Genomic DNA, 230686 nt, shown 5'->3' on the forward strand with positions numbered 1-230686 from the left:
TCCGCACATAAAAACAGTGAGGATGAGAAGGAAAAAATATTTTTTGTTCATAAGGTGTTGAGGGTTATTCAATAACGGTGATCCTTCCATCGAGAAGAGAGGTAATCTCATTCCCCTGGCGGGTTTGTTCCTTCACATAGTCGATCATCACATCGCGGAGCGTGATACCCGTGTTTGTGGTCTTTAGTGCGTTGCGCAAGGCATCCATGTCGTTATTGCCGTCGGCAAGATAGTCGAGTGTGGAAACCGTGTAAACTTTGTTCTCGTCAATGGGTTTTCCGTCTACAGTAACCGATTGAACTTTCCGGTCCTTGATCGCCAGCCTTACGTTGGAAGAGATTCCCGCTCCACCAATCCAGGCGTAGGAATCGAAAATCTTCTTCAAATCGGTTCCTTTCAGCTCGAGAAAGGTTATGGCGTTGTCGAAAGAGTAAATCTCATACAGGTTTCCAACCGTTATTTTACCCTTCGGCATATTGGCACGATGTCCGTTAACGTTCATGATAGCTACGTCGGCACCGCCGGAAATATGTTCATCGCCGTAGATTTTCATCACATCGGAAGTGAAATTGGTGAGTAAACTTTCGGGACGGCCATAATCCAGCAGCTGTGCAGAAGTGCCGATCACTTCATTCATCTCACGATCGAGCTCGGTTTTGTAGTTGCGTACCAGGGCTTCCATTTTTTTATTCGGATTCGCATCGAAACGGCTGTTCATTTCAACGACGGTGCCGTTCATGCTGCTTATCCGGTACTGGTACGACTTACAAGAAATCAGCAGGATAGCAGCAAGTACGAGAATGATCAGTTGTCTATTCATTCTTAATGATGGGTTTGTTTGATGTTTATTTTGTCAAAAATACACTATTTTTGTCAGTTTAACAACGTGTGTAACCTATTTTTACGAATAAAAGGAATCACAGTATTGTGATTTAAATAATTATTGCTACCTTTGCAACCGCTTTGCGCAATCTCTGTCGATGTGTTGTCGTTATATTGCGTCCTGTAGAGTTAAATATTAACATAAAGCTTTTATAAACAATGGATTTAATTAAAATTGCAGAAGAGTCTTTCGCTTCGGGAAAGAAAGAATTGCCCAAGTTTAAGAGTGGCGACACCATAACGGTTGCTTACCGTATTGTGGAAGGGAATAAGGAGCGTATTCAGCAATATCGCGGCGTGGTGATCCGTATATCGGGTGACGGCGACAACAAACGCTTTACGGTTCGTAAGATGTCGGACAATATCGGTGTTGAACGTATCTTCCCGATAAATTCTCCGTTCATCGACAGCATAACAGTGAACAGCGAAGGTAAGGTCAGGAGAACCAAACTGTATTACCTCCGTCAGTTACGCGGAAAAGCAGCCCGCATCAAAAAGAAAACGTTTTAAAAGATTTGAAAACAAACACCCGGACGCTCCGACTTTTATCGGGGCGTTTTTTCATCCATCATCCATCAGCAAATGCACTACAAGACAGAGGGCATTGTTCTGAGCAATGCCGGATACAACGATAAGTACTCCATCACGCATGTGTTTACGCGCGATTTTGGACGTGTCTCATACTTGCTTCCCAAAATACGTGGCAGACGTTCAAAAATCAACCCTGCGTTGTTTTCCCCGCTTTCCATATTGAATCTGGAAGTGGAACATCTTCCACTTCGTGAAATCCAGCGCTTGAAAGAAGCCGACCGTCAGACGTTACTCTACGATATTGGTGTAAATTTAACCAAAGTTTCACTGACTTTTTTTCTCTCGGAATTTTTATCGAAAGTGCTGCGGGAAACCGACAACAACGAATTGCTTTTCGATTACTTGAAACAGGCTGTCGAGGTGCTGGAAGAGACAAAAACAGGATTGGCTAATTTTCATCTGACTTTTGTCTTTGGCCTTACCCGGTTTCTGGGGGTTTATCCCAATCTTGAAAATTATACCCGGGGATGTTGCTTCGACATGCTGAACGGGGAGTTTACCTGCCGGACTCCGGATCACGCCTATTACTTGCGTGAGCGGGAAAGCGCTTTTCTTAATCGATTGTCACGGATAAATTTCTCGAACATGCATCTGTTCATTCTGTCGCGGAACGACAGGAACCTGATCATCGACCGGATGTTGACTTATTACCGGCTGCATTTGTACGATTTTCAACCGATCAAATCACTGGATGTGCTTCGTGAGTTGTCTTGATCCTTTTCGCTATCAAACACCTGAAAAACAAGCACTCTCCCACAAGTATCCACCGTAAACCTATCGCCCAGTGATTCATTCAGCGTGCCTTGCCACCAGTTGGTGAGAATCCTGTTTTCTATGGGATATTTCAACCCGTCGGTGGTAATAGGTTTTTGCCCGATGGAAAACAGGGAGACTTTTTCACCCGCAAAACTATTGAAAGTGGTTTTTGAACTGATGGGTGTAAAAATACCGTAGTTGGTAACCATCTTCACGTTTGCCATCGCCTCATAATCTGTAAGAAGCGAGATGTTTCCGATGCTGTGGTCCTCACGTATCCCGGTTCCGCCCACAATAATGATGTTTCTCCTTCCGTTCTCCACACAAAACAGAACCGATTTGGTCAGGTCGTTGGTCTCCTGTTCTTTGTCGGGAAATAATTTATCCGCGAAGCGGACCCTGTTCTCCTCGGAGATGGAGTCGCAGTCGCCCACAATAGCATCGGGATATCCGCCGGCTTCGATAAAATGGTTAGCCGCCCCATCGCAGCAAACGATGTAGGGTGCGTTCTTTATTACCGATAGCGGCACAGGGTGATGGGGATACCTTCCGTTTGCAACAATTACTGCTTTTGAGCCGTCATCTTTGTTTCCTGATCTCATTTTACGGGTTCTTTGATACAAAGATAAAAACAGTAATCGAATTTTACGTGTGAGTGGAGAAAATAACGCGTTCAAACTCTATCGCAGCAGGGAACAGAATATTGTTTTCCAGGTGGATGTGCCTGTGGAGGTCATCTTCGAATTCTTTGAGCAAATTCAGGGTTACCCTGTAGGTATTGCAGCCGTCTTGAGGTGTTTCGTAGTTCCTGCTCAGTTCACTGATTCTTCTGAAACGAACGCCTTCATTGTCGTGCTCTGCATGCATCGTTTTAATTGGGTTTTCAATGCTTCCGAAAGGAGGCCTTTTAAATTTTTCGCCCGTTGTTCTTTTATCCACCATTTCCCGGATTAAAGGGAACAAGATGTTTTCTTCTTTTTTCATGTGTGCCGATAACGCTTCTGCAGATTGAGAAAACAACTCGTTTATTTCATGTAGTTCGGGATGTATATTACCGTGAACATCCGTAATCTTTGCCAGGTAGGCCGTTATTTCAGGAATTTTTGCAAACACATACCTGTGATGTTTCTTCTCGATATAATCGGCGAGCAGGTCAATCGACCACGATTTAAAATCAATGTCCGAATCTTCTTTCTTGTTCAGTACTTCTGATAACTCTTGCAGAATTACTTTTTCGTCGATGTTCTTTTCTTTACTGGCAGCCGCAATGCTACGGTTTCCGTTGCAACAGAAATCGATGTTGTATGATTTGAAGACAGCTGCCGTTTTGTAGTTTTCAGCTACAATTTTTCCAATAATACTTTCTGAATTGATGAGCATGTTTTTTTATTTTATATAAAGGATTGCACATCCGTTAAACAACCGGACGTGCAATCCGTGAATGAATGGACTAATTTGTTGATTTATTTTTTTTCAGGGTTAATTGATAAACAAACAGGAAGAGCGTAAGGGTTCCTATGCCGAACACGGTGTCTCCGATGATCCTCGACCATTTGAATACATTTACCACCGGTTGTTGCATAAATTCAGCCGAACGTGCATACCACATTCCGTGGTTTACACTGGCAAACGTTTGCATTAATCCAACGGGCAGTAAGCTGACGACCACCATTAAAAGCAAGCCGGCGTTCAGTGTCCAGAACGTGAATTTAATGAGTTTGTCGTTCCATTTTTGTTTGCGGTACATGCTGCGGAGCACAAACAGCATCAACCCTATTCCCAACATGCCGTACACACCGAAAAGTGCTGCGTGTCCGTGTACGGGAGTGGTGTTTAGTCCCTGCATATAATACAATGCGATGGGCGGGTTGATGATAAATCCAAAAATACCAGCCCCCAGGAAGTTCCAAAAGGCTACCGATAACAGGAAATAGATGGGCCACTTGTAATCTGCCAGCCATTCGGTTGATTTACTCATCCGGTAATTGTGGAATGCCTCAAACCCGATCAACACCAGCGGAACAACCTCCAAGGCGCTAAATGTCGCTCCCAGTGCCATGACACCTGTGGGTGTTCCCGTGAAGTAAAGGTGGTGGAATGTTCCCAGGATACCGCCCGAAAGGAAGATAATGGTGGCGAACAGCACGTTGTTGGTTGCCGATTTTATCCTCAGTAACCCCATCCGGGTAAACAAGAACGCGGCAACTACCGTTGCAAATACTTCGAAGAAGCCTTCAACCCACAAATGCACAACCCACCAGCGCCAGTATTCAGCAATGGCCAAGTTGGTGGTGCGCCCCCACATCAGGCCTGCAGCGTAGAAAAATGCGATAGCAAAGCAGGAGATCAGGAAGAGTGTGAGCAATCCCCTTTCACTGGTTCCTTTTTTGATGATAGGGACAATGGGCCGGATCATCAGTGTAAGCCACAGGAATAATCCTATGACCAGCAGTAACTGCCAGAATCTCCCCAGGTCGACATATTCATAACCCTGGTGTCCGAACCAGAAGTTCTCGACCAGTCCCAGTTTTTGCATCACGCCAAACCATTGTCCGATAAGTGAACCGGCAACAACAATGAGCAACGCCACGAAAAGCACGTTCACGCCGAGCTTTTGAAATTTGGGATCCCTGCCGCTTAACGACGGAGCAATATAGAGTCCGGTGGCTAACCAGGCGCTTGCAATCCAGAAAATAGCAATCTGAACGTGCCATGTGCGTGTGATGGAGTAGGGAAGGAAGCTGGCAATATCAATGCCGTAGAGCGCATCGCCTTCCACGCCGTAGTGTGCGGTGAGAATCCCCAGCATTACCTGTGCCAGGATCAGGATGTTTACGATCCAGAAATATTTCTTTGTCGCTCGCATCGACGGGGTAATCACCTGGTTCATTAACGGGTCATTCACCGGCTTCAACACTTCCTCCTGTTGTGTACGGGCCTGTACGAAAACAAGAATACCAATTCCAATTAACAACATGATGATGCTGAAGCCTGTCCAGATTACCAGGTCGCCGGTCGGTACGTTCCCGATCTGAGCATCGTTGGGCCAGTTGTGGGTATAGGTTATGCTTTCCCCGGGCCTTTCCGTTACGCATGCCCACGATGCCCAAAAGAAAAATTGTGCCATTTTCTCCATCCTCGACTCGTCCTTGATGGCATTCTTCGGTATGGCGTAATCGGAACGCAATTTATCCAGCGCCGGGTCATTCATAAACAAGGATGTATAATGAGCCTTGTTGTGCTCAAACGCCTCGATCCTTTCTGCGGCAAGGGTCAGCGTTTTTGTAGCTTCGTCGTAGGTGTTTTTGCGTAAAAATATCTGAAGACGCCTTTCCAGCAGAGCTTTTTGTTCGGAGCTCTGAGACTCAAAATCGCCTCCGGCCCATTTGTTCAGCAAATATTGTGCTTCCCGGTGCAGGTAGTCGGCTGTCCAGTCCGGTGCAACATAGGCACCGTGCCCCCAAACCGTTCCTACTTCCTGTCCACCCATGCTTTGCCAAACGTTCTGCCCGTCTTTTATGTTACTTCCGGTAAAAAGAACGTTTCCCGATTCATCCACCACCTGTTCGGGTACCGGTGGCGCTTTCTGGTAGATCTGATTGCCGTAAAACAATAATACGGCAAATGAAATTCCTACTACCAGTGAGAGTGCAATCCAAAGTTTTTTGTGATTCATAATTAAACACGTTTAATGATTAGTAATTGGATTAAATTGATTTTATAGCGTATTGAAAATCAATTGTTTGATATATTTCGGATAAAAGTGTCTGAAATTAATTTAAAAAAAACTTACCTTAATAAAACCTGTATGTTCGATTTTAACTCCGTTGCCATATCGTAAACGGTTGTAGATACTAACATGGCGGTTAATTTCGTTCTAATTTCGGCAAATTGATGATGCACGGGACAGGGATTTTCATCGTTGCAACCGGTGAGCCCCAACGGACATTGCCAAATGATCTCATCTCCATCAATAACCGATACGATATCGCTCATCTTCACCGCCTTCATTTTGTCGGGGCTGATCTCAAAACCACCGTTGGGTCCGGTAAAAGAAGAAACTAATCCGTTTTTCGATAATGTTCCCAGAATTTTTGCGGTAAAGGCTTCGGGTGTATCGGTTTTTTTCGAAATCTCTCCCAGGGTAACTCTTTTTCCTTCAATGGATTGAATAGCGATATAAACGAGTGCCTTGATGCCGTATTTACAAGCTTTTGAGAACATTCATGATTCTTTGCCTGCAAATATATGTTATATTTGGTACAAACAAAAAAATAATACCGTTTTTTTTCTTCCCCATAAAAAATTACGCCTTAATCAAGAGGGATAATGCCGGCACCGATAATGTGGCTTGCTAGTCCGAAAAGCACAAACAGGTGAAAAACTGCGTGAACAAATTCACGCCTGGCTGTAGCGTAGATGATGGCGCCGGTAATGTAAAAGACGCCTCCGGCTATAAGCCACCCAATAACTTCGATGCAGTTTTTTTCGTTTGCCGTTTCTATGAGCGGTTTAAAAGCAACCAAAACCACTAAACCCATAAAAACATACGATGCGGTCTTTAAATGACTGTTTTTCTTTAGTTCACCAAAACTGACGGCAATACCAACAAGCGCGATGATCCAGACCAGTCCGAACAGTAGCCATCCCCAGAAGCGCTCCTCGCGCAATAAAATCAGCGTGAACGGTGAGTAGCTTGCCGCGATCAGGAGGTAGATGCTTGCATGGTCGAAGTGGCGCCATTTCACTTTTCGTCCAGGCTCCTGCACAAAATGATAAACGGTGGATGAAAGCATGCAGGCCAGCATCCCGAAACCGAAAATGGCGTAAGCTAGCATTGCCCAACGGTTATCGGCAAGTATCGCCTTGCGAAGCAGGAGGACAGTCGCAACCAGGGCCATTAAAACCCCGGCAGCGTGGGTGAGGTAATTGGCCTTTTCTTCCCGCGCGGTGTAAAATTTTTCGTTACTCATTCAATGTCCAATTTAACGTTACTTTCTGGTTACGTTCCGACCAGGGAGGAGATCCCAACAACAACCGCTTGATCTCGGTCTCCAATTTCTGGCACGAGTTTTCTTTAATAGCGATGCTGCCCGGTCGTCCTTGCCCGTTCACATAAAATTCCACTTTAATCGAAATCGGCTCATCCGGACAAACGGTTTTATCGTGATTTTTTTCGAAATAATGCCTGAATTCGGTTTCTCCGAAAACAGGGACAGTGTCTTTTACCGTTGTTGTGGAACCCACAACCGATTCTTTTTTCTGAGTTCCAAAAGCAACAACAACCACTTCATCCAAAGCCATATCGTTTGATTTCATCACAACGTCACCTAAATGTTCTTTTAAAGGCATTTCAACATTTTTCATTCCTATGAAAGAAGCAACCAGCATGCCTTTCTCATCTTCGGGAACGGTTAACCGGAATTTCCCGTCCATATCGGTGACTGCTCCTAGATGGGTATTTTTGACGTTTACGGTTGCTCCGATAATGGGTTCTCCAATCTCATCCACAATTTTTCCCGAAATGGTTTTTGTATTCGGGGAGACGGCAGTTACGGCAGCCACCTTACCCTGAATGGCTTTCTGTTTGGGTAAGGCGGCTCTTGCAACTGATACCTGTTCCGGTTCAATAGCCTCTGCCATCCTTTCGGGTGCTTGAAGTTGCAAAATTTCTTCGCTGACAATTTCGGCAGTTTTTTCAGCCTCAACAGCTTGCTGTACTTCTTTTACCCGAACTTCAACTTTTTTTTGCACGGTAGTTGCCGTTCTTTCTTCTGCTGTTTTTGGCGGCGTGTGATCGGCCACGAGAACGGAATCTCTTTTGGGAGAAAGAGTGGTTTCTTCTTTTTTCAGGGATTCTACCGATGCAACCTGAACGTCTTTTGTATCGGGTTGGCGAAGCAGAAAGGGTAGGCCGATAAGCAAAACAAGCACGGCAGCCGCAGCCCATAGCCAGACGCGTTTATCGATGTGTTTGGGTTGCGGAGCAAACCGTTTTTCCAGCTTTTCTATAGCTTCAACATGGTTGCCCGGCACCGAATCGTAACCGTCGATGGTGTCTTGCAGGAACGGATCGTTCATGGCTTCCCGTTCTAAGCGGTTAGCCTCTTTCCCGTACCGTTTTCCGTGTATGTAATCTTTTAAATTCACTTTGTCAAAATGTCGCGTGTTACGTGTTGCGTGTTTGGACCCTTTGCTCTTCGTTTAATGCTCTTAGCCGTAAAATGCAATTCTTCAAATTCCTTTTTCCGTTCTGGATGTAACTTTTTACTTTCTCTAACGTATAGCCTGTCAGGGAAACGATGTCGGCATACGACTTGCTTTCGTAATAAAAATACTCGATGCTCGTCCGCTGCTCTGAACCTAACTTTGCCATACAATAATCCAGCGCCGATTTTTCTTCGTTCGTCTTCTCTTCATCTAATGGAGTAAAAAAATCGCCGTTTTCCATAACCGATTCGTTTATATCTTCGAAAAAAACGTGCTTGTCTTTCCTTATCTTCAATAAACAGTGATTTTTAGCCACGGTATAAAGCCATGAATGAAAGTTGCTTATCTCGTAGTTTGTGATCTTTTGATTCAGATCTTCGAATAAATCCATTACGGCGTCTTGCGCATCGGGCTCATTACCGAGGTATTTTAGGCATAATCCGTACAGCATCGGAATGTATCGACGGAACAATTCGTGGAAGTACATTGTTTGACGTCCTTTTTTATACCGTTCAAACAATTCTCCGTTCGATAGGTTTGTTATTTTCCTATTGGTTTTCAAGAATTTACTGTTTCAATAAATACATTTATCCCGATTCACAAAAATAAGAAATTTATCGGTTTGTTTGCGGAAATGGTCTCTAAGATTTAAACTGAGGGCACTTGGGTAATACCCTCATTTAACATCTGCAGTGAAAATCGTAATGTGCAGATTACAAAAAATACTAATTATTGCAATGTATGTATGACAAAAATGTGCTATATTTGCAATCTATAAATAGCAAAATGAAGTTTTATGGATTTATTAATTGAAATACACCGGCAACGATTGAAATGGACAGACACAACTTTTGTGCGTTCCCTTGTAAACCGTATTGATTGGAACTCACGTTTAATCGGAATAAAAGGTTCGCGCGGTGTGGGCAAAACTACGTTGATGCTTCAATACATTAAGCAAAACTATGGAAACAGTACTGATGTTCTGTATGTCAGCCTCGATAATATTTGGTTTACCAATCATAAAATGAGTGATTTAGTTGATGATTTCGTGAAGCGGGGCGGCAAATATCTTTTTCTGGACGAAGTGCATAAATATCCTTCGTGGGCACAGGAGATAAAAAACGTATACGACAATTATCCTCAATTAAGCATTGTTTTCACGGGTTCTTCGTTGTTGGAAATATTGAATGCCCGTGCCGACTTGTCGCGTCGTGCCGATATATATCACTTGCCCGGTCTTTCGTTTCGTGAATATATGGAAATGTTTCACGGTATCCGTCTTCCGACCTATTCCTTTCCGGATATTCTGGAGCGGCATTCCGACATTTCCGATGAAGTTTTGTCCTTGTTCAGGCCGTTGCAATATTTTGATGATTATTTACGTGAGGGATATTATCCGTTTTATGTTGAAAATCCCAAGCGTTTTCCGATACGTTTAGAGGAAACCGTGAACATGATACTCGAAATTGAGTTGCCTTTGCTTCGCCATGTAGACTACGCGTATGTGCACAGGATCAAACAATTGCTGCAAATTATTTCGCAATCAACCCCGTTCATACCCAATGTAAGCAAATTAGCCGAACGCATTGGCATTTCGCGCGCGACGCTAACCACCTATTTAAAATACCTGGAAGAAACGGAATTGCTTATTTCGCTTTACAAGGATTCCCGGGGTATCAGCGCGTTGCAAAAACCGGAGAAAATATACCTCGGAAATACCAATTTGATGTACGTTTTGAATACCGAAAATGTGAACAAAGGCAATCTGCGGGAAACATTTTTCGCCAATCAGGTTCAATACGGACATGTTTTGCAGTATAGCGATGCTTCCGATTTTTTGGTGGACGGAAAATTTACATTCGAGATCGGAGGAAAGCAAAAATCAAGAAAACAAATTGAAGGACTGGAATATGCTTTTGTAGTTTCTGACGATATAGAATATGGTAGCGGCAAACGTATCCCATTGTGGATGTTTGGGTTGCTTTATTGATTTACTTGCTGATCTATGTGTTTATGGAGGGCGTTACTTGGAGTGACGCCCTTTGTATTTAAAAATTTATCGGTTTGTTTATGGATTTTCATCCCGATTTGTATCTCTTAGACAGAAGTTCAACAAATATTCATTTTTAAAACGAAAAAATTATGAAAACGACATTTCAACGAATCGCGATGATTCTGTTTATGACAGGTTTTATTTTTTCTGCCCGCGCGCAGGAAATGGAAGTGACCGGAACGGTGTATGATGCGCAAGACAAATCGCCTATTGTTGGTGCAACCGTGACGGTAAAAGGCTCTAACAACGGAACGGTAACCGATGTGAACGGAAAATATCGGATAAAAGCCGAAAAGGGTGAAACGCTCGTTTTTTCATTTATTGGCTATTTGCAGCAAGAAAAAAAAGTGAAAAAATCCCAACTGGATGTTTATTTAAAACCCGACTTGCAAACGTTGGATGAAGTGGTAGTGGTTGCTTTCGGAACACAGAAGAAAACATCGATCGTGGGAAGCGTTGCCCGTCAAGCCGAGATGAGGGTTATGCCACCGATGCGGCCTCCATTTGTCGTTCGAGAAGATAATTCGGAAGAATACGAAGCGTTTAAAGAAAACCGATTTCTGTCTGCCGTTCAGCATCCGTTATCCACTTTCTCGTTGGATGTGGATGCGGCATCGTACGGAAATATCCGGCGGATGATCAATCAGGGGCAAATGCCGGAAAAAGATGCGGTACGCGTAGAAGAGATGATTAATTATTTCAGTTACGATTATCCGCAGCCATCGGAAGGGCATCCGGTGCGGATTGTTACCGAAACGGCGGTTTGCCCGTGGAACAAAAAGCACAAGATGGTGCGTATCGGGGTAAAGGCGAAAGAAATTCCTTCGGAAACGTTGCCGGCAAGCAACTTTGTGTTTTTGCTCGATGTTTCCGGCTCGATGTTCAGCGCCAATAAACTGCCGCTGGTAAAAGCATCGATGAAACTGTTGGTAAACAACCTGCGCCCGAAAGACCGGGTAGCCATTGTTACGTATGCCGGAGCTGCGGGCGAAGTATTGCCATCGACAAGCGCTTCGGATAAACAGAAGATAATTGAAGCGCTGGATAATCTTCAGGCCGGAGGTTCCACCGCCGGAGGCGCCGGAATTCAACTGGCGTATAAGATTGCGGAAAAGAATCTGGTGAAAGGAGGAAATAATCGGGTGATTTTATGTACCGACGGTGATTTTAACGTGGGTGTTTCAAGTCCAACCGAGTTGGAGTCGCTGATTGAAAGCGAACGGAAATCGGGCGTTTTTTTAACCGTTCTCGGCTACGGGATGGGGAATTATAAGGATAACAAACTGCAGACGCTGGCACAAAAAGGTAATGGTAATCACGCATATATCGATAACTTGCAGGAAGCAAACAAAGTGTTGGTAAACGAATTTGGCGGTACGATGTACGCTGTTGCTAAGGACGTGAAACTGCAAGTGGAATTTAATCCTAACTTTGTGAATGCCTATCGGTTAATCGGCTACGAAAGCCGGTTGCTCAACGACGAAGACTTTAACGACGATACCAAAGACGCGGGCGAACTTGGCGCCGGGCATACCGTTACGGCTCTGTACGAAATTGTTCCTGTTGGCGTGAATGTGCCTGTCGGCAGCGTGGATAAATTGAAATACCAACAAACCGGAAACGATGTATCGTTACCCAAATTCCCCGATTCCAAAGAATTGCTGACCGTAAAACTTCGTTACAAAGAGCCGGATAAAGATGTGAGCAGGAAACTGGAAGTTCCCGTCTTGGCAAACCGGATGAATCTAAATGCTTCGCAGGACTTCAACTTCGCCATGGCGGCGGCCATGTTCGGACAACTGTTGCGCGACAGCAATTTCACAGGCAATGCAAAATATTCCGATGTGATAAATCTTGCCCGTAAAGGATTGGGCAACGATCCGAACGGGTATCGGCACGAGTTTATCCGGTTGGTAGAAGCCGTGGAACAGTTGGAGAAGTGAGTCCCTGCCAAATCGTCATAAATTTCTCTTTGGCAAGAAAATTGCACCTGAAAAGTAGAACGCCAAGATGCAAGTAACAAGACTTTTAACAAAAAGATCTACCCGACTGACAGTCTCTTTTCGTCTTTCTTGATTCTTGGCGCCGAGGTTTGAAAATCTAAAAAAACAACATATGAACTTTAACAATTTTACAATCAAAGCCCAGGAAGCCGTTCAGAAGGCCATTGATCTGACGCAGGCAAGCAATCAGCAGATGATTGAGCCCGCTCACCTGCTCAAAGGTGTGATGCTGGTGGGCGAAAACGTTACCCATTTTCTGTTTCAGAAGTTGGGAGTGAATGTGAGAAACTTGGAGGCAACTGTGGATAAGGAGATTGAATCGTACCCACGCGTTTCAGGCGGAGATCCGATGCTGAGCCGTGAAACCAATGCGGTTTTTCAGAAATCTACCGATTTTGCGAACAAAATGGGCGACCAGTTCGTGTCGCTCGAGCATTTACTGCTGGCAATCATCAGCGAGAAGAACACTGCTTCGCAGTTGATGAAAAATGCCGGAATTTCACAGAACACGCTCCAATCGGCCATTAACGAGTTGCGCAAAGGTGAAAAAGTGACCAGCCAATCTGCGGAAGATACCTATCAATCGCTGGGAAAATATGCCGTGAATCTGAACGACAGGGCCAGAAACGGCAAGCTCGACCCCGTTATTGGCCGCGATGAGGAGATTCGCCGCGTGCTCCAGATCCTGAGCAGGCGTACTAAAAATAACCCCATTCTCATCGGTGAGCCGGGAACCGGAAAAACAGCCATTGCCGAAGGAATCGCACACCGTATCGTTCGTGGAGATGTACCCGAGAACCTCAAGAGCAAAGAGATTTATTCCCTCGATATGGGTGCGCTCATTGCCGGGGCAAAATATAAAGGAGAGTTTGAGGAACGGTTGAAATCGGTGGTCAACGAGGTGGTGAAGGCAGAGGGAGAGATTATTCTTTTTATCGATGAAATCCACACGCTTGTGGGTGCCGGAAAAAGCGATGGAGCCATGGATGCTGCAAACATACTGAAACCTGCGTTGGCACGGGGTGAGTTGCGCGCTATCGGTGCTACCACGCTGGATGAATATCAGAAGTATTTTGAGAAGGACAAGGCGCTAGAACGACGCTTCCAAACGGTTGTGGTGGATGAGCCCACGGAATCGGACAGTATTTCCATCCTTCGGGGATTGAAAGAAAAGTATGAAAACCACCACAAGGTGCGTATCAAGGACGAAGCGATCATTGCTGCCGTGCAACTGTCGCACAGGTATATCACCGACCGGTTCCTGCCCGACAAGGCCATTGACCTGATGGACGAGGCAGCGGCAAAATTACGCATGGAGGTGGATTCTGTACCGTATGAACTGGACGAGATTATGCGTCGCGTTAAGCAGTTGGAAATTGAACGTGAAGCTATCCGTCGCGAGAATGATACAGCCAAGGAAGAAATGCTGACCAGGCAGATCGAGAACCTGCGCGAAGAGGAAAATGTGCTGAAGGCGCGGTGGCAATCGGAGAAGGAGCTGATCAACCGGATACAGCAGAACAAGATTGACATTGAAGATGCTAAATTCCAGGCAGAAAAAGCCGAACGGGAAGGTGACTACGGAAAAGTGGCCGAATTGCGATACGGGAAAATAAAGGAAAAGGAGGCGGAAATCGAGCAACTGAAAAATCAGTTGCACGAAACACAGGGTGGCAGCGCCATGATTAAAGAAGAAGTGGATGCTGAAGATATTGCAGACGTGGTTTCACGGTGGACCGGAATTCCCGTGAGCAAAATGTTGCAAAGCGAACGCGAGAAACTGCTCCACCTGGAGGAAGAGCTGCATAAACGTGTTGTCGGACAAGAAGAAGCCATTACCGCCGTTGCTGATGCCGTACGCCGTAATCGTGCCGGACTGAGCGACCCGAAACGCCCGATCGGTTCGTTTATCTTCCTGGGAACGACCGGAGTGGGAAAAACTGAGCTGGCAAAAGCCCTGGCCGATTATCTGTTCGACGATGAAAACATGATGACCCGCATCGACATGAGCGAATATCAGGAGAAATTCAGCGCAACACGGCTGATCGGGGCGCCTCCCGGATACGTGGGTTACGATGAAGGGGGGCAGTTGACCGAAGCCATCCGCCGAAAACCATACTCCGTGGTGCTGTTTGATGAAATTGAGAAAGCACATCCCGATGTTTTCAATATCCTGCTGCAGGTGCTGGACGATGGCCGGCTGACTGACAACAAGGGTAGGGTAGTGAACTTCAAAAATACGATCATCATCATGACTTCCAACATGGGCTCGAATGTTATCCGGGAGAATTTTGAGAAAATTACCGAACGCAACCGGGAAGAGATTGTTGAAAACACCAAGAACCTGGTGATGAATATGCTGAAGCAAACTATTCGCCCCGAATTCCTGAACCGTATAGACGATATTATTATGTTTGCCCCGCTCAAACAGGAGGAAATAGCACAAATCGTACGTATTCAGCTGAACAGCGTAAAGAAAATGCTGGCGGGGAACGGTATCGCACTGGAATATACCGACGAGGCAGTACGGAGCATATCGGAAGCGGGATACGATCCCGAGTTTGGTGCGCGTCCCGTGAAACGGGTTATACAGCGTAAAGTACTCAATCAGTTGTCGAAAGATATTCTTTCCGGTAAGGTGGATAACTCCAGACCGATTGTAGTTGATGCTATTGATGAAAACGTGTATTTCAGAAACTAGTACTCTCTCTTTTCTGTGACAATTGCTTGTTTTTTATACGCAGGGGCACCGTTCACCGATTTTTTGTGTAGATTTGCGTTACGAAAAAAATAAATATGATCGACCTCAGTAAAATTCCTTCTCCGTGCTATGTAATGGAAGAGCGGTTGCTCCGCAAAAACCTGCAACGGATAAAATCGGTGGAAGAAAAGGCCGGAGTTAATATTATACTGGCATTTAAAGCGTTTGCCATGTGGAAGGCATTTCCCATTGTACGGGAGTACATCGGTCATTCCACGGCAAGCTCGGTAGCCGAAGCGCAGCTGGCATTCGAGGAAATGGGCAGTCCTGCGCATACTTATGCCCCGTCGTACACCGATTATGATTTTCCGCTGTTTCTGAAATACAGCAGCCACATCACTTTCAACTCATTGTCGCAGTTTCACCGGTTTTACCCGCAGGTAGTTACCTCGGCCGGTGCTGTTAAATGCGGAATCCGCATCAATCCCGAATTTTCGGTGGTGGAGACCGATCTCTACAATCCCAGTATGCCGGGTTCACGGTTGGGGGTTACGGCAAAAAATATGGGTGATACCCTGCCGGAAGGAGTGTCCGGGCTACACCTGCACAACTTGTGTGAAAATAATTCGTACGACCTGGAAAAAACATTGGAGGTTGTAGAACAGAAGTTTGGGCATTTTCTGAAAAAGGTGGAGTGGCTGAATTTGGGCGGAGGTCACCTGATGACACACGAAGATTACGATGTGGAACATTTAATCGGGTTGCTTATCCATTTTAAGAAAAAATATCCCAACCTGGAGATCATTATGGAGCCCGGCAGCGCGTTTGCGTGGCAGACGGGAGTCCTGGTGGCCGACGTTGCCGATATAGTGGAAAACGAAGGTGTCCTGACCGCTATGCTTAACGTTTCTTTCTCCTGTCATATGCCCGACTGCTTAGAGATGCCCTACAAACCGCGGATCCGTGGTGCGTATCACGATCCTGTGGCCGGGAAGCCCACTTACCGGATGGGAGGCAACAGTTGTTTGAGCGGTGACTTTATGGGCGAATGGTCTTTTGAGGCTCCGTTGCAAGTGGGCGATAAGGTTGTTTTTGAAGATATGATTCACTACACCACCGTAAAAACCACCATGTTCAACGGTGTTTCGCATCCCTCTATCGGCCTTTGGACAAAAGACGGCGAGTTCAAACTGTATAGGCAGTTCGGTTACGAGGACTATAAAAACCGAATGAGTTAGGTGATTTACCGAAAAAATGAAAACAAATCAACGCCTTTCTCTGTTTATCTGTTGATAAGTAAACTTTTAAAAAAATAAATGGTATGGGTTGGTTGTGGTTTATCATTATTGGAGCAGTGGCCGGATGGCTCGCGGGGAATATTATGCGCGGAGGTGGTTTCGGACTGCTGATGAATATCGTTGTTGGCGTTGTGGGTGCGCTTATCGGTGGCTGGGTTTTCGATCTGTTGGGAATAGGTACGGGTGACGGATTGATAGGAAGCCTGATTACCGCGTTGGTGGGAGCCATTCTCCTGCTTTGGGTCATATCCCTGTTTAAGCGAGCGTAGCCTATAGGCGGTTGAAGTATAGAGTTGATGAGGAAAAAGCAAGTCGGCATCTTTTCGGGTTCCTTTAATCCGATTCACATCGGGCATTTGATACTGGCAAACTATATGCTGGAATTCACTTATCTCGATGAGGTTTGGTTTTTGGTCACGCCGCATAATCCGTTAAAGGAGGCCGAGAGCCTGCTTGGGGACAATATCCGGTTAGAGATGACGAGGCTGGCGGTTAAGGATTTTGACCGCCTGCTTGTTTCGGATATCGAATTCGACATGCCGAAACCCTCTTACACGATAGAAACATTGACAAAGCTGAAAGCCGAAAATCCCGGTTTGGAATTTACGCTTCTTATCGGTAGCGACAACTGGGTAAAGTTTCCGCGGTGGAAAGACAATGAACGCTTGGCAAAAGAATTTAAAATTCTGGTCTACCCGCGCTTGGGAGAAGATGTTCTGATAAATGGCCTGCATACAGAAAATGTCCGGTTGGTGGACGCGCCCGTCGTGGAAATTTCCTCTACATTTATCCGGGAAAGCATCCGTGCGGGGAAGGACGTGCGTGCTTTTTTGCCTAACCGGGTTTACGACTACATCCTGTCCAACAAATTGTACAAATAATCCACATTTAGCACATTTAACTGGAGAAAACCAGGATACCCTGCATCCTATTGGTTATTTTTGTCATGAATTATTCATCCCAAAAACAGAACCATATGAGAAAAATTTTATCGATAGGGGTAGTGTTGTCATTGATGGTAGCATTTTCATCGTGCAGCAGCAAACCTGATGATTTACCCGTTTCGCAAAATGCTTCAGCCACGAAGTCAACCAGTATAATTGCTGCAGCCGGAAATACAACCTCCTCGGAAATAACGTTTAAATTAAGTGATTTCTCAGCATTATCACAATATGAGAAATGGGTCGAAAGTGGATTAGTACAGACAACATCCGTAATATCTGTAGGTGGAATTACTTCGGGTCAGGTTGTTGAATTAACCAATGTGAAACTGTCTTTGAAAAGTAATTCAAAGGCAAACCTGGACTTGCCAACGATTACAGCCAATGCCTCATTCAAAGAGTTGCCTCAGCTTAATTTTCTGCAGAAAGTCCTCGATGAGGTTGTTAATAAGGGTGCCTCTACCGTTGTTTTAACTTACAGGGCAACGAATGACATCACAACGTCCGTTACGTTTTCAATGAAGATTGACGGGAAGTTTTCGTTCTAAACCGATTTAAAGGTATTAAAAAAAGGCCGTTTTGCGGCCTTTTTTTGTGGGGATTATTCATTTTACTCCAGATAGGTATATCCGTAAAGTCCCGAACGGTAATTCGACAGGAACTCTTTTCCTTCTTCCACCGAAATTTTTCCTTTTTTCACCGAGCTCATTACCCAGGTTTCAACCGTACGAACCAGCTTCTTGGCATTATACTGTGCATACTCCAATACTTCGGCAACCGTCTCCCCATCAATTACCTGCTCTATTTTATATCCTGTATTTTCGTCCGTTACAACGTGGACCACGTTGGTGTCGCCAAACAAGTTATGCAGGTCGCCTAGAATTTCCTGATAGGCACCCACCAGGAAAACCCCGATGTAGTACGATTCATTTTTCTTCAGCGAATGGACCGGGATGAACGATTGATGAAAACCGCCCTGGGCTGTATAGCTGGCAATCTTGCCGTCGGAATCGCAGGTGATGTCCTGAAGTGTGGCCGTTCTTTCCGGTTTCTCATCCAACCGGTGGATGGGAATAATGGGAAATACCTGGTCTATGGCCCACGAGTCGGGCAGGGATTGGAACAACGAGAAGTTGCAGAAATACTTGTCGGGCAGCAGCGAAGAGAGCTGACGCAACTCTTCCGGGGCGTGCTTCGTACGGTTGATCGTAAAGTTAATTTCCCGGATAATGGAGAAATAAAGCTGTTCCACCTGAGCACGCGTTTTCAGCTCAAGCATTCCCAGACTGAACAGGTCGAGAGATTCTTCCCGGATCTGTTGTGCGTCGTGCCACGCTTCCAGCATGCGCGTCTGGGAAAGGTTGTCCCAGATCTTGTACAACTCTTTTACCAGCTCGTGGTCGTTCTCCTGGATTTCCACCTCCTCTCCCCATTCGGGTAACGTTGCCGTTTCCAGCACTTCGAAGATAAGTACCGAATGGTGTGCCGTAAGGGCACGTCCCGACTCGGTGATGATCTTGGGGTGGGGGATTTCGTTTTTGTTTGCTGCATCCACGAACGAGAATACCGAGTCGTTCACATATTCCTGAATGGAGTAGTTGATGCTGTTTTCACTGTACGATGAACGTGTTCCGTCGTAATCCACACCCAGTCCGCCGCCGATATCCACAAATTCAACGTTGAATCCCAGTAGATGAAGCTGGACGTAAAATTGAGATGCTTCACGCAGAGCGGTTTTCACACGCCTTATTTTTGTAATCTGGCTGCCTATGTGGAAATGAATCAACCGGAAACAGTCGGTCATTTTGTGTTTCTTAAGCAAGTCGAGTGCCTCGAGCAATTCACTGGAGTTTAACCCGAATTTACTTCCGTCACCGCCCGATTCTTCCCATTTTCCGCTGCCCGAACTGGCTAATTTAATGCGGATACCGATATTTGGCTTCACTTTCAGCCGCTTGGCAATTTCGATGGTCAGTTCAAGTTCATTCAGTTTTTCAATCACGATGAAAACTTCTTTTCCCATTTTTTTCGCCAGCAAAGCCAGTTCTATATAACTTTCGTCTTTATAGCCGTTGCAAATAATGATGGAATCCTCGCTGGTATTAATGGCCAGAACAGCGTGTAGTTCGGGTTTGGATCCTGCCTCAAGGCCGATGTTGAATCGTTTTCCGTAAGTCACGATCTCCTCTACTACCTGGCGCATCTGATTGACTTTAATGGGATAGACAATGTAATTTTGAGATGCGTAACCGTACTCCTTGGCTGCAATTTCAAAACAGGTCGATATTTTTTCGATCCGGTTGTCCAGAATTTGGGGGAACCTTACCAGAACCGGAGCAGAAACATCGCGGAGATAAAGCTCACGCATCAACTCGTTCAAATCAACTGATCCGCCTGGTTTCTTACGGGGCGAAACTTGTACGTTTCCCTTTTCGTTTATAGAGAAGTATCCGTTTCCCCAACCGTCTATGTTGTACAGTTCCTCCGAATCCTCAATGCGCCATTTTCTCATTATCAGTCAATTAAAAAAGTGGATAAATTTAATCTGCAAAAGTAATTAATTTATTTGTTTTTCGGGTGGATTTTGCAACAACATCCTTTGAAAAAGAAGGAATCTTTTGTTTTATGTATTTTTAACAATGTCGCATGCAGCTTTTTATTCGAAATCCCATCTAAAAATAAACCCTGTAAATTTTAAGGATATGGACTCAATGAAAAATGTTAGTGCTTCGTTACTTTTTCCCATCGTCTTTTTTGCCGGTTGTGAAAAATCAGGTGTTGAAACAGTCACGAAAAATCTTCCGGCCCCGGTGAAAATTGAACTTCGATCCGAGGAAGCTCAGCAGGTTAAAACTGATCAACAGTTTGCTTTCGAATTTTTTTCCAACGTTTTCGACGAGGAGGCTAAAGAGGAAGACCAAAGTTTTATGGTCTCGCCTTTTAGCTTGAGCATGGCTTTGGCAATGACGTGGAACGGTGCTGCGGGAGAAACCAAAACGACGATGCAGAAAACGCTGAAAATGGAAAGTTATTCCGACAACGACATCAACGGTTACTACAAAAAGTTGAAAGAGGCGTTACTGAAAACCGATCCATCAACTCAATTATCAATTGCCAATGCCATTTTTACAAATAAATTCGTAACCATCCAGCCCGGTTTTATCAAAACCAATACCGATTATTACGACGCAACGGTGCAGCCGGTGGATTTTTCACTTCCGGTAACGAAAGATATCATTAACCAATGGGCAGCGGACAATACCAATAACCTGATTAAAGAGGTCATTGATAAAACCAATGCCTATGACTTGATGTACCTGTTGAATGCGATTTACTTCAAAGGAAGCTGGACAACAAAATTTGATGCAAAAAACACATCGAAGAAACCGTTCACAACCGAAAACGGTACAAAACAAACGGTAGACATGATGTGTCAAACCACAAAATTCAATTACACCGAAGATGAAACCATGCAGGTGATCCAGTTGCCTTACGGAAATCAGGCGTTCAGCATGTTGGTTCTGTTGCCTAAAAGCAATAAAAAACAGGCCGATGTGGTGTCTGCGTTGCAAAACAAGGAGTACTGGGGAGAAATAAGAGCTGCATTGCATGAATACGAAGTGGAATTATATCTTCCGAAATTCAAAACCAAATACAGCAAGAAACTGAACGAAGTTCTTACAAATATGGGGATGGGATTGGCTTTTCGCGATGCTGCCGATTTTAGCCGGATGTCGGCTTTTCCGGCCCGGATTGCTTTTGTAAAACAAGATACCTACATCAGCACAGACGAGCAAGGAACGGAAGCTGCTGCTGTTACGACCGTAGGTATGGAACTAACCTCCATGCCCGCAATTCCGCAAAAAGTAGTTTTCAATGCAGACAAACCTTTTATTTATCTTATCCAGGAAAACTCTACCGGTGCCGTTTTGTTTATGGGAGCGGTGAAAGATATTTAATAAACCGGTATCCGATTTATTCATATTTCAATAATTTTTTATTCAATTGTCAAAACACTCAGCGATTTACAGCCGCTGGGTGTTTTTTTAGTTTAAGTTTGGACGGAAAGTTAAACTCTGAAAAATTATTAATGTAAACGATTGATTAACTTATGAGTTGAACAAAATAGAAAACTTTTCTTGCTTCTTGAAAACTTAAAATGCTTTAAATAAGATAACTAAAAATTTATTTGGAAAACTTTACACTTTGTTGAAAACTTTTTATTGATTCGTTTTGTTAACTTTGAAACATTTCTTAAACTTGTAATCCCAAATAACCATACTGTGGGAAACGTTGTGTTTTGTTATTTGGGAAATAGTTGAATTAATCGGTCAAAAAAAAAATTAATTGATGAAAAAAGAAATTTATACTTTCGACGAGGCTTACAACGCATCGTTGGAGTATTTTAGAGGCGATGAACTGGCTGCAAAGGTTTGGGTCAGCAAGTACGCTTTGAAGGACAGTGAAGGCAATATCTACGAGAAGACGCCTGAAGATATGCATTGGAGGCTGGCAAACGAAGTGGGAAGAATAGAGAAAAAATACGCCAATCCGTTGAGCGAAAAAGAATTGTTCGATTTGTTTGACCAGTTTAAATACATCATTCCGCAGGGAAGCCCGATGACGGGGATCGGAAACGATTTTCAGGTTGCATCGTTGTCCAACTGTTTTGTGATCGGGATGGGTGGCAGCGCCGACTCTTACGGGGCGATCATCCGTATCGATGAAGAACAGGTGCAGCTGATGAAGCGTCGTGGCGGAGTGGGGCACGACCTGTCGCACATCCGTCCCAAGGGATCGCCCGTTAAGAATTCCGCACTCACGTCTACGGGGCTGGTTCCGTTTATGGAAAGGTATTCCAATTCCACGCGCGAAGTGGCGCAGGACGGACGTCGGGGCGCGCTGATGCTGAGCGTTTCCATCAAACATCCGGATGCCGAGGATTTTATCGACGCTAAACTGGAGCAGGGAAAAGTTACCGGAGCCAATATTTCGGTGAAAATCGATGATGATTTCATGAAGGCTGCATCCGAAGGAAAACCGTACGTTCAAAAGTATCCCATTGATTCGGACACGCCGAAATACGAAAAAACGATAAACGCGCAGGAGCTTTGGGAAAAAATTGTGCATAATGCATGGCGTTCGGCCGAGCCGGGAGTGTTGTTCTGGGACACGATTATCCGTGAATCGGTTCCCGATTGTTATGCCGACCTGGGTTTCCAGACGGTTTCAACCAATCCTTGCGGTGAAATTCCGTTGTGCCCTTACGACAGCTGCCGCCTGCTGGCAATTAACCTCTACTCTTACGTGATGAACCCGTTCAAGGAAAACGCTTATTTCGATTTTGAGCTTTTCGGAAAACACGTTCGTCTGGCTCAGCGCATCATGGACGATATTATTGATCTGGAGTCGGAAAAGATTGATAAGATCCTCGACAAGATCAACAGCGATCCCGAATCGGAAGAGGTGAAATCATCGGAACGTAACTTGTGGGAGAAAATCCGCCGGAAAACACTCGAAGGCCGTCGCACAGGGGTAGGCATAACTGCCGAAGGCGATATGCTCGCCGCTTTGGGGGTCCGCTACGGTTCGGAAGAAGGAAACGATTTCTCGGAGAGGGTGCACAAGATGGTGGCGCTCAACGCTTATGCTTCCTCGGTGGAGATGGCGAAAGAACGCGGAGCATTTGAAATATATGATACCGAAAGGGAGAAGAACAACCCGTTTGTGAACAGGCTTAAGAAAGAAGACCCCCAGCTTTACAAGGACATGGTGAAGCATGGCCGTCGAAACATTGCCTGCCTGACCATTGCTCCTACGGGGACAACCAGTTTGATGTCGCAGACCACATCGGGAATAGAACCCGTTTTTATGCCGGTTTACAAGCGTCGCCGCAAGGTCAATCCGAGCGATAAGGACGTGAAAATCGATTTTGTGGATGAAAACGGAGATTCGTGGGAGGAATACGTGGTCTTCCACCACAAATTTGTGAACTGGATGGAAGCAAACGGTTATCCTACCGCAAAAAAGTATTCGAACGAAGAGATTGACGAGCTGGTGGCAAAATCGCCATACTACAAAGCTACTTCCAATGACGTGGACTGGCTCATGAAGGTGCGTATGCAGGGGCGCGTGCAAAAATGGGTGGACCACAGCATCAGCGTAACCATCAACCTACCCGGTGATGTGACCGAAGAACTCGTGGGTGAGCTTTATATGGAAGCCTGGAGAAGCGGGTGTAAGGGTTGTACGGTGTATCGCGACGGATCACGCTCGGGTGTGCTTATTACAAACGACAACAAGGAGGAAGAAAAGACAAGTGCGGATTGTTACGAACTGCCGCAGGTAGTCACTTCCCGTCCTACCGAACTGGATGCCGATGTGATTAAATTCCAGAACAACAAAGAGAAGTGGATTGCTTTTATCGGGTTGCTCAACGGAAGGCCTTACGAGATCTTTACGGGTATCAACGATGAGGACGATGGTATCATGGTGCCTAAAAACGTTACCTCCGGGAAGATCATCAAAGCATACGATAACGACGGTCGCAAACATTACGACTTCCAGTTCCAGAACAGGAGGGGGTACAAGGTGACTATTGAAGGGTTGGACGGGAAGTTTAATCCGGAGTTCTGGAACTACGCGAAACTGATTTCGGGAGTGTTGCGTTACGGCATGCCTATCGATCAGGTGATTAAGCTGGTATCGGGATTGGAATTGGACAGCGAAACCATCAACACGTGGAAGAACGGCGTTGAACGGGCGTTGAAGCGCTATCTACCTAACGAAACCGAAGCGAAAGGCCAGAAATGCCCCGTATGCGGCTTCGAATCGCTGGTCTTTGAAGAGGGATGCCTCAAATGCCGCAACTGCGGAGCTTCGAAGTGCGGATAATCCGGTATATGTCCGGCGTTTTACAAAACCAAAAAGGCGATACCAACCGGTATCGCTTTTTTGATGGTAATTTACTACTTTTGTCCTATGCAAGACACCTATAAGACTATCGAACAAGCGGCCGAAGGTTATATCATCGAAAAAAAAAGCAAATTCCTTTCGTTTGTTTTTCACGTGGAATCGCCCGAGGAAGTAAAAGGAATTGTGGATGAGCACCGCAAAAAATATTACGATGCACGACACGTTTGTTGGGCGTATATGCTGGGGCCGGAAAGGGAGGAGTACCGTTCAAACGACGATGGCGAGCCTTCCGGAACAGCAGGAAGGCCCATACTGGGACAAATAAATTCGTACGGACTTACCAACGTCTTAATTATTGTTATCCGGTATTTCGGCGGAACACTCCTGGGTACAAGCGGACTGATCAAAGCTTATAAAGAAGCGGCGGAAGATGCCGTTAAAAATGCTGAAATTGTTGAGAAGACGGTTGACCGGGCCCTTACCGTTCGTTTCGAATATGTGTTGCTTAACGACGTGATGCGTACCCTGAAGCAATTTGAAGAGGTTTCTTGGGAACAGAACTTCAAAGAGAGCTGTACGATGAAGCTCCGCATCCGGAAGTCGGAATTCCAACGGTTACACGATAGCCTTTCACAAATTTATGGCGTAAAAATTGAAAAAGAGTGAAAAATTCTTTTTGCTAATACAAAATTACTACTTTTGCTACCGAAAATGAAGTGAAATATCCCGACGGGAATATAAAACAAGATGAATGGCAAAGAATTTGGTTATCGTTGAGTCGCCTGCAAAGGCAAAAACTATTGAGAAATTCCTGGGCAGCGATTTTAAAGTGATGTCGAGTTACGGACACATCCGTGATCTCAAGAAAAAAGATTTTAGCATTGATATAGACAATAATTTCGAACCCATTTACGAGATCCCGGCAGATAAGAAAAAGGTTGTGACGGAGTTGAAAGCTTCCGCTAAAAACGCAGAAACTGTCTGGCTCGCATCTGATGAAGACCGTGAAGGAGAAGCCATATCCTGGCATTTATACGATGTGTTGGATTTGAAAAATAAAGACACTAAACGGATTGTTTTTCACGAAATAACCAAGCCTGCCATCCAGGAAGCCGTAAAAAATCCCCGGGAGATAAACCGAAATTTAGTCGATGCCCAGCAGGCACGACGCGTATTGGACAGGATTGTCGGGTTTGAACTTTCACCCGTTTTATGGCGAAAAATAAAACCCGCACTTTCTGCGGGAAGGGTCCAGTCGGTGGCTGTAAGGCTTATTGTTGAACGTGAGCGCGAAATCCAGAACTTCAAGACAGAGGCTGCCTACCGTGTTGTGGCCTTGTTTATCAAGGAAGAAAACGGACAACAATACGAGATAAAAGCCGAATACAACAAACGGTTGAAAACAAAGGAGGAGGCATTGGCCTTGCTGGAAAAACTAAAAACTTCGGTTTTCAGCGTGGGAGATGTTACTACCAAGCCGGCCAGGAAATCGCCTGCGCCACCGTTCACCACATCTACCCTTCAACAGGAAGCATCCCGAAAACTTGGTTTTTCCGTGGCACAGACGATGATGGTGGCACAACGCTTATACGAATCGGGAAGGATAACCTATATGAGGACGGACTCCTTTAATTTGTCGGCCCTTGCCATAAACACCGCCAAGGCCGAGATCATCGGGCAGTACGGGGAGAATTACCTGAAAATCAGAAAATATACAACGAAATCCAAAGGTGCACAGGAAGCACACGAAGCCATCCGGCCGACTTACATCAACGAGCATGAAGCGGGGGGGACTGCCCAGGAAAAGCGTTTGTACGATTTGATCTGGAAACGCACCATCGCTTCGCAGATGGCAGATGCCGAGTTGGAAAGGACGGTGGCCACCATAGATATATCCAATGCCGAAGGAAAATTTGTTGCCACGGGAGAAGTAATCAAATTTGATGGGTTCTTGCGTGTTTACCTGGAAGGTACCGACGAGGAAAACGGTGAAAATGAAGAAGGGTTACTCCCCCCGATGAAGGTGAAAGAGGTGTTGCCTATGCAGGAAACGATTGCCACGGAACGCTTTACCCAACGTCCACCAAGGTATACCGAAGCTTCGCTGGTACGCAAAATGGAAGAATTGGGGATAGGCCGTCCATCAACATACGCACCCACCATTTCAACCATTCAGAATCGTGAGTATGTTGAAAAGAAAACCGTGGACGGTGTAGAAAGGTTGTACAACATCCTTACCCTGAAAAACGGAAAAATAAAGGATACCGATAAAAAGGAAACGGCAGGAACCGATAAAAATAAATTGGTGCCCACCGATATAGGCACGGTGGTGAATGACTTCCTGGTGGAGTTTTTTCCGAAAATTGTGGATTACCATTTCACCGCGAACGTTGAAAAAGATTTTGACACAATTGCTGAAGGTAAACGTCAGTGGAACAGCGCTATAAAAGATTTCTATAAAGTGTTTCATCCGATTGTGGAAGAGACCATGGAGATGAGGATGGAGCACAAGGCCGGCGAACGGGTGCTGGGACAAGACCCTAAAACGGGGCGTCAGGTATCGGTTAAAATAGGCAGGTATGGCCCGTTGGTGCAGGTCGGTACTCCTGATGAAGAAGAAAAACCGTTGTTCGCTTCTTTGCAAAAGACGCAGTCGATAGAAACCATAACGCTGGAGGAGGCACTCCGGTTGTTTGACTTGCCCCGTTCGCTCGGTGAGTTTCGTGAAAAAGAGATGACCGTTGGTGTAGGCCGCTTCGGACCCTATATCCGTCACAATAATAAATTTGTTTCATTGCCTAAAGGTGTTGATCCCTTGAAGATTACCGCCCAAGAAGCGGTTGAGCTGATTGAAGCCAAGGAGAAAAAGGACAGGGAGAAAATCATTAAAACGTTTACGGAAGATCCGGAATTACAGGTTCTAAACGGTAGATACGGCCCCTATATTGCTTACAACAAGAAAAATTTTAAAATTCCGAAATCGCAAAAACCCGAAGAATTGACATTTGAACAATGCAAAGGGATTATTGACGACGGGACGCAAAAAACCGATTCTACCAAAGAGGCTCCCCAAAAAAAATCTAAAACGGCTAAAACTCCGGCAAAAAAAACGAAGAAATAAACGGGTCGCTTATGCTCATAAGAATCCACCCCTCACAACCGGCCGATTTGCCACAACTAATGCAAATCTATGAGACCGCACGCCGTTTTATGCAACAAACCGGTAATGCAGGACAATGGGTGGACGGTTATCCGAAAAAAGAACTTCTCGTTGAGGATATAGGTCGGGAACACAGTTACGTTTGTCTGGACGAAGATAACGGGATTGCAGGAACATTTTATTTTAGGGTGGGTGAGGAGCCCACTTATCTTAATATCTTTGAAGGATCGTGGCTGAACGATGATCCTTACGGGGTTATTCACCGCATTGCCTCTTCCGGAAAACACAAGGGTGTTGCAGCAACCTGCATCTCCTGGTGCCTGGAAAAATGCGGTAACATCCGTATTGATACACACCGAGACAATAAAGTGATGCAAAACATACTGCAAAAGCTCGGATTTTCCTATTGCGGAATCATCTACCTGGAGAATGGCGCTGAAAGACTGGCCTATCAGTATACGATCAATCCTGCCACACCCGATAAGAAGATCAACAAAATCGGATCTACTTTTTTAAAGGAAGCCAGGAATACCCCTCCAAAAATGATCCAACTCTTGTAATCGATGAAATTGTAATTGTTCATCAACATCAGTGCAGCTGCCGCAATCAATCCGATGACAGCCGGTTTCAGAACCGACAGGGAGGCGCGCATCCAAGGATTGTTGTTTAGTCTGGCGAAGAAGGCGCAGACAACCGTCATAATAACCAGCGAGGGAATGCTGACAGCCAGTGTGCATACAGCCGATCCGATAATGCCGTGAAAAGTGCTGAATCCCATGTCGGTAACAGCGGAATAACCGATGTATGTGGCCGAATTAAAGGCAATAGGCCCGGGGGTGGTTTGAGAAATAGCGACAATATCCGTAAAATCGGCTACAGATATCCACTTGTGCGTATCCACTACTTCCTGTTGAATAAGAGGGAGCATAGCATACCCTCCACCGAAACCGAAAAGGCCTATCTTGAGGAAAGCGGCAAACAACGATACATATACATCCAAAAGTTCCATCCGTCAGCTTTTGATCTTTCGTTTGACATGAGCGAAATGCAATATCCCCAGCAAAATAGCTGCCAAGACAATATAAACTGGTGAAACCCCGGCCAGTGATACCGAAAGAGCTACCGCCACCGGAATCCATACGTTCTTCAGCGATATTCTTGCCGATCTTCCCAGGCCCAGCAACGGTGCGGCAATCAATGCTACTACAGCCGGCCGGATACCCTTGAAAATTCGTTCCACAACCGGATTATCCTTGAACTGTACAAAGAAAATGGCAATGAGCAGGATAACCAGAAACGAAGGCAGGATAATTCCCAATCCTGAAAACAGACTTCCCTTAAATCCCATCCTTTTGTTTCCTACAAACAGGGAAGTGTTCAGTGCAATCGGCCCGGGCATGGATTGAGCAATGGCAAGCATATCCATAAATTCTTCATCATCGAGCCAGTTCTTCTTTTTGACAACTTCATTCCGGATTAACGGAACCATGGCGTAGCCGCCACCAAAGGTGAAGGCTCCGATTTTAAAAAAAACCAGAAACAATTCCCAGTATTGTTTAAAGATAGGTTTCATAGTTAATTTAGCGGCTTACCGGCCGGACAGCAAAGGAGATAAAATTGAAAAAGCAGACTGCAAATTGATGTAATCGCTTGCTAATCTGCTTTCTATAAGAAGCCGCATCGGTGGAATAAGTCGAAACTCCTTATGACAGGATTTGAGTGTCCCGGTATCTTTGTAATCCGCCGTTCCGATAAATCGGAATACCCGAAGGCGCGGCCCGCCATTAATACCCAAAACGAGTCTCGGTTTATAAAATGTAATTGATGAGTTTCCCAATCGACCAATGCGGCAATAACTCATTCATCTTTCTAATGTCAAAGATACAAAGCAGAAGTGAAACAGACAAATATTTTTCTGTTTTTTTTCACCTGAAATGCCTGCTTATGTTGTATAACAGTTTCTTAATCCTGTAAATATTTTTCGATCTCAAGGGTTGAGATCTCGTAATTTTTTAAATCGCCTGCCAGGTATTGATCGTACGCGCTCATATCCACCAGTCCGTGTCCCGAAAGATTGAAGAGGATTACTTTTTGGATACCTTCTTCCTTGGCCATCTTAGCTTCACGAATGGCAGACGCGATGGCATGAGTGGATTCGGGAGCTGGGATAATACCCTCTGTCTGGGCAAAAAGAACGCCGGCTTCGAATGTTTCCAGCTGCGGGATATCTATTGCTTCGATGAAGTTGTCTTTCTTCAGTTGGCTTACGATGCTTCCAGCACCGTGATAACGCAATCCGCCTGCGTGGATGTTGGCGGGAGAAAAGTTATGTCCGAGCGTGTACATCGGGATAAGGGGGGTAAACCCTGCTTCATCACCGAAATCGTATTTAAAAGTTCCGCGGGTGAGTTTCGGGCACGAAGCCGGTTCTGCAGCAATAAACCGTGTCTTTTTGTCCCCTTTTATAACGTGGCGCAGGAAAGGGAACGAAATCCCCGAGAAATTGGAACCTCCTCCAAAACAACCGATAACAATATCGGGATATTCACCGGCCATCTCCATTTGTTTTTCGGCTTCCAAGCCAATAATCGTCTGGTGCAATGAAACGTGGTTCAATACGCTGCCTAGCGCGTATTTGCAGTTGGGCGTCTGCATCGCCAGCTCGATCGCCTCTGAAATGGCTGTTCCCAGGCTCCCCTGATAAGTGGGACGTTGTGTCAATACTTTTCTTCCCGATTTGGTGGACATGCTGGGCGATGCAATTACCTGCGCACCCCATGTCTGCATCAGCGAACGTCGGTAGGGTTTCTGTTCGTAACTGATCTTCACCATATAAACCGCAATCTCCAATCCGAAAGCCTTTCCGGCAAATGCCAAAGCGGTTCCCCATTGTCCAGCACCGGTTTCGGTAGTGAGGTTGGTTGTACCGTCTATTTTGTTGTAATATACCTGTGGAAGAGCCGAATTTAATTTATGCGACCCCACGGGGCTGACACTTTCATTTTTGAAGTAAATGTGGGCCGGAGTATCCAGCGCTTTTTCCAGGCTGTAAGCCCTCACCAGCGGGGAAGGACGGTATATTTTGTATTTGTCGCGTACTTCTTCGGGTATTTCAATCCACCGGTCAGTTTCATTGAATTCCTGACGGGAAAGTTCTTCTGCAAACAACGGAAACAGGTCTTCCGGTTTCAACGGTTCTTTCGTTCCCGGATTTATCATCCGCTGCGGCTTGTTTTGCATGTCTGCCACTACATTGTACCAATGCGTGGGAATCTCCCTCTCGGGTAATAAAAATTTCTTTGTTTTCATCAGCTGTATTTTTTTATTTTCGTTTCTTTGGATGCTAATAAAAAAGCCTGAAGCTGAGAACATCAGGCAGTAATGTCATCTCGACCTGTAAAAGTCGGTTTTGATGTACAAAAGTATAATTTATTTTTTATAAAGCAAATAAAACGACAGCTTTAAACCGCAAAAAAGATGCCTGCTGCCTCGTAGCAACAAATTTTCCCGATTATTCCCATTTTGTTCGCAAATCGTTTCGTTTCTTAAAAACTTTGTGTTATTTTTGCACAAACATATCATAATTGTGCATTTATGACTGTCGCAACACCCAAAACAAAACGAAACCTCATCGAAGTAGCCCGGCAACTTTTTGCAAAAAAAGGCGTTGACAGCACGACAATGAACGAGATTGCAGAAGCATCGGGATATGGACGCAGAACGCTTTATACCTATTTTAAAAACAAGAAAGATGTTTATAAAGCGGTTATCGGGTCGGAACTCCAAAAGCTGTATGCTGCCCTGGAGGATGTGATTAAACGTGACCTGCCAGCCGATGATAAGTTGATGATGTTTACCTTTTCCCGGCTCAGCATAATCAAAGAGGTTGTCACACGCAACGGAACGCTTCGTGCCGACTTTTTCCGGGATATATGGTTGGTGGAAAATGTTCGCAAGGAATTTGACAAAAAAGAGATACACTACCTGGAAACCATTCTTGCCGACGGTTCCAAATCGGCTGTGTTTACGGTTAACGACATACCCAGAACGGCAGAGATACTGCATTTTGCGTTGAAGGGACTAGAAGTTCCGGTTATAAGAGGAGTGCTGAACTTAAGACTGGACAGGCAGGAAGACAGGGAAATAGTCTATAATCTCGTTTTTAAGGGATTAAACAAGAGATAATATAATCAGAGAGATAAAATAAAAAAATAAACACATGAAATTATTAGAAGGAAAAACAGCGCTTATCACTGGTGCAGCGCGCGGTATCGGAAAAGCCATCGCACTGAAATACGCTTCGGAAGGAGCCAACATTGCTTTTACCGATTTAACTATCGATGAAGTGGGTAAAGCTACCGAAAGCGAAATAGCATCGCTGGGCGTGAAATGCAAAGGATATGCCTCCAACGCTGCAAACTTTGACGAAACACACAAGGTAGTGGAAGAAGTCCTCAGCGATTTCGGGCGGATCGATATATTGGTCAACAATGCCGGGATTACCAAAGACGGATTAATGATGCGTATGACCGAGCAGCAATGGGATGCCGTAATCAATGTGAACCTGAAATCGGCATTTAATTTTACCCATGCAGTCACTCCGGTAATGATGCGCCAGAAAGCAGGAAGCATAATCAACATGAGTTCCGTAGTGGGTGTATCCGGAAATGCCGGACAGTCAAACTATTCCGCTTCCAAAGCAGGGATGATCGGGCTGACAAAGTCGATGGCAAAAGAGGTGGGTTCAAGGGGAATCCGTGTAAATGCCATTGCTCCGGGTTTTATAATTACAGATATGACTGCTGCGCTCTCTGAAGAGGTTCGCAACGAGTGGGCAAAACAAATTCCGTTACGCCGTGGTGGGACACCCGATGATGTTGCTAATACGGCTGTCTATCTTGCATCGGAACTCTCTTCGTACGTGAGCGGACAGGTGATTCACGTGTGTGGAGGAATGAACATGTAAAAAAATGACCGTTTTATACGAAGACAACCATCTGATTGTCGTTAACAAGGCTCCGGGAGAGATTGTGCAAGGCGATAAAACCGGGGACAAACCACTTTCTGAAGAGGTGAAAGAGTACCTGAAGGTGAAGTATAACAAGCCCGGAAATGTATTCTGCGGGGTGACACACCGCCTGGATCGGCCGACGAGTGGAATAGTGGTTTTTGCCAAAACAAGCAAAGCGTTGTCCCGGTTGAATGTGATGTTCAAAAACAATGAGATCGACAAAACCTATTGGGCAGTTGTGAAAAAACTTCCGGAGAAAACCGAAGCCACGCTGACGCATTACCTCATTAAAAATGAGCGAACCAATAAATCAACGGCATATGATGTGGAGAAACCCAACACGAAGAAGTCGGTATTGCACTACAAGGTGATTGGACAATCGCAAAACTACAATTTACTGGAGGTTGATCTGGAAACAGGCCGGCATCATCAGATCCGTTGTCAGTTATCAAAAATTGGAAGTCCGATAAAAGGAGATCTGAAATACGGTGCCGAACGGTCGAATCCGGATGGGAGCATCAGTCTTCATGCACGGAAAATAGCATTTATTCATCCGGTCTCGAAAGAAAAAATAGAAGTAGTGGCGCCAACGCCTGATGATGTGTTGTGGAATGCGTTGATCAATACAAACGTTCACTGAAACAGGCTTTGTTGAGTGTTCTCAAAAATTTTCCGATCTACGCCTTTTTTTCTCAGATAGCTGTTTTTTGTTGTCGAGCCTTTTCTGAATGGAGCTCAGGGTACGTTTCGTGGCCACGCGTTTTTTTTCTTCGCGACATGCTTTCTTCAGGAGGTTCTCTAATTTTACAATTACCGCTTTCTTGTTCATTGCCTGGGAACGTTCTGTGTCGCTGCTGATCTGCAAGATTCCTTCCTGGCTGATACGGTTTCTCAACTTCTGTTGTATCCGCTGCTTTTGTTCGGTCGACAAAATCTGTGATTGACCGATATTCAAAGACAACGTAACTTTGGTCTCGACCTTGTTTACATGCTGTCCACCACTTCCACTGCTGCGTACAGTCGAAAAAGTACACTCGTTCATTAATTTATCAATGTCCGGCTCCGTCATATCGTAAAAATACGTTCTTTAGAACAAAGATAAGCCATTAGGGCGGGAAAAAGAAATCGACATTTGTTAATAATCTTTTCCGTATATGCTGTTTTTCGTCAATCTTTTTCCTTAAATTTGTGCATCAGAACAGTTTTTTAAATTAGATAAATCATCAATGAAACCAACATTATTTGTATTGGCTGCCGGGATGGGCAGCCGTTACGGCGGCTTAAAACAGTTAGACGGCGTAGGGCCGAGCGGTGAAACCATTATGGATTATTCCATTTTTGATGCTGTAAATGCCGGATTCGGGAAACTCGTATTTGTTATTCGTCAGTCGTTTGAAGAAGATTTCAGGGAGAAGATCGTTAAAAAGTACGAAAAGAAAATCCCCGTAGAACTTGTTTTTCAGGAACTGGACGCCCTCCCCGAAGGATTTGTCGTTCCCGAGGGACGTGTAAAACCATGGGGTACCAATCACGCGGTGATGATGGGTAAAGAAGTGATTCAGGAGCCGTTTGCCGTAATTAATGCCGATGATTTCTACGGCCGTGAAAGCTTCGGCGTGCTGGCCGATTACCTGAAGACATTGGAAAATTCGGAGAACAAGTACGGTATGATTGGTTACCGGGTAGGAAACACACTTTCGGAAAGCGGAACGGTAGCCCGTGGGGTTTGCGAAACTGACGAAAACGGAAACCTGACGGGAGTTGTTGAACGTACTCAGGTAAAGCGTATAGATGGTGCTGTCTGCTACCGGGAAGATAACGGAAATTGGATAGCAATTGACGATAATACACCAGTATCTATGAATATGTGGGGCTTCACCCCTGATTATTTCAACCATTCGGATGATTATTTTGTGCATTTCTTAAAAGAAAACGCAGAGAACACAAAAGCGGAATACTTTATCCCATTACTGGTTAACCACCTTATCGTGAATGGAGTCTCTACCGTGAAGGTGCTGGATACACCTTCCAAATGGTTTGGTGTGACTTATGCCGAAGATCGTCCCGGGGTAGTTAAAAAATTGCAAGAACTGTCAGACGAGAAAGTTTATCCGTCGCCATTGTGGTAGGCAAAATGGTTGATGTATTCATCATATTTTTTCTGATTATCCTCAACGGTTTTTTTGCCATGTCCGAAATTGCCGTGGTATCGGCAAAAAAAACCAAACTTGAAACGGAACGGAAAAAAGGAAACAAAGGGGCGGAAAAAGCATTGAAATTGCAGTCCGATCCCGATAGTTTTTTGTCTTCAGTGCAAGTGGGAATCACCCTCATCGGAATCGTAAACGGAGCCTATGGAGGAGCCACACTCTCTGTTTACCTGATACCTTTTTTCGAGCGGTTTGCCTGGAGTGCGCCATATGCGGAAACAATATCCATGGTCGTTGTAGTAGTAGCGATTACCTATTTGTCGATAGTTATCGGTGAACTGGTACCCAAGACCGTTGCGCTGAACAGCGCAGAAAAAGTAGCCGTGACCGTTTCCAGGCCCATCCATTTTGTCAGTGTCGTCTTTTATCCTTTTGTCAGATTTTTAGCCTTTTCCACCAGTTTGTTCAACAAGCTTATCGGACTGAAACCTAAAGACGATGTGGTCTCGGAAATGGAACTTCGGGCCATGTTGAAAACTGCATCGAAAGAAGGCGTTATAGAAAGAGAAGAGAACATCATTCATGAACAGGTTTTCTACTTTTCCGATAAACGTGCCCGCCATCTGATGACTCACAGAACCGATGTGGAGTGGGTAGATATTTCGAAAGAAAAAGAAGAAGTAATTGCCGATCTGTTGCAAACCAAGCACGGAAGGGTACTTGTTTGCAACAAGACACTGGATGAGTTTGTGGGTATTGTAACCATGAAGGAATTGCTTTCGGAATTATACAGGAAAGGAGAGATCGATATCCATAAACTGGTTCATGACCCCCTGATAATACCTTCTACCCTCCGCGCAAGAAAGGTACTGGAGCAGTTTCGCCAACAGCACAAGTTTTTCGCTGTTGTAGTGGACGAATACGGAAGCCTGGATGGAATTATTACGTTGCACGACATTATTGAAAATCTGGTAGGTTCAATCCCTGACGAGAATGAAATGGAGGAACCTGATGTTTTTATGCGCAACGAGAACTCCGCTTTAATCAACGGTGAGGCACCCATAGAGGTGTTGACCAATTTTATTGACGATTTTATTATCGACTTCGAAGAGATCGATTATTCTACGGTTGCAGGATTTGTATTGTCCAACATTAATAAAATTCCGCAAGTGGGGGATGTATTCACGTATGAAAATACAACGTTTGAGGTTGTGGATGTAGACGGCAATAAAATCGACAAAGTAATGGTTACAAAAAAAACGAAAGTAAGCCACGAATATTTGTGATTTTTCTTTTGTTTCTCATAGACAAAAATTATGCCTGATTTATATAATTAATAGGCAAAAAATCAGGTGATTATAAATTTTTAACGGAAGTATATTCCTCAAAAAAAGGATTTTATGACTAAAAATATGTTTTATAACACAATTTTAAATTTGCTGAATAAATTAAAAATGTGTTATTTTTACACGAATTTTCAAAGAAAGATCCAATCTTCATCACCATCTTATTTTTAAAACCTCAAAAACATGGATAATATGTATAGCAAGTCCGGTTTGCTATCAGGCGCGTTCGCAAAAGAGCTCGATGGAGAGCAAACCGGCTTATACGTCCTAACCAATAAACTAGGAAGCGAAATTACCATCACAAATTACGGTGCAAAAATTGTTTCGTTAATGGTTCCCGATAAAAGCGGAACCCTTACGGATATTGTATTGGGTCATTCCTCCATCGAAGAATACCTGACCTCGGAAGAGCCCTACTTCGGGGCTGTTTGTGGCAGGACAGCCAACCGGATTGCCTGCGGTAAGTTCACGTTGGGAGATAAAGAGTACAAACTTGCCGTTAACAACGGGCCCAATTCTCTTCACGGTGGCCTAAAAGGGTTTAATGCTGTTGTCTGGAACGTGGTAAATGTTTCGGAAAACAGTATCGAACTACACTACTTATCGGTAGATGGAGAGGAAGGTTTCCCAGGAAATCTGGATGTATACGTTACTTACACGCTTACAAACGATAATGCCCTCGATATTTTTTACAAAGCGGTGACTGATCAAACCACGATCCTTAACCTCACGAACCATTCCTATTTCAATCTTTCGGGTGAGGGAGATCCCTATATCGGCGATCACGTACTGACGTTGAATGCAGATGCCTATCTGCCTACCGATGCAACAGCCATTCCGTACGGAGCTGCGGAGCCTGTGAAGGATACCCCAATGGATTTTACAACTCCTCGCACCATTGGGGAACGGATTAACGACGATTTTGAACAACTTCGTTTTGGAAAAGGATACGATCACACTTTTGTGTTGAACAAACAAAGCGATAATGAATATTCGTACGTTGGCGTTTGTGAATCGCCCAAAACCGGAATTAAAATGGAAATGTTTACTACAGAGCCTGGAGTACAGGTGTATACGGGGAACTGGATGACGGGCGGATTTTCTGCAAAGAAAGGACATCGTTACCCCGAGCGTTCTGCGGTATGTTTTGAAACGCAGCACTTCCCCGATAGTATAAATAAACCCGAATATCCTTCGGTAGTTTTAAAACCCGGTGAAATATTCAATTCAAGGACAACGTACAAATTTTCCACATAACAGACAATGCTCAAAATAAATCAACATTTTTATTAATATCAAAAAGTATGAATACAACAACTAATCAGAAAAGTAACCGGATAGTGCCCATCGTCATGATGATCGCACTGTTTGGAATGATCGCATTCGTGACCAACCTGGCGGCGCCGATGGGACAAGTATTAAAAGAACAATTTGGAGCCTCCAATTTCCAGGGATTACTGGGAAATATGGCGAACTTCATCGCGTATGCCGTTATGGGAATTCCGGGAGGGATACTCCTGCAGCGCGTGGGCTATAAAAAAACAGCTCTCATTGCCATTGTAATCGGTTTTGTTGGAGTTTTCACCCAATTCCTTTCCGGACATGCTCCTCAAACGGCCGCTTTCGGTGTTTATTTGCTCGGAGCTTTTATCGCTGGTTTTTCCATGTGTTTGTTAAATATTGTGGTTAACCCTATGTTGAATACATTGGGAGGCGGGGGAAACAAAGGAAACCAGCTTATTCAGGTTGGAGGATCGTTTAACTCCGTAATGGCAACTTTTACTCCGGCTTTTGTAGGAATCTTAATCGGTGAAACGGCTAAGGCAAACATAAAAGACGTATTTCCGGTAATGTATATCGCGATGGGTGTTTTTGCCCTTGTTTTCTTTGTGCTGTTGGTCGTAAACATTCCTGAACCTCATGCTACGAAAACCAAAGAACCACTAAAGAACCTGATGAGCGGCGCAATGAAATTCAGGCATTTCATTTTAGGTGCCATCGCAATTTTTGTTTATGTGGGTGTTGAAGTGGGTACGCCCGGTATCTTGATTTTATGGTTATCCGATACACCGGTTGGAAAAACAACGGCAGGGTTCGTTGCTGGGACGTATTGGTTTTTAATGTTAGTGGGCAGGTTGCTGGGAGCATCTCTAGGCAGTAAAGTATCCAGCAAGACCATGCTTGCGACCGTTTCTTCAATTGGAATAATTCTTGTGTTGGCAGCGATCTTGTCACCCACCACTACGCAGGTGGCGATTCCGGCACTTCAAACTTCTGCCACCGGCGCCCTTTCCTTTGGAATGGCACAAGTACCCATCAACGCCATGTTTATCGTTATAATCGGTATTTGTACATCCATTATGTGGGGCAGTATTTTTAATCTTTCGGTAGAAGGGTTGGGCAGGTTTACGCCGGCTGCTTCGGGAATATTTATGACCTTGGTTTGCGGAGGAGGAATTCTTCCTGGTATTCAAGGTGCTGTGGCTGATTTAGGCAACGATTACCTGGTAAGCTATTGGGTAATCTTTATTGGTTTGGCATACTTGCTATACTATGCGTTGATCGGATCCAAAAACGTAAACAAGGATATTTCTACCACAGATGTGGAATAACTCCCTGTGAAAACAGCCTCTAACATTAAGTTTTCACAGATGCGCAAATGAAATAATTATAAAAAATATGACTAAAGAACAGGTTTTAAAAATTTATCAAGAAAAATTTGGTAACAATACACCTGAAGTTTACGCGTCTCCCGGACGCGTAAACCTTATAGGTGAGCATACCGATTACAACGGAAGTTTTGTTTTTCCCGGAGCTATCGATAAAGGAATGATAGCCGCTATACGGTTAAACGGAACGGAGAAGGTCCGTGCTTTTGCCATAGATTTAAACGAAAGTTCGGAGTTTGGGCTCAATGAAGAGGATCTACCCCAGGAAGGCTGGGCAAAATACATATTCGGGGTATGCCGTGAGATTATTAAACGCGGTGGAGCCGTAGCAGGTTTCGATACTGTATTTGCAGGAGATGTTCCGTTAGGAGCAGGGATGTCGTCATCTGCTGCCCTGGAAAGTACTTATGCATACGCACTGAACGACATGTTCAATCTGGGGATTGATACCTTCGAACTGGCACGTATCGGACAATCTACCGAGCATAACTACGTAGGTGTGAAATGTGGCATTATGGATCAGTTTGCATCGCTTTTTGGCAAAAAGGGGCATTTGATAAGGCTCGACACAAAAACGATGGAATACCAGTACTTCCCGTTTGATCCCGAAGGGTATAAATTGGTGTTGCTCGATACCGTTGTGAAACACGAATTGGCTTCATCGGCGTATAACAAACGCCGGGAATCGTGTGAGCACGCTGCGGAAACTATTGCCAAACGTCATCCCGAAGTGAAGTTCCTACGTGATGCAACAATGGATATGCTTAAAGAAGTCAAAAACGAAATCTCGGAAGAAGATTATATGCGCGCCGAGTACGTGATTGAAGAGACTCAACGGGTTAGAGATGTGAGCGATGCCCTGGAACGTGGAGATTACGAAACCGTTGGGGAGAAAATGTATGAGACGCATCACGGAATGAGCAAACTTTATGAAGTGAGCTGCGAAGAACTCGATTTCCTCAATGATGTGGCAAAAGAACACGGAGTTACAGGTTCTCGGGTTATGGGCGGTGGCTTTGGTGGTTGTACCATCAATCTTGTTAAAGACGAATTGTATGATTCGTTCATAGCTGACGCTAAATTAAAGTTCAAAGAAAAATACGGACATGAACCTAAGGTATACGACGTTGTCATAAGTGACGGTGCACGTAAACTCTGAAGTAGTTTAATAATATGCTTCGCCGGTAATAGCGCTTCGCGGGTGATATTCCGGACGTCAAGCTTTTATCGGCGAAGTTGTTTTTTCTTGCCTGTTGATCCATAACTTCTAAAATTCTAATATTATGTCCACCGGATTTTATTCTCACGATGCGAAATTCCTTGTTGCAGTAGATTGCATTATTTTCGGATTCAAAAACCAGGAACTTAATATCTTGTTAACTCGTCGCCCGCTTGAACCCAACAAAGGAGAATGGTCGCTTATGGGGGGATTTATGGACGAAAATGAGAGTCTTGACAAAGCTGCAGAAAAAGTACTGTTCCGGTACACCCGGCAGAGAGGTATTTATATGGAACAGGTTGGGGCCTATGGTGAAATTGAACGTGATCCGGGCGACAGGGTCGTGTCCGTAACCTATTATGCATTGGTACGGTTGGAGGAGTTTGACACGAGCCTGGCCAAAGCATTCGACGCCAAATGGGTGAACATTCAGCAACTTCCCCGGCTGATTTTCGATCACAACCTTATGGTGGATGATGCATTGAGGTTATTGAGGTATAAAGTCTCCCTGCAACCCATCATTTTTGAATTTTTTGAAGGAAAATTCACGCTTCCCGCTTTGCAGGATTTATGGGAAGCCATCTATCAGATGCCAATTGACAAGCGTAATTTCCGGAAGAAAATCGCAGCGATGGGCATTCTCGATAAACTGGATGTAAAAGATAAGTCTTCCTCCAAAAGAGGAGCGTTTTACTATACCTTCAATCAAAAGAAATTCAACGAGTTTATTGAGTCTGGAAACAGGTTTTCCCTGTAATTTATTTCTGGTACTTAAACCTTCTAATGCTCCGCTTAGGCGTTTTTTCAAACTCCTCGGCCTGAAGCCTGAATGAAGCTATTTTGCTGTAATTGGCTAGTTTTGCGTTTATTGCGTTTATTTCCTTATCGAAGACAGGGTTATACTGTTCTGGTGATATGTTTTCAGCTTTCAGCACCTCAGTGTCGGGAACGATGAGTGCAATAATTTTGCCCTTTTCTTCTATTGCCAGTGACTCCAATATATAGGGAGAGTTGTTTAGCTTATCTTCAATCTCTTCGGGATAGATGTTTTGCCCGGAAGGGCCGAGAATCATATTTTTGTTCCTGCCTCTGATAAATACAACGTTGTCTTTATCCAATATTCCAAGATCGCCTGTCCTGAGCCACCCATCTTCCGTAAAAACAGCTTTTGTAGCTTCTTCGTTTTTATAATAACCGAGCATCAGGTTTGTACCTTTGGTCAAGATTTCCCCAACAACGTTTTGCGGATCATCCGAATCAATTTTAACCTGCATTCTGTCCACTACCTTTCCACACGATCGTTCTTTGAATTCTGTCCAGAACGAGTAAGAAATAAGCGGCCCACATTCGGTCATCCCGTACCCAACCGTGTAGGGAAATTTTATTTTTCGCAGAAATTTTTCTACGTCTGCGTTCAAAGCTGCTCCTCCGATGACGACTTCTACCAGATTTCCTCCGAAAACGTCAATAAGCGATTTCCTTATTTTGTGGTAAACAACAGCATTCAGCAGTGGAATTTTAATCAATGTTTTGGCTGCTCCCTGCTGAAGTTTCGGAAAGACATTTTTAATAACGATTTTTTCGATAATCAGAGGGACGGCTAATACCAGCTTGGGTTTTATTCTTGCAAAAGCATCAAGCAGTACCTTGGGAGAAGGCGTTTTTCCTAAAAAATGGATGTGGAAACCCATAGAAATGGCGTTGAGCACCTCGAAAGCAAGTCCGTAAGTGTGAGCCATGGGTAACATGCAAATCATGTTGTCTCCCGAGTGGATAAAATCAAGGCTGTCGTTTGCAAACCGGGTGTTCGACCATAAACTCCGGTAAGGGATCATCACTCCTTTCGGGCTGCTGGTGGTTCCCGATGTATAGTTTATAACAGCCAGTTCTTCCGGTTTATCGGTCCTGAAAGCAATGTCATTGACAAAGAATCCCTTCTCGTATTTCTTGTCGAAAAAAGAAAACGAGTTGGACACAAATATCTTGAACTCTTTCGATGTCACTTTCAACAAGGAAAAATCATCGAGCGAGAGGACAGTTTCTGCCTTCGGTATCTTGGTCTCATCTATTTCTCTCCAAATGGCTTCATCAACGAAAAACATCTTGGAATCCGAATGATCCACAATGTACTGAACACTTTCTTTCTCAAACTCATGCAAAATACTCACTGCTACAGCTCCGTATGAGAGCGTAGCGAAAAAAGAGATGGCCCAATGGGACGAATTTTTACCACATATCGCAATTTTATCACCGCGTTGAATGCCGGCAGAGTTGAAATATTCGTGCAGCATATCAATTTCACGGGCAAAATCTTTGAAATAAAGTGTTTTGCCCTGAAAGTCGCTCATTGCAGGTAAATCCCAATGATTTCGTATACTTTGCTCGATTAATCCAAGAAAAGAGTTCTGATTCATTATTGTATGTTTTTGTTATTATACAAACAATTAAGTTTGAGGATTGTTTGTTCGGATTTAATATAAATAAATGTCAAATTCTTGCTTATACTGATAAAATAATTAAATTTGTGCGGACGTAAAGTCAACATGTTACAAATTTAGTAAACTTTGTCATAAATGAAAAACAGCCTCACTGTTTTTGTTTTTTGCTTCACGGTGATTTCTCTCTGGGAACGAAGTGCTACTACTCTTGTTGAAACCCCTTGTTCACCCTGACGGAAATAAATAGAAATTCTAAATTTAAAACAGTTCCTAAATGTACAATAACTATTAAAAGGATGAGAAAGATGCTATTTCTGTACAGATTAATGAGGCAAAGCTACCGCAAAACATATGTAATCGGTTGCTTTATTATCTTTTTGATTACTTCATGTACAAGTTCTCAATCAACTGATCTTGTTGATTTTGTTAACCCTTACCTGGGGAACATCAGCCACCTGTTGGTGCCGACGTACCCCACGGTTCATTTGCCGAACAGCATGTTGCGTGTTTATCCGGAACGCGCGGATTACACGGGTGATTTGCTGAACGGCTTGCCCGTTGCGGTGACCAGCCACCGGGGAAGTTCGGCATTTAACCTGAGCGTCTTCCAAGGGGACGAGCTGGAATTGAAGCCGGTTATTCCCTATAGCTACGACCGTGAAAAAATCACACCCTACGATTATTTTGTCTATCTCGACGAGCAGGAGACCAGCGTATATTACGCCGTTTCCCACCAATCGGGGATCTATGAGCTGACATTCGGACATACCGACCCTGTATACCTGATCCTGAACTCCCGGCGTGGTGAACTTCAATGGGACGGGAAAGCATTTTCGGGTTATCAACAGCTGCAAAACAACACGCGGATATTTGTATATATGGAACCGGACATACAGCCCCAGGGAGCAAATGACAAAGCTGCTTCCGGCCAAAATGCCCACCTTGTTTTGTCGTACCCCTCAAACACAAAGCAGTTGAAACTTCGTTACGGGATTTCGTTTATCGATACAGTTCAGGCAAAGAAGAACCTCTACCGGGAAATGTCCGGGTTTGACCCCTCGGGCGTTGCCGAAAAAGGACGTCAAACCTGGAATGAAACCCTCGGTAAAATTAAAGTGGATGGTGGTTCGTATGACGATAAAGTTGTTTTCTACACTTCGTTGTACCGAACCTACGAACGTCCGGTATGCATATCGGAAGACGGACGCTACTTCAGCGCCTTTGATGGGGAAATCCACAACGATAACGGGGCGCCTTTCTATACGGATGACTGGATCTGGGATACCTATCGGGCAACGCATCCGCTTCGTACGATTATCGAAACGGAAATGGAGTCGGATATTCTCAATTCTTTCCTGAAGATGTCCGAACAAATGCCCGAATTCTGGTGGCCCACCTTCCCCGAGATTACGGGCGACAGCCGCCGGATGAACTCCAACCACGGGATAGCCACCGTTATAGACGCTTACCGCAAAGGATTGAAGGGCATTGACCTGGCAAGGATCTACCCGGCCGTTCGCAATGCCGTTATGGAGAAGACGCTGGCTCCTTGGTCCGGCAAACCCTCGGGTGAGTTGGATCGGTTTTATCACGAGAAAGGATATGTTCCTGCTCTTAGGGAAGGGGAGGAAGAAACCATTCCCGAAGTTCACGGTTTTGAATGTCGCCAGCCGGTGGCTGTAACGCTGGGCACCTCCTACGATGAGTGGTGCCTGGCACAAATTGCCCGGGAGTTGGGGAAGGAGGATGATTATGAATACTTCCTGAAGAAATCCTACAATTATCGCCATCTTTTCAATCCCCAGACCGGCTTTTTTCACCCTAAGGACAAGGATGGAAACTTCATCGAACCCTTCGATTATCGTTTTTCAGGAGGGGTGGGTGCACGACAGTATTACGGTGAGAACAACGCATGGGTATACCGTTGGGATGTGCAGCACAACGTAGCCGACCTGATCCACTTAATGGGGGGGCGGGAAAACTTTATACGCAACCTCGATCAAACATTTCGCGAACCTCTTGGGAAAAGCAAATACGACTTTTACAGTCAGTTGCCCGACCATACCGGCAATGTGGGTCAATTCTCGATGGCTAACGAGCCGTCGTTGCATATTCCTTATTTATACAATTATGCAGGACAGCCCTGGAAGACGCAAAAGCGGATTCACATACTCCTGAATCAATGGTTCAGAAACGACCTGATGGGAGTTCCCGGAGATGAAGACGGAGGCGGAATGTCGGCTTTTGTGGTGTTTTCGCAGATGGGGTTTTATCCGGTAACGCCCGGAATTCCGGCATACAATATCGGGAGTCCGTTCTTTGCAAAGACGGTCATTAGCCTTCCTGGGGGTAAAGCCTTCACCGTTATAGCCCGTAATTTTTCCGAAGAGAACAAATACATCCAATCGGCGGAACTCAACGGAATACCCTGGGAAAAACCCTGGTTCAGCCACGACGACCTCAAAAACGGCGGAACCCTGGAACTTATCATGGGCAATAAAGCGAACAAACAATGGGGTAGTGCTTCGCAAGACACGCCTCCTTCGGAAGGAGAATTACCAGACTAAAAAACAGTAAAAATGAAAGAAGAATTATTTATAACCTTTTTGCTAGTTTCGAGTTTTTTGACTGGACAACAAAAATTATGATTAAAGTATGTCCCGGTAGAGAAAAGGAAATAATTCTAAAAAAATTTACAGACAGATGTTTTAAATGCGTTAAGGGAATTGCAAGTGGCAGTTATCCATTTGGTCCGGTTGCTGTTTTGCTGATGAATATCACTAGATGTGAGTCACTTGTCCTCTTTGCTATTTTGCTACTATCAATGCTGCAATGTCAGTCAGGTAGAGCCATGTATCAGATTATAAGGTTGTTTAATGAACAATGGTTGGTATAGATTGTCTATATAAGCCTACGGTGGTGTTCTTGTTAAGTTTGATTACTTTTCCGACACTTCACTTATCTTCGGTGTCTTGATGGATAGTAATAGTATAAGAATTAGCGTCTGAGATCCGGTCTGTGTTATTTTTTAGTTGTTCAATCTCCACCTTTAACCGTTCATTCTCCCTGATAACCTTTTCGTATCTATCCAACAGGTTATTATTGTCTTCTGGTGGAACCACTATGGGGTTTTTTTCTGTTTTTAGCATCGCTCCTTTCCCCGTAATTAGCCACCTGGTATTAATTGTCTCATCTGAATTGACAAGCCTTTCAATATTATCAAAAGAGGGCTTACTCATTCTGTTCCCAACAATATTATTTAAAGTCGGTTGAGGGATTCCGTATCGTCTCGCCATCTCTGATACGTTCCCTTCAAATTTGGTATTTAATATTTTTCTTAATCTTTCATTTATGTTGCTCATAAATAGTCTATTGATTGAATATGTTATTTATAATTAGTATAAAATAATTCAATTATAGTGTTTTATTCTTTTTTAATGATTATTTTTAATTCAAATGAATTATATTTGCGTTTGATAATACAATCCCGTGTTTGACACTTTGATTTTGTCAGACTGGTGATAGATCAAGGCCACAGGCCGCTTCAGGGGCGATTTGTGGCCTTGCTGTTTTTTCTGACTTTGTAGCAATATGGCAGGTGTGGGACGGTGAGGGATACAGGGGAAGGGGGCCTGTGGGGCCTCCGCCCCATGGATGAGGTTGCCTGCCCGGCGGCGTTGCCGCCGGCAGGCCCCTTCTCCTGTATTCTACCTACTCCTCATCCTTCTCCCTTTTCCTGGTTTGGGCAATGATACTCCTCATCTTCTGTTTGGTGACTATCTGGGTATCCGTCCTGAAGCCCGCGCTGCCATGGAGATGATTGGTCAAGTCCGTCCTGGTGTAAGTGGGGATATATCCTTCACCGGGTATGCCTAGGAAGTCCATCCCCCTGAGCGTATCCACTATCTCATCTGTTGTGAAGTGCTTCCCGCCACGGTTCACTTTCTTCTCCAGATACTTGTATACCAGCAGTGCCAGGAAGCATGTGAGGAAGTGGGCCTTGATGCGGTCATCCCTTCTCACGTATACCGGCCGGGCATCGAAATCGGTTTTCATGATACGGAAGCCGTTCTCGATGATCCAACGGCCGCCGTTGAGTTCGATGATGGCCGGGGCCGGGTCTTCGAGGTCCGTACACAGGGCATAGAAGCCGTCGAAGCGCGCCTCCTGGTCTATCATATCCTGATTGAGCGAGAAGTTCTCTATCTGGGCCAGCTCACCGTCCGCGGTGACGTGCTCGGCCTTGATGAAGCGCTTGGCATCGCCCGGGCTCTTCTTCTTTGAGGTGGCACCCCAGCCCTTGGCAAGCAAAGCTTTGGCACGAGCTATCTGACGTTCGCGGACATGGCGGAGGTACTCCTGATACTTGAACGAGAAGGTCACGATGACGCGCTGCTCCAACGTCTCTCCAGTTGACATCAGCGTGGGGTCCCAGCGTTCCTTGAAAAAGAGAGTCTCATGGTACTCCTTTGCGTCCAGGATGCTGATGTCATACTCCTCCTTGCCCTGCGAACCGGCAATACGCCAACCCTTGCTGTCCAGGGCCCATTCCTGCAGGTGCTTTTTCAACTTCTTCAGTGACTGCACGGTAATGAATGACCTGTCTCCCACGCTGTCATTCTTGCGGTTCTCATAGCTTGAAAGGCCTCCATCGGTGCAGACCACCAGCCTGGACAGGCCGAACTTGTCCCTCAGTATCTGCTCCATCGGCTTCAGGGTGGTGGTCTCCGCCGTATTGCCCGGCTCGACGCACATTGCCAGCGGGAAGCCGTCGCGGTCCATGAACAGCCCCATCTGCACGATGGGCAGCGGACGGTTCTCCTTGCTGTGGCCATACTGGCGCAAGCCGCTTTCCTCTTCACACTCGAAGAAGTAGTTCGTCAGATCATAATACACCACCCGCGTATTGCGCTTCCCGAGTTTGAGACTGCGTTTGTACACGCCGGCCTGTATCTCGTTGAACTCACCGGCCAGCAGCGAAAGCGCCCTGTACACCTGCTCCAGCGCGCACTCCGGCTGCTCGAGGAACTTCCTTGCATCTTCCAACGAGGACCGCTTGGATCCCGGATACAGTATCCGGGTGTATACCAACATCGAAAGAATGCCGTTCAGGTCATACTTCAGCAGCTTGTGCTTCTTCGCTATCTTCTTGCAGATGTAGTCCAGGCCCAGTTCGTAATATATTTTCTGAAGGAACAGGTAGCCGCCGTTGTACGAGCGCTGCTCGCCTTTGGGGATAAGCGCCATGGGGTTGCAGTCAATAATGACGTGCTTGTTCTCTTCTTTTTCAAGTGCGGTCATCCCGGCAACTTGAGTCCTTGCCCATTCAATCGGGTCTTCACCATTCAACTTCTCGCGCAGTTCTTCAACGGTCCCTAGACGCTTGACCACTTTGGACGTGCTTTTGCCGCTTTCGCTCCTGTAAGAACGTGCCGCGTAGAGAATAGTACAGTTCTTGGACTTGACAATATTCAATTTCATATCTGTAACAATGCTATATAATGCTACAAATATAGAAAAAATATTTGACAAAAAAAAGACCTCCGGAGGTCTTTTATCAAAAAAATCGAAAATTTATTGTGTCAAACTACCGAGGGATTCCGTATCGTCTCGCCATCTCTGATACGTTCCCTTCAAATTTGGTATTTAATATTTTTCTTAATCTTTCATTTATGTTGCTCATAAATAGTCTATTGATTGAATATGTTATTTATAATTAGTATAAAATAATTCAATTATAGTGTTTTATTCTTTTTTAATGATTATTTTTAATTCAAATGAATTATATTTGCGTTTGATAATACAATGAAAGCTTCAATGTAATATATAGATACAAGACATAAAGATATGGATAATAAATTAAAAGAAACGGGATTGGTTAAAAAAATTTCCATTCCGGAAACACTTTTGTCTTTGCCAATAGGTAAACCTATGCTAATTCCAACTGCTAAAATCAAGACTTCCTCCATCAGGACGGCAAAGACAAGGCTTGAAAAAGCCCAAAAAGCAAGATTCGAAGTTACTACAGATGGATTGATTAATGAAACAAAAGTAATCCGGTTATCGTAAAAAATTATATAAACCCTACAATTCCATGGAGAATAGGTATGGTCGAGCTCTTTGGATCTTGGAATGGGCAGGGGCATGAATGTATTTGCGGATTACAAAAAATAGAGAAATAGCAATATGGAATTGATTGGATTTTTTACAAAAGTCTCACAACCATTTGCGGGATAGGTTGAGGATTTCAATTAAACATAAAGTGTCGATAAAAAAGTAATAATGGAACAGAAAAACACAAAAACACGACTTTCCCTGATGATGTTCTTTCAATTTTTTATTCAGGGATCATGGTATGTAACCATGGGGACTTATCTGGGGCAGACACTTTATTTTACAGGTGTTCAGATCGGGTTGGCATATAGTACGGCAGCTATAGCAGCCATTATATCCCCTGTGATCGTGGGAATGATAGCCGTTCGTTTTTTCTCTGCCAACAAGGTCTTGGCATTCTTAAATATCACGGGTGCCGTATTGTTAGGCTGTTTGACACAAATTGATAATTTTTCATTGTTTTTTCTTGTGTTGCTGCTCTATACGATTTGTTTCATGCCCACTATGTCGCTATGTAATTCCATCTCTTTTGATAACCTGCCTGAACCCTCGAAAGAATTCTCCCGTATCCGTTTGTTCGGATCGTTCGGATGGATTATTGCTGGAATTCTTATCAGTTCGTTGAATCTGGAACCATTGTCTACTCCTTTCCTTATTGCTGCAGGAATCTCTTTTATTGCCGGTTTATATGCTTTTATACTTCCTTTCAAGGCACCGGGAAAACGTGCTGAAAAGGTGACTGTAGGACAGATACTCGGATTCGATGCGTTTAAGCTTACCAAAGACAGATCGTTCTTGGTGCTGCTAGTATTTTCGGCGTTGGCTTGTATTCCCCTTGCTTTCTATGATTCGTTTACCAATCTGTTCATTGTTAACGTAGGCATTAATAACGCCGCTGCGGCCATGAGCATGGGACAGGTTACCGAAGTAATCTTCCTTTTCGCATTTCCGTTGATGTTTCTCAAATTACGGTATAAGGGAAGTATTGTTGCCGCAATTGTGGCATGGGTGTTGATGTACGGATTCTTTGCCCTTGGAGCGCATACCGGACACATCGGTTTCATCTATGGAGTATTACCGCTCCATGGATTCTGTTTTACTTTCTTCTTTGTTTCAGGACAACTTTTTGTGGATGAAAAGGCGCCTTCGTCTTTACGGAACTCGGCACAGGGATTGATTGCTTTTGCCACCTATGGGGTAGGGAAATACCTGGGAACGCTGGTAGCAGGCAATGTGGTGCATCAATATACTGCTGAGCAGGGTATATACAACTGGGTATCAGTCTGGACCGTGCCTTTTGTTATGGCTGTCGTTATCTTGATAGGTTTTGTAGCATTGTTCAGGGAAAACAAGAAAAATAATTTTGTATAATGATATATCCATTTTTAACCTATGGATATTTAGATCAATTGATTCTTTTATCCGGAAAAGATATTATAACTGTCTTAGAGAACTTCTTTGTGAAAAATAATTAAATCGTCGGAACATGAATGAAACATCAACTGTAAATGAAATGAAAACAAAATTGAAACAACATTTATCAAAATTTTTGATGTTCCTGTTTCTTGAATTGTGTGCGGTTTCCGTATCGGCACAAAAGAGTGTAAGAGGAACTGTGAGTGATGTAAATGGAGAACCTTTAATCGGTGTGAATGTAGTAGTAAAAAATACTACTACCGGGACTATAACGGATATTGATGGTAAATACTCATTAGAGGTGCCTGAGGAGAGTTCCGTTCTGATTTTTTCATACATCGGATATATTACCTCTGAAGTTACCGTGGGAACACAAACCGTTATAGATCAAATTCTGGCAGAAGAGGCACATATGATCGATGAACTGGTTGTCGTCGGTTACGGTGTCCAGAAGAAAGTAACCGTAACAGGTGCCGTGGCGAGTGTGTCCGGTAACGAACTCAAGGTATCTCCCACTACTAATCTTTCTAATGCCGTGGTGGGACGTATGCCGGGAGTAATCGGTTTCCAGCGTTCGGATGAGCCTGGTGGCGGCGGAACAACCCTTCGTATCCGTGGTACGAATACACTTGGATCTAAAGACCCGTTAATTGTCGTCGACGGAGTACCTGGACGTGCGGGAGGATTAAATCGTATTAATCCGAATGAAATTGAATCCATGTCGGTGTTAAAGGATGCTTCGGCGGCTATCTATGGTTCTCGTGCTGCCAATGGGGTTATTTTGATTACCACCAAACGGGGTAAAGAAGGAAAGCCCACAATTACGTATACCGGCAATATGGGATTCTCTCAACCCTCACGTATCCCCGAGTTGGCTAATGCTTTTGAGTATGCGACGATGGTCAATGAAATTGATAAATATTCGGGGCGTGAACCCCGTTATTCCCAGGAGGATCTGAGATTATGGCAGGACGGATCAGACCCATGGGGACATCCCGACACAAACTGGTATAAAGAAACAATTAAGGATGTTTCGCCCATGTATCGTCATGATGTGAGCATAACCGGAGGAAGCGACCGGTACAAGTTTTTCGTCAGTCTGGCTGCTAATGGAGAAGATGGTATCTATAAGAATTCAGCGAATCGCTACGATCAATACAGTACACGTATCAATCTGGATATGAAAGTAAATGATTACTTTGATATATCCTATGGTAACGTAAACCGTTTGCAAGTAACCAATTATCCGGCACGTGGGGCGACAGATATCTTCAGTTCCATGGTGCGTAGTAAACCTATCTTGCCCGCGTATTGGCCAACCGGAGAACCAGGGCCGGATATTGAATACGGAGATAATCCGGTGGTGCGTGCCACTCCGGCAACCGGGAAAGACCTTCACAAAGCATATTATATCCAGAATACACTGAGGGCGACACTTAAAATCCCTGGAGTTGAGGGATTGTCGCTTATAGGAACTGTGTCATATGACCAACATTTCAATAACCGGCGTCGTTTTGAAACTCCGTTTACCCTTTATACTTGGGATGGTAACCCTGAACACAAGTTGACCCCCTCGTTAAAAGGGGTTTCCCAATCGGTGTTAGAGGAGAGAAGGGATGAGCAGACAGACTGGATGACCAATTTGGTAGTCAACTACGACCGTTCTATTGGAGACCATAACTTTGGCGCTACCCTTGGTGTTGAAGCGCAGAGTAACGAATGGCGCAGGGTAAGGGCAACCCGTAAATATTTTATTTCAGATGCACTGGATGAAATAAATAATGGTTCGGTAACCGATATGGAAACAGAAGGCTATTCCTGGAAAGAAAGCCGTGTCAACTACTTTGGACGTGTGAACTATAACTATCTCGAAAAGTACCTGTTTGAATTTGTGTACCGTTACGACGGATCGTATCGTTTCCCGAAAGACAAACGGTATGGTTTCTTCCCGGGGGTATCTGCCGCATGGCGTGCATCCGAAGAAGATTTCTGGAAGGAAAACCTCAGTTTCATCAACTATTTTAAGCTGCGTAGTTCTGTCTCCCAAACCGGTAGTGATTATCTGTTAGATCCTGACGGAAATCTCGATAGAAGTATTCAATACCTGAATACCTACGGTTTCGGTACTGAATATATGTTTGGAACAACATTCCAGAAGACATTATATCCGACGCGTACTCCCAACCCCAATATTACCTGGGAAGTAGGGACTACGTATGACCTTGGTCTCGAATTTAAGTTTCTGGATAACAGATTAAGCTTGGAGACCGACCTTTTCCACCATAAGCGTACCAATATGTTGATTTACAGAAACGCTTCATTACCCCAGATTTCGGGTATTACGCTCCCAAGAGAAAATATCGGTGAAATGCAGAACAGAGGCATAGAAGGATTAATTTCCTGGGTAGACAGGGCTGGTAAAGTGGAATATGATGTTTCGTTCAATATGACGTATGCAAAAAATAAACTGTTATTCTGGGATGAAACCCCCGGTATACCCGATTATCAGAAAAGGACCGGAATGCCGGTAAATACCGAGTTGTGGTATATTGCCGACGGTGTATTCAATACACAGGAAGAACTGGACAGCTATCCGCATTGGGCCAATGCACGTACTGGAGATATTAAATTTGTAGACGTAAATGGTGATAAGAAAATTGATGCGAATGACCGCGTCCGTTCCGACAAAAACTCGGAGCCACGTTTTGTATTCGGTCTCACTACCGGTCTCAGTTGGAATAACTTCGATTTGAGGGCATTATTCCAGGGCGCAACAGGAGGTATTACCTATATTTGGCGTGAAAGAGCCGGTGAAGCCGGGAACTACTATAAGTTCATGTATAAAAACCGTTGGACAGAAGAAAACCCCATGGTGGAACATCCGCGTGCTTATAACCGCGAGAATGAATATTGGGCGAAGCAGGGTACAGACCAGAAGAATACCTACTATCAGTTCAAAACCGATTATCTGCGTCTGAAAAATATGGAAATCGGATATACGTTTAATTCAACGCCTCTCCGCAGTGCAGGAATCCAGGATTTGCGTGTATATGTAAATGGTACAAATATATTTACGATAGATAATGTCAAAGTACAAGATCCGGAAGCCAATGATACCGGTCGGGAATATCCACAACGTCGTATATGGAACGCCGGTGTATCTATAACATTTTAAAAATAAGAGATTATGAGAAATATAAAACAAATAGTAACCATTATCGTTTTGGGATTTGCCGTTGTCCTAAATTCTTGTTCGGACTTTATGGATATCGTACCTTCTACTTCTTATACAGAGCAGATGGTTTTTACCGATGCTGCTTTGACGCAAGCTTTTGTAAATGATCTATACAATAACATACACCCGGGTGCTCAAGAACATTCTTTGGACGGATTGACCGACGATGCTTATTTTACCCATAACTACGGGCAAAAAGATATTGTTGAAGCTGTTTCTATTTCACAAAGCAATCTTCAATGGTATGACAATAATAATAATCCTTTTAAATGGCAAAACAGGTATAGGGGTATCCGCTATGCCAATATTATCATCAATAACATTGACAATGTGCCGGAAAAGGTTGGCTTTAACCTGGATCGTATGAAAGGTGAAGCCTATTATATGCGTGCACATATGTATCACGAACTTGTACGCGGTTTTGGGGGAGTACCTATCGTTACGGAAGATTTTTCACTGGCAGAAGTAGAAGAAATGAAGAAGCCTCGTAATACCATGCGCGAGTGTCTTGAATTTATTGTGAGCGACCTGGAAAAGGCTGAAGAATATCTTCCGGAAACCGTCAGTTCTGCAGAATGGGGACGCGTCACTAAATATGTGGCAACCGGTTTAAAAGCCCGTATTTTGCTCCATGTTGCCAGTCCTCTCTATGCAGACCGCACGATAAATACTTTAGCGGTTAACCAATTCGACGGTGATCGTATGGCTACTTATCGTGCCGCCAGGGATGCTGCAATTAAAGTGATCGAGGATGGTCCATTTGAGTTGATTGATTGTAGAGGAGGTGTCAATACTGAAAGGGCTGAGAAATTCAAAGCTATTATGACGGATATTCGAAACAGTGAGCAAATGTTTGTCCGTAATTACCACACTTCTATTGGTGCTGCGAATAATATGGGATTATGGCATGGGCCGAATGGTTATCATAACTGGGCCGGAACTACGCCAACACAGGATCTGGTAATGGCGTTTGAATTCGAGGATGGAACTATGCCGGAAGGGATGACCAAACCCGGAGAATTCCAGAAAGGAAATCCCTATAATGGTCGTGAACCTCGCTTTTATGCCACTGTAGCTACCGATGGAAATACGTGGGGACGTCCGCGTCCGGCTGATGCGGCCACATTAGACCCGACACCTATGGGAACCCTACAGGCCGGGAAATATGAAGTGACAAACGGAGACGTGGAAATTGAATACCGCGATGGAGTAGTGCGCCGCTCAATGTGGGGTGTGGATACCCGCCAGGGACCTATTGAGGACTGGAACGGGTCATGGACAGGTTATTATGAAAAGAAACTTATCGATACTTCCGTTGATGCTCAGTATTTTAGACAAACCGTGCCACATGTTTATATGCGGTTGGCCGAGATGTACCTGATTGCTGCGGAAGCGAGTATTGAATTGAATGAATTGGAGGAAGCGGCAAAGTGGCTGGATATCTTGCGCGGGCGTATTGAGTTGAAAGATACCAGATCGACTCTGACTATCCGTGGAAAACAATTTTCTCAAGCTGACATGCGTGATTTTCTGCGTCAGCAACGTCGTGCAGAATTCGCCTATGAGCAACACCGTTATTTTGATGTTCGCCGTTGGATGATCGCTCCGGAAGCAGGAAATAAACCATTGACAGGAATTATCGTGGAGGGTATTTTGAAACCGGGTAAGTCATCAATGAAGCCTTATATTCACAATGAAGAGATTTACGACTATTATTATTATGTAAATGATCTCTCCAGTCGTGAAAACAGGAGATGGCTGGATAAGATGTATTTTGCTCCAATCCATCAGGATGAAATTCGTCGTAATCCAAACTTGGTTCAAAATCCTGGAATGGAATAATTATTTTATCTGTCCTATCCTATGGTGAGTTGATCTGTCCTATCATTGACTTATCACAGGGTAGGGCAAATTTTCGGATTTTCCGATATTACATTTATTTTGTCCGTTCGATAAAAAGATGTAAATTTGAATTTATTTTTTACTAATTGTAAGTTAATACCATTTTTTCATGAAAAGAAAACTTAAAATGGGTATGGTTGGTGGCGGAAGTGATGCTTTTATAGGGGCAATTCATCGTAACGCTGCTTTTATGGACAATCTGATTGAATTGGTATGCGGTTGTTTCAGCGTAAATCCGGAAATATCCCGGAGTTCCGGAAGGGAATATTTTCTCCCCGACAACAGAATATACACTACCTATCAGGAGATGTTCGAAAAAGAAATGCTTCTGCCCGAAGAAGAACGGATGGATTTTGTGACCATCGTAACCCCCAACAAATGGCATTTTGAACCGGCCATGATGGCCTTGGAGAGAGGTTTTCACGTAGTTATTGACAAACCCATGACCTTTTCGTTGGAAGAAGCAAAAATACTCCAAAAGAAAGTGGAAGAAACGGGCCTTGTTCTGGCTCTTACACACGTCTATTCAGGTTATCCGGCGGTTAAGGAAGCCAAAGCCAGGATTGCTGAAGGTAAAATAGGAAAACTGAGGCGAGTTTACGTAGAATATACACAAGGCTGGTTGTCGAAAAGAATTGAAATGTTGGGCGGAAACAATGCGGGATGGCGTACAGATCCAGCCCGTACCGGTAAAGCAGGTACCATGGGAGATGTGGGTACCCACGCCTGGCATCTGGCGGAATACATCACCGGGTTGAAAGTGGAGGAGGTATGTGCCGATCTGCGAACCTTTGTGGAAGGACGCCCGGTAGATGATGACGGAGCTGCCCTTTTACGCTTTGAGAACGGAGTTGCCGGAGTACTTATGGCAACGCAAATTGCAACAGGTGAAGCAAACAATATCCGAATCAGGGTTTACGGTGAGAAGGGGGGCATGGAATGGCGTCAGATGGATCCGAACCGGTTGATTCTGAGATGGGAAGACAGGCCGACAGAAGAGCTTTACATGGGCAGCAACGAATACATGAGCGATTTGGCTTTGTGGAACACAAGAATTCCTTCCGGACATCCCGAAGGGTTTATAGAAGCCTTTGCCAACATATACAGAAACTTCGTGCTGACGGTGTTGGCAAAAAAAAGAGGAGAGGCTCCCGATTATAAGATCCTGGATTTTCCTACTGTAGCCGATGGCGTTCGCGGCATGCAGTTTATAGAAACAATAATTGCTTCTGGTAACGATCACTGCAACAAATGGTGTAAATGGATTGAATAATATTTATCTGCGATTTAAATTGCTTTTTTGTACAAATTAAACCTGCAAACCATTAAATTTTCATATATTTGCAAGCTTAAGATATCATTTTATTTTTTACGCGTTAAAAAGCAACAATTAAATATTTAATTCATTAATTAATAGATAGATGGCTAAATCTAAAAACATCTATGGTGATCAACACAAAAAAAACCGGAAAAAATTTCATCAACGTAAAGGGTTCATTTTGCTGTTGGGTATTGCGATAGGCATAATTTTCATCGGAGCATTGTATCAAACATCCGTTTATTTTTCTACCAACGAATCATGCATGATGTGTCATGTTCATCCTCACGCAGAAGAAAGTTGGAAACTTTCTGTTCACGTGAACAACGGAAGTGGCGTAATGGTCAACTGCGTGGATTGTCATTTGCCGCCAAAAGACGACACATGGGCTCATTACACGGCTAAAGCCGCTTTGGGTATCAGAGACGTATGGGGATATCTTACCAAGGACAGTGCAGACTTCGACTGGGATAGAAAATCTGAACTCGAACATGCTATAAAATATATTCCAAACGCTTCCTGCGTAAAATGTCATCAGAATTTATTCCCTCAGGGAATAACCGATGATGGCATTACCGCGCATATGTATTACGACGAGAATCATGAAAAGCTCAATCTGCAGTGTATCAGCTGCCACCTCGATGCAGGGCATTATAACCCGAACTATTCGCACGGACAAATGGTGGGAATACCTGGGATGAATGTAGCTACTGCTGTGGATTCAAGCAAGTTTTTTAAAGAAGCTGCCGCAGTAACGGCTTTTGAAAATTATACCGAACAGATCCCCGGTACGGCAGTCTCGTTCAACATGAAAGCGGTACCCGGAGGAACTTACACTATGGGTAGTTCACCCAAGGAACCTTTCCACAAAACGGATGAAGCCCCACAACATGAAGTGAAGGTAAGTCCCTTCTTCATGGCTGAAGTAGAAACTACCTGGGATCAGTACTGGGCTTTTTATGCCAATACCATGAGCGAAGGAAGAACTCCTCCCGAAGTGGTTTACGAAAACAACTTGAAAGCTATGGGTGTAGATGCAATCTCCGGTCCAACACCTCCGTTTGGATATCCTGACCAGGGATGGGGCTCGGGCGACAGGCCGGCCATTACAATGACGCATTATGCCGCAGAAACATTCTGTCAGTGGCTGTCGCAGAAAACAGGCAAAAAGTACCGCTTACCTACCGAAGCCGAATGGGAATATGCGGCACGCGGTGGTACGCAAACACCCTATTTCTTTACAGGAAGCCCCAAAGATTTTTCCGATGAAGGGTTTATGCGGAAGTTCTTCCCTGCAAAAACAGACAGTATAAGCGCATTCGTTATCTACGGTAAAAACAGCGATAACCGTACGCAGGAACCGTCGTTGGTGAAGCCTAATCCATTCGGATTAAAAAATATGCTGGGTAACGTAATGGAATACACCGCTGACAAGTATGATGAAGCTGCATACGGAAAAAGAAGCGGCGTTACAAGTGATCCCCTGGTCACCCAAGGTGAAGAATGGGTGGTGAGAGGAGGAAGTTACTTGTCGGATGCAGCCGATGTTCGTTCGGCCGCACGCAGCCACACCCGGCATGACGATTGGTTAAAAACCGATCCACAACAGCCAAAGAGTATCTGGTGGTATTCCGATATAAAAGGAATTGGATTCAGGGTAGTTTGTGAGCCAGACAGTTCATTAATTGCAAAATAAAACATTTCTAAAACAAATTTAAGTATATGAAAAGAGAGAACAACTTAACGAGAAGAACATTTCTTAAAACTTCGGCTGTTGCCGGAGCAGCAGGCGTGATTGGGACCGGAACGACGGGTTTTTTAACCTCTTGCAGCGGTGAGAAAAAGGATGTGACGGTTCCCCTGAAAGAACCCGGAACGTATTACGTGCCGGAGTTGGTGGACCTGGCTACAGACGGAAAAGAGTTGAAAGCTGGTGTTGTCGGTTGCGGAGGAAGAGGATCGGGCGCCGCCATGAATTTCCTGAATGCCGCTAACGGTGTTACGATCGTGGCGTTGGGCGACGTGTTCGAAGACAAGGTGAACGGCCTGGCCGACAAGCTGAAAGCGGAAAAAAGCATCGATGTGCCGGCCGACAAGCGTTTCGTGGGCCTGGATGCGTACAAGCAGGTCATTGACAGCGGGATTGATATCCTGATCGACTGCACGCCGCCGTTTTTCCGCGCGGAACATTTCAAGTATGCCGTGGAACAGGGCAAGCATTGTTTCCTGGAAAAACCGGTTTGCGTGGATTCGGTGGGATACCGCACCATCGTGGCGACAGCCAAACAGGCCCAGGCCAAGAATTTAAGCGTTGTCACCGGAACGCAGCGCCACCACCAACGCTCATACGTTGAGTCATACAAACAGATCATGGGCGGCCTTATCGGGGAGATCACCGGGGGAGCCGTCTACTGGAACCAGAGCATGTTGTGGTACCGCGACCGCCAACCCGCCTGGAGCGATTTCGAATTCATGGTCCGCGACTGGGTGAACTGGAAATGGTTGTCGGGAGACCACATCGTGGAACAGCACGTCCACAACATCGACGTGTTTACCTGGTTCAGCGGGTTGAAACCGGCGAAAGCAGTCGCCTTCGGCTCCCGCCAGCGCCGCGTGACCGGAGACCAGTACGATAATTTCAGTGTGGATTTCACCATGGAGAACGGGATCCACCTGCACAGCATGTGCCGCCAGATTGACGGATGCGCCAACAACGTGAGCGAATTCATCCAGGGAACAAAAGGTTCGTGGACAAGCCAGGGCGGGCACGTGATCAAGGATCTGGCCGGAAACGTCCTCTGGCAATACGACGGTGAGGCTGAAAAGGCGAACTTCAAGCAGACCGACCCCTACACGCTGGAACACGTGAACCTGATTAACTGTATCCGGGCAAACACCCCCATCGAACAGGCATCCGAAACGGCAGTTTCCAACCTGGCAGCCATCATGGGACGCGAGGCGGCCTACAGCGGCCAGGAGACCACCTGGGACGCCATGGCGGCGGCTCCCCTGGATTATACCCCGGCAGACCTGAACATCGGCAAGATGGACATGAAAGGCTTTACTGTCCCTGTGCCGGGAAGTGCCAAATAAAAGAATAAATACGTTATAATCATGACGATAGACAGAAGAAAATTCATCAAATCATCACTTGCCGGTGCCGCTGTAGCCGGCCTTGGAAAGTCCCTGAGCGCTTTCGCGGGTGAAACCCCGGCCGGTACTCCTCCCGCCTTTCCGATCAAGGCAGAGCTCAGAATATCGTTTCAGGAAGGGACAGCTCCCGGTGCAAACCTGAACGAAAAGTTCGACTTTATGGAAGAACACGGCGTGGTGGGGTTCGAGCCCCACGGCAGGGGGATGAAAGGCAGGATGCAAGAGTTCAAGGATGCGTTAAAAGGGCGTAACATCAAAGTTAGCGCCGTTTGCGCCGGCTTCGAAGGATTCATTCTTTCTACCGATCCCGCTATCCGCAAGAAATGCCGTGACACGATGGAAGAACTGATCATCCTGGGCGGTGAACTTGGCTCAACGGGAGTGATCATCGTTCCGGCGTTCAATTCGCAGGTGCCGGTGATGCCACATACACAAGAAACGCGCGATTTCCTGTGTGAGCAGTTCAACGAAATGGGCAACACGGCTCAAAAGTATGGCACAACGGTTATCCTGGAGCCTCTGAACCGAAAGGAAGCCTTTTACCTCCGCCAGGTGGCGGATGCTGCATCCATATGCCGCGACATCAACAACCCCGGAGTTACCTGTCTGGGAGACTTCTGGCACATGACGTGGGAAGAAACGTGTGACATGGCGGCTTTCGTTTCAGCGGGAAAATACCTGCAACACGTGCATATGGCCAGCCGTAAGCGCCGCAGCATGCCGGGAGAAGACGGAGAAGCCGACAACTACGTGAACGGTTTCCGCGGATTGAAAATGATCGGTTACGATAAGTACGTCAGCTTTGAATGCGGCTGCCAGGGCGACCGAAAGGTAGTTGTCCCGGCTGCGCTCGACTTGTTGAGAAAACAATGGAAAGAGGCCTGAAAAAGAACAAGTAAGTTAATACGAGCTTTGGCTTGATCTCAAAATCCCCGGAACACCGCTGTTTCGGGGATTTTTATCAGATAATATAACGCATCAACCGGTTATTTTTATATTTTTGTGACAGACTGTACCGTATAGAAACGATATTAAGTTGAAATATGGTGGCAATTGTTTCAATATCAATTAAACTATGGAAAAAATAAGACAACTTCTCGCATCCTATAAAACGACAATAGTTCTTTTACTTGTTTATGCCTTTTTAATGGCGCTTGCTACGTTTATCGAAAAAGAGATGACTACCGAAGCGGCCAAAGTGATGATTTATTATTCTCCCGTTTTCTTTTTCCTCCAATTCCTGTTGGTTGTAAATTTCATTTTAACGTTTATTGATCACCGTTTTATAAAAAGACGCCGTTGGGCACTTACGGTTATCCACTTTGCGTTTGTTGTTATTCTCGCCGGGGCTTTAACAACACATGTCTTTGGAAAAGAAGGAACAATGCACATCCGTGAAGGGGAAACAAACAATGTAATGGTTATGCACACGTCGAAAGGGGTGTTTAAGGAAGAACTCCCGTTCACGCTGGAGCTTACCCAATTCAGGTTGATCAGGTATCCCGGTTCCATGAGCCCTTCCTCCTATGAGAGCGATTTACGGATACATATCGATGGTGAAGTGCGTGAGGCACGTGTTTACATGAACAATGTACTCGATTTGAAAGGATATCGTTTTTTTCAGGCCTCTTACGACGAGGACGAGCAAGGCACTGTTTTATCCGTCAACAAGGATGTAGCGGGACGAAACATTACTTACGCCGGATATTTTTTCCTGGTAGCCGGGTTTGTTTTGATGTTCGTTACTCCAAACTCCCGGTTAAATAAGCTTAGCCGCCAGTTAAACGAATTGAGGCGTTCGGCAAAGCTGACGGTCGTTTTTCTGCTTATAGCCTTCAGTGCCGGCGCACAGGACTTTACCAGCCAGGCTGTTTTTCAGGCCGTGCAAAGAAATGCTGTCCCGGTGGAACATGCTGCGGAGTTCGGACAGTTACCGGTTCAATTCGCAGGCAGGATTATACCGATGAATACGTTTTCAGCGGAGCTATTGAGAAAGATACATAAGAACAATAAAATTGGAAGACTAAATTCCGATCAGTTCTTGCTGGGGATACTCACGATGCCACAGATGTGGATGCAGGTGCCGTTCATTGCCAACTCCAACGAAGAGGTGGCAAAAATGTTTCAGTTACCGGAACAGCATTTTGCGTATGCCCAGGTCTTTGACCCGAAGGGAAACTACAAACTTCTTGCCCGGGTAAATGAAGCCTATCATAAACCCGAATCGCAAAGAAATGAGTTTGATAAAGATATTATCAAACTCGATGAAAAGATAAACATTCTTTTCTTGTTGCTGAACCATAAACTGCTGACACTTTTTCCAAAAGCAGATGCTCCTAACGATACCTGGTATGCTCCGGGAGATGATTTGTCGGGAATACCTGAAGAAGACTCCTTGTTTATTTCCCGCTCTTTGCCCCTGTATCTTTCGGAAGTAAACCGGTCGCTTGAAAGCGGAGACTGGCAGCAACCCAACACAATTCTTGATTCAATAGCTGCCTTTCAACAAAAGGCAGATCAAGCCGGTCACATAAACCCCAAGAAAATACGCACGGAGATCCGTTACAACAAACAAAATATTTTCAGTAAAACCCGCACCGGTTATTTTGCCCTGGGCCTCCTGTTGCTTATGACGGCTTTTTTACGGCTTTTCAAAGAAGCAATGTGGACAAATATTCTCTCCAAGGTACTCGTCTGGGGTATTTTTCTGGTTTTTCTGTATCACGTCTACGGCATGGCTATGCGTTGGTATATATCGGGATACGCACCTTGGAGCAACTCGTACGAAACCATGGTATATGTAGCCTGGGCTACCATACTGGCCGGATTGATTTTCGGACGGAAAAGTGATCTCACCCTGGCAACGGCAACCATCTTCGGAGGAATAATTCTTTTTGTTTCCGGTCTGAACTGGATGGAACCCCAGATTACAACGCTTGTACCCGTACTGAAATCTCCGTGGCTTATGTTTCACGTTGCTGTAACGGTGGCTGCTTACGGTTTTTTTGGGATAAGCCTGTTGTTGGGGTTATCTAACCTCCTTATTCTAAGTGTGGCTAAAAAAGAGACGGCAATGCTTCACGTCAGGGAACTGAGTATTATCAACAACATGTCATTGTTGGTGGGGTTGGCCCTGATGACTATCGGTACTTTTTTGGGCGGTATTTGGGCTAACGAATCGTGGGGCCGCTACTGGAGCTGGGATCCTAAAGAGACCTGGGCACTTATTACCGTTGTTGTCTATAGCGTGGTCACCCATATCCATCTGGTCAGGAAATTGAATAACGATTGGTTCTTTAACCTGGCATCGGTAATGGCATTTGCTTCGGTGCTGATGACATTTTGGGGAGTAAATTACCTCTTGAGCGGTTTACATTCCTACGGAGAAAACGAAGGGGTTTCGGAGGTCTTTGTATACCTGTATGCGATATTGTTCGGAGTTATTGTTCTGGCGCTTGTTTCTTACAGAGGATATAAGAAATTCAAGAGCCAAGGGTCAACCTCTAATTTCTATTAAAATATGATTAACTGGGGTTTTATCGGTTGCGGAAATGTAACGGAAAAGAAAAGCGGCCCGGCTTTCCGCAAAGTCGATGGGTCGGATGTAGTTGCGGTGATGCGCCGTGATGCAGAATCAGCCAAGGATTACGCGTTGCGGCACCATATAGCCAAGTGGTATTCCGATGCGGATGCGTTGATTAATGACTCCGCTGTGAATGCGGTATACGTTGCTACGCCACCCGGATCACATGCCGAATATGCTGTTGCGGCCATGAAAGCCGGAAAACCGGTGTATGTGGAGAAACCCATGGCTGCTTCGTTCGAAGAGTGTGTGATCATGGCGGAAGCTGCAAAAGAGACGGGAGTCCCCTGTTTTGTGGCGTATTACCGCAGGACGTTGCCCTATTTTCTGCGTATAAGGCAGTTGCTGGAAAGTGGAGAGATAGGAGAGGTCCGCGAAGTGAAAATCCGGTTCATTATACCGCCGTATCCATCCGATTTAAGCCGGGAAACACTTCCCTGGCGGGTGAAGAAAGAGGTTGCGGGAGCCGGGTATTTCTACGATCTGGCTTCGCATCAACTGGATTACCTGGATTTTGTTTTCGGTGAAATAACCGAAGTAGGCGGAACGGCTAAAAACGTAGCCGGATTGTACGATGTGGAAGATACGGTGGACGGAGAGTGGTTGCATAAGACGGGTGTGAGAGGCAGCGGACACTGGGAATTTGCAGCTCCCGTGAGTGAACGTACGGATGAGGTGGAAATTATTGGATCGAAGGGATCTATCCGGTTTTCTACGTTTCATTTCACACCTATCGTCCTCAACCGTGCCTCCGGCGAAAAAATCTATACCGAAGAAAATCCCGAAAACATTCAGTTTTACCTGATTCAGAGCATTGTGAATTACCTGAATGGCAACGGACCCTATCCCGTAGGTGATTTTCGTTCTGCCATGCGAACCAATTGGGTAATGGACAAGATGCTGGGAAGAATACCTTGACAGGTATGCCCTCACCGGATAGCGGTACGTTTTATTCTTGAAGTAACTGGTCAATTGTGCCGGTAACCTTCCTGCTGCTCCAATCGGCGGCGCCTACTTTCCGGATGGCAATACCGCCGTTTTTTCCAATCAAAAAAGTGATGGGAATGGTGTTGGAACCCAGTTGAGGGGGTGGGGCAGATTGAATGTAATACACCGGCAAATTGTACCCTTTGTCGGTCATGAATTTATCCACCGTATTCTTCGGATCTGTGGTTGCAAACACAAACACCACATCGGGATTATTTTTGTACTTGTTGTAAAGTTCCTGTAAGGCAGGCATCTCTGCAATGCAAGGTGGGCACCATGTTGCCCAGGTATTCAGGAAAATCACTTTCCCCTGCGCCTGACTTAAATCGAAAGATTGACTGTTGTTATCGGTCAGCAGCCAGTGGTAATCGGTTAATTTTTCGCGTTTCTCCACTTTTTGCACCGATGGAGTAAAAGAAGCCATCAGTTTGCTTGTCCAATACTTCAATTTGCTACCAACCGGTGTAAACAAAATCAAGGCAATTAACCCGATAAAAATTATATTAAAAATCCACGATCCCTTTTTGTTGGTTTTCTGCGTTGTCTTTTTTTCCATTTTTACGTTCTTTCCCTTTGAACGTATTTTTCAATAAAAAGTTCTACGGAGCGGAAGAATGAACTTCCGCTCCGCATCTGCAAGACACACCGGCTCCTGTTACTGTCCGGACAATGATTATTGAGTCTTTTACTTGGCTTCGCTTCCCTTCTCTTCCTTGTGGCCGGGTAAAATCAAGTTCAGGACTACACCGACCATAGCCGCTAACCCGATGCCGGCAAAGGTAAAATCACCTATCTTAAAAATAGCCCCACCGATTCCCGTAGTCAGGATAAGCGAGACAATAATCAGGTTGCGTGTAACGCTCATATCGGTTTTGTTGGCGATCATGTTGTTGACGCCGGTAGCTGCAATCATGCCGAAAAGCAACAACATAATTCCACCTAGCACCGCGTTGGGTATGGTTTTAAGGAAGAAGCTTATTTTCCCAATTAACGAAAAAACAATGCCCGTCACCGCCGCAATGCGAATCACTACCGGATCGGTCACTTTGGTCAGCACCATTGCGCCGGTAACTTCCGAATAAGTGGTAACCGGAGGTCCGCCGATAAGCCCGGCTATGCTGCATGCAATGCCGTCGCCCAACATCGTTCGGTGAAGTCCCGGCTTTTTTACGAAATCTTTTCCAGCTACCTGGCTCACAGCATAAACGTCGCCAACATGTTCAATAACCGGAGCGATGGCTACCGGAGCCATAAACAGGATGGCTTGCCACGAAAATTTTGGGGTGACAAATTGCGGCAGACTGAACCAGGGAGCTTCAATGACGGGTGTAAAATCGATCTTCCCCATAAAAACAGCAGCAATGTATCCCACAATGATTCCGCTGAAAATAGGAATCAGTTTCAGCAACCCTTTGGCAAACATGCTCACGATAATGGCAGTTACAAGCGCAATAATAGCCAGCAGCCAGTTTTCAGCAGCCATATTCACACCCGTTCCGGAAAGCGACAAGCCGATAAGCATGATGACCGGGCCAATAACTACGGGCGGGAACAACCGCTGGATAACTTTCATCCCCTGCCACTTGACGAGTGCACTCATCAGAAAATAAACAGCGCCTACGGCCACTAACCCCGATAAGGTCCCGGCCAATCCGTAAAGCTCGGTGGCTTTAACAATCGGCGCGATAAAAGCGAAACTGCTGCCTAAAAAGATAGGGACAATGCCTTTCGTTACCAGATGAAAGACCAGTGTCCCGATTCCGGCAGTGAATAATGCTGTGGAAGGATCCAGGCCGACTAAAAGAGGTACTAAAACTGTGGCACCGAAAGCCACAAAAAGAAACTGAACCCCAACTACAGTTTTGGACAGGGGGGTGAGCGGTTTTACATTTTCCATGCTAAAAAATATGTTTACTTTTTTTGATTCGCGCAAAGTTAACGTATTTATCGAAATTTTTAGTTAATCATTCGCGATTTATGAAAAAAACAATCTTCCGGCTTCTGGTTTCCGACTTCTGACTTTTTTTAGTTACTTTTGTACGTTAAATAGTTTTTTATGCAGGAAGATAAGAGTCAGTTGATGAACTATGCCATGTATGGCGGCGTTTTTTTGGGTTTGTTTTGGATGTTGAAATATCTTTTTGTGATGGGTGCGGGCCGGATTCCGGCTTTAAGTATCCTCGGATCATTCTTGGCTATAGGCACTCCGCTTATTCTTTTTTATTTTCTGGTAAAGTATAAAACCGCTATAGTAAACAACAATATGGGATATGGTCACGGAGTCCAGTTTGGTATCATGCTGTTTTTTTTTGCATCACTTCTGGAAGCTGTGATTGTCTTCATACATATCACTTGGGTTGACCAGGCTTTTGTAGGGAAGCTGTATGAAAATATGATCGAGACCGTAAGGATGATGAATTTGAGTGAGAGCATGGTAAATTCCCTTGAAGACCAGCCGCTACCGACAACCGTGAACTATATCTTCAGTAACGTGATCCTGGCCGATGTTTTTATCGGAACGATTTTGTCGTTATTTGTTGTGCCGTTTGCCCGCAGGTACACACCTGCAAATCGTAAATCGTCAATCTAAAATCGTCAAATAAAAAATTATGGATATTTCTGTTGTAATTCCACTCTACAACGAAGAGGAATCCCTTCCAGAACTGCACGCATGGATTAAGCGGGTGATGGAACAAAACGGATTTTCGTACGAAATTATCTTTGTAGACGATGGGAGTACCGATCATTCGTGGGAAGTGATTACCGGATTTCGTGAACAGTCGGACCGGGTGAAGGCGATTAAGTTCCAGCGCAATTACGGAAAATCACCCGCTTTGCACTGTGCCTTCCGGAAAGTTAAAGGAGACGTGGTGATTACCATGGATGCCGACCTGCAGGACAGCCCCGATGAAATTCCCGAACTTTACCGGATGATAAGGGAAGAGGGTTACGACCTGGTTTCGGGATGGAAACGCAAACGTTACGATGCCACACTGACCAAAAATCTGCCGTCGAAGCTTTTTAATGCCACGGCCAGAAAAGTATCGGGTATCCGCCTTCACGATTTCAATTGCGGTCTAAAAGCCTACAAACGCTCATTGGCCCAAAGCATTGAAGTGTATAACGACATGCACCGCTATATTCCCATTCTGGCAAAAGATGCAGGATTTAAACAGATCGGCGAGAAAGAGGTCCGTCATCAGGCGCGCAAATACGGAAAAAGCAAGTTCGGCGCAGACCGTTTTGTGAACGGTTACCTCGATTTGTTGACCATCTGGTTTTTGAATAAATTCGGCAAGAAACCGATGCATTTCTTTGGGCTCTTGGGCAGTATAATGTTTATTCTGGGGTTTATTGCCAGCATCCTGGTAGGCGCCACTAAACTGTACGATATGCATGTAGGAAATCCGTACCGGCTGGTAACCGAATCGCCCTACTTTTACATATCACTGACGATGATGATTCTGGGAACACTGCTTTTTCTTACCGGTTTTCTAGGAGAATTGATTTCACGCAATTCTCCCGACCGGAATAATTACAGGATTGAAGAAGAATTTTAAGGGATAACAGATGAAACTTGACGAGATAATCCAGTTACGCAGATCAGTACGAAAATTCAAGGATCAATCTGTTGATAAAGAATTTATTGATGAAATAATCGAAAGTGCCCGTTTAGCTCCTTCAGCCGTTAACTTCCAACCGTGGAAATTCTACATATGCCGGTCGGAAGAAGCCAAAAAAATAATGCGGCAAAGTTATCCGCGAGAGTGGTTCAATAGTGCCCCGCTATACATCCTTGCCTGCGGAGACCATCAACAATCGTGGAAACGTCCGTGTGACGGCAAGGACCACCTCGATATCGATATAGCAATTGCCGTGGAACACATGGTGTTAAAAATCACTGAACTTGGACTTGGAACTTGTTGGGTTTGCAACTTCAATTCGCAAACCGTAAAGGAGGGATTACAACTCAGTGAAAATGTGGAACCCATCGTTCTATTACCCGTTGGTTATCCGGAAAACGTTGATCCGGATCCCAGAAACAAGAAACGGAAATCGCCGGAAGAAATAACGAAGTGGATCTAATGATATTTCAATTAATTAAAACACAGATGAAGACAAAAATATCTTTTCTAACGGTATCCGTACTTATTTTTACAATTATTGTATCTTCGTGTAATCCTAAAAAACAAAACTACTCCTATTTTCAAAACAGCGGTGAAATTTTCCATACCTCTTACCACATCAAATACGCTTACAAGAGATCATTGGAGGATGAGATTCTGGCTGAACTGGACAGGTTTGAGCAATCTTTGAATCCTTTCCGGGAAAATACGGTCATCACCAAAATAAACAGCAATATACCCGTGAAGCCCGATTCACTTTTTATGGAAGTATTCAACAAAGCTACGGAAGTTTCACGGATGACGGACGGAAAATTTGATATTACGGCCTCGCCGCTTATTGATGCCTGGGGATTCGGTTTCAGGAATATGGACAGCATCACGCCCGAAATTATCGACAGCCTGAAAGAATTTGTGGGATACGATAAGATCCGGATCGACAGTGAAGGAAATGTCGTAAAATCCGATCCGCGGCTACAGTTAAACACTTCCGCCATATCCAAAGGTTATGCCTGTGATTTGGTTGCCCGTTTGTTCGATAGCTATGGGATTGAAAATTACATGATAGAGATTGGCGGTGAGATCGTGACCAAAGGCGTGAACGATAAAGGTGTATGCTGGCGCATCGGAGTAGATAAGCCTATTGATGACAGTACGGGTATGCAGCATGAATTGCAAACCATCTTATCGCTATGCGATAAGTCGCTGGCGACATCGGGGAATTACCGGAATTTCTACGTGAAAGACGGAAAAAAGTATGCCCATACCATCGACCCTCAAACCGGGTATCCTTCGGAACAGGATATTTTAGGCGCAACCGTTATTGCTGAAGATTGTATGACTGCCGATGCCTATGCTACGGCATTTATGGCTTCGGGATTGGAAAAGTCGAGGGAGATTGCCCGGAAAATACCGGGACTGCATTATTATTTTATTTACGTGAAACCCGACAGTACGCTGGACATAGCTTATTCCGAAGGGTTTGAACAGTTTTTTGCCAACTGATATGAACAACATTGTTTCCATTGTTCCTCTGAACAAAAAAGAGGTGAAAGATACGGTTGTCAGCTATTTCTTTTATGAAACCGACTACGGACTGGCAGTTATTGCTTCCACTTCAAAAGGTATTTGTTATGTGGGTTTCGGAGAAAAGGAACCGATGCTGAATGATTTGAAAAAGAGATACTCCGGCACGGCTCTTCAAGAACAAAAAGCCGGTTTACATAAACTCGCGTTGAGCTTTATTAAAAACGAAAGAGTTTCGGAGCTTCCGTTACATATTGCAGGAACCGATTTTCAGTTAAGTGTCTGGAAAGCGTTGCTGCAAATCCCCGTTGGAAAATTATCTTCCTATAAAGCCATCGCGAAGGCTGTAAACAATCCGAAAGCGGTACGCGCAGTCGGATCCGCTATCGGGGATAATCCCGTTTCCTACATTATTCCCTGTCACCGTGTTATCCGCTCCGACGGCGGATTGGGTGGCTACTTCTGGGGACTGGAGATCAAAAAGAAAATGATTGAAAGGGAAGCACAAATAGCGGAAATCGAAAATTAAGTAAATGTTAAACGTCAAACAATCCATGTCGTTGAAAAAACTATTCGTTGCTATTTTTATGATGTTTTCCCTGTTGACACCGGCACAGGAAACAGATTCCGTTCGTTATCCCACTTTTAAGGTTGATGGAACGATGAAAAATAAATTTGAGTATGCCTCTGAAACCGGAAGTTCCAGGTTCTCCGTCAGAAATTCCAGGATGGGCGTACGCGGTTACCTGACCCCTTTCTTTTCCTACCGTGGACAGATAGAGCTCAGCGATAACGGTAACTTTAAAGTGCTGGATTTGTACGGTTCTTTTGAACCCGTCAGGGGACTGTCTCTTTCTCTGGGGCAGACTAGTATTCCAATTTTTAATTCTTACGTTGTTTCGCCAGCCAACCTGATGTTTGCCAACCGTGCTTTTATAGGAAAATATTTTATAAGCACACGCGATATCGGTTTTCTGGCCGATTATAATTTTAAGATTGATGCGGTTCCGGCTTCCATTGAGTTTGGTGCATATAATGGGAACACGATCAACGATCCGGTCTGGCGTGAAAAATTGTCGTACGGCGGGCGTCTCGAACTCGGTAGTATGAAAGGGCTGCGGTCGACGTTCAAGTTTTACGATTACCTGAATACACCCACAGTACATTACTTTTTTTACGGAGCAGATTTGCGTTATGAGGGCGCTAACTGGAAAGTAGAAACGGAATTTATGAAACGTGATAACAAAGAGGTTGACGAAGATCAGATGTTTTCCTATTACCTGCAGGGCGCTTATGCAGTTCCTCTTAAGGAAACCTATTTTTTCAAGAATATTGTGCCTGCCGTTCGATGGGATGCCATTGACAAGCATATGAACGAAAAGGGTTTTGATGTGGATAGGTTGACAGTCGGGCTTGGTTTTGGGCTTACTAAAAAATATTTTTCATCGATATTGCGGTTCGATTACGAATGGTATTTTATAAATCAAGAGCTTGATATTTTGAATCTCTACGAAGAAATGGATTCGGACAAGTTTACAGTTGAATTATTATTGACCTTCTGAAAAATTTAAAACTATGGCAAAAAAAATTCTATCGTTCTTGTGTGTTGTTTCTCTCATATTGCCGGGCTGTACCGAGCAGAACAAGAAAAAAATCCTTTTTGACGGAAAAGATGTGACGAACTGGCTGACTGAAGGGCCAGTGACGGTTTCGGATTCCGTAGTCCGAATGGATGGTGTCGGTAAAATGACCTTGGAAAACGGAATGTTCACCGATTTTGAACTGCTTCTTACGGCAAAAACGATGGATAACGGGAAGGGAGAGGTCCGTTTTCATACCGATGAAAACGGTAACGGCGGTTACGCTGTTGCGCTCAATAACGATCTGGATCATCAACAATGGTGGACAAAAACGGGAAGTTTATTGTCAGTCAGGAACCTGACAAAATCTATTGTGAAAAACAACGAATGGTTTAACCTTCGTATCCGGGTAGAAGGTAAAAAGATAGAGGTGGCTGTTAACGATGAATTACTAGTAGACTATATTGAACCTGCACAACCGTACCGTACACCGGAAAACAGGTCGCAAATCCTTTCAGGAGGAACTTTTTGCCTGCAAAGTACTGAAGGTATCGTTGAAGTGAAATTCATTGAAGTTACGCCGTTAAAAATCGAAAAAACGGTGATTGACAGCCAGCTTGTCCAAGCTATCGACGAATCATCGGACGAGATCATAAAACTGCATCAGGCGAATTTTCCGGTACTCGATTATCACGTGCACCTGAAAGAAGACCTGACGTTGGAGCTGGCTAGGTCCCAATCACGCAAGTATGGCATCAATTATGCATTGGCACCCAACTGCGGTATAGGATTTCCCATTCAAAATGATGCGCAGGTACTGGAGTATTTCAATGGAATGAAAGGCCAGCCGTTTGTTCAGGCCATGCAGGGAGAAGGGCGTGAATGGCCGGCCACTTTTTCTAAAGAAGTGCGTGACCTGTTCGATTATGTTTTTACGGATGCCATGACGTTTACAGATCGAAAAGGCAACAGAACCCGCTTGTGGATGCCGGATGAAGTATTCATAGACGATGAACAAAAATACATGGATCTGATTGTTGAGAACATTGTGAAGGTTATGGACGAACCGATGGATGTGTATGTAAACCCCAATTTTCTTCCCGATGCGATGAACGACCGTTACGACCTTTTTTGGACGGATGAACGTCAAAACAAAGTGATTGAGGCTATGGTGAGAACTCATAAAGTATTGGAGATCAACCATCGGTATAAGATACCGAACAAGTCTTTTATTCAGAAAGCCAAAGCTGCCGGGCTGAAATTCACATTCGGTACCAACAACTCCAATTCCGATTTCGGTAAAATGGAATATTGCATACAGATGATGAAGGAATGTGGCATTACTGCACAGGATATGTATAAACCCGCTATGACAGAGTAAAAAAGCTGTGGGTAATTAGTTTTTCATCCTTTTGTAATCCCTTGCGAGCCCGCCCTCTCCGGTTTCTTTGTAGAGCGAGGGTAAATCATGGCCGGTTTGTTTCATTACTTCAACCACTCGGTCGAACGATACCAGATGGATACCGTCGGTAAACGATGAGTAGAGGTTGGCATCCAATGCGCGCGCAGCGGCATAAGCATTTCGCTCGATGCAAGGTACTTGTACCAGTCCGCAAACCGGATCGCATGTCATTCCCAGGTGATGCTCCAATCCCATTTCGGCCGCATATTCAATCTGAGCCGGACTACCCCCGAACAACTGGCTGGCTGCTGCTGCCGCCATGGAGCAGGCTACACCCACTTCGCCCTGACAACCCACTTCAGCCCCCGATATCGATGCGTTTTGCTTGACCACGTTGCCGAACAAACCGGCTGTAGCCAACGCCCGCAAGATGCGGGTTTCGCTGAAATCGCGGCTTTCTTCCAGGTAGTACAGGATAGCTGGAAGTACTCCGCACGAACCACACGTAGGCGCAGTGACAATCTTTCCCCCGGAGGCGTTTTCCTCCGAGACCGCCAGCGCATAAGCAAACACCAGCCCGCGCGACTGAAGCGATGCCTTGTAGCCTTTGGCTTTGATGAAATAGGATGCGGCTTTGCGTTGCAGGTTCAACGGACCCGGCAACACCCCCTCGTTATCCAAACCACTTTTTACGGCTGCTTTCATCACCTGCCACACGTCCCGCAAATGCTCCCAAATATCATTATCCTCATGTATTTCAACGTATTCCCAGTACGTTCTGCCGTTTTGCTCACACCATGCCTGTATATCGGCAATGGTTGTCATCGGATAGATATCTTTTTGTGCGGCTTCCGATAGCCCCACAACAGTGGTACCGTCGCTTAATGCTCCGCCACCTACGCTGTAGACCGTCCAAGAATCGAGTTTATTGCCTGTTGCGTCGAGAGCGTCGTACCTCATCGCATTGGGATGAAACGGCAGGAATGTCCTGGGTAGCCACTCGATGGTGGTTGGGGCATGCGGTTCCAACACGTTCAGGATGGCAGTGTCGGTTAAATGCCCTTTTCCGGTAGCTGCCAGGCTTCCGTACAGCGTTACCACGTATTTCGCAGCTCCGGGAGCCCTTTCCAGGAATAGCTCTGCAGCCTTTTTAGGTCCCATGGTGTGGCTGCTGGACGGGCCGTTCCCAATTCTATACAGTTCTTTTAATGATTTCATGTTTACTTTTAAACTTTCTTCAGTACGTCTCCCTAATATGCCTTACGGTAACCGGTGTTTTTGCTGATGCTTTCAGTTCGGGAGAGGTTATTTCTATTACCTTTTTTTCTCCCGGAAGCAGATCAATGAAGTTATCGGTAAACTTCGCGCCCATTACAGGGATCTCGATAAAAACGTCCTTCGCCAACTTTTTGCTTGTGAGCGTAACGGTATATTTGCCGTCGGCATATTTTACCGAAGTTTGTACGGTGGTTTGCGGCAGGTTTAGTTTGTTGGGCCAGTAGAAGAAATGATCTTTGACGGAAAGTTTTTTTCCCTTGCTGTCGGTTAACCACGCTCGGATCATCCTGTTTGACTTATCGGCTTCAGATAGTAATTCTTCTACGTTGAAAGTTTTTACCACGTTGCTGGAGTTGGCTTTTGCGTTCACTTTTTCCTTGAACTGTTTCACTACGCCTTTGTTGAAATCCACTACCTGCACGGTTAACTGCAAGCCATTCCTATCGATGAGGAAGTCCGACAGGGTGTAATAATTCAGTTGATTATCCTTGAATTCTACACCCAATGCCAACGGAGCCAGCACGTCTCGCATGCGGTAGTGTTGTGCTTTCCAGTTGCCGTAATAATCGATGCTCGACCAGGAAACCACCGGCCAGTCATCGTTTATCTGCCAATAGAGTGCACCCATGCAATAGGGACGGCCACGGCGCATAGCTTCAACGGATTCTTCCATACCGTTGCCTTGCATTACCAGTCCGATATAAACGAAATCTTCAAAATTCCGGGGTTCGTGGTAATACATGTCCATGTATTTTTTGATGAGTGAGTTTCCGGTGGATGCTTTTTGATGAACTTTCATTACTTCACTTTCCAGGCTCCATTCATTTTCAGGTGAGAAAGAGCGGATGGTTTTCATTTCGGGGAACGACTGGAAGCCGAATTCACTGGCAAAGCGCGGAAGTCGGCCGGCCATTCCTTCGAACGGCAGGTGTCCGTACCAGAGCCCCCAGTCGTGCACATCGCTCGATGCGAACGTTTCGGGATTTCCCCAGTTGGAATCGTATGGCGAACCGTGGATATAGCTGCGTGTTCCGTCGAACTCATTTACCAGGCCAGGAATGAGTTCACGGAACGTCTTGTCGTAACCTTCGAGCCAGACGTTGTAAATATCCGCCGGGTATTGTTTGTCCCAACCCCAGTGTTGAAGCCCTTCTTCCACCTCATTGTTCCCGCACCAGAACGCCAGGGAAGCACGGTTGCGCAGGCGTTTGAGGTTATATATAACTTCGTCTTTCACGTTGGCCAGAAAACGATCGTCGGACGGGTAGGGCACACAGCCGAAAATGAAATCCTGCCAAACCAGGATGCCTCTTTTATCGGCCTGGCGATAAAATTCTTCGTTCTCGTAGATTCCGCCGCCCCACACACGGACAAAGTTCATATTTGCCGCTTCAATGTTATCAAAAAGTTTGGTGTAATAATCTTCGTTTTGTTGAGTAGTGAAAATCTCGCCCGGGATATAATTAGCGCCCTTGGCAAAGAGAGGAATGCCGTTTACTTCGAAATAAAATGATTTTCCGTACTTGTCCGGCTCCTGAACCAGTCTGACAGAACGTAAGCCTATTTTTTCTGTTTTTTCAGTAATTACCCGGTTTTCCGCAGCAACGTTTGCTGTGAAATCATACAGGTGTTGATCCCCCCAGCCGGTTGGCATCCATCTTTTGGGATATGCAATTTCCAACTCCAAGAAAACGGTATTGTTGCCTCGGTGTAGCGTTACTTGTTTTGATACCGATCTTTTGGCTTCACCCGCTGCGGCATATTCAACCGTAACAATTGCAGAAACAGGTTTTTCGGCGATGGAAAACACTTCGACTATATTTTCGATTTTAGCCGATTGTGCTGTAACAGATGTCTGTTTTACGAAAAAATCATCGATCCGTACCTTGTCATAAAATACCAAGGATACCGGTTTCCAGATCCCCATCTGTGCTATGCGGATTCCCCAGTCCCAACCAAACTGGTAAGGTGCTTTCCGGTTGTATATGCTCAGTTTTTCATCGCGGTGATCGTTTCCGGCCGGATAATCGTACCCTGCGGTCAGCCGTGCAGGCATCAGCGATTGTACGGGTGAATAAAACCGGATGTATAAACTGTTTTCACCCTCTTTAAGTATGTTTTTTACCGATATTTTGTAGCCAACAAACATATTTTCGGAACGTAGAATCCGAGCGCCGTTCAGGAAAACATCGGCTTGCGTGTCTAATCCCTCGAAGAAGATAACCGCATCGTCATGCCTGAGTTGTTCGGCAGAAACGGTGAACGTTTTTTTGAAATCCCAGTTTTCGTCTTCTACCCATTGAACCAGCCTTTCGTTGGTCCCGTAAAACGGATCGGGCAACACTTTATGACGGATGAGGTCGTGCTGTACCGAACCCGGGACCTGAGCTTCGTACCAGGTGTCCTTACCGGTTTGCGAGAATGTCCACCCTTCGTTCAACCATAACGTTTCTCCGTTTTTCTGTGCGTACCCAAACACCGGCAAAAATATCAACAGCCAAAGGGATAGTTTTTTCATTTCTTCTGTCAATCTTTTTTACAGGGTTTTTAGTCGGATGTTTCTGAACTCCACCTTCATGGGAGGACCCACATGAACCTGAACGCCAATTAATCCTTGTTTCTTTCCGTTAAGCAAATCATTATCCGTCACCTCGCTCATCAAAACACCGTTCAGAATGTGCTTCATTTTATTGCCGTTTACAATTAGGTGACAGGAGTTCCAATCGTTATTTTTGATGTGGCTTTTTAATTCGGCAACATCGGCTAATTCAACTATTTCTGCTTTTGTCCAGGCATTGTTCTTGACCAGGTCCGAAACCGGAAGGCTGGATAACGAGTCAGGTAAAGGATTTAACACCACCGTTTGTCCTTGATAGGCGAGTGTTGTTCTCCGTCGCTCTTCGTAGTTCTGCCCTGTATAGTTGTTTTTGCCGTCGATATCAAACTGGTATCCCCTGAGTGCATGGGGAAGATCTGCAATTTCCTCACTCCTGTAGTTGATACCGCTGTTCCCGTCTTCGCTTATCCGGTATTCCAGTTTCAATTCAAAGTTTTCGGGAGCTCCGTCTTGCCAGACAATGAAAGAGTTTCTCGATAAAACGGTTTCGGGAGTTATCTCACCGGTAAGAATACCGTTCTCTATACGCCAGTAAGTGGAGTCGCCTTTCCATCCGTCCAACGATTTCCCATCGAAAATAGGTACAAATCCATCGTCGGTTTTTTTGTTCTGACATCCTGCGACAATTCCGAAAATTAACAGGACTGCGGGAATGAATAAGTTTTTCATTTGCTTGTTTTTAGAAATACAAAAGTAATAAATAAACCGCTAATTGGAAAAGATTGCAGTATGGAAACCTGATAACAAACCTGATTTTTTAATCTTTCCCGTGACAAGTTTATGGGTAAAACAGCCAATTTATTTCAAAAAATTGTAATTTTACGTTACAAACCGGATATGAGCTGACAAAAATGAAAACAATACCCACTATATCTTTCGATGACTATGTTCTTTTGCACCGGAGGCTGTATGGTTTATTCCGGCAGAGATGGAGCTTGCAGAAAACCGGCTTTTTGAAAAGAGTCTGGGAGGATTCTCTGCAGAGGTCCGTAGATGAAGGCTCGGAAGATTTGTTGCAAGGCCTTTTGTTTGATATGAAAACAGCGGTGATATTAGTCGACGAGATTGGCTTAAAGTATGCAGTGGTCTGTGCGGTTTTAATGTTCAGGCCGTTGATGAAAGGCTATGTTACGGTTGATGAAATCAGGAAGGAGTTTGGTGAAGAGGTAGCTGTCATTATTCGGGGTTTGAAGAAAGTGAACGACCTGACTGAAAAAAAATCGCGTGTTGAGTCGGAGAATTATATCAAGTTGCTCCTATCCATAGCTGAAGATATCCGTGTGGTTTTCGTACTATTGGCCGAACAATTGCAGTTGATGCGCGATGCGAAAAAGTCGACTCCGGAAAATCGATTGGATCTTTCCGTTGAATCCACTTACCTGTATGCGCCGTTGGCACACCGATTGGGTTTATATACTATTAAGTCGGAACTGGAAGACTTGTCGCTGAAGTATACGGATAGGGAGACTTACGATTTCATTGCCCGGAAACTTAATGAAAGCAAACGTTCTCGAGATAAATATATCGAGGAGTTTATTCATCCGTTAAAGGAACGTCTGGATAAAACAAACCTGAAATACGATATCAAAGGCCGTACAAAATCCATTCATTCCATTAATAACAAGCTGAAAAAACAAAAGATTGAATTCGATAATATTTACGATCTCTTTGCTATACGCATCATCCTTGATTCTCCTTCGGAAATGGAAAAGGCACATTGCTGGCAAGTATATTCCATTGTGACCGATATGTATCAGCCAAATCCGAAGCGGTTGAAAGACTGGTTGTCCATACCCAAAAGCAACGGATACGAGTCATTACATATCACGGTGATGGGGCCGGACTCAAAATGGGTGGAAGTCCAGATCAGGACCCGGCGAATGGATGATATTGCCGAGCGGGGTTTGGCCGCCCACTGGAAATATAAGGGAATAAAAGAAGAATCCACGCTGGACGATTGGTTGAAATCGTTGCGGGAATCCCTGGAGAGCAGAGATGTGGATATCAGGGATAAACTGGGCGATTTTAAACTCGATTTGTACGACGAGGAGATTTTTGTTTTCACCCCGAAAGGCGATCTGTTCAAGCTTCCTAAAGGTGCGTCGGTCCTCGATTTTGCTTTTGCCATACATTCTAAATTGGGTGCTACTTGTGTGTCTGGAAAGGTGAACGGAAAGAATGTGCCGATAAAACACATGCTGAAAAGCGGAGACCAGGTTGAGATAAACACCTCGTCGCACCAGTCTCCCAAACAGGACTGGTTGAATTATGTGGTGACCTCGAAGGCCAAAACCCGGATTCGGCAGTTGCTCAAGGAAGAAGCAGGAAAACAGGTGGATATTGCCAAGGAAATGTTGTCACGACGGATGAAAAACCGCAAGATAGACCTGGACGATCCGCTGTTGATGCAACTGATTAAAAAATTAAAATATAAAACGGTAACAGACTTTTACATCGATATCGCCGCTGAGAAACTGGAAGTGAACTGGGTGATAGACCGTTACTTGGAATTGGGAAGTAAAGAGTTTGAACACAGGGACTTCCTTTCAGCTACTAGCGCTGATAGTTTTGTCCTTAAACCATCTTCGCAAGAAATAAAAAGCTCTGACGAGCTTATTATTGATCAGAACCTGACCGGGGTGGACTACCGGTTGGCAAAATGCTGTAACCCCATTTACGGTGATGAGATTTTTGGATTTGTGTCGTCGCAAGGAATTAAAATTCACCGTACAAGTTGTCCCAACGCACACGATCTGTTCTCGCGTTTTGGTTATCGGATTTTAAAAGCCCGGTGGTCGGGCAAAACCTCGGGGACGGCAAACTATACATCCGTACTGCGCATCATTGGAAATGATCAGCTCAATATTGTAGCTAACTTGATGTCGATCATTTCAAAAGAAGACGGAGTGCAGATGCGCTCCATCTCCATCGATTCAAACGACGGATTATTTCAGGGAAACATCGCTGTAATGCTGGCTAGCACCTCTATGCTGGAACAATTAATAAAAAAACTGAAAGCGGTGAAAGGGGTAAAATCTGTTTCGAGATTGAATTGAACTGAGCTGCTAGTAACGGGGCATTGGAGGAGACGGGTTTATTTGAAACATGCTGAATCAACTGATTAATCGGGTCAACAATGCTTGCACATAAGCTCTCTCATAGTCATCCGGACGAAGAATTTCGTCACCATACTGAAGCAAATCGATATCTATAATAACCTTTCCTGTATCTTTATCGCGCGGTTGCCGTCCCATAGCAAACTCTATCATTTTTAATTTTTGAACAATTTCTTCCGATGGTAAATCGCTGTAAAAAACTGCCAATACATTCCGGAACGGGAAAGAATATTTCTCATCAGTCGCCGTAGTTATTATCGATGGGGTGAAAACAACATCGGGGAAATAATGAGCGAGCATCCTTCTTGCCCTGTCAATATTTTGTTTTGAGTATATATTCGAGCCTAAACTGACTAAGATTTTAACCATAGTAGATTTAAATTTTAAAAGGCAAATATAATCAGTTTTTTTTAAAAGGGGCAACCTAGAAACGAAAAACAACTATCTTTGTAGAAATAAACCTGTTGAATGATGAAAAATATCAGGCTGATTTTCGTTTTGTTTTTCATTCTGTTTGTCTATATGACGTATGGACAGCATTCAAATCCACTGATTTACAAAATCAATATAAAAGAGAACATTGGAAGCAACACCTGGGTATATTTGCAGAACGGAATGCATCAGGCCCTGAACAAGAATGCCGATTGTATACTTCTTCACATGAATACGTACGGTGGCTCTGTTACAGAAGCCGACTCCATGCGTACCGCCATTTTAAATTTTCAGCTTCCCGTTTACGTATTTATAGATAACAACGCTGCTTCTGCCGGTGCACTGATTTCCATTGCGTGCGACAGTATTTTTATGAGATCGGCGGCCTCCATTGGAGCGGCAACTGTAGTGAGCGGCCAGGACGGTTCCAAAGCTCCCGACAAATACCAGTCGTACATGCGTGGAATGATGCGCGCAACAGCAGAAAGTCACGGAAGAGACACGGTCATTCAAAACAGGGATACATTGATAGAGTGGAAACGCGATCCGAAAGTTGCCGAGGCAATGGTGGATGAAAAAATTGTGATACCCGGCTTTGCGGATTCTACCCAGATTCTGACGTTAACGGCAAGTCAGGCCGTTGAGTTGCATTACTGTGACGGCATTGCGGAAAATATCAACCAGATTGCCGTACAGTACCTGGGTTATCGTGATTACGACCTTGAAACGTATAATCCAACGCTTTACGACAGAATTAAAGGCTTATTGATGAACGGAGTTTTGCAGGCCATTTTAATCATGTTAATCATTGGAGGAATTTATTTCGAATTGCAAACGCCGGGGATCGGCTTTCCTACCGCGGTAGCTGTGACGGCTGCCTTGTTGTATTTTACGCCGCTTTACCTGACCGGCTATGCGCAAAACTGGGAGGTTTTGTTGTTTGTATTGGGTTTAATTTTGATTGTCTTTGAGATTTTTGTTATTCCCGGATTCGGAGTGGCAGGTATCTCGGGGATAATACTTGTTTTTACGGCTTTAATACTTGCTCTGGTCGGGAACATCCATTTCGATTTCAGCGGTTTATCTCTCAGGCAACTGTTTCGTGCGATAATGGTTGTTTTTGCAGGAATAGGAATGGGGTTGGCCCTGATAATCTATATGTCGAGCCGGATCGGAAAACCGGGAATTTTCAGCCGCGTTGCCTTGGTTTCCGATCAGGAAGGATATGTTTCTGTGCCTATGGAACCGCTGACATTAGTCGGACAAACCGGAATAGCCTCTACTGTGCTTCGTCCGTCCGGAAAAATAAGGATAGGAGACCAGCATTACGACGCGGTATCGATGAAAGGATTTATAGAAAAGGGAGACGAAGTAGTTGTAAAACGTTACGAAAACTTCCAGCTTTATGTGATGAAGAAATAAACGCTATAAATCCCCGTACTCCGGTATTTCCTGTAAATAATCAAACGACATATCTTCGTAGTTCATTTTACAGCAATAGTGAGACATCCCGTTGGATACAATCAGGTATTTCACTTTCAATACGATATTGTATCTCACTACCTGATCGAAAACCTGTTGAGTAATCTCTATATCGGGTTTCTTAAATTCACAGATAACCACCGGACGGAGGCTGTTGTCATACACAACGGTATCGCATCGTTTGGTGAGCGAGTTTAACCTGATCATCGTTTCATTTGCCATTAAAGAAGCTGGATATCCTTTCTCTGAAATCAGGTAATGCACAAAATGCTGGCGTACCCACTCTTCGGGGGTCAAGGATACATATTTCCTGCGTAACGGATCGAAAATTTCCAAACCGTTAGGGGTTTTTCGGATTTTAGCATCGAAAGTTGGCAAATTTAACGCATACATATGTTATCTTTGTTCATCGGGAAAAGTGATCAGACAAAAGTAAATTAAATATGAGAACCAAACAAGAAATTGTTGAAAATTGGCTTCCACGTTATACAAAGCGCTCTTTGGAAGATTTCACCAAATTCATTCTGTTGACCAATTTTCAAAAATATGTCGAAATTTTTGCCCATCATTTTAACGTTCCTATCTTGGGACTGGATGCCAATATGCCCAGCGCATCGTCCGATGGAGTTACCATCATTAATTTTGGTATGGGGAGCGCCAATGCCGCGACTATCATGGATTTACTGAGTGCGGTTTCTCCAACAGCGGTGTTGTTTCTGGGAAAATGCGGCGGAATAAAAGCACAAAATGAACTTGGTGACTATATATTACCTATTGCTGCTATTCGCGGAGAAGGAACCTCAAACGATTATCTTCCACCCGAAGTGCCTTCATTGCCGGCATTTAGCCTTATGCGTGCCGTTTCTTCAAATATCCGGGATTTTGGGCGTGATTACTGGACCGGAACAGTTTACACCACGAATCGTCGCGTGTGGGAATATGACGATGAATTCAAAAACTACCTGCGGAAATTGCGCGTAATGGCTGTGGACATGGAAACGGCAACATTATTCACGTGCGGCTTTGCCAATCATATTCCTACGGGTGCCCTGCTGTTGGTTTCGGACCAACCCATGATTTCTACAGGCGTAAAGACCGATAAAAGCGATAAGGTCATTACCGAGAATTTCGTGGAAGAACACGTTAAGATTGGCATTAAATCGCTTACCACACTTATCAACAGAGGTTCAACGGTAAAACATCTCCGGTTTGACTGGTAATGATGACGGATGCTGAAATCTTTATATCTAAAAATTTAAAAGTCAAAAATAAATGGCCAACATTACCTTCGATTCACTGAAAAAAGACATTTCCAACCGGAATTTTGCCCCCGTCTATTTGTTGATGGGGGACGAAGCCTATTTCATAGATCAACTGACGGAGCTGTTGTTGGAGAAAGTACTTACTGAGACCGAAAAAGATTTCAACCTGCTCACATTTTACGGGGTGGATTCTGATGTGAATGCCATTGTAGCTGCAGCACGACGTTTTCCGATGATGGCTGAATACCAGCTTATTGTAGTGAAAGAGGCGCAGGAACTCAATAAGTTTGACCTGTTGGATTCTTACGTCAAAAATCCATTGAAAAGTACGGTGTTGGTTATTAGCTACAAACACGGTACCGTAGATAAAAGAAAGGCTGTGATAAAGCATATTGAAAAAAACGGAGGAGTAGTGTTTGAGTCGAAAAAGTGGTACGAAAACCAGGTACCGTCTTTTATAAAAAACTATTTTTCCGAGAGAAGGATCCGGATCGATGAGAAATCGGCTCAGATGATTACCGATTTTGTAGGGAACGACATCAGTAAACTTATTCAGCAGCTTCAAAAACTGGAAGTTTCCCTTCCCGAAGGTTCCAACACGGTTACTTCGGAACTTATAGAAAAAAATGTGGGTATCAGCAAAGATTACAACAATTTTGAGTTGTTAAAAGCCATTGCTGAAAAAAACATCTTGAAAGCCAATACAATAGTCGATTATTTCGGTAAAAATCAAAAGGACAACCCCAGCGTTGTCACGTTGTCGGTTTTGTTCAACTACTTCAGCAATTTGTTGGAATGCTTTTGGTTACCGCAAAAAAACGAGCAAAACGTGATGTTGGCGCTTAACCTGAAATCATCGTTTTTCGCCCGTGATTACATGACCGGTCTACGGAATTACAACGCTGTAAAAGTAATGGAGATTATCACCTGCTTACGCATTTTCGACGGGAAATCCAAAGGGATCGATAATGTCTCTGCTTCTCCCGGAGAATTACTTAAAGAATTGGTTTACAAAATAATGCATTAGTCTTTTGTCAACCAATCCAGAATGACTTTGCTTTTGGGACTTTCTTTAGGCATCACCACATCCACCAGGTTTCCTTTCTTATCAATCAGGAATTTTTGGAAATTCCAAGTGACTTCCTGGTCAATTTTTCCATTTTCAGATTTTTGGGTCAGCCATTTATAAAGAGGAGCTTGATCATTGCCGGCAACACTAATTTTTTCCATCATCGGGAAAGTCACGCCGTAATTCAAGGTACAAAACTCTTTTATCTCTTTGTTGGATCCGGGTTCCTGATCCTTGAAGTTATTCGCAGGGAATCCAATGATAACGAAGCCCGTGTCCTTATATTCATCGTAGAGTTCCTGAAGAAGTTCGTATTGGGGAGTGAACCCGCATTTTGAAGCAACATTAACGATCATGACTTTTTTTCCCTTAAACTGAGAAAGGTCGAATTTCTTTCCGTCGATATCAATAACTGTAAAATCGTATAGATTTTTTTGTTTGTTTTGGGCAGATGCCAGCAGAACAACGGTGATGAACAGTAAAACTGAAATTATTCCTTTTTTCATTTTTTTATACGTTTAAAGTTTCACAAATTAAATCATTTTTCTCTGATTTTCCATTTTTTACTCTTATTATTTATCAGATCACTTTTTTTAGCATAGATTTTTAGTATCAATTGTTTGATTATCAGTAAATAATAGTTTTTTGAATCCTACGAGAATCGATTATTTCTATTGACATGGGGAGTTCCCGGTATTTTTTTGTTTTTAGTGGAGTTCTGGTGTATTTCGAGTATTTATCCTCTGTCTTCCCAAATGCTACTGATTGCTTGACGAAAAAATACGGTTCGGCTTAAATAAATTTTCAACAGTCGTTGAATAATTACAAGCAATAAGACACATACAAATAATTTACTTTTGTATCCATTTCAAAAGTAAACAACAAATGTACCAAGACTAAGATCAAACATAAATACCAAAAAGTATAAAACATTTGTATATTTATTATTTTAACAAACAGATAATCAATTTATTTGTAGATACTAAATATCTATAAATCATATAGTTAAAATCATTTATTAAATTTATAGATTAGTTTTTAGCGATTTTCAACCCTAAGAATGCGGATAATTTGTTAAATAATAGCATTATATATTATTTATAATGATATATATCAGTACTATAGATTAATATTTTAAAGTTTATATTTTTTCAGTTTTTGACGTTGTTAACCGTTGTTATTTTATTTGCAAGTACAATTGTTTATTGATTAGATACTTTTGTAATTAACAAATATATATTTTAATAATTTCTATTTGTAAATAATGTTTCGTACATTTGTATCTAAATTAAATACTGAATATTTATTCATTATTCATATTCTTGCATCATGAGAGAACGAATTAGACAAATAATGGAAAATGAAAATTTGACGCCGGCAAAATTTGCCGATAGACTTCAGATTAACCGGGCCAATATTTCTCATATTCTAAACGGAAGAAACAACCCTAGCCTCGATGTCGTTACCAAAATTTTATCAGGAATGCCGTACATCAATACTGAGTGGCTAATCAATGGTACAGGACAGATGTATAAAGATGGATTTGATATGGATTCTATACCTAAAGAACATGATTTATTCCATCAGGGTCCTCCTGCAACACCCCAGGAGAAAGAAACGGTCGTTAAACCTGAAGGAATTGACGTTAATAAGCCTGAAAAAAATATTCAAGTTATTGAAAATAAGATTATTGATGCTCAGAAAAATAATGATAAAAAAATCAGGCAAATAATTATTTATTACAACGACAGCACATTTGAAACTTTTGTACCGCAGCCGGTTAAATAATGTGTTGTTTTTGACGCTTTCCCTATTCCTCAAAAATTAAATTTCCTTTCCCGTTCAATCCGGAACCCTTGTTTTATTTGACGGATACCTGTAGAACATTAATAAATTAATTATTTGTATCTTTGGATTTGCGATAACTGATGGTGTTATGCAAAAGAACAACGCAAATACAGGCAACGGATCAACAGTTGACAGCAGGATTTCTTCGGATCAAAACGAGATATGTCCGCCCGCAGCTCCCAAACCTACATTACGCCTTATAGACGCTATTGTTCTGATTACAGGCATTGTGATCGGTGCTGGAATTTTCAGAACACCGTCGGTGGTTGCAGCGAACACTCCCGATGGATTTTGGTTCTTGAGTGTCTGGGTGCTGGGAGGCCTGGTTTCTCTTGCCGGTGCGCTTTGCTATTCGGAGCTTAGCTCTGCCTTTCCCAGTGCTGGAGGCGATTACCATTTTTTAAGAATGGCGTTTGGTAATGGGTTCTCTTTCTTGTTTGCCTGGGCGCGTATTGCGGTTATTCAAACAGGCTCCATTGCTATACTGGCTTATATTGCGGGTGACTATATGTCGAAACTGCTATCGTTTGGCGAACATTCAGCCTCTTTTTATGCTGTTCTCGTAGTGGTTCTGCTCACCCTGGTAAATAGGCTGGGAATTCAATTCGGAACTGGCCTTCAAAAGCTTCTGTCCGCATTGCAGTTTACCGGCATACTGATCATCATCGTAGTGGGTTTTTTTGTAGAGCCCGATATTTCGTCAACAGCCTCTCCGGGTATTGAATCATCGCCCTCTTTTCAATCATTCAGCCTGGCTCTTATTTTTGTTTTATTGACTTTTGGCGGATGGAATGAGGCAGCTTATGTCTCTTCGGAGTTGAAGGCTGGCAGTAGGAAGATGGTATTTGTGCTGGTTGCGGGTATTTTGATCATAACCGCGGTGTACCTTCTTATCAATATGGCTTTTTTGAATGTGTTGGGACTTCCTGGGATGGCTGCGTCGGATGCCGTTGGGGTGGATATGATGAGGGTTACGCTTGGAAAAAAAGGGGTTGTTTTAATAGGCTTGCTGGTAATATTCTCTGCTTTAACATCATTAAACACAACTATTTTTACGGGTGCACGATCCAATTATGCACTGGGAAAAGATTTCAGTCTGTTTGCCACTCTCGGAAAATGGAACGAAAGAAAGTCTGCGCCGCTCAATTCCCTTCTTATTCAAGGTGTCATTGCTGTTTTGCTTATAATTTTCGGAGCATTTAGCCGGAGCGGATTCGAATCCATGGTCGATTTTACAGCACCCGTTTTTTGGTTTTTCTTTTTGTGTATGGGCATTGGATTGATTGTACTGCGGGTAAAGATGCCTGACGTACCACGACCGTTCAAAGTTCCGTTGTTCCCGGTAACCCCGCTCTTGTTTGTTGTGTTTTGTGGATATTTACTTTATTCGAGTCTGTCTTATACCGGCAAAGGTGCTTTATTGGGGGCGGCACTTTTAATCATCGGGCTGATTTTTTACCTTCTTTTTAAAAACAAGATTGTAGCCAGGAAGGATTAACAGTCTTAAATTGTTAATTTTACCTTATTTATTCTTACATCGGTTGAACAATTAACGGTACCCGTTGATTTATTACATAAGACCCTTATTTTCTAACAATTAAAAATTACACAACATGAAATCAGTCAAGTGCTTGTTTGTTTTGTTATTCACGTTGGCATTCACACAGTTAAATGCCCAGATAGATCTTGACGTTCCCTATGTTCCTACTCCGATGGAGGTGGTAGATGTTATGCTTGATTTGGCAAAAGTGAACAGGAGCGATGTCGTTTACGATTTGGGATGCGGTGATGGGCGTATAGTGATAACTGCTGCCAAAAAATATGGAGCTACCGGGATAGGAGTGGATCTGAACCCGGAAAGGATTGAGGAGGCCAATGCTTATGCTAAGAAAAAAGGAGTAGAAAAGAAAGTGAAATTTTACGAAGGAAATCTTTTCGATTTTGATTTCAGTAAAGCTACTGTGCTAACCCTTTATCTGCTACCGGATGTCAACCTGAAATTAATGCCGAAAATACTGAAAGAAATGAAACCGGGAAGCAGGGTTGTTTCTCATGCTTTTGACATGGGTGACTGGAAGCCAGATAAGCAGGTATCAGTAGATGGCAGAACGGTATATTTGTGGACGGTTCCCAAAAGAAAGGATAGCAGCCGGATAAAATAGAGAAAAGGGGTTTTTAAAAAACCGTAATCCTGCTTCAGAACCAGGTTTGCCCTTTGCAAGCCTGGTTTTATCTTTGTGCGCCTGTGCAGGAATTGAAAATTATAGTGTAAATTTGTACCCAATAAAGTTTTCACCGATGAAAGTACTCGACTTCATTGTTCGCTCAAACGAACCTCTTAATTACCAGAACAACCTGATCAAGGTTACTCCGGCAGATAATGATACGTTGCCCGATATGTTTCCGGGACAGTTTGTTCAGGTTTTAGTAAGTAATTCAGGCAATGTGTTTCTTCGAAGGCCTATATCCATAAACTTTGTAGATAAGGAAAAAAATGAAATGTGGCTTTTGATACAGCGTGTGGGTGAAGGAACCCGAAAAATATGTGAAACACCTGCAGGTCAACTATTGAATCTGATTTTTCCGCTGGGCAACTCCTTTACCATTCCGAAGAAAGAGGGCAAATACCTGCTTGTGGGAGGGGGAGTGGGCACTGCTCCCATGCTTTTTCTGGGGAAAAAACTCAATGAAAAAGGGTATTCTCCCGAGTTCCTGTTAGGGGGACGTTCCCAAAGGGATATACTTCAATTGAGTGATTTTGAGGCGTTGGGAACAGTGTACTGTACTACTGAGGACGGATCGTTGGGCGAAAAAGGATTTGTAACCGATCATTCTGTTCTTCGGAACAACGTATACGACTTTATTTATACATGCGGACCAAAACCTATGATGGTGGCGGTAGCCCGGTATGCACGCACGAACAAAACCGGATGTGAAGCATCATTGGAAAATCTTATGGCGTGCGGTTTCGGAGCTTGCCTCTGTTGTATCGAGAAAACAACCCGGGGAAATCTTTGCGCCTGCACCGATGGACCCGTCTTTAACATTAACGAACTCACATGGATCGATTAAAAGTAAATATCGGAGAACTGGAATTGCAAAATCCGGTAACCACGGCATCGGGAACCTTCGGTTACGGAGTGGAATATGCTGATTTCATTGACTTGAACCGGTTGGGGGCAATTTTTGTCAAGGGAACTACCCTGGAGCCGAGACAAGGCAACGACTATCCCAGGATGGCTGAAACACCTTCCGGAATGCTTAATTCTGTCGGCTTGCAAAATAAAGGTGTGGACTACTTTGTCGAACATATTTATCCCGGAATAAAAGGGTACAATACCTGCATAATCGTTAATGTATCGGGCTCAACGCTCGATGATTACGTAAAATGTTCCGAAAGACTGGCCGATTTGGATAAAGTTCCTGCCATTGAACTGAACATTTCCTGCCCCAACATCAAAGAGGGCGGAATGGCTTTTGGTACTTCGTGCCAGTCGGCTGCAAACGTTACCAGAGCAGTTCGCAATGTTTACCATAAGACATTGATTGTAAAGTTATCGCCCAACGTTACCGATATAGCTGATATTGCGAGAGCGGTTGAGGATGAGGGGGCTGATTCTGTCTCGCTGGTAAATACATTTCTGGGAATGGCTATCGATGCGGAAACCAGAAGGCCCAGGCTCTCCACCGTGACGGGAGGGTTGTCGGGTCCGTGTATAAAGCCTATCGCGCTGCGAATGGTTTGGCAAGTATACAATGCCGTGAAAATTCCGGTTATCGGGATGGGAGGAATTTCAAATGCAGCCGATGCCATTGAATTTATGCTTGCCGGGTCGACAGCCATACAAATCGGGACCTATAACTTTATAGATCCTGCGGTTTCCATGAAAGTAATCGACGGAATTACCGATTACCTGGATAGGCATAATTTGAAGTCAGTCAGCGAAATAATAGGCAAACTAGAGGTTTAATGCTCTTTTGATCTTATTTTATTAAAAAAATTGTCAAAATGAGTATTTGTGATGAAAATATTTGACAAACTGAATAATTGATGTATCTTTGCAGACGATTACATCAAAACGGTATAAAATGTCAAACCTGATTGTTCCAAAAGGATATAAACCCTTGTTAAATCTAAGGCAGACGGAGCTTGGAATTAAAAAAATCAAGGATTTTTTTCAGCAAAATTTAGCATCGGAGTTACGTTTACGGCGTGTTACCGCACCTCTTTTTGTGGAAAAGGGAACCGGAATCAACGACGACCTGAATGGAATAGAGCGTCCGGTGAGTTTTCCTATTAAGGATATGAACGATACCGTTGCTGAAATTGTACATTCTCTTGCCAAATGGAAAAGAATGACTCTGGCCGATTACGGAATAGAAAAGGGGTATGGTATTTATACCGACATGAATGCTATCAGAGCTGATGAAGAATTGGACAACCTGCATTCGCTTTATGTTGACCAGTGGGATTGGGAGTTGGTAATCGATGAAAAAGAAAGAACGGTTGCGTTCCTGAAAGATGTTGTAAAGCGGATTTACAGCGCTATGCTCCGTACCGAATATCTGGTACATGAATATTTTCCTCAGTTAACACCTGAGCTTCCACGCGAAATAACCTTCATTTCTTCTGAAGATTTGTTGCAAAAATATCCGGATCTGGCGGCAAAGGAACGAGAAGATGCCATAGCAAGAGAATGCGGAGCCGTTTTTATTATTGGTATCGGGGGGAGCTTATCTAACGGTGAGCCACACGATGGACGTTCTGCCGATTACGACGACTGGACAACACTCAACGAGGAGGGTTTCGAGGGATTGAATGGCGATTTGCTTGTTTGGAACTCCGTGCTAGATAGGGCTGTGGAACTGTCATCCATGGGAATTCGGGTGGACAAGAAAGCCTTGTTGAAGCAGTTAAAAATCAAAAATCAGGAGGAAAAACTCCGTTTGTTTTTTCACAAACGGTTGGTCAACGATGAACTTCCCCTTTCCATAGGTGGAGGGATAGGACAGTCACGCTTGTGTATGTACTATTTGCGTAAAGCGCATATCGGGGAGATCCAGGCCAGCATATGGTCGAAAGAAATGAGAAGGGAGGCTGCAGAGAACGATATCTTCCTGATATAAGCCGAAGACTTTTCTGTTGAATTTCATTGAAAATTCCTGTTTCTGCTTGTTTTTTTGTATTTTTACTCACCAAAAACCAACTGTTGCGTCAGGCTATGCGAACAGACAATGCTTAAGCCTGCATGAGTCATGCCTTAGCAAGCAATAGTCTAGCTTTATAAACCGTTATGACTGTAAAAATAGAAGAGAGCTGGAAACAACGACTGAGTGAAGAGTTTGAAAAACCTTATTTTAAAACCCTGACTGATTTCGTACGGCAGGAGTATTCCACACGAGCCGTTTATCCGCCGGCAAAGCTGATTTTTAACGCTTTTGACCAATGCCCTTTTGAGCAGGTAAAGGTGGTTATTGTGGGTCAAGATCCGTATCACGAACCCGGACAGGCTCATGGATTGTGTTTTTCAGTGAACGATGGAGTACAAATTCCTCCATCGCTGGTCAATATATACAAAGAGATTCACAACGATTTAGGAAACCCCGTTCCGGCATCGGGAAACTTGGAAAGATGGAGCAGACAGGGGGTTCTTTTATTGAATGCAACGCTAACTGTCCGTGCCCATCAGGCCGGCTCACACCAACACAAAGGATGGGAAGAATTTACCGATTCCGCTATTTATCACCTCGCCAACGAACGTGAAAATCTGGTTTTCCTCCTTTGGGGAGCCTATGCACAGCGTAAAGGTTCCGTTGTTGATACGAACAGACATCTTGTGTTGAAATCCCCGCACCCTTCGCCATTATCTGCACATCGGGGATTCTTTGGAAACAAGCATTTTAGTAAAACAAACACGTATTTACGGGCTCACGGTATTTCCCCCATAGATTGGTAAATGTAAACTTCAACAAATCTTCAAATGTTGCCTAAACCCATTCATTTTTTCTTATTTTTCTCCTTTTTTTTTGATGTTCAGGTCTCCTTTACCCAATCCATCGATTGGGAACCGCAGGACAAAATTATTTTCGAGCATTACAGAAAACACATAGACCCTATCCGGTCAAAATCAAAAGAACTGATTTTGCAACAGACAGCGGAATTTTTTCTCAATGCGCCTTATGTTGCCGGGACTTTGGATAAAAACGATACCGAAAGACTGGTGATAAATTTACGGGAATTCGATTGTGTGACTTTTGTGGAAACAGTTATTGCCCTTGCTAACACAGTTGTTTCGGACGATCTTTCGTTTGACAATTTTGCTTCGCAACTAAAACGAATCAGGTATAGAAATGGTGTTGTCGATGGTTACGATTCCCGGCTGCATTACACTTCTGACTGGATTTACGATAACGTGAAAAAGAAAATTTTATCGGAAGCAAGCCTACGGTTGGGTGGAATATCTGAAACGAAAACCATCGATTTTATGACCACGCACCGCACTGCTTACCGTTTGTTGGAAACAGACGATCAAATGCTCGAAAGAATAAGGAATATTGAAGGCGAGATAAACGCCAGGGGAGGATTTTACTACCTCCCTAAAGAAAAGTTAGAGTCAGCGAAAGTAGATATTCCACATATGGCGATGATTGCCTTTACCACCTCCATCAAAGGGTTGGACACCACACACACGGGGTTTGCCTACAAAAAGGACGGTAAACTGACGTTTATCCACGCATCGAGTGCGAAAAACAACGTGGTGATTGATGAAAAAACGTTGAGTGATTATTGTAAGAAGCAAAAATCCTGTACGGGAATCACGGTAATGCTTGTCCGTTGATTTCTATTCGAATGAATGATCGTTGTTATTTCCGGCTTTCTTTTTCTTCTCTCCCATAAACCATTTGTCCGCTTTCTTGAAGGCCGTATTGACCAGGATAATCAACAGGGCGGAAATCAACAGCTCCACATACAAACCCAATCCGGCAAGGGAGCCCAGGGCGGCGCTGCACCATATCGTAGCCGCAGTGGTGAGGCCCTGGACATTGATACCCCTGTGCAGGATCACACCCGCTCCCAGAAAGCCGATTCCCGTTACGATCTGGCCGATTATCCGGGTAGGGTCTCCGCCGTTTTCGGTTAAAATTACATTGATCAGCACGTAAATACAGGCACCTACCGATACCAGGGTATTGGTACGGAATCCCGCACTTTTATTATTGATTTGACGTTCAAGTCCCACGGCGCCACCGGCAGCAACTGCCGCCAGCAGGCGAAAAACAAACTCCCATGTTGGCATAGCTTAAAACGATCCAATTAGTTGATCGGCCTTGGTTGCAAAGATATTCATTTTTTGCCATTCTTCCGGGGTTAGCTCCGGAATTGCCTTTTTTTTGTGTTCCTCTACCGGAATAAGCGTATATTTCAACTTCCCGTTCTCGGTATGTTTTCTCACCCAGATCAACGAGTAACTGCACGATTTTATCTTCACCGGACTGTTATCATCCGCCATATGGATAACTATCTCAGCCATTGCCCCGCCGTCGGTATTTATTTTTTGCTGGTTGGAGACGAAATTACCGAGCGAATAATAAACAACGGTCTCAATCTCGTTGTTTGTTTTATTCTTAGCCAACGGTTGTACTACGTGCGGATGATTGCCGATAATGATTCTGACACCGTTCCTGAAAAGAAAACTGGCCAGCCTTTTCTGTTCGGCATTCGGACGGGTTATGTATTCATCGCCCCAATGCATATTGGCGATAACGATATCGGGGTTATAAAGTTGCGTGAGCCTTAAATCGCTTTTCATTTGCAGCGTATCGATGACGTTCACCATATGGGGCGCAGTAACCGGGAGTCCGTTGGTGTCGTACGTGTAGTTCAGGAAAGCAATCCGGATACCGTTTTTAATAACCATAAGAGGGTAGTTCAATGCCCGGAAGTCTTTCGAACGGAATACTCCTGTATGTTTTATCCCGATGGAATCCAGCACGCCGAGTGTGCGCTCAACTCCCCTGCGCCCTTTATCAACGACGTGGTTGTTGGCCAGAAAGAAAATATCAAATCCCGCATCTTTCAATCCGGAAGCAAACTCGTCGGGAGCACTAAATTGTGGATATCCCGAATAAGGTTTTCCAGCTAATGTGGTCTCGAAATTCACACAAGCGATGTCTGCAGACACTATTTTCTCCTTCAGCAAATAAAAACAGGAATCGTAATTGTATCCGTCAGGGGTTTGTGCTGCACGTATTTGCGGCAGGTGTTGCATAGCGTCTCCGGCAAAAATCAACCTTACCTGTTTCTCCTGGGCTTGTGAAAGTGAAAAGGCAAGGAACAGAAATAAAGTTGAAGCAGTGAAACGCACGGCAAGTGGGTTATTGAGGTCCGGTTACGGGTTGCGGCTGGAGCGTGCGAGCGTAAAGTTGTTTGTCTTTCAGCACTTCTTTGGCCTTCTTCAGTGCCGCATCATCCTTCAGCTTATACATCAGTACACCTTCTTTGTAATAGTACCGCTGAACAATCTCGGTTTCGATCATCTGCCTGATCTCTTTACTGAAAAGTTCCAGGTCACGATCGAGGTTGGGTTGCAATTTTTCTTCCAGTGCCTTGAATTCTTCCGAAGCTGTGTTGAAATATCCCTCGAACTCCATGATGTTTTTTAACGACTGTAACGAGCGGTTGCTCATTTGGTCGTACTGAAAATCCTTGCTTTTTACAAACTGTTTAAACAGTTCGTAATCAGCGTCGGAAAGATGAAAATTGGCGGGAGGTGCAACGGACGGATGTTTTAGGGCCCAATCGGTGACGTAGTCGAAAATAATGTTTTCGGTAAGTAAATAATAACCGATCGTGCCGCTTTTTTCCTGGAGAATGACGTAGTCAGGGGTGATACCGCCGCCATCACGCACTTCACGACCGCTTTTAGTTTTGAAAACATGCGTCAAACTATCCGGAACACGTGCTACGGAACCATCGGGATTGCGGTGCGAATAATCCAGGGCCTGAATACAACGTCCGCTTGGAATGTAATACTTCGATGTAGTGATTTTGATGTTTCCACCGTAAGGTAAATCACGTGGTGTCTGCACCAAGCCTTTTCCGAAGGAGCGATTGCCGATAATAACAGCCCGGTCCAAATCCTGAAGTGAGCCGGCAACAATTTCAGAGGCAGAAGCCGAGCCGGTATCGATAAGCACAACAATCGGCATAAGTGTATCGATCGGTTGGTTTTGAGTGTGATACGATCTGTCCCATTGTTTTACCTTGCCTCTTGTGGAAACAATCTCAAGCCCTTTCTGCACGAAGAAGTTGACAACGTTGACGGCTTCATCCAAAATACCTCCACCGTTTCCGCGCAGGTCAATAACCAGAGATTCAGCGCCTTTTTTCTTCAGATCCAGGATCGTTTCCTTAACCCGGTTCGAGCTGCCGTTGGTAAAGCCGGAATAATGCAAATATCCCACGGCATCATCCAAAACGGCAGAATAGGTGATGGGGTCGATTTCTATTTTTTCGCGAACAAGGGTTATCTCGCGGGATTTGTTTTCTCCGGGACGTTGAATTTTCAGTTTCAACGTTGTTCCGGGAGTTCCTTTTAACTTATCGCTGACCTCTTTTACGGATGCTTTTACCATATCCGCTCCGTCAATTTCCAGAATGGCATCGCCTGCCTTTAGGCCTGCTTTATCGGCCGCAAGTCCTTTGTAGGGTTCGTTGATAATCACCCGGTTGTTGTTGTAGGAAATGATTGACCCTATGCCGCCATATTCGCCTGTAGTCATAAATTGAAGATCACCGATATTCTCTTCGGCATAGTACTCCGTATAGGGATCCATCCGGGCCAGCATGGTGCGGATGGTTCCGTTGATCAAACTGTCTACCTTTACGCTGTCCACGTAGAACATATCCAATTCCCTGATCACGGAGTTGAAAATATCGATGCTTTTGTTGATATCGAAATACCGTTGATTTTTATCGGTTTGCGTGGTTTGGGCTTTAACGGTTGTTGCGATTAATACGATTAATAGAAGAAAAGAAATTTTTTTCATATTTAAAGAAATCCGAAAATGATCGTTTTGTATGTTGTTTTTTGTATTTAGCTGACAAAGAAACGAATTTTTCAGGAATTTAAGGGATTGTTTTAGTTATATGTTTTTAAAATTGAGCGTGGAGTCATGTTTTTAAATTATCTTTGAGACGTTTTTTGCAAAACGATGTTCCTATATGAATAATTATCTCCGTCATATTCTTCTTCCCGTTTTTGTTGGATTCCTGATTTTCACCGTAACCTGCTTGATTAGTTCTGATGATGTCCCTCAACTTCCACAAATTATAGCTTGGGACAAGATAGCTCACTTCGGAATGTTTTTTGTATTGTCGGCCGTCTCCTTGTTTGATTATTATCGCTTGCATAACGGTCGTCCCAGAATGAGCCGCTGGGTTTTCTGGGGATTTATTTTACCTGTTATATACGGAGCAGCTATTGAACTGATGCAGAAGTACTTCTTTAGCTCGCGCAGTGCAGAACTGGCCGATTTTTTGGCCGACCTCCTGGGTTCCCTTACCGCTTGGCTTATCGCTTTATTTTTATACAAAAAAAATCGGAAACAGGAAAAAAAACTATCTTTGTGAAGTGTAAACGAAGAACAAAGCGTTTAGCGTAAAAGATTTATTTTTGAAAACCGTTAAAATCATATGCTTAAAGGATTATCTTTCATTTTTTTATTTGTCCTGGCGTTGGTATCGTGTAACCCTTCCGTGAAAAAGAACGATGTTAATACGCAAAAACAAAATACCGTTCAGGTTCAGGATACCCTTGACCGCCAATACCGGGTAAAAGTAGGAGACCCTGCTCCCGATTTTGAGATGGCTTTGCCCGACGGTAAAAAAATAAAACTATCCGATTTGCGCGGGAGAGTGGTGATGCTGCAATTTACCGCCAGTTGGTGCGGGGTTTGTCGGAAAGAAATGCCGCACATCGAGAAAGAGATATGGCAAAAACACAAAGACAATCCCCAGTTTGCGTTGTATGGTATTGACCGGGAGGAACCGGCAGAAAAAATTCAGGTGCTGCGCGAGGCAACCGGTGTTACCTATCCCATTGGAATGGATCCGGATGCGGGAATCTTCGGGTTGTACGCCGAAAAAGATGCCGGCATCACGCGCAATATCATTATTGACAGGGAGGGTAAGATCGTTATGCTTACCCGGTTGTTTGAAGAAGAGGAATTCAACGAAATGGTTTCCTTGATTGACAAGTTGCTGAGAGCTATGAGTTAAGATTAAATGTACTACATAACACAAAAAAGATCATGAAATACGAAGATTTAAAAATTCTGGACCAACTTCGTGAAAAAGGAAGCATCACCGAAGAAGAATACCAACGTGAAAAAGCGAAGATATTGAATGAAACAACTTCGTCGTCGACATCGTCGGGCAGTAAGCCTCTTTTCGGACTGGAAGAAAACACTTACCTCATGTTGATGCATGTTTCCCAATTGCTGGGTTTGCTGATACCGTTAGCTGGGTTTGTGGCGCCCGTACTCATGTGGGTTATCAATAAGGATATCAACGCCAACGTGGATCTTCACGGAAAAAATATATTGAATTTTACGATCAGCTATCTCATTTACAGTGCGGTACTAGCTATTACAATTATCGGTATTCCGTTGCTCGTCGTTCTGGGTATTGTTTACCTGGTTTTTGTTATTTTGGCTGCTGTTAAAGCCAATAACGGCGAATACTGGAGATATCCGTTTATTATTCAATTTTTAAAATAATGAGTGACGATTTTTTGATAAAATATACCGGAGTACAACTCAACAGAGAGGAAAATATAATTTTACGTGATGTGAACCTGGAGGTCAACCGGGGTGATTTTTTATACATTATCGGTAAAGTAGGGTCGGGGAAAAGTACATTACTGAAGAGTATGTATGCTGAAATTCCGATTGAGTCCGGCGATGCCCGTGTCTTCGATTACCACTTGCAAGCCTTGAAAAGAAAACAGATCCCTTACCTGCGTAGAAAGATCGGTATCGTTTTCCAGGATTTTCAGCTTCTCATCGACCGTACGGTAGAAAAGAACCTGGAGTTTGTGCTCCGGGCGACGGGTTGGAAAGACAAAATAATTATTAAGGACCGTATTATTGAGGTATTGACTCAGGTTGGAATGCAAAACAAAACCTACAAAATGCCGCACGAACTTTCAGGTGGCGAACAGCAACGTGTGGTAATTGCCCGGGCGTTGCTCAATTCGCCATTGCTGATCCTTGCCGATGAACCTACAGGAAATCTGGATCCCGAAACCGGCAGCCAGATTGTAGACTTACTGCAACAGATTTCCAGTGGGGGCACTGCTGTTATTATGTCGACCCACAATTATTCCATTGTCCAGGCTTTTCCCGGACGCATCATGAAATGTGAAAACACGGAATTGGTCGATTTGAAGAATTTCGGCTATTAGAGAATTGTTAGGAGGATTCTCAATAGTTTTTACTATAATTGCAAAAATATTTTTTAACTCAAATATTATGGTTTTCAAAATTAATGTAAATTTTTTTTTAAAGTTGTCCGTATGGATGGCATGCTGTATGGCAGTAACTTCATGTACCGATAAAAAAAACACGGTTAAGGAAAGCAGCAATAATTCAGAGTATTACGTTGCAGCCTACATTTGGCCATCGTGCCATCACGACGAGCGTTTCGGTGATATGTTGTGGCCCGAAGGAACCGGGGAATGGGAGGTGATCAAGAAAGGAAACCCACGATTTGAAGGCCATTACCAGCCGAGGCTTCCGTTGTGGGGTTATGAGATGGATAACGACCCTAAGGTGGTTGAGAAATGGATTGACCTGGCAGTGGAACATGGAGTCAATGTCTTTGTGTATGACTGGTACTGGTATGACGAGGGGCCATTTCTGGAAAGTGCGCTGAACGATGGATTCCTGAAAGCAAAAAATAACTCGAAGATGCAGTTTTATATCATGTGGGCCAATCACGATGTAAAGCGCAATTATTGGAATGTTCACAAATATAAGGACGATACGTCGGTTTTGTGGAACGCTGTTGTTGATGAAAATAATTTTAAGATTATCGTTGACCGGGTGATCAATCAATATTTCAAGCAACCGAATTATTTTAAGATTGACGGCAAGCCCGTTTTCTCTATTTTCAGTATTGACAAGCTGATGGAGAGCTTCGGAGGAGATGCGAAGAGAACACGGGAAGCACTGGATTATTTCCGGGAGGAAGTTAAAAAAGCGGGATTCCCGGACCTGCATATTCAATGGAACCAGGGGGGAGGCTCCCTCATGTCGAAAGAGTCGGCTGAAAAATTTTCAAACAAAGTAGAGGAGATGGGGTTCAACAGTGTTGCCATGTATAACATGGGAGGACTCAACGAAGATTATTTGGTATACGGCGACAATTCAAGAAAAATACGGACTCAAATGGATTCCACATTGAACGTACCGTTATTCCCATGTGTATCTGTTGGCTGGGATGATACGCCGCGTTTTCCAGCGAAAGGCATGAAGGATGTGGTTCATTACCACAACACCCCCGAAAGCTTCGCAGCTTTGTTGTATCAAGCTAAGAAGTATGCTGATAGTCATCCTGAACAAACGAAACTCATTACCATAAATGCCTGGAATGAATGGGTGGAGGGGAGCTATCTCCTGCCTGATATGCAGAATGGATTTGGCTATTTAAAAGCCGTAAAAGAGGTGATGAGCGGGGAATACGAGCCCTAAAAGTACCCGCTACCGGTTCAAATTCAGCCGCAGGCTCATTCCTGCACTTGTGTTGGCTGTGGGGTATGCTGCTGAGGAGACCAACGGCACATGAATGGTTTTATCGAAGAATGCACGGAGCGTGAGTGACCGGCTCAACGCATAGTCCGCAGAAAAGCGGATGGCGGTGGTTTTTAATCCGCTGGTGGCTTGGGTAAACCGGTCTTCGATCTTACGGATAAGGGCCTGTGTGATTTTGTGCGACACATCTACCCGGATGTTCAGGTCGTTGTTGAATTCCGGCAGGTTATCGGCGTTCTCTGTTTGCGTTGCTTGTGCGCGGTTAACACGTGTTTGCCTGCGACCGGCTTTTACCGAGTTAGAGCCAAAGCCGATAATGCGGTTAAAATCGGGTAGTCGGTAACCTAACCCGAAAACCATATCGTTGTCGTTCGTTTCCACGACTTGGTAAGATGCGATGTTCAGGTTGAGCGAACGCGTGTGGTTAATGCGGAAATTGAAGGTCATGTTGTTATCGAGTACCCCCCGTGCCTCGATAAGCGGACTAAAAGTTTCGATCAGGTTTACCGCGGAGATGTCGTATGGTGACGACGGAACAGGCGAACCGGTAAGCACATCGCGGACATATCCCAAATCGGACGTATCATCCAGGGGTACCCAGCTGAGGAACGAGGAGAACGCTCCTACACGATACTGCGACACATATTTGTGCGTAAGCAGCAGCGATTTGAAGTTTGCCCGGAGCGCAGGCAGCATTTGTAAAACGTTGTACGAAATGTCCCAGTTGGGCAGTAGCGATAGCAGGTCAGGAAAAGCGGTCAATCCGATTTTTTGAGCATCCCGTCCCGTGTAGGCGGCCAGGAAAGAGGGTATCAGCACATCTGCCGAATGGAGGTTCACGTCGCCGTTTTCCGGACTAAAGGGCTGGTTTTGAAATGCCGTTTCAGCAATAAACCCCCGATTGGGGTAGGTGGAGTTTTGGTACCGGCTGCGTACCCTGCCGGCGACGACTTCCCGGTTTGCCAGGAACCGGTCGAACGATGGCGAGGCGTAATCATTTCTAGCCTTGGAGTTCTCAAAAGCCGAAGCCAAGGCTAATGTACTTATCGCAAAACTTCCGCCGTAAATTTTGGGCATTCCGTCGAACATATATTGGATTTCCGTACGGCGGCTATTTTCATACAGCGCATTTAAATCAATTTTCAGGCCGCGGAGCGGTTCAAGTGTGGCCTCCATACGCACGTTATGTGTTTGTTGGTATAGAGCCGGCGAGATATTGTCTGCGTTTTTAACTAACCAGTTGTTGGCATCAGACTTTTCCAGAAAACGTTCACCTCCATCAAATCCAAAAGCAAAGCCCAGCCCGGGGATCAGTCCCGCAGGCGTGTGGCTTTGTCCGAAAAAATCACCGACCATAGGATCAAAACCCGGAATATCTGTCCTGGACCTGTACCCGAAATTTACGTTCACACTGCGCACCATCATCAGGCTGCGTGCCAGGTATTGGGCAACGTCTGCATCAAAGCGTTGTCCGGTTTTTCGCAGAAACCCTATTTTGTTGTACAGCTGTACCAGGTTCAGCCGTCCGTTTACGGTGAGCGACAGGTCGTTTTGCAAAATGTTTCCGATATTTTCATCGCGGATAAACGCACCTCGTTCCCACCGGTAACGCGAATTGTATGCTGTGCTTACACTCATCCAGTCCAGAACAGGAATTTGCGCAAACGGAAGTGTGTAGCTTATATCTGCCGTTTGTTCGTAATTGAGTGGCTTTCCCAGGTTCTGAATACTCTGAATGACAGAATCTTTCCAAAGCTCATAGTCGTCGCGGTTAAGTTTTTTGTTTACCTGCAGATAAGGTTCTTCTATTTCAGCAATGGTGCCCGAACGGAACGAGGTCTTCAGGTTTCGGGTCAGGTCCCAGGTAATCGAAAAATCCCTGTCCCAAGTGAAGAATTGGCTGAACGTTAAATACTGCCGTTGCGACTGTGAAAATCCCGACATGTGTGCGTTCAGATCGCGTAGCTGCGTTTCCTGGTAGTTTCGCATCAGTTGGGAACTGATCTGGATATTGTTGGGGAGGTAGTTGAAACTGAAATTTTTAAAAGGTTCAAACGGTTTCACAAGTGGAGTGTAACCGTAATTCGCCTGCAAGCGCTGATGGATGCTGTTGTTGTATTCGGTATCGGGGCTTTGAAAATGGTTCTCGCTGTAGGAATATCCGAAACTGAAATTCGTTGGGTCGTACGGCATCGGATTCTTACTCTTTATATTCATTTTTATATTGTTCAGAATCAAACTTTTGTTTAGTGTTTGTGTGACAGCCAGGCGAATAACCGAATCCCGTTCTTGTTTGTTTCGCGTGTTTTTTAACGATTCCGAAAGCAAAATATCCCGGTTGAGCGGATCATATTGTGGTGCGGTAGTTTGATTGGAATAGGAATAGTAGAGGGGAGCCGATATCTTTAACGGCTCAGGTAGGAATCGTCCCAGTTCCATATTCATGGCGACATTTATTGATGAATAATCGTCGTTCCGTCTTTCCAGCAAGCTTTGGTCAAGTGTACCGAAGCCCACTGTCTCCTTTCTTCCCGAAACCGTTAACGACCCGATATCCGATAACGCGAGATTAACGTTCCCCTGTACCGCCCAACCTCCTTTCTCGTCGAACTCGCTTAATCGGAGTTCGTTTGCCCACACTTCGGAAGACTTGGCGCTGACGGAGTTATTTCTAACGCCGATCATTATCACTTTCACTTCGGCAAGTGACGGATTTCCCACAACGGTTAACCTGTTCTCCGGCTTTTGGGGATCTGCTTCGGAATAAGGAGTAAGGTAGGTCACACCGCTTCCACGACGTTTTTCCGCATTGCGTTTCAGTTTCAGGCTTGTCAGCAGTTCAAGCGGAAAATCGAACTTGTTCCCGGGTTTCCATACCGTTTCCTGGTGATCGGGGATGTTCGAACTGTAGCGTCCTGCAGGAGTTAATTTAAGTGGAATTTCGTACTCGTAATAATTGTTCCGGTAATCAGAACCGATACGTAAAAAAATACTCATCTCGTCGTCTTGCAGATCGCTGCTGCCGTCTGCCGTTTCTTCGGCATGTATGAACATCTGGAGGCGTTTGTAGCGACGCAGGTCGTACTCGGTGTTTTTGTAAATGGCGCGTGAGTCGCCCGGATCGAGATCCTTCACTTTCAATGCGATGGCTTGCTCGTTTTGTTGACGAAGTTGCGGCTGGCTAGGATCGAGGATACGTGTCACACCCGGAGGTAAAACGTAATTCACGGGAGTACGGTCTCCGTTCTCTTCGATGCTTACGGTTGAGACTTCCAGCTTACCCGGTCCCGCTACGGTTCCGCCTGATTGAAGGCTTTGAGTGTATGTCCGCCATTCACTGCGCACGAGTTCCAGCGTGGCAAACCGAAGAAATACAGGTTGTCCGAAACCGGTAAGAAACATTCTCATAAACCGGATGTTGTTGAATCCCCTCATATTACCTACCCGGGACTGGTAATCACGTAGGGGAATCTTAAATTGATACCAGTTCACTTTTCCCGTTTTTCCGTTGCGCAACGAAACGTTTGCTTCTCGTTTATCAACGATATAGTTGCTACCCACTGTCATGTTTCCGGGACGAAGCTTCACTTTATACTGGTAATACGACTCGTTCTCATTCAGCGTATTATCGTTGTCAATATCTTCCACATCGGGTGTTGTGCGCGATGCGGTGGAGTAGGGCTGTGTTTCATCGGGTGCGAGAGAATTTCCTTCGGTCCCGTTGTAGTATTTATAACGGTCCAGAATGCTCAGTTGCGCCCGGTCCTGTTCTTGTCCCCTGTAATGCCTGAAATTGTCTCCTGAAGGGTCGTTGAGTAATGAATGTCTGTCTGCCCGCATTCTTGGCAATACCTCTTCCGAAAGTTTAGGAATAATTTCATCCAAATAGGCGGCGTAGGTAGGAAACGCTTTTTCTTCTTCCGTGCTTAATCCGTTCAGACCCACGTCCTGTACACGGCGTGATTCGTCTCCCTGCGAATTATCGAAAGCATAGACGGTGGACTGGCGCAGGGGGTATTTTCCCCAAATACTGGTACCGGAGGTACTCGCATCACCGTTAACAGGTAATCCGTTTTCAAAAAACTTTTTTCCGTCTTTCAGCACGTCTTCCGAAATTTCACCCAGGTTAAAATACAAATCGCCGCCACGGTCAGCTCCCGTTTTATCGTTCACAAACGGGTCCATCAGCCAGAATTCGATATATTCGATGTTGGCCGCTTCAAAATCGCGAATGTCCATTTTTCGGGTGATTCCTCCCCACCGCTTTTCCGGGTTAAGTAATTTTCCTTCGGGATCGATGCTGGTGTCGAGGTTGTATGGGCCGCGTTCGTCGGGGTAAAAAGAGATGTTCATCACCGGAAGTGTAGGGGGATCGCCGTAAACGGCTTCCTTGTCGGGAAAAATCTCACGTTCGTAGATTTCGCGTACCAGGTGATTGGAAAGCTGCTCCTTGTCGTTTTTTATGTGTGCGGGGGTGAGTGAGGAGTTCCGGTGTGTAAACAGCCCGTCAATATAGAACCACGCCATGTGCGCCCGGTTTTTTCCGTAATCGATATTGTTGGTTAATGCCGCTTCGGGAAACAGCCCGGTGGAGGTATCGTTGAATGGTGTTGATGCCAGCGACCAACCGTAGGGTGACCGTAAGTCGATTCTTGAGGTAGATGTTTCAAAATCGTCCAGGTAAGAATATCCGCCTGTGTACTTGTTGCGATAATGTCCGGGAATCATGTGGGCAAATTCCAGGTTGGCTGTCAGTTGGGATGGGGCGGAGGCGTCCACGAAGGGCAGTATATCGAGCAGGCGGGTTAGCGCATACGATTGTTTCCTAAACGAGGTATTCAGGCCCCAAAGAGTGTTTTTTACAGATTCTTCGCCAAAAACGGTTTTCACGGTAAGGGGTTTTTCGTAATAGTGCATAACGGTAGCTCCAACCCTGAAATCTTTCGAGAAGTTGTACGCCAGGTCAACTCCCATCATTGTTTTACGCTGCATGTTGAACACCGATTGATTTTCGAGTGTCACGGTCACAGGTGTTCCCGCATCCAGGATCGCCTGGTTGATGATAGTTACCGTCCCGGAAATATAATCCACCGTATAGTCGGTGCCCTCGATTAACGCTACGCCGTTAGCTGTGACCCGCACGGATCCGCGCGTAATGTTCGTGGCATTCAGGTTGAGTTCCGCGCCCGAACTGCCCCGGTATTCGCCCGAAATCCTGAATTTATTTTTCTCTGCAAACTGCCGGGCAACGGTCAGTGTGGAGTCATAAAGTTGTTGAAAAACGTATTTTTCAGCAACGGCATCGTCAGCGATCATTTTTCGCAAGTGTGAACCGAAAGGTTCCACTACAGGAAAGATGATCCGTCCGTTATCGGCCATAACGGTGTAACCGTCCAGAAAGTCAAAAATACCGTCAGGATGAGGGTCGTTAGCTGAATTCAGGTTGTCCAGATTCATCACGCTCAGCAATAGGTGATCGCGGATATCGCCTTCGGGAATATAATTCAGGTAAACGCCGGTGGTGTCGCTCTGGTAAGTGATGCTGAGCTTAAACCGGTCTTTCTGTATGTTGTACGCATTATATCCCAGTGAATAGATATTTTTCATCATCAAATCCCAGGTATAGGCTTGCGGAGAAAGGGAGACAGACTTCAAGAGCTTCAGAAAAAGGGCACCAACGTTTTGGTTGGATGAAAATTCCCCCACCTGATAAGCTTTTCCGTTGTAGATGTATTCGTAGGCAACAGCTAGTACTTCATCGGCCTGCAACGGTGTACGCAACGAAACATAACCCAATTGCGGCTGGAAAGTATATTCGGAAGGAGTGAGCAGCCGTGCGCTTTCAATTTTCTCGTAATCGCGGCCCATAATCACGGTTGAAGGAAGGACTGCCGCGGTTTGGCTGATATCGCGTGCGGCAACGTAAGTGGAGATCAGCTGGCGGTACATCGTATTGGCATCGTTATGCGGCACAGTTTCTGTACCGGTAGACGACCACAGGGGATTATGAATGGAGCTGTGCTCCCCCAGATCAGCTAAAGCCAGTATGTCCCGTGCCTGGTCATAGCTGCTTCGTTTGTTGGTCACCCATACTTCTAACCGGGTTATCGAGACCGCCGATTGGACGTAAGGCAATTTTGCCAGTGCTTTGTCGTAATTGTCCCTGAAGTAATGACTTAAAAAGAAATGACGGTTTTCGTCGTACTGATCGGCATTAATTTCGAAAGGTGTGGTTTGAACGGCACCGCGAGAACTGATGGTCCTGGATTCCGACTCCTGTTGCGACAAAACAGTGCTTACGCGCAATTTGCCGAACTGTAGGTCTGATTTGATACCGAAAAGAGCTGTTCCGCCGTTGATAAGCGAGTTTTCGGTGGTCATACTCACGTTTCCGGCTTCCATGTTTTTGATGATTTCGTCTTCATCACCCTGATAAGCGAGTTTTACACGTCTGGCATCGAAATTGAACGCAGCATCGGTATCGTAATTCAGTCCGAAATTAATCTTGTTGCCGACTTTGGCATTGACGTTAAGCTGAATTTGTGGATCGAGATCGAACCGGGTTCGCTTTCGGGAGCGCTCGGGGAGGGTGGGGTTGTCGATTACGTTTCTTATTAACCCGCTGCTGAGTTCTATCGATCCCTGAGTGGTCAACTGGATTCCGCCAGGCCCGAAAACGTCTTCCAGCAGCGTGTTGCTCCGACGTAGGTTGAAAAACGGTAACGGCTCCTTGCCTGCAGGTTTGTCCTCTTTCCTGATGGCATTTCTATTTTTGAAATACTTGTCGTTCGATTCTTTCAACGTATATTCCATGTACTCCGCAGGCGTCATGGTAAATGGAATTCCTGTTACCTTATCGCCGACTTTGTTTTGGAAAACATACCGGTTGGTTTTGTAATCATAAAACACTTCCGTTCTTATGTTCGAGGGTGTTTGGAGATCGGCAGGTAATTTTTTAGTTAGGTCTTCCACCGTTTCAACGGTCGTTTTCTGCACCGGAAACCTTGATTTGGTGGTGTCTTGCTGAGCAACAACAGGTTGTATTCTGCTTACAGCAAGCAGAACAATGAGAAAGAGGTTATATAATGCTGTTCTTTTCAATTATCCAGTGAGTGGATAGATAACATAACTCACAACTCATTTTACATCCGTTTCAACGCCTCTTTAATAATGGCCTCTACCGATAGTGACGGTGATTCTTTCGCTATTTTTGCCACTGCCTTTTCCGAAGCTTGTTTGGTAAATCCTAGCATCACCAGTGCAGAAACAGCCTCCAGGGCCGCTCCCGAGATAAACAAGGCAGCCGGTATTTTCACCGTTGAACCCTCTTCCGTATACTTGATCTTATCCTTCAGATCGATGATGATGCGTTGTGCGGTTTTTGCACCGATACCCTTTACAGACTGGAGTACAGTCGCGTTTTCAGAAGCAATAACCGCTTCCAGTTCACGGGAACTGAGTGACGACAAAATCATTCGTCCTGTGCTTGGGCCGACACCCGATACGCTGATAAGGTGTAGAAAAATTTCGCGTTCGTGTTTGTCGGCAAAACCAAAAAGCACGTGTGCATCTTCGCGGATGGATTCAAAAATGTAAAGCTTGGCCGATTGTTTGCCGTTGAGTGCGGTGTACGTGTTCAGGGAAATATTTGCCATATAGCCAATGCCATTGCATTCAATTGTAATGGAAGCAGGTGTTAACTCAGCGATTTCACCTTTGATATAGTCAATCATAAATTCAAAAAGTTGTAACGATACTCGATTCAGTAAATATAACGGAAATTTTGGTTAAAACGTATAAATCAGGGGGAGAAAAATCGTTTATAAGCAAAAACCTTAAAACAACCTTTCCGGACACAGGCAACTCAGTAGGTTTTCACTTGACTTTCCTTCCTATGAACCGGATTACGTTACCGGTACCTATGTGGCTGCTTCCTTCGGAAAGTTCCACCTCTCCTTCACTTGATTCGATGGGCTCAAAATCGTCAAAATCACTCCGGATCATCTCCAGGGTATACAACATCCCGATATTTCGTGGCCCACCGATATTGGGATATTTTTTCTGATATTCGATGTGCTGTTGGCTGAATCCCTCCACAATAATAAGACCCTCGGGCTTGATAAGTTTACCGATCAACCGGTGATACTCCAAACGCAGTTGTGGGGTAAAATGAGCATAAATAAGAGCGGCAGCGGTGAAAATTTCTCCCTCCAACGGAAGATCGGGAAGTTCACCTACTCGATAATCAATTTTTACACCGGCTTTGTCAGCCAGTTTTAGGGCTTTCTTCTTTCCTTCTTTGCTTTGGTCGAACGCGACTACCTCCAAGCCTTTCTTGACAGCATACACGGCATTCCGGCCTTCTCCTTCGGCCGGTAGAAGTAATCTTCCGGCCGGTAGAAAAGTATCTATTGCGTACTTGAAGTATTCATTCGGTTCTTCTCCGTAAACATATTCATTTGTGGAATATTTGTTGTCCCAGAATTCTTTCATTCCGATTCTCGTGTTAATTCTTCGAGTGCGTAAATCAAGCGGGTTTGGGAGCCATCCTGCGATCCGAAAATTGACCGGGTCGGGTTGCCTTCTTTATCCAACAGAATCCAATGGGGTGTGCCCTCGCATTCAAACGTTTCGTAATTTGTTTTTTCAATGTCAAAATAGATAGGGAATGGTAGCTCCTTCATTGTAAATAAGTTGAGGATGTCGTCTTTGGAGATCATCTCTTTCCCAAAAGTGGTGTGGATGGCCACTACGTTCAGGTCTTTGAATTCCTGCAGGTAGTCGTAGGCCAAGGGGATTGCCCTGCCCACACATCCCAGGCAATGGATGTTGAAAAACAAGATTAGCAGAGGTTTTCCCCGATAAATATCCATTAAATTCAGCGTGTTGCCGTCCAGAGACTTTACGGTGATTTTTTCTGTTTTAGGTTGCATCTTTTTTGTTTTTATATTTGTCAAGCATTTTTATCATCTGTAGGATAGCCATGTTGGTTGTTCTGTTTATGTTTTCTTCGCGGGAAGTACCGAATTGATATTTTTTCGTTACCGTTTCGCGATGCATCCGGGTGCAAATCCATACCGTTCCCACTGGTTTTTCGGGTGTGCCTCCATCAGGGCCGGCAATACCTGAAACGGCTATGGAGCAGTCGGTCTTCATTTTTTCAGATACATTCTGCGCCATTTGCTCCACTACTTCGCGGCTGACGGCACCGTACGTTTCAATTGCTTGGTTTGAAACCTCCAGCAGGGAGATTTTAACTCTGTTGTCGTACGATACAACCGTACCTTTGTAATACTCCGACGCGCCCGGAACAAGCGTTATCCGGTGGGCAATGTTTCCTCCGGTGCAACTCTCGGCTGTGGAGAGGGTGAGCTTTTCTTTTCTCAAAGCTTCACCCAGCAATGCTTCAAGCGGTTCATCACTATCAGCAACAAGGAAATCGCACAACACTTCCCTGAGTTTTTTCTCTTGAAACCTCATTTCCGGAAGGTTCTCTTTGCCCCGGGCCGACAGTCGTAAGCGGATCAATCCGTAGGAGGGGAGATAGGCGAGTGAGAAATTGCCTGGAAGTGTCGCTTCAAAGTCTTCCAGCAGGATGGCCAATGACGATTCCGTGATTCCCGATACGAGGAATGAAGACTTCAGGTAGTCAACCGATAGGAATCGTTTTTTTAATCGGGGAATGATTTCAGTGGTTACTGCTGTTTTCATCTCGAAAGGAACACCTGGCATTGAAACCAATATGTGGCTTCTTTGTTCAAACCAAAGAAGGGGGGCTGTTCCGACTCTATTCTGTATAACAGTACAACCTTTCGGAACAAAAGCCTGGTTCTTTGTCAATTCATTCATCGGATAATTTTTGTGTGCAAAGAGACGGTTGATTTGTCGAAAGACTTTTTCGTTGAAAATTAATTCGGTACGGAAGTAGTTGCAGAGTGTTTTCTTGGTAATATCGTCCCGGGTGGGTCCAACTCCCCCCGTCATCAACAGTACATCCGCCCTGGAAAAGCCTGTGTCAATAGCTTTCGCCATATCTTCTTCCTGGTCGCCGACGGTTGTAATTGCCACGGTTTCAAATCCCTGCCGGGTGAGTTCTGCTGCCATCCAGGCGGAATTGGTATCAATGATTTGCCCGATAAGGATTTCATCTCCAACGGTTATAATCTCTATTTTCATTTGTGTGTAACCGATTTACATGCTTGTTTCTTTTTAGCTTTCCAATTTCGTACAAAATTAAGCTATCGGAATCGATTTTTTCTAAATTATTTCTATTTAATTTTTCTATTTCAATGAATTGTTATATCTTTGCATTCCGAAAATCCAAAGCAACAAAAATAAAACAAATCATATAACAATGAAAAAAGAAATACATCCAAGCAATTATCGCCCGGTAGTTTTCAAAGATATGTCGAACGAAGAAATTTTTATTTCACGTTCTACTATAAACGCCAAGGAAACCATTGAGATTGACGGTGTTACTTATCCTTTGGTGAAACTTGAAATTACCAGTTCATCGCATCCGTTTTACACCGGAAAACAAAAATTGGTGGATACAGCCGGACGTGTCGACAAGTTTATGAGCCGTTACGGAGATCGTAAGAAAAAATAAATCCTTTTTCAGGTAATAATAAAAAACGGTGGTTTTCGAAAGAGAATCACCGTTTTTGTTAACGAACAATGCGAAGCCGACAAACTATTTGGGATAGCCAACCGTTTGTGTGAGCAGCACTTCCTGATTTGCCGGTAATTGCAGGAGCTCTTCAAGTACCTTTTTGTCGTACGAACCGCGTACAACCGTTGCCAATCCTTCAGAGGCGCAGAACAAATAAATATTTTGCGAAACAAAGCCGCAATCGGTGTATGCATAGTTTTTGCCCGATGCTTTTCCGGAATCGGAAACAAAAAGGATATTCACCGGTGCGTTGGCAACATAGGTTTGTGTACCAGCACTTTTCCTATAATCGCCTTTTTTTACCAACGCCAGTCTATGTTCCCGGGCATTGTAAAAATAAATACCGCTTTTCATCACCAGGTAAAGTTCGAGTTCCTGCCTGTTGTTGGCTGTTGGGGCAGTACGCTTATCTTCGCGGTTAAATCCGTTGGCCGCCCAAAGTAAATTGGATAGAACCTCGTCCGGCAGTTCTTTTTCCTGAAACTCACGGGCGGATTTGCGTTCACTCAACGCCTGCATTAGGGGTTTTCCGCCTTTTTTATCCGGAGCGGAGAGTTGAATGTCCTGAGCATCCAAGGGTAGTGTCAGCCATGAAAATAAAAGAAAAATAACCAATTTGTTCATGCTTAAAATTTTAGATTTACGACGTACAAATATAGCCAAAAATGCCGAACGTATGGTTTAAAAACAGGTTAAAATATAGCGGATTATCCCATTTTTCAGGCATCGGTTGTGTCAGAAACCGAGAGGTAGGTGGAGGTCCTGTGGTTTTTCCATTGATTGAAAAGCCGTGAAAATAAACTTTTATATGTAAATTTGCATTTCCAACATAAGTTCAGTCGATAATGAAAAAATATTTTTTTGCCCTGATTCTTATCACGATGTCGGTTTTTGCAAATGCCCAGGTAGTATTGAGCGACAGTGCCAAAATAAGCCTGATGACCTGCGGGCCATGGTCGGGAGCAGTTTATGCGTTTTACGGACATACGGCGTTGCGTGTACAGGACGATTCCACGGACATGGATATTGTATTCAATTACGGTTTTTTTGACCCTACCCAGCCCAATTTTATGTATCACTTCGTAAGGGGGGAGACCGATTATATCTTGGGAACAACATCTTTTGAAGGATTTATCAGCGAATATGCCTACAAGAAGGTGGCCGTTTATGAACAGGAGCTTAATTTAGCTCAACCGGAAAAGCAACAGTTATGGGAGGCCTTGTACCTCAATCATTTGCCGGAAAACAGGGGGTATCGGTATAATTATTTTTACGACAACTGCGCCACACGTCCGCGCGATATGGTGGAGAAATTCGCCGGAGGTAAGATTATATACCCACCCACAAAGGAAGGACAAACCTATCGGGATCTCTTGCACGAATGTTTACAACCCTATCCGTGGAACAAATTCGGTATTGATTTGGTCATAGGTGCGGGAGCCGATTCCCCTATTGATGTTCGTGCAAAAATGTTTATTCCTTCTTATTTGATGAATTCATTTGAGGGGGCAACCGTTGTTAAGAACGACTCTGTTAGCTATCCCCTTATCAGAAGTACAACTACGGTATTGGTTTCAAATGAGGAGGACAATGGTAGCGAACAGATTATATTTTCACCGTTAATAGCAGCATTCGCACTTTTTTTTATAACCTTGCTGGTATCGGTGATTCAATACATAAAGTGGAATAAAACCCAGTTGCCCCAAATTTATGACACGATTTTGTTCGCTGTTTACGGCTTGGGAGGATGTATCCTGTTTCTCCTGATGTTTTTTTCGGAGCATCCGGCTACAAATCCTAACTGGAATTTTGTATGGCTAAACATTTTTGCGCTTGTCGCTGCCATTTTATTTTGGGCAAAGCCGGTGAAAAAAGCGGTAAATATCTATCATTTTATTAACTTTGCAGCCCTAACCCTCTTTCTGCTTTTCTGGTGGTTGCTGCCACAACAATTACCGGTGGCAGGCATTCTTTTTTCAATGAGTATGTGGCTCAGATCGGGAATGAATGTATTTATGCAGACGAAAAGGAGAAAGGTTAATAAGCGGTATGTTTCGTCGAAATACATGAAGGCAGGTTGGGGGCAATGATGTGAATCAAAACGTAGCACGGTTTTTGCATGATACAATAAGAACTGGATTGCGCACATAAAGAAGCCAACAGAACAAGCTTAAATGAAAGATATACTCTCAAATGAATAAAATATTATCCTCTCTTGTCGCTCTTTTTTCGGTAACCGCTCTTTGTGCCCAGGACACACCAATCGTCCCCAAGTTGGTTGTGGGGATCACCATAGATCAATTACGCGGCGATTACCTGGAGATGTTTCAACATACTTTCGGAGAAAAAGGATTTAAAAAGCTCCTGAATGGGGGGTTGGTTTATGCAGATCTGGAATTTGATTTTCCCCACCTCGATCGTGCTTCCACCATCACTACCATTTTCACGGGTGCCAATCCCGCTTACCACGGAATTACCGGAGAAAACAGGTTTATACTGAAAGAAAACCGGGAAATTCCTGCTTTTTCCGATAACAATTATGCCGGAAATTTCACTACCGAACGTTATTCTCCATTACCTGTAAAGGTTTCTACCCTTGCCGACGAACTCAAAATCGCTTCCGGAGGACAATCGGATGTGTTTGCTTTTGCGCCTCACGCTTCACAGGCATTGGCATCCGGAGGACACGCTGCCAGTGGTGCGTACTGGGTTGAAGACATGACCGGAAACTGGGCAACGACGGCTTTTTATAAAACCCGGCAACCCATCGTGGATCAACATAACCGTACACCGGAGTCATTGAGTAAGAAAATTGGTTCCATCACGTGGCGCCCAGCTATCGACATATCGAATTACAAAGCGTTTCCTTATACCAAGAACCTGTATAACTTCCAGCATTACTTCGGTGTGGATAAAAAAAATCACGTTCGGTTATTGAAACAGTCGCCTTATGTTAACACGGAAGTTCGTGAAATTGCAGAGAAGGTACTAAAATCCAGCTCGTTGGGAAAACGTCAAAATCCTGATTTCCTGGCGTTGACTTTCTATGCCGGCAATTTTGAAAATTCGCTCGACAAAAACTATTCCGTTGAAGTGCAAGACACTTACTACCGGCTGGATCAGGAAATAGAGAAACTGCTCGAAGCTATTGATTCAGCTGTAGGCCTGCAGAACACCCTGATCTTTGTGGTTTCCACCGGATATTTCAACGAGCAGGAGATCCACCCTTCGGATATGGTTACTTCGGGAGGTGATTTTTATCCCGACAGGAGCATCGCATTGCTCAACATGTATCTCATGGCTATTTACGGCCGCGAACAATGGGTCAGTAAATATTACAGCCAGCAGCTGTTTTTCAATCGCAAACTTATCGAAGACCGGAAAATCAACTTCGTGGAATTTCAGCAAAAAGCGGCTGAATTTCTTGTTCAGTCGGCCGGTATACAGGATGTCATTACCTCTCACCAGATGCTGCACGGTGCTTACAATCAACGTGTGCAACATTACAGAAATGGTTTCTACAAAGGAATATCGGGTGATCTTTACCTGGAATTACAGCCCGGATGGAAGGTAGTGGTTGAGAATGACCTCAACAACAACGTCCGCGTAAGAGACAATGCCGTTCATGCGCCGGTCATCTTTTTCGGAAACAACATTAAACCGCAGCGGATCAATCGTGTGATTGATGCAACGGAGATCGCCCCCAGCGTTTCACACCGCTTGCGGATTCGTGCTCCCAACGCTGCCCAAGCCAATATTTTGGAAGAACTGTTTTAAATAGAGAAGTTAACAATTAACAATTAAAATTAAGGGGACCGGATAAATCCGTACAACAGGTCGGACCTGAAATCCGAAACCCGCAATACAAAACAATATGGGATTCAATTCATTTATAAGTAAAATATTTGGTAATAAGGCACAGAGGGACCTGAACGAGATAAACCCCATTGTAAATTTAATAAAGGAGGCTTATCCGGGAATAGCCAAGCTCTCAAACGATGAGTTACGTGCAAAAACCAAAGAACTCGAAAAGAAAATAGAAGAATACATTGCCGCGGATAATGCCCGGATAATGGAACTGAAAGCCGGCATCGAAGATGTGGAATTGGAAAAGCGCGAGTCGGTATGGAACGAAATCGACAAGATTGAAAAAGAGGTTACATCGAAATTGGGGAAAATATTGTTGGAAATTCTTCCCGAAGCGTTCTCTATCGTCAAGGAAACCGCGAAAAGATTCAAGGAAAATCCGGAGACTGTGGTCACGGCCACTGATTTTGACCGCGATTTAGCGGCCAGGCACGATTTCGTTCGTATCGAAGGCGATAAGGCTGTCTTCCTGAACCGTTGGATTGCCGGTGGCAATGAAATAACCTGGGACATGGTGCACTACGATGTGCAGCTGTTTGGGGGGGTGGTGCTGCACCAGGGCAAGATTGCCGAGATGGCAACCGGTGAAGGGAAAACGTTGGTGGCCACCCTGCCGGTATTCCTCAATGCGCTTACACACAGGGGAGTGCATGTGGTTACGGTGAACGATTACCTGTCGAAGCGTGACTCGGAGTGGATGGGGCCTATTTACATGTTCCACGGGCTTTCGGTAGATTGTATCGATAAGCACGAACCCAACTCCGATGCCCGCCGCAAGGCTTACGAAGCAGACATCACTTTTGGAACGAATAACGAGTTCGGTTTCGATTACCTGCGCGACAACATGGCTGTTTCTCCCAAAGACCTGGTACAACGTATACACAACTATGCCATTGTGGACGAGGTTGACTCCGTGTTGATTGACGATGCACGTACCCCCCTGATCATATCGGGGCCTGTTCCGAAAGGGGATGATCAGTTGTTTGATCTTTTCCGTCCACGGGTGGAGCAGGTGGTAAAAGCACAGCGTGATTTTACTACCCGGTTGCTTGCTGATGCAAAAGCCAAAATGACTTCGGAAGATAAAAAGGAACAGGAGGAAGGCGCTCTATTGCTGTTCCGTTCCTACAAAGGTATGCCAAAATACAAGCCGCTCATCAAATTTTTAAGTGAACAGGGTGTGAAAGCGGCCATGCTGAAGACCGAAGAGTTTTATATGCAGGAGCAGTCGCGCAACATGCATATCGTTACCGACCCGTTGTACTTCGTGATTGACGAGAAACAGAACAGCATCGAATTGACCGATAAAGGCATCGACCTGCTGACGGGGAAGTCGGACGATCCGCACTTTTTTGTGTTGCCCGACATTGCCTCGCAACTGGCCGAACTGGACAACCTGCCGTTGTCCGACGAAGAGAAAGCAGCTAAAAAAGATGAGCTCCTACAGAATTACGCGATAAAATCGGAACGTGTTCATACGATAAACCAGCTTCTTAAAGCTTACACCCTGTTCGAGAAAGACGACGAGTACGTGGTGATCGACAACAAAGTGAAAATCGTGGATGAACAAACAGGCCGTATTATGGAAGGACGCCGTTACTCTGACGGGTTGCATCAGGCTATTGAGGCAAAGGAACGGGTGAAAGTGGAAGCTGCGACGCAAACCTTTGCCACCATTACCTTGCAAAACTACTTCAGGATGTATAACAAGCTTGCGGGTATGACCGGGACAGCAGAAACAGAGGCTGGTGAATTTTGGGACATTTACAAGCTGGACGTGGTGGTGATTCCAACCAACCGGCCCATTGTCCGTAATGATATGAACGACCGCATCTATAAAACCAAACGTGAGAAATATACAGCGGTAATCGACGAAATAGAAAATACCATTTCTAAAGGCCGCCCGGTTCTGGTGGGAACAACCTCAGTAGAGATTTCCGAACTGTTAAGCAGGATGCTTACACTTCGAAAAATAAAACACAACGTGTTGAACGCCAAATTACATCAACGCGAAGCGGAAATTGTTGCCAATGCCGGACAGCGTGGAATGGTAACCATTGCTACCAACATGGCGGGGCGTGGTACCGATATTAAACTTACGCCGGAGGTAAAAGATGCCGGAGGGTTGGCTATTATAGGTACGGAACGGCATGAAAGTCGCCGTGTCGACCGTCAGTTACGTGGCCGTGCCGGCCGTCAGGGAGATCCGGGCTCTTCGGTTTTTTTCGTATCTCTCGAAGATGACCTGATGCGCTTGTTTGCCACCGAACGGATTGCCGGGCTTATGGACCGGATGGGCTTCAAGGAAGGCGATATGCTTGAGCACGACATGTTGAACAAATCGGTGGAACGTGCCCAGAAAAAAGTGGAGGAAAACAACTTTGGTATTCGTAAACGGTTGTTGGAATACGATGACGTGATGAATTCTCAACGCGAAGTGATCTATAAACGTCGCCGTCATGCATTGATGGGCGACCGTATCGAGATTGATGTTACCAACATGATAACGGAGACGGCCAAGAATGTGGTGGAGGCTAACGAGGACGATTTCGAAAACATGAAACTGGACCTTTTCCGTGTAATGGCAGTTGAGATTCCTTTCTCCGAAAAAGAGATGAAGGAGATGAAAATCGACGTGCAAGTTGAAAAAGTGGTTCAAAAGGCTATTTCGGGATTCAAGCGCAAAACGGATCGATTGGCAGAAATTGCCCAGCCGGTTATCAAGGATGTGTACGAAAAACAGGGTGCCATGTATGAAAACATCCTTATCCCCATTTCCGATGGAAAAAGAATATACAACATTGCTACCAACCTGAAAGAAGCGTATGAATCGGGGTCAAAAGCGCTGGTCAAATCGTTTGAAAAATCAATTTTACTCCACACCATCGACGAAGACTGGAAGGAACATCTCCGGGAAATGGACGAATTACGACATTCGGTTCAAAACGCCAGTTACGAACAAAAAGACCCGCTACTGATTTATAAGCTTGAATCGTTTAGTCTATTTAAAATAATGGTCAACGACATCAATTCAAAGGCGGTTTCTATCCTCATGCGTGGCCAGATTCCCGTTCAGGATCCTAAAAACGTTCGCCAGGCTGCCCCTGAACAGAAAACCGATTACAGCAAATACCGTACTCAAAAGGATGAAATTGAAGGGGGGCCCTCATCCAATGGTTCACCTAGACAGCCTGAACAAAGAAAACTAGAGCCAGTCCGCGTGGAAAAGAAAGTGGGTCGAAACGATCCATGCCCTTGCGGAAGCGGGAAAAAATTCAAAAATTGTCACGGACAAGGTGCCTGATAGTAGTCTAAAAGATAAAACAACAGAACAAACAAACCCGAAGCAAATTTAACTTGCTTCGGGTTGTTTTTTGTTGGAAAAAACCTTCTGGAACAAACAATAAAAAACATTAATTACGGTCTGAGGCAAACGATTTTTGATCGGATTTCTTTTGTTAAACCGTGGAAAATCCGTACCTTAGTACGTTATTTAAAAAGAAGTAAAAGGCATGTTTATTATTCTGTATTTCAACAAAATATAAGACATGTCTGAAGAAAAAAATTACATTTTAATATGATTGACCAAGAAGACAGAGTCATTAAGATCAACATTGAAGATGAAATGAAGTCGGCGTACATCGATTATTCGATGTCCGTAATCGTTTCACGTGCATTACCTGACGTTCGTGATGGATTTAAACCCGTGCACAGACGTATCCTTTTTGGAATGTCCGAATTAGGGAACACATCGGATAAGCCGCACAAGAAATCGGCTAGAATCGTAGGGGAGGTACTCGGGAAGTACCATCCGCATGGCGATTCATCGGTTTATAATGCCATGGTGCGCCTGGCGCAAGAGTGGAGTATGCGCTACACGCTGGTTGACGGTCAGGGAAACATGGGAAGTGTTGACGGTGACAGCCCTGCGGCTATGCGTTATACCGAAGCCAGGATGAACAAACTTGGCGAAGAAATGTTGCGCGATATCGATAAAGAAACTGTAGATTTTCAATTCAATTTCGACGATACTCTTCAGGAGCCAACGGTTTTGCCGACACGGATACCCAACCTGCTCATCAACGGCGCATCGGGTATTGCGGTAGGAATGGCAACTAACATGGCACCGCACAATTTAACGGAAGTGATTAACGGAATTATAGCATATATTGATGATAAAGAGATAGATACTGAAGGGTTGATGCATTACATCAAGGCTCCCGACTTTCCCACAGGTGGTTATATTTATGGTTATAAAGGGGTTATTGATGCTTTTGAAACGGGTAGGGGACGCATCGTTATGCGTGGAAAAGCCGAAATTGAATCGGGAAAAAACCACGATAAAATAATCATTTCAGAGATCCCGTATCTGGTAAACAAAGCGGAGTTGATTAAGCACATTGCTGACTTGGTGGGCGAAAAGAGGATTGAGGGAATATCAAACGTAAATGATGAGTCGGACCGCCAGGGAATGCGTATTGTAGTCGATGTGAAGCGCGACGCCAATGCGAATGTTGTTCTCAACAGGCTATACAAGCTCACAGCCATGCAATCGTCGTTCAGCGTAAATAACATTGCGTTGGTGAATGGCCGTCCGGAAATGCTTAACCTGAAGCGGATGATTGAACTGTTTGTCGAACACCGCCACGATGTGGTTGTACGCCGTACAAAATATGAACTTCGCAAAGCGGAAGAAAGGGCACACATATTGCAGGGCCTGATTATCGCGTCCGATAATATCGACGAGGTAATTGCCATAATCCGCGGTTCAAGCACACCGCAAGAAGCTATTCAACGGTTGATTGAACGCTTTGAACTGTCCGATATCCAGGCACGCGCCATAGTAGAGATGCGTTTAAGGCAACTTACCGGACTGGAACAGGATAAGCTTCATGCCGAATTCGAAGAAATCCAACGGTTGATCGCTCATTTAAACGATGTCCTGAATAATGAGGAACTGCGTATGCAGATCATCAAAGAGGAGTTGATTGAAGTGCGCGACAAGTTCGGTGATCAACGCCGTTCTGAAATTATTTTTGCTTCGGAAGAGATGAATCCCGAAGATTTTTACTCCGATGATGAAATGATAATTACCATCTCTCATTTTGGTTACATCAAACGTACCCCACTGACAGAGTTCCGCACGCAGAACAGGGGTGGAGTAGGGGCTAAAGGGTCGCAAACAAGGGACGAAGATTTTGTTGAATACATTTATCCCGCTACCAACCACAATTATATGCTCTTCTTTACTCAAAAAGGCAAATGTTACTGGTTGAAGGTTTACGAAATTCCGGAAGGAACCAAGACATCGAAAGGAAGAGCCATTCAAAACCTGCTAAACATTGATTCAGATGACAGCATCACCGCTTTTGTACGAGTGCTTACCCTGGATGACGAAGAGTACATCAACTCCAATTACCTGGTTTTCGGAACACAATCGGGGGTTGTTAAGAAAACATTGCTGGAAGCTTATTCGCGACCGCGTCAAAATGGGGTGATTGCCATAGGATTAAGGGAGGATGATCAGGTGATTTCCGTAAGGTTGACTGACGGTAAAAAGGACATCATTATGGCTAACCGAAATGGCCGGGCTATTCGTTTCAACGAAGAGGATGTGAGACCGATGGGCCGTACTGCAACCGGAGTAAAAGGAATGACGTTGGATGAGGACGGCGAAGATTATGTAATCGGTATGATTTGCATGGATCCCGACTCAAAAGATACCATTCTTGTCGTCTCGGAACAAGGATACGGTAAGCGGACCATGCTGAACGACGAAGACGGGGAACCGGTCTACAGAATTACCCACCGAGGAGGAAAAGGGGTTAAAACGCTGAACATTACAGAGAAGACCGGAAAGCTTGTTGCGATAAAAAGTGTGACAGACGACAACGATTTAATGATTATTAACAAATCCGGCATAACAATACGTGTGAAAATTTCCGATATTCGCACAATGGGACGTGCTACTCAGGGAGTTCGGCTCATAAACCTGGAAAAACGAAACGATGAAATCGCTTCGGTATGTAAAGTTAATTCCGAAGAAGAAATAGATGAGGTGGAAACCGTTTTGCCGGAAGATGTCGATAGTGAGGAAAATTTTACGGATGAGGTCAGCGAATAATGTACATATTTTAAACTTTTTGTATTTTTACAGTCAAATAAATCAATAGAAATTTTAAACAATTAAGAAAAGACGAATACTTAACTTAAAACGATGAATAAAATGAGAAAATTATTTTTCCTTACTGCGGTGGCTGTCTTTGCTGCAAGTTCCATGTTTGCACAAAAGTCGGCTCTGAGAGATGCCAAGAGATCTTTAGGAAGCAACGACCTGAATGAAGCTCGCACCCTGATAAAACAGGCCACTACTAACGCAGAAACCGCCAATGATCCTGAAACCTGGAAAATCTTTGGAGATATCGGTAACAAGGCATTCGACAACGAAAGAACCAACGAAATGCTGGGAAAACAGGCGAATCAGGAAGTGATGTTCAACGGGTTGCTGGAATCTTACGTACCGTACCTTAAAGCCGATTCACTAGGTGAGTTGCCGGATGAAAAAGGCAAAGTGAAAAACAAATTCAGAAAAGACATCGCCGGAGTTTTAAAAGCTAATCATCCTTTCTACATCAACGGGGGAATTTTCTTTAACGAAAAACAACAATATGCCAAAGCTTCCGATTTCTTCGAAATATACTGGAACATTCCTTCGTTACCGATGTTTGCCGGACAGAAAGACCCTTTTCTGATCGACAGTACTTTTCAAACCATTAAATATTATGCCATTATCACGGCTATTCAGGCGCAAGACCATAAAAGAGCATTGGCTATGCTGAAAAGAGCGGCCAGTGAACCTTTTATCGCCAACAGTGCTTATCAGGAAAGCGATATTTACGAACTTATTGCCAGCGAATATATTCAACAGGGAGATACTGCTAAATATATAGAAACTCTTTACGAAGGAGCGGAAAAATTCCCCAAAAGCAAGTATTTTACTCCTAATCTGGTAAACGTTTTTATCCGTCAGGGCGACAATCAGAAAGCCATGGAATACCTGGATGAAGCCATTAAGAACGATCCTTCCAACGCGTGTGATTTAAACAGTGTAAAAGGGGCATTATTGGCAGAAAAAGGAGATTTTGCAGCAGCTGAAGAAGAATATAACAAGGCATTAACGCAAGATCCCAATTGTGAAAGAGCGCTTGAAGCACTTGCGGTGAACTTTATCTTGCAGGCTCAGAATCTGAAGGAAAAAACAGCAACCATGTCGGACCGCAAATTGCAGTTGGAAAATGACAAAAAAACGGTCGATTTTTACCAAAGAGCATTGCCGCACCTGGAGAAATTTACCAAGTCATTGAAAGACAGGACTGCCGACAAAACAGAGATTGACGGCGCTTTAATGAAACTCAGAAATGTTTATTATAACTTAAGCATGATGGGTGTTGACAAATCTGCACAACTGAAACAAGTGGAAGCAGAACTTGGGTTGTAAATTGAAACGATTATTTAATAGCATAAAGAGAAGCGGCATCGGTAAAAACCGATGCCACTTTTTTTATCTATGCAAACAGGATAGAGATTAAATTAAACATAATAGTAATTATAGGAAAAATATCCGTGTTTAAATTAATGGGCGAAATTCGTAGTTTTTTATTACTTTTGTACTGTAACATTATTTGACATTGTCTTCGGTTCAGGATATGAATAAAAAAAACGATCAACGATACAACCTTCGCGGTGTTTCCGCCTCAAAAGAAGATGTGCACGATGCCATAAAAAATATCGATAAAGGAATTTATCCGAAAGCATTCTGCAAAATAATTCCCGATATACTTGGCGATGACCCGGATTTTTGTAACATCATGCATGCTGACGGTGCCGGAACTAAATCGTCACTGGCGTATGTTTACTGGCGGGAAACCGGCGATATTTCCGTTTGGAAAGGAATCGCGCAGGATGCGCTCATCATGAATATTGATGACTTGTTGTGCGTTGGCGCTACCGATAACATACTGTTGTCTTCCACCATTGGGCGCAATAAAAACCTGATCCCAGGAGAAGTAATTTCCGCCATTATAAACGGCACAAACGAGCTTTGCGAAGAACTATCGTCGCTGGGCGTACGTATTTATCCTACAGGCGGAGAAACGGCCGACGTGGGTGATTTGGTGAGGACGATCATTGTGGATAGTACGGTGACTTGCCGCATGAAACGCAAGGATGTTATTGATAATGCCAATATACAGGCCGGAGACGTTATTGTTGGTTTATCCTCTTCCGGGCAAGCCACCTACGAAAGTGAATATAACGGCGGTATGGGGAGTAATGGCCTAACCTCTGCCCGCCACGATGTATTTGCCCATTATCTGGCACAGGATTATCCCGAAAGTTACGATGCTGCCATTCCTGAAGATTTAATCTATTCGGGCAATATGCGGCTCACTGAACAAATAGAAAACCTGGGAATGGATGCCGGGAAGTTGATTCTGTCCCCTACTCGCACCTATTCGCCAATTATATCATTGATATTAAGGGATTTGCGTAGGTATATCCACGGAATGGTACATTGCTCCGGAGGTGCACAAACAAAAATCATGCATTTTCTTAACGATGGTCTGCGCGTTACAAAAGACAACCTCTTCCCTCTTCCTCCTTTGTTCAAACTTATTCATGATCAATCGAATACCGATTGGAAAGAAATGTACAGAGTTTTTAATATGGGACATCGAATGGAAATTTACCTGCCGGAAGTTTATGCTTCGAAGGTGATTGAGATTTCCAGATCGTTTAATGTTGATGCACAGGTAGTTGGACGTGTGGAGAAATCAAATATCCGGGAATTGGTGATTGAGAGTGAATTTGGAAGGTTTGTTTATTCCTAAATCCTCATTCGTTGTACCTCCCAATGGAAAAACATAATATCATCAAACAAAACGATTAAATTCCTTTCAAGAAAATCAGAGGCATCATACTATGTCAGAAAACTCATTATTGGATAAACTCAATCATTTGGTCACCCGTTTCGAAGAGATAGGAACGTTGATTACCGACCCTACAATCATAGGCGATATGAAGCGTTTTGTAAAACTCAACAAAGAATACCGGGAGTTGGAAGAAATTGTGGAAGCCCGAAACGAGTATAAACAGGCACTAGACTCCATCGAAGAAGCCAAAATAATTCTGGAAACCGAATCGGACACTGATTTACGTTTGCTTGCCAACGAGGAACTCTCTGCCAACACCCAGAAACTTCCGGAATTGGAAGAGAAAATAAAGCTTTTGCTTATTCCGGCCGATCCTGAAGACGAAAAAAATGTGATCATGGAAATTCGTGGCGGTACGGGAGGCGATGAAGCATCGATTTTTGCAGGGGATCTGTATAAAATGTACACCCGGTATTGCGAAAGCAAAGGGTGGAAAACCGAAGTATCCAGTTACACAGAAGGTACAGCGGGTGGTTTCAAGGAGATCATATTTACGGTTAGTGGCGAAAATGTTTACGGAACTTTGAAATACGAGTCGGGCGTTCACCGGGTGCAACGTGTTCCGGCGACCGAAACTCAAGGCCGTGTGCACACCTCGGCTGCCACTGTTGCCGTGCTGCCTGAGGCGGAAGAATTTGATGTAGAAATCAATCCTGCCGATATAGATTTTCATACAGCACGTTCCAGTGGCGCCGGAGGGCAGAATGTAAACAAGGTGGAAACAAAGGTTCAGCTTACCCATAAACCCACCGGTATTGTGGTGGTTTGCCAGCAGGCCCGTTCGCAATTGGCTAACCGTGAACTGGCCATGCAGATGTTGCGTGCCAAGCTATACGATATTGAACTTACCAAACGCCAGGGCGACATAGCTTCGCGGCGAAAGACCATGGTGTCCACCGGTGACCGTTCGGCTAAAATCCGCACGTACAACTATCCGCAGGGACGCATTACCGATCACCGCATCAATTACACCGTTTATAACCTTTCCGCATTTATGGACGGTGACATCCAGGATGTCATCAATCAGCTTATCGTAAGCGAAAATGCTGAACGGATGAAGGAAGCGGAAATCTAGTTGAATCTAGACAAAAACACAAGTTATATTTAATTATATGACCTATGAAACAAAAAATTTTGTTACCGACACTTCTGTTGTTAATCAGCGTATCTTTATCCGCACAAACGGAATACAAGATACCGCGTTTACGCATTAGTACATCGGGAGGATTGGGTTATTTGGTTGCGGAAGGAAGTACCGGCGATGCCGGTTCTATCGTCAATGTTGAAAAAATCACGCAATTCAACAATGATTTGAGGTGGACTCCCTCCTTGAACGCAGATGTGCATTATCTATTCAAAGATTGGGGATTGGGAGTGAAGTATATTTTCAATACTTCCTCTGCCACGGCGACGGATCTCATTGTGGATGTCCAGGATAACCAGCATTATCTGGTTGGCGATGCATTGGAAAAGATGTATGTAAACTACGTGGGACTTTCTGTATCAGGACAATACAGGTTTGGAAGAGAAGAGAGATTTCAGTTTTTTGCTTCTTCTTCAGGCGGTTATGCCCGATTGCGGGACGAAAGCCACGTATTAATGAGGAACATGTTGATTACGGGAAATGCTTACGGTGTAAATTACGAGATGGGAATTGAATATTTTTTAAATTCAAACTTTTCATGGGGATTGAATACCGCATTTTTCTGGACAAATTTTTATACGGTGAAAGTGACGGACGGTATCAGTACCGAAGTGAAAAAATTGGGAAGAGAAGACAACATCAATGTTTCCAACGTAAATTTAACAACCGGTCTGCGGTATTACATCAACAAATAAATGAAGCGTCATGAAAAAGAAGATCATTTATCTGCTTACTGTTGTTGTCCTGTTCATTTCCTCTTCGTGCAACAACGATTTTCTGGAAGAAAACAAAAAACAGGTTGATGGATATCATCTCGATACACCTCTTTTTGTGCAGCCTGTCTCAGCATACACCGAAGCCTCAGTTACCCTTCCCGATTTAAAAAACAAAGGTTTCAGGATACTCCAGTATCCGAAAATTATTCATTTTGAAACTTTTGACGGACATATAGATGAGTCGGGAAAATTGTCATTCCGAATAAAAGTGGATGCATACGATAATCCCGTTCAACTGGAGCCACAAAACCTGGGAAGCATCATTTTAAATGTAGAAGAATTTGGACTCCTGTCTATAAACGTTCAAAGCATAAACTGGGGAATGCCAAAAGCATCCGTTCGCGAAACGCTGGTTGACTTTGATTTGTTAAGGGACAGAAAAGAACTTAGAATTGAGAATTTTGCCGACGGAATACTTTTCTATAAATTGACGAAAAAGCCGTCGTGGCTGGAGGTGAGCAAGTCATCCTGGGACAGTGATAATATAAAGACAGGAGATGTAAACTATCTGGAACCAAACAGATACTATACCCTTTTTCTAATTCCTGATGCCGATGAATTAAGCCCGGGAGTGCATGAAGGTGAAATTGTCTTCGAAACATCCGACCCGGAACACCCTCTTCTCAAGATTAACGTAAAAATTAGAGAAAGGACATACGAAAATCCGGAAACGATGATCCCCATAGAAGGTGAAGTGGTGGATGCAGAATTTGATAAAACCACAAACACAGCGGTCTTTATTACCCGCAATCCGGCAAAACTGGTTGCGTTCAATGCCGACACCGGTATGAAAAAAGAAAAACTGTTGGACAAAAATCCCTATTGCGTTGGCTTGTCTGCCGAAAGTAACACAATTCTGCTAGGAGAAAGTGGGCAGATGAAGTTCATCGATTTATCCACGTTCACCGTAAAAGAAAAGGTTGTTCTACCGTATATTGTTGCGGATATTGTCGATGGTGAAAATGGTCATTACTATTATTCGAACAAGGAAGGGGAGATCTACTCCTTTAACCTTTCGTCCAAAGAGGTAAAAAAACAGTCCATTGCCGATTCATTCGGGTATGGAATAAAAGCGGATATCCTATTGAAAGTAGGAAATAAATCGCAGTTGGCATTAACCGGAAGTTTTGTTTCCCCAAATGGCTTTTATCTGATCGACGCAGCCGTGCCGGATGATTTGAAACTCGTCCATGATTGGCACGAAAGCTTTGGAAAGAAATTACTGACCTCCGAAGATTTCAAATACCTGTTTTCTTTTACCAGTTCCATCTACAAATTTCCGGATGAAAATACCGGCAATACGATTCACCTGTTGGGTGAATTAAGCTTGCAGTCACATACTGGAATTACCTGGATGCATCATTCGGCCTTAACCTCTTCTGTTTGGATCTCCTACAGTCCTTATGATCCTTCCCAAAGTTGGTTTAAAGAGGTTATTGCGGAATACGACGACAAAACCTTTGACCTAAAACGTACTATCGCACTAAACGAATATGTGGCGACATACAATGGAACAAAGGATTATTACCATACGTCTGCCCGTTATTTTTTCTCCACCAAAGCGGGGAATAAATTATTTCTGATAAAAAATATCGATGTTGCTAGTCCTCCGGCCGACACTTGGCACATCGAAATTATTGATGTTTAAAAATAGCACTATCGCGTTGTGCCATAAAAGCAGCAGCCAAACTTGTCTGAATTATGCCACGGCGAGCAATATTCTGATAAAATTGAACAAGATATGACCAAACAACAGCTTTTTGCACAAATTCAAAAAAAGAAATCTTTTCTTTGTGTGGGATTGGATACCGATATCAAGAAAATTCCGGAACATCTGCTGGAAAAAGAAGATCCGGTTTATGCCTTTAACAAAGAAATTATCGATAAAACGGCACCCTATTGCGTGGCATACAAGCCTAACCTGGCTTTTTACGAAAGTCAGGGAGTGACCGGTTGGCTAGCGTTCGAAAAAACGGTAGCCTACATCAGGCAGCGGTATCCCGACCAATTTGTGATAGCCGATGCCAAACGGGGCGATATCGGCAATACCAGTGAAATGTATGCTCGTACATTTTTTGAAACTGCCAGGGTGGATGCCGTAACTGTAGCACCGTACATGGGCGAAGACAGCGTAACTCCTTTTCTGAATTACAACGGGAAATGGGTTATTCTGCTCCTTCTTACAAGCAATAAAGGGTCACTAGATTTTCAGTTTGTTCAGGATCAAAACGGTGAGCGTTTGTTTGAGAAAGTACTCCGCAGGTCGCAGGCATGGGCGTCGGAAGACCAAATGATGTACGTTGTGGGCGCTACACAGGGAAAATTATTCGAAGAGGTAAGAAAACTCGCTCCCGATCATTTCTTCCTTGTTCCAGGCGTAGGAGCTCAGGGTGGGTCGCTGGAAGAGGTTTGCCGATACGGAATGAACGCAGCATGTGGCTTATTGGTCAACTCTTCGCGCAGTATTATCTATGCCGACAGTACCGAGACATTTGCGGAAGCTGCCGGCAAGGAAGCCCGAAAACTGCAGGTGGAGATGGCGGAAATGCTGGAAAGGTTTTTATAATTTCGTTCCTATCACCCAGATCTTCTCGCTGTCGGCAACAGTGGTAGCAAAAAGGTACACGTCCCCACCCTCTCTCAATCCGGTTTTTCGTCGGATCTCGGCAACGGACAATGGAAAATTGCGGACAGCGATGTTCGCTTTTTTTGTCAGTGATAGAAATAATTTTACGTTTTTTTTGTTCGGTACAAACCATTCCTTCACTTCAAACACGCGTCCGGGAAAAGTGGAAATTTGGTTATCGGAAGTATACAGGTGGCTGTTTACGTGCAGTTTTTGAACAGCATACTGTTGTGCTACACTTTTGAAGGCTCCCGCTTTGAGGATGGAAGCATTGGGTTCGTAAAGGTATTTACCGATAGTTCTGGTAAAAGGAATCTCGAGGCTGCGCTCTTCCTCCGGAGTAAAGGAAAACACTTCAATGTTGCCTCCTTTATTCAGATTAACAGCATAGTACACCGTATCCTCAGCCTGGGAAGAAAGTAAAAACAGCAACTCTTTGCATTCGTTCTCCACGGAGACAACATGAACTTCACTCACCTTTTTCAGGCTTCTTACCGCTGATGAAATATCGAGCATGGGTGAGAATTTAATCACAACCAACTTTGCTTTGGTCAGCAAAGCATTCTGAATTTCAGACACATCTGGAGAACAGTCTTCTATCCGGATCACTTTGCGTCCTGCATCATCCCGGCGCGCCGGATCCAGGAAAACCATGTCTGTAAGGGACATTTTTTCTACAAAAGTTTCACTTGCTTCGTTCTTTACCACAAAGCCTTGCAGGCCAAGTGTTTGGAAATTATTGGCGGCTATCTCACAAAGCTCCGGGTCTTGTTCCACGTAAACCGACAGTATAAATCGTTGGGAGAGAATGGTGAAATCCACCCCCATCCCGCCGGTCAGATCCACAAAGGTTTTGTATCCGTCAGGAATCAATGAAACCTTATAGTTGGCAGTGGCTTCAGACGATGCTTGTTCCAACGATAAATGAACCGGATAAATGATCTCATCGTTGACATAAAAAAAAGGAAATTTCTCTTTTGCTGTTTGGCGTCCTGAGATTTGTTTTAAAATAAACTCAACATTCAATTCCCTCTGTTTCCCGTTATCGAGTTTCAACGCCAGTTCCCGTACATCGTGTTGTTCGTTCTGGCGGATAAAATTCTTTTGCTGCTGAGTCAGTTTCATTTTGTGAAAATAAAAAACAACCTGACTATCGAAATAGCAGGTTGTTCCTATCAACTAAAAAATTATTATTTTATGGATCAAGTATTCTTGATTTCAAGCAGACAAAAGCCTTATGCTTCTGCTTCCACTTTCGGAAGAACCGATACGAATGAACGGTTGTTGTGACGTTTACGGAAAACCACAACACCGTCGATCAACGCAAAAAGCGTATGATCTTTACCGATTCCTACGTTTTCTCCCGGGTGATGAACCGTTCCCCGCTGGCGAACCAAAATGTTGCCCGCTTTTGTGGTTTCTCCACCAAATATTTTAACGCCCAATCGTTTACTTTCCGATTCGCGGCCGTTCTTTGAACTTCCTACACCTTTCTTGTGTGCCATTTTCTTCTGATTTTAACTGATTAAGCAATAATTTCTTTAACCCTTACTTCTGAAAACTGTTGACGGTGGCCGTTCAGTTTCCGGTAACCTTTTCTTCTTTTCTTCTTGAAAACGAGAACTTTATCTCCTTTTACGTGCGAAAGAACTTCTACAATCACTTTTGCTCCTTCAATGACGGGAGCACCCACTTGTACATCGCCATCGTTATCGATGAGCATCACTTTTCCAAATTCCACCTCACTGCCCTGATCGGCATTGATTCTGTGGACAAATAACTTTTGGTCTTGCTGAACTTTAAACTGCTGACCTTGGATATCTACAATTACGTACATATTAAATAACTTATACGTTATATGCCTGAGGCGAGCGGCGTTGTGCCCCTTCTTATTGAGCCTATTAGCGAATCGAGGTGCAAAAGTACATAATTTTTACGAAATTGCCAAATATGTGAAGTATAAATTTACCGACAGGATGATATGTAAGTTCATTTTTCAGTTTCCCCATTCCTTATTCGGGCCGGCTCCCATCTGTAGCGTCAATGTTCCGCCCCGGATGATGTCAGCGTAGTCGATATAACATTTGTTCCACGTTTTTCCGTTGAGGGTAGCACCCTGAATATAGCGGTTCTTCACAGAATTATCTTGGGCTTCGATGGTAAATGTTTTCCCCTGTGCATACCGGGGATCTAACCTGATAGTTATTTTTGAAAACACCGGACTGGTAATCTCTAGACGGGTTTCACCGGGACACACGGGATGAAGTCCCGATGCAGCCAGCACGTACCAGGCCGACATCTGTCCGATATCCTCGTTTCCGACCAACCCCTCCACACTGTTGTGATATGCACGCGAACAGATTTCGCGCGTCCATCTTTGAGTTAGCCAGGGAGCACCCAGCCGGTTAAACAGAAACGGCACATGATGTACAGGTTCGTTGGCATGGTTGTAATAATCGTTCCATAACATATCTTCCGGTACATTTTCAAAAAAGGAGATAAGGTCTTTGATTACCTTCTCCCGGCCACCCATCAGGTTGGCCATACCTTCCAAGTCATGCGGCACAAACCATCCCTGCTGGTAGGGGTTGCTTTCCACACAGCCGTAATTCTGGGTCAACCGCCCTTTTTCAGGCCAAGGAAGCCAGTCACCGCTCCCTTTCTTCGGCCTGAACCAATTGACAGAAGGATTGAAAATATTCCGGTAGCTTTGTGCTCTGACAGCGTAAAGCTTTTCGTCTTCCGGTTTATTCAGGTGATGGGCCAGTTGCGAAAGACACCATTCGAAATAAGCATGTTCGAGGGTTGTTGAAATCCCGTCAGAGAATCCTTTTTCACCGTTGCCGAATTTTTCAACCGTCTGCCGGGAGTATGTATAAGCTTTAGCGATATCAAAATTCCGTATTCCCTTGGCATAGGCATCCGTGATGATAGAAACGGCCGGATTGCCGATCATGCACCCACTATAAGCGTTCAGAAATTCCCAGCGCTCCAGATAATCGTTTCCGCTTTCTTCGGCAAGGGTCACCAACGAGTTGATCATGTCACTGACCACCTCCGGGTTGATGATCGTTTGCAGAGGAAACTGGCTTCGGAAAACATCCCAGCCACTGAAAATCGTGCGTTTGGTAAATGTGGAGCGTTGACGGATTTTCCCGTCACCCCCGGGATAGTTTCCGTCCACATCGGTAAATGTTCGCGGATCGATCAGGGTGTGATAAAGGGCGGTATAGAAAATCGTTTTTTCATCTTTGGTGCCCCCTTCCACGCTAATCTTTTCAAGTGCTTCATTCCATAACTCCCTGGCAAGGACATGTATTCGGTCAAAATCCCAGTCGCTAATTTCCGCCTGCAGGTTCTTTTCGGCCCCCTCCAGGCTGACAAACGAGATGCCGGCTTTCAGCAAAACCTCTTCCCGGTCTTTGGTGGCAAATTCAGTGAAAAAACCCAGGTGCTTTCCTTCCATCTCCTGTACATTGCGGAATACCGGTGCTTGGGCAACAAGCGCCTGATACTCCGGACTAGTCACCTCTTCTCTTTTACGGACACACGAATCCGGGATTTCGGCACTCCAAACCCCCGTATTGATAAAAGGCTTACTGAATTGGGCATAAAAGTAGACGGTATAATCCGCTTTTCCGTCACCGTTTCCCCATCCGCCTCCTTCCGGAGTGCATTTCATCCATCCCCGGATTGTATGGTCGTCCATCACCTGGATAAACTGGTGAGTTGATGTGCCGCCGACTCTTCGCGCAAGGTCAACCTGAATACGTGATTGGTTATGCTCTGGAAACGTAAAGCGCATGATCCCACTATGAGGAGCGGCAGTCATTTCAGCGCGAATACCATAATCTGTCAACGTTACGCCGTAATACCCGGCAGATGCTGTTTCGTCTTCTTTTGAGTAGCGGGAGCGGTATCCTTCTTCCGGTTTTTCTTCTTTTCCGGCTGCTGTTTTTAATTCACCGGTTACGGGCATAACCAGAAAATTTCCCAGGTCGCCATACCATCCGGTACCGCTCATTTGGGTAAAGGCAAATCCTTCAATGGTCGTATGTTCATTGCTGTAACCGGAAGCATTGTCTCCTCCTGTGATTGTATTCGGACTGAGTTGAGTCAGTCCAAAAGGAGTAGCGGCGCCGGGGAATGTTTTTCCCAGTCCGTGACTGGCACCGGCTTTCTCCATGTTGGTACTGGCACCAATAAAGGGGTTCACGTAATCGGCAGGTTGTTGAACACGGTCGGAGCAACCTGTTATTAAAGCAAATAAAATAGCCACGGTGTTGGCTTTAATCAAATTCTTTTTAAGCATGTTGTTTGACTTAGTTTATTTTTCTTATCAACAGTACAATGTTTGAAATTGCTATTTCTCGATGTCAAAATAGGCATTTCCGATGTTATCGATAATGTCCGAAGCTGTAAAACTTCGGGCGTGAATCTTCGTTGCCGACAAGTTTGCCGTTAAACCGTGGATAAAAACACCTGCTTTAGCTGCGTCCAAAGGCTCATAACCTTGTGCGAGCAAGCTTGTGATGATACCTGTCAGTACATCCCCGCTTCCGGCTGTAGCCAACGCCGGGGTTCCGGAACTGTTGACATAAACATTTTCTGAATCGATAATCAGCGTGTAAGCTCCTTTCAGAACGATAATTAACCGGTATTTTTTTGCGAATTCCCTTGTTTTATATATCTTATCATAGTCTTCGTTCCACACCCCAATAAGTCTGAAAAGTTCTTTTGGATGAGGGGTCAAGATTGTTCTTGAGGGTAATAGGGCTAACCATTCTTTATTCTTCGACAAAATATTCAATCCGTCAGCATCGATAACCAGAGGGGATTTATTCTGCTGCAAAAAGCGGTAAAAAGCATGTTGTGTTTCCGGTGATTCGCTTAAGCCCACACCGGCCCCGACGGCATCCGGATGTATGGTGAAATCGATTCCCGTAATGTGTGTGTCGTTTCTGTCTTCAACCACCATCGCTTCGGGAAAAGCGGATTGAAGAACCGATGTTCCACATTTGGGTACATATGCAGTGACCAGTCCGCATCCTGTTTTCAAGGCCGCCCGGGATGCCAGGCAGACTGAGCCCATCTTCCCGATGCTTCCGCCGATAAGCAAACTGTGTCCTTGAGTACCTTTATGAGCAAATTTATCCAACGGTTTCAGCAGTTCTTTTATTTCTTGTTTTGTGATAAAGTAAAAAGCGGTTTTCGCATCACTGATGGCCGTTTCGTTTAGTCCAATGTTTATCAGATACACCTCTCCGGTGAAATTTCGGTTGTCCGGCAAATACAGAGCAAGCTTGGGGATCTGCATCGTTACCGTTTCTGTGGCGTGAACGGCAAAATAAGTTTTTCCGTTCATCGACAATCCGCTAGGTACGTCGATGCTGATGATTTTTTTCCCGCTCCTGTTGATTTTTTCAATCACTTCACGGGCTATGCCTGTCACTTCCCGATTAAGCCCTGTTCCAAAAATAGCATCAATAATTATCTCAAAGCCGGACAAGGAAGGGAGATCACCGGTTGAGGTAATTTTTTTAATCGGAATATTTTCAACTTTGGCACGACGAACATTGTGCGCGCAATCTTCGGAATAGTGCTGACTGTACTCTACTATAAAAACATTAACCTTGTATCCCGATTTCTGAAGCATTCTTGCGACAACCAATCCGTCACCGCCGTTATTTCCCGTTCCAGAAAATACCGAAACAGGAAGGTTTTTATCGGTAAACCTCGTTGTAAACCAGTCGAAGAAAGCCTTTGATGCTCTTTTCATCAGTTCCAGCGAAGAAATGTTTTCGTAGGTAGTTGTCTTTAAGTCAATCTCCCTGATTTGTTCGGCAGTGAGTATTTTCATTTTCATCGGTTTTAGCACGCTAAGTTATCTTTTTTCCCTGTAAAAACAAAAACAGGCATCCAATTTCTTGAATACCTGTTTTAGTTGTGCGCAGAATGAGACTCGAACTCACACGCCGTAACCGGCACTACCCCCTCAAAGTAGCGTGTATACCAATTTCACCACCTGCGCAAACATGTTTGCGAAGTGCCCGGAACAGGACTCGAACCTGCACATCGTTTCCAACACTAGTCCCTGAAACTAGCGCGTCTACCAATTCCGCCATCCGGGCGTGCTCCACTACTTATAGAAATATACGGCCACTGCCGTGTTCATTTTTTGTGGCTGCAAAGTTAAATCTTTTTTAAACCTTTACAAAATATTTTTCAGGTTTTATTTTCTCGGAAACTGTTTTAAATCCAATTTTGGGTCAATTTTCTGAGGAGTGTAAATCAATTCGTCCCACATTATCTTTTCTTGTTTCGAAGCAGCCTCTCTTCCCAGGATCGCACTCAACGTTGAGTGGCAGCCCGATTCCAGTTGGTTTAAATAATTCCCGCTGGTAATGCTTTCGATGAAAGCTTTGCCTTTGTTGGGGTCGGCATCGTCCAGTGAAGATGAACTGGCACCTTTTGCTATGGATTCCGGAGTCAGTTCCGATGCAGAACGCACAATTCCCGAATCCCATTTGTTGTCGCCGTTGATAAAGACTCCTCCGCTGTAATGTGCTTCTGCCAACCCTTTGGTCCCGATGAATCGGGCGCATACATCACCAAAAACTTTTCCGAACTTGGAAGAATGAACAGATACGTTTACATCGTTGGGATATTTGTATATTACCTGGTAGTTGGTCCAGGCATTTCCAAAATCTGGTCCGCCCTTTTTGCTGCCGTCTCCAATTGCGTATAGCGGAGTGGTACCGAGAATCCAGTTGCAAACATCGATCATATGAATGGCCTGGTCGAGGTAACATCCTCCCGAAATTTCGTGGAAATGATAGTGGTTCCGGATACGCATCTCATCGTACGACATTCCTTCGTAAGGTATTATGGCAGCACCCGATGAGAAATAGTAAAGTTGTACTGTAACAAGTTCACCTATATCGCCTCTTTTTATTCTTTTTGCCATTTCAACGTAGGGTGTTGCGTAACGGATCTGAAAACCGTCGAAAGCCGAAATCTTTCCGTTAATGGTATTGGCTGTCCGGATAATCTGGTTGCATCCGTCCGCATCAACCGCTAACGGTTTTTCGCAATAAACATGTTTTCCGGCAGCTACGGTATCTTCCAGTATTTGAGGATGTGAGTAGCCGGGAGAAGCAATGATGACAGCATCTACCTCTTTATCTTCCAATAACCTGAGATAAGCGTCTGATCCAACATATGTTTTGTTCTTAGCTGCTGCCGCATAGTTTCTTTTTTTGTTCAGTCCATTAGCAAACTCTATTCCTTTGATGACTTTATCTTCAAAGATATCGGCAAGGGCAGTGATATGAATGTTGGCATTGTCGGCCATGCTGCCCAATATTCCCGTTGCGCGAGACCCACACCCAATCAGCCCGATCCTCACGGCAGAATTGGTATTGGATGCAAAAACAATTTCGGGCTTTAAAATGGTCAGCGTAGAGAGTGCAGATACATTTCTTATAAAATTTCGTCTGTTCATATGGCATACATATTTAAAATTTTACTAAATATCGAAATCCGAAACGGTGACGGTTAATTTTTCTCCGTTCCCGGTATGACAATTCTCTACGGTAAAAACGGTTTCAGGTCCAGGAATAGTTAGTAAGACGGTTTTATTTGCTGGGAGAATGTATAAATTATTGCCGGCAACTGCCCGGTAAGTAATGTCGGAGATATTAGTTACTTCTGCTCGTTTTTCATTGATGATACGTATTTTCACGGAGGCTTTCAGCAAGCCTTTCAGGTGTTCCTGTTTACCTGCCAGCTCACCGTGAAAATAAGCGATACTTCGTTTTGCAAACAGAGCTTCCTTGATGCTTTCCACACTTCGCTCTTTGGCCAGAACGAGTGTCATGGGACGGATTTTGTTCCCCGCACCGTAGTCGGTATTTATCAAACCATGAATATCTGTATTGGCCATAAAAGCCAGATTATTATTTTTGCTCCAGTCAAAAGTTACCGGATAATATTCCATGTAATTAAATACTTCTACACCGTGAATTTTTCCGGCTTTTATCAGTTCTTCGTGAACGGGGTAAAGGGTTGATTTGTCATCGGGCCAGCCGGGGTGATTCCACATAATGAACGCACCTTGTTGTATAGCTTTCTCAATAGCCTCCAGGGGATCTTCAACATCCATGGGCATGGCATCACTGATGAAAAGTGCGTTGAGATGACCCAGGGGTTTGCTTCGGGTGATTTCTGTTCCGTGAATAACCATAAATCCGGTGGCATCTCCGGCTCTTTTGGCAATTTTATACGATTCGTTCAGGTCTCCCTTGAGGGTTTCTTTGTTCGGCCGATACTCAATGTGATCGGTTATAGCAATGGCATCCAATCCTTCCTGCCAGGCTTCTGCTACCCGGATATCGGGCCAGACCTTTCCATCTGAAAAAACGGTGTGAATGTGAAAATCGCATTTCAATGTTTTATAACCGTCAATGTCAGGAATGTGAATTTCGCTTCTCACGCGCGAATTATCCATCTCCGTTACCTCGTAAACATCGTTGTTGCGTAGTTGTGCTTGAAGGGACAAAACGCTGCATAACATTAAAAAAACGGAAACCTTTTTCATGTTGCTTTAAATTTAGTACTATCGGTATAGGTTTTAATTGAGTTTAGAAAGCCCGGTTGTTAAGCAATATACGCTCCAAAACGATGGTTTTTGGAGCGTATATACTAACATTTGAGCGGAAAACGAGACTCGAACTCGCGACCCTAACCTTGGCAAGGTTATGCTCTACCAACTGAGCTATTTCCGCAATTATTTATTCCTTGTTGAAAGCACTCCGGCAACTCTTCACCGGTTCCTTGCCAAGGTTAGGGTTATCTTCTCCTTTTGGGGCAAGGTTATGCTCTACCAACTGAGCTATTTCCGCAAAGGGGTTTATTTTGTATGGATTCAGCGGATGGACTGAATTCATGTTGCAAAGATAATTTGTTTTTTTGAACTTTAGAAATTTATTTCTCAGAATTTGATCCATCCCGCTATTTCCGACAGGAATTTCTCATCTGTCTCATCAAAATGGTTGAGAAATTCACTGTCCACATCCAAGACCGCAGTAATTTTTCCGTAATGAAAAACGGGAACGACAATTTCTGATCTGGACAAAGAACTACAGGCAATGTGTCCGGGAAATTCATCTACATTGGGAACAAGAATTGGTTTTTGCTCTTTCCATGCCGTGCCACACACTCCCTTTCCGTACCGGATACGCGTACAGGCAACCGGACCCTGAAAAGGTCCCAGTACCAACTGTTCGTCTCTGACGATATAAAAACCTACCCAAAAAAATCTGAAAATTTCTTTTAAGGCTGCAGAAATGTTTGCCATGTTGGCTATCACATCTGTTTCAGACTCTACCAATGGCTTTAATTGCAGGATTAAAGTTTCATATTTTTCTGCTTTTGAAATTCCTTCCGGAATAATTATCTCTTCTGCCATGCTTTTGTTCAACTAAAAATCGCACTACCGAAACCGATAATGCGATTTTATATAGCCTACCTTTATTAATTATTTTACTTGTTCCTGAGCTTCTTTTACCATCTTGGCATTTGGAAGAATGAAAACTTCTACACGGCGGTTCTGAGCTCTTCCGGCGACTGTACTGTTGTCGGCAACCGGTTGGGAGGATCCGTAACCTTGAGAAGTCATGCGAGTTCCTGCTACACCTTTGGATACGAGGTAATTGTAAACTGATTCTGCACGACGATCAGAGAGCGGATTGTTGATAGCGTCACTACCCGTACTGTCGGTATGCCCATAGATTTTAACATCTGTATCGGGGTTATTCAACAGAGATGTGGCAAATTTGTCCAGGGAAGCACGTGATGCTGTGTTTAAGGTGCTTGAGTTGGTTGCAAAAAGGATTCCTGATTCGAAAGTAACCTTTATAGCCTCGCCTTCGTTGATCTTTTCAACCTGTGCTCCTTCAATTTGTTCCAGCTCAGCTGCCTGCTTATCCATCTTGTTTCCAATAATGGCACCAGCAGCTCCACCGAGAACAGCGCCGATTCCTGCACCCCAAGCTGCGCCTTTGCCTCCGCCTGCAATTGCACCTACACCGGCTCCTACTGCTGCGCCTGCACCTGCACCAATACCTGTACCTTTAACCGTGTTGCTTGTTCCGCAACCGGATAATACCAAAGCACCACCTAAAATAATGATGCCAAAAAATTTAAAAATCTGTTTCATAGTTAATGTTTTTGGAAAATATAGTTAATTGATTTGTTAAAAGAATTATTCAAAAAGATTCAAAGTGTCGCAATACGCTAATTCACCGGCAACGATAGCTTCGACCTGTTCATCGGTAAAATCCCTGATCTTGTCTTTACGGGCGTTTTTAATAACATAGTCCAATAGCTCATCTTCGTCAATCTCAATGTCTTTGTCATCATCTTCATCCAGAAAGCCCTTCTCTTCGTAAAACTCATATACCAAATCAACGATGTAGTTGATTTCGTCATCCGAAAATTCGTTTTGCATTTCTTCAGGCAGACTTTTCCGTATAAATTTTACGGATTCATCTTCATCGTACTCAATAATAGTTTTCTCTTTACTCATACCGATAATATTTGTAGTTTACTTTTGATTGAATCAGTAGTATTATTTTTAATTTTCAACCTCAATCTTAAAACAACTATTCAAAAAATAAGTTCAACAAGTACTTGGGATTTTAGGGAAAACTTACTCTGCAACCTAAAAAAAAGGAAAATCAGGAAGAAAATTGTAAAAAGTCTTACCCAAGAGAAACTGATTGAGTTCGTAAGGTTATTGGCAGATTCGACGAAGATTAAGCTGGAGATAAAAATTGAAGATTCAATAGTGCTAAAATATCTTGTAACACTTGAAAAGGATGCGGCTGAACCAGAGAGTGCCAACAAGGGCACCTTGTAAACCTATTTTAAACAAATTGCCCAAAGGCATGCCGGTATGCCGATACCGGATGAAGAAGGTTCGGTTTAAAAGGAAAACAGCCCGAGAGAAAAATTCTCCCGGGCCATTTTCTATCGTTGAAATTATTGAAAATTCTACGTTTACTTGCGGTAATTTTTCTTTGCTGCTTCTTTTGCCCTTTCGCGAGCTTGTTTTTCCTGCATTTTTTGAGCTTCAGCCAGTCGAGCCATAAAACCCGATTGTTTTTTGGGCTTTTTCTTGTTGGCTTCCAGCTGGGCAAGCAGTTTATCTTCGTTCAGAAACTGTTTGAACAGGAACGTAAACCCAATGGTGAACAATGTGGATAAGAAATAATAGTAATTCAAACCTGCGGGATAAGAGTTCAGGAAAAAGAACATCATAACGGACATAAGAATGGGCATCGATTTCATTCCCGGCATTTGGGTCTGCCCGGTATCGGTGGCCGCCATGTTGTATTTGGTGTAAAACACGTTCACTACCGTCATCAATAAACAAAACAAGCTGATGTGGTTCCCGAGGAACTTCGAAATAAACGGAATATTAGCCTCCCACCTTATAATGGAGTCGAATGTGGAAAGGTCGTGTGCCCACAGAAAACTTTGCTGGCGCAACTCGATTGCCGAAGGGAAAAAGAAGAAAAAAGCAAGCAAAATAGGCATTTGAAGCAACATCGGGAAACATCCGCTCATAGGGCTTGCCCCAGCTTTGTTATACAGTTCCATAGTGGCCTGTTGACGTTTGAGCATCATTTCCTTATCCTGTCCGGGATATTTGGCTTCAATTTCTTTGATTTGCGGGCGTAGCACACGCATTTTCGCAGATGATTTAAACGACTTATATGTCAACGGAAGAATGATCAACTTGATTAAAAGTGTCATTATAAGAATAATGATTCCCATTCCCCAATCGAATTTCAGGAAGTAATTAAATACGGGAATGGTGAAATATTTGTTGATCCAACTTAACCATTTGTATCCTAAATCTACCAGTTCTTCCAGATAAAGTTTCTGATTGTTCTCCTTGATCGCTTTATCGTAGTTTTTCAGTGTATAAAAATGGTTTGGCCCGAAATAGTAATTAAAAGATGCGGTGAGTTCGTCTTTCTGCGGGTCGGCAGTTACCGGAACCCAGGTTTCAGCCTTGTAATCCTTGATGTGCTCGGTTGTACTGAGCGGTTGGGATGTAAGGATGGTGTTGCTGAAAGGTTTTTCGGCAATAATGATCGTGCTGAAGAACTGATCTTTGAATGCAAACCATTTCACCGGTTCGGTAAGCTCTTTCCGCTCGTTTTTGCTATCACTTAATTTCTGGACATCTTGTCCCAGGTACCTGTAGTTTAATCGTGCAAAACGGTTCTCAAACTGGCGTCCCTGCTCTTGCTGACGGACTTTTTGTTCCCAGTTGACACGGAAATTTGTTAAACTCTCCGGATGCAAACCGTTTTTCATTCCGGCTATCCGGACATCAAAGTCCAGCATGAATTCATTGGCGGGAAGAGTGTAGATTAAGTCAATGTGTTGTTCCGGAGAACTTTCTAAACGCATCACTACCGACTTTCCGTCGGCGGTTGGTATTGGAGTAAACCATTGATCTTCCGTGGATAAACGAACGCTGTTTCGGTTAAAGAGTTCCAGGTTAAACCGGGCTTCGTCACCTTCGAAAAGATAGAGACTGTCGCCGTTAAATTTCTTCTCGCCTTTGAGTTGTACCGAATGAATGCTTCCGCCCAATGTGCTTAAGACCAATTTAAGCTTTTCATTTTCCAGGGTGACAAATTCTTCTACGGCGGCCTTTATTTCTGTTGTTGAATCGGTTGGAGCACCAATTGAATCATTGACAGCAGGTGTTCCGGTTGCGAAAAAATCGGTAACTCTACTTTGCTGTTTGATTTCAGAAGTTTGCCTGGGATCATCGGTTGCCAATCGTTCCGCTTCTAACGCAGCCTTTTGGGTTTCGACTTGTTGTATTGAATCGCGCAACCTTTGTTGCTCCGCTATCTGTTCCTGGCTGGGCCGGTTTAAAAACGTGAACGCAATAACGATTGCACCAATCAGTAAAAAACCAATAATTGTATTTTTATCCATTCTTACACAATAAAAGAGAGCGAATTGAATCACTCTCGCAATTATTCAAAATAATTATCTTTTTTAATCGAAACCAACATTTTCGTTGAGTAAATCAACCAGAAGCCAAGCTTGCCCGGATAATGAACATAGGCGACTCAAAATGGCACACTTTAATAAACTTGTTTTCTCGAAGCTACAAAGGTACAAAAAAAAGTAAAACGAATAACAGAAGAACTGTTTTTTAGTGAATCAGCTATTTGTTATCGACAAGGTGAAATATATTTCATAATTGATAAAATTATTGTTTTTTCGTATCATATTAAAATTATATTTGCCAATAACGTATTACTTTTGTAGTTTTGTGCCCGGAAATAAAAAATATTTACGAAATTTATGAATCCTGTTACAGAGAAAATAAAAATGGTGTGTGCCGGCAAAAATATTCCGGCGGAAGAGCTGGCGGCTAATGCAGGCTTGACTGTAGAACAGATTGAACTTATTTTTAACAGTGAAAAAATACCCTCGCTGTCATCGCTTATCAAAATCTCCAGGGCGCTGGGAGTTAGATTAGGAACCTTTCTTGACGACAATGAAAACATGGGCCCTGTTGTCAATAAAAACTCCAGGCAATCGCCTCCGGTTACTTTTACCAGCCATTTAACCAATGCCAATTCACACATCGATTTTTTTTCTTTAGCGGCAAGCAAATCAGGAAGGCATATGGAGCCGTTTCTTATCGACATAAAACCTTCCTATTCATCCAAAATGACTACTTCTTCGCACGAGGGAGAAGAGTTTTTGTACGTTTTAAAAGGATCGATAACTGTTTTATACGGATCGGATAAGTTTGTTTTGAATACCGGTGAAAGCATTTACTACGACTCAGTAGTAGAGCATCTGGTAATCTCGGCAAGCGATGAGCCTGCTCAGGTGCTTGCGGTAGTATACACCCCTAATTAATTCACCGTTTTATGCAACTTTTTGAGAAGACACTAGGTGATTGGCTCGAGTACTGGGCCAATGAAACCCCTGATAAAGAATATATTGTATATTCCGATCGAAACCTTCGCTTCACATGGAAGTCGTTCGATGAACGGGTAAACAACATGGCCAATGGGCTGTTATCGATCGGAGTAACCCGAGGAACTAACGTAGGGATTTGGGCACAAAATGTTCCCGATTGGTTAACAGTGCTTTATGCCACGGCAAAAATAGGTGCTGTGGCAGTGACTGTTAACACTAACTACAAAACCGAAGAACTGGCTTTTGTGCTGAAAAATGCGGATATGCACACGCTATGCCTAACTGAAGGAATCCCCGGTAGTGATTATATTGATATGATTTATGAACTTTTGCCGGAATTGAGAACCACACAACGCGGAAAACTCAAAAACGACCGTTTTCCCGGGATGAGGAATGTGGTATATATTGGACAGGAAAAATTCCGCGGGATGTACAACACAGCTGAGCTTCTTTTAGTAGGTGCCAGCCGTCCCAAAGATGAGTTCCGTGCGCTCCGAGAGCAGACCGGTTGCCACGATATAGTGAATATGCAGTATACATCGGGAACAACCGGATTTCCAAAAGGCGTGATGCTCAGCCACCACAACATCACCAACAACGGTTATTTAACGGGTGTCCACATGAAATTCACACCCGATGATAAGTGCTGTATCTGCGTTCCTTTGTTCCATTGTTTTGGCGTAGTGTTGGCTACGATGTGTTGCCTCACTCATGGGAGCACCCAGGTAATGGTGGAGAGATTTGATCCGCTATTGGTTCTGGCTTCTATTCACAAGGAGCGCTGTACCGTCTTGCACGGCGTTCCTACTATGTTTATTGCCGAGTTGAATCATCCCATGTTCCCTTTGTTCGATATGAGTTCGTTGCGGACGGGAATAATGGCTGGTTCGCTTTGTCCGGTAGAACTGATGAAGCAGGTAAACGAAAAAATGTTCATGGACATTACCAGCGTGTACGGACTTACTGAAACCTCGCCGGGAATGACACAAACCCATGTTGATGATCCATTCGGGGTACGTTGTTCAACCGTAGGGCGTGCCTATGAGTTTACCGATGTTAAGGTGCTTGATCCGGTTACAGGAAGAGAATGTCCCGTAGGAGTAGAAGGAGAAATGTGCTGTCGCGGTTATAATGTGATGAAGGGTTATTACAAAAACCCGGAAGCAACTGCTCAGGTAATTGATGCTAATGGATACCTGCACTCGGGCGACCTGGGTATGAAAGACGAAGACGGCAATTATCGTATCACGGGAAGGATCAAAGACATGGTTATTAGGGGCGGAGAAAACATTTCTCCCAAAGAAGTAGAGGATTTTCTTTATAAAATGCCTGAAGTCAGGGATGTGCAGGTAGTAGCAGTGGCTTCACCCAGATATGGGGAGGACGTGGGTGCTTTTATTATCCTAAAAGAGGGAAAAGAACTGACGCGTGAAGATGTCCGCGATTTTTGCAAGGATCATATTGCCCGGTACAAAATTCCAAGATACGTGTTCTTTATCAGTCAATTCCCAATGACAGGAAGCGGTAAAATACAAAAATTCCGTCTGCGCCAAATGGCATTGGAAATGTGCGAAGCGCAAGGCATTGAGATAATTTAAGGGTCGTCATCGACCTGAAGAATGAATCAGTTCCCTCGCTTTTTCGATAATGGAGTCTTTTCCTTTTGATTTGTCACTTTCAGTCATGGAAACATATACATCGGGTTCGATACCGAATTCGATATGTTCCTTGTTAACATTGTACATGGGTGATGCGGAAAACCGGATAGACCAGCCATTTGGTAGTTCCGACGAGAAAGGTAATCCGCTCCCGCCGCCGGTTTTATCCCCAATAATTGTAGCGTTTGGGGCATGTTTCATAACGTTTACGAAGTCGTTCGTGGCGCTGTAACAACTTCTGTTGGTCAGAACAATTACCGGCTTTTGATACCTTATCTTGTCGTAGCTGTTCACGTATTTGGGATAAAAATCAGAAAAGTCGGAATGCCCTTTACCAATCTTGTGGGAAATATATCCTACCAGTGTTTTTTCGTTGAAAAATCGTGAAGCAATTCGCTCTACGTTGGTTAAACTGCCTCCTCCATTGTTGCGGACATCAAAGATGATTCCTTTACAAACAGCCATCTGGCTTAATACCTGCGACATATTTGCGTCACCGATATCGTTCGAAAAGCTACCGTAGTAAACGTAGCCGATATTATCGTCCAAAATTTTATAATACATTCCACCGGCAATGGCGAAATCTCGCTCAAGGTATTTTTTCTGAATATTCGGGTCAAAGTTTAACGGGAAATCCTCCGTCCAACTCCAATAACGGGACATGTCGTGCGAGGCAATCAAGTTTACATGTCCGTCTTTCAGCTCGGAGAGCATTTCACCCATTAGGTTGAAAAGGGCGTAGTTTCCCATATCGTTCTTTACCCTTGAACCGTACTTTTTGTACACGGCATCCCAGTCAATTTCCTTGTATTCAAAGAAACAATAATTCTCATCGAGAATCTTCCAAAGTGCGTCGAAGTTACTGCGTGGTTCGTTATCAAAACGCATACTGTCTTCGCATCCCGAAAGAACGGAAAGCGAAAAGAGCAAAATCAACAGGTGTTTTATTTTTCTGAATATCATTGCGCTAAGGTAATAACAATTTTTTAAAGTCATCAAATGAATTGCGGTAATAATTCAGGTCGATATCGTTAACAACACCGGAAATTTTTCCTGTATGCGAAAATTGCCACATTACCCAGTTCTTATAGTCACCGCCGGGTTCTTTATGTAAGTCGCATATCCATAACGGGTTGTCTGGAAAATTATCCTTTATATACATTTTATAGCATTCCTTGTTGGTATATATTACCGGACGTTTGCCGTATTGTTTAAACAGTGCGGACTCGAGGTTTCTGAGCTCTTTTATCATTCTCCCGTGCGACTCTTTATCGTTGCAGGCACGGTTGATAGCAGAATGTTCAACATCTATGGCTGGAATCATGTCGCCGGATTGCAGGGTCGAATTTCGTATGAAATGCTGTGCCTGTTTTTTACCGTCCCGTCCGAAAGTGTAAAAATGGTAGGAGCCAATTCTCAGGCCCGCATCTTTGGCTACTTTATAATTTTTCTTGTAATCCCTGTCTTTGTGCTTCGATCCTTCGGTTGATTTCAGATAGACAAACGTAATGTTTTCTTCCCGGAGTTGGTGCCAGTTGATATAAGAATTATGATGAGAGACGTCTACCCCGCGAACCAGGTACTTTTGAGAGAACTGTGGATGGTCAAAAGAATGAAATATTTCATTCGTCGAAAAGCGGATGAACCGATAAACGCCAACGGCAAAAAGAGCAGCCAGAAAAACGACAATAAGCCAAACAACCTGTCGTCCATTTTTGCTTAATTTTAGTCGTTTCCCGCGGCTGTATGCAGCCCGTCTTCTTTTTGCCATTGGCGTTCAAATACAACAAACTCTCTTATTCGCAGGGAATCTTGTTGATTCTTCTCTCGTGTCTACCACCTTCGAAAGGCGTATTGAGAAAGGTTACCAGGATTTCGTAAATTTCTTCCTCGTTTAGCAGCCTGCCTGGCAAGGCCAGCACATTAGCATTGTTGTGAGCACGCGCCAGATAAGCTACTTCTTTGTTCCAGCAGAGGGCGGAGCGAATATCCCGGTGCTTGTTCATCGTCATATTTATACCGTTCCCCGATCCACAAGCAGCAATTCCAGGATAACATTCTCCGTTCTCAACGGCTGTTGCCAGGGGATGGGCAAAATCGGCATAATCTGAACTTTCTTCGGAATAGGCACCAAAATCTTTGAAAGGAATTCCCTTTTCCGTCAACAGTTTGATAACAATTTGTTTGGCCGCAAAACCAGCATGGTCTGAAGCCAATCCAATGGGTTTCTCTGTTTTATCGAATAAAGACATGATTCTTTTATTTAAACTCAAAACTTGTTATAGTAATTTTTTCACTTGCTCATACACGTTTTTACCCGTGTAGCCGAGTTTTTCATCCAGGATCTTGTAGGGTGCCGAAAATCCAAAAGAATTCATTCCCCATACTTTTCCGTCTGCACCGACCAGGCCTTCTAGCGTTACAGGGAGTCCAGCGGTTAAACCGAATTTCTTTTTGCCTTCAGGCAGAATCGATTCCTGGTATTTTTTGGTTTGACTGCGGAACAATCCTTCTGATGGAACAGAGACGATTCGCGTTTTTATACCATCGGCTTTCAGTAGTTCTGCTCCCTCTGCAAGTGTGGAGACTTCCGAGCCCGAAGCCAGGAGAATCACATCATAGTCATTCTCATCCTGTACCACGTAAGCTCCTTTTTCAGCCTGTAATGCTTCTTTGTACCGGGATCCTGCAGCGGGTAGATCCTTGATGTTCTGTCTCGATAAGATCAACCCTGTAGGCGTCTGTGCATTTTCCAACGCCATTTTCCAGGCGACTGTCGTTTCATGCACATCTGCAGGACGGAGAACAAGCATCGAATTTTGTCCGTGGTGATTTTGTAGCTTTTCCAACAACCGGATTTGTGCTTCCTGTTCAACGGGTTGGTGTGTTGGCCCGTCTTCTCCTACTCGGAAAGCATCGTGAGTCCAGATGAAAATAACGGGCGTTCCCATCAAGGCGGCTACACGAATTGCCGGCTTCATGTAATCGGAGAAGGCGAAGAACGTACCGCACGCAGGAATAACGCCTCCGTGCAAACTCATTCCGATACACATGGCCGACAGGGTGAACTCGGCTACACCGGCTTGCAAAAATGCTCCGGAGAAATCATTCTTTTCAAATGCTTTCGTATACTTTAAAAAACCGTCTGTTTTGTCGGAATTTGACAAGTCGGCTGAAGCAACAATCATGTTTTCTACTTTTTGAGCCAAAACGCCCAGGACGGTCGCCGATGCTGCACGAGTAGCGTTATCCGGTTTTTGCCCGATAGAGGCCCAATCGATTTCGGGCAGTTCCCGGGCAAACCAGCGGTGTTTTTTCGCTGCAAGTTCGGGATTGGCTTTTGCCCATACATTGTACCTTGCTTTTTTAGCAGCTACGATATCGTTGAGTTCTTTTTTTCTCTTCTCGTAAAGTGCTGTAACTTCGGGGAAAATAACAAAAGGATTTTCCGGATCACCTCCCAGGTTTTTAACGGTTTGAGCAAAATCAGCTCCTGCTGCACTTAGGGGTTGTCCGTGTGTTGATACCTGGCATTCAAACGATGTGCAATCTGCTGCCAAAGCACCACGCCCCATGATGGTATTACCGATAATCAGTGTCGGGCGTTCTTTTTCCGCCTTGGCTTCCGTTAACGCTTTGCGGATTTCATCCACATTGTTTCCGTCTATCGTGATCACTTTCCAGTTCCACGCTTCGTATTTCTTGGCTACATCTTCACTTGTAACGGCGTCTGTAGTGGTAGAAAGCTGAATGTTATTGGAATCATAAAACATGATGAAATTATCCAATCCCAAGTGGCCGGCAAGCCGCCCTACCCCTTGTGAAATCTCTTCCTGAATACCACCGTCCGTAATGTATGCATAAATGGTATGATCAATGGTATCTCCCAGGCGTGCTTTTAGAAATTTAGCGGCAACAGCGGCTCCGGCACCGTAAGCGTGTCCTTGCCCCAGAGGCCCCGAAGTGTTTTCAATTCCCCGTTCGATATCCCGTTCCGGATGGCCGGGTGTGGGGCTACCCCACTGGCGGAATGCTTTGGTCTCGTCTATCGAGAACTTACCGCTTAAACACAAAACCGAATAGAACATAGGCGACATATGTCCCGCATCGAGGAAAAACCGGTCACGGCCTTCCCAATGAGGGTTTTCGGGATCGTATTCCAGAAATTCGCTGTAGAGAACGTTAATAAAATCAGCACCACCCATAGGGCCTCCCGGGTGTCCTGATTTTGCTTTTTCTACCATTGATGCCGACAGGATGCGGATATTATCGGCCGCTTTGTTCATTAATGCATTGTCATTCATAAGATTAGGAAATATTTATTTTTATCAGTTTCTAACGGATCCTTATTGATGTAATTCGTGGAACAGTTTCTTATCATACAAAGATACGGTTTTTTAAAAATAAAGGGGTGTGAAAATTGACATCATTTTGTGGATATTTGACTCTTTTAATTTATTAACTACCTTTGCAACGTTTAATACAACAGAAATGCCGCTGAGTAAAAACAGAATAAAACAGATTCGGTCTTTAAGTGAAAAAAAGTACCGCAGCGAACACGGTACGTTTGTCGCCGAAGGGAAAAAATTGGTTCTCGATTTGCTTGGTAATTGCCGGTGCCAGTTTTTAGCCGGATTACCGGATATTTTGCAGGAGATCCCGCGTTTATCGGCAGAAGAGATGGTAGAAGCTACCCCCGAGGAACTGAAAAAGGCATCTCACCTGAAAACCCCGCCGCAACTTATCGGTATTTTTTATCAGCCCAAAAACGCTCTTGAAGAAATTGAGTTTGTTGGTAAGTTGCACCTTGTCCTCGACGGAATTCAGGACCCGGGTAATATGGGTACCATTGTCCGGTTGAGCGATTGGTTTGGCATTCAACACGTTTTCTGTTCACCCGATACCGCCGACATTTTCAACCCCAAAACAGTACAAGCTACCATGGGGGCTATTGCACGGGTCAATGTTCATTATGTAGACCTGAAGGACTTGTTAACTAGAAATAACTCATTGCCTGTTTTCGGTACATTGCTGGAAGGTGAAAACATTTACAAGGCAGAATTACCGAAAAACGGATTTATTGTTATGGGGAACGAGGGAAAAGGAATTTCCCCCGATATTCAAAAACTCATTACCCATAAACTGTTTATTCCTAATTATCCAACAAATTCTCAAACATCGGAATCACTAAATGTGGCTGTGGCTGCAGCCATTGTGTGCTCCGAATTCAGAAGAAGGGTCTGAACCGGCAGATTCAGTACTCCTGCCAGCTTTTGATTTTCAACTGCTCTACATCCAACATGCAGAAAGCAGTAATAAAAGCCGATGCCAACCGTGCGTTGGTGATAAGCGGAACGTTAAAATCCACCGCAGTGCGCCGGATAATGTAACCGTTGGTAAGCTCGCGTCGGGTAACATCCTTGGGGATATTGATAATCAGATCGAACTTATTGTGGGTAATCATCTCCTGAATGTTGTGTTCGCCTCCTTCATCCGGCCAATTCACATCGGTAGCTGCAACGCCGTTATCGGTCAGAAATTGTTGTGTCCCGTGGCTCGCATACAAGTCGTACCCTTTGGCATGGAGCAGTTTGCAGGCTTCCAACAAATCCACTTTCGATTTCACTTCTCCCGACGAAATCAGGATCCCTTTTCTGGGAATCCGGTATCCTACCGAAAGCATCGATTTAAGAATAGCCTCATTAAAGTCGTCGCCTATACAGCCCACTTCTCCCGTCGAGGCCATGTCTACTCCCAAAATCGGATCAAACTTCTGTAAGCGGGAATAGGAGAATTGTGACGATTTCACACCGATGTGGTCGAGATCGAAAACAGTGCCGTCCGGTTTGTTGTAAGAGGCTCCCAGCATTACACGGGTTGCTGTGTCGATAAAGTTATGCTTGATGACTTTGGAGACAAACGGGAATGAACGCGAGGCGCGCAAATTACACTCGATGACCTTTATTTCATTGTTTTTAGCTAGAAACTGAATATTAAACGGCCCACTTATATTCAACTCTTTGGCAATCTGCCGAGATATCTTCTTGATGCGGCGCATGGTTTCGAAGTATATTTTTTGTGCCGGGAAAACCAGTGTGGCGTCACCTGAATGCACACCTGCAAACTCCACGTGCTCAGAAATGGCATATTCCACAATTTCGCCTTCTTTTGCCACAGCATCCATTTCCACCTCCTTGGCATTTTGCATGAAAACAGAAACTACTACCGGATATTCTTTGGACACGTTGGCGGCCATTTCGAGAAAACGGTGCATCTGTTCTTTGTCATAACAAACGTTCATGGCTGCTCCCGAAAGCACATACGACGGACGGATCAATACCGGGAATCCTACTTCTTCAACAAACTTATCCACTTCTTCGTAGCTCGAAAGCTCTTTCCATCGCGGCTGGTCGATACCCAACCTATCGAGCATGGCAGAGAACTTGTGCCGGTTTTCCGCACGGTCAATCGATTCGGGAGATGTCCCTAAAATGGGCGCGTTTTGGCGATGCAGCTTCATGGCCAGGTTATTTGGAATCTGCCCACCCATGGATACGATTACTCCTTTGGGAACCTCAATGTCAATAACGTCGAGCGTACGTTCAAAAGTAAGTTCGTCGAAGTATAACCTGTCGCACATATCGTAATCGGTGGATACCGTTTCAGGGTTATAATTGATCATTACTGACTCGTAACCCAATTTACGTGCAGTCTCTACGGCATTTACCGAACACCAGTCGAACTCAACCGACGACCCGATGCGATACGCTCCCGAACCCAGGACGATGATTACTTCCTTACCCGATTTCACAGGTTGGTAGGCTTTGTCCGATCCGTACGTGAAATAGAGATAATTGGTTTTCTCCGGGTCTTCCGATGCCACTGTGTTGATACGCCGGACAACAGGCAAGACGTGTTGCTTTTTCCGCCATTCGCGCACACGGATCAATTCGGGTTCCATTGTTCCCTGTGGGTTTTCCACGTAACGGGCTATCTGAAAATCGGAGAATCCCAGTCTTTTCGCTTCCGCAAGGACCTCTTTTGGCAGGTCCTCTATTTTCTTGTATTGGGTAAGCACATGTGTGTAGTTGTAAATATTCTCCAGCTTTTCGAGAAACCATTTGTCAATCTTTGTCAGCGATTCAATCCGGTCTACCGTGAATCCTTTTTCAAAAGCATCGGCAATGGCAAAGATGCGCAAATCCGTAGGATTGGACAGTGCTTCTTCCACGTTATCGAATGTAAGGTCGCGGTTGCCTACAAAGCCGTGCATACCTTGCCCGATCATGCGCAACCCTTTCTGGATGATCTCTTCAAACGATTGCCCGATAGACATGATTTCACCCACTGATTTCATGGATGAGCCAATCTCACGACTCACTCCGGCGAATTTAGACAAGTCCCAGCGGGGGATTTTTACAATCATGTAATCCACTTTTGGGGCCACATAAGCCGAATTGAGCGTACCCATTTCGCCGATCTGATCAAGTGAATAACCCAATGCCAACTTGGTTGCCACAAACGCCAGCGGATAACCCGAAGCCTTGGAGGCCAGTGCCGATGAGCGGCTCAGGCGGGCATTGATTTCGATAATGCGATAATCATTGGTTTCCACGTTAAACGCATATTGGATGTTGCATTCACCCACTATCCCGATATGGCGTACAACACGGCGGGCTATGTCTTCCAACAAGGCTATCTGTTCCCTGGAAAGAGTAATGATGGGTGCCACAACAATACTTTCTCCCGTATGTATTCCCAACGGGTCAAAATTTTCCATGGGAACGACTGTAAAACAGTGGTCATTTTTGTCGCGGATAACTTCAAACTCAATTTCTTTCCATCCTTTCAGGCTCTCTTCCACCAGAATCTGTTTCGAGAACGAAAGGGCGCTTTCGCAAAGCGTAACAAACTCTTCTTCGTTGGTGCAAATTCCCGAGCCCAGGCCACCCAGTGCGTAAGCTGAGCGTACCATTACGGGAAAACCAATTGTATGAGCCGCTTTCAGTGCATCTTCCATGCTTTCCACCGCTTGCGAAACCGGTGTTTTGGCATCAATCTGGTTGAGTTTCTTTACAAACAAATCCCGGTCTTCGGTAATCATTATCGCTTCAACTGAGGTGCCCAGCACTTTTACATCATATTTATCCAGTACACCGCTTTGATACAGTTCCGTCCCGCAATTTAGTGCCGTTTGTCCGCCAAAAGCCAGCAAAATGCCATCGGGTTTTTCTTTCTGAATCACTTTCTCTACAAAAAACGGGGTGATCGGAAGGAAATAAACCGTGTCCGCCACCCCCTCGGAAGTTTGTATGGTTGCAATGTTAGGATTGATAAGTACCGTGCTTATTCCTTCCTCCCTCAAGGCCTTTAATGCTTGTGATCCTGAATAATCGAACTCACCTGCCTGTCCGATCTTTAATGCTCCTGACCCCAATAAGATAATTTTTTTGATTGATTTGTCCATTTTTATTTTTGTTCAAAACGTTCTGTATGTTTTTAATTGCTGACTTCAGGCTTCAGCTCTCTTCTCTAACAGATTTCAGTCGGAAGAACGTCCAAAGGTCTGATGCCTGTCACCTTCTACTTTGTATCATAAATCAGTACACGTGTCCACCAATTGGCGTATTTTTCGCGGAATTCGTCGTGGATGGGATGTGTCTGATACACATCGTGTCCATTTTCGTCATCGAAAACAACAAGCAGTGAAAACGTATATGTGGTATCAATAATTTCACGGTTTGTGGCTGCCGGAGTACCTATATGCCTGAACCGAACGGTTTCCACAGATGCCAGTTTAATTAACGCTTCGCGAAAGTCACGTTTTACTTTTTCATCGTCAGGCTGCTTAAGCCAGAAAAAAACGTGATGCATAAACTTACCGCTTATATCGTTTCCTTTTCCTTTTGAACGGCAACTTGTCAGTACTGGTGCTGCAGCAATAGCGCCCAAAGCTGCCGTTTGTTTTAAAAAGTTTCTTCTGTCAGAATGCTTCATACGGATAAAAAAATAAGTGATTTGCTGACTTGGAGGAAATCAACGAATGGATTGTAGAACCGGAAAGGAAGGAGTATTTGTACATTTACTGTTTTAGTTTGCAAATTTACACAAAAATAACCGAATTAAATCTCATTTTTTGACTAAAACGCCGACTGAAGAAGAATATTTGCTAACTCTTTTGTTTCCAAGGAAAAGATTTTCTTAACTTTGCCTCTGCATTAATCTACAAAGCCTCAATGAGAAAATTTAAACTTGTTATTGGGTTGACAGCTATGTTTCTTGTGCTGCTTCTCACCGGATTTATATACGCTACCTTTTTCAGACCGCATTATGCGGTGCCCGAAAACAATACGTTGGGATTATTGATTTTTGGGTCGATCATCGGTGCGGTTATTGCTTTTTTGATTTTCAAATTGATTTACCCATCAAGCAGTATTGGCAGTTCAACGAACGTTACTTCCCATACCGTTGTTGAAAGTATCCGCAGGGTGTTTAAAATTGTGGTAGCTGAAGGCCAGTTGAATGAAATCTATAACTATGAGAACACAAAAAAACTGCTAAAGTTTATTCCTTCGACCAAAAAAGCCCTGGTCATTGTAAAAGCTAAAGTGCTGATTGGTTATGATATTGAAAAATGCAAATGGGAAGTGGATAATGAAAATAAAATAATAAAACTACTCACCTTCCCGGCTCCAGAGATTCTTTCCCTTGACCCGGATTTCGATTATTATTATTTCGAGGATGACCTGTTTAACTTTATTAGCCGGAAAGATTTGCAACTCATTCAAGGGCTGGCAAAAGAACAGGTAAAACAGGCAGCATTAAACAGCGGATTGATGAAAATTGCATCGATGCAGATGAAGACCCTGTTGACCGAAATGCTAAACGCGAATAAATGGCAACTGGAAGGTGTGGAGAAGATTGAGGATTATCACGTGATCCCAGTTGCCCCACAAAAATCAGAAATAACCATAGGTGACAACATTACCTTGTCGGAAGTGGACACCCTTCGCAAATAACCACAAAAAAACCGGGCAATCTATAAGGACAGCCCGGCACTAAAAAATTAACATGAATTATCTAAAACCTGTACCCGAGTGTCAGCAATCCTCTTACGGATCTGTTTTTCAGGGTAAAGGGAGATGCATCAATAACTAGTTCTTCCCGTGTATCACCGTTATAGGTAAACAGGTTCGGAAACGGATACAGCTGGTCTTCCTGGGTTTGATAAACCACCGCCAGATCGGCATAGAAATTTCTGTTGAACCGATAACCCAATCCTCCGGTGAGGTAATGGGTATCACCTTCCATTCTGTAGATGGTGTTTGAACCAGATACAGCGGCATCTCCTGCTTTAGAAAAATCAGCATCATACGGGTTCTGCATCCATGCGTAACCCAATCTTCCTGAAAATTGCGGAGTAAAACGGTATTCTGTACCCACCCTTACAGTAGATGCAACTTTAAAATCTTTTTTGATGTAATCGTTATCAATATCGTACCAATCTTTGCTGGAATAACTACCGGAAGGCACGCTCAGTTTCATGTTCCGATAGTTCATCACTTCGTAATCGGCACTCAAGATAAAACTGTTTCCTAAAACTGCGGCACCGCTCAATACCCATTTATCGGGAGTTTTCAAATCATAATGATTTGTAAATTTGGCAGAGTTAACCCAGCCTTTCTCATACTTCGGGTCATCGATATAAGCTCCCAGGTCATCATCAACCCTCGCCTGATAAATTTCCGACATGGAATACCATGTGGGTGTATGGTATGCCAAGCCAATCCTGAATGAATTTACGGGGCGGTAAATTACCCCCAGCTTGGCACCAACTCCGGCACCGTTTGTTATTATCTCGTTGTTCAGTGTATAACCTCCGCTGTTAAAGTCTTCCAGAAAATCGGTAGAAAGAGAGTGGTTGATGTCAGATATATTCAGTGCTAATCCAACATTCACCACATTATTTATAGTGGTTCCGATGGTAAAATCATAATTATCGATATATCCCCTTTCCGATGATTTTATTTCTTGTTTAGCTTGTTCTCCTTTCGTATCTAAAGGAGTATAATAATATTTTCCATCCGTGCCCATATGATCATTGATTAACCATGAGTTGAACCCCAGTACGGAAAGCCAGGGCTGATCGATGAACGGATCAGGTAAATTGTCTCCCATTTCCAGCTTGGTAGCGTCAACTCCAGAACTTCTGTCTGCCATGTAATCCAACATGGTGCTTTTGGCGTTTCCGATGGCGTTGATATCGGTATTGAACGTTTTTTGTTTGTTGTACGAAAAACCGAAATTAATCATGGGCATTACCTCGTTTCTCAAGGGAAAGTACCCGACAAATCCCAGGTTATGCAGGTTGAAATCACTCACTTTTTTGTCGATATCACCCACCTTGGCTGTGTTTTGTTGTATTCCTAACGTACCCACTACTTCTGAGCTCCTGTAAACAGCAATTCCGGCAGGATTGATGGAAACACCCGTGATGTCTCCTCCCAGTGCGCCAAAAGCATTGCCCATTGCCATAGAACGTGCTGTTCCGTAAAGCTCATTTCGGGAATACTTCAAAGCTTCCACTTCTCCTTGCGAGTAGGAGTAGTTGGCAATAAACACTAAAGAGAAAAGAAAATATGCAAATTTTTTCATTTTTATAGTTTTTATTTTTGTTTTCACTAAATTATGCTCTTTCCTGCCAGGCAAAATACAAGTAATCCAGGCATATGCTCGTACGGTTTTACAAAATGTTGGATAAAAAATGACTGCCTCATTTAAACCCCTTCTGAGATTTTTGTGAAGCAGTCATTGTTTATTGTTTATAGTTTAACGACGTCCTCCACTGCTACGACCGCTGCTTCCGCTGCTATATGAGCCGGAAGAGGAACTTCTACTGGAACCCGATGAGGAGGAACCAAACGATGAGCTGCGGCTTGAAGAGTCGTACGAAGACGAACGACTTGAGCTTGAACTTCTGCTTGGAGCGGAATACGAACCGCTGCCCGACGAACTTCTCGAAGGTGTTGAGTAGGTATTGCTTCTGCTCGACGAGCTTCTTTCGTAAGTATTGCCACCGCTTCTCGCCGGCGAGGTGCTGGAACTACCCCTGCTGTTATATATCCTGGAATTGGCACCTAATGTGCCGGTGCTGGAGGAGCGGGAAGAAGATGAGCCTCTGTTTATGATTTGGCCGGACCGGGAGTCATAGACTCTTCCGGTGTTATCGATAATCCTTGTTCTTGGTGATGCAGATGAACTTCTGCTGTAAGCCGAGGAACTTCTGCCTGAGGCAGTTCTTGTGGAGCTACCAATCGCCGAGCGGCCTGATGTTGCGCTTGAACTTCTGCCTACACTTGCTACAGATGATCTGTTAGCAATGTTTGCCGAGCTTCTTCTGTAACTTCCCGTACTTCTGCCGGAGCGATTGTTGCTTAATCCGGAATAGTATCCGTCGTAGAAACCGCTATAATAACCACCTCCGTACCATCCGCCGTAACCGTAATACCAAGGATCATAGTAACCACCGTAGTACCAGGGAGAATACCAGGATGAGTACCACCCACCGTAATACCATGGGTTGTGCCAACGGCTGTAATACCACGGGCTGTACCAACGGTTGGAATAAGGATAACCCCATCCGTATCCGTAGTACCAGGGATCATACCAGGGATCGTACCACGGATAGTAGCTGTTCCAACCCCACCCTGTACCGAAATAGAGGTTAGAGCCCCATCCACGGTTATCGTAATAATCGGCGTAAATGTCGTCACCTACATAAACAGTAACCTCATCGGCACCGGTTATCTTGATACTCGATTCCGGGTCGTGATACTTGATAATCCTGTCTGTATATTCGTATTGCTGATAGGCTGTATCTTCAAGAATTACTGTGTCATTGGCAGCCAATTCTTTTTGTTCACGACGGTTATACTCGTCAATATTGCGGCCGTTTGCTCGGACTTCCATATTGGATGCTTTTCCCTCAACAACAACAATTTTCTTTTTTTGTGGTTCTTGTTTCTTCTGAACCTTTAGGGTTGTAGTGTTTTGAGCGGGATCGGCATAAATATCATCCCACTCCTGGGCAAAACCTATAACGGGCGCCAGGACCAGCAACCCCGAAATAATTAAGTTTTTAGTTTTCATAGCTTTTTCCCTTTATTTTTTGTTTTTGGTTGTTTTAAATAATTCATTCCGCAGAGTTTGACAATAATTCATTCATTTGGTTTAACTCACTGTTCCGTTATTTATCATCCACAAATATACAAATTTTTAAACGTCAACTCATCGATTTGTTTATTATATAGATGAAAAATGTATAAAAACGCTGCACTTTACGTAGTTAAAAAAATACAAAAACTCCCCGTTTTTTACAGTGATAACTCTAATCCGTCATAAGCAAGGGTAAAGGATGAGGGCAAATCCTTGCTTATCGCTTTATGCAAACCGATCTGATGACTCATATGTGTAAAATAGGTTTGTTCCGCTCCAATTTTTTTTGCCAACGAAAGAGCTTCTTCCAGTGTTTGGTGTGAAGGGTGTTTCTCCTTTCTCAATGCGCTTACTATCAGTATATCTAGGGCGGCGAGTTTGCTTAGCTCTTCGTCGGGCAAATATTTTACGTCGGTAAGGTAAGCGACATTATTTATCCGGAAACCTAAGATGGGGAGTTTAAAATGCATGACCCGGATAGGAATAACTTTTGTGTTATTTATAAAGAAAGGATGAAGGCCGTCGGTTGTTCGTATCCTGATATCCGGAACGCCGGTGTACCTTTGTTCTCCAAAACAATAGGGTATTCGTTGCATCAACGCGCTTTTCACTTTAGTTTCGGCAAAAACATCGACGGGTCCAAACCTGCAAAAAGGCCTTAAGTCGTCCATCCCGCCCACGTGATCATAATGTTCGTGGGTGATGAGCAACCCGTCAATTTTCCTGAAAGGCAAATCCATCACCTGTTGCCTGAAGTCGGGTGTGCAATCGATGATAAGGCGTGAATCAGCAGTCTCCACTTGAACAGAACATCTTAACCGTTTGTCTTTAGCATCGACTGATGTACATACTTCACAATTGCAACCTATTTCGGGAACTCCTGTAGATGTCCCCGTACCTAAAAACCGTACTTTCATTTTTTATTGTCCGTGTAAAATAATAAAAGCTACCCGTTTCAATAGCGGGCAGCTTTATTATACGTTCATTTCCTATTGGTCACCAGACATCCGGATCCGGTGTTTTAACATTTAATACTGTCTTTCTAAAATCCAAAGATCGTTGAAAGGAACGCCGTAAGTTCTTCGCAAGTAATCGGTATTGCCAAGGGCAGCATATTTTTGGTAAATCTCATCGCGTTTTGCAGCAGCCGATGCTTTGTCATCATAGCTTGCAACGATAACCCTGTACATGCCTTGCTCGTTTTCGGCCAGAATCACCGGATACCCTTCGTTTTGCATTCGTGCCTTCAACGATTCAGCATTAAGCTTTACACTTAAAGAAGCGATTACTACGCTGAAGTTCTTTAAATTGGCGGCATCTGAAGCAAGAACGGGTTCAACCTTCTCTTTTCTCACTGACACTTCAACCGGAGGCAGTGTGCCGGCATCTTTTACAACAGTTGGCTGTGACGCCGTTTGCTGCATTTCCCTTTCTTTGGCAGCTTCATATACTTGTTTATATGCACTTTGTTTTGGTTTACAGGAAATTGCTAAAACCAACATGGCAGAAAGCGCCATCATCAAATAGATTGATCTTTTCATTTGTGTCATTGTTTTATTGTTCGAATATCAAAACTAAAAGCAAAGATAGAAATAAGTAAATGATTATAACTCCTACAGATGTGAAAATAAATTAAATTGTTAAAAACATCTTTTCTCCAGACAGAAACTCAAGAGAACCAATGACTAAAGTTACAGTTTTTCGAGTTCGGAGAAGTTTATTTTCGGAATTTTGTTTTCCTTTTTCCTTGTGAATCTTGATTCGTAAAGAGTTGATTTGTTGAAGAATCCTCCGTTTTGAAGATAAAACAGGTTCTTTTGCTTGTTGTACCCGCCCCGGTAATCCAACCGGACTTGTTTTCGGGCAGTTTCATCGTATGTGAAAACCGATTCGCCGGCTTCTATCCATTTCCGGTTACTGGTCACAAACCATTGATTCCCAAACAATACCTTTCGGGTCAGGTATCCTTGTCCAGGAATAAAATTTTCGAGGAAAGAATGTGCACGGGTATAAAAAACATGGGTTTTGGGCCTAAGGAAGCTGGCTATCAGCCTCCATCGATTTTCATCGGAAGCAAAGAAATAAGAGGTATACACGGTGTTCCCCAGTCCGTCTGGCTTTATCCGGGTCAGGAATTTATAGGCCTTGCCGGCTTTCCAGTTGTACCGCAAAAAACTTTGTCCGCCCGAACCTTCGTTTCCAAATTCACCGATATAGACTCCTTCTCCTTTTCGTAAGAGTTTGATCTTTAAACTGTCGGGAATACGTTTTGGATCCTGTGTGTTGAACGGGCTCCAAACGGAGAACAGCACCCTTCGTTCGGTTTCGGAATTGCATTGAATTCCAAAATACCCTTCACCAAAACCGTTCGCCATGTAATAACTGCCCGGGATATCGTTTCCTGCCGGAACAGTGACTTCGTTATAAAACCATTCAACCGTATCTTCGGGCATTGTATAACGAAGATGAACAGAAGGCCCTCGCCTACCCCAATAGTCGGAGAAATCGTGCACATAAGTTGGTTGTTCCTCCGATTGAACAACAAACGATTCTATCTGGGCGAACTCTTTCCCTGACCTGCTTATACCCCGTAATTCTATGGGTTGATAACCCGTGTTGAGAATTTGAAAGATCCCTAGAGGAATTTTAAATCTTCCGGCAGGAACAGAAATTTTTGACCTCTTCCCTTGGAAAGTCGCTTCAATCACTGACTCTTTATCCGAATCTCCTTTTATTGAAATCACTATTTTTTCCGGTTTGTGGAAATAAACGAATGTCTTGATGACGGATTTTTCGTTGACCCATTCTTCAAGTCCGGACCGGGTGATGGATGCACCCTGTTGAAAAGAAGTCACGTAAGCATTTCCATTTAATTCAATTTCATACGTTACTTCTTGCGAAAACAAAAATAAGGCGGAACAGCAAAAGAGAACTGTTGAGCAAATCTTATTCATCTGTTTGAATTTATCTGCAAAGTTACGTGTAAAGACCAATAAAAACAACAAAGCCCCGGAAAAGGGCCTTGCTTTTTTTACTCGATAGTATGCTAATACTTGTTGTATTACTTTACCAATGTAACGGTGCCTACATCTTTTATCTCGCCTTTAACAACCGGAACACTCTCCATTACAAAATTAGTATATTCCGTTGCCGTGTCGGCAATAAACTCCACTTTCCACGTACCTTCGTCAATACCGGGGAACAAGAATTTACCGTCCTCTTCGGGCAGCGAAATCAATGTGTCCGTTGCTTTGGTAATTTGAACAAAAGCGTTGGCTTCCGGCGGGAGGACAAAACCTCTCAATGTGGCGCCCCAAGCTTCTGCGTACGTACGAATAACCGGTTTTAAAATGTACTTGTTATTTCCCGTAGCGACTACCGAACGCGCAGCATCAAAATCAATGACGAAACTGTACATCATGTCGGCAAGTAAAGTTTCGTGAAGATTGAACTTCAACCCGCTTGTTTGTGCTGATGGTGTCTTAAGGGGATACTCTGTTCCATCCTTAGTTTCCACATAGCTGTCGGGGCCCAGCAGTAACCTGACCTGGCTTATTTTTCCAGCGGGAATTTCTCCACCGGCCAAGGCGATCATTTCTCCGTTTCTGTAATCCAGCAAATTATACAATCCGGGGTTGCTAATGTTCAGGGTAACCCATTCAACTTCGTCTAATTCATCGGTGTCATCATAAAAAGGATCGTTGTCATCCTCGTAATATTCATCCGCTACTCCAACTTTAACGCCCTGTATGTCAATAACCACTTTGGCGTAATCTAATGATGGGGCATCGGTCAGTTTAAACTGAATTTGAGCTTTTCCACTGGTCAAGCCTTCATTTTCGTTTGTACATCCTACAGCAAAAAGCAACAATGCCACAATGGACAGTGTCGACAAGAGAATTTTAAATTTTTCTTTTCTCATAAAATTTGATGTTTTAGTTAAATGTTTTAGTTAAAATTTTTTTCGTCAAAAAAAGACCCGTTATTACGAGTGTTATAATAAAACACCTCAACTCTTGTGTTTGTTGTTGGGTTTTACTTAAGAAAAACAAAAAACACCCCCCCGTTTACTGGCAAAAAGATTAAAAAAGGGAAATTAGTACGACAAAACGTTTATTTTTTAAGGATAATCTTTGATTTTAACTCCCGTGTTTTGCCAGCAAATACGGAATCCACAAAAAGTGTATCCCGGTAACCCAGGCTCGAAGCCGATAAAACGGCAATTTCCCATTCACCTGCTTTCAGGCCTTTAAAAAGAAACATCCCATCGGATTTTTCGGGTATGGTGAATAGCGTATCCTTGTCTTTTACGATTTTGACGATAGGCATGGCTTCCACGGGCAGGGCATACCCTTTTAACGACCCGCCAAACGCTTCTGGAAAAATACGCAATACCGGTTTAAGAAAATAATTCCCGTTGGATTCGTAGAACGAAAGGGCCGCATTGATATCAATCATTATGCTGGTGATGTAATTGGCATAGAGGTTCTCATTGACCTCCACAATAATACCGTCTTTAATCTCGGAATCCAAAATAAGGTCTTTTTCCCCTGTGTCTGTTTTAATCTTTGAATTGTTTCCAAACGTTATTTTTATTTTTCGCAATACCCCGGCCGGGAAAAACTGATCGATAATCTGTTTTGATTTTCCGTTCGAAAGCGGAAGAACGTTGTAAACCCCTCCCTGGAAATCAAGGGTCGTCCATTTTTCATCGCTGGTGGTGTTGTCGGTAGTAGAGATTTCAATTTTCTGAATGTCTACGTTAAATTCCGATATCAGTAATACGGGAGCATCCGTAAGTTTTATTCTCAGCCGGGTGGCGTTTATGCTCGGATCGTTCTTGGAGCATCCCGTAAAAGAGATTGCAAAAAGAAAAAGGGAAAATAGGGTTAGAATAGCCTTCATTTTTAGTCAATTTACCGCAAAGATAACGAATAACGGAAAAAAGATACGAGAAAAAAACCAAAATGTGTTTTAAACATTTGTTTAAAACACTTGTTTAATAAATGGGGATTGTATACTTTTGCATCAAAAAAATAAACCTGAAAATGGAAGACTTGACTACGGAACAGAAAATAGCAGCAGCTGCGAGAAAAATATTCACCCAAAAAGGGTATGCGGCGACCAAGACGCGGGACATCGCGGAGGAAGCCGGAATAAACCTGGCATTGGTCAATTACTACTTCGGCAGCAAGGAAAATCTGTTCAAACAGGTTTTGAAGGAAAAATTTGAAGCTCTTTTCGGCTTGATGATGCCCGTTTTATCGGATAGAGATATTTCTCTGGATGAGAAAATCAGGCTTCTTGTCAAGAATTACACGAAATTGTTAATAGAAAATGAAGAGCTGCCCATTTTCGTGCTCAACGAACTAAGAAATAATGAAAATATATTTAACCCCATTTTACAGCAGGCGCGGACAATATCCCAGCCAACCATAGACGAGCAGCTTCAACACAACGGTTTTGCCATTTCCACACCTGACTTTATCATGAATATCGTCAGCCTGACCATCTTTCCCTTTATCGCCAAACCCCTGTTTATCACTTCAGGAATGGTGAAAGAAGAAGATTTTTTACAATTTATCGAAAACAGGGAAAAATTGATCCCTGAATGGATTTTTGCCATCTTAAAACAATCTCAGCAATGAAATACAGAAGATTTACATTATTTATACCGCTGTTTTTTATACCCGTGTTCACAGTTAATGCACAATCCCTCACTATCGAAGATTGTCAGGGGATGGCTCGCGAAAATTATCCAGCAATTGCACGGTTTAATGTCATTGAAAATATCAGGAGTTTTAATTTGGAAAACGCTAACAGAGCCTATTACCCGCAACTTTCCCTGAATGCAAAAGCAACATGGCAAAGCGATGTTACAAGGATTGATCTGGAGTTGCCTTCTAATTTTCCTCCTCTTGAGATTCCTATTCCCGATAAAGACCAGTATCAGGTCTATGGCCAATTGAATCAGCTTATCTGGGATGGTGGAAAGGTTTCAGCGCAAAAAGAGATGATCGTCGCCAATGCCGAAGTGGAGAAACAAAAACTTGAAACCGAAATCTATTCGCTTCAGGAACGGGTCAATCAGGTTTTTTTTGGTATTTTACTGCTTAACGAACAATTGACGCAACAGGGTATCCTGGAAAAAGAGTTGCAGCGAAACTTAGAGAAAGTGCAAAGCTACGTGTTAAACGGTGTGGCCAACGATGCCGATTTAAGCGCCGTAAAAGTGGAGCAACTAAAAACAAACCAGCAACGCATTCAAATGGAATCGGCGTTGGACAGTTATATCAAGATCCTTTCTGTTTTAACCGGACACCGTATAGACCCGAAAACCGTTTTTGTAAAACCACCGGTAGCTGAAGTGCCTGATCATGTGGTTATTGACCGTCCCGAGCTGCGGTTTTTTACGGCTCAGGAAAACCTGCTGAATTCACAAAAAACAGCCCTGACCGCCAGGAACAGGCCTGTTATCAGTGCGTTTGCCCAGGGCGGATACGGAAAGCCGGCATTGAACATGTTTGAAAATAAATTTAAACCGTATGTGATCGGAGGAGTGAGTTTCTCGTGGAATCTCGGCAGCCTGTATACCTACAAACAAGAGAAAAAAAGCATTGAACAGCAAAAAATGACGCTCGATTCAGAGCGTGAGACCTTTCTCTATAACCTGAACGTGCAGCTTCCGCAACAGCAAAACGAGATAAAAAAATACCGCCATACCATGCAGGATGATGACGAGATTATCCGGCTGAGAAAGCAAATAAAAGACGCTGCGGAAGCAAAAGTGGAGAACGGAACGCTGACGGTTTCTGATTTACTGCAGGAGATCAACGCTCTGGAAGCTGCCAGGCAGGCAAAATCACTGCACGAAATTCAATACCTGATGTCGGTTTACAAGCTAAAATTCACAACAAATTAAAATAGAAAATCAATACAAACAGCAACAATATGAAGCTAACAAAACTTTTTATTTTTCCGGTTATACTTTTTCTTCTTGCTTCCTGTTCAGGCAATGACAGCGACTACGACGCCACCGGATCGTTCGAGGCCACAGAAATTATTGTGTCGGCGCAGGGAAACGGTGAAATTCTGTCGCTGGACATTGCAGAAGGACAAACACTACAAGCCGGAGAAGTTGTGGGGCAGATAGACACCGTGCAACTTTTTCTACAAAAAATGAGCCTGGAGTCAAACGTCCAGGGCGTTCGGGTGCAACGTCCAAACATCGGTGCGCAAACAGCTGCCATTGAGAAGCAAATTCAAACGTTGCAACGGGAGCGCACCCGTACGCAGAACCTGGTTGAGGCAAACGCGGCAAATAAAAAGCAACTGGACGACATAAACGCTCAAATTGAAGTTTTACAAAAACAATTGTCGGCCCAAACCTCCACCTTACAAAAGAGCAGCGAGAATATATACGCACAAAGCTCCGCCTTGCAGATTCAGGTAGCGCAATTGGATGATTTGTTGAAAAAATGCACCATAAAAAGCCCTACTTCGGGTGTAGTGCTCAACAAATACGCCGAACGGGGTGAGCTTGCCGGTACGGGATCACCGCTTTTCAAAATCGCCGACATCGACAATATGTACCTACGTGCCTACATCACCAGCGATCAGCTATCCGGCATAAAACTTAACGATTCCGTAACCGTACGCGTGGATGCCGGAGAGGGTGACATGAAATCATACCCCGGTACCGTGTCGTGGATATCCGGAAAATCGGAATTCACGCCCAAAACGATTCAAACCAAAAATGAACGGGCAAACCTGGTGTATGCGATAAAAATTGCTGTAAAGAACGACGGTTTTCTTAAAATTGGCATGTACGGAGAAGTTAAATTCCGGAACCTGGAGGGAAGGCCATGATTACGGCAACAAATTTGCATAAAACGTACGGGAAGGTAACCGCGTTAAACGACCTTTCCTTTTCGGTAAACGACGGAGAAATCTTTGGTGTGATCGGGCCCGACGGTTCGGGGAAAACCACCCTTTTTCGCATTCTAGCCTCATTGTTGTTGCCTGATAGCGGATCTGCCGGAATAAATGGATGGGACTTAGTCAAAGATTTCCGGAAAATTCGTTGCATAATCGGATATATGCCGGGGAGATTTTCGCTTTATCCGGATTTGAGCGTGGAAGAAAACCTCAAGTTTTTTGCCACCGTTTTCAATACCACCCTGGAGGAGAACTACCCGCTTATCAAGGATATTTACCAACAGATTGAACCTTTTAAGAAACGCCGGGCGGGAGCATTGTCGGGCGGGATGAAACAGAAACTTGCTCTCAGTTGCGCGTTGATACACAAACCCGGAGTACTGATTCTTGACGAACCCACAACCGGTGTGGACCCTGTTTCCCGGAAAGAATTCTGGGTTATGCTGGAGCGGTTGAAATCCGAAGGGATAACCGTTTTGGTTTCCACGGCATATATGGACGAGGCAAGCCTATGCGACCGCATTGCGTTAATGCGCGAAGGAAGCTTTATCGCTACCGATACGCCGCAAAACATCATAAACCGTTATACAGAAACCTTGTGGACGGTACAAACTGAAAATTTATCGGCATCGTTGCACGATTTACGGGCGCATCCAAAGGTGAAAACCTGCTTTGCGTTCGGAAATGAACACCATGTTACCGTTCAGCCGGATTTACCGGTCGCCGGGCTTCAATACTATCTAAAAGAAAAAGGGTATTCAAAAGTGCAGATCAATGTTACGACGCCGACTGTGGAGGATTGTTTCATGGCGTTGACAAGTGAAACGTGAAGAATGGAAAGTGATATTGTAATAAATGTCTCGGGATTGACGAAAAAGTTTGGCAACTTCACCGCTGTTGACCGTATCTCCTTCGATGTCCGCAAAGGGGAAGTATTTGGTTTTCTGGGTGCTAACGGCGCTGGGAAGACCACTGCCATGCAGATGCTGTGCGGGATCAGCAAGCCTACATCAGGAAAAGGGACGGTGGCCGGATACGATATCCTGAAAGAAAACGAGAAGATAAAACGCAGCATCGGATATATGAGTCAGCGGTTTTCGTTGTACGAAGACCTGAAAGTATGGGAGAATATACGCCTTTTTGGTGGGATTTACGGGTTGACAGACAAAGAGATAAAAGAAAAAACGGATGAATTGCTTCACCGGTTGAGGTTCGAAAGTGAACGAAACACTTTGGTTAAATCCCTGCCGTTGGGTTGGAAGCAGAAACTCGCTTTTTCGGTAGCTGTTTTTCACACGCCTCAAATTGTTTTTCTTGATGAACCTACCGGCGGAGTCGATCCGGCCATGCGGCGCCAGTTCTGGGAAATGATTTACGAAGCTTCCGACCGTGGGATCACGGTTTTTGTAACCACGCACTACATGGATGAAGCCGAATATTGTCACCGAGTATCGATAATGGTCGACGGAAGAATTGAAACGTTGGACAGCCCCGGCAACCTCAAGGAAATTCATCAGGCGGAAAGCATGGATGAGGTATTCCGGAAGTTGGCCAGAAAAGCGACAAGAATGGATAATGGATAATAGACAATTGATATGAAGCAATTTCTCTCTTTCGTACATAAGGAATTCTACCACATACTCCGTGACGGACGCACCATGCTGATCCTTCTGGGAATGCCGGTTGTGCAGATTTTGTTGTTCGGATTCGCTATCAATATGGAAGTACAACATATCCGTACCGTGGTCTTCGATCCGGCACAAGATGCCGCCACACGCGATATTACCGAACGCCTGGCGGCGAATCCCTATTTCCATATGCAGGGATATGTGTACTCGCCCGATGAGATAAACAAGTTGCTGCAACGAGGGGAAACGGATGTGGCCATCGTGTACGAACAAAATTTCAACGAGAACCTTGTCCACGCAAAGAAAGCTCAACTGCAGATCATTGCCGACGCATCCAATCCAAATACGGGAACCATTGTCGCGAACTACGTGACGGCAAACGTTAGCGAATATCGCCCCCACATTCCTTATCGGATTGAAGTGGAGAACAAACTGCTTTACAATCCCGAAATGAAATCGGCATACACTTTTGTGCCCGGAATCATGGGATTGGTGCTGATGATAATCTGTGCCATCATGACTTCGATCTCCATCGTCCGGGAAAAGGAGCGCGGTACGATGGAAGTACTTCTGGCATCGCCGCTAAAACCAGGAACGGTACTGATTTCAAAAACGGTCCCTTACTTGGCACTCTCGTTCATCAACCTGATTACCATCCTGTTGTTGTCTTATTTTGTGTTGGATGTTCCTATCCAGGGAAATTTGGCCCTGCTGATTGCCGTATCGGTTCTTTTCATTTTCCTGGCGCTCTCTCTGGGTTTGCTTATTTCTACCCTCGTACAAACACAGGTAACCGCTGTGCTTATCTCGGGAATAGGACTGATGATGCCTACTTTGATCCTGTCAGGAATGATTTTCCCCATTGACAATATGCCTGAACCGTTGCAATGGGCATCATCGGTTGTACCTGCACGTTGGTACATTGCTGCGGTGAAAAAGGTGATGATCGAAGGACTGGGATTTACCCATGTGGCAAAAGAAGTAGGTATCCTTGCCGGGATGGTTGTTTTTCTTATCGGGGCAAGCATTGCGAAAATCAAAAACCGACTTTAAACAATTAAAACAACATGAGTCAACTTAAATACCTCATTGAGAAAGAGTTCAAGCAGATCAGCAGGAATGCGATTATACCCAAGATGATCGTGCTGTATCCGGTTTTGGTACTGTTGATCTTTCCGTGGGCGATTAATTTTGAAGTGAAGAACATACAAATCCACGTGGTGGACAATGCCAGAAGTGTCTACTCCCAACGGTTGATAAACAAAATAGATGCATCAGCTTATTTTATTCTTACGGGTGTATCCACCCGTTACAACGATGCCATTGGCGATATAGAGAAAGAAAAGGCGGATATTGTCTTGGAAATTCCCGCTTCATTCGACACCGATATGGTGAAGGAGCGACGTGCTAAGGTAATGATTTCAGCAAACGCTGTAAACAGTACACAGGGGTTGTTGGGGAACAATTACCTGACGCAGATTATCAATGATTATTCGCAGGAACTTCGTACTGAACTCTTTCCGGCATCCGAACTGTCGGATGCATCGCACATTGATGCGGTAACCGATTACCGTTACAACAAGCGCCTCGATTACAAAACCTTTATGCTGCCGGCGTTTATTGTACTCATGATGACGCTGATATGCGGTATTTTGCCTTCACTGAACATCGTGATTGAAAAAGAGACCGGCACCATCCAGCAGATCAACGCAACGCCGGTAAGCAAATTTAATTTTATTCTGGCAAAACTTATTCCGTACTGGATTATCGGGCTTGTTATCCTGACCCTGTCGTTCTTGGTCACGTGGGTGATTTACGGATTGCTTCCGTCGGGAAGTTTTGCCACGCTGTATATCTCCGCCGTTGTTTTCCTGCTGGGGATTACCGGATTGGGAATCATCATCTCCAACTATTCCGACACGTTACAGCAGTCGATGTTTCTGGTTATGTTTTTTATTCTGATCATTATCCTGCTCAGCGGGATGTTCACCCCTGTTTCCGCCATGCCCGGGTGGGCACAGGCTGTCGCTTATGCCAATCCCCTCACCTACTTCATCGAGATCATGCGGCTCGTATATCTGAAGGGCAGTGCATTGCCCGATCTTTTTAAGCCGTTGATGTGGCTAACCGGGTTTGCGGTGTTCTTCAATACGTGGGCGGTATTGAGTTATAAAAAACGTGGCTGAATAATTGAGAATAGGCTATTGAAACAAAAGTGCAAGAAAAGTGTTATTAAAAATATGAAACAAAACATTTCCACAATCGTTATTCTTGCCGTAGTCCTGTTAACGGGAGCGGCCTGTAACCGACAAGCGAAAGAAGCTGCCGGCGGTATTCAACAGCCTCCTAAGACAACTGTTGAAAAAACGGAGCAACTTTCGAAAAACCTTCACGACAAATTAATGTCGTCCTTCAGCCCCAACTGGGAAATGGAGGAACCGGCAGCAACCGACTACCCTCCATACTACGGTGGCTCTTTTATCGACAACGATGGAAAATTTGTGATCTGTGTGGTGGGGAATCCGGAACAGTACCGTCCGGTATTAGCCTCGATTCTTGGAACTGATGATTTTCTGACTGAACCCTGTACCTATTCTTACCGTGAAATGATGCAGGTGATGGATCGTCTCGACCAGTTCCTCAGCAATTCGTCCGTCCCGGCCGACCATCCCTTTCTAACCCGTTTTGCCGGTGCCGGTGCCGACGTTTTTGAGAACAGGGTGGTTGTTCAGTTGACGGAAATGAATGATGACGCCATACAATCCTTCAAAAAAGACATTTCCAATTCTCCGGCCGTTAAATTTGAAAAGGGAGAGGCGCCGGTTTTGATGTAAGAATGAAAAGAAACCCTACTAAAAATGACAGATTACAAAAATGAAGATGCACTTGTCCTTTTTTCAGGAGGACAAGATTCTACCACCTGCCTGTTTTGGGCAAAACAAACTTTTAGAAACGTTGAAGCGTTGTGCTTTTCCTACGGACAACGGCATTCGCTGGAAGTAGAGATTGCCCGGAACATTGCCGAAATAGCCGGTGTGTCGTTTCAGCTGCTCGATGCTTCCGTTATCTCCCACCTATCGCCCAATTCGTTAACAGACGCGTCCATTGTTATGGATGAAGAACAACCTGCCGGTTCATATCCCAATACGTTTGTGCCGGGACGAAACATGTTATTTATCACATTTGCGGCAGCTGTCGCTTATGCAAAAAACATCAAGCATCTGGTAACAGGCGTTTCCGAGGCTGATTACAGCGGATACCCCGATTGCAGGGACACGTTTATCCATTCGTTAAACGCAACGATAAACCTTGCTATGGATAAGCATTTTGTCATCCACACCCCACTGATGCACCGGGATAAAGCAAAAGTATGGGCACTTGCCGACGATCTAGGGGTCTTTGATATCGTAAAAAATGAAACACTTACTTGCTACAACGGAATTAAAGCCGGGGGGTGCGGACACTGCCCCGCATGTAAGTTACGCAACCGGGGATTACAGGAATATCTTGCGGATAGAAAGTAAAACTTACCGTGTACACAAAAATGCGCCATGAAACCAGCCTGTAAATTCGTAAGCTTTTTCTTGGAAATTACTCATATTACTCGGTTTTTGATCAGTTTGTTCATTACCGGTGGTGCCTTTTTTCTGATAGAAAGAGAGGTCCCCGTTCTTTTTCGCTTAATGATTGCCTGGATTATTTTTTCGTGTGTTTTTCTAATCCTCAGTTGGATGGTTATCTTTTTGCGTCAGGTAGATCAGATTAAGAAAAAAGCGGTGGAAGATGACGGGAGTACAATATTTGTGTTCTTCATGGTGATCATCTCTTCTTTTACCAATATTTTTATCGTTCTGTTGTTGATGATGTCCAAGGATCAAACATTCATGGAAAACCCTTTTTTCGTTCCTCTTAATGTGGCAGGTATCCTTTTGAGTTGGGCGATGATGCATACGATTTATGTCTTTCATTACGCTCATGAATATTACAATGGAACGGGAATTAAAGGCGAACGATTTACGGGAGGACTGGACTTTCCTTCAGAGAAAAACCCCGATTATATGGACTTTGCGTATTTCTCTTTTGTGATGGGCTCTACCTTTCAGGTTTCCGATGTTTCTATTGTTTCGAAGAGAATACGCCGTATTGCACTGGTGCATGGAGTCCTGTCTTTTTTGTTCAACACTTTTGTTGTGGCTCTTACCATTAACATTATTGCGGGACTCATGAAGTGACCGTATTATCAGAAACGCTTAAATAATAGGAGAACGGCGGATCGGATTTTCTCTTCTACAGAAAAACAGGAGAATATTTTATTTGTATTTTTTTTCGTATTATATTTGAAGAATAATCGACTTACAATTGAAATTATGTCTCAAACCGAAAACTTAAGCCTTCTCGGCAAAAAAACAGCATACAAGCAAGATTACGCTCCCGAGGTATTGGAAGCTTTTGAAAACAAGCACCAAAGTAACGATTACTGGGTTACCTTTGATTGTCCCGAGTTCACGAGTTTATGTCCCATAACAGGACAACCCGACTTCGCCACCATACGGATCGATTATATTCCCGACGTAAAAATGGTAGAGAGCAAATCGTTAAAGATCTATCTGTTCAGTTTTCGCAATCACGGTGCTTTTCACGAGGATTGTGTCAACATCATTATGAAAGACCTCATCGGGTTGATGGATCCGAAGTATATTGAAGTTACCGGAGTTTTTACTCCCCGCGGCGGCATCAGCATTTATCCGTATGTCAACTACGGCCGTTCCGGTACCCGATATGAGAGATTGGCTGAGGAAAGACTGTTTAACCATTCGTTTCCCCTAAATACCTGAAAATATGAAAAAGTTATCGCGTCGCAAATTTATCCAGGCATCCGTTGCGCTGGGAGCCGGATCTGTTTTACTGCCTGAGAATGTACTTGCACAGGGAATGATCCTCAATGCGGAGAGGGAGAGCACGGTTTTAAAAGGCAAGAAAGTTTTGTATGTTTATGGGGGCTGGGATGGCCATGAACCTCGGCAGTCCGTCGACATCTTCGTGCCGTGGCTCCGAGCTGAAGGTGCGGAGGTAATTGTTTCCGATAAACTGGATACGTATGCCGACAAGGAACTGATGGAGTCCCTTGATCTTATCGTTCAGGTTGTCACGATGGCCAAAATAACGCAGGAGCAGGAAAAAGGGCTGCTGGAAGCTGTTAAGGCAGGATGCGGTTTTGCCGGATGGCACGGAGGAATCGGGGATTCTTTCCGGGAAAATACGGAATATCAGTTTATGGTTGGCGGACAATGGGTGGCTCATCCCGGCGGAATTATCGATTACCGGGTGAAGATTACCGATCATAAGGATGAAGTTACCCGGGGATTGAACGATTTTGACATGCACTCCGAACAGTATTTCGTACACGTCGATCCCAACGTGAAAGTGCTTGCCTCAACGACTTTTACTGGAGAGCATTCCTCATGGATTGATGGATGTGTTGTTCCTGTCGCGTGGAAAAAGTACTACGGAACCGGACGAGTTTTTTACTCCTCCCTGGGGCACGTAATGAGTGACTTTAACGTTCTGCAGGCCCTGGAGATTCAAAAGAGGGGAATCCGATGGGCGGCCGAAAGCAAATACCGGCCGAAAGAACAATGGGTCAGTCCCGTGTATAAGTAACGGCTTAATTTTTCTTAGGCTCGTAATAGCGTACCCAGTCGATATACATCTCTACGGGTAGCTCCGCCGGATTGACAGCCCCTACCCAACTGCCGCCCAGCTGCATGTCGAGCAACAGGTAGAACTCCTGGTCAGCAAATGGAAATTGCCCTTCCTGAGAAGTTGTAATCCGCGGATAATTTTTTGTCCGGGTGCCGTTCACATAGAAAACCAGGCTGTCCGGGTATTTTTCAAGGGCGTATACGTTGTAGGTATCGGGATTCATACCCACAATGGAACTGGCTGGCGGATTAACCCGTAAACTGTCGGTTTGTGTATACCTGGAATGTACGGTTTGATAAATAAGCTTGTCGTGGCTTAACCTTTCCATAATGTCTATTTCACCTCCATCAGGCCATTTTCCTTCTTTCGGGAGCATCCAGAATGCAGGCCAGGCACCTTTAGCAGGATTTAATTTTGCCTTTATCTCCAAACGACCCAGTCCGAATGTCCGTTTGTCTTTGGTATAAACCCCGCCCGTCAGAAAAGGAGCCGTATCGTTGGGTAAAACGTGGTTCTGGATACCCCTCAGCACCAGGTTACCGTCTTTCATAACATACAGTCCGTCGTAATCGCTCATGTAATTGTTCCAATCGCTTTTTCCCCGGGGAATTTTAGTCCATTGGGTAGTATCCAGTTGTTTCCCTTTGAAATCGTCTTCCCAGACCAGTGTCCATTTATCATTTTTCGGATCGCTTTTTTTTTGTTCCGAACAAGCGGAAAGATTCAACAATAGGGCCGGCATGAGAACCAGCAAAAAAGAGTTTTTCATTATTTCGTGATTTTAATTGTCTACAAATGTAAGAAAAATAAAACAGTTAATTAACCGGAAACCAAAACACCCGATTTTGCAGCGTTTTGCAAAACCGGGTGTTTTTACAACGATTAATCCCGTTTCTCACGGTTCCCTGTATTTGCAACAAGCGGGCAAAGCGTTATAGACCTCGTCAGGTGCTTTGTCCTTGTCGGTATCGTGTCCAGCTGCGGCAATAGCCTTACTGATAGTCTCAATACTGGTTTTGTCGGGATCAAAATTCAGATGGAGTTCTTGCTTTTCCATATCCCAGCTTGCAAAAGTGACGTTTTCCACACTCTTTGCTGCCTTCTCGATACGATCCTTGCACATTTCACAACTTCCCTTTACGCCAAGCATGGCATGCTCTTCGTTGACCGTTCCGGGTGTCATCTCTATGTGCTCTCTCTCCGTTTTATTTTCTTTGGAGGTTCCTGAATTGCAGGAAATGAACAATAATCCGCTCAGTGCAAATGTCACTAAAATTTTTGTTTTCATTTTTGTTTTCACTTTTTGGTTTGTAAATCTGATTATTAATCTCTGTACTTGCAGCAAGAAGGTAACGCATCATATGTAGCCTTGTCTGCTTTGTATTTATCGGTATCGTGCCCGGCTTTGGCAATGGCTTTGCTAACAGCATCGACCGATGTTTTGGCCGGATCAAAATCAAGATGTAGTTGTTTTGTATTTAAATTCCAACTGGCAGTATTAACTCCAATAACTGATTTCGCAGCTTTTTCTATACGATCTTTACACATTTCACACAATCCCTGCACCGCCAGCATCGCATGTTCACTGCCCGAAGCGGCGGCCTGCATGTTGTGACCCTCATAACCCGTAGCTGGTGCCGTGGTTGCAGGAGTGGATCCATTCATTGTATGTCCTTCATGCCCCGTAACGGCCCGGCCCACTTCATCGTTCATCATGCTTCGTTTTCCAGCCAGTTGAGCACTGGCATCGATGGTAAAGGTGCCGTTAGTCACGATTTCATTCCCCTCGTTGAGGCCGGACAGAACCACGTAGGCATCTCCCAGCGACGGCCCAACTTCTATTTCCCGGAGCAGGAACGCCGGCGTTTCCGTATCCGGCTGCTTCACATAGACGATGGATCGTTTCCCGGTCCAAAGAATAGCCGACTTGGGTACAACAATTTCATTGTTATATTGTTTCAGCGGTGCACGGATGAAGGCATTGGCATACATCTCCGGTTTCAGTTCCATGCGGGGGTTGGCTGTCTCTACCCGCACCTTTGCTGTCCGCGTGGACGGATCGAGGATAGGATTGATAAAGGAGATTTTTCCCGAGAATGTTTTGCCTGGCAACGACTGGAGTGTATATTCCAGCCGGTCGCCCACTTTCAGGAAAGGGAGGTCCGATTCGTACGCATCGAACAGGGCCCAGACCTGTGATAAGTTGGCTACATCAAAGAGCACAGTACCGGTATTTACATAGTCACCCTGGTTCACTTTCTTTGCCATCACGACTCCACTTGTGGTGGCAGTCACATTGATCAGCGGAGAGACCTCGCCCGATTGTTCAATGCGCGCAATCTGTTCATCCGTCAGCTTCCATAGCCGCATTTTTTCCCGTACTGCCTGTAATAGTGCAGGCTGAAGGTCTTTCATTTTTACCGCCTCAATCAGTTCCTGCTGGGCATTTAACAACTCAGGGGAGTAGATGGTGGCGATGGGTTGTCCGCGGCGTACACTTTCGCCGGTGAAAGAGACATACAGCCTTTCGATGCGTCCGCTCACGTGCGATGTTTGCGATTGAGAAAGCCGCTCATCCACTTGGATGGTACCGTAAAGCTGCACTTCCTTCACCGGATTTTGTCTGCTTACGATCGTGGTTTGCACATTGGCTAGTGCAGCCGCTTCAACGGAGAGCTGAATAGCATCCGGATCGACGGAGATATCGCCCGATCCGTTGGTTTGCAAAGGAATCAGGTCCATTCCGCAAATGGGGCAATCACCGGGTTCTTCCATCCTTATCTGTGGATGCATGGAGCAAGTCCAAACTGAGGAATCCTCTCCGTGATCATGGTCATGATGGCCGACCGGAGATGTTACATCTCCGCCGGAAGGGCTACCGGAGAAAATTAGCCAGCCGAGAAATAATCCGGCCAGCAGGATCAGCCCGTACCTGAGGTAAGGGCGATGGAGAATTTTTTGTATTTTATGCTTATTCATAATGATTGTCTTGAGTTAATTGTTGGATGTTTGAAAAGAACGCAATTTCCGGATGGAAGCCACCTTTGTGTTGTATTCGGCAATGGCTTCAGCTTGTCGCAACCGGTAATCTAACAGTTGCCGTTGAACCTGGATCACGTTGGTAAGATCACTTTTTGCTGAGACAAACTCCTGTACCACCAGTTGATAGGCTGTCAGCGCCAGTTGTTCCTGTTTCCGGTAAAGCGCGATCTTTCGCTCCGCATCATCGAGCTGGTGTTTCAGCCGTAACAAGTCGGATTGAAGTGTGTTCAGCGTGTTTCGGTACTTTTCCCGGGCTGCCTGCTGCATAAACCGGCTTTCCCGTTGTTGTGCCTTGTATTTGTTCCGGTAAATGGGAAGGGTGATGGAAATCATGGGCATGACCATGTCCATACCGCTCATGCCGTTGTCCATTCCCTGATCCATCGGTGTTGCAGCGTTTTTGCCGATCAGCATGTACTGCAGCCCGATGCCAAACATGGGATAACTCATTTTTTTTTCCATCTCACCTTTTGCCCGGAAAACCTGTTCCTCTTCCATCAACATACCTAGCATAGGGTTTTGGTTTTCAATCTCTCCCAGAGAAACGGCCTCATCAAAAAGAAAGGAAACTTTTGCTATGGAATCGGGCAGGGTTACTTCAAGACCTGTGGGACGACTTAATAACGCGTTGAATCTGGCTTTTTCAGCTGCAATCTCCGAAAGAATGCTTTCAATATTATTTTCGATTTCAACTACTTCCAGTTGTACACGGAGCACATCCGACATGCCTGGGGCAATGCTACCCATACCTGAAGACATACTACCTCCTGAACCGCTCATACTGGACATAGAGGAAGAGGAGGTACCGGAAGAAGTTGTGGATCCCCCCATCGAAACCATCCCCGCCATGCCACCGCCAGTTGGTGATGAGCTGCTGCTTTTTGTCGCCGGAGAAGGAGCAGGTACAGAATAACCTGAAGTAGAACCACTGAACGGAGAGGATACTTTGCGAAGGGCAAGCTCTTCGAGTTGTTTCAACAGTTGCAGATTCTCACGGTTGTTATTGAGCTGTTCCACCAGTGTAGAAAGAACGTACCACTGGGTATATACCTCCAGGTAAAGGTTGTCGCGTGTCTCCCTGAATTGTTCATACGCCATCTTCGCCATATGGGTGGCTTCGGTCTGTGCCGTCTTTTTGGTTCCAAACCAGGGGAACATCTGCATGAGGGTAAAATCGGCGATCTGCCGCCCACCCACAATGTCCATCGGCTTAAGAAAAAAACCGATATCCAGCTCCGGATCGGGCCAAGAACCGGCCTGCGGCACTTTTTCAAGTGAAGCTTTGTAAGTCAGGAAGTCAGCATTCAGCCCCGGATTATTCCTGCCGGCGACTTCAAGGTAGTGGCTGAGCGAATCCGTTTCCTGTGCGAAGATGGATATTATGCTCCAGGTAATCGCCACGGTTGCGGTAAGAAAAAGTCTTAATCTTATGTTGTGTTGCATAATGTTTTGTATTTTATTCGTTGATATGTCCCTGTTTTCTGATAGCCCATTCCCTCCACATGCATTGCAATACGGGGACGATGAAAATCGTCATCGTCTGGATCAACATGCCTCCGAATGTGGGTATTGACATGGGTACCATGATGTCCGATCCCCTTCCCGTAGAGGTCAGAATCGGCAGCAGTGCGATGAGTGTGACGGAAGTGGTCATGGCAGCGGGGCGAACCCGGCGCAGCCCGGCAAACACCACTGCCTCCCTGATTTCTTCCTTTGTCTGCGGGTTCCGCTCCAGGAACGTGTCGTGAATGAATGATCCCATCAACACGCCATCACTGGTGGAAATACCGAACAGGGCAATAAAGCCAACCCATACCGCGATACTCAGGTTGATGGGATGTATCTGAAAAACATCACGCAAGTTAACATCACCCAGGTTGATGTCCAGGAACCAGGGTTGCCCGTAAAGCCACAACAAGATGAATCCACCCGCGAATGCTACAAATACGCCGGAGAAATGGATAAAAGCTGCGGTGAACGATTTAAACTGAAAATGAAGGATCAGTATTATCAGTACCAGACAGGCAGGAATCAGTATGGAAAGACGTTTCGCTGCACGTGCCTGTTGCTCGTAGTTTCCCGCGAAATGGTAGGAAACCCCTTTTGGAAGTTCCAGTTCCCCGGTTCTTATTTTCTCCTGAAGTACCCTCCGGGCTTCCTGTACCACATCTACCTCGGCCTTGTCAGCTACCTTGTCGAAGATCACATACCCTATCAGGAAGGTATTCTCGCTTTGGATCATCTGCGCACCCCGAGTGTAAGTGATATCGGCCACGTCACCCAGCGGAATCTGTGCACCGGTTGCGGTCGGCACGATGATACGTGCCAGCTCCTCGGGATTTTCCCGCAATTCGCGGGGGTAGCGCAGCCTTACCGGAAAGCGTTCGCGCCCTTCTACCGTGGTAGTCAGCGGCATTCCGCCGACGGCCGCGCCGATTACGTCCTGCAGGTCGGCTACAGTAAGGCCGTAACGGGCCATATGCTGCCTGTTCAGGTTGATTTCAATATAGGGAGCACCCACAGCGCGGTCGTAAAACACGGTAGAGGGCAAGACGGAAGGTACGTCTTTCAATGCCTCTTCTAGTGCTTTACCCCCTTGTTCGATGGCCTCCAGGTTAGGCCCCGACACCTTTACGCCCATGGGGGCGCGCATGCCCGTAGACAACATCACGGTACGTGCTTCGATGGGTTGCAGTTTCGGAGCCGAGGTGAGCCCGGGTATGTGGGATACATTGATGATCTCTTTCCAGATATCGTCCTCGTTTTTGATTTCCGGGCGCCATTGCCTGAAGTACTCTCCTCCCCTGTCTGCAACCAGGCTGTCGGCTGGTATCAGCCTGAATCCGTCCTTGGGATTGTAGGTGGATTGATCGATCAGGACATAGGCACCGTCGCGGTTGACTTTGAAGCGTTGGCGATGGCCGTCCTGATCGACAATAAACTCGGGACGGTAATTGATGGTATTTTCGAACATCTGTGTCGGTGCCGGGTCGAGAGCCGAATTGACACGTCCCCATTTCCCCACGGTCATCTCCACCTCTGGAATATTGCTGATACGCTTATCCAGCGTTTCAATATATTGCAGATTCTGCTCGATACCGGTATGGGGCATGCTGGTCGGCATCAGCAGGAAAGATCCTTCGTTCAGGCTGGGCATGAATTCTTCTCCGATACCGGGAAAAGTACGGTTGGCCGCCTGCCATACCCCGGTCTGCCGGAACGATTTCCAGCCTACTGTTTCAAAACCTTTGGCCACAAACCCAAAAAGCGAATCGAAGCCAAACCAGATCGTCACACCCAAAAGTAACGTGAGTGCGGGGAGGATCATAAACTTCCAGCGATTGGCCAGACACCAGCGGATCAGGAATTCGTAATTTGAAATCAGGGTCTCGAAAAAGGCCAGGATCAGAGCGATGCTGACTATCACAACAATGAAATTCACGACAAAACCGCTGTGAGGACCTACAGGCATCCATTCTGAAGTAAGCAGGTATAGGGCTGCCAGAACGGCAATAGCCGCACTGATATAGGTGGTTGTCTTGGTATTTTTCCATTTGTGAGCAAGCAGGTTGCTGAACCCGAAAAGGGAAATGAAAAGCACCAGGAATGTGCCCGAGAAGGCGTACCACACAATACCGCCCACAATAAGCAAGACATTGAACACCCTCTTCACTTTCTTTGAAGAGAGACCGATTGAAAAAACGTAATAGGCCAGGGTCGGCACTACAGTCATACCCAGCACGAGTGCACTCACCAGGGTGATGGTCTTTGTGTAGGCCAACGGCTTGAAGAGCTTACCTTCCTGAGCTTCCAGGAAGAAAACGGGGATAAAACTGACAATGGTGGTCAGCATGGCTACGATTGTGGGTACCGATACCTCGCTGACACTCCTGTAAATCAGGTCCACAAATGCCTGACCTTTCGTGATTCCCTTGTTTGCCGGCTTCTCCATATGTTGAATGATGTTTTCCACAAACACCACACCGATGTCGACCATCACACCTACGGCAATGGCAATACCGGAAAGGGCGACAATGTTGGCGTCGATCCGCAGGAGACGCATGACAATAAAAGTAAGCAATACCGTCAGGGGCAATAATCCGGATACAATAAACGAAGCTTTTAGGCTCATAAGAATGACAATGATCACGATGACGCTGATTAGGATCTCATGCGACAAATCTTCCTGTAGGGTGCCGATAGTCTCCTGGATCAGGCCTGAACGATCATAGAACGGAACCACCGTCACTTTGGTTACAGTCCCGTCGGCCAGGGTCTTTTGCGGAAGTCCCGACTCCATCTCTTCGATTTTTGCCTTCACGTTGTTGATCACATGAAGCGGGTTGGATCCGTAACGGGCCACCACCACACCGCCCACGGCTTCCACTCCTTCCTTGTCGAGCCCTCCGCGCCGGGTCGCGGGCCCCAGTGTGACAAAGGCCACATCCTTTATTTTTACCGGCACGCCATTCCGGACGGTTATTACCGCTTCTTCAAGGTCAGACACATGCCTGATGTATCCCAGCCCTCGGACCAGGTACTCCACCTTATTGATCTCGGCCGTTTCAGCACCAATGTCCAGGTTACTCTTTTGTACGGCAGTCATCACATCCATGATGGTGATGTTATAGGCCCGGAGTGCGTTGGGATTCACCTCCACCTGGTACTCTTTCACAAAACCTCCGACGGAGGCGACTTCGGCTACTCCTTCGGCTGAGGAAAGCGTGTACTTGGCATAGAAATCCTGTACCGTCCGCAGCTCTTCCGGATCCCAGCCTCCCGTAGGCTCTCCCGTCTCCGGATTCCGCCCTTCGAGAGTATACCAGAATATCTGCCCCAGTGCGGTCGCATCAGGGCCAAGGCCGGGTTGGACACCGTCGGGTAACGTTCCGGGCGGGAGTGAATTGAGTTTTTCCAATATCCGGGAGCGGCTCCAGTAAAATTCGATATTTTCTTCGAAGATGATGTAGATAAACGACATCCCGAACATGGAGGTACTTCGGATGGTTTTCACTCCCGGGATACCCAGCAGTGAAGTGGTTAGCGGATAGGTAATCTGCTCCTGTATATCTTTGGGTGAACGCCCCATCCATTCAGTGGCCACAATCTGTTGATTGTCACCCAGGTCGGGAATGGCATCCACCGGTATGGGGTCGCGCGGCAGCAGGCTGTTCCAGTTAAACGGTGCCGTGGATATCCCCCATGCAATGATGACAACAAGCAGTAACAGGGTAATTAACCTATTATTCAGAAAATGCTTGATTATTTTGTTTAGCATAATGATTTTATTCAATTGTTGAACAACTTATTTTATCTGTTGGTAAATAAATGCACATAAGTGTCCCGTCAATAACCGGTAATTGCGATCATTGACAATCGAAAAAATCAAATGCGGTAGATGCAGATGTAATCGCGGATACTTACATCTTGCAGAAAAAGCCCTTTGGGCGGAAAGTCATTTTGAAGTAAAAGGGTATTGGGTTCGGCAATTGTCCCCCCAAGCAGGTTATACAGGGTAAGCCATACATTTTCAAACGTGAGGGACAATTTATCTGAATTAAACTCCTGTATTTGTTTCTGATAATCGTCTGTTGCAACCTGAATGGTTTCAAAGTCGCAGCAATCATCCAGGGCTTTATTCAAACTGCAATTCGGATTGTCAGAAGAATGGGTTCCGCAGCAGGAGTGTCCTTTTGTTCCCGGCTGGCAGCACGACGACTCGTCGTTACTAGCAAACAACCCCCAGGAATACAACTCTCCTTCACAGAAATGCATGGCTATAACCGGTTGAACAGCAACCAGCGCCATGATATTCAGTAAAAATAGAGCCAACCCTTTTTTCATTTTAGTTCCTTCAATTATTATGGTATGAACAACAACTGCTCAAGAAAGTTGACAAAAATACGTTTTATTTTGGAATACTGCAAATCCGGGAAGATCGAACAGTTTCCGATTTTGTCAATGAATGGACCTGTTTAACGATGAATTGCTGTAATTTTCCGGAGATTTTAGGTCACAATATTTAAAATGATTAATTTTGCAACACTTATTTGTAAAAAAATGAAAACCCGGTCGCTGAAAAAATTCATGTATCTGTCCATTGCTGCAGCAGTGGTAACTATCGGTTTGAAGTTTACGGCTTATTTAAAAACCGGGTCAATGGGTTTTTTCTCCGATGCGTTGGAGTCTTTTGTGAACCTTTTTGCCGCGGTTATAGCCCTTATTCTCCTGCATATTTCCGAAAAACCTGCCGATGAGGGACACGAATACGGGCACGGAAAAGCCGAATATTTCTCAAGCGCCATTGAGGGTGCGCTTATCCTGATTGCGGCCTTCAGCATTATTTACACGTCAATCCCGCGGATTATCCATCCGCAACCGCTGGAAAACCTGGGTATAGGAACGTTGTTCTCTGTTGGGGCATCCTTGGTGAACCTGTTTGCAGGAACTCTATTGATTCAAAACGGAAAGAAACACCGGTCAATGGTGCTCGAGGCTGACGGAAAGCACCTGATGACAGATGTGTGGACTTCAGCAGGGGTTATTGCGGGGGTTTTGGTGGTGAAATTTACAGGGCTTCTGGTACTCGACCCCATCATCGCTATTCTTGTTGCGTTGAACATTGTTTACACAGGGTATAAACTCATCAGCAGGTCGGCAAGCGGACTGATGGATGCTTCCATCCCGCAGGAAGAAATCAAACAGATTACGGGTTATTTCGATTCACTGAAAGGAAAGAACATCGATTATCATTCGTTGTTGACACGTCAGGCCGGACACCGGAAATTCATATCGTTTCATTTGCTGGTTCCGGGAGACTGGACAGTAAAAGAAGGCCACGACTACGCCGAAATAATTGAACAGCGCATCGAAAATATGTTCGATGATACGGTTACCGTCACCACCCACATTGAGCCCATTGAAGATCCATTGTCGCTGAACGACATCAAAATCGACCGGATGAATTATTCCGACGATGACGATTTTGATACCTGATCAACTGACTTTTGAAAACCGGGTCAGGGAAAAATCCCCGGGCATCAATATGCTCTTTAATTTATCCTCCGGCTCCACCGCCACGAAAAAGTATGCTGCCAGGTTATCGTCTTTCAGCTTCAGGAAATTATCCTCTTTTTCCCACGTTCCATTGGAAAGTTCCAACGAATAAAACCGTATGGAATAGGTTCCGTCTTCATGCGCACGAAACGTAAACTCCGGATTGAAATCGGATTGATAAAAACCATTTCTGAATTTATTTTTGTAAATATTCTTATCTATCCTTATCTTTTCCCTGTAACTGAGCAGCTCACTGCGCGACAGGAAATCACTTGAAATTGATACGGGGGACGAGGGCTTATCCGAGCTTTTTACAAAATAATTTAATTGCATCCATCTGAATCCGTCCTTCACCATAAAAATCTTGTTTCCCGTAACAGGTTCCAGGGTAATGACATATTGATTTGTCCCGTCGGTCAGCGTGTAGTTGCCGTTATCTTCCACCGTATACTTCCCGAAGGACAAAGGTTGCGATATCACCAGGTCGGGAGCATTTTTGTGGCTTAATTTTATCAGGTACTTCCCACTTTCAAAGATATCGAGGTAGCAAGCCAGATCGTTGTTTGTCAATTGCAAGGCATAGGATTGCGCCCGTACCGTCAAAAAAGCAGGAAAAATAATCAGGAAAGAGAACAGTATTTTTTTCATTGTTTTGGTCCTTTGTTTTCTGATCAGACTACATTTTTAGCCATTGGATTAATTGGATACAAAAAAGCCGCCCTTGTATCGGAGGACGGCTTTTGAAGAATAATGAACTGTATTTATACCGCAATTGCGCTTCCGATAAGGAATGCAGCGGCAAGGGCCACAATAGCGTAAAGCTCGGGAAATACGGCAAGAATCAGGGTGTTACCGAAAGCATCGTGTCCCTGCCCAATCGAGACGACACCGTTAGCGCAAACCTGCCCCTGACGGATTGCCGACAACAAGCCGATAAAGCCCAGTGCAAGTCCGGCTGCAAGCGTGGCCATTGACTGGAAAAATGTGATCTCGGGTGTAAGCACGTTAAAGATGTTTTGAAACATAAAGTATCCGGCAAATCCATACAATCCTTGCGTCCCTGGCAAGGCTGTTAGAACCAGGAAGTTACCGAATTTTCCGTCCACTTTTTTAGCAGCGCCAATGGCTGCATTTCCCACAATCGTAACCCCGTAAGCACTTCCGATACCTGTGAGAGCCAACATAATCGCTATGCCGATATAGGCAATAAATAAATTAGTTTCCATAAATTGTTTTTAAATTATTGTGTTTATTAATTTCTGATTGCTATTTTCTAAACGGACTGTATTTTTTTCCTCCTCCTTCGAATTCCGAGTTCTTGTAAAATTCAACAAATGTAAGGCGCACAGGATGCACGATAGCTCCCAATGTATTCATAAAGATATTGATGGCGTGTCCGATAAGAAATATCAACACATAAACAATGGGTTTTGCTATAGCGTTATCGGGGCTCATGCCTGCTGCCAGGCTGTTGAATACACTTGCCAGGATTCCTCCCGACAACCCCAGGGCAAACAGGCGGACGTAAGACAACACATCACCCAATAGTCCGGTAGCCATGTTGTAGGTGTCCCACAAACCTATCCCCAGATTCAGGAACGGATTCTTGTCCGGTGAGTTGTAAAAGTAAATGAGCAACGCTGCCGGAATGAGCACGATAAGGTGAACGGTTCCGAACATCGGTAACGCGTTAGGCAATAACGCCGCGACAATAAAACTCACCAGAAGTACAATCCATCCCACGGTGGATAGCGAATACTTGAATCCTTGCTGTTTTATGCGGTTGAAAACCTTCATGCACATACCGAATAAAACCTGAACGACACCGAGCACGAGCGACAACATAAACATGCGGTTATTGTCGAAAAAGGCTTTCTCTTTCAATGCCTGAACAATAGGCCAGTCGAGATCGTATAAGGCAAATCCGAAGAATCCGCCTGTCAGCAAGCCTGTTACCATGGTGGACGCACCCAACACCTGTACCAACGACAGGATCGCCTTCATGGAAGTGCTGAGTTTGCTTTTCTGAAGTATTTTAGCCAATGTGGCTGCCGTGAAAAGAAAAAGTCCGTAACCGACATCGCCGAGCGACAAGCCGAAGAACACCATGTAAAACGGTGCAAAATAGGGAGTCAGGTCAATTTCATTGTATTTCGGAAGCATATAAAGTTCGGCTATCGGTTCAAAAAGTCGGGCGAACTTGTTGTTTTTGAACTTGATGGGCACCTCATCGTCGGGAGTGGGATCGGCAACGTCAAAATATACCGCTTTCAATTCCAGGTAATCCGATATTTCCCGTTGGTTGTCTGCCGGTGCCCAGCCCTGTAACAACATTAATTTGTCGTCGGCCAGTGAAGTGCCGCTTTGGTGAACCCGGGTATAGTTCATCCTTTGTTCAATATCCCCTATCGCTGCTTTCAGCGAAGGCAGTTCTGCTGCGAGCGCTTTCAGCTTTTGATCTTGAACCTGAATTTTTTCGCGCAGTGATGCAATGAGCCCGTCCAGTTGCGTGAGGGATATCCCGGGAATTTTCACACTCTCCAGGTTTAGCTCGTCTGCCACTTTTTCGTTTTGTGTAAGGGTGACAAAATAGGTCCTGGAGGTTTCCCGTTTCACCACTACCGCATCGTAGGTAGTTTCCCATTCGGGATTGTACTGGTTATCGGGGACTATGAAGAAATCCAGTAAGTATCCTGCTTTTCGTAGCCGTTCAATGTTTTCAGGATCGAAGTTTCCCCAGGGTCGCAGTAATTCGCGTTCTTTGATGCTCACCTGCAATTGCTGGTTCAACGAAGCCGTTGCGTTCTGGATAAGTTCAATCTCGCGGGGAATTGTTTTTCCCCGTTCGATATCGGGTTCATTTAGCGGGGCCGCTGATTTTTTATCGATTTGCCTGTTCAATATTTTTTGTGCCTCCCGCAACTGTTTTAACTTCACCAGGAACTCGTCCAGTTGTTCGTTATCTTCCACCGGCCGGTCCGACGCTGCCACATGAATAAGCCCCAGATCGCGCAAATCATGCAAAAACGCATCGTAATCCCTGTAAAAGGCAAGGAAAGTGAATTTTTTCATTTTTGCTACCATACGCTATCCTCCTCTTCCTTCTTTTTCTCTAAATGAGCACGCATAATCTTTTGCGATGACTTGGAGAGATTTTCCTCGTCCTCGAGGTATCGTTTTATTTTCAGGATGGCATCCTGATAACCGGGTATCTGAACTTTCTCAAACAGATTTACTTTTTGAGTCGTCTTCTTTCTCGCGTAATCGAGCCGCTGAATCCGTAACTCGTGAAAATCTCTCCTTATTCCTATTTCGGCAAGCGTTTCGAGTGTCCGGACCCCGTCCAGGTACCATTTCGGACGATTAAAAACACTGAACGGCCGGGTTTCGAAATCCACCGTTTCCAGTATCGGGATCAATACGCCGGCTATTTTCTTTTTTGAGAAATGAACATCTTTTACGCGGAGAAGGCTCGCGTCGAACTCGAGCCACATTCCCACCATTTTTTGGTAAGACCGGATCTGTTTTTCGAGTTCTTTTTCCAGCTCATCGATTTCATTTTTTGCCCTTTTCACCTCCATACGCAAGGCTGTTTCCTTGTTTTGCAACGTAGGGAGTGCACGTTCGCGTATCTTCAGTTGTTTTTCCAACTGCTGACGCGACGTTTTGTTGTATTGAAATTTTATAGCCATAAACTTTACCTGTTACTGCTTCCAGTACCTGTCTACCATTTCGCGCTTCATGTTTACTTCCTGCGGTTTGAAATGCTTCGATAACAACGTCCAGGTTGTATCCAGCATCTCAACGGTGTCGAGGTTTACATCTATGGCGAGAAGGTATTCGGAATAGTCCCTGGCGAACGACAATGCCCGCTGGTCGTAATCAGTCAGGTCGAAGCCGTTCTCGAGTTTGGTTTTCGCATTGGCGGCATCAGCGTACAAGCGTACGGCAGCGTTCATCACCTGCGGGTGGTCTTCACGTGTCTTCTTGCCTTGAACCAGTTGTTTCAATCGCGAAAGCGAACGGAAAGGATCCACGATCACCTTACCTACATCGCTGTCCCGGCGAAGGAACAGCTGTCCTTCGGTAATGTATCCGGTATTATCGGGAACGGCGTGTGTGATATCGCCGCCCGAAAGCGTTGTAACAGCGATGATCGTGATGGAACCGCCATCGGGGAATTGAGCCGCTTTCTCATACACTTTTGCCAGGTCGGAATACAACGATCCCGGCATGGAATCTTTCGACGGAATCTGATCCATACGGTTAGACACGATGGACAACGCATCGGCATACGAGGTCATGTCCGACAAAAGGACCAGCACCTGTTCGTTTTTATCTACGGCAAAATATTCTGCGGCCGTCAATGCCATATCAGGAACGAGCAGCCGTTCAACGGCTGGATTTTCCGTCGTGTTCATAAAGCTGATGATGCGGTCGAGCGCGCCAGCGTTGCTGAACACATTTTTGTAATAGAGGTAATCGTCATTCGTCATCCCCATCCCGCCGAGAATAATTTTATCGGCCTTGGCACGAAGGGCCACCGTTGCCATTACCTGGTTGAAAGGCTGGTCGGGATCGGCAAAGAACGGGATTTTCTGTCCCGAGACGAGCGTGTTGTTCAGGTCTATACCCGAGATACCCGTAGCGATGAGTTCCGACGGTTGTTTCCTTCTTACCGGGTTAACCGATGGCCCGCCAATCTGGCGTTCTTCTCCTTCGGGTACAGGCCCGCCGTCGATGGGGTCGCCGTAGGCATTAAAAAAACGTCCGGCAAGTTGGTCTCCCACTTTCAGCGAAGGCGCTTTTCCGAGAAAGACCACTTCTGCATTGGTCGGGATGCCTTCCGTTCCTTCGAAAATCTGGAGGGTAACCTCGTCGTTGATGATTTTCACTACCTGGGCCAATCGTCCGTCTACGGTGGCCAGTTCGTCGTAACCCACATCGGTGGCTTTTACAGAACACGTGGCTTTGGTGATCTGTGTGATCTTGGTGTATATTTTTTGAAATGCTTTAGCCATAATTTTTCAATTGTTAATTAATTCCTCCAGTTGCCTGCGGTAATCGTTGAATTTATCCGATTTGAACTCCGAATAATTCATCTGCCTGCATACGTTGATCAGTTTCTTGAAGTATTCCGCTACCTGGTTGAAATTTTCAAATTCGAATTCAGCACGACATATGTCTACTACCATATCCAGGATATACTTCTGCCGTTCGATCGGTGTTACCGAATCAATTTCGTCAAAAGCGTCCTGTTGCAGGATAACAAAATCGATCAACTCCGATTTCCAGAATGTGATGTGGTATTCAACGGGGACACCGTCGTCGCCGAGAATATTAATTTGCTCGGCAATTTCCTTTCCCCGGAGCAACCGCGTTTTAATGTCGTTGACCTTTGTTGTCCAGTCTCCGGATATCTCTTTTGAGATATATTCCTCAAATTCGGGATATTCAATGTATTTGGAATAAGATTCGATGGGGTTGATGGCCGGGTAGCGTTTTCTGTCGGCGCGATCCTGCTCGAGTGCGTAATAACAACGGGCTACTTTCTTCGTGTTTTCGGTAACGGGTTCTTTCAGGTTACCGCCAGCAGGCGACACGGTTCCGATAAAGGTGATGGAACCCTCCTTGCCGTTATTCAGCGTAACGTGTCCGGCACGTCCGTAGAAGTTCGAAATGATCGCCGACAAGTCCATCGGGAAAGCATCGGGTCCAGGAAGCTCCTCCAGCCGGTTGCTCATCTCGCGTAACGCTTGCGCCCAACGCGATGTGGAGTCGGCCATCAGCAACACCTTCAGCCCCATGGAACGATAATATTCTCCGATGGTCATGGCCGTGTAAACCGAGGCTTCGCGTGCGGCAACGGGCATGTTGGACGTGTTTGCAACGATAATGGTCCGCTCCATCAGTTTCCGTCCGGTATGCGGGTCATCAAGTTCGGGAAATTCGGTGAAAATTTCCACCACCTCGTTAGCACGTTCACCACAGGCAGCGATAATAACAATATCGGCCTCCGCTTGTTTGGAAATGGCGTGCTGCAGCACCGTTTTCCCAGTTCCGAAAGCGCCGGGTATAAATCCGGTTCCGCCTTCCACAATCGGGTTCAGTGTATCTATCGTTCTCACGCCGGTTTCCAGCAGTTTAAACGGCCTGGGTTTTTCCTTGTACAGGGTAACGGGCACTTTCACCGGCCATTTCTGAATCATGTTCAGTTTATGCTCCTCCCCGTTTTTATCTTCAACCACCGCCACGGTGTGGTAAATGTTGTACTCTCCTTCCGGTGCGATACTTTTCACCTTGTATTCGCTGGTCATCACGAACGGGACCATTATCTTGTGGGGTTGGAAATTCTCATCCACTTCACCCAACCATGATCCTCCGGAAACGTTGTCGCCAACCTGTGCTATGGGCTTAAAAGCCCATTTTTTTTCCTCGTCAAGCGGAAAAGTATATTGTCCCCTTTTCAGAAAGACACCCTCCATCTTGTCCAGATCGTTTTCCAAGCCGTCCAGGTTTCGTTCAAGAAGACCCGGTCCGAGCACAACTTCGAGCATATGTCCCCGAAACTCCACCCCGGCACCTACCTTAAGACCACGCGTGCTTTCAAAAACCTGGACATACACGTTTTTTCCGATAACCTTAATGACTTCCGACATCAGATGCGTACCGTCAAGATTGATATAGGCAATTTCGTTCTGCGCAACAGGGCCATCTACCTCCACAATTACCAGGTTGGAAATGATCCCCTTTACTGTTCCTTTTGTCATATTATAATTCTTTGTTATTTGCTTCGTGTTATGCAATGGAAATTCAACTTCTTTTTTATTCCTCAGGCATTTTTACATCGCCTTTTAATCCGGCGATTAGTTCACGGAAAACACGTTCACCTTCTTCGGCATTCAGTTTTACCCAGCGTTCCAGCATCTGGAGCTTGCACAGGTAGGCAAAAATATATTCTATGTTGAAATAATCGAAAACCGTGTTTTCTTCCAGCCAATCCCAACGGAATTTGTCCATTTTCCTTTCGCGTTCGTATATATCCGTCTCTTCGGAGAGCCGCACGACAGCATCAAAAATCTCCAGTTCCTGACTCAACCCGAAATCGCGGGCATTCGCGTTCTCACGGATCAGCTGAGCTACCGGGTTATGGCCAACGACCACCCGGGCCACATCCAATCCATACTTTCGGGCATAAATTGCCGACAACAGGTTGCCTATATTCAGATTGAGCTCAAACCATCGCGACATGAGCGAATTTTTCACCTCTGTGCCGTAATCCATATACAAAGAGGCCATCAGGTCGTCCCACAATTTGTTTTCTGCCTGAGCCTCTTCGTCCAGCCATGTTCGGATAAATTTTTCGTGAAAATCCGGAACCTTCCTGTTTTTTACCGGTAAGTCCTCTTTGATTCTTCCGATCGTTTCCTGAATCTCTTCTCGGGAAATACTGCCCATCGGATTCAGTTCGGCATCCTTGTTTTTCAACAAGTGCAGTAGGTTGTCGTTGTCGTACTTCAGGAAGTATTTGTTCAGCAACCGTTTGTCGTCCGGCTTCAATTCTTCGTCGAGCATTCGTTTGAACTCTTCCACGGTAAACGGAAGTTTCATGCTGTCGAAAGAAAAATCGGGCAACCCTGCTATAAAACAGTAATATTGATGTTTGAAAAGCATATGTTTCACAGTTTTTTGCCTGCGTTGTAAGTTAGCTCCGCCGTAATTTGCGTTTTGCGTACTATTGGTGCGACGTTGAGCCGTTTAACGAAACAACGGATTACAATAGAATAGGTGCTGGATTACAGCTGAATACCTTTTAAAAAAGCAGTTTTTGTATTTGCGGGCGAAGGAATTCACGGAAATATTCTATAAACTCTTCTTCGCCGAATTTTACCCGGTAAGAACCGTCTTCGGGGGATAAGATAAAGCTGGTTTTCAATCCATTCACGGATTCAATCTTCAGGCCTTTGTCAAGCAGGTATTTAGCGTTTTCGGAAATGTATTGCTTCAATTCCTCGGAATTTTCTACTCCGATTGTTAATGTTTCGTTCTTCGACCAATTTTGCACAAGTTCAGTGATCAGTTTTTGCATGAACGTTTTGTCTTCCAACGCTGCTTTCACGTTGGATGCCGATAACTTACCGGTCACCAGGTTGGTGATTTCGCTCTTCAGCGCCTCGACCGCCTGAGATGCGAAAAGCTTAAGTTCAGACTCCGTATTGCTTTTCCATTCGTGGGTTTCTTTCTTTGCTGACACAACGATCTGTTCGGCCTCTTTTTTTGCCTCCTCCACTATCTGATCACGCAATACTTTTGCTTCGGCAACAATTTTATTGGCCTCTTCCTTACCTTTTTCTATTCCTTCCGCGTAGAGTTTAGAGGTGATTTCCTGAATTTTGTCCATAAATTTTTTCTGTTATTGAGCAACAAGGTTAATCGCTTATTGGCTATCAAAATTTTATAGAACAAAGATATAAAAAAGGAAGATAATCATCACAAAATATTTTCTTTTATTTTTTGTGGATCTTTTTTTCTTTCAAAATAGTTTTTTACCCGTGTCAATGTTTTGTATTATTTTTGCAGCCATGGATAAGAAAATCTTTCGGCTTGCCATACCCAATATAATCACCAACATTACTGTTCCGCTGCTTGGGATGATCGATATCGCCATTGCGGGGCATTTGGGTTCGGCAGTATATATAGGTGCCATAGCTCTCGGCGCCAATATCTTCAACATGATTTACTGGAATTTTGGGTTTATCCGGATGAGCTCCAGCGGATTTGCCGCGCAGGCCTATGGAGCCCGCGATTTTACCGAAGCCATGAATGTGTTGATACGTTCGCTTATCGTGGGTGTGGGAATCGGGCTGCTGATTGTCTTGTTGCAATACCCCATCGGGAAGTTTGCCTTAAGCCTGATAAAGTCCGGTTCCGAAAGTAAAGCAGCTGTTGAAACCTATTTCCGTATTTGTGTCTGGAGTGCCCCGGCCGTACTCGGGACGTATGCTTTTAAAGGTTTTTTCATCGGAATGCAGAATGCTAAAACACCAATGGTAATTGCCATTCTCAACAACGTGCTGAATATTGTCCTGAGCATGTTGTTTGTTTTCGGATTTGGCATGAAGGTGGCAGGAATTGCCCTTGGGACAATGTTATCGCAGGTGATAACACTTGTCGTTTGTGTGCTGATGTGGCTGAAATTTTACGGCCGGCTGAGAAAATACATTGTCAGGTCTTCTGTTTTGGAAACCGCTGCCATCCGGTCTTATTTCCGGGTAAACGGCGATGTTTTTGTACGCACGTTCCTGTTGACGCTGGTTACCACGTTTTTCACGTTTGTGTCATCGGGTATGGGAGACATGATTTTAGCTGCCAACGCCCTGTTGATGCAGTTTTTCATGCTTTTCTCCTACTTTATGGATGGATTTGCATACGCTGGGGAAGCATTAACGGGAAGATACATAGGGGCAGATAACAAGGTGCTGCTTGCCGGGATGCTAAGAAGATTGTTTTTCTGGGGATTTATCGTGAGTGCCGTATCGGTAATGATTTACCTGTTCTTCCCCGACCCGATTTTGAAAATGCTCACCAACGATAAAGCGGTCATTGAAACCACCAAATCGTTCCTTTTCTGGACAGTGCTTATCCCGGTAACCGGTTTTGCTGCTTTTCTCTGGGACGGTGTTTTCATTGGGGCAACAGCCTCGAAAGAGATGCGCAACGCTATGGTGTTCTCTGCTGTCGTTTTCTTTGCCTGTTATTATATCGCCGTGCCGGTACTCGGAAACAACGGCCTGTGGCTGGCTTTTATTTTGTATTTGTCCGTTCGGGGAATTTTACAAACCGTATGGGCGAAAAAGGCGTTAAAAATGGCACAATCCTAAACCTGTAATTCAAAGAAATGAAACAATTCGAATCCATAACCGAACTGAAACGTTTTTTAACGGTTCCTTACGTAGAAGAGATTGCCGTTCAATCGCTTCGCCTGACCGAGATTGAACCGCTAATGCTCAATATCCGTTTTTCCAGGTGTTTGTTTCTGGGTTGTTCGATGTCTGACGACCTGTTGCACCATTTACTGCCCGGGAATTTTATTTTTCCCCTCCTGGATGTTCCGTTCAATACCTATCCGAGCCGGTTGTACGACACAGATTCGCTTTATGCCGGTTTTAACCGCCACAAGCCTAAAACGTACCTGAAGACTCCTGATAAGGTTATTTACGATTATTACCGGGAGTCCCGGAAAAACCTGTCGATAAAGGATACGCTGGCGCAACGTTTGCACGACCACTCCATCACCGATTCGCTGCACGAGTACATCGCCAGTTTTGATGAACGCAAGCTCGTGGCAATAATGGGCGGACATGGCATCCTGCGAACCGAACACATCTACCGGCAAGTGGCCTTGCTGTCGAAATCACTCACGGAGCAGGGTTACCTGATGCTTTCCGGAGGCGGCCCCGGGGCAATGGAAGCCACGCACCTGGGAGCGTGGATGGCCGGAAGGGGCGACAACGAATGTCTTCGGGCCGTCGGCATCTTGAGTGCGGCCCCCCGCTACTCCGATGAGGGATGGCTTTCTTCGGCATTCGAGGTAATGGAACGTTTCCCCGACCCGCCTTTCGATAGTCTGGGAATTCCCACATGGCATTACGGGCACGAGCTCCCCACCCCATTTGCCACGAAAATTGCCAAATATTTCGAGAACAGTATCCGCGAAGAAGGGTTGCTCGCCATCGCCAAAGGAGGCGTGGTTTTCACCCCCGGAAGTGCGGGGACCCTGCAGGAGGTTTTTCAGGACCTGGCACAAAACCATTACGAGTCATACGGTTACGCCAGCCCGATGATTTTTTTGGATAAGCACTTCTGGACAACCGAACGCCCCGTCTACCCCGTCATCGGAGAAATGGCGGAACGCGGCGATTTGCATCACCTCAACCTGGGGCTTTACGATAACAATGAAGAGGTTATCGCCCACTTGAAAAAGTTTTCGGAATAAACCGGTACCGTCACTTTCTGGCTCCGTATTTTAACATCTCGATCATAAAATAATGCGAAACGAAAACCATATTCTTTAAAAAATTCAAGCCTGTTTCTGAAAAATTATAAATTTCCGTACCTTTGAACCAAATTCATCGATTAAACAGGCAGCAAATGAAAAACTCGCTCCTTTTTCCCCTATTTGGATTGATCCTCATGTTGAGCGGATGTGTTCAAAAAACGGAACAAAAAATGATCGACAATTACTCGTTGCCCCGCAGTACACCTGAAGCAGAGGGCTTATCGTCCGAGGCGGTCATCCAATTTATCGACGCTGCTGAGAGCGTTCGCGACAGCAGCATCGAACTCCACAGTTTCATGATCGTACGGCACGGAAAAGTCCTGGCCGAAGGCTGGTGGTCACCCTACCGGCGCGGCCTCAGGCACACGATGTATTCCGTGTCCAAAAGTTTTACTTCCACCGCCATAGGCCTGGCTGTGGCGGAAGGGAGACTGAAACTGACCGACAAGGTGGTTTCGTTTTTTCCCGAATCATTACCCGACACGGTCTCTCCTTATCTCGCGCAGCTCGATGTGGACGACCTGCTGAAAATGTCCGTGGGACAGGCCCGGGAACCTCAGGAGATGCGCTTTAGCGACGATTGGATAAAAACGTTTTTGGCCGCTCCTGTCCAATACGAGCCGGGAACGGTTTTCCTTTATAACTCGGCAGGATCGTTCATGCTGTCTGCCATCCTGCAAAAAGCGACAGGTGAAAAACTCATCGATTACCTCAAGCCCCGCCTGTTTGAACCTTTGGGCATTAAAGATGCCGATTGGGAAGTGAACCCGCAGGGAATAAACGTCGGCGGATGGGGGCTGCGCGTTAAGACGGAAGATATGGCGAAACTGGGGCTGCTCTACTTGCAAAAAGGTAAATGGAGAGATCACCGGATCCTGACGGAAGAATGGGTGAATGCGGCTACTTCCGAGCAGATCAAGACCGTAACGGGAGAAGAAGACCCGGCGAATGACTGGGCACAAGGTTACGGTTATCAGTTCTGGCAAACGCGAAATAACGCGTTCCGCGGCGACGGGGCTTTCGGGCAGTTCATCATTGTCCTGCCGGAGAAAGATGCGGTTATTGTCCTTACGGCTAACGCTCAGGATATGCAAAAGGAGATCAACCTGGTCTGGAAGCATATTTTTCCTGCTTTCCGGGAATCTGCGTTGGCTGAGGACGGTGACGCGCTGGACAGGTTGAAATCCCGTTTGTCGGCGTTGAGGTTACCTGTCCACACCACGAGAACCTCCTCTCCTGTCCGGGAAATTATTTCCGGAAAAACAATGGCTTTCAACAAAAATCCACTGAAAATATCGGAATTAACATTGCGATTCGAAGGCGACGTTTGTCGGATGACCCTAAGACAAGACACGGCAACCTACGAATTCCGGTTCAACTCCACTTCGTGGGAAGAAGGTGAAACGTTGCGCCACGGGCCTTCGCTCACTGCTGGCTCCAAAGCCGGTTTAACGGGTTTGCCACCCTTTAAGGTGGCGGGAAACTATGTCTGGAAAGATGAAAAAACACTGGAGTTGGTGCTCCGTTACATAGAGAGCCCCAACGACGAGCGGTTCGTCTTTTCTTTCGAAAAACCGGCCGTTTCGGTAGAGTATTCAGCTAGTTACGATTTTTATCAACAGAAACTACGGTGGACTGAAAAATAACAATATAAATCCGACAATCATGAATCAAAAAAATGTAATCATTACCCTGATCTTTCTGACGTTTGTTTTTTCCGCAACGTCACAGGAAATCATTGCGCATCGCGGATACTGGAAAACTGAGGGTTCCGCACAAAACTCCGTTGCTGCCTTAATGAACGCCGATGCGCTTGACGTTTACGGATCTGAAGTAGATATCTGGCTATCGTCGGACGGCGTGCCTGTGGTAAATCACGACGCCGATGTGCTGCTCGACGGGAAGAAATTACGGGTGCAGGAAACTTCTGCCGCTGTCCTCCGGAAAGTGAAATTAGCAAACGGTGAACCGTTGCCTACGGTAGAAGAATATTTAACTGCGTTTGAAAAATGCAGGAACGCCCGGCTGATCGTCGAATTCAAGACGCACAGCGACAGAAAAGCGGAAGATGAGTTGGCAGAGAAGGTGATCAATATGATTCGAGAAAAAGGATTGCAAAACCGGGTAGAATACATTTCATTCGGCATTAATTTTGTTAATCAGGTCAGAAAACTTGATCCGGCGGCACCGGTATATTACCTGAACGGAGACCTGTCGCCCCGGGTAATCAAATCCATGGGCGCAGCAGGCATAGACTATCACTTCAATGTGTTGAAGAAAAATCCGCACTGGGTGAAGGAAGCACACGACCTCGGACTGAAGGTCAACGTGTGGACGGTGAATACGCCTGACGGTATCCGGGAAATGCTTGACCTGAAAGTCGATTTCATAACCACCGACGAGCCTCTGCTGGCCGGGGAATTGATAAACAAACAAAAATGACTCTGCAGGAACAGCTCTTACGGGCGACGGATATTGCCATCGAAGCGCATACGGGGCATTACGATAAAAACGGACAGCCCTACCTCGGACACGTCTTGCGCGTGATGAGCACCGGGCATACGTTACGGGAAAAAATTGCCGGTGCGCTGCACGATGTGATCGAAGACTCCGATTGGACATTGGAAGATCTGGCGGAAGAAGGTTTTTCCCCGGAAATACTGGATGCGGTCGGAGCCTTGACGCATGATGATCCGGAAACATACGACGCGTATCTGGCGCGTGTAGCGAAAAATCCCCTGGCGGTTCGGGTAAAGATGAACGATTTGTCGGACAACATGGATGTTCGCCGCTTCAGAGAACTTGATGATACCGCCGTTTCCCGTATCCGGAAGTATTTAAAAGCTTATAAATTTCTCATAGAAACCCTTCCCACACTCCAATCCGAATAATGGCCGGCATTTACATCCACATCCCTTTTTGTAAAACGCGTTGCGTTTACTGCGATTTTTACAAGGAAACCGACGAAAGCAAAATAAAGGTTTTTGCGGAGGCGCTTTGCGCCGAAGCTTTACGTAGAAAAAACGAAGTGAGGGAACCGGTAAAAACTATTTATTTCGGGGGCGGAACGCCGTCGAGATTAGATAACCAAGCTTTCGGAGAAATTTTTGAAACATTGTTCTCCCATTTTCCGATAGAGGAAGATGCGGAAATCACCCTAGAAGCAAATCCTGACGATCTTTCGGAAGAATATATACACTTGCTGCGGAAATTGCCTTTCAACCGGATCAGTATTGGAATTCAAAGTTTCGATGACGGGGAATTGAAGTTTTTAAGCCGAAGGCACTCGGCCCGACAGGCGATCCAGGCAGTCAAGCTCTGCCGGCAAGCAGGGTTTGAAAACATAAGCATTGACCTGATGTACGGTTTGCCCGGCCAGACACCCGGAATGTGGGAGAAGAGCCTGCGACAGGCCTGTGAACTGGATGTCTGGCACATCTCGGCGTACCACCTTATTTACGAGAAGCAGACCAGGCTCTATGCTCTCCTGCAGAAAGGGAGCGTGAGGCCCGTTACCGACGAAGCAAGCACGGAAATGTTTTCCATGCTCATCGATACGCTTGCCCAAAACGGGTTTGAACATTACGAAATTTCAAATTTTGCCAAAAGCAAGAAATATTCCATTCACAACACCTCGTATTGGAAAAACGAAAAATATATCGGACTGGGACCTTCGGCCCACTCATACGATGGGGAAAACCGGTCGTGGAACATAGCTTCGCTCGAAAAATACATCACCGCAATTCAGTCCGGGGAACTTTTGCAGGAAACGGAAAAGTTAACGTTCACCCAAAAATACAACGAGTTTATTCTGACGGGGTTGCGCACGATGTGGGGCGTGGACCTAAACCTGCTGAAGGAAAAATTCGGACAGGAACTGTTCGATTACTGCTTGCAAAATGCGCGAAAATTCATCCGTGAAGGCTTTCTTGTGTCTAAAGACAATTCGCTGATAATGAATCGGAAAGGTATATTTATTTCCGATGGGATAATGAGTGAGTTGATGCGGGTGTAAGAAACCGCGAGAGCCAGGCATTCAGGCTATCCAGCAGAACAGGCGAGTCTTTCCGCACCGCCCACGACTCCAATTGCGTGAAGCTGATGTCGGTATCAACATCTATCTCCGGCATCTCTTTGGCAAGTTTTCGCGCAAGTACCTCGTCACAAACCGTGAAGTCAATATCCCCGCCTGCAACCATCATCACCAGTTGTTCTGTTTCGTATATATCGTTTTGTATTATAAAAATGGTATCTCCTATCTCGTGAGAAAGGTTTTGCAGACGCAAAATTACGGGCGAATCCCTGTGTATATGGATGGTTTTTTTGGCTAAATCCAGGTGTTGGCGGATGGGTGTTATGCTGTCGTTAAACTCCGGTTTTCGCTGTACAAGTACCTGTTTATTCAGGTTAATTGACTCGGTAAAGCCAAACTGCTGACGCAAATGCGTGGTTACGGGAATGTTCCGGGCAACGATATCGTACCGTCCCTGTTTCAGCCCTTGAAGATTTTTATCCAGGCTGTTCTCCAGAAAGATATTTACTTTCAGCTTCCAATCCTGTTCCAGGGCCTTGATGAGCCCATGCTGAAATCCGGCCAGGGTATCGCCGGAGACATGGTATCCAATGGGATTATAATCGGTAACGATGTTCAACTCGCCGCTGTTCACTATCTCGGAAAAATCTCTGGGTAAAACAATCTCCACCTTCCTGGAAACGGTATAAAGGATAACCATCAGGGAAAGCGCGACAACTAAAAGTACGCCGTAAATGACAATCATTTTTTTCGATTTCACAGCAGAGAAAATTAATTGTGCAGGTCAACCGAAAGCCCCAGTTTAAGCATCATTGGATTTACCGGATAGCCAGGCAAAGAGAAGTAATCGCGCGGTTTCCAAACGGCAGACGCCGCGTTGTAAAGCATCACAAAAAAGCGGGTTTGTTTCAGGTGCATGTTGGCATACACCGTTGCAATGGGGTAATTTCCGATCTCTTTTTCCCGCTGATTGTAAAATTGGAGCAATGCCGGCTCGTATCCGGGGGAAAAATAAGCGGTATGATAATGTGCATCAACTCCAAACTGAAAAGTTAATTCATTCACTATCAATGCTTTCAGATACATGTTTGAATAGATACTTACCGTAGGGACGGGGATTACCTCCTGATTTCCTGAAGTTTGATACACTACCCGGTTATCCCAGTTAAAAACGCCCAGTCTCAGGTTCTGCTCCACACCAACGGTCAAAACCTGTACGTTTGAAGAATACTGTGCACTGTTTCTGTCCTTGTCAAAATAGATATAATTCTGCAAATTTTCTACTCCGACACTCAACGTTGTATTGGTAAAGGGTATATAAAGTTTACCGCCTACAAACACCCTGCGCATATTATTGAAGTCTTTGTTCCACCAAAAATACTTGGAGTGATAGTGTTTTTGCAAATAATTAGGGGTTAGGTTCTTAATATATGCATGGCCGCTTAAGACAGTTCGTTTTCCAGCAATGGTAAAACCTGTTTCAACCTCACCTTCCAGGTTAAATTCTCCGAGATCGACCCCCACCACCCCAAGATTGGCCTGAAGGTTGAATCGGAGGTTTTCGCCCTGTTGTTTATTAAGAATTCCACCGATAAAAAGCGAGTTCTCCCGGTGTTTTCTCCGGTCAATAGTCCCGTTGATGGAGTCCATCATCGAAAAATTACGGAGCTCGTGTTCGATATATCCCGTTAATCCGAACTTCACCCACGGTTTGAATCCTTCGCGAAGCGATAGGGCAAACGTGTTTTTTAAGGATGAGAACGTTGTGCTATCGTCGACCGCGGTGTTGTAAAACCGGTTGGGGTAAAACTGATCAATACGCTGCATCTCCTTGCCTTCTACCGTTACCTGCACCGTGTCGTAAGAAAGGAAGCGGCGGTCCTGTCCGGTATAATGCGACGTAAAAATGACACTCGCCACGGGAATAAACTCTCCGTTACCGAGTGAATCCTTTTTCTGATCATTGTAGCCGATATTGTATTTTCCTGAAAAAAACAAATGATTGGTCTTCATCTTGTTCCATGTATCGGTAAATTTTACAGGAATGTCTACAGTCGAAAAGTTCTGTCCAACGGATTCCGGATCACGGATAAACCGTTCGTCGGTAACCCCGCCGTTTTCAAATTGCTTGGCAGTTGATGTCGATACCAAAAGATGGGTCTCAAACCGGTCGCTCAGGTAGTTCCCAAAGAAGCTCCAGTCATTATGCTTGGTCTCCTGCGACTTGTATAATCCTTTTGCACTGATCAGGTCCCCCTCGAGGCCCACATTGAGGCGTTTTCCGAAGTTTGTTGTCAGTAAGGCCCTAAGACGCTGCTCCCTCAACGGACGGCTGCCCGCCGTCTGGTAGTCCAGTCGGGCATACGGCACCCGGGTATTATAAAAGACCTGTTGCCTGGGAGATTTGTTGTAGGGTTTGTAGGCATCGTAAAACGGAAACTGGCTCGTTTCATCCCTTTCAAAAAACAGTTTGGATATAAACGGTGAACCAATCGGGCCGAGATACCCTCCGGCAACCGAATACCCATCTGGAACGGTCGTTTGCTGGAAGTTGTGCTTCAACGTATCCATGGGCACAACGATGCGGTCTCCGCTTCTTGGATGTAAATGCCATACCGTTGCTGCCGGCAATTCCAGGTTGACGGTATCGAAAGGTTCTTCCGGGCCACGGCTTAGGCCTGACGGAGCTTGTCGGGGTAACAGGTTTACCGAATCGGGATGGGTGGTGATCTGCGACGAATCGGGCAAAATAACGCGCGCCTGCGAAAACACAAGCGTCGTACTCACGCAGAAAAAGAGAAGTATGAGCAGTTTTCCTTTCATCGGTGCAAACTTACATAAAAATTTGCCACATGCCGATAGCTGACAGCCTATTTGTTGTGTTTTTTCAGGATTTTTAGGAAGCAAAAGAAAAATAAACAGTTATTTTTGTCCCGCATTAAAATTATTCTATTATCTTTGCGTTATCAAAATAGATAAAATGAAAGTAAACAAGCTTCACCATCATCATTTTCATACTTGCAATCAGGCGAGCTGAATAGGATGTGTAGAAGCATGAATATACAACATAGACCCGTCTGAACAGCTCAGGCGGGTTTTTTTAATTAACACTCAGCGGTTCGGAGCCGCTAACGCAAAAAAGAAAAGCAATGGAAAAACTGAAAATAGCCATCCAGAAAAGCGGACGATTAAGCGAAAAATCGTTGCAGCTGTTGAACGAATGCGGCATTAAAGTATCGAACGGTGACCGGAAACTCAGGACAGAAGCCCGCAATTTCCCCATGGAAATCCTTTTCCTACGTGACGATGATATTCCTCAATACGTTGAAAATGGCGTTGCAGACATCGGTATCCTGGGAGAAAACGAAGTGTGGGAAAAAGAAAAAGACGTGGATGAAATTGAAAAGCTGGGATTCGGCAACTGTCGGCTTTCGCTCGCTATTCCCAAGGACGAAGTGTATACCAACCTGGATTATTTTCACGGGAAACGCATTGCCACCAGCTATCCGAAAATTCTCAAAAAATACTTCGGCGTTAAAGGCATTGATGTGAAGATCGAAGAACTGGGGGGGAGTGTTGAGATTGCCACCGGAATTGGCCTGGCCGATGGGATTTTTGATATTGTAAGTACCGGCAGCACCCTTATTATGAACGGCCTGAAAGAAGTTGAGGCCATCATAAAGAGTGAAGCGGTACTGATAGCCAACAAAAACCTCAACGCAGTCAAACAAGAGTTGCTGGAAAGGTTTCTTTTCCGTATACGGGCTTACAAAAGAGGCATGGGCAGCAAGTACATTGTAATGAACGCGCCGAATTCGTCGATTCCAAGAATTTGCTCCATTCTTCCGGGTATGAAATCGCCCAGTATCCTTCCCCTTGCCGAAGAGGGATGGAGCAGCGTGCACTCCGTAGTACAGGAAGACCAGTTTTGGGATGTGATTGATGCGCTGAAAGACGTGAATGCCCAGGGAATCTTAGTGATGAACATTGAGAAAATGATACTCTAAAAGTGAAAACATTAAACAACCCGGCCGAAAGGAAATGGCCGCAATTGGCAGAAAGGTCCGCCATCAAGCAAGCCAGGCTGATGGAGTTAGTGGACAAGGTTTTTTACGATATCCGTAAAAAAGGTGATAAGGCGGTGTTGAAATATGCCCGGCAGTTTGACAGGTTTTCGGCGGATGACTTCACGGTTGATCACGAGACAATCGAGGCGGCGTCGCAACAGGTTTCGGAACGGTTGAAGCAAGCCATCGCCCTTGCAAAAAGCAACATCGAGAAATTCCACTTTTCGCAGAAAGAGGAAATTGTAAAAGTGGAAACCTCTCCCGGTGTGGTATGCTGGCGCGAAGCACGGCCTATCGAGAAGGTAGGGATTTATGTCCCCGGAGGAACCGCTCCTCTTTTTTCCACAGTACTGATGCTGGCCATTCCGGCAAAGATAGCCGGCTGTAAAGAGATCGTGCTTTGTTCGCCTCCCGGCAAGGAAGGCGCTATCCACCCCGCCATTCTTTACGCAGCGAACCTTGCGGGGGTAACCCGCATATTTGCGGTCGGAGGTATCCAGGCTATCGGGGCCATGTCTTTCGGCACGAAGTCCGTCCCGAAAGTAGAGAAAATATTCGGCCCAGGCAACCAGTACGTGATGACGGCAAAGCATGCCGCCCAGTACTACGGTACAGCTATCGATATGCCTGCCGGACCCAGCGAACTCCTTGTGGTGGCGGATGAGACCTGCCGCCCGTCGTTCGTCGCCGCCGACCTGCTTTCTCAGGCAGAACACGGGCCGGACAGTGAGGTCATCCTTTTGTCGGACAACAAAAAGGTGGTTAAGGAAATAAACAAGGAACTCGATATTCAACTGGCGAATCTGCCGCGAAAAGAAATGGCGGAAAAAGCGCTGAAGAACAGCCGTGCCATTTTGTTTAAAGACGTAGAGACCTGCATCCGCTTCAGCAACGTTTACGCTCCCGAGCACCTGATCCTGGCGGTAGAGAATCCTGTTTTGCGCAGCCGCGAGGTGACCAGCGCGGGCTCCGTTTTTCTGGGGAACTACAGTTGCGAAAGTGCCGGTGATTACGCTAGCGGCACTAACCACACGCTTCCCACAAGCGGATACGCGAAAGCATACAGCGGCGTTTCTCTGGACAGCTTTATAAAGAAAATCACCTTTCAGCAACTGTCGGAAGAAGGAATTGTCGGTATCGGGGTAGCTGTGGAAACCATGGCTGAAGCAGAAGAACTTTTCGCTCACAAGAATGCCATGACACTGCGTTTGGGCGAAGTGTCGGCACAGCAAGCAAAGAATTATGAGAACAGTTGATATAGAAAAAATGGTCAGGCCGAATATCCTGGCACTAAAACCCTATTCAAGTGCCCGCGATGAATTTTCGGGCAACGAAGGTATCTTTCTCGATGCAAATGAAAATCCGTACGGGACACTCAACCGGTATCCCGACCCCCACCAGAAAGCGTTAAAGACGAAGCTGTCAGAAGTTAAAAACGTACCTTTCAACCAGATTTTTATCGGTAACGGAAGTGACGAGGTCATCGACCTGATATACCGAATTTTCTGTGAACCTGGAAAAGACAGCGCGATTGTTTGTCCGCCCACTTACGGGATGTACGAAGTCTCGGCTAACATCAATCACATCCAACTGCATGAAATCCCATTAACATCCGATTTTCAGCTTGATATTGAAAAGATCCTGCAGACGGCCGAAACAGACAGTTCCGTAAAGCTTATTTTCGTTTGCTCACCGAATAACCCCACCGGGAACAGGTTGGACAACCTGGAGAAGCTGCTTGAAAACTTTAACGGAATCGTGGTGGCAGACGAAGCTTACGTGGATTTTTGCCCCGAATACAGCCTGAAAAGCAAAATAAACAAATACTCCCACCTTATTGTGATGCAGACATTCAGCAAAGCATGGGCGTTGGCGGGTGTCCGGGTTGGAATGGCTTTTGCCGGCGAAAAAATCATATCGTTGCTGGACAAAACCAAACCGCCCTACAACGTCAGTATCATCAATCAGCAAGTTGCCCTGGAAGCGCTTTCGCGCGTGGATGAATTTGAAAAGCGCCGCGACACGATTCTGCAGCAAAGAGCATATCTCGCCGAAGAATTATCGAAACTGGAAATTGTAAAGAAGATTTATCCTTCGGATGCCAACTTCCTCTTGGTTGAAGTATCAGATGCCAACTGGATTTACAACGAACTGGTACAAAAAAAGGTGATTGTCCGCAACCGGAACAGGCAGGTGACAAACTGTGTGAGAATTACCATCGGCACTCCCGGTGAGAATGAGGAGTTGTTGAATAAATTACGCACCCTTGTATGAAAAAAGTTTTATTTATCGACCGGGACGGAACACTGGTTATCGAGCCGCCCGTTGACTTCCAGATTGACAGCCTGGAGAAGCTGGAGTTTTACCCGCAAGTATTTCAGTACCTGTCGCGGATTGCCCGAGAATTGGAATATGAATTGGTTATGGTGACGAATCAGGACGGGTTGGGAACTCCGTCTTTTCCCGAAGATACGTTCTGGCCGGCACACCATAAAATGGTAAAAGCATTCGAAAACGAAGGGGTTGTTTTTAGCGAAATCCTTATCGACCGCTCTTTTGAACACGAAAACCTTCCTACCCGAAAACCGGGGATAGCGTTGCTGACACATTACACAAAAGGGGGTTACGATTTGGAAAACTCTTACGTTATCGGAGACCGGAAAACTGATGTGCGGTTGGCCAGAAACCTTGGCTGCAAAGCCATTTACCTGAACGTGGATAAAACCGATGATGCCGTGCTGTGCACGACCGACTGGGCCGAGATATACGCCTACTTGAAGTTGGAACCCAGAAAAGGAATTGTCCGCCGCAAAACTTCAGAAACCGATATCGTTGTGGAGATCAATCTTGACGGATCAGGAAAAAGCCGGATAGCTACAGGATTAGGGTTTTTCGACCATATGTTGGAGCAAATTGCCCGTCACGGAAATGTGGACCTCTCCATCCGGGTAAACGGTGATTTGCATATCGACGAACACCATACGGTCGAAGATACGGCCATCGCCCTGGGAGAGGCTTTTTTACAAGCACTGGGGAAGAAGAAGGGTATAGAACGTTACGGGTTTCTGCTGCCCATGGACGATTGCCTGGCACAGGTTGCTATCGACTTCGGCGGCCGGCCTTGGCTGGTCTGGGAGGTGGATTTTAAACGCGAGAGAATTGGAGATGTGCCTGCCGAAATGTTTATGCACTTCTTCAAGTCGTTTTCCGATAACGCCAGGTGTAACCTTAACATCAAAGCCGAAGGCGATAACGAACATCACAAAGCGGAAGCCATTTTCAAAGCATTCGCCAAATCGATCAAGATGGCGGTGAAACGTGGTGAAAATACAGGAATTCCCAGCACAAAAGGAATATTATAATGTCAATGGTTGCTATCATCAAATACAATGCTGGCAACATCGCGTCGGTAAAAAATGCGGTGGAGCGGTTGGGGCATCAGTGCGTCATTACCGATAGCGAGGTTGAAATCCGCCGTGCGGATAAGGTGATTTTTCCCGGTGTGGGCGAAGCATCGTCGGCCATGGAATATTTAAAAGAGCGGAAGCTGGATGCGGTAATAAAAACGCTCGGGCAGCCCGTTCTGGGAATATGCCTGGGCCTGCAACTGCTGTGCCGGTATTCGGAAGAGGGAAACACCGGCTGCCTGGGTATCTTTGATACTGCGGTAAAAAAATTCCCGTTGACGGACATTGTTCCCCACATCGGATGGGACAACCTGAAGCATACGGAGTCATTGCTTTTTGATGGTTTTGGAAAGGATGATACGGTCTATTTCGTACACAGTTATTATGCCGAGAGCTGTGCGCAAACTATCGCCGAGTGCGATTATATTTTGCCGTTCAGTGCCGCCATGCGGAACAGGAATTTTTATGCCACGCAGTTCCATCCCGAGAAATCGGCGAATGTCGGTGAACGAATATTGAAGAATTTTTTGAAAATAAGGTAAACAAACGATTGAAGTTTATGAGAATTATTCCTGCCATAGACATTATTGACGGAAAGTGTGTCCGCCTGACCAAAGGCGATTACAGCACCCAAAAAATATATAACGAAAATCCGGTGGAAGTTGCAAAATCGTTTGAAGCCAACGGAATTCGATATTTACACTTGGTTGATTTGGATGGAGCCAAATCAAAACATATTGTGAATAAAGATATTTTGAGAAAAATATCAACAAAAACTTCATTGACGGTTGATTTTGGCGGAGGTATTAAAACCGATGAAGATGTACGCATCGCTTTCGAAAACGGAGCTGCACAGGTTACGGTAGGAAGCATAGCTGCTCAAGAACCGGACCTTTTTTTAAAATGGCTGTCGGTATACGGTCCGGACAAGATTATTTTAGGTGCAGACAGCCACGGCAGAAAAATTGCCACCCAGGGATGGCAGCAGCAATCGGAACTGGATGTTGTGGATTTTATTGCCGGTTATGAACGCAAAGGCGTTACATACGTGATCTGTACCGACATCTCGAAAGACGGCATGCTGCAAGGCACTTCCAATGAGCTTTACGCTGAAATCCTCCGGGAGACCGATGTTAAGCTGATTGCCAGTGGTGGCGTATCATCGGTGGATGATCTGACAAAGGTAAAGGAGTTGGGTTGTGAGGGAGCCATTATCGGCAAAGCTCTTTACGAAGGGAGAATTAGCCTGGACGAGTTACGCGTTGCGGGTTTCCTGTAACGGGTTTAAAACAACAAAAAATATAAACTTATATGCTTAAAAAAAGAATTATTCCCTGCCTCGATATCAAGGATGGCCGGACGGTGAAAGGCATTAACTTTGTGGGGCTTCGCGATGCCGGCGACGCTGTGGAACTGGCCAAACGTTACGTCCAGGAAGGTGCGGATGAACTGGTGTTTCTCGATATTACCGCCACCGTTGAGAAACGGAAGAACCTGACCGGACTGGTCGAAAAGATTGCCCGTGAAATCAACATCCCGTTCACCGTGGGCGGTGGCATAAATTCGGTGGAAGATGCGCAGGCAATAATCAAAGCGGGAGCCGACAAGGTGAGCATTAACACTGCGGCTGTAGATCATCCGGAGATTGTTTCGGAAATTGCTGCAAAATTTGGCAGCCAGTGTGTTGTACTGGCGATTGACACCAAGCTTGATGACGGTGAATGGAAGGTTTATATTCACGGAGGCAGGACTCCTACTCCACTCAATGCCGTTGACTGGGCACTGGAGGGCGAACGGCGCGGTGCAGGGGAAATTCTGCTTACATCCATGAACAACGACGGTACCAAAAACGGTTTCGCACTCGATATCACCGCCGCGGTTTCCTCAGCCGTCAATATTCCTGTTGTCGCCTCTGGTGGCGCGGGAACAATGCAACATTTTGCTGATGTCTTCCAACAGACAAGGGCAAGTGCGGCATTGGCGGCAAGCATTTTCCATTTCGGTGAAATACCGATACCCCGGTTGAAACAGTTTTTAAAACAACAAAACATTGAAGTGAGGATTTAAAAAGTAAAAAAATTATGACCATCAATTTCAAAAAATCCGGAGGATTGGTTCCGGTAATCATCCAGAACACCCATACGTTACAAGTGCTGATGCTCGGCTACATGAATGAAGAAGCCCTCGAAAAAACCAAAGCGGAAGGCCGGGTTACTTTTTTTAGCCGCAGTCAGAACCAGTTATGGACAAAAGGAGAAACTTCCGGAAATTATCTTATCGTGAACGAAATCCGGGAAGATTGTGATAACGACACGTTGCTGATCAAAGCCCTTCCTCAGGGACCCACCTGCCATACCGGAGCCACAACCTGTTTTTCCGAAGAAACTCCGAAAGGTTTTATCTATGAGCTGGAAAAAGTGATCGAACAACGGATAGAAGCTAAAACCGAAGGATCCTACACGAGCAGGCTTTTCAACAGCGGAGTAAATAAAGTGGCGCAAAAAGTAGGTGAAGAAGCCGTTGAGCTCGTTATCGAAGCTAAGGATAACAACATCGACCTGTTTAAAAACGAAGCGGCTGACCTGCTCTATCACTTCCTGATCCTGTTGAAGACAAAAGCGTTGAAACTGGAAGACATCGAAGGAGTGTTAAAAGGAAGGCACAAGTAGGAGAGCTTTTCGGATAGTGGCAAAAAAAATCACGTATGTAAAATACGTGATTACCTAAAACAAATCTAAGAGAGAAAACACCTATTACCAGTGTATTCGGGTGGAAAACGGGATTCGAACCCGCGACCTACGGAACCACAATCCGTCGCTCTAACCAACTGAGCTATAACCACCGTGTCGTAAAGTGGGTGCAAAGATAAATAATTTTCTTCATAATCCCCAATAAATTTCCAAAAAATCAAAAAAATGCACTTATTCCTGTTTTTCTTGTTTAAAAATTGTATTTTTGAAGTTATAACCGATTAACAGCAATAATTGTGACGAATAAAGTTAAACTCTCCATATTGGGTATATCGTTCAGCCAGGTGCAAGCCGGAGCGTATGCGCTTATATTTGCTGAAGAGAACGGCATACGCCGGCTGCCGATTGTGATTGGTACGCCTGAAGCGCAATCCATTGCCCTGGTAATGGAAAACATGACCCCTCCCCGCCCCCTGGCACATGATCTGATATACAACATTTTCGAATCCTTAAGTATCGAGTTGCTGGAAGTTTTTATTTATAAATTTGAGGACGGTGCTTTTTTTGCCGAGCTGCTTTTGCGTCAAGACAATCGGGAGTTTCGTATCGATTCCCGGACATCGGATGCCGTTGCCATCGCATTGAGGACACATTCACCCATTTTTACCACGGAAACCATCATGCAGAATATGGCCATTGTGTTTGATGAAAAAGAGGTGCTTTCCACAGAGTTTCAGAACAAGGACATGGAAGTGGAGGAGATCGTGGAGAATATGGAGGAGGTAAAAATCGACGCGTTGAAAAAACGGCTGGAAGAAGCCATAAAAGACGAAGATTACGAGTTGGCGACTAAGCTTCGCGATGAGATAAACCGCCGGCAGGGTGCAGAAAATGGCTGATACGGTTTTTTATTCGCCCGGTATCCGGCACTTGCAGCAGTTGCCCGAACAAGAATCGCTACATTGCGTAAAAGTGCTTCGAATGAAGGAAGGGGATAAATTGACCGTTACCGACGGTAAAGGCTTCTTTTACCCGTGTACGCTGATTCAGGCACATCCCAAGCATTGCGTGGTTAGCATGGACGCGGAAGTTGCTCAACCCAAAACGTGGAATTTCAGCCTTCATATAGCTTTTGCGCCTACCAAAAACATCGACAGGATGGAATGGTTCGCCGAGAAAGCCACCGAATCGGGAATAGACCGGTTTACACCGTTGCTTTGCCGCTTTTCGGAAAGGAAAGAGTTGAAAACCGAAAGGTTGGAAAAAATAGTCGTTTCGGCAATGAAGCAGTCGCAACAAGCCGTAATGCCAGTTATTGACGAGATGAATCCCTTTGACTTGTTTGTTGAGAACCCGTTTACGGGCAGAAAGTTTATCGCGCACTGCCACCCTACCCCTAAAACAGCGTTGGCCAAAACCTACCAAAAGGGAGAAGATGCCCTGATTCTTATCGGTCCCGAAGGAGATTTCAGTGAAGAAGAAATTCAAAAAGCCGTCAGTCTCGGCTTTGAACCGGTGAGTCTGGGCGAAAACCGCTTGAGAACGGAAACCGCCTGTCTAGTGGCTTGCCATACCCTTCACGTGTTGAATTTAACGTAAAAACGATGAAAGAAACGCCCAAACCGATACTGAAAGAACTCGCGGCACTTTTTCTTAAGCTGGGCATTATCGGTTTTGGCGGACCGGCTGCGCATATTGCCATGATGCAGCAGGAAGTGGTCGAAAAAAGGAAGTGGCTCACGGAACAGGAGTTTCTCGACCTTCTGGGTGCCACCAACCTGATTCCCGGCCCCAACAGTACTGAGATGGCCATCCATATCGGACAGGAAAAAGGAGGCTGGAGAGGGTTGATCATTGCCGGAGCCTGCTTCATTTTTCCCGCGGTGTTGATTGTCGGCTTTCTGGCATGGCTGTATAAGGATTACGGCCAGTTACCACAGGTACAGCCATTTATATACGGAATCAAACCCGCCATCATCGCCGTTATCCTTGGAGCCGTATTCCCGTTGGCAAAAAAGTCGATAAAATCGGTGGAACTGGCTATTCTAGGCATCCTAGTACTAGTTTTATCTCTGCTGAATATCAATGAAATATACCTGATGTTTGGTGCAGGATTGCTAGCGATGCTGGTTGCCCGAATCCGGAACCGGCAGAAAATAAAATTCAACGGAATCGTTCCCCTGGCATTGTTGCCACCAACAGTCCCAGTCCTGTTGTCGGTTTCCAATGTCAACCTGTTTTTGATTTTCCTGAAAATCGGAGCTATTTTGTACGGTAGCGGTTACGTGCTGTTCGCTTTTTTGGATACGGAACTGGTGACAACCGGGTTCATGTCGCGTCAACAACTTATCGATGCCATTGCCGTAGGCCAGTTTACTCCCGGCCCCGTTTTTACGTCGGTTACCTTTATCGGTTACCAGATCAACGGTTTTTGGGGAGCCGTAGTCTCTACTGTCGGCATCTTTTTACCCTCTTTTGTGTTCGTTGCGTTGTTGAATCCTGTTGTAAAGAAAATGCGAAAATCAACGCTTTTCTCCCTGTTTCTAGATGCCGTGAACGTTGCTTCGGTTGCCATTATCGCGGCCATTTGTTTAATAATGGGGAAAGAGACCATAACAGACGTGCGAACGGTTGTTATCGCAGTATTAAGTATGGCTGTGGTCTTTCGTTACCGAAAAGTCAATAGTGCATTTATTGTGATCGGAGGCTGTTTGGCAGGATACCTGTTGTCGCTGATTTGATTTTTTACTAATTTTGATGCTTTAAACCCAACCGAAAAAATTACAAACAGATGAAAAAACTTTTTTCTACTTCCCTCCTTTTGGCCATACTGATTTCAGCCGTGGGATGTCAAAACCATAAAAAGAAGCTTCCGAGAATAGCTATTGCCGGGCTTGCCATTGAGTCGAGCACGTTTTCACCCGCCGTTTCCCACGAAGATGCGTTCCGGGCAAGGTATGGCGACAGTGTTTTCAGTTATTACCCGTTCTTTGCTGCTGATTCGGGCATTATCGACCGGGCCGTTTGGCTGCCGACCTTGCGCGGACATGCCATGCCGGGTGGCATTGTAAGCCGTGAAGCGTACGAATCGCTGGTGTCAAAAACACTGGACAGCTTAAAAGCAAAACTGCCCCTGGATGCCCTCTTTTTTGATGTTCACGGTGCTATGAGCGTTCAAGGGTTGGATGATCCCGAGGGCGATTTCCTGGTCCGCATACGCGAACTGGTGGGCACGGATGTGTTGATTTCCACCTCGATGGACCTGCACGGAAGCGTTTCGCCGCGTTTGGCACAGAATACCGACTTAATTACCTGCTACCGCCTGGCACCACACGAAGATGCCATTGAGTCGAAAAAAAGGGCGGTTACCAACCTTCTCGATCGCCTCGAAAACGGCAAGGGAAAGCCTGCGTATAAAGCGTGGATTCCCGTTCCCATCCTGCTCCCCGGGGAAAAGACCAGCACCCGCATCGAGCCGGGGAAAAGCCTGTATGCACAGATTCCGGAGGTTATTGAAAAAGACAAGGTGATTGACGCATCCATCTGGATGTCCTACCCTTGGGCCGATGAACCTAGAAATCACGGTGTGGTGGTTGCTTACGGAGATGACAAGGAGGCTGTTGGCAAAGCAGCCGAAAAACTGGCTGCCCATTTCTGGAACGTGAGAAAAGAGTTCGATTTTGTGGCTCCTACCGTTTATTTGGATGAGGCTTTGGAAAAAGCGCTGGCAAGCGATAAAAAACCGTTTATCATCAGCGATATGGGTGATAACCCCACGGCAGGAGGAGCAGGAGATGTTACCTGGACACTGCAGGAGATACTGAAAAGGCCGGAATTGAAGTCGCCGCGGGCAAAGTCGTTGATTTACGCCTCCATTCCCGGTGAAGAGTTTGTGAAGAAAGCCAAGGAGATTGGTGTTGGCGGAAAAATTGATGCGACAGCCGGAGCGGCCGTAGATAACCGGTTCGCACCGCCGGTAAGGATCACCGGAACCATTACGGCCATCCACGAAGGGCATCCCAATGCCAAAACCGAAGTGGTGGTAAGAAACGGCAACACCTCTGTGATAGTCACTGAAAGACGCATGGCCTACCATTACGAAAAGGACTTCACCAAACTGGGGTTAAATCCGCGTGAAACAGATATCCTGGTGGTTAAAATCGGCTACCTCGTGCCTGAGTTGTACGACATGCGTGCCGATTGGTTAATGGCATTAACACCCGGCGGGGTTGATCAGGACCTTCTCCGACTGGATTACAAGCGGATCAACCGCCCCATTTATCCACTCGATCCCGATATGGCCGATCCCGATCTCAACGCAACATTTATCCCGTTATCGGATGAGATAAAAAGATGATTAGAATGACAAAGAAACAACGCTTCGCTTATGTGATGGACTGGTTCCTGGAAAATGCCGAATCTTCCGAAACCGAGCTTCATTACGCCAACAACTATCAACTGCTTGTTGCCGTCATCCTGTCGGCACAATGCACCGATAAACGGGTAAACCTGATTTCCCCGCGTGTTTTTGAGGCGTTTCCAACCCCCGAAGTCATGGCAGCATCGTCACCCGACGAAGTTTTCGAATACATAAAATCGTGCTCTTACCCCAACAACAAGGCCAAAAATCTGGTGGGAATGGCAAGAAAACTTGTCTCCGATTTCAACGGGGAAGTCCCGTCAACCATTGACGATTTGCTGACCATTCCCGGTGTAGGCAGAAAAACAGCTAACGTGATGTTGTCCGTCGCTTTCGATCTTCCTGCCATGGCAGTGGATACCCACGTTTTCCGGGTTTCTAACCGGATCGGGTTGACGGACAACTCGAAATCACCACTCGAGACCGAACGGGAACTGGTCAAATATATCCCAGAGAGATTGTTGACCCGGGCCCATCACTGGCTGATTCTTCACGGTAGGTACATCTGCATCGCACGAAAACCCAAGTGCGGTATTTGCGGGCTGAGGGATTGGTGTAAATACTATCAGCGTGAAGTTGTTGTGGGATTGTCTCAAAAATCGGAATAATCTGCCGGACGCAGAAAGGTGATATCGCTGTGGGAAACGTTGTTTTGATATTCAGGTAAGGAAGACATCCGTTTCCAGGCAGGGTCTACACGAAAGGCATCCCAGTGTGCATCCCTGTCTTCTTTATTTTCAAACGTTGTCATATACATCAGGTTGGGCATTTTTCCCCCTGCGACCACCTCGCTGTAGAATACAGGGTTGAAATTAAGGCGGGTAAATATCTCCATTTCCCCGCCTTCGTTAAACATGTGCACTTTATTCCGGAAAATTTTCTCACTGGCGCTCTCGTAACTGCGTAACTCATATACCCGTTGTTTTTTTGCTGATTTTAGGTTTGGAAGCTTCATTGCGGGTGCCAGGGGAAAAGCTTTTAGAAGTATAGTTTCCATCCGGTTGTAGGCCGGATTATTGTGAAGAACATCTGCGTACTCTTTATTGTTCGCATTAAACTTATTGTTCCTCATTAAACGGGTGTTAATTTCATCCACCGCATTCAACGATTTTAACGGAACAAAAAGATAGAGCGTTTTGTTTGCGGAGGTATCGTTTGCTATAGCTTTAAATACGCCGACGGACTTGATCTTCATTTCGTGCAAGGCAGGTATCAATGCTCCCTGCAGGTAATTATCGATAATTTTCTCCTGATCGATCGTATTGTAGTGATAAACCGTCAGCTGATAGAATTCACGAGGTTGTCCTTTCGACTGTGACCGGATAAATTGGGGAACGATAAAAAGAATGACAAATAGCGGAAGCAAAAGTTTTGTTTTCATTGGATGGGGCTGGATTATAGAATGTTTGTGTCACAGGTTCACCGAGAACTTATAGATACAGCGGCTGGTGTATTTTTCCCCGGGTTTCAGGTAGGAGGATGGCCAATCGGGCTTGTTGGGTGAATCGGGATATTTTTGCGATTCCAAGCATATGGCACTGCGTTTGTTGTAAACGATTCCTTTCTTTCCGGTCATGGTGCCATCGAGAAAGTTTCCCGTGTAAACCTGCAATCCGGGCTCTGATGTATATACGTCCAGTTGAATTCCGGTAACCGGAGATACCACCGTGGCCGCAACTTGGGTGACATCACCTTTTGCGTTCAGCACCCAGTTGTGGTCATAGCCTTTGCCGTTTTTCAATTGAACGAAAGTGGTATCCTCAATCCGTTGTCCGATAGGTGTGGCAACCGTAAAATCCATAGACGTGCCTTTCACCGGATCAATTTTTCCGGTGGTCATAAATGTATCGTCAACCGGAGTATATCCATCGGCATAAATAGTCAGAAGATGATCCAGTACCGTGTTGTTGGGGTCTCCGCTCAAGTTGAAGTAGGAATGGTTCGTCAAATTCACAACGGTTTCCTTGTCGGTATCCGCCTCGTATTGAATGTCGACAGCATTATCGTTTGTCAGGTTCATGGTGACTTTTACGTTCAGGTTTCCGGGAAATCCGGCTTCACCGTCTTTTGAAAGATAAGTTAGTACAACTGTCTGGCTGTCGGGTTGTATTGCCCTAAAAACTTTTGTGTCGTAACCTTCAGGACCACCGTGCAATGTGTGGCCGTAATTGTTTTGCGGAAGCTGGTATTCTACACCGGCAACCTTTATTTTCCCGTTAGCAATGCGGTTCCCGTAGCGTCCGATGGTTGCTCCCAAATTGTTGGAAACGCTTGTATAGCCCTGAATAGAGTCGAATCCGAGGACAACATCCTGCAGGGTTCCGGTCTTATCCGGGACCATTACCGATACAATACGCCCTCCGTAATTCGTCACGGTGACTTCCATCCCGTTGGTATTTTTCAACACAAACAAATCGGTGGAATCACCGTTTACTGACGACTGAAAATGGCTTCTTTTCAACCCCGATAACGTTGAAGGTTCCCCCGGGGCTTCTTTTGGATTGGATGTGCAAGAAATCATGGCGGCAACTGCCATAATCCATGCTGTTAAATACTTTAGTTTCATCATGTTGTTTTCTTTTTTATATAAAAATGAGTATCCGGTTCAATCGTGTAACACAAATTTACATCATTTTCACCTACAAACTGTTTTATTTGGATAAAAAATTCTCGGCCCTGCCGGGAGAGAGCAGTTCCCATAGAGAGGCTACGGTCCATCCCGGAGCAAAAATATCGTTATAAAACCCTTTTCCGTTCTTGCCATAGTCCCAGTTAGTATGTTGCACCACCTCCGGATAATAGCCGATCTTGGCCACTCCACACATATGATTTTCAAACGGCAACAACTGGCGCATCGACGACGAAATAACTTGTACAAAATCGTGAAAACGAGGTTCGTTGTATCTTTTTGAGAGCCAGTTGAGCACCGAACCAAACTCGAAAATAAATACGTCTATGTGGTTGTTTTCTACCGAAACGTTGCCCCATCCCCTTGTCTGTAGACCGTTGTCGCCAATCATCTGGCCTTGTGCGAACGGCACATCCCACAGGTAGTACCACGAGAGCGCGAAGTAAGAAGCCTTCAGACACAGGTCGGCATAACGTTGTTGTTCTTCGCCTGTGGAAATCAATGCCAGGTAGTACATGGCTGTAGCAGCATACAGGGATGCTTCCTTGTCTTCACAATTGGCATCGAGGGTAGACGAGAAATAATCTGCCTTCGAAATGATTTCACGTTCCAGGTAGTCGGCAGTTTTTTGGGCAGCGGTGAGGTATTTAGGGTTGTTGAAATACCTGTATGCCATCACCAGGGGTAAGGTCACCGAAGGGGTGCTTCCTCCGCTTGCGTCACTGATGACCAGGTTGTCAGTGAATTTCCGTGGAAAACTACCGTCTTCATTCTGTAAAAGAAGCATCCGGTCCAACAAGGTTTGCAATTTTGTCTCCCATTCCGGATGCCGTCTTCCGTTGTTTTTTTCGTATTGGAGGAACTGGAACATCGCGTACACACCTTCCGATTGTCGGCGAATACTTAAGTTACTGGCCTCCGTGTTTTTGTCGTAGTACACATGTTCGCGGAGAAGTCCGTTGGCTGTGAACCCATGCTCCAGGTAACTGTCAAAAACGGAATAGCCGTTGGCTACCAACTCCGAACGGTTGTTCTGTTGTCCATATTCCAACGCATTGAAGGCGTTCAACAAAACTCGACCTACAAAACCTATTTCCGCGCGGGCAAGGTTTTCACAGGTAGCTACTACCAGCCCTTCGCCCGAATTGAACTTCAAGGGATAATCGCTCACGAAGCTCCGGGTGAAAAAACCGGTAAGGGTTTTCTTCACGAACGCATCGCTAAAGGGTGTGTTAACGGGGCTCGGAAGCCAGGCATCATAACTGTATTCCCACGATTGACGTACGAAATCCGAGAAATCCGAGGCTTTTCCCGATTTCACTAACCACGTGAGCCGGATGGATTTCCCTTTTTCGAGAAACTGGAATGCTTCTACCGAAGGCGCCAGCGTAAGTTTACGAATATAGGTCTTTGGCGTTTCCTGGTAAGGAAACCCGAAGGATATACGGGCATCGCCATTCTTGTTCTCGAATCCGGTATAGCCGATAGATGTTTTTCCGGAGATAATTACTTCTCCTTCTTTATGGGTAGTAAGTGCTTCATGCTTAAAATCATCCATTCGCATTACCGACAGGTACGTTCCCGATTTTTCATTAAATATGGCCGTCATAGGCACGCTCAATCTATCCTCACGCACTGTCCAGCTATCGGAGGTGTGAAAAGAAGGGGCCTCCTTGGGCGAGCGCAAGTTGCGGCGGTACCAGAACCCCGGCATGTAGAATTGACAATCGTTGTGAGAATAACGAGTATTTACCCACTGCTTGAAGTTGAAATAGATATTTTCTTTGGCAGTAATCACCACTTCCACCACATGATCTGCAGCCGAAAGGTTAGGTGACACGATGGTTCGTGTTATCACTACCGGGATGTTTTGATTGGCTTTTAATTGAACTACATCCCCTTTCCGAATTTCTTGTAAAGGGTAGTGAGCCGCATTGTTTCCTGGTATTTTCAAAGCGATGGAGGAAGTAAAATTATTTTCAGCCACACGGGCTGTTGCCTGTACCGTGCTCACTATAAACAAAACAAGCAGAGCATACCGTGCAATATCCTTAATTTTCATGCAATATTTCTTTTTCTAATTAAAAATTGGTTTTGGAGATGTTAACGAAGAGGTATTTCCTTCCACGTAGGGCCACTCATCCTTCCACCGTACCTGGTCCATCATCAGGACACGCCCTTTGGGATTGTCCACCGAGACGGCGTGATAAAGCATCCAATCCTGTCCTTCCTGGTCCTGCACGATCTCCGAGTTATGTCCCGTACCCACGAATTTTTGATTCTTCCGGATCATTACTTCGTGATGATTATCCATCATGGACTGTCCTTGCTTATCCACATAAGGGCCAAAAAGATTTTCTGAACGCCCTACCACAGTGGTATACGTGCTGTTTAACCCTTCGCAGCAGGATCCGACGGAGGCAAACAGGTAATAAAAACCGTTTCGTTTATGTATGTATGTCCCTTCATAAGCCGTGCCGGCAATTCGTTGCTTTTCGGCTCCCGGTCTTACGCTGAGTCCGTCGTCCGAAAGTTCGATGGCGTAAATGCCCCGGAAGCTGCCCCAGAACAGGTATTTCTTCGCGTTTTCTTCGATATAAAAGGGATCGATGGAATTTTGCACATCGATCTCGTTGCTGCGAAACAGCTTGCCGTGATCGGTAAACGGGCCTTCGGGTTTATCGGAGGTAGCCACGCCTATCCCGCAGGTCCATTCCCCACCCCATACCGACATGGAATAGTACAGCACATACTTTCCGTTAATGTAATTGATATCGGGCGCCCACAAACCGCCTTTCGGTTCAAATGTCGGACGGGTTGCATCGGTAAATGCAGTGCCAACAAATTTCCAGTTCACTAAATCTTGCGAACAATAAATGGGAGTATTCCGGATATCTTCAGTCGCATAAAGGTAGAAGAATCCGTCGTTGGCTTTGATCACTGTCGGATCGGGAAGACTGTAGTTAATTACCGGGTTTTTATAGGTGTCATTTCCCGCAGAAGGAATTTCCGGTGGAGTTTCTATTGCTTTACATCCTAACAAGAGCAAGAGCGCCAATGCCTGTTGAATAATATGTATCATCTTCATTTTATTGTTTTCTGATTTTCCCTTTAATCATCCAAACTCCTATTTTTTCTCCTTCGAAGTTTGTGGAAGCAAGTGCGGCAATGGTGTTGTTCCCTAAATCGGCCAATGAATTCCATTTAGCTTCTTTCGACAGTGGGACAATGAAAGGCTGAGACGGGTTACTGAAATCGGACGGCACACCGCTAACCTGTATCTCCATAGTCGACCGTTCCCAATCGAAACTCCTGTTGTTTGTAGTCTGATAGGAGAGTACGTAAACGTTGTTCTCTGTACGAATGAGGTAAGGAGCTCCTGCGTAAACCGTATCGGGTAGCGGAGACCGTAATGCAGAATAGCGGTACGGGGAATCTTTTCGCACGGCTTCTACCCATGGACTATCAACCGCACTGCGAATGATGTACGGTTTAAACTGCCCCGACAAGTTATCTTCGATAGCCAGGTAGATATTCGTACCGTCATGAATGGCTACCGGCATCCCATCGCGATATCCTTGCCTGAAACTAACCGTTGTTGGGTTTTCACTCCACGTATAGCCGTTATCAACAGATCGTATCATCGATATTTCCTGTTCATCCGAGTTGCGGTAAGGCGATTCGTTAGCGAAATAAATCTGTACCGTTCCGTCCGGCAAAATCAGGAAAGAAGGTTCCCAGCAGCCATCCCTGAAAAACGGAGCAGCTTGATAGAGTATTTGTGCCTGGGACCACGTCCTCCCCTTGTCAACACTCCTTTTTAACGCAATCGAAAACGGATAAAGACCTTCTTTTCGGGGGCGCAAATTACTGGCCAGCAGAATATCCCCGTTGGCCAACTGAACAATTTCAGGATTGGCTATATTCACTACCGTAGAAGCAGAAGACGCCGGATCGACAAATTCAAACTTTTCGTATGCAGTTACCGGGTCATCCCAGGAAACACCTTCATTGCTGCTCCTTTTTACAACCACATCTCCTTGCCTATTCTCGTATGCTGCCAAAAACGAACCGTCGTTTAAACGGCGTAAACGAGGATATCCCCCCTCTTCCGCTATGCGAAGGAGGGAGGCTCTATCCCATTCAATATAATAATACTGATCGTTATGGTCCTTCTCGCCTTGACAAGCAGAAAAAATGAGCAGGAGGATTGAAATAAAAATCAGTCGTTCAGTATATGGCATATTTCCTGATTTACTTTCCGTACCCTGCCTTCGTCGATCTTCACTACAGCCCTGTCGTAAGTCATCAGCCCGTTCACTTCCACTTCCACATCGGTAGTCTGGGTGTATACAGCAGCGGAGAAACCCTGACGGATCATCTGTTTCAGCTGTTCAGCATATTTAATATACTCGTTGGTCACTTCATTGGAGCTGTTGAACTGTACGTATCCCCAGTTGCGGTCGGGCTCCCAGAGGTGTTCCTTGTTTGCCCAACCGATTCCTCCGTATTCGCCAAGAACAGTTGCCCGCTGTCCGTCGTACAAATACATTTCCGGGTGTGGGTAATTATGTAAGTCAAGCATGTCTCCTAGGTGATAATGATTTCCTCCACTGGCCGGGTTTACCAGACGAGACGGGTCATACTGCTTGGTCCATTCCACAATTTCCTGCGTTTTAAATTGTCCCCAGGCTTCGTTGAACGGGACCCAAACACCGATTGAAGGATATGAGTACAGGTAATCCATGATTTCTTTCCACTCTTTGCGGTAGTTGGCTTCCGACTCCGGTGAACGCAGTCTTTCCGCACCAGTGAAATATTCGCGCATTTGCCACTCGGGGCTTCTGTCACCGTTAGGCATGTCTTGCCACACAATGATACCAAGCTGGTCGCAGTGCATATACCAACGGGCAGGTTCCACTTTTACGTGTTTCCGAATCATGTTGAATCCAAAGTCTTTGGTTTTAACCACGTCATATCTCAACGCCTCGTCAGTAGGAGCCGTATACAGTCCGTCAGGCCACCATCCCTGGTCGAGCGGGCCGAACTGGAACAAATCTTTATTGTTCAGTTGTAAACGGACAATTCCTTTGTCATCGCGCTTGGTTGAATATTTGCGCATGGCTGTGTAGCTTTTCACCTTATCCAGCTGTTTCGAACCGTTGAACACGGTTACTTCCAAATCATACAAGAAAGGATCATTGGGCGACCATAACCGGGGATTCGCCGGCATAGACACTTCAACAGGCTGGTTATTGATGGACTGTCCCGTAGCCACGACACGGGAACCTTCCATCACTTTCACTTCAATCCTGTCGGAAGCGGTTGCCTGATTGATAAAAGCTTCAACACCTATGGTGTTCTTATCGATATCCGGGGTGATTTTTACATTTTCGATGTATTTCTCAGGAACGGGTTCCAGCCATACGGTTTGCCAGATGCCGCTCACCGGGGTATACCAGATGCCGTGCGGATTGTTTACCTGTTTTCCCCGCGGCTGGTATCCTTGGTCGGTTCCGTCCCATACCTTTACCACCAGTTTGTTCGTTCCGTTTTTCAAAGCGGGTGTTACGTCAAATGAGAACGGGGCATATCCGCCGGTGTGTTGTCCTACCTTAATGTCGTTTACCCAGACATCGGCTTTCCAGTCCACAGCTCCAAAGTGAAGCAGTACCCTGTTGTTTTTCCAGTTAGACGGAACGGTGAATTCACGCTGGTACCAGAGTTCGTTCTCGCTTCCTAATCTTTTCTGCACACCCGACAAACTCGATTCAATGGCGAACGGGACAAGTATTTTCCCATCGAAAGAAGTCGGGTTTTGTTTCCCCACCGGTAGAATGGCATAATTCCACAATCCATTTAAGTTCTGCCACTGGGAGCGCTCCATGATGGGCCGGGGATATTCCGGCAATACGTTGTTCACATCTATCTGTGAGGCCCAACGCGTTTTAAGCCTGTCACCCGCCGGTTTCCACTGAGCGGAAAGTGAGAGCGTTGCTGTAAGCAAAATGAATACGACTAATTTTGATTTCATGCTGATATTATTTTAATGAATTAATATTTTTTATTCCACGAAAATAGTTACTTTAAACAGAAAAAATGAGAGCAAATTGATCAAAAAGTATAAATACAATCTCAAATGCAGAACTTATTGCTCAAAATCTCTTGGCAGGACCCCGAATTGTTGTTGAAAGCATTTCGAAAAATAGGAAGGAGAGTTAAATCCTACCATGTAACAGATTTCGTTCACCTTGTATGTTTTTTCCTTGAGCAGCTGAGCGGCTTTTTTCAAACGTTCCACCCGGATATACTCGTTGGGTGTCAGATTGAGTACGCCTTTTATTTTTCGATAAAAACTGGCACGGCTCATGTTGAACTGCTCGGCGATATCTTCCACGATAAAGCCGGAGTTGTCTATATTTTCAAGTACAATAGCATGCAGCTTCCGGATAAATTCTTCGTCTGACTTGGTAAGGGCCACGCTGTTGGCACCAATATAGGGATGTTTTAAAAATGTTTCACGTAATTTTTCCCGGTTTTGCAACAAGTTGGCAATCTGCGCCAACAATACTTCCAGGGAGAAAGGTTTATCGATATACGCATCCGCACCGATCTCAAACCCTTGTACCTTTGACTCCACGTTTACTTTTGCCGTCAATAATATCACGGGGATATGGCTGAACTCGATATTGGATTTTACCCGTCGGGTAAACTCAAAACCGTCCATCTCGGGCATCATGATGTCACAAACTACCAAGTTCACATTAGCCTCCCGCAGCACTTCCAAGGCTTCTTTACCGTTCCTTGCCGTTAACACATGGTAGTGAGGGGAGAGAAATTTCTCTTCAAAATGAAGCAATTCCGGATCATCGTCTACCAACAGGATGGTTGTATGGGATGACTTACCCGTTTCACCGGAAAATTCCAGGATTACGTCTGTTGAGCTTCCTACCGGCAGTACGAGGTGGAACCGGACAGTATCCTCCGAGTCCTCCAGGTCGAGTGTCCCTTTGTGAAGCTCAGTCAATGAACGTGATAGCGCTAGGCCAATCCCGGTACCGTTAACCGTCCGGTCATCCTTGTCCAGTTGCACGAAAGGTTTGAAGATTGCCTGCTTATGTTCGTCGGGGATTTTTTCTCCGTCATTGTCTGTAATCAGGTGAAACCAGCTGTCTTCATTATCTCCGGCGATGTAAGCCTTAAGCCTCACGAAGCTTTTGCAATACCGGATAGCATTATTTATCAGGTTGCTGATAATTTTCAGGAATGCCTCCTTATCCACCTGCACGTACATATCCTTTTCGGGGAGATCCATATCAAAAAGCAATCCTTTCTGCTTTGCCAGGGGGGTAAAACGAAGTGACGTCTCCCGGATCAGTTCCGATACGTTTCTCGGTTCAAGATTCAACAGATACGCATCCGACTCGGTTTTTTGGAAATCGAGCAGCTGGTTGGTCAGGTTAAGAAGCCGGTCCGTATTCTTGCTCATGATCTGCAGGTTCTCTTTTACGCCTTCTGACACCTCTTCCGTATTAATCACATAATCCAGTGGTGCCTTAATAAGGGACAGCGGGGTGCGAATTTCGTGGGCAACGTTGGTGAAGAAATCAATTTTCGAACGATACAGTTCCCGTTCTTTCTGTTGTCCGAAAATTCGCATTCTCTCTCTTTGTATTTTTTGGCTACGATAACTCAGAAAGCGAAATAAACCTGCTATTCCGGCTATAAACAGCACCACATAAACCAGGTAGGCCCACCTACTAAGCCAGAATGGGGGGCGAATATGGATAGTTAACGATTTTAGTGTTTCTTCATCACTGTCCTTCAATCCATTATGTAATTTCAACGAGAGCACGTACTTTCCTGGTTTCAGGTTAGAGTAGATGATATCGTTATTTGATTCCGACTGAATCCATTCTTTATCAAAGCCATCCAGTTTATAAAGTATCTGGTAATCATTTCTGTTTGAATAGTTCAGTACTGCATAACTTAACCGGAAGGAGTTTTTACGGTGTGCTAAGGTTAGGTTTTCCGTAAACAAGATGCTTTGTTTCAGCAGTGATTTTTCATCCTTAGGGCTTACCGGAGCATTATTAATAAACAGTTCGGTAAACACTACCGGTACAGCGTGTTCAGATTCTCTGAAGGTTGAGGGATTAAACCGTACAAAGCCGTCAATTGATCCGAAATAAAGTGTTCCGTCTGACGCCTTAAAACTGGACTGGTAATTGAACTGATTGGTTTTCAGTCCATTTTCAACCGTATAATTTCTGAATGATTCTGTTTGAGGGTCATATTTAACAAGTCCCGAATTTGTTGAAAGCCATAAATTACCATCCAAATCTTCCTGCAATTGATATACCACATCGTTAGGTAGTCCTTTCGAACTATTGACCGGAATAAATTCTTCGTTTTTCCTGTCGAAAAGATAAAAACCTCCGCCTTCCGTAGCCACCCACAGTTGTTTCTGACTGTCCTCAAATATACTTGTTATTTTATTATACAGCGTGTTTCCACCATCGGCAGGATGATGGAAAAAAATCTTCCAGGCGCCTGTGGCCGGATCATGCCGGTAAAGCCCCTTGGTAAAAGTGGCTACCCATATTTTCCCATCTGTATCTTCAAAAATATCCTGAACATATATCCCTTGGAATGCATCGACTTGTTTGAAGTTGTTATTCTCGTAGTCATAGATATTTAATCCCGACAGATTTCCTATCCACAATGTGTTTTGCCGATCCTTGTATATGGAGAAAGTGCTGTTTTGACTAATGGAGTTAGGCGCATCCGATTGTTTGAATGTAACCAGTTCGTTTGTTTTCAGGTTAAACCGGTTTAATCCTTTTGAAAAAGTTCCGATCCATAAATAGTCTCCGTCAGCATATAATGCATGTATATTCGTGTAAAGCGATTGTAGCGGGAGTGGAAGTGGTAGAAATTCATTCTTCACGGGATCGAAGAGGTTGAGTCCATTGTCTTCGGTCCCGATCCAGATTTTTCCATCGGGGGCTTCACAAAATTCACGGACCCGGCTTCCTTTCATCCGGTTCACTCCATCCACGGGATAAAACAACTCAAATTGATTGTATTGATTGGAATAATAATCGACCCCTCCAAAAAACGACCCCACCCAAATACCTCCTTCCCTGTCTTTGAAAATAGAATAAATAGCGTTGTCAGATAACGAATAAGGTACGGACCTGTTGTGACGGAGGTTTTCGGCTTTTCTCGTTTCGGTATTATAAATATACAATCCCGATTCACTGCCTATCCAGATCGTTTTAGGATCGATCTTTGTCAGACATCGGGCAAAGATAGGCTGACCTTCAGCGTCTTCAGCCAACAGAATGCGGTGCGTCTTACTCACGGTGTTTACACTTATAAGGCCTTTAGTAGACGATGCGATGAGCAATTGATTGTATTCATCAGCAACTACTTTCCATATCTCTCCCGTATTGTAAAATAAATCAGGGTTGTCAACAAGCTTAAAGTCAGTTATTTTACCTGTTTTTTTATCAATACTGACAAAAGGAAGATTGTAAGGGAATGCCCAGATATCCCCCTCTTTCCCGAGACATAAACTGACCATACTCATCCCGTCTGGAGCTCGTGGTATTTTGTAATTCGTTAGGACACCCGTGAGAAAATTGTAATGAAAAACTCCTTTTTCTTCCAGGGAAATCCAGATATCCCCTTCTTTATCTTCCAGCATATCACTTACCACACCGTCTATCGATACGTTATCGGGTGTGGTTAATTCAAAACGATTGAACTCTTCTTTCCGCGGGTTATAAATGTATATTCCGTCATCGGTCCCTACCCACAGGTTATCCAGTTTATCTTGAAGGATACGATGAAATACATTGTCTCTCAAATTCTCTCCCGGAGAAAATTTATAAATTTTAAACAACGTCCCGTCAAATCGGTTGAGGCCATCTTTTGTGCCAAACCACATGAATCCGAGTTTGTCTTGAAAAATGGCATGGACAGTATTCTGGGATAATCCGTTGTTTATGTTGTAATGTTTGAAAGAATAACTTGGCAAACAGAATAACTCATTGATGTTCAAAACGAATAGGATGAACATCAAAATAAAGAGTTGATTATGTTTTTTCAATTTCATCAAAAATAAAGACACACCATATAGTCTTAAGGAGAGTTATGTTTTTTGTCAGCAAGATAAACAAATTTTTTTATTTTTCTCAGAATGCTACGGTAAAATTACTCCACGCCAACCGGAGAATGTACGGAATGAGTAGCGATTGATGAATTCATTTTTGGGTAACCGTTAATTTGGGTATCAGGTATTCTTGGGAAATATAAAGTTTATCCACTTCCCCTTCTTGTTTGAATTCGACTTTTCCGATGTACATCTTTCGCGGGTGTATATTTTTATCGTCATGATGTGCATGAAAAACTATTCGCAAATCCCCCTTCTTATCCCGGAATAATGCACTGTGCCCTACACCAACCAGATTACCGGGTTTCTGAAGCAGGGGATTATCCGGATATTTTGTCCATTCACCCATGATACTCGTGGCGGTAGCACACCCGACACCATAGAACGGGCTTTCATAGCTGTTTGCGGAGTACGTCATGTAATACATGCCGTTATGTTTTGTTACGAAAGCACCTTCATTTACCCTGGGCCATACTTTTTCCCATTCTTGAGATACATGAATGCACGGATGTAACGTTTGCTTTTTGATGGTTATCAGATCCTCTTCCAGTTCTGCGACCCAGATATTTAGCCCGTCATTAAACCGATCGAAGAAAAGGTAAGGAGTTCCGTCATCATCGATAAACAGAGAATTATCAATAGTCTTTTCACCTTCCAGCATCGGCTTTTTAACCTCCTGGATAAACGGACCCAACGGAGAATCGGAAGTTGCCGCACACATATGCTCTTCTGCCGTATAATACATGTAAAACTTCCCGTTAACGTAATATACTTCAGGTGCCCAAAACCATTTGTCACCAAAAGAGTTATCCTTGTGAAGAGCGAGAGCAGGAACCTTTTCCCATTCTTCAAGATTATCCGATGTGTATACTTCAATTCCATCTTCGGCCTGGGTACCGTAAGCGTAATATACGCCTTGATGCAGCATGATAAATGGATCGCCCAACGAAACAGGAGTGGTGTAGCGAATCGTTTCATCTGCCTTATCAACACCTTTGCAGGACGATGCGATTATGAATACACCTATAAACAACAGATACCAGTATTTTTTCATCTCTATTTTATTTTAAAATACCTCCCCAACCGGGTAGCCGGGGAGGTATAATGCTTTTATTAATAATCAGGATTCTGAGAAATATTGGGGTTATTATTCACTTCATCAGAAGGAATAGGCAGGCAGCTATGGCGACCGATGATGAAATTATTGAAATCCGGATCACGTGATTTCAATTCGTCGATACCGGCTTGGTTATCCAGCAATCCCCAGCGCTTGATATCTGCCCAACGTTGTCCTTCTGTAGCTAATTCAAGAACTCTCTCCACCTGTAGGCGTTTCAGAAAAGCATCCTTGCTGGAGACTACGGCTGGATGATTGACGGCAAGCGCCGGCATTTCTACCCTGGCCCTTACCCTGTCGACATGTGCAATTGCATCAGACAAGTTTCCTCCTGACTGGGCAATACATTCTGCGTACATCAACAATACGTCTGCAAATCGAACCAACCTTACATTGGTCGGATTATGATAATCATCAAAATCGCGAAAATGCTCCGAACTGTATTTTCTGTAAAAAACACGGCCTTTCCAGTTGTCCCTGTTCCACGTTGCATCATTGCTGACCTCACGGTATATCCGTTCATTATTGGGAAAATCCAAGTGTTGTTCACTGTAAAAAGCAGTATGTCTTAAACGTATATCGTAACCTTCGTTCAGGTTTTTTTCTTTTTTAAATTCTGTTACCAGCCAGGGACGTATTTCACCGTCTGTCCATCCAATTCCGGGAGGAGCAAAAAACTGACCGCGATTCAGTCCTAAGTTCGGATCCACATCAAAGTCCCCGTCTCCGGCAGGAGCCTTATGAATATCGGAATACTGTATCTCAAAAACAGATTCAATATTGTTCTCCGTATCTTTTCTGAAATTATCCGCGTAATTGGCCGCAAGGTCGTAATATTTCTTGCCCTCACCTTCTACCAACCATTGTAAATCATTTTTAGCTTCATTCCATTGGAGCAGTTGCATGTGACATTTTGCCCTGAAAGCCAATGCAGCACCTTTCGTTGCACGTCCTTTATTGGCGTCGTCCCACACTTCCGGCAAAACTTTCTGTGCTTCTGTAAAATCGCTGATTGCCTGTTGGTATACAGCGATACCATTATGGCCTTCGGGCTGCATACCCGGCGTTGATGGTTCCAGAACAATCGGAAGACTGTTGTTTTCACTCCCCCACAACACTGCCAGGTTGTAGTAGAAAAGGCCTCTCAGAAAGTATGCCTGTCCGAGGATTTTGTTTTTTTCGGTTTCATTTGCAAACTGAATTTCGGGAACGTGGTACAACACCTGGTTGGCTCTGAATATTGCTTCATAGCTATCCCGGTAAGTCCAGCTATTGCCTTCCCAGAAGTTATAGTTCCTGTATTGAAACTGTGTCCACTCTTTCAATTCAGCCCAGGGGCTCTGACTAAACCCTTCATCTGAGGTTAGATCCAGCCGGAACCACAACCAACGGCTGTAAGTCCCCGGTTTGTAGAACATGTTGTACACAGCATTGATGCCATATTGTGCATCGGTTTCCGTTTTCCAGAATGTGGCGGTAGTAATGGTGTTCGGATTATCCACGCTCACATCACAGCTATTCAGCAAGAATACGGCGAATAATAAGTATATGATTTTTTTCATTGTGATAAGTTTTCTGAAAATTAGAATGATATTTGTGCTCCAAAAGTTACACCATACGGATTAGGATAAGCTCCCCCGTCGTAGCTGCGGTCCCATATATTACCATTTAAGAACTCAGGATCCAAGCCTGTATAGGAAGTTAACGTGATCAGGTTCTGAGCATTTACATATAGACGAATGTCACTGAATGTACTGCCAAGCATGGATTTAGGCAAGTTATATCCGAGAGCTATTTGTTTTACTTTTAGGTAGTTACCGTTCTCTAACCAGCGGTCTTGATCGCCCCGGACATTGCGGGAATCTGCGTAGATAGGCCGTGGGTCTTTTGCGTTTGGATTGTCTGGAGTCCACGGATCGTAACTGGCCCTATAGTTTGAGTTGTCGTCAAACCGGTCAAATCCGCTGCGCGGACCGTTGAACGCTTTATATCCAAATGCCCCTCCTAACTGGAATTGGAGATCGAAATTTTTATATTCAAATCCAAGGTTCATTCCCAGCTGGAATTTCGGGATAGTGGATCCGCAGTGTTGTCTGTCGGCGTCTGTTATTACTCCGTCATCGTTGTAATCTATATACTTTACATCACCCGGCTTGGCATTGGGTTGAATAACTTTTCCTTCACTGTTTGTATGAGCCACCACTTCTTCCTGAGTACGGAACAATCCATCAGTTTTAATGAGGTACCATTCACCGATGGGTTTTCCGACTATGGATTTAGTATCCCATTGTGTAAATTCTTTGCGTCCGTATCCCAATTCCAATATTTTGTTTTTAAGATAAGAGCCATTCACATTGATGCTATAACCAAAATCAGAGCCTACCTTGTCTCTCCAGGTAGCAGAGATTTCAACTCCCGTATTCTGCAAAGTAGCTGCATTCACATACGGATTACCTCCGTTATTGCCTGTAACCATCAATATCTGCATCGGGGTAAGCACATCCTTCGTTTCTTTTAAGAAATAATCTGCCGAAAGATTCAATTTATTATTAAGCAGAACAGCATCAAATCCGGCATTCAGCTGAGTCAACTTCTCCCACCTGAGATCAGCATTTGCAAGTCGTATTTGAGTCATTCCGGTTTGCAATGACTGACTTCTGCCGAATATGGCCTGCGGGAAAACGGTAATAAATGACACCCAATCCCATACGCCAATATTCGATGTTCCTAAAATCCCGTAATTCGCTCTTAACTTCAGGTCATTCAGCCAGGACACATCAAAGAAGTCCTCCTGGCTTATTCTCCAACCTCCTGACACAGAAGGAAAATACCCTACCCGGGTAGACGGTGAAAATTTAGAAGACTCGTCCCTTCGCACGGTAAAACTGAACAAATACTTCTCATCGTAATTATAGTTTACACGGCCAAAAACGGAAAATAATTTCTGTAAATCGGTGTAATTTCCAGTTTTTGGATTGGTCAGGGCTGCATCCAAGTTTCTGAAATAGTCATCTCCGGACCTAAGTACATTATTTTTTGTACCCCATATTTGCTCATAGGTAGATGTTTGATAGCTCAGTCCGAATACAGAAGAAATATCGTGTTTTCCAAACTTTTTATTGTATTCCAAGGTATTATCAAACACGAGCCCCTGATACTGGGCTTGATTTTTATTTAAAGAAGAGGGATCATACGGTTGATTATACGTCCAATATCCTTCTTTCCGCAAATAGGTATGCCTATCGTTGCTAAAATCAAATCCCATGTTAAACCTGTATTTCAATGCTTTCAGCAGTTCCAGTTCGGTAAAAATATTTCCCCGGATGCGCAAGTTACTGTTTTTCGTATCTTCAAAGTCTTCTTTGGCAAAGGGATTGGTACCGAACGTAACATCCCTGCTTCCGTCCCCGAATCCGTATCCACCTTTAGCTGTATTGTTTGGATCATACACAGGAATAGTAGGAAGCATGCGGTAAACATCGACAATAGGATTTGTATTTAACTCATCCACAGCAAAGTGACTTAACACGATGTTCTCACCAATACGGAATGTAACCTCATCGCCAAAATCACGTGAAGCCGACGTATTTGAACGTAAAGTGAAACGTTCGCTTTGTGTTCCGATAGTTGTTCCCGAATTATGCTGGTAGTTACCTGAAATAAAATACCGACTATCTTTGTTGCCTCCAGAAAAAGCAATATTATGATCCTGTACTATGCCGGATTTGAATACTTCTTTTTGCCAGTCTGTATTTCCGTCAAAATGGTTGGCAGCAGGTCGGCCGGCATTTGCAAAAGCCAGGTCATTTAGTTCAATCCATTGATTACGGTTTGTAAGGTCGTATTTTGGTAGCCATTGCAAGGTTGCACGAGAAGAGACATCTATCTTCATTTTCCCTTCTTTCCCTTGCTTGGTGGTAATAATAATTACTCCGTTTCCGGCTCTTGATCCGTAAATTGCTGCAGCAGAAGCATCTTTTAAGACCTGGATGCTTTCAATATCGTTAAAGTTGAAATCCCTATTTGCGCCGGAGATAACCCCATCAACCACATACAGCGGAGCACTGTTTCCAAATGTTCCCGTACCACGAATTTCTACTTTTCCTTCCCTACCCGGAGCGCCGGATGTGCGTACATTAACCCCGGGAAGAGTGCCTAAAGCATCCCCTACCGTACCGGTTACGATTGTATTTTTCATTTCATCGGGATTAAATACGGAAACAGATCCTGTTAAATCGGCTTTTCGGATCGTCTGGTAACCGATAACCACAAGTTCTTCCAACATTTCCGTGTCTTCCTCCAGCGTGATGCTGATGGATGTTCTCCCGTTAAGAGAAACAATCCGGGTTCTCATTCCCACATAAGAGATTTCTAATGAAGCATTTGGATTCACATTAGTCAATCTGAAGTTTCCATCCAGGTCGGTAACGGTACCCACAGAAGTACCTTGCACCTGAAGGGTTACTCCAACGAGTGTCCCTCCACTAGTATCATACACCGTTCCACTCACCGTAATGGGTTGAGCAAACACAGCAAAGGAAAATACCCACAATACAGCGGGCAGTAAACCTTTCAATAGTTTAATTGAGTTTTTCTTTTTCATTCCATCATTTGTTTTAGATTAATAAAGATCGTTGCTTTAAGACATCGTTACTAAATAAATTTCATTTAATTCAATCAACATGCATCCAATGGGTGGTTTTCTTTGGGTTCGTGTTTTCTCGACTATTATTTTTCAGTGTGTCTTTTCTGCGAAAGTAGTGGTAAAGGTCTAGAACGCATACAACATTTATCTCAAAAAATAACACATTTTTGTCAAACACCTGTTAAATAGATCTGATGTTTCGCAGTTAAAAATGAAGTTGATAATCAGAGGATAAGAGATAAAAAAAGCAGCATATTTTAGCTAATATATCATTGAAAATGATTATCTTAGCGATGGAAACCAAACCATTAAAATATGCTGCAGGACAAAGATATTAAAAAGATTCAAGAGTTGAAAGCGGACTTTACCCCCGGCAGGGTTTCCGCTGAAGATATTTTTAGCCGCTTCAAGGCGTTGAAGCTAAGCGAAGGTCTTTCTGAGTTCAAATGGTTCAAGACCCGGGGATATGATTTTAAAATGGTCCTGGCCCTGCTGGTCTCCATGGTGGTCAGTTCAGACAAGACGGTCAACTCCTATCTGAACAGCCCCACAGGTGAAGGTTCCACCATGGGCAAGGATGTGTTCTATCGCTTGAAGAACAGTTCCATCATATGCTGGCGGATGCTTATGTGGCATCTTGTGCATCGTTTTCTGACGGTGACGTCCAAAGATAGTGATGTAGATGATACCTCATCCCGTTACCTGATCTTCGATGACACCACCCTGTCTAAAACCGGGAAGCGTATAGAGAAGATCGGGAAGGTATGGGATCATGTAACCAACAGCTACGTGCTTGGATTCAAGCTGTTGGTGATGATGTACTGGGACGGTAAGTCCTCCATACCACTGGATTTCAGTCTTCACCGGGAAAAAGGGAAAAAGCAGGAACGCCCGTTTGGGATGACCAAAAAGCAGATCCGCAAGCAATACAGTTGCAAGCGTATCAAGGACTCGTACACCGCTAAACGTGTGGAAGAACTGGACACGAACA

Annotated in this window: 190 protein-coding genes, 4 tRNA genes and 1 pseudogene (2 of these 195 cut by a window edge); 107 read left to right on the forward strand and 88 right to left on the reverse strand. The window is 44.8% G+C overall.

Annotated elements, in window-relative coordinates; translation table 11 throughout:
- Nucleotides 1-111, reverse strand: the start of a protein-coding gene (locus AACM02_RS08610; protein ID WP_339116700.1) for a metallophosphoesterase. 780 nt of this gene lie to the left of the window's left edge; 111 of the gene's 891 nt are visible here — the first part of the coding sequence; it begins with the start codon at nt 109-111; its stop codon lies off the left edge, out of view.
- Nucleotides 65-820 (reverse strand): 5'-nucleotidase C-terminal domain-containing protein, encoded by a 756-nt coding sequence (locus tag AACM02_RS08615; protein ID WP_214062283.1) that lies wholly within the window; start codon nt 818-820, stop codon nt 65-67. Before AACM02_RS08615 ends, AACM02_RS08610 begins: the two co-directional genes overlap by 47 nt.
- Before the next feature lie 221 nt (nt 821-1041).
- Here AACM02_RS08615 and rplS point away from each other — a divergent pair, with 221 nt between their 5' ends.
- Both rplS and recO read left to right on the forward strand, forming a co-directional pair.
- A complete protein-coding gene (rplS, locus tag AACM02_RS08620; RefSeq protein ID WP_214062284.1) occupies nt 1042-1392 on the forward strand; it encodes a 50S ribosomal protein L19 in 351 nt (116 codons plus the stop codon).
- A 72-nt stretch (nt 1393-1464) separates the two neighbouring features.
- The gene (recO, locus tag AACM02_RS08625; RefSeq protein WP_214062285.1) at nt 1465-2187 is read left to right on the forward strand and encodes a DNA repair protein RecO; all 723 of its coding nucleotides are present in this window, start codon (nt 1465-1467) and stop codon (nt 2185-2187) included.
- Here recO and AACM02_RS08630 read toward each other — a convergent pair.
- The 7 genes from AACM02_RS08630 to AACM02_RS08660 all read right to left on the reverse strand — a co-directional run bounded on the left by AACM02_RS08630 (nt 2145) and on the right by AACM02_RS08660 (nt 8926).
- Nucleotides 2145-2831, reverse strand: coding sequence for a thiamine diphosphokinase (locus AACM02_RS08630; RefSeq protein WP_339116701.1), 687 nt, complete (start codon nt 2829-2831; stop codon nt 2145-2147). The genes recO and AACM02_RS08630 overlap by 43 nt on opposite strands.
- Nucleotides 2832-2874: 43 nt before the next feature.
- Entirely contained in the window at nt 2875-3609 is a 735-nt protein-coding gene (ric, locus tag AACM02_RS08635) for an iron-sulfur cluster repair di-iron protein (RefSeq protein WP_339116702.1), read from the reverse strand.
- A 70-nt stretch (nt 3610-3679) separates the two neighbouring features.
- Nucleotides 3680-5905 (reverse strand): nitric-oxide reductase large subunit, encoded by a 2226-nt coding sequence (locus tag AACM02_RS08640; protein WP_339116703.1) that lies wholly within the window; start codon nt 5903-5905, stop codon nt 3680-3682.
- 113 nt (nt 5906-6018) lie between these two features.
- Nucleotides 6019-6453, reverse strand: a complete 435-nt coding sequence (locus tag AACM02_RS08645; RefSeq protein ID WP_321716221.1) for an Rrf2 family transcriptional regulator — start codon at nt 6451-6453, stop codon at nt 6019-6021.
- 89 nt (nt 6454-6542) lie between these two features.
- Complete coding sequence (locus AACM02_RS08650; RefSeq protein ID WP_339116704.1) at nt 6543-7202, reverse strand: hemolysin III family protein; 660 nt, start codon at nt 7200-7202, stop codon at nt 6543-6545.
- Nucleotides 7195-8379 (reverse strand): carboxypeptidase-like regulatory domain-containing protein, encoded by a 1185-nt coding sequence (locus AACM02_RS08655; protein WP_339116705.1) that lies wholly within the window; start codon nt 8377-8379, stop codon nt 7195-7197. Before AACM02_RS08655 ends, AACM02_RS08650 begins: the two co-directional genes overlap by 8 nt.
- A gap of 19 nt (nt 8380-8398) precedes the next feature.
- Entirely contained in the window at nt 8399-8926 is a 528-nt protein-coding gene (locus tag AACM02_RS08660) for an RNA polymerase sigma factor (RefSeq protein WP_332455631.1), read from the reverse strand.
- Between the two features lie 309 nt (nt 8927-9235).
- Here AACM02_RS08660 and AACM02_RS08665 point away from each other — a divergent pair, with 309 nt between their 5' ends.
- The 7 genes from AACM02_RS08665 (at nt 9236) to AACM02_RS08695 (ending at nt 17983) form a co-directional block, all read left to right on the forward strand.
- Nucleotides 9236-10429, forward strand: coding sequence for an AAA family ATPase (locus AACM02_RS08665; RefSeq protein WP_339116706.1), 1194 nt, complete (start codon nt 9236-9238; stop codon nt 10427-10429).
- A 179-nt stretch (nt 10430-10608) separates the two neighbouring features.
- Entirely contained in the window at nt 10609-12435 is a 1827-nt protein-coding gene (locus AACM02_RS08670) for a von Willebrand factor type A domain-containing protein (protein WP_339117449.1), read from the forward strand.
- A gap of 172 nt (nt 12436-12607) precedes the next feature.
- A complete protein-coding gene (clpB, locus tag AACM02_RS08675; RefSeq protein WP_339116707.1) occupies nt 12608-15196 on the forward strand; it encodes an ATP-dependent chaperone ClpB in 2589 nt (862 codons plus the stop codon).
- A 95-nt stretch (nt 15197-15291) separates the two neighbouring features.
- Nucleotides 15292-16434 (forward strand): carboxynorspermidine decarboxylase, encoded by a 1143-nt coding sequence (gene nspC, locus AACM02_RS08680; protein ID WP_339116708.1) that lies wholly within the window; start codon nt 15292-15294, stop codon nt 16432-16434.
- 83 nt (nt 16435-16517) lie between these two features.
- The gene (locus tag AACM02_RS08685; RefSeq protein WP_214062276.1) at nt 16518-16763 is read left to right on the forward strand and encodes a GlsB/YeaQ/YmgE family stress response membrane protein; all 246 of its coding nucleotides are present in this window, start codon (nt 16518-16520) and stop codon (nt 16761-16763) included.
- A gap of 27 nt (nt 16764-16790) precedes the next feature.
- On the forward strand, nt 16791-17375 hold the full coding sequence (nadD, locus tag AACM02_RS08690; protein ID WP_332455635.1) for a nicotinate (nicotinamide) nucleotide adenylyltransferase: 585 nt from the start codon (nt 16791-16793) through the stop codon (nt 17373-17375).
- Between the two features lie 95 nt (nt 17376-17470).
- Entirely contained in the window at nt 17471-17983 is a 513-nt protein-coding gene (locus AACM02_RS08695) for a hypothetical protein (RefSeq protein ID WP_339116709.1), read from the forward strand.
- A gap of 62 nt (nt 17984-18045) precedes the next feature.
- Here AACM02_RS08695 and speA read toward each other — a convergent pair whose 3' ends face one another.
- On the reverse strand, nt 18046-19947 hold the full coding sequence (speA, locus tag AACM02_RS08700; protein ID WP_339116710.1) for a biosynthetic arginine decarboxylase: 1902 nt from the start codon (nt 19945-19947) through the stop codon (nt 18046-18048).
- 190 nt (nt 19948-20137) lie between these two features.
- On the opposite strand from speA, the gene AACM02_RS08705 reads away from it, so the two are divergent.
- The 5 genes from AACM02_RS08705 (at nt 20138) to AACM02_RS08725 (ending at nt 28070) form a co-directional block, all read left to right on the forward strand.
- Entirely contained in the window at nt 20138-21394 is a 1257-nt protein-coding gene (locus AACM02_RS08705) for a serpin family protein (RefSeq protein WP_339116711.1), read from the forward strand.
- Nucleotides 21395-21785: 391 nt separating this feature from the next.
- Nucleotides 21786-24329 carry an adenosylcobalamin-dependent ribonucleoside-diphosphate reductase gene (locus AACM02_RS08710; protein WP_339116712.1) on the forward strand — a complete coding sequence of 848 codons (2544 nt, stop codon included), beginning with the start codon at nt 21786-21788 and terminating at the stop codon, nt 24327-24329.
- A gap of 87 nt (nt 24330-24416) precedes the next feature.
- Nucleotides 24417-25016, forward strand: a complete 600-nt coding sequence (locus tag AACM02_RS08715) for a YigZ family protein (RefSeq protein ID WP_332455640.1) — start codon at nt 24417-24419, stop codon at nt 25014-25016.
- A gap of 85 nt (nt 25017-25101) precedes the next feature.
- The gene (gene topA, locus AACM02_RS08720; protein WP_332455641.1) at nt 25102-27471 is read left to right on the forward strand and encodes a type I DNA topoisomerase; all 2370 of its coding nucleotides are present in this window, start codon (nt 25102-25104) and stop codon (nt 27469-27471) included.
- Nucleotides 27472-27488: 17 nt separating this feature from the next.
- Complete coding sequence (locus AACM02_RS08725) at nt 27489-28070, forward strand: GNAT family N-acetyltransferase (RefSeq protein ID WP_332455655.1); 582 nt, start codon at nt 27489-27491, stop codon at nt 28068-28070.
- On the opposite strand, the gene AACM02_RS08730 is transcribed toward AACM02_RS08725, so the two are convergent.
- The 3 genes from AACM02_RS08730 to AACM02_RS08740 form a co-directional block, all read right to left on the reverse strand.
- Nucleotides 27962-28519, reverse strand: a complete 558-nt coding sequence (locus tag AACM02_RS08730) for a chromate transporter (protein ID WP_332455642.1) — start codon at nt 28517-28519, stop codon at nt 27962-27964. The genes AACM02_RS08725 and AACM02_RS08730 overlap by 109 nt on opposite strands.
- Nucleotides 28520-28522: 3 nt before the next feature.
- Nucleotides 28523-29083, reverse strand: coding sequence for a chromate transporter (locus AACM02_RS08735; RefSeq protein WP_214062537.1), 561 nt, complete (start codon nt 29081-29083; stop codon nt 28523-28525).
- Between the two features lie 389 nt (nt 29084-29472).
- A complete protein-coding gene (locus AACM02_RS08740; RefSeq protein ID WP_339116713.1) occupies nt 29473-30819 on the reverse strand; it encodes a TrpB-like pyridoxal phosphate-dependent enzyme in 1347 nt (448 codons plus the stop codon).
- Nucleotides 30820-31104: 285 nt separating this feature from the next.
- On the opposite strand from AACM02_RS08740, the gene AACM02_RS08745 reads away from it, so the two are divergent.
- From AACM02_RS08745 to AACM02_RS08755, 3 genes are read left to right on the forward strand one after another with little or no spacing between them, the layout of a single operon-like run.
- Entirely contained in the window at nt 31105-31695 is a 591-nt protein-coding gene (locus AACM02_RS08745; protein ID WP_332455643.1) for a TetR/AcrR family transcriptional regulator, read from the forward strand.
- A 34-nt stretch (nt 31696-31729) separates the two neighbouring features.
- Complete coding sequence (fabG, locus tag AACM02_RS08750) at nt 31730-32476, forward strand: 3-oxoacyl-[acyl-carrier-protein] reductase (protein ID WP_214063363.1); 747 nt, start codon at nt 31730-31732, stop codon at nt 32474-32476.
- A gap of 4 nt (nt 32477-32480) precedes the next feature.
- A complete protein-coding gene (locus AACM02_RS08755) occupies nt 32481-33161 on the forward strand; it encodes an RNA pseudouridine synthase (protein ID WP_339116714.1) in 681 nt (226 codons plus the stop codon).
- Between the two features lie 21 nt (nt 33162-33182).
- Here the strand turns inward: AACM02_RS08755 and arfB are convergent.
- Nucleotides 33183-33575, reverse strand: a pseudogene (arfB, locus tag AACM02_RS08760) (alternative ribosome rescue aminoacyl-tRNA hydrolase ArfB); the annotation flags it as partial.
- 172 nt (nt 33576-33747) lie between these two features.
- On the opposite strand from arfB, the gene AACM02_RS08765 reads away from it, so the two are divergent.
- The 6 genes from AACM02_RS08765 (at nt 33748) to AACM02_RS08790 (ending at nt 40662) form a co-directional block, all read left to right on the forward strand.
- On the forward strand, nt 33748-34650 hold the full coding sequence (locus AACM02_RS08765) for a sugar phosphate nucleotidyltransferase (RefSeq protein ID WP_332455646.1): 903 nt from the start codon (nt 33748-33750) through the stop codon (nt 34648-34650).
- 5 nt (nt 34651-34655) lie between these two features.
- Nucleotides 34656-35957, forward strand: coding sequence for a hemolysin family protein (locus AACM02_RS08770; protein WP_339116715.1), 1302 nt, complete (start codon nt 34656-34658; stop codon nt 35955-35957).
- Between the two features lie 243 nt (nt 35958-36200).
- The gene (locus tag AACM02_RS08775; protein WP_286849022.1) at nt 36201-37274 is read left to right on the forward strand and encodes an aldose epimerase family protein; all 1074 of its coding nucleotides are present in this window, start codon (nt 36201-36203) and stop codon (nt 37272-37274) included.
- 47 nt (nt 37275-37321) lie between these two features.
- Nucleotides 37322-38629, forward strand: a complete 1308-nt coding sequence (locus AACM02_RS08780; protein ID WP_286849023.1) for an MFS transporter — start codon at nt 37322-37324, stop codon at nt 38627-38629.
- Nucleotides 38630-38696: 67 nt separating this feature from the next.
- Nucleotides 38697-39845, forward strand: a complete 1149-nt coding sequence (gene galK / locus AACM02_RS08785) for a galactokinase (RefSeq protein ID WP_286849024.1) — start codon at nt 38697-38699, stop codon at nt 39843-39845.
- A gap of 124 nt (nt 39846-39969) precedes the next feature.
- Nucleotides 39970-40662: an NrtR DNA-binding winged helix domain-containing protein gene (locus tag AACM02_RS08790; RefSeq protein ID WP_286849025.1), complete on the forward strand. Its 693-nt coding sequence runs from the start codon at nt 39970-39972 to the stop codon at nt 40660-40662.
- 1 nt (nt 40663) lies between these two features.
- Here the strand turns inward: AACM02_RS08790 and AACM02_RS08795 are convergent, their stop codons facing one another.
- Nucleotides 40664-42319, reverse strand: coding sequence for an AMP-binding protein (locus AACM02_RS08795; protein ID WP_339116716.1), 1656 nt, complete (start codon nt 42317-42319; stop codon nt 40664-40666).
- A gap of 350 nt (nt 42320-42669) precedes the next feature.
- On the opposite strand from AACM02_RS08795, the gene AACM02_RS08800 reads away from it, so the two are divergent.
- Nucleotides 42670-44910 carry a GH92 family glycosyl hydrolase gene (locus AACM02_RS08800; protein WP_339117450.1) on the forward strand — a complete coding sequence of 747 codons (2241 nt, stop codon included), beginning with the start codon at nt 42670-42672 and terminating at the stop codon, nt 44908-44910.
- A 387-nt stretch (nt 44911-45297) separates the two neighbouring features.
- On the opposite strand, the gene AACM02_RS08805 is transcribed toward AACM02_RS08800, so the two are convergent.
- Together AACM02_RS08805 and AACM02_RS08810 are read right to left on the reverse strand one after the other, a co-directional pair.
- Nucleotides 45298-45705, reverse strand: coding sequence for a helix-turn-helix transcriptional regulator (locus tag AACM02_RS08805; protein ID WP_339116717.1), 408 nt, complete (start codon nt 45703-45705; stop codon nt 45298-45300).
- Nucleotides 45706-46054: 349 nt separating this feature from the next.
- Nucleotides 46055-47824: an IS1634 family transposase gene (locus AACM02_RS08810; RefSeq protein WP_214063063.1), complete on the reverse strand. Its 1770-nt coding sequence runs from the start codon at nt 47822-47824 to the stop codon at nt 46055-46057.
- 366 nt (nt 47825-48190) lie between these two features.
- Here AACM02_RS08810 and AACM02_RS08815 point away from each other — a divergent pair, with 366 nt between their 5' ends.
- The 10 genes from AACM02_RS08815 to AACM02_RS08860 all read left to right on the forward strand — a co-directional run bounded on the left by AACM02_RS08815 (nt 48191) and on the right by AACM02_RS08860 (nt 63982).
- Nucleotides 48191-48412, forward strand: a complete 222-nt coding sequence (locus AACM02_RS08815) for a hypothetical protein (protein ID WP_298648485.1) — start codon at nt 48191-48193, stop codon at nt 48410-48412.
- Between the two features lie 213 nt (nt 48413-48625).
- Nucleotides 48626-49828, forward strand: a complete 1203-nt coding sequence (locus AACM02_RS08820; RefSeq protein WP_339116718.1) for an MFS transporter — start codon at nt 48626-48628, stop codon at nt 49826-49828.
- Between the two features lie 142 nt (nt 49829-49970).
- Nucleotides 49971-53048, forward strand: coding sequence for a TonB-dependent receptor (locus AACM02_RS08825; RefSeq protein ID WP_339116719.1), 3078 nt, complete (start codon nt 49971-49973; stop codon nt 53046-53048).
- Nucleotides 53049-53060: 12 nt separating this feature from the next.
- Complete coding sequence (locus AACM02_RS08830; protein ID WP_339116720.1) at nt 53061-54950, forward strand: RagB/SusD family nutrient uptake outer membrane protein; 1890 nt, start codon at nt 53061-53063, stop codon at nt 54948-54950.
- Nucleotides 54951-55119: 169 nt separating this feature from the next.
- A complete protein-coding gene (locus AACM02_RS08835) occupies nt 55120-56283 on the forward strand; it encodes a Gfo/Idh/MocA family oxidoreductase (RefSeq protein ID WP_339116721.1) in 1164 nt (387 codons plus the stop codon).
- A gap of 148 nt (nt 56284-56431) precedes the next feature.
- A complete protein-coding gene (locus AACM02_RS08840) occupies nt 56432-58024 on the forward strand; it encodes an SUMF1/EgtB/PvdO family nonheme iron enzyme (RefSeq protein WP_332455652.1) in 1593 nt (530 codons plus the stop codon).
- Between the two features lie 26 nt (nt 58025-58050).
- Nucleotides 58051-59421: a Gfo/Idh/MocA family oxidoreductase gene (locus tag AACM02_RS08845; RefSeq protein WP_339116722.1), complete on the forward strand. Its 1371-nt coding sequence runs from the start codon at nt 58051-58053 to the stop codon at nt 59419-59421.
- Nucleotides 59422-59442: 21 nt separating this feature from the next.
- Nucleotides 59443-60366 (forward strand): sugar phosphate isomerase/epimerase, encoded by a 924-nt coding sequence (locus AACM02_RS08850; protein ID WP_332457699.1) that lies wholly within the window; start codon nt 59443-59445, stop codon nt 60364-60366.
- 190 nt (nt 60367-60556) lie between these two features.
- Nucleotides 60557-62998, forward strand: a complete 2442-nt coding sequence (gene ccsA / locus AACM02_RS08855) for a cytochrome c biogenesis protein CcsA (RefSeq protein ID WP_339116723.1) — start codon at nt 60557-60559, stop codon at nt 62996-62998.
- Nucleotides 62999-63001: 3 nt separating this feature from the next.
- Nucleotides 63002-63982, forward strand: coding sequence for a Gfo/Idh/MocA family protein (locus tag AACM02_RS08860; RefSeq protein WP_339116724.1), 981 nt, complete (start codon nt 63002-63004; stop codon nt 63980-63982).
- Nucleotides 63983-64013: 31 nt separating this feature from the next.
- Here AACM02_RS08860 and AACM02_RS08865 read toward each other — a convergent pair whose 3' ends face one another.
- Both AACM02_RS08865 and AACM02_RS08870 read right to left on the reverse strand, forming a co-directional pair.
- The gene (locus AACM02_RS08865; RefSeq protein ID WP_339116725.1) at nt 64014-64607 is read right to left on the reverse strand and encodes a TlpA disulfide reductase family protein; all 594 of its coding nucleotides are present in this window, start codon (nt 64605-64607) and stop codon (nt 64014-64016) included.
- Nucleotides 64608-64736: 129 nt separating this feature from the next.
- Nucleotides 64737-65948, reverse strand: coding sequence for a uracil-xanthine permease family protein (locus tag AACM02_RS08870; RefSeq protein WP_214062893.1), 1212 nt, complete (start codon nt 65946-65948; stop codon nt 64737-64739).
- Between the two features lie 159 nt (nt 65949-66107).
- Here AACM02_RS08870 and AACM02_RS08875 point away from each other — a divergent pair, with 159 nt between their 5' ends.
- The 7 genes from AACM02_RS08875 to AACM02_RS08905 are packed head-to-tail and all read left to right on the forward strand — an operon-like array spanning nt 66108 to nt 72162.
- A complete protein-coding gene (locus AACM02_RS08875; protein ID WP_339116726.1) occupies nt 66108-66641 on the forward strand; it encodes a DUF4199 domain-containing protein in 534 nt (177 codons plus the stop codon).
- A 19-nt stretch (nt 66642-66660) separates the two neighbouring features.
- Complete coding sequence (locus AACM02_RS08880; protein ID WP_214062891.1) at nt 66661-67611, forward strand: glycosyltransferase family 2 protein; 951 nt, start codon at nt 66661-66663, stop codon at nt 67609-67611.
- Between the two features lie 10 nt (nt 67612-67621).
- Complete coding sequence (locus AACM02_RS08885; RefSeq protein ID WP_339116727.1) at nt 67622-68137, forward strand: nitroreductase family protein; 516 nt, start codon at nt 67622-67624, stop codon at nt 68135-68137.
- A gap of 26 nt (nt 68138-68163) precedes the next feature.
- The gene (locus tag AACM02_RS08890; protein WP_339116728.1) at nt 68164-69180 is read left to right on the forward strand and encodes an FAD:protein FMN transferase; all 1017 of its coding nucleotides are present in this window, start codon (nt 68164-68166) and stop codon (nt 69178-69180) included.
- Nucleotide 69181: 1 nt separating this feature from the next.
- Nucleotides 69182-69730, forward strand: coding sequence for a methylated-DNA--[protein]-cysteine S-methyltransferase (locus tag AACM02_RS08895; RefSeq protein ID WP_339116729.1), 549 nt, complete (start codon nt 69182-69184; stop codon nt 69728-69730).
- A 4-nt stretch (nt 69731-69734) separates the two neighbouring features.
- The gene (locus tag AACM02_RS08900; protein ID WP_214062887.1) at nt 69735-70763 is read left to right on the forward strand and encodes a hypothetical protein; all 1029 of its coding nucleotides are present in this window, start codon (nt 69735-69737) and stop codon (nt 70761-70763) included.
- A 13-nt stretch (nt 70764-70776) separates the two neighbouring features.
- Nucleotides 70777-72162 carry a family 16 glycoside hydrolase gene (locus tag AACM02_RS08905; protein WP_339116730.1) on the forward strand — a complete coding sequence of 462 codons (1386 nt, stop codon included), beginning with the start codon at nt 70777-70779 and terminating at the stop codon, nt 72160-72162.
- 15 nt (nt 72163-72177) lie between these two features.
- Here the strand turns inward: AACM02_RS08905 and AACM02_RS08910 are convergent, their stop codons facing one another.
- The 3 genes from AACM02_RS08910 to AACM02_RS08920 are packed head-to-tail and all read right to left on the reverse strand — an operon-like array spanning nt 72178 to nt 76747.
- Nucleotides 72178-73401 (reverse strand): L-serine ammonia-lyase, encoded by a 1224-nt coding sequence (locus AACM02_RS08910; protein ID WP_214062885.1) that lies wholly within the window; start codon nt 73399-73401, stop codon nt 72178-72180.
- Between the two features lie 19 nt (nt 73402-73420).
- Nucleotides 73421-75979 carry a glycosyl hydrolase 2 galactose-binding domain-containing protein gene (locus AACM02_RS08915; protein WP_339116731.1) on the reverse strand — a complete coding sequence of 853 codons (2559 nt, stop codon included), beginning with the start codon at nt 75977-75979 and terminating at the stop codon, nt 73421-73423.
- 18 nt (nt 75980-75997) lie between these two features.
- Nucleotides 75998-76747 carry a DUF1080 domain-containing protein gene (locus AACM02_RS08920; protein ID WP_332457708.1) on the reverse strand — a complete coding sequence of 250 codons (750 nt, stop codon included), beginning with the start codon at nt 76745-76747 and terminating at the stop codon, nt 75998-76000.
- A gap of 182 nt (nt 76748-76929) precedes the next feature.
- On the opposite strand from AACM02_RS08920, the gene AACM02_RS08925 reads away from it, so the two are divergent.
- Nucleotides 76930-79134, forward strand: a complete 2205-nt coding sequence (locus AACM02_RS08925; protein WP_339116732.1) for an HD domain-containing protein — start codon at nt 76930-76932, stop codon at nt 79132-79134.
- Between the two features lie 57 nt (nt 79135-79191).
- Here the strand turns inward: AACM02_RS08925 and AACM02_RS08930 are convergent, their stop codons facing one another.
- Nucleotides 79192-79563, reverse strand: coding sequence for a 2-amino-4-hydroxy-6-hydroxymethyldihydropteridine diphosphokinase (locus AACM02_RS08930; RefSeq protein WP_332457710.1), 372 nt, complete (start codon nt 79561-79563; stop codon nt 79192-79194).
- A 99-nt stretch (nt 79564-79662) separates the two neighbouring features.
- Here AACM02_RS08930 and AACM02_RS08935 point away from each other — a divergent pair, with 99 nt between their 5' ends.
- Nucleotides 79663-81048, forward strand: a complete 1386-nt coding sequence (locus AACM02_RS08935) for an NfeD family protein (protein ID WP_339116733.1) — start codon at nt 79663-79665, stop codon at nt 81046-81048.
- Between the two features lie 3 nt (nt 81049-81051).
- On the opposite strand, the gene AACM02_RS08940 is transcribed toward AACM02_RS08935, so the two are convergent.
- The gene (locus tag AACM02_RS08940) at nt 81052-81501 is read right to left on the reverse strand and encodes a type I restriction enzyme HsdR N-terminal domain-containing protein (protein ID WP_339116734.1); all 450 of its coding nucleotides are present in this window, start codon (nt 81499-81501) and stop codon (nt 81052-81054) included.
- A gap of 50 nt (nt 81502-81551) precedes the next feature.
- On the opposite strand from AACM02_RS08940, the gene AACM02_RS08945 reads away from it, so the two are divergent.
- Nucleotides 81552-82328, forward strand: coding sequence for an AMP nucleosidase (locus tag AACM02_RS08945; RefSeq protein ID WP_339116735.1), 777 nt, complete (start codon nt 81552-81554; stop codon nt 82326-82328).
- A gap of 52 nt (nt 82329-82380) precedes the next feature.
- On the forward strand, nt 82381-83397 hold the full coding sequence (gene holA, locus AACM02_RS08950) for a DNA polymerase III subunit delta (RefSeq protein WP_339116736.1): 1017 nt from the start codon (nt 82381-82383) through the stop codon (nt 83395-83397).
- Here holA and AACM02_RS08955 read toward each other — a convergent pair.
- On the reverse strand, nt 83394-83945 hold the full coding sequence (locus AACM02_RS08955; protein WP_339116737.1) for a glutathione peroxidase: 552 nt from the start codon (nt 83943-83945) through the stop codon (nt 83394-83396). The genes holA and AACM02_RS08955 overlap by 4 nt on opposite strands.
- 823 nt (nt 83946-84768) lie before the next feature.
- On the opposite strand from AACM02_RS08955, the gene AACM02_RS08960 reads away from it, so the two are divergent.
- From AACM02_RS08960 to AACM02_RS08995, 8 genes are all read left to right on the forward strand, one after another.
- Nucleotides 84769-85227, forward strand: a complete 459-nt coding sequence (locus AACM02_RS08960; protein ID WP_332457716.1) for a helix-turn-helix transcriptional regulator — start codon at nt 84769-84771, stop codon at nt 85225-85227.
- Nucleotides 85228-85375: 148 nt separating this feature from the next.
- Nucleotides 85376-86785, forward strand: a complete 1410-nt coding sequence (locus AACM02_RS08965) for an APC family permease (RefSeq protein ID WP_339116738.1) — start codon at nt 85376-85378, stop codon at nt 86783-86785.
- A gap of 115 nt (nt 86786-86900) precedes the next feature.
- Nucleotides 86901-87449 (forward strand): class I SAM-dependent methyltransferase, encoded by a 549-nt coding sequence (locus AACM02_RS08970; RefSeq protein WP_339116739.1) that lies wholly within the window; start codon nt 86901-86903, stop codon nt 87447-87449.
- Between the two features lie 136 nt (nt 87450-87585).
- Complete coding sequence (locus AACM02_RS08975; RefSeq protein WP_339116740.1) at nt 87586-88359, forward strand: dihydroorotate dehydrogenase electron transfer subunit; 774 nt, start codon at nt 87586-87588, stop codon at nt 88357-88359.
- Nucleotides 88347-89258 carry a dihydroorotate dehydrogenase gene (locus tag AACM02_RS08980; protein WP_339116741.1) on the forward strand — a complete coding sequence of 304 codons (912 nt, stop codon included), beginning with the start codon at nt 88347-88349 and terminating at the stop codon, nt 89256-89258. The genes AACM02_RS08975 and AACM02_RS08980 overlap by 13 nt, the downstream gene beginning before the upstream one ends.
- Before the next feature lie 118 nt (nt 89259-89376).
- The gene (asnA, locus tag AACM02_RS08985; protein ID WP_339116742.1) at nt 89377-90414 is read left to right on the forward strand and encodes an aspartate--ammonia ligase; all 1038 of its coding nucleotides are present in this window, start codon (nt 89377-89379) and stop codon (nt 90412-90414) included.
- A gap of 167 nt (nt 90415-90581) precedes the next feature.
- Complete coding sequence (gene ung / locus AACM02_RS08990; RefSeq protein WP_339116743.1) at nt 90582-91244, forward strand: uracil-DNA glycosylase; 663 nt, start codon at nt 90582-90584, stop codon at nt 91242-91244.
- Between the two features lie 24 nt (nt 91245-91268).
- Nucleotides 91269-92126, forward strand: coding sequence for an N-acetylmuramoyl-L-alanine amidase-like domain-containing protein (locus AACM02_RS08995; RefSeq protein WP_339116744.1), 858 nt, complete (start codon nt 91269-91271; stop codon nt 92124-92126).
- Between the two features lie 3 nt (nt 92127-92129).
- On the opposite strand, the gene AACM02_RS09000 is transcribed toward AACM02_RS08995, so the two are convergent.
- Genes AACM02_RS09000 through AACM02_RS09010 form a run of 3 tightly spaced genes read right to left on the reverse strand, consistent with a single transcriptional unit; the run spans nt 92130 to nt 95337 of the window.
- On the reverse strand, nt 92130-92585 hold the full coding sequence (locus AACM02_RS09000) for an MgtC/SapB family protein (protein WP_339116745.1): 456 nt from the start codon (nt 92583-92585) through the stop codon (nt 92130-92132).
- A 3-nt stretch (nt 92586-92588) separates the two neighbouring features.
- Nucleotides 92589-93653 (reverse strand): CapA family protein, encoded by a 1065-nt coding sequence (locus tag AACM02_RS09005; RefSeq protein ID WP_339116746.1) that lies wholly within the window; start codon nt 93651-93653, stop codon nt 92589-92591.
- A gap of 10 nt (nt 93654-93663) precedes the next feature.
- Nucleotides 93664-95337 carry a S41 family peptidase gene (locus AACM02_RS09010; RefSeq protein WP_339116747.1) on the reverse strand — a complete coding sequence of 558 codons (1674 nt, stop codon included), beginning with the start codon at nt 95335-95337 and terminating at the stop codon, nt 93664-93666.
- Between the two features lie 175 nt (nt 95338-95512).
- Here AACM02_RS09010 and AACM02_RS09015 point away from each other — a divergent pair, with 175 nt between their 5' ends.
- The 5 genes from AACM02_RS09015 (at nt 95513) to AACM02_RS09035 (ending at nt 99042) form a co-directional block, all read left to right on the forward strand.
- The gene (locus tag AACM02_RS09015) at nt 95513-95920 is read left to right on the forward strand and encodes a VanZ family protein (RefSeq protein WP_339116748.1); all 408 of its coding nucleotides are present in this window, start codon (nt 95513-95515) and stop codon (nt 95918-95920) included.
- Nucleotides 95921-95983: 63 nt separating this feature from the next.
- Nucleotides 95984-96568 (forward strand): TlpA disulfide reductase family protein, encoded by a 585-nt coding sequence (locus AACM02_RS09020; RefSeq protein ID WP_339116749.1) that lies wholly within the window; start codon nt 95984-95986, stop codon nt 96566-96568.
- A 32-nt stretch (nt 96569-96600) separates the two neighbouring features.
- Nucleotides 96601-97068, forward strand: a complete 468-nt coding sequence (locus tag AACM02_RS09025; RefSeq protein ID WP_339116750.1) for a DUF4870 domain-containing protein — start codon at nt 96601-96603, stop codon at nt 97066-97068.
- Nucleotides 97068-97754: an ATP-binding cassette domain-containing protein gene (locus AACM02_RS09030; RefSeq protein WP_339116751.1), complete on the forward strand. Its 687-nt coding sequence runs from the start codon at nt 97068-97070 to the stop codon at nt 97752-97754. Before AACM02_RS09025 ends, AACM02_RS09030 begins: the two co-directional genes overlap by 1 nt.
- A 127-nt stretch (nt 97755-97881) precedes the next feature.
- The gene (locus AACM02_RS09035) at nt 97882-99042 is read left to right on the forward strand and encodes a glycoside hydrolase family 99-like domain-containing protein (protein ID WP_339116752.1); all 1161 of its coding nucleotides are present in this window, start codon (nt 97882-97884) and stop codon (nt 99040-99042) included.
- A gap of 9 nt (nt 99043-99051) precedes the next feature.
- Here the strand turns inward: AACM02_RS09035 and sprA are convergent, their stop codons facing one another.
- The 5 genes from sprA to AACM02_RS09060 form a co-directional block, all read right to left on the reverse strand.
- Nucleotides 99052-106203: a cell surface protein SprA gene (gene sprA / locus AACM02_RS09040; protein WP_339116753.1), complete on the reverse strand. Its 7152-nt coding sequence runs from the start codon at nt 106201-106203 to the stop codon at nt 99052-99054.
- Between the two features lie 41 nt (nt 106204-106244).
- On the reverse strand, nt 106245-106835 hold the full coding sequence (gene ruvA / locus AACM02_RS09045; RefSeq protein WP_339116754.1) for a Holliday junction branch migration protein RuvA: 591 nt from the start codon (nt 106833-106835) through the stop codon (nt 106245-106247).
- Nucleotides 106836-106977: 142 nt separating this feature from the next.
- Nucleotides 106978-107595 (reverse strand): methyltransferase domain-containing protein, encoded by a 618-nt coding sequence (locus AACM02_RS09050; RefSeq protein WP_339116755.1) that lies wholly within the window; start codon nt 107593-107595, stop codon nt 106978-106980.
- Nucleotides 107592-108035, reverse strand: a complete 444-nt coding sequence (locus AACM02_RS09055) for a TlpA disulfide reductase family protein (RefSeq protein ID WP_214063697.1) — start codon at nt 108033-108035, stop codon at nt 107592-107594. The genes AACM02_RS09050 and AACM02_RS09055 overlap by 4 nt, the downstream gene beginning before the upstream one ends.
- Nucleotides 108025-109278: a CinA family nicotinamide mononucleotide deamidase-related protein gene (locus tag AACM02_RS09060; RefSeq protein WP_339116756.1), complete on the reverse strand. Its 1254-nt coding sequence runs from the start codon at nt 109276-109278 to the stop codon at nt 108025-108027. Before AACM02_RS09060 ends, AACM02_RS09055 begins: the two co-directional genes overlap by 11 nt.
- A gap of 178 nt (nt 109279-109456) precedes the next feature.
- Between AACM02_RS09060 and AACM02_RS09065 the strand changes: the two genes are divergently transcribed.
- Nucleotides 109457-109711: a type B 50S ribosomal protein L31 gene (locus AACM02_RS09065; RefSeq protein WP_214025247.1), complete on the forward strand. Its 255-nt coding sequence runs from the start codon at nt 109457-109459 to the stop codon at nt 109709-109711.
- 84 nt (nt 109712-109795) lie between these two features.
- On the opposite strand, the gene AACM02_RS09070 is transcribed toward AACM02_RS09065, so the two are convergent.
- On the reverse strand, nt 109796-110398 hold the full coding sequence (locus tag AACM02_RS09070) for a SagB/ThcOx family dehydrogenase (RefSeq protein WP_214063695.1): 603 nt from the start codon (nt 110396-110398) through the stop codon (nt 109796-109798).
- Nucleotides 110399-110619: 221 nt separating this feature from the next.
- On the opposite strand from AACM02_RS09070, the gene AACM02_RS09075 reads away from it, so the two are divergent.
- From AACM02_RS09075 to pyrF, 10 genes are all read left to right on the forward strand, one after another.
- Nucleotides 110620-111864 carry a DUF4105 domain-containing protein gene (locus tag AACM02_RS09075; protein WP_339116757.1) on the forward strand — a complete coding sequence of 415 codons (1245 nt, stop codon included), beginning with the start codon at nt 110620-110622 and terminating at the stop codon, nt 111862-111864.
- 103 nt (nt 111865-111967) lie between these two features.
- A complete protein-coding gene (locus AACM02_RS09080) occupies nt 111968-113551 on the forward strand; it encodes an alkaline phosphatase family protein (protein ID WP_339116758.1) in 1584 nt (527 codons plus the stop codon).
- 97 nt (nt 113552-113648) lie between these two features.
- Nucleotides 113649-116945, forward strand: coding sequence for a preprotein translocase subunit SecA (secA, locus tag AACM02_RS09085; protein ID WP_339116759.1), 3297 nt, complete (start codon nt 113649-113651; stop codon nt 116943-116945).
- Between the two features lie 273 nt (nt 116946-117218).
- Nucleotides 117219-119765, forward strand: coding sequence for a DNA gyrase subunit A (gene gyrA / locus AACM02_RS09090; RefSeq protein ID WP_339116760.1), 2547 nt, complete (start codon nt 117219-117221; stop codon nt 119763-119765).
- A 102-nt stretch (nt 119766-119867) separates the two neighbouring features.
- On the forward strand, nt 119868-121139 hold the full coding sequence (locus AACM02_RS09095; RefSeq protein WP_339116761.1) for a tetratricopeptide repeat protein: 1272 nt from the start codon (nt 119868-119870) through the stop codon (nt 121137-121139).
- Nucleotides 121140-121347: 208 nt separating this feature from the next.
- On the forward strand, nt 121348-122529 hold the full coding sequence (locus AACM02_RS09100) for an AIR synthase related protein (protein WP_339116762.1): 1182 nt from the start codon (nt 121348-121350) through the stop codon (nt 122527-122529).
- Between the two features lie 91 nt (nt 122530-122620).
- On the forward strand, nt 122621-123706 hold the full coding sequence (gene prfA, locus AACM02_RS09105) for a peptide chain release factor 1 (RefSeq protein ID WP_339116763.1): 1086 nt from the start codon (nt 122621-122623) through the stop codon (nt 123704-123706).
- Nucleotides 123707-123750: 44 nt separating this feature from the next.
- The gene (locus AACM02_RS09110; RefSeq protein WP_339116764.1) at nt 123751-124470 is read left to right on the forward strand and encodes a hypothetical protein; all 720 of its coding nucleotides are present in this window, start codon (nt 123751-123753) and stop codon (nt 124468-124470) included.
- Nucleotides 124471-124480: 10 nt separating this feature from the next.
- On the forward strand, nt 124481-126199 hold the full coding sequence (locus AACM02_RS09115) for a hypothetical protein (RefSeq protein ID WP_339116765.1): 1719 nt from the start codon (nt 124481-124483) through the stop codon (nt 126197-126199).
- A 93-nt stretch (nt 126200-126292) separates the two neighbouring features.
- On the forward strand, nt 126293-127117 hold the full coding sequence (pyrF, locus tag AACM02_RS09120; protein ID WP_339116766.1) for an orotidine-5'-phosphate decarboxylase: 825 nt from the start codon (nt 126293-126295) through the stop codon (nt 127115-127117).
- Here the strand turns inward: pyrF and AACM02_RS09125 are convergent.
- From AACM02_RS09125 to AACM02_RS09170, 10 genes are all read right to left on the reverse strand, one after another.
- Nucleotides 127112-128302, reverse strand: a complete 1191-nt coding sequence (locus tag AACM02_RS09125; protein WP_339116767.1) for a class I SAM-dependent methyltransferase — start codon at nt 128300-128302, stop codon at nt 127112-127114. The two genes, pyrF and AACM02_RS09125, sit on opposite strands and share 6 nt — an antisense overlap.
- A 110-nt stretch (nt 128303-128412) precedes the next feature.
- A complete protein-coding gene (rpmA, locus tag AACM02_RS09130) occupies nt 128413-128682 on the reverse strand; it encodes a 50S ribosomal protein L27 (protein WP_214062416.1) in 270 nt (89 codons plus the stop codon).
- A 20-nt stretch (nt 128683-128702) separates the two neighbouring features.
- Nucleotides 128703-129014, reverse strand: a complete 312-nt coding sequence (gene rplU / locus AACM02_RS09135; protein ID WP_214062417.1) for a 50S ribosomal protein L21 — start codon at nt 129012-129014, stop codon at nt 128703-128705.
- A 159-nt stretch (nt 129015-129173) separates the two neighbouring features.
- Nucleotides 129174-131489, reverse strand: coding sequence for a GH92 family glycosyl hydrolase (locus AACM02_RS09140; RefSeq protein ID WP_339116768.1), 2316 nt, complete (start codon nt 131487-131489; stop codon nt 129174-129176).
- A gap of 51 nt (nt 131490-131540) precedes the next feature.
- Nucleotides 131541-133037 (reverse strand): NAD(P)H-hydrate dehydratase, encoded by a 1497-nt coding sequence (locus AACM02_RS09145; RefSeq protein WP_332457602.1) that lies wholly within the window; start codon nt 133035-133037, stop codon nt 131541-131543.
- An 87-nt stretch (nt 133038-133124) separates the two neighbouring features.
- A tRNA-Leu gene (locus AACM02_RS09150) sits at nt 133125-133208 on the reverse strand.
- A 16-nt stretch (nt 133209-133224) separates the two neighbouring features.
- A tRNA-Leu gene (locus tag AACM02_RS09155) sits at nt 133225-133308 on the reverse strand.
- Between the two features lie 101 nt (nt 133309-133409).
- Entirely contained in the window at nt 133410-134681 is a 1272-nt protein-coding gene (locus tag AACM02_RS09160) for a Gfo/Idh/MocA family oxidoreductase (protein ID WP_339116769.1), read from the reverse strand.
- Between the two features lie 24 nt (nt 134682-134705).
- The gene (locus AACM02_RS09165) at nt 134706-135776 is read right to left on the reverse strand and encodes a PHP domain-containing protein (protein ID WP_339116770.1); all 1071 of its coding nucleotides are present in this window, start codon (nt 135774-135776) and stop codon (nt 134706-134708) included.
- A 114-nt stretch (nt 135777-135890) separates the two neighbouring features.
- A tRNA-Gly gene (locus AACM02_RS09170) sits at nt 135891-135963 on the reverse strand.
- Here AACM02_RS09170 and AACM02_RS09175 point away from each other — a divergent pair.
- Nucleotides 135937-136119 carry a hypothetical protein gene (locus AACM02_RS09175; RefSeq protein WP_339116771.1) on the forward strand — a complete coding sequence of 61 codons (183 nt, stop codon included), beginning with the start codon at nt 135937-135939 and terminating at the stop codon, nt 136117-136119. The two genes, AACM02_RS09170 and AACM02_RS09175, sit on opposite strands and share 27 nt — an antisense overlap.
- 50 nt (nt 136120-136169) lie before the next feature.
- Here the strand turns inward: AACM02_RS09175 and AACM02_RS09180 are convergent, their stop codons facing one another.
- From AACM02_RS09180 to yidC, 4 genes are all read right to left on the reverse strand, one after another.
- A complete protein-coding gene (locus AACM02_RS09180) occupies nt 136170-136646 on the reverse strand; it encodes a GAF domain-containing protein (RefSeq protein WP_332457599.1) in 477 nt (158 codons plus the stop codon).
- 69 nt (nt 136647-136715) lie between these two features.
- Nucleotides 136716-137396 carry an OmpA family protein gene (locus AACM02_RS09185; protein ID WP_286854210.1) on the reverse strand — a complete coding sequence of 227 codons (681 nt, stop codon included), beginning with the start codon at nt 137394-137396 and terminating at the stop codon, nt 136716-136718.
- A 45-nt stretch (nt 137397-137441) separates the two neighbouring features.
- Nucleotides 137442-137765 carry a hypothetical protein gene (locus AACM02_RS09190; protein WP_286854212.1) on the reverse strand — a complete coding sequence of 108 codons (324 nt, stop codon included), beginning with the start codon at nt 137763-137765 and terminating at the stop codon, nt 137442-137444.
- A 473-nt stretch (nt 137766-138238) separates the two neighbouring features.
- Nucleotides 138239-140203, reverse strand: coding sequence for a membrane protein insertase YidC (yidC, locus tag AACM02_RS09195; protein WP_332457598.1), 1965 nt, complete (start codon nt 140201-140203; stop codon nt 138239-138241).
- 375 nt (nt 140204-140578) lie between these two features.
- Between yidC and AACM02_RS09200 the strand changes: the two genes are divergently transcribed.
- Together AACM02_RS09200 and AACM02_RS09205 are read left to right on the forward strand one after the other, a co-directional pair.
- Nucleotides 140579-141145: a helix-turn-helix domain-containing protein gene (locus AACM02_RS09200; RefSeq protein ID WP_339116772.1), complete on the forward strand. Its 567-nt coding sequence runs from the start codon at nt 140579-140581 to the stop codon at nt 141143-141145.
- A gap of 11 nt (nt 141146-141156) precedes the next feature.
- Nucleotides 141157-142806: an AMP-binding protein gene (locus AACM02_RS09205; protein WP_339116773.1), complete on the forward strand. Its 1650-nt coding sequence runs from the start codon at nt 141157-141159 to the stop codon at nt 142804-142806.
- A gap of 6 nt (nt 142807-142812) precedes the next feature.
- On the opposite strand, the gene AACM02_RS09210 is transcribed toward AACM02_RS09205, so the two are convergent.
- From AACM02_RS09210 to AACM02_RS09225, 4 genes are read right to left on the reverse strand one after another with little or no spacing between them, the layout of a single operon-like run.
- The gene (locus tag AACM02_RS09210; RefSeq protein WP_339116774.1) at nt 142813-143829 is read right to left on the reverse strand and encodes a S41 family peptidase; all 1017 of its coding nucleotides are present in this window, start codon (nt 143827-143829) and stop codon (nt 142813-142815) included.
- Nucleotides 143830-143833: 4 nt separating this feature from the next.
- Entirely contained in the window at nt 143834-144637 is an 804-nt protein-coding gene (locus tag AACM02_RS09215) for a glycoside hydrolase family 25 protein (RefSeq protein WP_214062292.1), read from the reverse strand.
- 25 nt (nt 144638-144662) lie between these two features.
- Nucleotides 144663-145118, reverse strand: a complete 456-nt coding sequence (locus tag AACM02_RS09220) for an RpiB/LacA/LacB family sugar-phosphate isomerase (RefSeq protein ID WP_332457593.1) — start codon at nt 145116-145118, stop codon at nt 144663-144665.
- A gap of 27 nt (nt 145119-145145) precedes the next feature.
- Nucleotides 145146-147170 carry a transketolase gene (locus AACM02_RS09225; protein WP_339116775.1) on the reverse strand — a complete coding sequence of 675 codons (2025 nt, stop codon included), beginning with the start codon at nt 147168-147170 and terminating at the stop codon, nt 145146-145148.
- Nucleotides 147171-147357: 187 nt separating this feature from the next.
- Here AACM02_RS09225 and AACM02_RS09230 point away from each other — a divergent pair, with 187 nt between their 5' ends.
- Complete coding sequence (locus AACM02_RS09230; protein WP_332457616.1) at nt 147358-148110, forward strand: RNA methyltransferase; 753 nt, start codon at nt 147358-147360, stop codon at nt 148108-148110.
- 10 nt (nt 148111-148120) lie between these two features.
- On the opposite strand, the gene carB is transcribed toward AACM02_RS09230, so the two are convergent.
- Both carB and AACM02_RS09240 read right to left on the reverse strand, forming a co-directional pair.
- Nucleotides 148121-151333, reverse strand: coding sequence for a carbamoyl-phosphate synthase (glutamine-hydrolyzing) large subunit (carB, locus tag AACM02_RS09235; RefSeq protein ID WP_332457591.1), 3213 nt, complete (start codon nt 151331-151333; stop codon nt 148121-148123).
- 116 nt (nt 151334-151449) lie between these two features.
- A complete protein-coding gene (locus tag AACM02_RS09240; RefSeq protein WP_214063674.1) occupies nt 151450-151863 on the reverse strand; it encodes a Dabb family protein in 414 nt (137 codons plus the stop codon).
- Nucleotides 151864-152102: 239 nt separating this feature from the next.
- Here AACM02_RS09240 and AACM02_RS09245 point away from each other — a divergent pair, with 239 nt between their 5' ends.
- Nucleotides 152103-152885, forward strand: coding sequence for a DUF4230 domain-containing protein (locus tag AACM02_RS09245; protein ID WP_214063675.1), 783 nt, complete (start codon nt 152103-152105; stop codon nt 152883-152885).
- A 61-nt stretch (nt 152886-152946) separates the two neighbouring features.
- Here the strand turns inward: AACM02_RS09245 and AACM02_RS09250 are convergent, their stop codons facing one another.
- From AACM02_RS09250 to AACM02_RS09280, 7 genes are all read right to left on the reverse strand, one after another.
- The gene (locus tag AACM02_RS09250) at nt 152947-154521 is read right to left on the reverse strand and encodes an OmpP1/FadL family transporter (protein WP_339116776.1); all 1575 of its coding nucleotides are present in this window, start codon (nt 154519-154521) and stop codon (nt 152947-152949) included.
- Nucleotides 154522-154695: 174 nt separating this feature from the next.
- Nucleotides 154696-156015, reverse strand: a complete 1320-nt coding sequence (locus AACM02_RS09255) for a hypothetical protein (protein ID WP_214062564.1) — start codon at nt 156013-156015, stop codon at nt 154696-154698.
- Between the two features lie 224 nt (nt 156016-156239).
- Complete coding sequence (locus AACM02_RS09260; RefSeq protein ID WP_339116777.1) at nt 156240-156998, reverse strand: MBL fold metallo-hydrolase; 759 nt, start codon at nt 156996-156998, stop codon at nt 156240-156242.
- 111 nt (nt 156999-157109) lie between these two features.
- Nucleotides 157110-157622 carry an SPOR domain-containing protein gene (locus AACM02_RS09265; protein WP_339116778.1) on the reverse strand — a complete coding sequence of 171 codons (513 nt, stop codon included), beginning with the start codon at nt 157620-157622 and terminating at the stop codon, nt 157110-157112.
- Between the two features lie 150 nt (nt 157623-157772).
- Complete coding sequence (locus tag AACM02_RS09270) at nt 157773-159035, reverse strand: DUF3472 domain-containing protein (RefSeq protein ID WP_339116779.1); 1263 nt, start codon at nt 159033-159035, stop codon at nt 157773-157775.
- Nucleotides 159036-159142: 107 nt separating this feature from the next.
- The gene (locus AACM02_RS09275; protein WP_339116780.1) at nt 159143-160003 is read right to left on the reverse strand and encodes a DUF4382 domain-containing protein; all 861 of its coding nucleotides are present in this window, start codon (nt 160001-160003) and stop codon (nt 159143-159145) included.
- 191 nt (nt 160004-160194) lie between these two features.
- Nucleotides 160195-160986: a DUF4382 domain-containing protein gene (locus AACM02_RS09280; protein WP_214063136.1), complete on the reverse strand. Its 792-nt coding sequence runs from the start codon at nt 160984-160986 to the stop codon at nt 160195-160197.
- Nucleotides 160987-161129: 143 nt separating this feature from the next.
- On the opposite strand from AACM02_RS09280, the gene AACM02_RS09285 reads away from it, so the two are divergent.
- The 12 genes from AACM02_RS09285 (at nt 161130) to AACM02_RS09340 (ending at nt 171308) form a co-directional block, all read left to right on the forward strand.
- Nucleotides 161130-161729 carry a TetR/AcrR family transcriptional regulator gene (locus AACM02_RS09285; RefSeq protein ID WP_214063135.1) on the forward strand — a complete coding sequence of 200 codons (600 nt, stop codon included), beginning with the start codon at nt 161130-161132 and terminating at the stop codon, nt 161727-161729.
- On the forward strand, nt 161726-163003 hold the full coding sequence (locus tag AACM02_RS09290; RefSeq protein ID WP_339116781.1) for a TolC family protein: 1278 nt from the start codon (nt 161726-161728) through the stop codon (nt 163001-163003). The genes AACM02_RS09285 and AACM02_RS09290 overlap by 4 nt, the downstream gene beginning before the upstream one ends.
- Nucleotides 163004-163032: 29 nt before the next feature.
- Nucleotides 163033-163950, forward strand: coding sequence for an HlyD family efflux transporter periplasmic adaptor subunit (locus AACM02_RS09295; protein WP_339116782.1), 918 nt, complete (start codon nt 163033-163035; stop codon nt 163948-163950).
- Complete coding sequence (locus AACM02_RS09300) at nt 163947-164849, forward strand: ABC transporter ATP-binding protein (protein ID WP_339116783.1); 903 nt, start codon at nt 163947-163949, stop codon at nt 164847-164849. The genes AACM02_RS09295 and AACM02_RS09300 overlap by 4 nt, the downstream gene beginning before the upstream one ends.
- A gap of 3 nt (nt 164850-164852) precedes the next feature.
- Nucleotides 164853-165602 (forward strand): ABC transporter ATP-binding protein, encoded by a 750-nt coding sequence (locus AACM02_RS09305; protein WP_332456707.1) that lies wholly within the window; start codon nt 164853-164855, stop codon nt 165600-165602.
- A 12-nt stretch (nt 165603-165614) separates the two neighbouring features.
- Nucleotides 165615-166700, forward strand: a complete 1086-nt coding sequence (locus AACM02_RS09310; RefSeq protein ID WP_339116784.1) for an ABC transporter permease — start codon at nt 165615-165617, stop codon at nt 166698-166700.
- Nucleotides 166701-166714: 14 nt separating this feature from the next.
- The gene (locus tag AACM02_RS09315) at nt 166715-167833 is read left to right on the forward strand and encodes an ABC transporter permease (RefSeq protein ID WP_332456706.1); all 1119 of its coding nucleotides are present in this window, start codon (nt 166715-166717) and stop codon (nt 167831-167833) included.
- Nucleotides 167834-167887: 54 nt separating this feature from the next.
- Nucleotides 167888-168481: a hypothetical protein gene (locus tag AACM02_RS09320; protein WP_332456705.1), complete on the forward strand. Its 594-nt coding sequence runs from the start codon at nt 167888-167890 to the stop codon at nt 168479-168481.
- Nucleotides 168482-168505: 24 nt separating this feature from the next.
- The gene (gene queC, locus AACM02_RS09325) at nt 168506-169171 is read left to right on the forward strand and encodes a 7-cyano-7-deazaguanine synthase QueC (protein WP_339116785.1); all 666 of its coding nucleotides are present in this window, start codon (nt 168506-168508) and stop codon (nt 169169-169171) included.
- 159 nt (nt 169172-169330) lie between these two features.
- A complete protein-coding gene (locus tag AACM02_RS09330) occupies nt 169331-169879 on the forward strand; it encodes a DUF1345 domain-containing protein (protein WP_339117451.1) in 549 nt (182 codons plus the stop codon).
- A 135-nt stretch (nt 169880-170014) separates the two neighbouring features.
- Nucleotides 170015-170482 carry a preQ(1) synthase gene (gene queF / locus AACM02_RS09335; RefSeq protein ID WP_214025744.1) on the forward strand — a complete coding sequence of 156 codons (468 nt, stop codon included), beginning with the start codon at nt 170015-170017 and terminating at the stop codon, nt 170480-170482.
- Nucleotides 170483-170486: 4 nt separating this feature from the next.
- Nucleotides 170487-171308, forward strand: coding sequence for a ThuA domain-containing protein (locus tag AACM02_RS09340; protein WP_339116786.1), 822 nt, complete (start codon nt 170487-170489; stop codon nt 171306-171308).
- A 4-nt stretch (nt 171309-171312) separates the two neighbouring features.
- Here AACM02_RS09340 and AACM02_RS09345 read toward each other — a convergent pair whose 3' ends face one another.
- The 6 genes from AACM02_RS09345 to AACM02_RS09370 all read right to left on the reverse strand — a co-directional run bounded on the left by AACM02_RS09345 (nt 171313) and on the right by AACM02_RS09370 (nt 180236).
- Nucleotides 171313-172092, reverse strand: coding sequence for a glycoside hydrolase family 16 protein (locus tag AACM02_RS09345; RefSeq protein WP_339117452.1), 780 nt, complete (start codon nt 172090-172092; stop codon nt 171313-171315).
- Nucleotides 172093-172245: 153 nt separating this feature from the next.
- Nucleotides 172246-172638, reverse strand: coding sequence for a heavy-metal-associated domain-containing protein (locus AACM02_RS09350; protein WP_214063544.1), 393 nt, complete (start codon nt 172636-172638; stop codon nt 172246-172248).
- Nucleotides 172639-172673: 35 nt separating this feature from the next.
- Nucleotides 172674-174329: an efflux RND transporter periplasmic adaptor subunit gene (locus AACM02_RS09355; RefSeq protein WP_339116787.1), complete on the reverse strand. Its 1656-nt coding sequence runs from the start codon at nt 174327-174329 to the stop codon at nt 172674-172676.
- A gap of 15 nt (nt 174330-174344) precedes the next feature.
- A complete protein-coding gene (locus AACM02_RS09360) occupies nt 174345-175835 on the reverse strand; it encodes a TolC family protein (protein WP_339116788.1) in 1491 nt (496 codons plus the stop codon).
- 13 nt (nt 175836-175848) lie between these two features.
- Complete coding sequence (locus AACM02_RS09365; RefSeq protein WP_339116789.1) at nt 175849-179670, reverse strand: efflux RND transporter permease subunit; 3822 nt, start codon at nt 179668-179670, stop codon at nt 175849-175851.
- A gap of 107 nt (nt 179671-179777) precedes the next feature.
- Nucleotides 179778-180236: a hypothetical protein gene (locus AACM02_RS09370; protein ID WP_332456698.1), complete on the reverse strand. Its 459-nt coding sequence runs from the start codon at nt 180234-180236 to the stop codon at nt 179778-179780.
- Between the two features lie 216 nt (nt 180237-180452).
- Here AACM02_RS09370 and AACM02_RS09375 point away from each other — a divergent pair, with 216 nt between their 5' ends.
- On the forward strand, nt 180453-181388 hold the full coding sequence (locus AACM02_RS09375; protein WP_332456697.1) for a cation diffusion facilitator family transporter: 936 nt from the start codon (nt 180453-180455) through the stop codon (nt 181386-181388).
- Here the strand turns inward: AACM02_RS09375 and AACM02_RS09380 are convergent, their stop codons facing one another.
- From AACM02_RS09380 to AACM02_RS09415, 8 genes are all read right to left on the reverse strand, one after another.
- The gene (locus tag AACM02_RS09380; RefSeq protein ID WP_339116790.1) at nt 181389-182096 is read right to left on the reverse strand and encodes a hypothetical protein; all 708 of its coding nucleotides are present in this window, start codon (nt 182094-182096) and stop codon (nt 181389-181391) included.
- A gap of 113 nt (nt 182097-182209) precedes the next feature.
- The gene (locus AACM02_RS09385) at nt 182210-182674 is read right to left on the reverse strand and encodes a V-type ATP synthase subunit K (protein WP_332456695.1); all 465 of its coding nucleotides are present in this window, start codon (nt 182672-182674) and stop codon (nt 182210-182212) included.
- A 40-nt stretch (nt 182675-182714) separates the two neighbouring features.
- A complete protein-coding gene (locus AACM02_RS09390) occupies nt 182715-184532 on the reverse strand; it encodes a V-type ATPase 116kDa subunit family protein (RefSeq protein WP_339116791.1) in 1818 nt (605 codons plus the stop codon).
- Entirely contained in the window at nt 184526-185140 is a 615-nt protein-coding gene (locus AACM02_RS09395; protein ID WP_332456693.1) for a V-type ATP synthase subunit D, read from the reverse strand. Before AACM02_RS09395 ends, AACM02_RS09390 begins: the two co-directional genes overlap by 7 nt.
- 12 nt (nt 185141-185152) lie before the next feature.
- Nucleotides 185153-186472, reverse strand: coding sequence for a V-type ATP synthase subunit B (locus tag AACM02_RS09400; RefSeq protein WP_332456714.1), 1320 nt, complete (start codon nt 186470-186472; stop codon nt 185153-185155).
- Between the two features lie 3 nt (nt 186473-186475).
- A complete protein-coding gene (locus AACM02_RS09405; protein ID WP_332456692.1) occupies nt 186476-188218 on the reverse strand; it encodes a V-type ATP synthase subunit A in 1743 nt (580 codons plus the stop codon).
- A 55-nt stretch (nt 188219-188273) separates the two neighbouring features.
- The gene (locus AACM02_RS09410) at nt 188274-189122 is read right to left on the reverse strand and encodes a DUF2764 family protein (RefSeq protein ID WP_339116792.1); all 849 of its coding nucleotides are present in this window, start codon (nt 189120-189122) and stop codon (nt 188274-188276) included.
- A gap of 139 nt (nt 189123-189261) precedes the next feature.
- The gene (locus AACM02_RS09415) at nt 189262-189849 is read right to left on the reverse strand and encodes a hypothetical protein (protein WP_332456690.1); all 588 of its coding nucleotides are present in this window, start codon (nt 189847-189849) and stop codon (nt 189262-189264) included.
- 181 nt (nt 189850-190030) lie between these two features.
- Here AACM02_RS09415 and AACM02_RS09420 point away from each other — a divergent pair, with 181 nt between their 5' ends.
- From AACM02_RS09420 to hemW, 6 genes are all read left to right on the forward strand, one after another.
- Nucleotides 190031-191329, forward strand: a complete 1299-nt coding sequence (locus AACM02_RS09420) for an MATE family efflux transporter (protein ID WP_332456689.1) — start codon at nt 190031-190033, stop codon at nt 191327-191329.
- Between the two features lie 17 nt (nt 191330-191346).
- On the forward strand, nt 191347-192444 hold the full coding sequence (locus tag AACM02_RS09425; protein ID WP_339116793.1) for an LOG family protein: 1098 nt from the start codon (nt 191347-191349) through the stop codon (nt 192442-192444).
- A gap of 155 nt (nt 192445-192599) precedes the next feature.
- Entirely contained in the window at nt 192600-194153 is a 1554-nt protein-coding gene (locus tag AACM02_RS09430) for a serine hydrolase (protein WP_339116794.1), read from the forward strand.
- Nucleotides 194154-194172: 19 nt separating this feature from the next.
- Nucleotides 194173-194949, forward strand: coding sequence for a glycerophosphodiester phosphodiesterase family protein (locus tag AACM02_RS09435; RefSeq protein ID WP_332456686.1), 777 nt, complete (start codon nt 194173-194175; stop codon nt 194947-194949).
- Complete coding sequence (locus AACM02_RS09440) at nt 194946-195398, forward strand: HD domain-containing protein (protein WP_332456685.1); 453 nt, start codon at nt 194946-194948, stop codon at nt 195396-195398. Before AACM02_RS09435 ends, AACM02_RS09440 begins: the two co-directional genes overlap by 4 nt.
- A complete protein-coding gene (hemW, locus tag AACM02_RS09445; RefSeq protein WP_339116795.1) occupies nt 195398-196522 on the forward strand; it encodes a radical SAM family heme chaperone HemW in 1125 nt (374 codons plus the stop codon). The genes AACM02_RS09440 and hemW overlap by 1 nt, the downstream gene beginning before the upstream one ends.
- Here hemW and AACM02_RS09450 read toward each other — a convergent pair.
- Together AACM02_RS09450 and AACM02_RS09455 are read right to left on the reverse strand one after the other, a co-directional pair.
- On the reverse strand, nt 196482-197300 hold the full coding sequence (locus tag AACM02_RS09450; RefSeq protein ID WP_339116796.1) for a transporter substrate-binding domain-containing protein: 819 nt from the start codon (nt 197298-197300) through the stop codon (nt 196482-196484). The genes hemW and AACM02_RS09450 overlap by 41 nt on opposite strands.
- An 11-nt stretch (nt 197301-197311) precedes the next feature.
- On the reverse strand, nt 197312-199363 hold the full coding sequence (locus AACM02_RS09455; protein ID WP_339116797.1) for a putative porin: 2052 nt from the start codon (nt 199361-199363) through the stop codon (nt 197312-197314).
- Between the two features lie 326 nt (nt 199364-199689).
- Here AACM02_RS09455 and hisG point away from each other — a divergent pair, with 326 nt between their 5' ends.
- From hisG to hisIE, 8 genes are read left to right on the forward strand one after another with little or no spacing between them, the layout of a single operon-like run.
- The gene (hisG, locus tag AACM02_RS09460; protein ID WP_339116798.1) at nt 199690-200547 is read left to right on the forward strand and encodes an ATP phosphoribosyltransferase; all 858 of its coding nucleotides are present in this window, start codon (nt 199690-199692) and stop codon (nt 200545-200547) included.
- A 2-nt stretch (nt 200548-200549) separates the two neighbouring features.
- Entirely contained in the window at nt 200550-201863 is a 1314-nt protein-coding gene (hisD, locus tag AACM02_RS09465; protein WP_339116799.1) for a histidinol dehydrogenase, read from the forward strand.
- Nucleotides 201850-202881 (forward strand): histidinol-phosphate transaminase, encoded by a 1032-nt coding sequence (gene hisC / locus AACM02_RS09470; protein ID WP_339116800.1) that lies wholly within the window; start codon nt 201850-201852, stop codon nt 202879-202881. The genes hisD and hisC overlap by 14 nt, the downstream gene beginning before the upstream one ends.
- Nucleotides 202878-203969, forward strand: coding sequence for a bifunctional histidinol-phosphatase/imidazoleglycerol-phosphate dehydratase HisB (hisB, locus tag AACM02_RS09475; protein ID WP_339116801.1), 1092 nt, complete (start codon nt 202878-202880; stop codon nt 203967-203969). Before hisC ends, hisB begins: the two co-directional genes overlap by 4 nt.
- A 5-nt stretch (nt 203970-203974) precedes the next feature.
- Nucleotides 203975-204556: an imidazole glycerol phosphate synthase subunit HisH gene (gene hisH, locus AACM02_RS09480; protein WP_332456713.1), complete on the forward strand. Its 582-nt coding sequence runs from the start codon at nt 203975-203977 to the stop codon at nt 204554-204556.
- A 17-nt stretch (nt 204557-204573) separates the two neighbouring features.
- The gene (hisA, locus tag AACM02_RS09485; RefSeq protein ID WP_339116802.1) at nt 204574-205293 is read left to right on the forward strand and encodes a 1-(5-phosphoribosyl)-5-[(5-phosphoribosylamino)methylideneamino]imidazole-4-carboxamide isomerase; all 720 of its coding nucleotides are present in this window, start codon (nt 204574-204576) and stop codon (nt 205291-205293) included.
- Between the two features lie 32 nt (nt 205294-205325).
- Nucleotides 205326-206081: an imidazole glycerol phosphate synthase subunit HisF gene (hisF, locus tag AACM02_RS09490; RefSeq protein ID WP_214062110.1), complete on the forward strand. Its 756-nt coding sequence runs from the start codon at nt 205326-205328 to the stop codon at nt 206079-206081.
- A 14-nt stretch (nt 206082-206095) separates the two neighbouring features.
- Nucleotides 206096-206683 (forward strand): bifunctional phosphoribosyl-AMP cyclohydrolase/phosphoribosyl-ATP diphosphatase HisIE, encoded by a 588-nt coding sequence (gene hisIE / locus AACM02_RS09495; protein WP_339116803.1) that lies wholly within the window; start codon nt 206096-206098, stop codon nt 206681-206683.
- 98 nt (nt 206684-206781) lie between these two features.
- On the opposite strand, the gene AACM02_RS09500 is transcribed toward hisIE, so the two are convergent.
- Nucleotides 206782-206857 (reverse strand) — tRNA-His (locus tag AACM02_RS09500).
- A gap of 143 nt (nt 206858-207000) precedes the next feature.
- Between AACM02_RS09500 and AACM02_RS09505 the strand changes: the two genes are divergently transcribed.
- The 5 genes from AACM02_RS09505 to nth are packed head-to-tail and all read left to right on the forward strand — an operon-like array spanning nt 207001 to nt 211732.
- The gene (locus tag AACM02_RS09505) at nt 207001-207603 is read left to right on the forward strand and encodes a bifunctional nuclease family protein (RefSeq protein WP_214062112.1); all 603 of its coding nucleotides are present in this window, start codon (nt 207001-207003) and stop codon (nt 207601-207603) included.
- Entirely contained in the window at nt 207596-208303 is a 708-nt protein-coding gene (locus tag AACM02_RS09510) for a 16S rRNA (uracil(1498)-N(3))-methyltransferase (RefSeq protein ID WP_332456674.1), read from the forward strand. Before AACM02_RS09505 ends, AACM02_RS09510 begins: the two co-directional genes overlap by 8 nt.
- Nucleotides 208304-208308: 5 nt before the next feature.
- On the forward strand, nt 208309-209445 hold the full coding sequence (gene chrA / locus AACM02_RS09515) for a chromate efflux transporter (RefSeq protein WP_214062113.1): 1137 nt from the start codon (nt 208309-208311) through the stop codon (nt 209443-209445).
- Between the two features lie 50 nt (nt 209446-209495).
- A complete protein-coding gene (locus AACM02_RS09520; RefSeq protein ID WP_339116804.1) occupies nt 209496-211061 on the forward strand; it encodes a M81 family metallopeptidase in 1566 nt (521 codons plus the stop codon).
- 5 nt (nt 211062-211066) lie between these two features.
- Nucleotides 211067-211732 carry an endonuclease III gene (nth, locus tag AACM02_RS09525; protein ID WP_332456671.1) on the forward strand — a complete coding sequence of 222 codons (666 nt, stop codon included), beginning with the start codon at nt 211067-211069 and terminating at the stop codon, nt 211730-211732.
- Here the strand turns inward: nth and AACM02_RS09530 are convergent.
- The 10 genes from AACM02_RS09530 to AACM02_RS09575 form a co-directional block, all read right to left on the reverse strand.
- A complete protein-coding gene (locus tag AACM02_RS09530) occupies nt 211717-212505 on the reverse strand; it encodes an NIPSNAP family protein (RefSeq protein WP_214062772.1) in 789 nt (262 codons plus the stop codon). The two genes, nth and AACM02_RS09530, sit on opposite strands and share 16 nt — an antisense overlap.
- A 30-nt stretch (nt 212506-212535) precedes the next feature.
- Entirely contained in the window at nt 212536-213645 is a 1110-nt protein-coding gene (locus AACM02_RS09535; protein ID WP_339117453.1) for an aldose epimerase family protein, read from the reverse strand.
- A gap of 130 nt (nt 213646-213775) precedes the next feature.
- Nucleotides 213776-215815: a hypothetical protein gene (locus AACM02_RS09540; RefSeq protein ID WP_339116805.1), complete on the reverse strand. Its 2040-nt coding sequence runs from the start codon at nt 215813-215815 to the stop codon at nt 213776-213778.
- A 15-nt stretch (nt 215816-215830) separates the two neighbouring features.
- On the reverse strand, nt 215831-216841 hold the full coding sequence (locus AACM02_RS09545) for a family 43 glycosylhydrolase (RefSeq protein ID WP_214063508.1): 1011 nt from the start codon (nt 216839-216841) through the stop codon (nt 215831-215833).
- 1 nt (nt 216842) lies between these two features.
- Nucleotides 216843-217997, reverse strand: a complete 1155-nt coding sequence (locus AACM02_RS09550) for a sialidase family protein (protein ID WP_214063509.1) — start codon at nt 217995-217997, stop codon at nt 216843-216845.
- Entirely contained in the window at nt 217976-219787 is a 1812-nt protein-coding gene (locus AACM02_RS09555) for a sugar-binding domain-containing protein (RefSeq protein ID WP_339116806.1), read from the reverse strand. Before AACM02_RS09555 ends, AACM02_RS09550 begins: the two co-directional genes overlap by 22 nt.
- Nucleotides 219788-219901: 114 nt before the next feature.
- The gene (locus AACM02_RS09560) at nt 219902-223840 is read right to left on the reverse strand and encodes a two-component regulator propeller domain-containing protein (protein ID WP_339116807.1); all 3939 of its coding nucleotides are present in this window, start codon (nt 223838-223840) and stop codon (nt 219902-219904) included.
- A gap of 184 nt (nt 223841-224024) precedes the next feature.
- Entirely contained in the window at nt 224025-224987 is a 963-nt protein-coding gene (locus tag AACM02_RS09565; protein ID WP_339116808.1) for a glycoside hydrolase family 43 protein, read from the reverse strand.
- Nucleotides 224988-225046: 59 nt separating this feature from the next.
- On the reverse strand, nt 225047-226612 hold the full coding sequence (locus tag AACM02_RS09570) for a RagB/SusD family nutrient uptake outer membrane protein (RefSeq protein ID WP_339116809.1): 1566 nt from the start codon (nt 226610-226612) through the stop codon (nt 225047-225049).
- 20 nt (nt 226613-226632) lie between these two features.
- Nucleotides 226633-229653 carry a TonB-dependent receptor gene (locus AACM02_RS09575; RefSeq protein ID WP_339116810.1) on the reverse strand — a complete coding sequence of 1007 codons (3021 nt, stop codon included), beginning with the start codon at nt 229651-229653 and terminating at the stop codon, nt 226633-226635.
- A gap of 357 nt (nt 229654-230010) precedes the next feature.
- Here AACM02_RS09575 and AACM02_RS09580 point away from each other — a divergent pair, with 357 nt between their 5' ends.
- Nucleotides 230011-230686 carry the 5' portion of a transposase gene (locus tag AACM02_RS09580; RefSeq protein WP_339115938.1) on the forward strand. 767 nt of this gene lie beyond the right edge of the window, so the window shows 676 of its 1443 coding nt (coding positions 1-676); its start codon is at nt 230011-230013; the stop codon falls past the right edge of the window.

This window comes from Petrimonas sp. (assembly GCF_963921705.1).
GTDB classification, from domain to species: domain Bacteria; phylum Bacteroidota; class Bacteroidia; order Bacteroidales; family Dysgonomonadaceae; genus Petrimonas; species Petrimonas sulfuriphila.

Bases quoted from the DNA above. Each gene is read 5' to 3' on its own strand.
- AACM02_RS08615 (WP_214062283.1), bottom strand. From the start codon at position 820: ATGAATAGACAACTGATCATTCTCGTACTTGCTGCTATCCTGCTGATT.
- rplS (WP_214062284.1), top strand. From the start codon at position 1,042: ATGGATTTAATTAAAATTGCAGAAGAGTCTTTCGCTTCGGGAAAGAAA.
- recO (WP_214062285.1), top strand. From the start codon at position 1,465: ATGCACTACAAGACAGAGGGCATTGTTCTGAGCAATGCCGGATACAAC.
- AACM02_RS08630 (WP_339116701.1), bottom strand. From the start codon at position 2,831: ATGAGATCAGGAAACAAAGATGACGGCTCAAAAGCAGTAATTGTTGCA.
- ric (WP_339116702.1), bottom strand. From the start codon at position 3,609: ATGCTCATCAATTCAGAAAGTATTATTGGAAAAATTGTAGCTGAAAAC.
- AACM02_RS08640 (WP_339116703.1), bottom strand. From the start codon at position 5,905: ATGAATCACAAAAAACTTTGGATTGCACTCTCACTGGTAGTAGGAATT.
- AACM02_RS08645 (WP_321716221.1), bottom strand. From the start codon at position 6,453: ATGTTCTCAAAAGCTTGTAAATACGGCATCAAGGCACTCGTTTATATC.
- AACM02_RS08650 (WP_339116704.1), bottom strand. From the start codon at position 7,202: ATGAGTAACGAAAAATTTTACACCGCGCGGGAAGAAAAGGCCAATTAC.
- AACM02_RS08660 (WP_332455631.1), bottom strand. From the start codon at position 8,926: ATGTACTTCCACGAATTGTTCCGTCGATACATTCCGATGCTGTACGGA.
- AACM02_RS08665 (WP_339116706.1), top strand. From the start codon at position 9,236: ATGGATTTATTAATTGAAATACACCGGCAACGATTGAAATGGACAGAC.
- AACM02_RS08670 (WP_339117449.1), top strand. From the start codon at position 10,609: ATGATTCTGTTTATGACAGGTTTTATTTTTTCTGCCCGCGCGCAGGAA.
- clpB (WP_339116707.1), top strand. From the start codon at position 12,608: ATGAACTTTAACAATTTTACAATCAAAGCCCAGGAAGCCGTTCAGAAG.
- nspC (WP_339116708.1), top strand. From the start codon at position 15,292: ATGATCGACCTCAGTAAAATTCCTTCTCCGTGCTATGTAATGGAAGAG.
- AACM02_RS08685 (WP_214062276.1), top strand. From the start codon at position 16,518: ATGGGTTGGTTGTGGTTTATCATTATTGGAGCAGTGGCCGGATGGCTC.
- nadD (WP_332455635.1), top strand. From the start codon at position 16,791: ATGAGGAAAAAGCAAGTCGGCATCTTTTCGGGTTCCTTTAATCCGATT.
- AACM02_RS08695 (WP_339116709.1), top strand. From the start codon at position 17,471: ATGAGAAAAATTTTATCGATAGGGGTAGTGTTGTCATTGATGGTAGCA.
- speA (WP_339116710.1), bottom strand. From the start codon at position 19,947: ATGAGAAAATGGCGCATTGAGGATTCGGAGGAACTGTACAACATAGAC.
- AACM02_RS08705 (WP_339116711.1), top strand. From the start codon at position 20,138: ATGGACTCAATGAAAAATGTTAGTGCTTCGTTACTTTTTCCCATCGTC.
- AACM02_RS08710 (WP_339116712.1), top strand. From the start codon at position 21,786: ATGAAAAAAGAAATTTATACTTTCGACGAGGCTTACAACGCATCGTTG.
- AACM02_RS08715 (WP_332455640.1), top strand. From the start codon at position 24,417: ATGCAAGACACCTATAAGACTATCGAACAAGCGGCCGAAGGTTATATC.
- topA (WP_332455641.1), top strand. From the start codon at position 25,102: ATGGCAAAGAATTTGGTTATCGTTGAGTCGCCTGCAAAGGCAAAAACT.
- AACM02_RS08730 (WP_332455642.1), bottom strand. From the start codon at position 28,519: ATGGAACTTTTGGATGTATATGTATCGTTGTTTGCCGCTTTCCTCAAG.
- AACM02_RS08735 (WP_214062537.1), bottom strand. From the start codon at position 29,083: ATGAAACCTATCTTTAAACAATACTGGGAATTGTTTCTGGTTTTTTTT.
- AACM02_RS08740 (WP_339116713.1), bottom strand. From the start codon at position 30,819: ATGAAAACAAAGAAATTTTTATTACCCGAGAGGGAGATTCCCACGCAT.
- AACM02_RS08745 (WP_332455643.1), top strand. From the start codon at position 31,105: ATGACTGTCGCAACACCCAAAACAAAACGAAACCTCATCGAAGTAGCC.
- fabG (WP_214063363.1), top strand. From the start codon at position 31,730: ATGAAATTATTAGAAGGAAAAACAGCGCTTATCACTGGTGCAGCGCGC.
- AACM02_RS08755 (WP_339116714.1), top strand. From the start codon at position 32,481: ATGACCGTTTTATACGAAGACAACCATCTGATTGTCGTTAACAAGGCT.
- AACM02_RS08765 (WP_332455646.1), top strand. From the start codon at position 33,748: ATGAAACCAACATTATTTGTATTGGCTGCCGGGATGGGCAGCCGTTAC.
- AACM02_RS08770 (WP_339116715.1), top strand. From the start codon at position 34,656: ATGGTTGATGTATTCATCATATTTTTTCTGATTATCCTCAACGGTTTT.
- AACM02_RS08775 (WP_286849022.1), top strand. From the start codon at position 36,201: ATGGATAATATGTATAGCAAGTCCGGTTTGCTATCAGGCGCGTTCGCA.
- AACM02_RS08780 (WP_286849023.1), top strand. From the start codon at position 37,322: ATGAATACAACAACTAATCAGAAAAGTAACCGGATAGTGCCCATCGTC.
- galK (WP_286849024.1), top strand. From the start codon at position 38,697: ATGACTAAAGAACAGGTTTTAAAAATTTATCAAGAAAAATTTGGTAAC.
- AACM02_RS08790 (WP_286849025.1), top strand. From the start codon at position 39,970: ATGTCCACCGGATTTTATTCTCACGATGCGAAATTCCTTGTTGCAGTA.
- AACM02_RS08795 (WP_339116716.1), bottom strand. From the start codon at position 42,319: ATGAATCAGAACTCTTTTCTTGGATTAATCGAGCAAAGTATACGAAAT.
- AACM02_RS08800 (WP_339117450.1), top strand. From the start codon at position 42,670: ATGAGGCAAAGCTACCGCAAAACATATGTAATCGGTTGCTTTATTATC.
- AACM02_RS08805 (WP_339116717.1), bottom strand. From the start codon at position 45,705: ATGAGCAACATAAATGAAAGATTAAGAAAAATATTAAATACCAAATTT.
- AACM02_RS08810 (WP_214063063.1), bottom strand. From the start codon at position 47,824: ATGAAATTGAATATTGTCAAGTCCAAGAACTGTACTATTCTCTACGCG.
- AACM02_RS08815 (WP_298648485.1), top strand. From the start codon at position 48,191: ATGGATAATAAATTAAAAGAAACGGGATTGGTTAAAAAAATTTCCATT.
- AACM02_RS08820 (WP_339116718.1), top strand. From the start codon at position 48,626: ATGGAACAGAAAAACACAAAAACACGACTTTCCCTGATGATGTTCTTT.
- AACM02_RS08825 (WP_339116719.1), top strand. From the start codon at position 49,971: ATGAAAACAAAATTGAAACAACATTTATCAAAATTTTTGATGTTCCTG.
- AACM02_RS08830 (WP_339116720.1), top strand. From the start codon at position 53,061: ATGAGAAATATAAAACAAATAGTAACCATTATCGTTTTGGGATTTGCC.
- AACM02_RS08835 (WP_339116721.1), top strand. From the start codon at position 55,120: ATGAAAAGAAAACTTAAAATGGGTATGGTTGGTGGCGGAAGTGATGCT.
- AACM02_RS08840 (WP_332455652.1), top strand. From the start codon at position 56,432: ATGGCTAAATCTAAAAACATCTATGGTGATCAACACAAAAAAAACCGG.
- AACM02_RS08845 (WP_339116722.1), top strand. From the start codon at position 58,051: ATGAAAAGAGAGAACAACTTAACGAGAAGAACATTTCTTAAAACTTCG.
- AACM02_RS08850 (WP_332457699.1), top strand. From the start codon at position 59,443: ATGACGATAGACAGAAGAAAATTCATCAAATCATCACTTGCCGGTGCC.
- ccsA (WP_339116723.1), top strand. From the start codon at position 60,557: ATGGAAAAAATAAGACAACTTCTCGCATCCTATAAAACGACAATAGTT.
- AACM02_RS08860 (WP_339116724.1), top strand. From the start codon at position 63,002: ATGATTAACTGGGGTTTTATCGGTTGCGGAAATGTAACGGAAAAGAAA.
- AACM02_RS08865 (WP_339116725.1), bottom strand. From the start codon at position 64,607: ATGGAAAAAAAGACAACGCAGAAAACCAACAAAAAGGGATCGTGGATT.
- AACM02_RS08870 (WP_214062893.1), bottom strand. From the start codon at position 65,948: ATGGAAAATGTAAAACCGCTCACCCCCCTGTCCAAAACTGTAGTTGGG.
- AACM02_RS08875 (WP_339116726.1), top strand. From the start codon at position 66,108: ATGCAGGAAGATAAGAGTCAGTTGATGAACTATGCCATGTATGGCGGC.
- AACM02_RS08880 (WP_214062891.1), top strand. From the start codon at position 66,661: ATGGATATTTCTGTTGTAATTCCACTCTACAACGAAGAGGAATCCCTT.
- AACM02_RS08885 (WP_339116727.1), top strand. From the start codon at position 67,622: ATGAAACTTGACGAGATAATCCAGTTACGCAGATCAGTACGAAAATTC.
- AACM02_RS08890 (WP_339116728.1), top strand. From the start codon at position 68,164: ATGAAGACAAAAATATCTTTTCTAACGGTATCCGTACTTATTTTTACA.
- AACM02_RS08895 (WP_339116729.1), top strand. From the start codon at position 69,182: ATGAACAACATTGTTTCCATTGTTCCTCTGAACAAAAAAGAGGTGAAA.
- AACM02_RS08900 (WP_214062887.1), top strand. From the start codon at position 69,735: ATGTTAAACGTCAAACAATCCATGTCGTTGAAAAAACTATTCGTTGCT.
- AACM02_RS08905 (WP_339116730.1), top strand. From the start codon at position 70,777: ATGGCAAAAAAAATTCTATCGTTCTTGTGTGTTGTTTCTCTCATATTG.
- AACM02_RS08910 (WP_214062885.1), bottom strand. From the start codon at position 73,401: ATGAAATCATTAAAAGAACTGTATAGAATTGGGAACGGCCCGTCCAGC.
- AACM02_RS08915 (WP_339116731.1), bottom strand. From the start codon at position 75,979: ATGAAAAAACTATCCCTTTGGCTGTTGATATTTTTGCCGGTGTTTGGG.
- AACM02_RS08920 (WP_332457708.1), bottom strand. From the start codon at position 76,747: ATGAAAAACTTATTCATTCCCGCAGTCCTGTTAATTTTCGGAATTGTC.
- AACM02_RS08925 (WP_339116732.1), top strand. From the start codon at position 76,930: ATGAAAACAATACCCACTATATCTTTCGATGACTATGTTCTTTTGCAC.
- AACM02_RS08930 (WP_332457710.1), bottom strand. From the start codon at position 79,563: ATGGTTAAAATCTTAGTCAGTTTAGGCTCGAATATATACTCAAAACAA.
- AACM02_RS08935 (WP_339116733.1), top strand. From the start codon at position 79,663: ATGATGAAAAATATCAGGCTGATTTTCGTTTTGTTTTTCATTCTGTTT.
- AACM02_RS08940 (WP_339116734.1), bottom strand. From the start codon at position 81,501: ATGTATGCGTTAAATTTGCCAACTTTCGATGCTAAAATCCGAAAAACC.
- AACM02_RS08945 (WP_339116735.1), top strand. From the start codon at position 81,552: ATGAGAACCAAACAAGAAATTGTTGAAAATTGGCTTCCACGTTATACA.
- holA (WP_339116736.1), top strand. From the start codon at position 82,381: ATGGCCAACATTACCTTCGATTCACTGAAAAAAGACATTTCCAACCGG.
- AACM02_RS08955 (WP_339116737.1), bottom strand. From the start codon at position 83,945: ATGAAAAAAGGAATAATTTCAGTTTTACTGTTCATCACCGTTGTTCTG.
- AACM02_RS08960 (WP_332457716.1), top strand. From the start codon at position 84,769: ATGAGAGAACGAATTAGACAAATAATGGAAAATGAAAATTTGACGCCG.
- AACM02_RS08965 (WP_339116738.1), top strand. From the start codon at position 85,376: ATGCAAAAGAACAACGCAAATACAGGCAACGGATCAACAGTTGACAGC.
- AACM02_RS08970 (WP_339116739.1), top strand. From the start codon at position 86,901: ATGAAATCAGTCAAGTGCTTGTTTGTTTTGTTATTCACGTTGGCATTC.
- AACM02_RS08975 (WP_339116740.1), top strand. From the start codon at position 87,586: ATGAAAGTACTCGACTTCATTGTTCGCTCAAACGAACCTCTTAATTAC.
- AACM02_RS08980 (WP_339116741.1), top strand. From the start codon at position 88,347: ATGGATCGATTAAAAGTAAATATCGGAGAACTGGAATTGCAAAATCCG.
- asnA (WP_339116742.1), top strand. From the start codon at position 89,377: ATGTCAAACCTGATTGTTCCAAAAGGATATAAACCCTTGTTAAATCTA.
- ung (WP_339116743.1), top strand. From the start codon at position 90,582: ATGACTGTAAAAATAGAAGAGAGCTGGAAACAACGACTGAGTGAAGAG.
- AACM02_RS08995 (WP_339116744.1), top strand. From the start codon at position 91,269: ATGTTGCCTAAACCCATTCATTTTTTCTTATTTTTCTCCTTTTTTTTT.
- AACM02_RS09000 (WP_339116745.1), bottom strand. From the start codon at position 92,585: ATGCCAACATGGGAGTTTGTTTTTCGCCTGCTGGCGGCAGTTGCTGCC.
- AACM02_RS09010 (WP_339116747.1), bottom strand. From the start codon at position 95,337: ATGAAAAAAATTTCTTTTCTTCTATTAATCGTATTAATCGCAACAACC.
- AACM02_RS09015 (WP_339116748.1), top strand. From the start codon at position 95,513: ATGAATAATTATCTCCGTCATATTCTTCTTCCCGTTTTTGTTGGATTC.
- AACM02_RS09020 (WP_339116749.1), top strand. From the start codon at position 95,984: ATGCTTAAAGGATTATCTTTCATTTTTTTATTTGTCCTGGCGTTGGTA.
- AACM02_RS09025 (WP_339116750.1), top strand. From the start codon at position 96,601: ATGAAATACGAAGATTTAAAAATTCTGGACCAACTTCGTGAAAAAGGA.
- AACM02_RS09030 (WP_339116751.1), top strand. From the start codon at position 97,068: ATGAGTGACGATTTTTTGATAAAATATACCGGAGTACAACTCAACAGA.
- AACM02_RS09035 (WP_339116752.1), top strand. From the start codon at position 97,882: ATGGCAGTAACTTCATGTACCGATAAAAAAAACACGGTTAAGGAAAGC.
- ruvA (WP_339116754.1), bottom strand. From the start codon at position 106,835: ATGATTGACTATATCAAAGGTGAAATCGCTGAGTTAACACCTGCTTCC.
- AACM02_RS09050 (WP_339116755.1), bottom strand. From the start codon at position 107,595: ATGAAAGAATTCTGGGACAACAAATATTCCACAAATGAATATGTTTAC.
- AACM02_RS09055 (WP_214063697.1), bottom strand. From the start codon at position 108,035: ATGCAACCTAAAACAGAAAAAATCACCGTAAAGTCTCTGGACGGCAAC.
- AACM02_RS09060 (WP_339116756.1), bottom strand. From the start codon at position 109,278: ATGAAAATAGAGATTATAACCGTTGGAGATGAAATCCTTATCGGGCAA.
- AACM02_RS09065 (WP_214025247.1), top strand. From the start codon at position 109,457: ATGAAAAAAGAAATACATCCAAGCAATTATCGCCCGGTAGTTTTCAAA.
- AACM02_RS09070 (WP_214063695.1), bottom strand. From the start codon at position 110,398: ATGAACAAATTGGTTATTTTTCTTTTATTTTCATGGCTGACACTACCC.
- AACM02_RS09075 (WP_339116757.1), top strand. From the start codon at position 110,620: ATGAAAAAATATTTTTTTGCCCTGATTCTTATCACGATGTCGGTTTTT.
- AACM02_RS09080 (WP_339116758.1), top strand. From the start codon at position 111,968: ATGAATAAAATATTATCCTCTCTTGTCGCTCTTTTTTCGGTAACCGCT.
- secA (WP_339116759.1), top strand. From the start codon at position 113,649: ATGGGATTCAATTCATTTATAAGTAAAATATTTGGTAATAAGGCACAG.
- gyrA (WP_339116760.1), top strand. From the start codon at position 117,219: ATGATTGACCAAGAAGACAGAGTCATTAAGATCAACATTGAAGATGAA.
- AACM02_RS09095 (WP_339116761.1), top strand. From the start codon at position 119,868: ATGAGAAAATTATTTTTCCTTACTGCGGTGGCTGTCTTTGCTGCAAGT.
- AACM02_RS09100 (WP_339116762.1), top strand. From the start codon at position 121,348: ATGAATAAAAAAAACGATCAACGATACAACCTTCGCGGTGTTTCCGCC.
- prfA (WP_339116763.1), top strand. From the start codon at position 122,621: ATGTCAGAAAACTCATTATTGGATAAACTCAATCATTTGGTCACCCGT.
- AACM02_RS09110 (WP_339116764.1), top strand. From the start codon at position 123,751: ATGAAACAAAAAATTTTGTTACCGACACTTCTGTTGTTAATCAGCGTA.
- AACM02_RS09115 (WP_339116765.1), top strand. From the start codon at position 124,481: ATGAAAAAGAAGATCATTTATCTGCTTACTGTTGTTGTCCTGTTCATT.
- pyrF (WP_339116766.1), top strand. From the start codon at position 126,293: ATGACCAAACAACAGCTTTTTGCACAAATTCAAAAAAAGAAATCTTTT.
- AACM02_RS09125 (WP_339116767.1), bottom strand. From the start codon at position 128,302: ATGAAACTGACTCAGCAGCAAAAGAATTTTATCCGCCAGAACGAACAA.
- rpmA (WP_214062416.1), bottom strand. From the start codon at position 128,682: ATGGCACACAAGAAAGGTGTAGGAAGTTCAAAGAACGGCCGCGAATCG.
- rplU (WP_214062417.1), bottom strand. From the start codon at position 129,014: ATGTACGTAATTGTAGATATCCAAGGTCAGCAGTTTAAAGTTCAGCAA.
- AACM02_RS09140 (WP_339116768.1), bottom strand. From the start codon at position 131,489: ATGCTTAAAAAGAATTTGATTAAAGCCAACACCGTGGCTATTTTATTT.
- AACM02_RS09145 (WP_332457602.1), bottom strand. From the start codon at position 133,037: ATGAAAATACTCACTGCCGAACAAATCAGGGAGATTGACTTAAAGACA.
- AACM02_RS09160 (WP_339116769.1), bottom strand. From the start codon at position 134,681: ATGAACAGACGAAATTTTATAAGAAATGTATCTGCACTCTCTACGCTG.
- AACM02_RS09165 (WP_339116770.1), bottom strand. From the start codon at position 135,776: ATGAAAAAGGTTTCCGTTTTTTTAATGTTATGCAGCGTTTTGTCCCTT.
- AACM02_RS09175 (WP_339116771.1), top strand. From the start codon at position 135,937: ATGCTCTACCAACTGAGCTATTTCCGCAATTATTTATTCCTTGTTGAA.
- AACM02_RS09180 (WP_332457599.1), bottom strand. From the start codon at position 136,646: ATGGCAGAAGAGATAATTATTCCGGAAGGAATTTCAAAAGCAGAAAAA.
- AACM02_RS09185 (WP_286854210.1), bottom strand. From the start codon at position 137,396: ATGAAACAGATTTTTAAATTTTTTGGCATCATTATTTTAGGTGGTGCT.
- AACM02_RS09190 (WP_286854212.1), bottom strand. From the start codon at position 137,765: ATGAGTAAAGAGAAAACTATTATTGAGTACGATGAAGATGAATCCGTA.
- yidC (WP_332457598.1), bottom strand. From the start codon at position 140,203: ATGGATAAAAATACAATTATTGGTTTTTTACTGATTGGTGCAATCGTT.
- AACM02_RS09200 (WP_339116772.1), top strand. From the start codon at position 140,579: ATGAATCCTGTTACAGAGAAAATAAAAATGGTGTGTGCCGGCAAAAAT.
- AACM02_RS09205 (WP_339116773.1), top strand. From the start codon at position 141,157: ATGCAACTTTTTGAGAAGACACTAGGTGATTGGCTCGAGTACTGGGCC.
- AACM02_RS09210 (WP_339116774.1), bottom strand. From the start codon at position 143,829: ATGATATTCAGAAAAATAAAACACCTGTTGATTTTGCTCTTTTCGCTT.
- AACM02_RS09215 (WP_214062292.1), bottom strand. From the start codon at position 144,637: ATGGCAAAAAGAAGACGGGCTGCATACAGCCGCGGGAAACGACTAAAA.
- AACM02_RS09220 (WP_332457593.1), bottom strand. From the start codon at position 145,118: ATGTCTTTATTCGATAAAACAGAGAAACCCATTGGATTGGCTTCAGAC.
- AACM02_RS09225 (WP_339116775.1), bottom strand. From the start codon at position 147,170: ATGAATGACAATGCATTAATGAACAAAGCGGCCGATAATATCCGCATC.
- AACM02_RS09230 (WP_332457616.1), top strand. From the start codon at position 147,358: ATGCCGCTGAGTAAAAACAGAATAAAACAGATTCGGTCTTTAAGTGAA.
- carB (WP_332457591.1), bottom strand. From the start codon at position 151,333: ATGGACAAATCAATCAAAAAAATTATCTTATTGGGGTCAGGAGCATTA.
- AACM02_RS09240 (WP_214063674.1), bottom strand. From the start codon at position 151,863: ATGAAGCATTCTGACAGAAGAAACTTTTTAAAACAAACGGCAGCTTTG.
- AACM02_RS09245 (WP_214063675.1), top strand. From the start codon at position 152,103: ATGAGAAAATTTAAACTTGTTATTGGGTTGACAGCTATGTTTCTTGTG.
- AACM02_RS09250 (WP_339116776.1), bottom strand. From the start codon at position 154,521: ATGAAAAAATTTGCATATTTTCTTTTCTCTTTAGTGTTTATTGCCAAC.
- AACM02_RS09255 (WP_214062564.1), bottom strand. From the start codon at position 156,015: ATGAAAACTAAAAACTTAATTATTTCGGGGTTGCTGGTCCTGGCGCCC.
- AACM02_RS09260 (WP_339116777.1), bottom strand. From the start codon at position 156,998: ATGAAAGTACGGTTTTTAGGTACGGGGACATCTACAGGAGTTCCCGAA.
- AACM02_RS09265 (WP_339116778.1), bottom strand. From the start codon at position 157,622: ATGAAAAGATCAATCTATTTGATGATGGCGCTTTCTGCCATGTTGGTT.
- AACM02_RS09270 (WP_339116779.1), bottom strand. From the start codon at position 159,035: ATGAATAAGATTTGCTCAACAGTTCTCTTTTGCTGTTCCGCCTTATTT.
- AACM02_RS09275 (WP_339116780.1), bottom strand. From the start codon at position 160,003: ATGAGAAAAGAAAAATTTAAAATTCTCTTGTCGACACTGTCCATTGTG.
- AACM02_RS09280 (WP_214063136.1), bottom strand. From the start codon at position 160,986: ATGAAGGCTATTCTAACCCTATTTTCCCTTTTTCTTTTTGCAATCTCT.
- AACM02_RS09285 (WP_214063135.1), top strand. From the start codon at position 161,130: ATGGAAGACTTGACTACGGAACAGAAAATAGCAGCAGCTGCGAGAAAA.
- AACM02_RS09290 (WP_339116781.1), top strand. From the start codon at position 161,726: ATGAAATACAGAAGATTTACATTATTTATACCGCTGTTTTTTATACCC.
- AACM02_RS09295 (WP_339116782.1), top strand. From the start codon at position 163,033: ATGAAGCTAACAAAACTTTTTATTTTTCCGGTTATACTTTTTCTTCTT.
- AACM02_RS09300 (WP_339116783.1), top strand. From the start codon at position 163,947: ATGATTACGGCAACAAATTTGCATAAAACGTACGGGAAGGTAACCGCG.
- AACM02_RS09305 (WP_332456707.1), top strand. From the start codon at position 164,853: ATGGAAAGTGATATTGTAATAAATGTCTCGGGATTGACGAAAAAGTTT.
- AACM02_RS09310 (WP_339116784.1), top strand. From the start codon at position 165,615: ATGAAGCAATTTCTCTCTTTCGTACATAAGGAATTCTACCACATACTC.
- AACM02_RS09315 (WP_332456706.1), top strand. From the start codon at position 166,715: ATGAGTCAACTTAAATACCTCATTGAGAAAGAGTTCAAGCAGATCAGC.
- AACM02_RS09320 (WP_332456705.1), top strand. From the start codon at position 167,888: ATGAAACAAAACATTTCCACAATCGTTATTCTTGCCGTAGTCCTGTTA.
- queC (WP_339116785.1), top strand. From the start codon at position 168,506: ATGACAGATTACAAAAATGAAGATGCACTTGTCCTTTTTTCAGGAGGA.
- AACM02_RS09330 (WP_339117451.1), top strand. From the start codon at position 169,331: ATGATTGCCTGGATTATTTTTTCGTGTGTTTTTCTAATCCTCAGTTGG.
- queF (WP_214025744.1), top strand. From the start codon at position 170,015: ATGTCTCAAACCGAAAACTTAAGCCTTCTCGGCAAAAAAACAGCATAC.
- AACM02_RS09340 (WP_339116786.1), top strand. From the start codon at position 170,487: ATGAAAAAGTTATCGCGTCGCAAATTTATCCAGGCATCCGTTGCGCTG.
- AACM02_RS09345 (WP_339117452.1), bottom strand. From the start codon at position 172,092: ATGCCGGCCCTATTGTTGAATCTTTCCGCTTGTTCGGAACAAAAAAAA.
- AACM02_RS09350 (WP_214063544.1), bottom strand. From the start codon at position 172,638: ATGAAAACAAAAATTTTAGTGACATTTGCACTGAGCGGATTATTGTTC.
- AACM02_RS09355 (WP_339116787.1), bottom strand. From the start codon at position 174,329: ATGAATAAGCATAAAATACAAAAAATTCTCCATCGCCCTTACCTCAGG.
- AACM02_RS09360 (WP_339116788.1), bottom strand. From the start codon at position 175,835: ATGCAACACAACATAAGATTAAGACTTTTTCTTACCGCAACCGTGGCG.
- AACM02_RS09365 (WP_339116789.1), bottom strand. From the start codon at position 179,670: ATGCTAAACAAAATAATCAAGCATTTTCTGAATAATAGGTTAATTACC.
- AACM02_RS09370 (WP_332456698.1), bottom strand. From the start codon at position 180,236: ATGAAAAAAGGGTTGGCTCTATTTTTACTGAATATCATGGCGCTGGTT.
- AACM02_RS09375 (WP_332456697.1), top strand. From the start codon at position 180,453: ATGAAAACCCGGTCGCTGAAAAAATTCATGTATCTGTCCATTGCTGCA.
- AACM02_RS09380 (WP_339116790.1), bottom strand. From the start codon at position 182,096: ATGAAAAAAATACTGTTCTCTTTCCTGATTATTTTTCCTGCTTTTTTG.
- AACM02_RS09385 (WP_332456695.1), bottom strand. From the start codon at position 182,674: ATGGAAACTAATTTATTTATTGCCTATATCGGCATAGCGATTATGTTG.
- AACM02_RS09390 (WP_339116791.1), bottom strand. From the start codon at position 184,532: ATGGTAGCAAAAATGAAAAAATTCACTTTCCTTGCCTTTTACAGGGAT.
- AACM02_RS09395 (WP_332456693.1), bottom strand. From the start codon at position 185,140: ATGGCTATAAAATTTCAATACAACAAAACGTCGCGTCAGCAGTTGGAA.
- AACM02_RS09405 (WP_332456692.1), bottom strand. From the start codon at position 188,218: ATGACAAAAGGAACAGTAAAGGGGATCATTTCCAACCTGGTAATTGTG.
- AACM02_RS09410 (WP_339116792.1), bottom strand. From the start codon at position 189,122: ATGCTTTTCAAACATCAATATTACTGTTTTATAGCAGGGTTGCCCGAT.
- AACM02_RS09415 (WP_332456690.1), bottom strand. From the start codon at position 189,849: ATGGACAAAATTCAGGAAATCACCTCTAAACTCTACGCGGAAGGAATA.
- AACM02_RS09420 (WP_332456689.1), top strand. From the start codon at position 190,031: ATGGATAAGAAAATCTTTCGGCTTGCCATACCCAATATAATCACCAAC.
- AACM02_RS09425 (WP_339116793.1), top strand. From the start codon at position 191,347: ATGAAACAATTCGAATCCATAACCGAACTGAAACGTTTTTTAACGGTT.
- AACM02_RS09430 (WP_339116794.1), top strand. From the start codon at position 192,600: ATGAAAAACTCGCTCCTTTTTCCCCTATTTGGATTGATCCTCATGTTG.
- AACM02_RS09435 (WP_332456686.1), top strand. From the start codon at position 194,173: ATGAATCAAAAAAATGTAATCATTACCCTGATCTTTCTGACGTTTGTT.
- AACM02_RS09440 (WP_332456685.1), top strand. From the start codon at position 194,946: ATGACTCTGCAGGAACAGCTCTTACGGGCGACGGATATTGCCATCGAA.
- hemW (WP_339116795.1), top strand. From the start codon at position 195,398: ATGGCCGGCATTTACATCCACATCCCTTTTTGTAAAACGCGTTGCGTT.
- AACM02_RS09455 (WP_339116797.1), bottom strand. From the start codon at position 199,363: ATGAAAGGAAAACTGCTCATACTTCTCTTTTTCTGCGTGAGTACGACG.
- hisG (WP_339116798.1), top strand. From the start codon at position 199,690: ATGGAAAAACTGAAAATAGCCATCCAGAAAAGCGGACGATTAAGCGAA.
- hisC (WP_339116800.1), top strand. From the start codon at position 201,850: ATGAGAACAGTTGATATAGAAAAAATGGTCAGGCCGAATATCCTGGCA.
- hisB (WP_339116801.1), top strand. From the start codon at position 202,878: ATGAAAAAAGTTTTATTTATCGACCGGGACGGAACACTGGTTATCGAG.
- hisH (WP_332456713.1), top strand. From the start codon at position 203,975: ATGGTTGCTATCATCAAATACAATGCTGGCAACATCGCGTCGGTAAAA.
- hisA (WP_339116802.1), top strand. From the start codon at position 204,574: ATGAGAATTATTCCTGCCATAGACATTATTGACGGAAAGTGTGTCCGC.
- hisF (WP_214062110.1), top strand. From the start codon at position 205,326: ATGCTTAAAAAAAGAATTATTCCCTGCCTCGATATCAAGGATGGCCGG.
- hisIE (WP_339116803.1), top strand. From the start codon at position 206,096: ATGACCATCAATTTCAAAAAATCCGGAGGATTGGTTCCGGTAATCATC.
- AACM02_RS09510 (WP_332456674.1), top strand. From the start codon at position 207,596: ATGGCTGATACGGTTTTTTATTCGCCCGGTATCCGGCACTTGCAGCAG.
- chrA (WP_214062113.1), top strand. From the start codon at position 208,309: ATGAAAGAAACGCCCAAACCGATACTGAAAGAACTCGCGGCACTTTTT.
- AACM02_RS09520 (WP_339116804.1), top strand. From the start codon at position 209,496: ATGAAAAAACTTTTTTCTACTTCCCTCCTTTTGGCCATACTGATTTCA.
- nth (WP_332456671.1), top strand. From the start codon at position 211,067: ATGACAAAGAAACAACGCTTCGCTTATGTGATGGACTGGTTCCTGGAA.
- AACM02_RS09530 (WP_214062772.1), bottom strand. From the start codon at position 212,505: ATGAAAACAAAACTTTTGCTTCCGCTATTTGTCATTCTTTTTATCGTT.
- AACM02_RS09535 (WP_339117453.1), bottom strand. From the start codon at position 213,645: ATGATTTCTTGCACATCCAATCCAAAAGAAGCCCCGGGGGAACCTTCA.
- AACM02_RS09540 (WP_339116805.1), bottom strand. From the start codon at position 215,815: ATGAAAATTAAGGATATTGCACGGTATGCTCTGCTTGTTTTGTTTATA.
- AACM02_RS09545 (WP_214063508.1), bottom strand. From the start codon at position 216,841: ATGAAGATGATACATATTATTCAACAGGCATTGGCGCTCTTGCTCTTG.
- AACM02_RS09550 (WP_214063509.1), bottom strand. From the start codon at position 217,997: ATGCCATATACTGAACGACTGATTTTTATTTCAATCCTCCTGCTCATT.
- AACM02_RS09555 (WP_339116806.1), bottom strand. From the start codon at position 219,787: ATGAAATCAAAATTAGTCGTATTCATTTTGCTTACAGCAACGCTCTCA.
- AACM02_RS09560 (WP_339116807.1), bottom strand. From the start codon at position 223,840: ATGTTCATCCTATTCGTTTTGAACATCAATGAGTTATTCTGTTTGCCA.
- AACM02_RS09565 (WP_339116808.1), bottom strand. From the start codon at position 224,987: ATGAAAAAATACTGGTATCTGTTGTTTATAGGTGTATTCATAATCGCA.
- AACM02_RS09570 (WP_339116809.1), bottom strand. From the start codon at position 226,612: ATGAAAAAAATCATATACTTATTATTCGCCGTATTCTTGCTGAATAGC.
- AACM02_RS09575 (WP_339116810.1), bottom strand. From the start codon at position 229,653: ATGAAAAAGAAAAACTCAATTAAACTATTGAAAGGTTTACTGCCCGCT.